At 52.5% G+C, this 230,686-nt stretch carries 203 protein-coding genes and 8 tRNA genes (2 of these 211 only partly in view); 92 read left to right on the top strand and 119 right to left on the bottom strand.

Translation table 11 applies throughout. The annotated features are described in order from the left end of the window. The 15 genes from B880_RS0107780 to B880_RS0107855 form a co-directional block, all read left to right on the top strand. Positions 1-107, top strand: partial view of a glycosyltransferase family 2 protein gene (locus B880_RS0107780; RefSeq protein ID WP_017346831.1) — the 3' portion only. The gene continues 838 nt to the left of window position 1, outside the view; the window shows 107 of its 945 coding nt (coding positions 839-945); the start codon falls outside the window, past its left edge; the stop codon is at positions 105-107. Between the two features lie 66 nt (positions 108-173). Further along, entirely contained in the window at positions 174-1,415 is a 1,242-nt protein-coding gene (locus B880_RS0107785; protein ID WP_017346832.1) for an O-antigen ligase family protein, read from the top strand. After that, complete coding sequence (locus B880_RS0107790; protein ID WP_017346833.1) at positions 1,415-2,815, top strand: hypothetical protein; 1,401 nt, start codon at positions 1,415-1,417, stop codon at positions 2,813-2,815. Before B880_RS0107785 ends, B880_RS0107790 begins: the two co-directional genes overlap by 1 nt. A gap of 184 nt (positions 2,816-2,999) precedes the next feature. After that, positions 3,000-3,455 (top strand): sugar 3,4-ketoisomerase, encoded by a 456-nt coding sequence (locus B880_RS0107795; RefSeq protein WP_083482075.1) that lies wholly within the window; start codon positions 3,000-3,002, stop codon positions 3,453-3,455. After that, positions 3,445-4,002 carry a GNAT family N-acetyltransferase gene (locus tag B880_RS0107800; protein WP_017346835.1) on the top strand — a complete coding sequence of 186 codons (558 nt, stop codon included), beginning with the start codon at positions 3,445-3,447 and terminating at the stop codon, positions 4,000-4,002. Before B880_RS0107795 ends, B880_RS0107800 begins: the two co-directional genes overlap by 11 nt. Next, a complete protein-coding gene (locus B880_RS0107805; RefSeq protein ID WP_017346836.1) occupies positions 4,003-5,106 on the top strand; it encodes a DegT/DnrJ/EryC1/StrS family aminotransferase in 1,104 nt (367 codons plus the stop codon). 145 nt (positions 5,107-5,251) lie between these two features. Then, the gene (locus B880_RS0107810) at positions 5,252-5,896 is read left to right on the top strand and encodes a response regulator transcription factor (RefSeq protein WP_026042486.1); all 645 of its coding nucleotides are present in this window, start codon (positions 5,252-5,254) and stop codon (positions 5,894-5,896) included. A gap of 75 nt (positions 5,897-5,971) precedes the next feature. Continuing rightward, entirely contained in the window at positions 5,972-7,711 is a 1,740-nt protein-coding gene (locus B880_RS0107815; protein WP_017346838.1) for a hypothetical protein, read from the top strand. Positions 7,712-7,961: 250 nt separating this feature from the next. After that, entirely contained in the window at positions 7,962-10,160 is a 2,199-nt protein-coding gene (locus tag B880_RS0107820; RefSeq protein WP_017346839.1) for a polysaccharide biosynthesis tyrosine autokinase, read from the top strand. Positions 10,161-10,236: 76 nt separating this feature from the next. Further along, positions 10,237-11,586, top strand: coding sequence for an oligosaccharide flippase family protein (locus B880_RS0107825; RefSeq protein ID WP_017346840.1), 1,350 nt, complete (start codon positions 10,237-10,239; stop codon positions 11,584-11,586). Between the two features lie 27 nt (positions 11,587-11,613). Then, positions 11,614-12,048: an arsenate reductase/protein-tyrosine-phosphatase family protein gene (locus tag B880_RS0107830; protein ID WP_017346841.1), complete on the top strand. Its 435-nt coding sequence runs from the start codon at positions 11,614-11,616 to the stop codon at positions 12,046-12,048. 50 nt (positions 12,049-12,098) lie between these two features. Beyond that, a complete protein-coding gene (locus B880_RS0107835) occupies positions 12,099-12,815 on the top strand; it encodes an EAL domain-containing protein (protein ID WP_192841076.1) in 717 nt (238 codons plus the stop codon). Between the two features lie 98 nt (positions 12,816-12,913). Next, positions 12,914-14,311, top strand: a complete 1,398-nt coding sequence (gene wcaJ, locus B880_RS0107840; protein WP_026042487.1) for an undecaprenyl-phosphate glucose phosphotransferase — start codon at positions 12,914-12,916, stop codon at positions 14,309-14,311. A 302-nt stretch (positions 14,312-14,613) separates the two neighbouring features. Continuing rightward, on the top strand, positions 14,614-16,080 hold the full coding sequence (gene wbaP / locus B880_RS0107850) for an undecaprenyl-phosphate galactose phosphotransferase WbaP (RefSeq protein WP_026042488.1): 1,467 nt from the start codon (positions 14,614-14,616) through the stop codon (positions 16,078-16,080). A 348-nt stretch (positions 16,081-16,428) separates the two neighbouring features. After that, the gene (locus B880_RS0107855; protein ID WP_017346845.1) at positions 16,429-16,899 is read left to right on the top strand and encodes an RcnB family protein; all 471 of its coding nucleotides are present in this window, start codon (positions 16,429-16,431) and stop codon (positions 16,897-16,899) included. A gap of 40 nt (positions 16,900-16,939) precedes the next feature. Here B880_RS0107855 and B880_RS0107860 read toward each other — a convergent pair whose 3' ends face one another. Beyond that, positions 16,940-18,082 (bottom strand): iron-containing alcohol dehydrogenase, encoded by a 1,143-nt coding sequence (locus B880_RS0107860; protein ID WP_017346846.1) that lies wholly within the window; start codon positions 18,080-18,082, stop codon positions 16,940-16,942. A 188-nt stretch (positions 18,083-18,270) separates the two neighbouring features. Then, the gene (locus tag B880_RS0107865) at positions 18,271-18,516 is read right to left on the bottom strand and encodes a hypothetical protein (protein ID WP_017346847.1); all 246 of its coding nucleotides are present in this window, start codon (positions 18,514-18,516) and stop codon (positions 18,271-18,273) included. A gap of 236 nt (positions 18,517-18,752) precedes the next feature. Between B880_RS0107865 and B880_RS27330 the strand changes: the two genes are divergently transcribed. Continuing rightward, a complete protein-coding gene (locus B880_RS27330; protein ID WP_017346848.1) occupies positions 18,753-18,836 on the top strand; it encodes a membrane protein in 84 nt (27 codons plus the stop codon). A 92-nt stretch (positions 18,837-18,928) separates the two neighbouring features. Here the strand turns inward: B880_RS27330 and B880_RS27335 are convergent, their stop codons facing one another. Next, the gene (locus tag B880_RS27335) at positions 18,929-19,120 is read right to left on the bottom strand and encodes an ECs_2282 family putative zinc-binding protein (RefSeq protein WP_443146815.1); all 192 of its coding nucleotides are present in this window, start codon (positions 19,118-19,120) and stop codon (positions 18,929-18,931) included. 359 nt (positions 19,121-19,479) lie between these two features. Between B880_RS27335 and pagP the strand changes: the two genes are divergently transcribed. The 5 genes from pagP (at position 19,480) to tatE (ending at position 22,072) form a co-directional block, all read left to right on the top strand. Beyond that, a complete protein-coding gene (gene pagP, locus B880_RS0107875) occupies positions 19,480-19,971 on the top strand; it encodes a lipid IV(A) palmitoyltransferase PagP (protein ID WP_036645614.1) in 492 nt (163 codons plus the stop codon). Positions 19,972-20,121: 150 nt separating this feature from the next. After that, the gene (gene cspE, locus B880_RS0107880) at positions 20,122-20,331 is read left to right on the top strand and encodes a transcription antiterminator/RNA stability regulator CspE (protein ID WP_006118399.1); all 210 of its coding nucleotides are present in this window, start codon (positions 20,122-20,124) and stop codon (positions 20,329-20,331) included. Positions 20,332-20,511: 180 nt separating this feature from the next. Next, the gene (locus tag B880_RS0107885) at positions 20,512-20,958 is read left to right on the top strand and encodes a GNAT family N-acetyltransferase (protein WP_017346851.1); all 447 of its coding nucleotides are present in this window, start codon (positions 20,512-20,514) and stop codon (positions 20,956-20,958) included. Beyond that, positions 20,958-21,749: a deaminated glutathione amidase gene (locus tag B880_RS0107890; protein WP_017346852.1), complete on the top strand. Its 792-nt coding sequence runs from the start codon at positions 20,958-20,960 to the stop codon at positions 21,747-21,749. Before B880_RS0107885 ends, B880_RS0107890 begins: the two co-directional genes overlap by 1 nt. A 119-nt stretch (positions 21,750-21,868) precedes the next feature. Continuing rightward, entirely contained in the window at positions 21,869-22,072 is a 204-nt protein-coding gene (tatE, locus tag B880_RS0107895) for a twin-arginine translocase subunit TatE (protein ID WP_017346853.1), read from the top strand. A 139-nt stretch (positions 22,073-22,211) separates the two neighbouring features. Here tatE and lipA read toward each other — a convergent pair whose 3' ends face one another. The 13 genes from lipA to leuS all read right to left on the bottom strand — a co-directional run bounded on the left by lipA (position 22,212) and on the right by leuS (position 35,767). After that, positions 22,212-23,177: a lipoyl synthase gene (gene lipA / locus B880_RS0107900; RefSeq protein ID WP_017346854.1), complete on the bottom strand. Its 966-nt coding sequence runs from the start codon at positions 23,175-23,177 to the stop codon at positions 22,212-22,214. A gap of 167 nt (positions 23,178-23,344) precedes the next feature. Further along, the gene (gene lipB / locus B880_RS0107905; RefSeq protein WP_017346855.1) at positions 23,345-23,998 is read right to left on the bottom strand and encodes a lipoyl(octanoyl) transferase LipB; all 654 of its coding nucleotides are present in this window, start codon (positions 23,996-23,998) and stop codon (positions 23,345-23,347) included. Between the two features lie 82 nt (positions 23,999-24,080). After that, positions 24,081-24,344: a DUF493 family protein YbeD gene (ybeD, locus tag B880_RS0107910; protein ID WP_017346856.1), complete on the bottom strand. Its 264-nt coding sequence runs from the start codon at positions 24,342-24,344 to the stop codon at positions 24,081-24,083. Positions 24,345-24,446: 102 nt separating this feature from the next. Further along, entirely contained in the window at positions 24,447-25,658 is a 1,212-nt protein-coding gene (gene dacA, locus B880_RS0107915) for a D-alanyl-D-alanine carboxypeptidase DacA (RefSeq protein WP_157060529.1), read from the bottom strand. Between the two features lie 132 nt (positions 25,659-25,790). Then, positions 25,791-26,957 (bottom strand): endolytic peptidoglycan transglycosylase RlpA, encoded by a 1,167-nt coding sequence (gene rlpA / locus B880_RS0107920; RefSeq protein ID WP_017346858.1) that lies wholly within the window; start codon positions 26,955-26,957, stop codon positions 25,791-25,793. Between the two features lie 10 nt (positions 26,958-26,967). Next, the gene (mrdB, locus tag B880_RS0107925) at positions 26,968-28,080 is read right to left on the bottom strand and encodes a peptidoglycan glycosyltransferase MrdB (RefSeq protein WP_026042490.1); all 1,113 of its coding nucleotides are present in this window, start codon (positions 28,078-28,080) and stop codon (positions 26,968-26,970) included. Between the two features lie 8 nt (positions 28,081-28,088). Beyond that, the gene (gene mrdA, locus B880_RS0107930) at positions 28,089-29,993 is read right to left on the bottom strand and encodes a peptidoglycan DD-transpeptidase MrdA (protein WP_017346860.1); all 1,905 of its coding nucleotides are present in this window, start codon (positions 29,991-29,993) and stop codon (positions 28,089-28,091) included. A gap of 34 nt (positions 29,994-30,027) precedes the next feature. After that, the gene (rlmH, locus tag B880_RS0107935) at positions 30,028-30,498 is read right to left on the bottom strand and encodes a 23S rRNA (pseudouridine(1915)-N(3))-methyltransferase RlmH (RefSeq protein ID WP_017346861.1); all 471 of its coding nucleotides are present in this window, start codon (positions 30,496-30,498) and stop codon (positions 30,028-30,030) included. Positions 30,499-30,501: 3 nt separating this feature from the next. Next, positions 30,502-30,819 carry a ribosome silencing factor gene (gene rsfS, locus B880_RS0107940; RefSeq protein ID WP_017346862.1) on the bottom strand — a complete coding sequence of 106 codons (318 nt, stop codon included), beginning with the start codon at positions 30,817-30,819 and terminating at the stop codon, positions 30,502-30,504. A gap of 89 nt (positions 30,820-30,908) precedes the next feature. Beyond that, entirely contained in the window at positions 30,909-31,553 is a 645-nt protein-coding gene (gene nadD, locus B880_RS0107945) for a nicotinate-nucleotide adenylyltransferase (RefSeq protein WP_017346863.1), read from the bottom strand. Then, positions 31,546-32,577, bottom strand: a complete 1,032-nt coding sequence (gene holA / locus B880_RS0107950; RefSeq protein ID WP_017346864.1) for a DNA polymerase III subunit delta — start codon at positions 32,575-32,577, stop codon at positions 31,546-31,548. The genes nadD and holA overlap by 8 nt, the downstream gene beginning before the upstream one ends. Further along, entirely contained in the window at positions 32,574-33,170 is a 597-nt protein-coding gene (gene lptE / locus B880_RS0107955; protein ID WP_017346865.1) for an LPS assembly lipoprotein LptE, read from the bottom strand. The genes holA and lptE overlap by 4 nt, the downstream gene beginning before the upstream one ends. Before the next feature lie 14 nt (positions 33,171-33,184). Next, the gene (gene leuS, locus B880_RS0107960) at positions 33,185-35,767 is read right to left on the bottom strand and encodes a leucine--tRNA ligase (protein ID WP_017346866.1); all 2,583 of its coding nucleotides are present in this window, start codon (positions 35,765-35,767) and stop codon (positions 33,185-33,187) included. Positions 35,768-35,955: 188 nt separating this feature from the next. Here leuS and B880_RS0107965 point away from each other — a divergent pair, with 188 nt between their 5' ends. Beyond that, a complete protein-coding gene (locus tag B880_RS0107965; RefSeq protein WP_017346867.1) occupies positions 35,956-36,438 on the top strand; it encodes a zinc ribbon-containing protein in 483 nt (160 codons plus the stop codon). Between the two features lie 47 nt (positions 36,439-36,485). Here B880_RS0107965 and B880_RS26670 read toward each other — a convergent pair whose 3' ends face one another. The 9 genes from B880_RS26670 to miaB form a co-directional block, all read right to left on the bottom strand. Then, positions 36,486-37,211 (bottom strand): amino acid ABC transporter ATP-binding protein, encoded by a 726-nt coding sequence (locus B880_RS26670; RefSeq protein ID WP_017346868.1) that lies wholly within the window; start codon positions 37,209-37,211, stop codon positions 36,486-36,488. Next, entirely contained in the window at positions 37,212-37,889 is a 678-nt protein-coding gene (gene gltK, locus B880_RS26675) for a glutamate/aspartate ABC transporter permease GltK (protein WP_017346869.1), read from the bottom strand. It lies immediately after the preceding gene. Further along, positions 37,889-38,629: an amino acid ABC transporter permease gene (locus tag B880_RS0107980; protein ID WP_017346870.1), complete on the bottom strand. Its 741-nt coding sequence runs from the start codon at positions 38,627-38,629 to the stop codon at positions 37,889-37,891. Before B880_RS0107980 ends, gltK begins: the two co-directional genes overlap by 1 nt. A 155-nt stretch (positions 38,630-38,784) precedes the next feature. Further along, entirely contained in the window at positions 38,785-39,714 is a 930-nt protein-coding gene (locus tag B880_RS0107985; protein WP_017346871.1) for a glutamate/aspartate ABC transporter substrate-binding protein, read from the bottom strand. 460 nt (positions 39,715-40,174) lie between these two features. Continuing rightward, positions 40,175-41,698, bottom strand: coding sequence for an apolipoprotein N-acyltransferase (gene lnt, locus B880_RS0107990; RefSeq protein ID WP_017346872.1), 1,524 nt, complete (start codon positions 41,696-41,698; stop codon positions 40,175-40,177). Positions 41,699-41,701: 3 nt separating this feature from the next. Then, positions 41,702-42,583: a CNNM family magnesium/cobalt transport protein CorC gene (corC, locus tag B880_RS0107995; RefSeq protein WP_017346873.1), complete on the bottom strand. Its 882-nt coding sequence runs from the start codon at positions 42,581-42,583 to the stop codon at positions 41,702-41,704. Positions 42,584-42,667: 84 nt separating this feature from the next. Continuing rightward, on the bottom strand, positions 42,668-43,141 hold the full coding sequence (gene ybeY / locus B880_RS0108000) for an rRNA maturation RNase YbeY (RefSeq protein ID WP_017346874.1): 474 nt from the start codon (positions 43,139-43,141) through the stop codon (positions 42,668-42,670). Continuing rightward, a complete protein-coding gene (locus B880_RS0108005) occupies positions 43,138-44,193 on the bottom strand; it encodes a PhoH family protein (protein ID WP_017346875.1) in 1,056 nt (351 codons plus the stop codon). Before B880_RS0108005 ends, ybeY begins: the two co-directional genes overlap by 4 nt. A 208-nt stretch (positions 44,194-44,401) precedes the next feature. Further along, the gene (gene miaB / locus B880_RS0108010; protein ID WP_017346876.1) at positions 44,402-45,823 is read right to left on the bottom strand and encodes a tRNA (N6-isopentenyl adenosine(37)-C2)-methylthiotransferase MiaB; all 1,422 of its coding nucleotides are present in this window, start codon (positions 45,821-45,823) and stop codon (positions 44,402-44,404) included. A 171-nt stretch (positions 45,824-45,994) separates the two neighbouring features. On the opposite strand from miaB, the gene ubiF reads away from it, so the two are divergent. Then, entirely contained in the window at positions 45,995-47,167 is a 1,173-nt protein-coding gene (gene ubiF, locus B880_RS0108015; protein ID WP_017346877.1) for a 3-demethoxyubiquinol 3-hydroxylase, read from the top strand. 96 nt (positions 47,168-47,263) lie between these two features. Here ubiF and B880_RS0108020 read toward each other — a convergent pair. The 11 genes from B880_RS0108020 to nagB form a co-directional block, all read right to left on the bottom strand. Then, positions 47,264-47,338 (bottom strand) — tRNA-Gln (locus B880_RS0108020). Positions 47,339-47,366: 28 nt separating this feature from the next. After that, positions 47,367-47,441: transfer RNA gene (locus B880_RS0108025), tRNA-Gln, on the bottom strand. Positions 47,442-47,447: 6 nt separating this feature from the next. Continuing rightward, a tRNA-Met gene (locus tag B880_RS0108030) sits at positions 47,448-47,524 on the bottom strand. A gap of 36 nt (positions 47,525-47,560) precedes the next feature. Further along, positions 47,561-47,635 (bottom strand) — tRNA-Gln (locus B880_RS0108035). 36 nt (positions 47,636-47,671) lie between these two features. Beyond that, a tRNA-Gln gene (locus B880_RS0108040) sits at positions 47,672-47,746 on the bottom strand. Positions 47,747-47,765: 19 nt separating this feature from the next. Further along, positions 47,766-47,850, bottom strand: a tRNA-Leu gene (locus B880_RS0108045). Between the two features lie 15 nt (positions 47,851-47,865). Beyond that, positions 47,866-47,942: transfer RNA gene (locus B880_RS0108050), tRNA-Met, on the bottom strand. A gap of 251 nt (positions 47,943-48,193) precedes the next feature. Further along, positions 48,194-49,858, bottom strand: a complete 1,665-nt coding sequence (asnB, locus tag B880_RS0108060; RefSeq protein WP_017346878.1) for an asparagine synthase B — start codon at positions 49,856-49,858, stop codon at positions 48,194-48,196. A 309-nt stretch (positions 49,859-50,167) separates the two neighbouring features. Beyond that, the gene (gene nagC, locus B880_RS0108070) at positions 50,168-51,388 is read right to left on the bottom strand and encodes a DNA-binding transcriptional regulator NagC (protein WP_017346880.1); all 1,221 of its coding nucleotides are present in this window, start codon (positions 51,386-51,388) and stop codon (positions 50,168-50,170) included. A gap of 7 nt (positions 51,389-51,395) precedes the next feature. Continuing rightward, positions 51,396-52,544, bottom strand: a complete 1,149-nt coding sequence (gene nagA, locus B880_RS0108075; protein ID WP_017346881.1) for an N-acetylglucosamine-6-phosphate deacetylase — start codon at positions 52,542-52,544, stop codon at positions 51,396-51,398. A gap of 47 nt (positions 52,545-52,591) precedes the next feature. Next, complete coding sequence (nagB, locus tag B880_RS0108080) at positions 52,592-53,392, bottom strand: glucosamine-6-phosphate deaminase (protein WP_017346882.1); 801 nt, start codon at positions 53,390-53,392, stop codon at positions 52,592-52,594. Positions 53,393-53,708: 316 nt separating this feature from the next. Between nagB and nagE the strand changes: the two genes are divergently transcribed. The 3 genes from nagE (at position 53,709) to B880_RS0108095 (ending at position 58,114) form a co-directional block, all read left to right on the top strand. Beyond that, on the top strand, positions 53,709-55,742 hold the full coding sequence (gene nagE / locus B880_RS0108085; RefSeq protein ID WP_026042492.1) for an N-acetylglucosamine-specific PTS transporter subunit IIBC: 2,034 nt from the start codon (positions 53,709-53,711) through the stop codon (positions 55,740-55,742). Positions 55,743-55,892: 150 nt separating this feature from the next. Next, the gene (glnS, locus tag B880_RS0108090) at positions 55,893-57,560 is read left to right on the top strand and encodes a glutamine--tRNA ligase (protein WP_017346884.1); all 1,668 of its coding nucleotides are present in this window, start codon (positions 55,893-55,895) and stop codon (positions 57,558-57,560) included. A gap of 161 nt (positions 57,561-57,721) precedes the next feature. Then, positions 57,722-58,114, top strand: coding sequence for a hypothetical protein (locus tag B880_RS0108095; protein WP_017346885.1), 393 nt, complete (start codon positions 57,722-57,724; stop codon positions 58,112-58,114). A 50-nt stretch (positions 58,115-58,164) separates the two neighbouring features. Here the strand turns inward: B880_RS0108095 and fur are convergent, their stop codons facing one another. The 4 genes from fur to ybfF all read right to left on the bottom strand — a co-directional run bounded on the left by fur (position 58,165) and on the right by ybfF (position 60,819). Continuing rightward, on the bottom strand, positions 58,165-58,608 hold the full coding sequence (gene fur / locus B880_RS0108100; RefSeq protein WP_017346886.1) for a ferric iron uptake transcriptional regulator: 444 nt from the start codon (positions 58,606-58,608) through the stop codon (positions 58,165-58,167). A 348-nt stretch (positions 58,609-58,956) separates the two neighbouring features. Next, positions 58,957-59,487, bottom strand: coding sequence for a flavodoxin FldA (gene fldA, locus B880_RS0108105; protein WP_017346887.1), 531 nt, complete (start codon positions 59,485-59,487; stop codon positions 58,957-58,959). A gap of 129 nt (positions 59,488-59,616) precedes the next feature. Further along, the gene (gene ybfE, locus B880_RS0108110; protein WP_017346888.1) at positions 59,617-59,898 is read right to left on the bottom strand and encodes a LexA regulated protein; all 282 of its coding nucleotides are present in this window, start codon (positions 59,896-59,898) and stop codon (positions 59,617-59,619) included. 156 nt (positions 59,899-60,054) lie between these two features. Continuing rightward, entirely contained in the window at positions 60,055-60,819 is a 765-nt protein-coding gene (gene ybfF / locus B880_RS0108115) for an esterase (RefSeq protein ID WP_017346889.1), read from the bottom strand. 246 nt (positions 60,820-61,065) lie between these two features. Between ybfF and seqA the strand changes: the two genes are divergently transcribed. The 9 genes from seqA to nei all read left to right on the top strand — a co-directional run bounded on the left by seqA (position 61,066) and on the right by nei (position 69,784). Further along, complete coding sequence (gene seqA, locus B880_RS0108120) at positions 61,066-61,602, top strand: replication initiation negative regulator SeqA (protein WP_017346890.1); 537 nt, start codon at positions 61,066-61,068, stop codon at positions 61,600-61,602. A 25-nt stretch (positions 61,603-61,627) separates the two neighbouring features. After that, entirely contained in the window at positions 61,628-63,268 is a 1,641-nt protein-coding gene (pgm, locus tag B880_RS0108125) for a phosphoglucomutase (alpha-D-glucose-1,6-bisphosphate-dependent) (RefSeq protein ID WP_017346891.1), read from the top strand. A 137-nt stretch (positions 63,269-63,405) separates the two neighbouring features. Beyond that, positions 63,406-64,359 carry a YbgA family protein gene (locus tag B880_RS0108130; RefSeq protein ID WP_017346892.1) on the top strand — a complete coding sequence of 318 codons (954 nt, stop codon included), beginning with the start codon at positions 63,406-63,408 and terminating at the stop codon, positions 64,357-64,359. Between the two features lie 3 nt (positions 64,360-64,362). After that, positions 64,363-65,787 (top strand): deoxyribodipyrimidine photo-lyase, encoded by a 1,425-nt coding sequence (phrB, locus tag B880_RS0108135; protein ID WP_026042493.1) that lies wholly within the window; start codon positions 64,363-64,365, stop codon positions 65,785-65,787. 18 nt (positions 65,788-65,805) lie between these two features. Next, positions 65,806-66,549 carry a type 2 GTP cyclohydrolase I gene (locus B880_RS0108140; protein WP_017346894.1) on the top strand — a complete coding sequence of 248 codons (744 nt, stop codon included), beginning with the start codon at positions 65,806-65,808 and terminating at the stop codon, positions 66,547-66,549. Between the two features lie 123 nt (positions 66,550-66,672). After that, complete coding sequence (gene pxpB, locus B880_RS0108145) at positions 66,673-67,329, top strand: 5-oxoprolinase subunit PxpB (protein WP_026042494.1); 657 nt, start codon at positions 66,673-66,675, stop codon at positions 67,327-67,329. Continuing rightward, positions 67,323-68,255 carry a 5-oxoprolinase subunit PxpC gene (gene pxpC / locus B880_RS0108150; protein WP_017346896.1) on the top strand — a complete coding sequence of 311 codons (933 nt, stop codon included), beginning with the start codon at positions 67,323-67,325 and terminating at the stop codon, positions 68,253-68,255. Before pxpB ends, pxpC begins: the two co-directional genes overlap by 7 nt. Then, positions 68,245-68,985, top strand: a complete 741-nt coding sequence (gene pxpA, locus B880_RS0108155) for a 5-oxoprolinase subunit PxpA (RefSeq protein WP_017346897.1) — start codon at positions 68,245-68,247, stop codon at positions 68,983-68,985. The genes pxpC and pxpA overlap by 11 nt, the downstream gene beginning before the upstream one ends. A gap of 10 nt (positions 68,986-68,995) precedes the next feature. Next, the gene (gene nei, locus B880_RS0108160; protein WP_017346898.1) at positions 68,996-69,784 is read left to right on the top strand and encodes an endonuclease VIII; all 789 of its coding nucleotides are present in this window, start codon (positions 68,996-68,998) and stop codon (positions 69,782-69,784) included. On the opposite strand, the gene yfaE is transcribed toward nei, so the two are convergent. From yfaE to ubiG, 4 genes are all read right to left on the bottom strand, one after another. Further along, the gene (yfaE, locus tag B880_RS0108165) at positions 69,779-70,039 is read right to left on the bottom strand and encodes a class I ribonucleotide reductase maintenance protein YfaE (protein WP_017346899.1); all 261 of its coding nucleotides are present in this window, start codon (positions 70,037-70,039) and stop codon (positions 69,779-69,781) included. The genes nei and yfaE overlap by 6 nt on opposite strands. A 2-nt stretch (positions 70,040-70,041) precedes the next feature. Continuing rightward, positions 70,042-71,172, bottom strand: a complete 1,131-nt coding sequence (nrdB, locus tag B880_RS0108170) for a class Ia ribonucleoside-diphosphate reductase subunit beta (protein ID WP_017346900.1) — start codon at positions 71,170-71,172, stop codon at positions 70,042-70,044. Between the two features lie 74 nt (positions 71,173-71,246). Then, complete coding sequence (nrdA, locus tag B880_RS0108175; protein WP_026042496.1) at positions 71,247-73,532, bottom strand: class 1a ribonucleoside-diphosphate reductase subunit alpha; 2,286 nt, start codon at positions 73,530-73,532, stop codon at positions 71,247-71,249. Positions 73,533-74,000: 468 nt separating this feature from the next. Further along, entirely contained in the window at positions 74,001-74,729 is a 729-nt protein-coding gene (ubiG, locus tag B880_RS0108185) for a bifunctional 2-polyprenyl-6-hydroxyphenol methylase/3-demethylubiquinol 3-O-methyltransferase UbiG (protein WP_017346903.1), read from the bottom strand. A gap of 175 nt (positions 74,730-74,904) precedes the next feature. Here ubiG and gyrA point away from each other — a divergent pair, with 175 nt between their 5' ends. Further along, the gene (gyrA, locus tag B880_RS0108190) at positions 74,905-77,544 is read left to right on the top strand and encodes a DNA topoisomerase (ATP-hydrolyzing) subunit A (protein WP_017346904.1); all 2,640 of its coding nucleotides are present in this window, start codon (positions 74,905-74,907) and stop codon (positions 77,542-77,544) included. Between the two features lie 123 nt (positions 77,545-77,667). Continuing rightward, positions 77,668-80,499 carry a two-component system sensor histidine kinase RcsC gene (rcsC, locus tag B880_RS0108195; RefSeq protein ID WP_017346905.1) on the top strand — a complete coding sequence of 944 codons (2,832 nt, stop codon included), beginning with the start codon at positions 77,668-77,670 and terminating at the stop codon, positions 80,497-80,499. Positions 80,500-80,539: 40 nt separating this feature from the next. On the opposite strand, the gene rcsB is transcribed toward rcsC, so the two are convergent. After that, positions 80,540-81,187 (bottom strand): response regulator transcription factor RcsB, encoded by a 648-nt coding sequence (gene rcsB, locus B880_RS0108200; protein ID WP_017346906.1) that lies wholly within the window; start codon positions 81,185-81,187, stop codon positions 80,540-80,542. 1 nt (position 81,188) lies between these two features. Next, the gene (gene rcsD, locus B880_RS0108205; RefSeq protein ID WP_026042497.1) at positions 81,189-83,840 is read right to left on the bottom strand and encodes a phosphotransferase RcsD; all 2,652 of its coding nucleotides are present in this window, start codon (positions 83,838-83,840) and stop codon (positions 81,189-81,191) included. Between the two features lie 1,268 nt (positions 83,841-85,108). Between rcsD and ompC the strand changes: the two genes are divergently transcribed. Further along, positions 85,109-86,227, top strand: coding sequence for a porin OmpC (gene ompC, locus B880_RS0108210; protein WP_017346908.1), 1,119 nt, complete (start codon positions 85,109-85,111; stop codon positions 86,225-86,227). Positions 86,228-86,285: 58 nt separating this feature from the next. On the opposite strand, the gene B880_RS26890 is transcribed toward ompC, so the two are convergent. Beyond that, the gene (locus B880_RS26890; protein ID WP_017346909.1) at positions 86,286-86,429 is read right to left on the bottom strand and encodes a hypothetical protein; all 144 of its coding nucleotides are present in this window, start codon (positions 86,427-86,429) and stop codon (positions 86,286-86,288) included. Positions 86,430-86,788: 359 nt separating this feature from the next. On the opposite strand from B880_RS26890, the gene apbE reads away from it, so the two are divergent. From apbE to B880_RS0108235, 3 genes are all read left to right on the top strand, one after another. Next, complete coding sequence (gene apbE, locus B880_RS0108225; protein ID WP_272947531.1) at positions 86,789-87,832, top strand: FAD:protein FMN transferase ApbE; 1,044 nt, start codon at positions 86,789-86,791, stop codon at positions 87,830-87,832. A gap of 16 nt (positions 87,833-87,848) precedes the next feature. After that, on the top strand, positions 87,849-88,490 hold the full coding sequence (gene alkB / locus B880_RS0108230) for a DNA oxidative demethylase AlkB (protein WP_017346912.1): 642 nt from the start codon (positions 87,849-87,851) through the stop codon (positions 88,488-88,490). 79 nt (positions 88,491-88,569) lie between these two features. Then, positions 88,570-90,222 (top strand): multidrug ABC transporter permease/ATP-binding protein, encoded by a 1,653-nt coding sequence (locus B880_RS0108235; protein WP_017346913.1) that lies wholly within the window; start codon positions 88,570-88,572, stop codon positions 90,220-90,222. 137 nt (positions 90,223-90,359) lie between these two features. Here the strand turns inward: B880_RS0108235 and B880_RS0108240 are convergent, their stop codons facing one another. Both B880_RS0108240 and B880_RS0108245 read right to left on the bottom strand, forming a co-directional pair. Continuing rightward, positions 90,360-91,103, bottom strand: a complete 744-nt coding sequence (locus tag B880_RS0108240) for a 4'-phosphopantetheinyl transferase family protein (protein ID WP_017346914.1) — start codon at positions 91,101-91,103, stop codon at positions 90,360-90,362. Positions 91,104-91,165: 62 nt separating this feature from the next. Continuing rightward, positions 91,166-91,369 carry a hypothetical protein gene (locus B880_RS0108245; protein ID WP_017346915.1) on the bottom strand — a complete coding sequence of 68 codons (204 nt, stop codon included), beginning with the start codon at positions 91,367-91,369 and terminating at the stop codon, positions 91,166-91,168. Between the two features lie 272 nt (positions 91,370-91,641). Between B880_RS0108245 and B880_RS0108250 the strand changes: the two genes are divergently transcribed. Then, positions 91,642-91,968 carry a hypothetical protein gene (locus tag B880_RS0108250; RefSeq protein ID WP_017346916.1) on the top strand — a complete coding sequence of 109 codons (327 nt, stop codon included), beginning with the start codon at positions 91,642-91,644 and terminating at the stop codon, positions 91,966-91,968. 153 nt (positions 91,969-92,121) lie between these two features. Here B880_RS0108250 and B880_RS0108255 read toward each other — a convergent pair whose 3' ends face one another. Further along, positions 92,122-92,637 (bottom strand): polyketide cyclase, encoded by a 516-nt coding sequence (locus tag B880_RS0108255; RefSeq protein ID WP_017346917.1) that lies wholly within the window; start codon positions 92,635-92,637, stop codon positions 92,122-92,124. Between the two features lie 176 nt (positions 92,638-92,813). Next, positions 92,814-93,716: a LysR family transcriptional regulator gene (locus B880_RS0108260; protein WP_026042498.1), complete on the bottom strand. Its 903-nt coding sequence runs from the start codon at positions 93,714-93,716 to the stop codon at positions 92,814-92,816. A gap of 244 nt (positions 93,717-93,960) precedes the next feature. On the opposite strand from B880_RS0108260, the gene B880_RS0108265 reads away from it, so the two are divergent. Continuing rightward, entirely contained in the window at positions 93,961-95,091 is a 1,131-nt protein-coding gene (locus B880_RS0108265; protein ID WP_017346919.1) for an RNA-guided endonuclease TnpB family protein, read from the top strand. Positions 95,092-95,139: 48 nt separating this feature from the next. Here B880_RS0108265 and B880_RS0108270 read toward each other — a convergent pair whose 3' ends face one another. From B880_RS0108270 to B880_RS0108290, 5 genes are all read right to left on the bottom strand, one after another. Continuing rightward, on the bottom strand, positions 95,140-95,919 hold the full coding sequence (locus tag B880_RS0108270) for a TIM barrel protein (RefSeq protein ID WP_017346920.1): 780 nt from the start codon (positions 95,917-95,919) through the stop codon (positions 95,140-95,142). Positions 95,920-96,043: 124 nt separating this feature from the next. Further along, on the bottom strand, positions 96,044-97,066 hold the full coding sequence (locus tag B880_RS0108275) for an oxidoreductase (RefSeq protein WP_017346921.1): 1,023 nt from the start codon (positions 97,064-97,066) through the stop codon (positions 96,044-96,046). Between the two features lie 242 nt (positions 97,067-97,308). Further along, a tRNA-Pro gene (locus B880_RS0108280) sits at positions 97,309-97,385 on the bottom strand. A 73-nt stretch (positions 97,386-97,458) separates the two neighbouring features. Continuing rightward, positions 97,459-99,213, bottom strand: coding sequence for an LPS biosynthesis-modulating metalloenzyme YejM (gene yejM / locus B880_RS0108285; protein ID WP_017346922.1), 1,755 nt, complete (start codon positions 99,211-99,213; stop codon positions 97,459-97,461). Between the two features lie 22 nt (positions 99,214-99,235). After that, positions 99,236-99,463 carry a YejL family protein gene (locus B880_RS0108290; protein WP_017346923.1) on the bottom strand — a complete coding sequence of 76 codons (228 nt, stop codon included), beginning with the start codon at positions 99,461-99,463 and terminating at the stop codon, positions 99,236-99,238. Positions 99,464-99,623: 160 nt separating this feature from the next. Between B880_RS0108290 and yejK the strand changes: the two genes are divergently transcribed. Continuing rightward, a complete protein-coding gene (gene yejK / locus B880_RS0108295; protein WP_017346924.1) occupies positions 99,624-100,628 on the top strand; it encodes a nucleoid-associated protein YejK in 1,005 nt (334 codons plus the stop codon). 60 nt (positions 100,629-100,688) lie between these two features. On the opposite strand, the gene rplY is transcribed toward yejK, so the two are convergent. Both rplY and B880_RS0108305 read right to left on the bottom strand, forming a co-directional pair. Continuing rightward, positions 100,689-100,970: a 50S ribosomal protein L25 gene (rplY, locus tag B880_RS0108300; protein WP_017346925.1), complete on the bottom strand. Its 282-nt coding sequence runs from the start codon at positions 100,968-100,970 to the stop codon at positions 100,689-100,691. A gap of 134 nt (positions 100,971-101,104) precedes the next feature. Then, positions 101,105-102,859 carry a DEAD/DEAH box helicase gene (locus B880_RS0108305; RefSeq protein WP_026042499.1) on the bottom strand — a complete coding sequence of 585 codons (1,755 nt, stop codon included), beginning with the start codon at positions 102,857-102,859 and terminating at the stop codon, positions 101,105-101,107. Positions 102,860-103,010: 151 nt separating this feature from the next. Here B880_RS0108305 and rsuA point away from each other — a divergent pair, with 151 nt between their 5' ends. The 3 genes from rsuA to B880_RS0108320 all read left to right on the top strand — a co-directional run bounded on the left by rsuA (position 103,011) and on the right by B880_RS0108320 (position 105,562). Then, on the top strand, positions 103,011-103,733 hold the full coding sequence (gene rsuA, locus B880_RS0108310) for a 16S rRNA pseudouridine(516) synthase RsuA (protein ID WP_017346927.1): 723 nt from the start codon (positions 103,011-103,013) through the stop codon (positions 103,731-103,733). A gap of 11 nt (positions 103,734-103,744) precedes the next feature. Next, positions 103,745-104,941 (top strand): Bcr/CflA family multidrug efflux MFS transporter, encoded by a 1,197-nt coding sequence (locus B880_RS0108315; protein ID WP_017346928.1) that lies wholly within the window; start codon positions 103,745-103,747, stop codon positions 104,939-104,941. Positions 104,942-105,235: 294 nt separating this feature from the next. Next, positions 105,236-105,562 (top strand): hypothetical protein, encoded by a 327-nt coding sequence (locus tag B880_RS0108320; RefSeq protein WP_017346929.1) that lies wholly within the window; start codon positions 105,236-105,238, stop codon positions 105,560-105,562. A 54-nt stretch (positions 105,563-105,616) separates the two neighbouring features. Here the strand turns inward: B880_RS0108320 and yejF are convergent, their stop codons facing one another. From yejF to yeiP, 9 genes are all read right to left on the bottom strand, one after another. Beyond that, the gene (yejF, locus tag B880_RS0108325; protein ID WP_017346930.1) at positions 105,617-107,221 is read right to left on the bottom strand and encodes a microcin C ABC transporter ATP-binding protein YejF; all 1,605 of its coding nucleotides are present in this window, start codon (positions 107,219-107,221) and stop codon (positions 105,617-105,619) included. A 2-nt stretch (positions 107,222-107,223) separates the two neighbouring features. Then, positions 107,224-108,246, bottom strand: a complete 1,023-nt coding sequence (locus tag B880_RS0108330; RefSeq protein ID WP_017346931.1) for an ABC transporter permease — start codon at positions 108,244-108,246, stop codon at positions 107,224-107,226. After that, a complete protein-coding gene (locus B880_RS0108335) occupies positions 108,243-109,334 on the bottom strand; it encodes a microcin C ABC transporter permease YejB (protein WP_017346932.1) in 1,092 nt (363 codons plus the stop codon). The genes B880_RS0108330 and B880_RS0108335 overlap by 4 nt, the downstream gene beginning before the upstream one ends. A gap of 10 nt (positions 109,335-109,344) precedes the next feature. Next, positions 109,345-111,153, bottom strand: coding sequence for an extracellular solute-binding protein (locus tag B880_RS0108340; RefSeq protein ID WP_017346933.1), 1,809 nt, complete (start codon positions 111,151-111,153; stop codon positions 109,345-109,347). Between the two features lie 40 nt (positions 111,154-111,193). After that, the gene (locus B880_RS0108345) at positions 111,194-112,759 is read right to left on the bottom strand and encodes a cyclic di-GMP phosphodiesterase (protein WP_017346934.1); all 1,566 of its coding nucleotides are present in this window, start codon (positions 112,757-112,759) and stop codon (positions 111,194-111,196) included. Between the two features lie 225 nt (positions 112,760-112,984). Then, positions 112,985-113,572, bottom strand: a complete 588-nt coding sequence (gene mepS, locus B880_RS0108350; protein WP_026042500.1) for a bifunctional murein DD-endopeptidase/murein LD-carboxypeptidase — start codon at positions 113,570-113,572, stop codon at positions 112,985-112,987. A gap of 515 nt (positions 113,573-114,087) precedes the next feature. After that, positions 114,088-114,795, bottom strand: coding sequence for a phosphatase PAP2 family protein (locus B880_RS0108355; RefSeq protein WP_026042501.1), 708 nt, complete (start codon positions 114,793-114,795; stop codon positions 114,088-114,090). Positions 114,796-114,835: 40 nt separating this feature from the next. Next, entirely contained in the window at positions 114,836-115,810 is a 975-nt protein-coding gene (locus B880_RS0108360) for a CobW family GTP-binding protein (protein ID WP_017346937.1), read from the bottom strand. Between the two features lie 102 nt (positions 115,811-115,912). Then, positions 115,913-116,485, bottom strand: coding sequence for an elongation factor P-like protein YeiP (yeiP, locus tag B880_RS0108365; protein WP_026042502.1), 573 nt, complete (start codon positions 116,483-116,485; stop codon positions 115,913-115,915). 161 nt (positions 116,486-116,646) lie between these two features. Here yeiP and B880_RS26000 point away from each other — a divergent pair, with 161 nt between their 5' ends. The 4 genes from B880_RS26000 (at position 116,647) to fruA (ending at position 120,941) form a co-directional block, all read left to right on the top strand. Beyond that, the gene (locus B880_RS26000) at positions 116,647-116,901 is read left to right on the top strand and encodes a YkgJ family cysteine cluster protein (protein WP_071524385.1); all 255 of its coding nucleotides are present in this window, start codon (positions 116,647-116,649) and stop codon (positions 116,899-116,901) included. A 263-nt stretch (positions 116,902-117,164) separates the two neighbouring features. After that, positions 117,165-118,295, top strand: a complete 1,131-nt coding sequence (gene fruB, locus B880_RS0108370) for a fused PTS fructose transporter subunit IIA/HPr protein (protein WP_017346939.1) — start codon at positions 117,165-117,167, stop codon at positions 118,293-118,295. Beyond that, a complete protein-coding gene (gene fruK / locus B880_RS0108375) occupies positions 118,292-119,230 on the top strand; it encodes a 1-phosphofructokinase (RefSeq protein WP_017346940.1) in 939 nt (312 codons plus the stop codon). The genes fruB and fruK overlap by 4 nt, the downstream gene beginning before the upstream one ends. Positions 119,231-119,246: 16 nt before the next feature. Next, positions 119,247-120,941: a PTS fructose transporter subunit IIBC gene (gene fruA / locus B880_RS0108380; RefSeq protein WP_017346941.1), complete on the top strand. Its 1,695-nt coding sequence runs from the start codon at positions 119,247-119,249 to the stop codon at positions 120,939-120,941. A 137-nt stretch (positions 120,942-121,078) separates the two neighbouring features. Here the strand turns inward: fruA and B880_RS0108385 are convergent, their stop codons facing one another. Next, entirely contained in the window at positions 121,079-121,270 is a 192-nt protein-coding gene (locus B880_RS0108385) for a hypothetical protein (protein WP_017346942.1), read from the bottom strand. A 259-nt stretch (positions 121,271-121,529) separates the two neighbouring features. Here B880_RS0108385 and mntR point away from each other — a divergent pair, with 259 nt between their 5' ends. The 8 genes from mntR to B880_RS0108425 all read left to right on the top strand — a co-directional run bounded on the left by mntR (position 121,530) and on the right by B880_RS0108425 (position 131,920). After that, complete coding sequence (mntR, locus tag B880_RS0108390) at positions 121,530-121,988, top strand: manganese-binding transcriptional regulator MntR (RefSeq protein ID WP_017346943.1); 459 nt, start codon at positions 121,530-121,532, stop codon at positions 121,986-121,988. 22 nt (positions 121,989-122,010) lie between these two features. After that, positions 122,011-123,120 (top strand): SLC13 family permease, encoded by a 1,110-nt coding sequence (locus tag B880_RS0108395; protein WP_017346944.1) that lies wholly within the window; start codon positions 122,011-122,013, stop codon positions 123,118-123,120. 135 nt (positions 123,121-123,255) lie between these two features. Next, positions 123,256-124,398, top strand: coding sequence for an HlyD family secretion protein (locus tag B880_RS0108400; RefSeq protein ID WP_017346945.1), 1,143 nt, complete (start codon positions 123,256-123,258; stop codon positions 124,396-124,398). Next, complete coding sequence (locus tag B880_RS0108405) at positions 124,395-125,963, top strand: DHA2 family efflux MFS transporter permease subunit (RefSeq protein ID WP_017346946.1); 1,569 nt, start codon at positions 124,395-124,397, stop codon at positions 125,961-125,963. Before B880_RS0108400 ends, B880_RS0108405 begins: the two co-directional genes overlap by 4 nt. 1 nt (position 125,964) lies before the next feature. Then, on the top strand, positions 125,965-127,488 hold the full coding sequence (locus tag B880_RS0108410; RefSeq protein WP_017346947.1) for an efflux transporter outer membrane subunit: 1,524 nt from the start codon (positions 125,965-125,967) through the stop codon (positions 127,486-127,488). Between the two features lie 266 nt (positions 127,489-127,754). Further along, on the top strand, positions 127,755-129,239 hold the full coding sequence (locus B880_RS0108415; protein ID WP_017346948.1) for a sugar porter family MFS transporter: 1,485 nt from the start codon (positions 127,755-127,757) through the stop codon (positions 129,237-129,239). 422 nt (positions 129,240-129,661) lie between these two features. Continuing rightward, on the top strand, positions 129,662-130,060 hold the full coding sequence (locus B880_RS0108420; protein ID WP_017346949.1) for an H-NS family histone-like protein: 399 nt from the start codon (positions 129,662-129,664) through the stop codon (positions 130,058-130,060). Between the two features lie 267 nt (positions 130,061-130,327). After that, complete coding sequence (locus B880_RS0108425; RefSeq protein WP_026042503.1) at positions 130,328-131,920, top strand: ABC-F family ATPase; 1,593 nt, start codon at positions 130,328-130,330, stop codon at positions 131,918-131,920. A gap of 10 nt (positions 131,921-131,930) precedes the next feature. Here B880_RS0108425 and moeB read toward each other — a convergent pair whose 3' ends face one another. Further along, positions 131,931-132,692: a molybdopterin-synthase adenylyltransferase MoeB gene (gene moeB, locus B880_RS0108430; RefSeq protein WP_017346951.1), complete on the bottom strand. Its 762-nt coding sequence runs from the start codon at positions 132,690-132,692 to the stop codon at positions 131,931-131,933. Beyond that, a complete protein-coding gene (gene moeA / locus B880_RS0108435; RefSeq protein ID WP_017346952.1) occupies positions 132,693-133,928 on the bottom strand; it encodes a molybdopterin molybdotransferase MoeA in 1,236 nt (411 codons plus the stop codon). A 373-nt stretch (positions 133,929-134,301) separates the two neighbouring features. Between moeA and B880_RS0108440 the strand changes: the two genes are divergently transcribed. The 4 genes from B880_RS0108440 (at position 134,302) to gsiD (ending at position 139,636) form a co-directional block, all read left to right on the top strand. Next, entirely contained in the window at positions 134,302-136,164 is a 1,863-nt protein-coding gene (locus tag B880_RS0108440) for a dipeptide ABC transporter ATP-binding protein (RefSeq protein ID WP_017346953.1), read from the top strand. Between the two features lie 67 nt (positions 136,165-136,231). Continuing rightward, positions 136,232-137,755, top strand: a complete 1,524-nt coding sequence (gene gsiB / locus B880_RS0108445) for a glutathione ABC transporter substrate-binding protein GsiB (protein ID WP_237761000.1) — start codon at positions 136,232-136,234, stop codon at positions 137,753-137,755. A gap of 48 nt (positions 137,756-137,803) precedes the next feature. After that, positions 137,804-138,724, top strand: a complete 921-nt coding sequence (gene gsiC / locus B880_RS0108450) for a glutathione ABC transporter permease GsiC (protein ID WP_017346955.1) — start codon at positions 137,804-137,806, stop codon at positions 138,722-138,724. Positions 138,725-138,733: 9 nt separating this feature from the next. Further along, positions 138,734-139,636, top strand: coding sequence for a glutathione ABC transporter permease GsiD (gsiD, locus tag B880_RS0108455; protein ID WP_017346956.1), 903 nt, complete (start codon positions 138,734-138,736; stop codon positions 139,634-139,636). 153 nt (positions 139,637-139,789) lie between these two features. Here gsiD and B880_RS0108460 read toward each other — a convergent pair whose 3' ends face one another. From B880_RS0108460 to B880_RS0108500, 9 genes are all read right to left on the bottom strand, one after another. Beyond that, on the bottom strand, positions 139,790-140,227 hold the full coding sequence (locus B880_RS0108460; protein ID WP_017346957.1) for a DUF943 family protein: 438 nt from the start codon (positions 140,225-140,227) through the stop codon (positions 139,790-139,792). Between the two features lie 2 nt (positions 140,228-140,229). Continuing rightward, on the bottom strand, positions 140,230-141,069 hold the full coding sequence (locus B880_RS0108465) for a DUF3289 family protein (protein ID WP_026042504.1): 840 nt from the start codon (positions 141,067-141,069) through the stop codon (positions 140,230-140,232). 366 nt (positions 141,070-141,435) lie between these two features. Further along, positions 141,436-142,515 carry an LPS export ABC transporter permease LptG gene (lptG, locus tag B880_RS0108470; RefSeq protein WP_017346960.1) on the bottom strand — a complete coding sequence of 360 codons (1,080 nt, stop codon included), beginning with the start codon at positions 142,513-142,515 and terminating at the stop codon, positions 141,436-141,438. Then, the gene (gene lptF / locus B880_RS0108475) at positions 142,515-143,582 is read right to left on the bottom strand and encodes an LPS export ABC transporter permease LptF (RefSeq protein WP_017346961.1); all 1,068 of its coding nucleotides are present in this window, start codon (positions 143,580-143,582) and stop codon (positions 142,515-142,517) included. Before lptF ends, lptG begins: the two co-directional genes overlap by 1 nt. Positions 143,583-143,589: 7 nt before the next feature. Next, on the bottom strand, positions 143,590-144,153 hold the full coding sequence (locus B880_RS0108480) for a YtfJ family protein (protein ID WP_017346962.1): 564 nt from the start codon (positions 144,151-144,153) through the stop codon (positions 143,590-143,592). A gap of 20 nt (positions 144,154-144,173) precedes the next feature. Further along, entirely contained in the window at positions 144,174-144,992 is an 819-nt protein-coding gene (locus B880_RS0108485; RefSeq protein ID WP_017346963.1) for a hypothetical protein, read from the bottom strand. A 13-nt stretch (positions 144,993-145,005) separates the two neighbouring features. Continuing rightward, complete coding sequence (locus tag B880_RS0108490) at positions 145,006-146,343, bottom strand: lipopolysaccharide biosynthesis protein (RefSeq protein WP_017346964.1); 1,338 nt, start codon at positions 146,341-146,343, stop codon at positions 145,006-145,008. Between the two features lie 60 nt (positions 146,344-146,403). Next, entirely contained in the window at positions 146,404-147,198 is a 795-nt protein-coding gene (locus B880_RS0108495) for a hypothetical protein (protein WP_017346965.1), read from the bottom strand. Between the two features lie 16 nt (positions 147,199-147,214). After that, positions 147,215-147,940, bottom strand: a complete 726-nt coding sequence (locus tag B880_RS0108500; protein ID WP_017346966.1) for a hypothetical protein — start codon at positions 147,938-147,940, stop codon at positions 147,215-147,217. Between the two features lie 303 nt (positions 147,941-148,243). Between B880_RS0108500 and B880_RS0108505 the strand changes: the two genes are divergently transcribed. Further along, a complete protein-coding gene (locus tag B880_RS0108505) occupies positions 148,244-148,972 on the top strand; it encodes a hypothetical protein (protein ID WP_017346967.1) in 729 nt (242 codons plus the stop codon). 111 nt (positions 148,973-149,083) lie between these two features. Here the strand turns inward: B880_RS0108505 and spt are convergent, their stop codons facing one another. From spt to B880_RS0108525, 4 genes are read right to left on the bottom strand one after another with little or no spacing between them, the layout of a single operon-like run. Further along, complete coding sequence (spt, locus tag B880_RS0108510) at positions 149,084-150,259, bottom strand: serine palmitoyltransferase (RefSeq protein WP_017346968.1); 1,176 nt, start codon at positions 150,257-150,259, stop codon at positions 149,084-149,086. Then, a complete protein-coding gene (locus B880_RS0108515; RefSeq protein ID WP_017346969.1) occupies positions 150,246-150,506 on the bottom strand; it encodes an acyl carrier protein in 261 nt (86 codons plus the stop codon). Before B880_RS0108515 ends, spt begins: the two co-directional genes overlap by 14 nt. A gap of 31 nt (positions 150,507-150,537) precedes the next feature. Then, a complete protein-coding gene (locus tag B880_RS0108520) occupies positions 150,538-151,452 on the bottom strand; it encodes an NAD-dependent epimerase/dehydratase family protein (RefSeq protein WP_017346970.1) in 915 nt (304 codons plus the stop codon). Next, a complete protein-coding gene (locus B880_RS0108525; RefSeq protein ID WP_192841077.1) occupies positions 151,449-153,185 on the bottom strand; it encodes a fatty acyl-AMP ligase in 1,737 nt (578 codons plus the stop codon). Before B880_RS0108525 ends, B880_RS0108520 begins: the two co-directional genes overlap by 4 nt. Positions 153,186-153,921: 736 nt before the next feature. On the opposite strand from B880_RS0108525, the gene B880_RS0108530 reads away from it, so the two are divergent. From B880_RS0108530 to B880_RS0108540, 3 genes are all read left to right on the top strand, one after another. Then, positions 153,922-155,052, top strand: a complete 1,131-nt coding sequence (locus B880_RS0108530; protein WP_017346972.1) for a hypothetical protein — start codon at positions 153,922-153,924, stop codon at positions 155,050-155,052. An 86-nt stretch (positions 155,053-155,138) separates the two neighbouring features. Further along, positions 155,139-155,501, top strand: a complete 363-nt coding sequence (locus B880_RS0108535; protein WP_017346973.1) for a diacylglycerol kinase — start codon at positions 155,139-155,141, stop codon at positions 155,499-155,501. Positions 155,502-155,715: 214 nt separating this feature from the next. Further along, positions 155,716-156,351: a carbonic anhydrase gene (locus B880_RS0108540; RefSeq protein ID WP_017346974.1), complete on the top strand. Its 636-nt coding sequence runs from the start codon at positions 155,716-155,718 to the stop codon at positions 156,349-156,351. A 43-nt stretch (positions 156,352-156,394) separates the two neighbouring features. On the opposite strand, the gene B880_RS0108545 is transcribed toward B880_RS0108540, so the two are convergent. Beyond that, on the bottom strand, positions 156,395-157,684 hold the full coding sequence (locus tag B880_RS0108545) for a carbohydrate porin (protein ID WP_036645628.1): 1,290 nt from the start codon (positions 157,682-157,684) through the stop codon (positions 156,395-156,397). 197 nt (positions 157,685-157,881) lie between these two features. On the opposite strand from B880_RS0108545, the gene B880_RS0108550 reads away from it, so the two are divergent. Next, on the top strand, positions 157,882-159,015 hold the full coding sequence (locus B880_RS0108550) for a PQQ-dependent sugar dehydrogenase (protein ID WP_017346976.1): 1,134 nt from the start codon (positions 157,882-157,884) through the stop codon (positions 159,013-159,015). Here the strand turns inward: B880_RS0108550 and B880_RS0108555 are convergent, their stop codons facing one another. Then, positions 159,016-159,672 carry an HAD family hydrolase gene (locus B880_RS0108555; RefSeq protein WP_017346977.1) on the bottom strand — a complete coding sequence of 219 codons (657 nt, stop codon included), beginning with the start codon at positions 159,670-159,672 and terminating at the stop codon, positions 159,016-159,018. Positions 159,673-159,948: 276 nt separating this feature from the next. Here B880_RS0108555 and B880_RS0108560 point away from each other — a divergent pair, with 276 nt between their 5' ends. Beyond that, a complete protein-coding gene (locus B880_RS0108560) occupies positions 159,949-161,154 on the top strand; it encodes a serine hydrolase (protein WP_017346978.1) in 1,206 nt (401 codons plus the stop codon). Positions 161,155-161,250: 96 nt separating this feature from the next. On the opposite strand, the gene ybjG is transcribed toward B880_RS0108560, so the two are convergent. Together ybjG and B880_RS0108570 are read right to left on the bottom strand one after the other, a co-directional pair. Continuing rightward, a complete protein-coding gene (gene ybjG / locus B880_RS0108565; protein ID WP_017346979.1) occupies positions 161,251-161,856 on the bottom strand; it encodes an undecaprenyl-diphosphate phosphatase in 606 nt (201 codons plus the stop codon). 334 nt (positions 161,857-162,190) lie between these two features. Beyond that, positions 162,191-163,879, bottom strand: a complete 1,689-nt coding sequence (locus B880_RS0108570) for an aspartate:alanine antiporter (RefSeq protein ID WP_017346980.1) — start codon at positions 163,877-163,879, stop codon at positions 162,191-162,193. Between the two features lie 247 nt (positions 163,880-164,126). On the opposite strand from B880_RS0108570, the gene ybjM reads away from it, so the two are divergent. Further along, a complete protein-coding gene (gene ybjM, locus B880_RS0108575; protein ID WP_017346981.1) occupies positions 164,127-164,495 on the top strand; it encodes an inner membrane protein YbjM in 369 nt (122 codons plus the stop codon). Positions 164,496-164,550: 55 nt separating this feature from the next. Here the strand turns inward: ybjM and B880_RS0108580 are convergent, their stop codons facing one another. The 9 genes from B880_RS0108580 to B880_RS0108620 form a co-directional block, all read right to left on the bottom strand. Beyond that, the gene (locus tag B880_RS0108580; protein WP_017346982.1) at positions 164,551-165,969 is read right to left on the bottom strand and encodes a hypothetical protein; all 1,419 of its coding nucleotides are present in this window, start codon (positions 165,967-165,969) and stop codon (positions 164,551-164,553) included. Continuing rightward, positions 165,950-167,827: a hypothetical protein gene (locus B880_RS0108585; protein WP_017346983.1), complete on the bottom strand. Its 1,878-nt coding sequence runs from the start codon at positions 167,825-167,827 to the stop codon at positions 165,950-165,952. The genes B880_RS0108580 and B880_RS0108585 overlap by 20 nt, the downstream gene beginning before the upstream one ends. Further along, positions 167,824-169,524 carry a hypothetical protein gene (locus B880_RS0108590; protein ID WP_017346984.1) on the bottom strand — a complete coding sequence of 567 codons (1,701 nt, stop codon included), beginning with the start codon at positions 169,522-169,524 and terminating at the stop codon, positions 167,824-167,826. The genes B880_RS0108585 and B880_RS0108590 overlap by 4 nt, the downstream gene beginning before the upstream one ends. Positions 169,525-169,533: 9 nt before the next feature. Next, positions 169,534-171,375: a hypothetical protein gene (locus B880_RS0108595; protein ID WP_017346985.1), complete on the bottom strand. Its 1,842-nt coding sequence runs from the start codon at positions 171,373-171,375 to the stop codon at positions 169,534-169,536. 70 nt (positions 171,376-171,445) lie between these two features. Next, positions 171,446-173,593 carry a hypothetical protein gene (locus B880_RS0108600; RefSeq protein ID WP_017346986.1) on the bottom strand — a complete coding sequence of 716 codons (2,148 nt, stop codon included), beginning with the start codon at positions 173,591-173,593 and terminating at the stop codon, positions 171,446-171,448. Between the two features lie 21 nt (positions 173,594-173,614). Next, entirely contained in the window at positions 173,615-175,048 is a 1,434-nt protein-coding gene (locus B880_RS0108605) for a hypothetical protein (protein WP_017346987.1), read from the bottom strand. Next, entirely contained in the window at positions 175,048-176,799 is a 1,752-nt protein-coding gene (locus tag B880_RS0108610) for a hypothetical protein (RefSeq protein WP_017346988.1), read from the bottom strand. The genes B880_RS0108605 and B880_RS0108610 overlap by 1 nt, the downstream gene beginning before the upstream one ends. 2 nt (positions 176,800-176,801) lie before the next feature. Further along, positions 176,802-178,382, bottom strand: coding sequence for a Hint domain-containing protein (locus tag B880_RS0108615; RefSeq protein ID WP_017346989.1), 1,581 nt, complete (start codon positions 178,380-178,382; stop codon positions 176,802-176,804). A 535-nt stretch (positions 178,383-178,917) separates the two neighbouring features. Further along, positions 178,918-180,141 carry a mechanosensitive ion channel family protein gene (locus tag B880_RS0108620; protein WP_017346990.1) on the bottom strand — a complete coding sequence of 408 codons (1,224 nt, stop codon included), beginning with the start codon at positions 180,139-180,141 and terminating at the stop codon, positions 178,918-178,920. A 207-nt stretch (positions 180,142-180,348) separates the two neighbouring features. Here B880_RS0108620 and B880_RS0108625 point away from each other — a divergent pair, with 207 nt between their 5' ends. The 10 genes from B880_RS0108625 (at position 180,349) to rlmC (ending at position 189,099) form a co-directional block, all read left to right on the top strand. Continuing rightward, positions 180,349-180,600, top strand: a complete 252-nt coding sequence (locus B880_RS0108625) for a DUF1418 family protein (protein WP_017346991.1) — start codon at positions 180,349-180,351, stop codon at positions 180,598-180,600. Positions 180,601-180,615: 15 nt separating this feature from the next. After that, positions 180,616-181,338: an oxygen-insensitive NADPH nitroreductase gene (gene nfsA, locus B880_RS0108630; RefSeq protein WP_017346992.1), complete on the top strand. Its 723-nt coding sequence runs from the start codon at positions 180,616-180,618 to the stop codon at positions 181,336-181,338. Positions 181,339-181,362: 24 nt separating this feature from the next. Continuing rightward, positions 181,363-182,268, top strand: a complete 906-nt coding sequence (gene rimK / locus B880_RS0108635) for a 30S ribosomal protein S6--L-glutamate ligase (protein WP_017346993.1) — start codon at positions 181,363-181,365, stop codon at positions 182,266-182,268. Between the two features lie 82 nt (positions 182,269-182,350). Further along, positions 182,351-182,833, top strand: a complete 483-nt coding sequence (locus B880_RS0108640; protein ID WP_017346994.1) for a YbjN domain-containing protein — start codon at positions 182,351-182,353, stop codon at positions 182,831-182,833. A gap of 380 nt (positions 182,834-183,213) precedes the next feature. Beyond that, positions 183,214-184,323, top strand: coding sequence for a spermidine/putrescine ABC transporter substrate-binding protein PotF (gene potF, locus B880_RS0108645; protein ID WP_017346995.1), 1,110 nt, complete (start codon positions 183,214-183,216; stop codon positions 184,321-184,323). Positions 184,324-184,444: 121 nt separating this feature from the next. Beyond that, positions 184,445-185,578 (top strand): putrescine ABC transporter ATP-binding subunit PotG, encoded by a 1,134-nt coding sequence (potG, locus tag B880_RS0108650; RefSeq protein WP_157060534.1) that lies wholly within the window; start codon positions 184,445-184,447, stop codon positions 185,576-185,578. A 9-nt stretch (positions 185,579-185,587) separates the two neighbouring features. Next, positions 185,588-186,550: a putrescine ABC transporter permease PotH gene (gene potH / locus B880_RS0108655; RefSeq protein ID WP_017346997.1), complete on the top strand. Its 963-nt coding sequence runs from the start codon at positions 185,588-185,590 to the stop codon at positions 186,548-186,550. Beyond that, entirely contained in the window at positions 186,547-187,392 is an 846-nt protein-coding gene (potI, locus tag B880_RS0108660; protein ID WP_017346998.1) for a putrescine ABC transporter permease PotI, read from the top strand. The genes potH and potI overlap by 4 nt, the downstream gene beginning before the upstream one ends. A 66-nt stretch (positions 187,393-187,458) precedes the next feature. Continuing rightward, positions 187,459-187,923 (top strand): YbjO family protein, encoded by a 465-nt coding sequence (locus tag B880_RS0108665; protein ID WP_017346999.1) that lies wholly within the window; start codon positions 187,459-187,461, stop codon positions 187,921-187,923. A 51-nt stretch (positions 187,924-187,974) separates the two neighbouring features. Then, positions 187,975-189,099: a 23S rRNA (uracil(747)-C(5))-methyltransferase RlmC gene (rlmC, locus tag B880_RS0108670; RefSeq protein WP_017347000.1), complete on the top strand. Its 1,125-nt coding sequence runs from the start codon at positions 187,975-187,977 to the stop codon at positions 189,097-189,099. Positions 189,100-189,150: 51 nt separating this feature from the next. Here rlmC and artJ (B880_RS0108675) read toward each other — a convergent pair whose 3' ends face one another. The 6 genes from artJ (B880_RS0108675) to B880_RS0108700 form a co-directional block, all read right to left on the bottom strand. Then, a complete protein-coding gene (gene artJ / locus B880_RS0108675) occupies positions 189,151-189,882 on the bottom strand; it encodes an arginine ABC transporter substrate-binding protein (protein ID WP_017347001.1) in 732 nt (243 codons plus the stop codon). 117 nt (positions 189,883-189,999) lie between these two features. Beyond that, positions 190,000-190,668, bottom strand: a complete 669-nt coding sequence (gene artM, locus B880_RS0108680) for an arginine ABC transporter permease ArtM (RefSeq protein ID WP_017347002.1) — start codon at positions 190,666-190,668, stop codon at positions 190,000-190,002. Continuing rightward, the gene (gene artQ / locus B880_RS0108685) at positions 190,668-191,384 is read right to left on the bottom strand and encodes an arginine ABC transporter permease ArtQ (RefSeq protein WP_017347003.1); all 717 of its coding nucleotides are present in this window, start codon (positions 191,382-191,384) and stop codon (positions 190,668-190,670) included. The genes artM and artQ overlap by 1 nt, the downstream gene beginning before the upstream one ends. A gap of 6 nt (positions 191,385-191,390) precedes the next feature. Beyond that, positions 191,391-192,125: an arginine ABC transporter substrate-binding protein gene (gene artJ / locus B880_RS0108690; RefSeq protein WP_017347004.1), complete on the bottom strand. Its 735-nt coding sequence runs from the start codon at positions 192,123-192,125 to the stop codon at positions 191,391-191,393. A gap of 15 nt (positions 192,126-192,140) precedes the next feature. Then, the gene (gene artP / locus B880_RS0108695) at positions 192,141-192,869 is read right to left on the bottom strand and encodes an arginine ABC transporter ATP-binding protein ArtP (protein WP_017347005.1); all 729 of its coding nucleotides are present in this window, start codon (positions 192,867-192,869) and stop codon (positions 192,141-192,143) included. A gap of 180 nt (positions 192,870-193,049) precedes the next feature. After that, positions 193,050-193,583, bottom strand: coding sequence for a lipoprotein (locus B880_RS0108700; protein ID WP_017347006.1), 534 nt, complete (start codon positions 193,581-193,583; stop codon positions 193,050-193,052). A gap of 110 nt (positions 193,584-193,693) precedes the next feature. Between B880_RS0108700 and B880_RS0108705 the strand changes: the two genes are divergently transcribed. Continuing rightward, positions 193,694-194,512: an N-acetylmuramoyl-L-alanine amidase gene (locus tag B880_RS0108705; protein WP_017347007.1), complete on the top strand. Its 819-nt coding sequence runs from the start codon at positions 193,694-193,696 to the stop codon at positions 194,510-194,512. Here the strand turns inward: B880_RS0108705 and ltaE are convergent. From ltaE to B880_RS0108720, 3 genes are all read right to left on the bottom strand, one after another. Then, positions 194,506-195,507 carry a low-specificity L-threonine aldolase gene (gene ltaE / locus B880_RS0108710; protein WP_017347008.1) on the bottom strand — a complete coding sequence of 334 codons (1,002 nt, stop codon included), beginning with the start codon at positions 195,505-195,507 and terminating at the stop codon, positions 194,506-194,508. The genes B880_RS0108705 and ltaE overlap by 7 nt on opposite strands. 66 nt (positions 195,508-195,573) lie before the next feature. Beyond that, a complete protein-coding gene (gene poxB / locus B880_RS0108715; RefSeq protein ID WP_017347009.1) occupies positions 195,574-197,298 on the bottom strand; it encodes a ubiquinone-dependent pyruvate dehydrogenase in 1,725 nt (574 codons plus the stop codon). Positions 197,299-197,366: 68 nt separating this feature from the next. Continuing rightward, positions 197,367-198,266 (bottom strand): lysine exporter LysO family protein, encoded by a 900-nt coding sequence (locus B880_RS0108720; protein WP_017347010.1) that lies wholly within the window; start codon positions 198,264-198,266, stop codon positions 197,367-197,369. Positions 198,267-198,391: 125 nt separating this feature from the next. Here B880_RS0108720 and B880_RS0108725 point away from each other — a divergent pair, with 125 nt between their 5' ends. Beyond that, on the top strand, positions 198,392-200,032 hold the full coding sequence (locus tag B880_RS0108725) for an ATP-dependent nuclease (protein ID WP_017347011.1): 1,641 nt from the start codon (positions 198,392-198,394) through the stop codon (positions 200,030-200,032). 82 nt (positions 200,033-200,114) lie between these two features. Here B880_RS0108725 and cspD read toward each other — a convergent pair whose 3' ends face one another. Further along, positions 200,115-200,336 carry a cold shock-like protein CspD gene (gene cspD / locus B880_RS0108730; protein WP_017347012.1) on the bottom strand — a complete coding sequence of 74 codons (222 nt, stop codon included), beginning with the start codon at positions 200,334-200,336 and terminating at the stop codon, positions 200,115-200,117. A gap of 322 nt (positions 200,337-200,658) precedes the next feature. On the opposite strand from cspD, the gene clpS reads away from it, so the two are divergent. Together clpS and clpA are read left to right on the top strand one after the other, a co-directional pair. Further along, the gene (gene clpS, locus B880_RS0108735) at positions 200,659-200,979 is read left to right on the top strand and encodes an ATP-dependent Clp protease adapter ClpS (RefSeq protein WP_017347013.1); all 321 of its coding nucleotides are present in this window, start codon (positions 200,659-200,661) and stop codon (positions 200,977-200,979) included. A gap of 58 nt (positions 200,980-201,037) precedes the next feature. After that, positions 201,038-203,314, top strand: coding sequence for an ATP-dependent Clp protease ATP-binding subunit ClpA (gene clpA, locus B880_RS0108740; protein WP_017347014.1), 2,277 nt, complete (start codon positions 201,038-201,040; stop codon positions 203,312-203,314). Between the two features lie 156 nt (positions 203,315-203,470). Here the strand turns inward: clpA and infA are convergent, their stop codons facing one another. The 5 genes from infA to trxB form a co-directional block, all read right to left on the bottom strand. Next, the gene (gene infA, locus B880_RS0108745; RefSeq protein ID WP_002211347.1) at positions 203,471-203,689 is read right to left on the bottom strand and encodes a translation initiation factor IF-1; all 219 of its coding nucleotides are present in this window, start codon (positions 203,687-203,689) and stop codon (positions 203,471-203,473) included. A 336-nt stretch (positions 203,690-204,025) separates the two neighbouring features. Beyond that, entirely contained in the window at positions 204,026-204,718 is a 693-nt protein-coding gene (gene aat, locus B880_RS0108750; RefSeq protein WP_026042510.1) for a leucyl/phenylalanyl-tRNA--protein transferase, read from the bottom strand. 33 nt (positions 204,719-204,751) lie between these two features. Next, positions 204,752-206,461 carry a heme ABC transporter ATP-binding protein/permease CydC gene (gene cydC / locus B880_RS0108755; protein ID WP_017347016.1) on the bottom strand — a complete coding sequence of 570 codons (1,710 nt, stop codon included), beginning with the start codon at positions 206,459-206,461 and terminating at the stop codon, positions 204,752-204,754. Continuing rightward, on the bottom strand, positions 206,461-208,206 hold the full coding sequence (gene cydD / locus B880_RS0108760) for a heme ABC transporter permease/ATP-binding protein CydD (protein WP_017347017.1): 1,746 nt from the start codon (positions 208,204-208,206) through the stop codon (positions 206,461-206,463). Before cydD ends, cydC begins: the two co-directional genes overlap by 1 nt. Positions 208,207-208,343: 137 nt before the next feature. Beyond that, positions 208,344-209,309 (bottom strand): thioredoxin-disulfide reductase, encoded by a 966-nt coding sequence (trxB, locus tag B880_RS0108765; protein ID WP_017347018.1) that lies wholly within the window; start codon positions 209,307-209,309, stop codon positions 208,344-208,346. A gap of 522 nt (positions 209,310-209,831) precedes the next feature. On the opposite strand from trxB, the gene lrp reads away from it, so the two are divergent. The 5 genes from lrp to serS all read left to right on the top strand — a co-directional run bounded on the left by lrp (position 209,832) and on the right by serS (position 217,656). Beyond that, positions 209,832-210,326, top strand: coding sequence for a leucine-responsive transcriptional regulator Lrp (lrp, locus tag B880_RS0108770; protein ID WP_017347019.1), 495 nt, complete (start codon positions 209,832-209,834; stop codon positions 210,324-210,326). Between the two features lie 119 nt (positions 210,327-210,445). Continuing rightward, positions 210,446-214,075 (top strand): DNA translocase FtsK, encoded by a 3,630-nt coding sequence (locus B880_RS0108775; protein WP_017347020.1) that lies wholly within the window; start codon positions 210,446-210,448, stop codon positions 214,073-214,075. A gap of 230 nt (positions 214,076-214,305) precedes the next feature. Next, positions 214,306-214,917: an outer membrane lipoprotein chaperone LolA gene (gene lolA, locus B880_RS0108780; protein WP_017347021.1), complete on the top strand. Its 612-nt coding sequence runs from the start codon at positions 214,306-214,308 to the stop codon at positions 214,915-214,917. Between the two features lie 7 nt (positions 214,918-214,924). After that, positions 214,925-216,268, top strand: coding sequence for a replication-associated recombination protein A (locus B880_RS0108785; protein WP_017347022.1), 1,344 nt, complete (start codon positions 214,925-214,927; stop codon positions 216,266-216,268). Between the two features lie 95 nt (positions 216,269-216,363). Continuing rightward, positions 216,364-217,656 (top strand): serine--tRNA ligase, encoded by a 1,293-nt coding sequence (gene serS, locus B880_RS0108790; RefSeq protein ID WP_017347023.1) that lies wholly within the window; start codon positions 216,364-216,366, stop codon positions 217,654-217,656. 34 nt (positions 217,657-217,690) lie between these two features. On the opposite strand, the gene sanA is transcribed toward serS, so the two are convergent. From sanA to metG, 6 genes are all read right to left on the bottom strand, one after another. Beyond that, entirely contained in the window at positions 217,691-218,434 is a 744-nt protein-coding gene (sanA, locus tag B880_RS0108795) for an outer membrane permeability protein SanA (RefSeq protein ID WP_017347024.1), read from the bottom strand. A 124-nt stretch (positions 218,435-218,558) separates the two neighbouring features. Next, a complete protein-coding gene (locus tag B880_RS0108800; protein WP_017347025.1) occupies positions 218,559-220,256 on the bottom strand; it encodes an NAD-dependent malic enzyme in 1,698 nt (565 codons plus the stop codon). Positions 220,257-220,397: 141 nt separating this feature from the next. Further along, positions 220,398-221,288, bottom strand: coding sequence for a cytidine deaminase (gene cdd, locus B880_RS0108805; RefSeq protein WP_026042511.1), 891 nt, complete (start codon positions 221,286-221,288; stop codon positions 220,398-220,400). Positions 221,289-221,408: 120 nt separating this feature from the next. Continuing rightward, positions 221,409-222,101: a CidB/LrgB family autolysis modulator gene (locus B880_RS0108810; protein ID WP_017347027.1), complete on the bottom strand. Its 693-nt coding sequence runs from the start codon at positions 222,099-222,101 to the stop codon at positions 221,409-221,411. After that, on the bottom strand, positions 222,094-222,486 hold the full coding sequence (locus tag B880_RS0108815) for a CidA/LrgA family protein (protein WP_017347028.1): 393 nt from the start codon (positions 222,484-222,486) through the stop codon (positions 222,094-222,096). The genes B880_RS0108810 and B880_RS0108815 overlap by 8 nt, the downstream gene beginning before the upstream one ends. 131 nt (positions 222,487-222,617) lie before the next feature. Continuing rightward, positions 222,618-224,651, bottom strand: a complete 2,034-nt coding sequence (gene metG / locus B880_RS0108820; protein WP_026042512.1) for a methionine--tRNA ligase — start codon at positions 224,649-224,651, stop codon at positions 222,618-222,620. 161 nt (positions 224,652-224,812) lie between these two features. On the opposite strand from metG, the gene apbC reads away from it, so the two are divergent. After that, the gene (gene apbC, locus B880_RS0108825; protein ID WP_017347030.1) at positions 224,813-225,925 is read left to right on the top strand and encodes an iron-sulfur cluster carrier protein ApbC; all 1,113 of its coding nucleotides are present in this window, start codon (positions 224,813-224,815) and stop codon (positions 225,923-225,925) included. Between the two features lie 6 nt (positions 225,926-225,931). On the opposite strand, the gene B880_RS0108830 is transcribed toward apbC, so the two are convergent. Next, positions 225,932-226,366 (bottom strand): GNAT family N-acetyltransferase, encoded by a 435-nt coding sequence (locus B880_RS0108830; protein WP_017347031.1) that lies wholly within the window; start codon positions 226,364-226,366, stop codon positions 225,932-225,934. Between the two features lie 231 nt (positions 226,367-226,597). On the opposite strand from B880_RS0108830, the gene ahpC reads away from it, so the two are divergent. Together ahpC and ahpF are read left to right on the top strand one after the other, a co-directional pair. Beyond that, entirely contained in the window at positions 226,598-227,161 is a 564-nt protein-coding gene (gene ahpC / locus B880_RS0108835) for an alkyl hydroperoxide reductase subunit C (protein ID WP_017347032.1), read from the top strand. 73 nt (positions 227,162-227,234) lie between these two features. Next, entirely contained in the window at positions 227,235-228,803 is a 1,569-nt protein-coding gene (gene ahpF / locus B880_RS0108840) for an alkyl hydroperoxide reductase subunit F (RefSeq protein WP_017347033.1), read from the top strand. 56 nt (positions 228,804-228,859) lie between these two features. Here ahpF and B880_RS0108845 read toward each other — a convergent pair whose 3' ends face one another. Further along, positions 228,860-230,686 carry the 3' portion of a hypothetical protein gene (locus B880_RS0108845; RefSeq protein ID WP_017347034.1) on the bottom strand. The gene runs 1,998 nt beyond the window's last position, so the window shows 1,827 of its 3,825 coding nt (coding positions 1,999-3,825); its start codon lies off the right edge, out of view — the gene reads right to left on this strand; its stop codon occupies positions 228,860-228,862.

Raw genomic sequence — 230,686 nt, forward strand, 5'->3', positions numbered from 1 at the left:
ATGGCGGAGTAGGTGCCAGAGCAAAACTGTTCTTCTCCTCGGGTATTCGTAAAAATGGCTTGCTGCGTAATCTGTTTTTCTTCTGGCTATACGTGCTGAAACGGTGAAATTTCGCCTGAATGTTGAGCCTGTTAATAACAATGAGTGACGAGATAACATCGTAAGGTAGCGCTATGATCACCATCAATGAACCGAAGAAACTGGTTGCCAGGCTTGCCATCTATTTCATCATGGCGCGCAGTATTTTGTGTGTGCCGTTTATTGCCTTGCATTTAGCCGCTGATGGTAAGGCATTAGGGCGCTTTGCTAAGCTGGCCAGTATCCCGTTCTTGCTGGTTATTGCTTACGCTATTTTTTCACTCAACAACGGTAATGGCACCAAAGAAGTGGTGGGTCAGAGCCGTGATATGTTGCTGGCCTTCACCGTTTTTTGTTTCTTGTCTTCAATACCCAGGAAGCTAGGTGCGGATGCTCTGGCCTATCGAGCCATTCGCAACGGTGCTGTTTTCATTGCACTGGCAAAGATCGGGGTAATTATTGCGGGTATCGTCACCGGGATGAACCCGTTGATCATCGTAAAAATGATCTCAAAAATCTGGGACATCCAGTTGATGACAATGGGGGTAGATAACAGCTTTCTGACGCGCTTGCAGATCCCCATCGACTCCGCGACGCCTTTATTGATGTATGTCCTGTTCGCTGAGATGTTGTTAAAGCGACAGGGGCGTATCCGTAATACAGTTTATTTTATTCTGCTTTTAATCTCCCTGTTGCTGACCTTCTCCCGTTTCTTCTGGGGTATCGGCGTGTTGTTGATTGGCCTGAGCTTGCTGCTCAATGCCAACCTGCAAACCAAAATAAGTTGGCTGTTAGGCGGTGCGCTACTGGGATACAGCCTTTACATGTTCACTCCCGCAGGGGACACGATAGACAAAGTTATCGAAACACGTATCGGTCAGCAAAATACCTCCTCAGACTCCTTCCGCATCGTACAGACACATGCGCTATGGAATGAAGTGGAGACCGCTCCGGTCATGGGGCATGGCATTGGTTACTTTATGCCGAGTTTGATTCGTGCCCAGGAGACGAAGTATCTGTATGAAAACCAGTCACTTTCCATGATTGTTGCCTTGGGTTACTCCGGGGTTCTCATCTGGATGGGGGCGATACTGATGGTGATTTTTGGCCTCTGTTATAACAAGCCGGAATCGCGCTTTAAAAACGTTATGCTGACGCTGTTATTCTTCTCGATATGGGTGGCGGGTGGGTTCTTTAACCCGCTGTTGTGGGGCGCATCCGGCGGGGTCATCCTGTTCTTTGCCGCGCGACACCATGCACTCACCGCCAACTTTACCGGGGATGTGGCACCGGTACGCAAGCCGTTAATTATTCGCACCGCAAGGAGTGAGGCTTAATGAAGGCACTGTTGCAGGAGCTCAGGCAGCAGGTGCTGGCACAGCCAGATCTACGGCATATGCTGACGCTGGCTCGGGCCTACGGTGCGTTATGCCAGGCGGCTGACAGTGACATCTATGATGATGCGCCGCTGGAGCAAACGCTGATAGAGAAAGCCTGTGCACAGCTCATGCCGCCACAACCGGCCGTTAACCCTGGCGCTTGTCTGCACATTATCTCGGAAGCGTTCATTATTGGTGGACACACGCGTTTGATGGAAAAACTGGCGCAGATGCAGCCAGAAAAATCCGACCTGTTGGTTACGCGTTCGATTGATGAGCAAGCCGCTGCACGCTGTGCCGCCGTTTTTCAGCAGGTCTATCAGTTGAACACTACCGATCCTGTTTCGCAGCTTCTACACATCAGCGAGCGGGTTGCGGGTTATCAGCGCGTAGTCTTGCACATCCACGCTGATGATATTGCAACCGTCGTGGCGGTGGGGCTGGTGAAAGCGGCATTGCCGTTGCAGGTCTGGTTTGTAAATCATGCCGACCACGCTTTTACCTACGGTAGCGCGATTGCTGACTTCTACTTCCAGCTAAGCAGCTTCGGCGCGCGGTTGGATAAGCAAAAACAGATTGCCGGGCAAACCTCCTTTCTGGGTATCCCGGTCAATGACAGTGCGGTAGATACCGCACCAGAACGAAAGCCGCTCACTGAAGCACTGCGCTTTGTCGCTTCAGGCTCGGCAATTAAATTCCGGCCTTTTCGCGGTGAAGATATTCGTCCCCTGATTCGGCAAATTTTGCAGCAGTGGCCGAAGGCGACATTTACCCTGATAGGGGCTAACCCGCGCAATAATTTCTGGTGGTGGGGGCTGAAACTGCGTTTCGGTCAACGACTGCAGTTGCGTAGATATATTCCCTACGAGCAGTACATGGCCTTTATGCAACAAACGGATTTCTTTATTGATAGTCATCCGTTTCCTGGTGGCACCGCCTTTGCTGAGCAGATTCTGGCCGGTCGGCGCGGCATTGGGCTGATAGCAAAAGTGCAGGGTTATTCACCGGCAGATAAGCTGAAGCGGGGTTCGGTGGCTGAGGTTCTGGACACCGTAAAAGATTATCAGGATGCGGGTATTATTGAGGAAATTATCGCCGTCAATGGTTATCAGGCGGTGAAAGAACGCTACCTTGCTTGTTTGTTTTCCAACAAAGCTGACCCGTTTAATATGGAAGAGCGGGTGGCCTGGCAAGGAGATACGACATTTCTACGTGTCAGAAATGTTATTTTTACGCCGCTAAATATGACGGCGATGAAAACACTGTTTTCATATAATAAGAAGATCGCATTGAAAGTCTTTATGCGACTCTCTATTTTAAATAAAGCACATTTAATTAAGGTGTGGATAAAGGATTAACAGGGATAATTCAGGTAAATATATCCGTTGAGGATAATGGAAAACACCCCTATGGCTATACACATCAATCAAGTAAATGCATTCTTTTGGCAGTTTTTGACTACTCATTTTTTGGGTGTTTTTATACAACCTGTCTTTTAAAGGCAGAGAATACTAAATCATAATCTCAAGAACTGAGACAAACATGAAACTATCAACTCCTCCTGTAAATGTGGATCTTGCTTCACTGCAGCAACGACATTCATTCATCGATCTGGTCCCTGTGATTGACAATCGCGGCAGCCTGGTAAGTCTTGAAGCGATGAAGCAAGTTCCGTTTGATATTAAGCGTATTTTTTATATTTTTCATAATACGGATGGTGAAAATCGCGGCTTCCATGCCCATCGTTCCGACCAGCAGTTTTTAATCTGCATGGCAGGAAAAGTGCTGGTGCGCTTATACGATGGCAAGTTTACCAATGAGTACTGGTTGGATCACCCTTCCAAAGGCTTGCTGGTGAAAAGCATGGTGTGGTTAGAGATGTATGAGTTCAGCCCCGATTGTTCTCTCGTAGTGCTGTCAAGTGAGCATTACAATGAGAAAGACTATATTCGTGATTATGACGCTTTCCTAGAGGGCGTGAGGTCAAATGAAGAGTAAAACGGGTAAAACTATTAAACTTCGCCTGGTCGAAGTGAGTGATTATGCATTTATTCACTCTTTACGTGTTGCGCCGGAGAAAAATAAATTTCTCTCGGCCGTTGATGATAATCCTGAGTTACAAAAAGTTTGGCTGCAAAAATATAAACAGCGCGAACAAAATGGTGAAGAGTTCTACTTCATTATTGAGCGTTTAGACAATCAGGAAACGGTAGGTACGATGCGTGCCTATGATGTTGATCCGGAGAGGATGTCGATCCGTTGTGGTAGTTGGATTTTGAATGATAATAAAACGCTGACATCAGCAGTGGAAAGTATATTGCTGACGTGGGATTTTATGCGCGAGCACCACTTTAAATATCTTATTGTGGATGCCCGAAAAGAGCATGTCTCAGCGCTGCGCTTTATCAAGAAGATTTCTCATCGTTATTATGGCGAAGATGAAACGAACTTCTTCTATGAAATTGATGTGGAGAAGTTTGCTGAAAGCTTCTATCAACCAAACCAACATTATGTTTCGCCTGAACTTGTGGATGGGGAAATTTGAATGATCCAGTTCTTAAGCCTGAAAAAAATTAATGCTAAATATGCTGACGAGTTAAAAGCGGCATGTGCCCGGGTCATCGATTCGGGATACTTCATCCTCGGACCTGAGTTGCAACGCTTTGAACAGGCCTTTGCCAGTTTTAGCCAGGCTAAGCACTGTATCGGATTAGGTAATGGGCTGGATGCCCTGACATTGATCCTGCGCGCCTGGAAACTTCAGGGCAAGATCAAAGACGGTGATGAGGTCATCATTCAGGCCAATGCCTATATTGCCTGCGTGCTGGCTATCACTGAGAACAACCTGGTGCCGGTTTTTGTTGAACCGGACGCGAATAATTTCAACCTTGATCCGACCAAAATACGCGCCGCGATCACGGAAAAAACCCGTGTCATCATGCCAGTGCACCTCTATGGTCGCCTGTGTGAGATGCCAGAGATTATGGCGATTGCCGCTGAAGCGAATTTGCTGGTGTTAGAAGACGCTTCCCAGTCGCACGGTGCGACTTTGCAAGGTAAACCGGCCGGCAGCTGGGGCGATGCCACCGGCTTCAGCTTCTACCCAAGTAAGAATCTGGGTGCATTAGCAGATGCCGGGGCAGCCGTAACCAATGATGACGAGCTGGATAAAGCACTGCGCGCACTTCGCAATTACGGTTCGTTTGAACGTTACAATAATCTTTATCAGGGTGTGAATAGCCGCCTGGGTGAAATGCAGGCCGCTATCTTAAGTGTAAAACTCAATCACTTCTGGGCCGAAGTGGAATGTCGTCGTGAAGTCGCTGCACGCTATCTTGCTGGAATAACGAATCCGGCTATTAAGTTGCCGCAGTGGGAAGTGCGTGAGCAGCACACCTGGCATCTGTTTGTGGTACGTTGTACACAGCGCGAAGCGCTTCAGGCACACCTTGCGAACCACGGTGTGGAAAGTATTATCCATTACCCTAAACCGCCGTATAAGCAACAGGCCTATGAGGAGATGAATCATCTGAGTTTCGCACTCAATGAACAACTCCACCGTGAAGTTTTGAGTATCCCGATTGACCCTTCAATGACTGACGAAGACGTTGAAACTGTGATAGAGGTTTGCAACAGCTTCTCGGCATAATGCGTTACGTTTTCAGCACCCGGGGTGATGTTTTTTTTAAATTTTCAATTTTTTACCGAATCATTCAATGTGTGGAATCCGGTGTAAGCCGTTCAAAAATATTACATCCAACATTGCTAAATGGAATTATTCGAGGGTACGCAGCATGCAGAAAGTTGTTGTAATGGACACGAATCCGATTGTTAGCCTGGCGATCACCGAATTGCTGGAAAATAACCGCTTTACCGATGTGACGCATATTAGTAACTTGTCCGAACTTAAAGCAGTGCTGGAAACGGAAGCCGTGGATGTGGTGATCATGGACCTGTTTGACGGTAATAGTTACCCGATAAATGGCCTGGATTTTATCAAGCAGCATCGCCCGCTGTTAGAAGAGCTGAAGCTTATCGTGTTTACCGACATTGACTGCTATTTCATCGTCAATGAGATCAGTAAATTCAAAAACGTGAATCTGATATCCAAACGTGAGTCGCTTTCTGAATTGCTGTTTGCTTTGTGCAAACGCGAAAGCAAAAAACCTTACCTCAGCCCCTTTATGAGCAAGTCTAAAGAGCTTAACTGGAAAAATCACCTTACCAGTACTGAGCTTCGTGTGCTTTACTTGTTGATAGACAACCAGACGCCGAACCAGATTTGTGAGACGCTGAACCTTCATTACAAGACAGTGCTGTTCCACAAATCCAATATCGCGCGCAAGGTGGGGGCACGTAACTCGCTGCAGCTGGCGAAGATTTTAACGTCGTTCACCAATTACAACCGCCATGCACCTTACCGAACGGTAGGGTTTTGATGTCCACATCGTGAACCGACATCTGCGGTTGGCCCAGGGTAATGCTTTCATTTCAAACCATAAGGAAGCTTTACTATGACGTTATCTCGTAGAAAACTGTTCCGTTGGATTGTGCCCTCTGCAACGTTGGGGTGGCTGGTTCGGGGTCAGGTACAGGCAGCGCAACCGGCTCAGCCGGCCTTGCAAAATGCCGTGTATCGCGATGGCGAACCGCACTTTCAACTGGCAGCCGATACTTCCACCGCCGCGGCGACTTACAGTCTCGGCACCACGTACAGTAGTGGGACGGTGGGAGCCAAGCTTAATCGCTTCGTGACAATCGAAGATTTTGCCGATACCAACTCAGCCAACGGCAACTGGGCTGTAGCGATAAAAAACGCCATCGACTATGCCAGAGTCAACGGCATTCGTAACGTTTACGGCGCTAACAGCTACACCATCAGTAGTACCATCGTGGTGGAGGGGCTCAGCAATAACGGCCTGAATATTTCTATAGGTCGACTTGTTGCCAGCAGTACCTGGCCAAAAAACACTACGCTCTGGGATGCCACACCAATGCTGTTAATTGGTGACACCGTGGCGAACATCACCGGGTTGAACTTAACCATTAACATGCTGGACGGTGCGGGTGTTGCAGATGGGATTCAGGCGACGCAATACGGTTTTGCGCTCTCATCGATTCACATCGGTGATGCCCGTAACTGTGTTCGTGTCATCTCGAACGGTAATCAACAGTGGCCAAATGCATCGGTACAGGTGAGCGGCGATTTCTGGACCGCCAACTGGCTGGGCATTTACCTCTCGCGTGGTACTAAAGGTTCCAGCCCCATCAGTGAAGGCTGGAAAATCAACGTGAAGTTTATTGCGAACAACCGTTACGGTGGCATTCTGGCACGTGGCGGATCGCAATATACCCAGATACGCGGTGACCACGATTACAACGGACGCTATCTGTCGTTGCTACAAATTGATGCGCTGGATGGCATCACGCGTGGCATGAAGATCACCAACGGCACCACGCAGGCGGAAGTGTTAGTTGGCTGGCAGGCGCAAGGGCAGTACTGGCTGGCCGTGATGGAGACCAAGGATGTCTCGGCCGGGAATGGCGGTAAGAGCAGTTACAGCGTCAACGATAAGTTGACCAGCCCGACCACCACCATCCGGCAACGTACCATCACCGCCGTGCAAACAGGCGGTGACAATGCTTCAGCCACCAACTACTTTGACGTGCTACACGATTTTGAAGGTGAACCGTTTGCCAAAATACAGGCAACAATGGGGTATTGCAGCGGCATCATTGGTTCACTGCAATTTACTTCCATGATCCTGATGCAGAATAGCTTCCAGGGGATTACCGATAACCTGCGTGGCTTAGGCGTAGCAAACTCAGGAACGGCACTCTCTTTATATAACCGGGCGGTTAGCGATACACCGTTTGCCAATATAACGTCCAGCTTTGTTAATTTCCAAAGCAAGTTATATATGCAGAACCGATTGTATGAAGGAACCGGCGTGGCACAAACCGTGACACGTTCGACAAGTACTTATACAACGTTATTTACACTACAACCCACCGCAACCGATCGTTACCTGGGTGAGCAAAATCTTTATAAAGTGTACATAAAGACTAACTATCCCGGTGTGTGCGGTGAGTACCTGATCAGCGTCAGCGATAATACCTCGGATGCCTTGCAAGCCCATGCCGTCATCTCTAACGATGGGGTGTTTGTATGGAGAGTGAGTGGCAGTAATTTCCAGGTACGGCAGGAAGCCGCTGATTCCATTCAGTTCGTTGCCAATATTCTACGCGTTTAACGCCTAGATCGGCAGGTCTGGTGCTCGTTGCCAGACCTGCCAGTTAAACCAGACCTACCAGCGTTTATTTTTCTGTCCGTCTCTTTTCAGGTTGTTGCAGGACTATAACCCTCCTGCCGCAGCGTGATTAATTTCGGCTATATATCCTGATTTTAGGGAAGGGTTCTGTTGGTTTTTAATTAATTATCTTCAACATTTAATTAATTAATAATCGAGTTAAATAACATCATCAGTTGATGCGGGATTAAGAATGTCAGATAAACACGATGCAATTTTAGCTAGCGCGGAGAATAACGCCAATAACCTCGATCTGGGGAAACTGTATGGTGCGATTCTTGACGATCGATGGATTGTCATTATCAGTGTGGTGATAATGATGATGGTAGGTACTGTCTATACCCTTTTTGCGACGCCTATCTATAGCTCTGATGCTATGGTTGCGGTGGAGAAAAATGCGGGGCAGTCTCTGCTGAACAATCTGTCGGAATATATTCCAACAGTACAACCAAAATCTGATGGTGAGATGAAGCTGCTCCAGTCAAAACTGGTGTTATTTAAAACGATTAACGAACTTAACCTTGATATCGAACATGAGGAGTCTTTCTTCCCGGTGTTTGGTAAAGGTTGGGCGCGCCTCACGAACAAGCCGGCCAACACGATTGATATTACTAACCTCCAGGTACCGGATAAGCTGTTAGGCACCTGGCTGCAATTCAAAGCGGTCGGTGCTAACAGCTTCACCTTGAGCTACGACGGTAAAGAGTTGGTCAGTGGCGTGGTGGGTAAACCGGTCACCATGAACGGCACCACCATCACCGTGTATTCCATGCATGCGGCACCGGGCACCGAATATACCGTGCGTAAACTGCCGATTCGTGATGCTTATGACCGCTTGGTTAACCGCCTGGACGTGTCTGATGCTGGTATGGATACCGGGATGCTGGAGATGAAGCTGAAAGGTGAAGATCCGGCTAAAGACCGCGATATCCTGGACAGCATTGCCAGCAACTACGTGTTACAGAACGTTGAGCGTAAATCTCAGGAAGCTGCCAATAGCCTTGAGTTCCTCAAGCAGCAGCTGCCGATGATCCGTAACCAGTTGGACTCGTCAGAAGATAAGCTGAACCAGTATCGTCAGAAGAGTGACTCGGTTGACCTCAACATGGAAATTCACTCCGTGTTGGAAACCATGGTTAACCTCGATAACTCGCTGAACGAGCTGACTTTCAAAGAAGCCGAAATCTCTAAACTGTATACCCCAGAGCACCCGACTTACCGTGCGTTGCTGGAAAAACGTAAAGTACTGGAGACAGAAAAACAGAACCTGCTGAAGCGTATTAGCGAGCTGCCACAGACTCAGCAACAGATTGTTGGTCTGACGCGTAACGTTGACTCTGAGCAGGAAATCTTCATGCAGTTGCTGCGTAAACAGCAGGAGCTGGGTGTAGATAAAGCCAGTACTGTGGGTGATGTTCGTGTTATCGACTATGCGACCTCTGAAGTGGCACCTACCTTCCCTAAACTGGGCCTGGTGGTGACGTTAGCCGGTATTTTCGGTGCCGCAGCAGCCATTGCTTACATCGTCATGAAAACCCTGATTCGTCGTGGTATTGCCGGTTCACGTGAGCTGGAAGAACAGGGCATTACCGTTTACGCCAACGTACCTCTGGCAATGGAAGCTCCACGCTTGCCGGTACTCTCCCGCTTCCGCATCGCAGACAAGAAAGAGAAGTTGTCACGGCGACGTGAAGTGCTGGCGCTGACCAGCCCAGACAGCCTGACGGTAGAATCACTGCGTAGTTTACGTACCAGCCTGCACTTTGCGATGCTGGAAGCGAAAAACAACATCCTGATGATTACCGGTGCTGTACCGATGGTAGGTAAGAGCTTTATCAGTGCTAACCTTGCTTCGGTAATCGGTTTGACCGGCCAGCGCATCCTGCTGATTGACGGTGATATGCGTCGTGGTTCACTGCATGAAACCTTTGGTTTTAGCTCACGTGTGGGTCTTTCTAACGTGCTGGGTGGTAAGAAAACCATTCAGGAAGTGATTCAGGTGACGCAAATCCCAAGCCTGCATGTCATTACACGTGGTCAGGCTATCCCTAACCCTGCGGAGATGCTGACCGGGAAAACCTTCAACAATATGTTGGCCTGGGCGAGTGAAAACTACGATCTGGTGATTGTCGATACCCCGCCAGTCCTCTCCGTAACTGACGCTTGTATTATTGGCCAGATTGCCGGTTCTTCACTGGTGGTTGCACGCTTCGAACTGAACACCGTGAAGGAAGTGGCGTTGAGTATTCAGCGTCTGGAGCAAACCGGTGTGAACGTGAAAGGCTGTATCCTCAACGCAATCGTGCGTCGTGCGGCCAGTTACTACAGCTATAACTATAATTATGATGCTCTCAATACCTACGAGTACAAAATGGAATTGAATCAGGACTAAGCAGGGGAGTTTTTCCCTTAATCGTTCCGACGCCAGCATTACGCGGCGTCGGAACGCACTGACTTCAGGTAGGACAATGAGAAAATATATCGATCGGTTATTTAGCAACGGCTTTTTTCGCAACATTTCATGGAACTTTCTCGGCTTCTTTTTGCCCGTAGTCGTTGCGATGGTGATGATTCCAGTGGTGATGAAACACATCGGACTGGAACGTTTTGGTGTCCTGACCCTGATCATTGTCTTAATCGGTTCGTTAACGCTGTTTGATTTTGGCGTCACGCGCTCAATTACCCATTTTGTGACTAAATACAAGGAGGATGGTCAATATATTGAAATGCTGACGGTAATAAAAACCGGTTGGGTCATTATTACGGCAGCCATTTTGGTCATCTCCGCATTGTTTTACTTTAGTCGTGACTGGATCTCCTGGCACTTCTTTAATGTTTCAAATCAAGAGATTCGTAATGAAGTGGCGGGAAGTATGGCCGTTATTGGTTTGTGCCTGCCCTTTGTTATCGCCCAGACGACTTTTGTTGGGGTCATGGAAGCCTTTGGCGCTTTCAAGAAAATCAGTATTGGTAAAGCACCGTTTTCTATTCTGATGTATCTGATTCCGATGGGAATCTCTTTCTACAGTTCCAGCCTGTTCCTGATTACCCTGTCCCTGTGCTTATTGCGCACGGTGATGGCCGTGGTGTTCTTTATCATGATGCGATCTGAGGTGAATAAAATCACCCGCGTATCACTATTCTCGGTGCCGGTGACGAAGACGATTGCCGGAGAGCTGGTGAAGTACGGTGGTTGGATCTCCATCAGTAACATCATGGCACCGATCATGCTTTATATTGACCGTTTCTTTGTGGCAACCATTGTCGGTGCAGGTGTCTTTGCCTATTACACCACGCCTTATGAAGTGGTTTCTCGCGTGGCGATTGTCACTGTCAGCGTGTGTGGCGTGTTGTTCCCGGTACTGGTCTCGAAAATTCACCGTGATGTGCGGGCGGCTAACAGTCACTTTAATAAAGCGATGTTGGGCATTTTCCTTGTGCTTATCGGGCCAACGATTATCGGGGCATTTATTTCCCACTGGTTCCTCTCAATCTGGATCAACCCAAGTTTTGCCGATCATGCGTGGGTGATTTTCTCCCTGTTCCTGTTTGGTTATTTGGTTCATGGCCTGGTACAACCGGCATTTATCTGGATTCAGGCCTGTGGGAAACCCTGGATTAACGTCGCTTGTCAGATTGTCGATTTGGTGTTGTATGTGATTTATCTGCCCTGGATGACCCATCACTACGGTATTTTCGGGGCGGCAGTGGCATGGAATATCCGCATGGCATTGAGCCTGGTGGTACTGCATACCATTCGCCTCTCTCTGTACCGACGTGAACTGTCACGTAGTGAGACACTTTCCTTAGCCAGTTGATTTGCTTAATTTTTAGTGATGGATGCTATGTTTAATTCAATACTTGTTATCTGTACCGCCAATATCTGCCGTTCACCGCTGGCGGAGCGTATTTTGCGTCGTGAATTTCCGGATAAAAAAATTGACTCCGCTGGGATTATGGCGCTGGTGAATAAACCCGCCGATGAAGGAGCCATCGCGATTGCCAGTCAACATGGCCTTTCCCTGGAAGGCCACCGTGCCAGACAGTTCACACCGCACCTGGGGCTGCGCTATGAACTGATTCTGGCCATGGAAAAGCAGCATTTACAGCACATAAGTCGTATGGCACCCGAAGTGAGCGGCAAGAGCATGTTGCTTGGCTATTGGCTGGATCAACGGGAAGTCATGGACCCCTTCCGCCGGGGTGATGATGCCTTTGCGCGTAGTTACGATTTAATTAATCTCGCTTGTCAGAAATGGGTAGCTCAGATTAATCGTTAATTTAAAATTCGCATTATTACTGCTTGCTTATTCAAATGTTGGGGTGGGACATGGGAAGTTTTCTTGCCGACAATATGGGAAGGAAGTTTATTCTTGAGCCTATAGTGTCTCAGCAGCTAAAAGTGATTGGGTTTGAGCTTTTATCCCGATTTTATAATCAAGAAGCCAGACCTTATAACACGATAATGATGGTGAGAAACCTTTCCTCGGAAGGCAAGAGACAATTGCTTTATGAGCAATTAAAGACAGTATCGAGCATTATTGATGTACTGGAAGAAAATAATCTTTTCGTTAGCATTAATGTTGATGATGAAATGATTAAAATTCTCCATTCAGATCCTCAGCTGAACTGGATGTTTACCCTGTCTGAAGTTATCAGGCTGGAAGTTTCTGAAGAAATCGATTTTACTCAAGATTTAACCACGCTCTCTTACATGCGTGATTTAAAAGAGAAGGGCGTTTCATTCTTTCTCGACGATCTTGGCAATGGTTTTGCAAATCTTGATGCGCTGCATACGGGGATTTTCGATGCGGCGAAAATAGATAAGAACTTTTTCTGGCAGCAAAAAAACAAGCTGATGTTTCCGGTTATAATAAAAAATATAAAAAAACTTTGCGAGAACCTCATCATTGAAGGTGTCGAAAATGATGAGGATATGAAATCACTGTCATCAGTTTCTGTTTATGGCATGCAGGGATATCATTTTAATTCTATCGCCGTTGAAGACATTAAATCTTATGTTACCAATGCTAAATCCTGCCATTAATCTATTTTTTGTTCATCAAGGGAATATCATGAGCTTTGCTCATCCATCGGTTTTTATTCTGGGTAATAATTATTCAGAATCATTGAGGTGAACTTTCAATGACCATATTACAATATTCAGCAAACCTAAAGCATAACATCCCCGTTATTGCCATAGTACAAAGGATATCTGATATCCTGATCATGATCGTTGGATTTTATCTCGGCTGTGTATTGAATGATACCAGCTTCAGTAATGCCGTGATGGTGATTTTTATGCTCAGCCTGCTGATTTTTCAGACTGTAGGCGGAGTGGCTGATCTCTACCGATCCTGGCGAGGGATGAAAATTACCGATGAGCTGTTCTCTTTGCTGAGAAACTGGACCATTAGCCTGGCGATTACGTGGGGAGTGACGTTTGCTTTCCCGCTGCTGCATCTCTCTTTCCAGGTGATTATTCACTGGTATCTTGCGGCTGCTGGCTTGTTTATCGTGTCACGTATGGGTATTCGCGTCGCATCGGGTATTTTACGGCGCTACGGTTATAACACGCGCAACGTGTGTGTCGCGGGGAATATGCCTGCGGGAATTTCATTGTTGCATAGCTTTCAACAGTCACCCTGGCTCGGTTTTGTCGTTAAGGGCATTTATGATGACAACGTTCCTACTGAAGCGAATGGAATCAACTATGCCGGGTCACTGGAAGCACTGGTGAATGATGCCAGAGAAGGGAAGTTAGACAGAATATATATAGCGATGAACATGAAGGATGAAGCAATCATAAGTGAGCTCGTTAAGCAGTTAACCGATACAACCTGCTCAGTTTTGCTTGTTCCCGATATCTTTACCTTTAACATCCTTCAATCACGTACCGAAGAAATTAATGGCGTTCCGGTGGTTCCTTTAGTTGATACCCCTTTTAACGGCATCAACGGCATATTTAAGCGACTGGAAGATATTATTGTTTCCTTGTGCATTTTGACCATGATTTCTCCGGTACTGTTAATCATTGCCTGTGCCATTAAGATCACCTCTCCGGGTCCAGTCATCTTCCGTCAAACGCGTTATGGTATGGATGGTAAGCCGATCACGGTATGGAAGTTTCGTTCAATGACCGTGATGGAAAATGCAGATGTTGTCACGCAGGCGACCAAAAATGATACCCGGGTGACGCGGATTGGAAAATTCTTACGCCGCACATCTCTGGATGAGTTGCCGCAGTTCTTTAATGTCTTGTTTGGTCAAATGTCAGTGGTGGGGCCACGTCCTCATGCCGTTTCGCATAATGAACAATACCGTTTCCTGATTGAAGGCTATATGTTGCGCCATAAAGTGAAACCGGGTATCACGGGTCTGGCCCAGATTAATGGCTGGCGCGGTGAGACTGACACACTGGAAAAAATGCAAAAGCGCATTGAATTCGACCTGGAATATATTCGTATCTGGAGTGTATGGGTTGATCTGCACATTATATTCCTGACTATCTTTAAAGGCTTTGTTAATAAATCGGCTTATTGATAGCCAGCTACAGTGGGGGAATACCCCCACTCAGTCGAAAAAATAATTAACCCAGCATAACGCAATGCATTCTTTTTGGCGTGCCCTGCGTTAACTATCTAAGGCTGTGTTGTTTTATCGATCTGTATATATTTGTCATGTATTAAAATTTGGATGCTTTGGTAGCACTATTCATTTTAATGACCTGGGTTTGATTAAATTTAAAATCGCCTAAAAACCACATAAAGGCTTCATTGCTTTAAGGATGAAGCATAATGATTCTGGAGAGCACTTTCTCCTCACTTAAATATGAGAACAGGTTTATGGCTAGCTCTATGGTGATAAATACTGTAAGCCGCTCCTGGCGCGGGTTGCGCAAGTATCTTTTAGTCAAGGTTGCATTGGGTTTCTCAGATCTGATTGCGCTTAATTTGGCGCTATTCTTGTCTGCCAGTACTATCAGAATGTTTTGGGGTAATATTGATAGTTTTATTCCCCCCTATCAAATTGGCTATCGCTATTCCGCTCAGTTTATTCTTTCAGTGATTTGTACCGCGTGGTTCTGGATCAGAATGCGCCACTATACCTATCGCAAGCCGTTCTGGTTTGAGCTGAAAGAAGTGGTAAAAACACTGGTGGTATTCTCGCTATTAGATCTCGCGCTGATCGCATTTTCGAAATGGAATTTCTCCCGTACGGTCTGGGTGTTCACATGGACCTATGCATTACTGCTGCTGCCATTAATGCGTGCTGGTGTGAAACATCTTATTAATAAGAGTGGTCACTGGAAAAAAGAGACTTATATCATCGGTTCAGGCAAAAATGCCAGGGAAGCCTGGGCTGCCCTGCAAAGCGAAGAGGTGCTCGGTTATGAGGTGCGGGCGTTTGTTTCGGTTGATGATACGGTCATCGAAGAGAGTGTGAGCAATATTCCGGTGGTGTGTTGGAAAGACATTAACTGGAATACAATAGACCGGGATAATACCCAGTTTGTAGTGGCACTGGAATTTGAACAGCACGCTGCACGTGATAACTGCCTGAAGTCGCTGGCCAAGATGAAATGCCGTTCGGTTTCGGTGATCCCAACGCTGCGTGGTGTTCCGCTGTACGGTACTGATATGTCGTTTATTTTCAGCCATGAAGTGATGATTTTGCGGGTGCAGAATAACCTGGCCAAGCTCTCTTCTCGTTTTATGAAGCGCACTTTCGATATTGTGGTTGCTTCTATGTTGTTAGTGCTACTGTCCCCGGTCTTTGCCTTGCTCTGTTACATGGTTAAGCGTGACGGCGGCAATGCCATTTATGGTCATGAGCGCATAGGCTTGAATGGCAAGAAATTTAAGTGCCTGAAGTTACGCTCAATGGTGACGAACTCGCAAGAAGTCTTAACACGGTTACTGGCGATGAACCCGGAAGCCCGTGCCGAGTGGGATCGTGATTTTAAACTCAAAAATGATCCACGCATCACCGCGATTGGCGGCTTCTTGCGCAAAACCAGCCTCGATGAGCTGCCTCAGTTATGGAATGTGATTTGCGGGGAAATGAGCCTGGTGGGACCACGTCCGGTGGTTGAAGCGGAACTGGAACGTTACGCCGGTGATGTGGACTACTACTTGATGGCTAAGCCAGGGATGACCGGTTTATGGCAGGTGAGTGGCCGTAATGATATCGACTACGATACTCGCGTCTATTTCGACTCCTGGTACGTGAAAAACTGGGCACTGTGGACCGACATCGCCATTCTGTTTAAGACAATTGGCGTAGTGACTCGCCGCAACGGCGCTTACTGATCTCAACAGGTCTGCTCAGCCATCTTTTAACGGTAAACCGGTGGTGAAAATGATATTGTTGCTGCGCAATGCTAGTGATGTGGCGTTGCGTGCTTCAGTTACCCTCTGTTTTGTCAGGGTTTACCGTATAACTGGTATGGCGATTTTGTCACCCGACCTCTGGTCGGGTTTTTCTTTTTTAGGGCCAGAATATTTCATAGTATTTTCATTTGTCAGGATTCTGATCGAATAGCGTAATTGTGCGTAATTCCACACATTTTAGGAGTTTTGGAAGTGCTATTCAGGCCATATATAATCAATAGTGATGACGTCGACGCAGTAATGTCGATCTATTGAGAGGTACACACCATGAAAAAAATGACTTCAAGCCTGTTGGCTTCACTTATTGCATGCAGCACACTCTTTTCAGCAGTTTCCTGGGCAGATGGCCCTGGAGGCGGCGACCAACAATGGCAACGTGGCGGCGGCGAACAGCATCAGGATCGCGGTCATGGTGATCAAGGCGGGCGTGGCCCAGGCGGCGGCGATCGTGGTCATGGTGGTGGCCAGCAAGAGTCCCATCGTGGCGGCCCTGGCCCACAAGCTAACCGTGGCGGCCCGGATCGCGATCATTTCGCCTGGCGCGGTCACGACTTCCGTCGCGGCCATGAAATTCCGCCTGACTTCCGTGGCCCGCGTTACCGCGTAGACTGGCGTGAGCATCATCTGCCAGAGCCACCGCGTGGAGAGCAGTGGAGCTACATCGACGGTAACTACGTCTTGATTGCGGCAGCAACCGGTGTGATCACCTCCTTGATCCTCAACGGTGCTTTTAACTAAAGCCGCTAGCGGGTGGTAAACCCACCCGCTGTGACTCCTTTCAGTCAGGCCATCCGGCGACTAACATCTGTTTCATCTCTTCATAGCCATATTCGCGCAGTGAATTTTTACTGTTGGCGCGCTGTAGTACCCACTCTTTCTCTTCTTCACTCAGATGCGGACCCCCTTGCCAGAAAGCCACGATCGCCTGCTGCTGGAGCCAGTCGTGCAGTGCCAGTGCAGGATTCATCGTCGAGCGGCCAAAAAGCTGCGAGTCGAGTTCCTGCATCAGTTGCTGCTGCTCAGGGTGTTCACTCTGCGCGAGTTGTTGCAGGAAGGGGAACAGCAAGCGGCCGCAGACCTCTCCGTGGTGGAAAGGCTTAATCGCGCCCAGCTCACCGGCAATACCATGAATCACGCCTAATCCTGCGCTGCTGAGGCTGACACCGCCCAGCCATGAAGCCATCATCATTGCCTCTCTTGCGGCGTCGCCTGTATCATCCATGCGATTAAGTGCGGGCCATGCCCGGATAAATTGCTGCATGCCGCTGATGGCGAGCTGGCGAGTGAAAAAGTTACCTTTCTTCGACAGGTAAGCTTCGAAAAGATGGGTGAAGGCATCAATAGCACAGCTGGCGAGCACTGTATCGGGTGTGCCTCGTAGGAGATCCGGGTCAAGAATGGCTACGCCGGGAACGAACAGCGGGTGCCGTAGTGACGCCTTGACCTGAATCTCCTGCTGATCGGTGACGACGGCATTCTGTGTGACTTCGCTTCCGGTGCCTGCCGTCGTGGGGACCGCAATCAATGGCAGCGTAAGCGCCTCAACGGCAGTGTCGCCTACTTTCTCCAGATAGCGTGCCACAGGCAGAGGGTGTTGCATCATCGCACTGAAAGCCTTTGCAGCATCAATGACGCTGCCACCGCCAATCGCTACCACGCGCTTAACCTGGCCGCGCCAACGTGCCACCCAGCCGTCAATATCGGCAGGGGAGGCCTCGTGGCTGACAATCTCATACGCCAGAATGTGTGTGCTCAGCGCCTCTTTCATCTCTGCATAGTGCGCGCTACGTAGAAAGGAATGACCGCAAAATAACAGGGTAGGTTGTGGTTCAGCCGCCAACAGCGGTAGCAGCTTTTGCAGACTGCCACGGCCAAACAGGGTGCGTTGATTGTTATACAGCTCACTGACCGGGTTATTCACGATCCTGTTCCTCAGGTTAGGTGGAGAGATAGCGCTAAGCGTTGTCGCAAAAATTTACGATGAAAAACAGGCAGAACGCGCGGCTTAACGGCAAAGATGTCTTGCATCCTGAGGGGAAACCGCGGTGACGGCAAGTGATGATTACAGGCAGGAAAAGGGCCACATCGCGTGGCCCAACAGGAAGATGATCAATGGGGCTGTTCGAAACCGGCTTTAACCATCTGTTCGCGCAGTTCCAGCGTGATATGGCGATTGCCTCCAGTGACAGGGAAGATCACTTTGTTGATAACGTCATCAAGGTAGTGCTCTTCAAAATCCTGCATGGTCAGTTGGGTACCGCCTTCGTCGTTGATCGCGATTGAACCTTTAATCCGATCACCTTTATTCTTCGCCTTCAGGCAATAGCGGCCCATACTGGTATTGATTGTACTCATATGACCTCCTTATTAGGCACAATGAATGAGTTGCAAGTGACGCTCAACTTTCGGCGCTTAAAGTTTAGACAGCTCTGAACGGCAAAACGTAACGCTATCGCCGGGTAAATCCATTTCTTGCGACCTTCCTCGCAGAAAAAATTCGGTTACAAAAACCGACTGCCGGGAAAAGCAGAGTGGCTGATCTGTCCTATACTGATGATTAGTGACTCTTTTTATCGATGCAGGAGCGTGTTATGAAAATTATTCTCTGGATCATTGCGATCATTTTTATCGTGGGGCTTTTGACCATCACGGGCGTGTTTAAGCTTATTTTCTAACTCTACCAACTACGCAAAGGGTATCTGCTACAGCTCTCAGCCCCATAAATCGCCATTGTCGTTTATGGGGTTTATTGTCACCTTAATGCGTCTCAACGTTCTGGATCCCACTGCTGACACAAGCTTTCTATCAGCGGATGGCGGTCAGTCTGCGGTAACAGATCCTGAGCATTCAGGGCTTTCCCACAGCGCGCGCACTTAGCCCCGTGATCGTGAATCCCTTTTCCCTCAAGCGAAGTAAACGTAAATTTCTTACTGCCGCATTCACGGCATCGAATTTTCATGACCACAGCTGTTTCGCCTCCCGCGATGGATACCGGCTCAGACTTTAGCAAATCGCCAATAATAGTTAAATATATCTTATCATTTGTGGTGCGATTTTTTGATCGCTACATGGGTGCAACTGGATAATTGACGGTGCTGATAATTCATGGATGGAAGTATAAATTCCGGTTAAGTTTCAAAAATTGACCGGAATCAAGAACTGGCTGGATTGTCTTGTTCCTGGGGAGAGTGGCCCTGACTTTTTATCAATTAGAGCAAGGTCTTGAGGTTTTTTTTCGCCTGGTATTTAGACTCAATCCCCTGATTTTTCATGGGGAGTGCTCCGGTGAAGGCACGGTGTTTTGCAATCTGTTTGCTTATGAGTAGTTTGCCGCTGTCGGCAAGCACAGAAAATCCAGACTTTCCCGCCGATCTTGCCAGCCAATGGCGGCCTGATATCTACATTCCGGTGACGGTCTGGCACAACCGCCTGACGTGGGATCGTGCCCATATTCTGCGCTACAACGAACGGCCGGGTGGTGCGGGGTTAGGTGTCTCACGGATTAACCCTAAAGGGAACTGGGAAGGTTGGTACGGGATGATCTTCCGTGACTCATTTAGTCGCTGGGAGCCCATTGTGGGCTACGGCTGGGAGGCACGTTGGCCACTGCTTGATAACACACCACTGAGCGTGGGAGCGGGCTTTACGGCGGGGATTACCGCGCGGGATAATTACAATTATATCCCGCTCCCCCTGGTTTTACCGCTGGCCTCCATCAGCTATGGCCCTGTTAGTGCACAAATGACTTATATTCCAGGGGGTTATAACAGCGGGAATGTGTTATTTGCCTGGGCAAGATGGCATTTCTGATCCGGTTTCAGCGTTGAAAATTGTCAGCATGTGAAAAAAAATCGATATTTATCACTTTTCCATCAAATCGGACTGGACAAATGTCACGGCAATTGCTGTACTAGACGGCGACACAGTTTAGTGTCCATTTTTCATGTAAAGGTAATATAGATGTCTAAGATCAAAGGTAACGTTAAGTGGTTTAATGAATCTAAAGGATTCGGTTTCATTACTCCTGAAGATGGAAGCAAAGATGTGTTCGTACACTTCTCAGCTATCCAGAGCAACGGTTTCAAAACTCTGGCTGAAGGTCAGCGTGTAGAGTTCGAAATCACTGACGGCGCTAAAGGCCCATCAGCTGCTAACGTTATCAGCCTGTAATTTAACAGACTGAATTTTAAAAACCCGCCTGATGGCGGGTTTTTTTTTGCCTGGAATCCAGCCCGGTTGCTGCGGCGATCACAAAACCACCTGTAACACATTAATAACCTGCTGCTCTTGCAGATTTTTTCGTGCCAACGCTATATAAAAGAGGATGCACAGCCCCACTGAGGAGTACGCATGAACATACGTCAGGCACAGGCGAAAGACAGCTTCGCATTAGCCGCGCTGCTCGCAGAGTTGGGCTATGGGGGGACAGAGGCGTTTATCGACAAACGTCTGGCTGAGTTGATTCGCGATCCCAATGAAATTTTGCTGGTCGCTGAACATGGCACCCAGGTGATGGCGTTTCTCTCACTTCATTTTATTCCACAGTTGGCACTGGCCGGTGATTTTGCCCGTATCAGCTATTTTTGTGTGGCGGAAGGGGAGCGCAGTAAAGGAAGTGGTCAGCAGCTGCTGAATTATGCCGAAAAACTGGCTACCCAGCGCGGCTGTGACCGCATGGAAGTGCACTGCCATAGCTCACGCCTCAAAGCGAACCAGTTTTATCAACGCGAAGGGTATACCGAATCCCCCTGCTATCATATTAAAGATCTGACCTTCCCGATGAAAGGACGCCTGTGATGAAAGTGGCTTTAGGGCAGTTTGCCGTTGACCGTGACTGGCAGAATAACGCACAAACCTGTGTGGATTTGATGCAGCGCGCAGCAGAGCAGCATGCGCATTTGCTGGTGCTGCCTGAAGCGGTACTGGCACGAGACAATAGTGACCCCGGCTGGGGGCTACACTGCGCTCAGCCGCTTGATGGCCCCTTTGTGACGCAGTTGCTACGAGCCAGCCAGGGAACGACATTGACCACGGTCTTTACCTTCCTGACGCCGGGTAGCGAGCACAAAGCATTGAACGCGCTGATAGCGATTCGCAACGGCGAGATCATCGCGCGTTACGATAAACTGCATCTCTATGATGCCTTCGCGATGCAAGAGTCGCAGCGAGTGATTGCGGGGAACGAGATCCCGCCACTGCTGGAGATTGACGGCATGAAAGTAGGGCTGATGACCTGCTATGACGTCCGCTTCCCCGATCTGGCGCGTCGTTTGGCCTGTGATGGGGCTGATGTCCTGGTGTTGCCTGCCGCGTGGGTACGTGGGCCACTGAAAGAGCACCATTGGGAGCTACTCACCACGACCCGTGCACTGGAAAACACCTGCTATATGGTTGCCGTGGGTGAATGTGGGCCACGAAACTGTGCGAACAGTCTGGTGATTGACCCGCTGGGCGTCGCCATAGTGAAAGCCGGCGAGTCACCGGCACTGTTGTTTGCTGAATTATCACCAGAACGGGTGCGTCAGGCGCGGGAAGCGTTACCGGTACTGGAGAATAATCGCTTTGCGCCACCCCAGCTTAAGGCCTGATTTTTTTACGGGCTTTATCACTAAATGTTCTTAAACTGTTACAGATAGTACTTGAGCCTGAAGCCAAAGTGCGCGTAAATATCCTTGTTCGTTTTATCTTGAGATTGAAAGGTTAATTTATGGAAGGTATCAGTATTGCCAAACTGCTGATCGTCGGTGCGCTTATCGTGCTGCTGTTCGGTACCAACAAGTTACGCTCACTGGGTGGTGATCTGGGATCGGCTATCAAGGGCTTCAAGAAAGCCATGAAAGATGAAGAACCCGCTGTAGCGAAAACCACTGCGGAAGAAGTTCCGGCAGATCGCGTAACGCACAAAGAGTAATGTTATATTTTGCTCAGTAATCTGTGAGCAAATGTGACATAAAAGTAAAGCCAGGCAGATATCGAAGTGGGTAACACTTCATAACTGCCTGGCTTTATTATTTGTGCCTGAGCGGGTAGCAGAGCCACCCGCCAGAGGATTATTTCACTTCCAGACCCTGCGCCTGCATATCCGCATGGTAGGAAGAGCGAACAAACGGGCCACATGCAGCATGGGTGAAGCCCATGGCCAGCGCCTCTTCTTTCATCTCTTCGAACTCAGCGGGGCTGACATAACGCTGCACTGGCAGGTGGTGGCGGCTTGGCTGTAAATACTGGCCCAGCGTCAGCATGGTCACGCCGTGGCGGCGCAGATCACGCATCACTTCCACGATCTCGGCGTTGGTTTCACCCAATCCGACCATTAAGCCTGATTTGGTTGGGATATCCGGATGGGCTTCTTTAAAGCGCTCCAGTAATTTCAGCGACCACTCATAGTTGGCACCAGGACGTACCTGACGGTAAACGCGGGGTACGTTTTCAAGGTTATGGTTGAATACGTCCGGTGGCGTGGCAGTCAGAATATCCAGTGCCCGATCCATACGGCCACGGAAGTCCGGCACCAGTGTTTCAATCTTAATGCGTGGGCTCTTCTCACGGATGGCCTCAATGCAGTCTGCGAAGTGCTGTGCACCGCCATCTCGCAGGTCATCGCGGTCAACAGAGGTGATCACCACATAACGCAGCGCCATATCAGCGATGGTCTGTGCCAGTTTGACGGGCTCGTTGGCGTCTGGGGTATTCGGGCGACCGTGGGCCACATCGCAGAACGGGCAACGACGGGTACAGATGGCCCCCAAAATCATAAAGGTGGCGGTACCGTGGTTAAAGCACTCTGCGAGGTTAGGGCAGGAAGCCTCTTCACAGACCGAGTGCAGGCCATTTTTGCGCATCGCCGCTTTAATACCCTGAATACGGCTGGAGTCGGCAGGAAGTTTAATTTTCATCCATGACGGCTTGCGGAGGATCTCTTCGCGTTCCGTCACCACGGTTTTCACCGGGATAAGCGCCATTTTATCTGCGTCACGATATTTGACGCCGCGTTCCATCTGAATTGGTTTACTCATAAATCTGCAGCTTCCGGTCGGATTGCGTTTTAAAAGCGTCCTCACTCAGGCCTGGGACGAGACTTTCAACTTTTTTTGAAATTATCGAAAATTATATCATCTCGCCTGCCTGCGTGCAGCCACCATAGTACGTGTAAGGTTACAATTTTGTAAACAAGCACACCAGGTTAAGGGAGATCATTTCCAGACAGCCACACCACATTTTGATAGTTCAGTAGCTGGGCGAAATGTTTGACCAGCAACGGCTGAACATCACTTAGCGTGACCGCCGGGACAAACTGTTTGAGCTGGGTCATTTGCAAACCGGCGTAGCCGCAAGGGTTGATGCGTAAAAACGGTGCCAGGTCCATGTTGACATTCAGCGCGAGGCCGTGGAAAGAGCAGCCCTTACGGATGCGTAATCCCAGCGAACAGATTTTATCATCACCGACATACACGCCAGGCGCATCAGGGCGGGCACGGGCGTCAACCGAAAATTCGGCCAAGACCTTCACGACCGTCTCTTCCAGTGCCGTCACTAACTCACGCACGCCAGTTTTGTGTCGACGAATATCGATCAACACATACATCACTTGCTGTCCAGGCCCGTGGTAAGTGACCTGACCGCCGCGATCGCTTTGCACCACGGGAATATCGCCAGGCATCAATAGGTGCTCAGCTTTACCGGCCTGGCCTTGGGTGAATACCGCAGGGTGCTCAACCAGCCACACTTCATCCTGGCTGTGTTCATCACGCTGATCGGTATAAAGGTGCATGGCTTCTGAAACGGTTTGCCAGTCGCGCAGGCCTGGCTGTCGGATGAAGAGCGTATCGGCAGACAAAGGGGAGGTCCGGTTGCAGGGAAAACAGCAGTATAACGCTGGCAAAGGGGATGACCAACCCCCCAAATTTGCCAGCCAGTGCTTACAGAACCATGCGCACGATATCAATCTTACCCAGTTCTTCGTACAGCGTTTCAATCTGCTCTACGTGGGTCGCGGTGATCACAATGGATACTGAGTGGTAGTTGCCTTTGCTGCTTGGCTTCACTTCTGGGGTGTAGTCACCCGGTGCGTGACGCTGCACCACTTCAACCACTTGATCAACCAGCTCTGGTTTTGCCAGTCCCATCACTTTAAAGGGAAACGTGGTTGGGAATTCGAGCAGTTCATTCAGTTTGGTTTTCATATTCACTCCGGTGCAAAAAAACAGACTCCCGCCGCAGCGGGAGCAATCGTAATAATAACGTATATTGGGCTACTGTGGCGATTTTTCAATCGCCGACAGTGATTAACCGAACCAGTGGTGGAACATCAGCTTGATGTAGTCCACGATGCGGCCAAAGAAGCCACCTTCTGGTACTTCGTTTAACACCACCAGCGGGCGCTGATCGATGGTTTTTCCGTCCAGTTGGAAGTTGATGCTACCGACCACCTGGTTTTTCTGCAACGGTGCGTGCAGTTCAGTATTGGTCAGCACATAGCTGGCCTTCAGATCTTTCATACGGCCACGCGGGATGGTCAGCCAGGCATCTTTATCAACCCCTAACTGTACGCGGTCCGTGGTGCCGAACCAGACTGGCTCAGAGGCAAACTCTTTACCCGCCTTGAGCGGAGCGACGCTTTCAAAGAAGCGGAAGCCCCAGGTCAGCAGCTTTTTACTTTCTGTTTCACGGCCTTTATAGGTATGGCCGCCCATCACGGCAGAGATCAGGCGCATCTGGCCATCGGTTGCTGAAGCCACCAGGTTATAACCTGCGGCATCCGTGTGGCCGGTTTTGATGCCATCGACATTCAGGCTGCTATCCCACAGCAAACCGTTACGGTTCATCTGGCGGATATTGTTGAACGTGAACTCTTTTTCTTTGTAGACCGAGTACTCATCAGGTACATCACGGATCAGAGCCTGACCAATCAGCGCCATGTCACGGGCAGAGCTGTACTGACCCTCGGCATCCAGGCCATGAACCGTCTGGAAATGCGTGTTTTGTAAGCCCAGTGCCTTAACATAGTTGTTCATCAAGCCAACGAAAGAGTCCTGGCTACCGGCGACGTAATCCGCCATAGCCACACAGGCATCGTTACCGGATTGCAGCACAATGCCGCGAGTCAGCTGGGAAACCGGGACGCGATCGCCTGGTTTCAGGAACATCAGCGACGAGCCTTTGAAGACTGGGTTGCCGGTCGCCCAGGCATCTTTACCTACGGTGACAATGTCATCGTTGCGGATTTTGCCGGCTTTTACCGCCTGACCGATGACATAGCTGGTCATCATTTTGGTCAGGCTGGCAGGATCTCGGCGTGCATCGGCATTTTTCTCTGCCAGTACTTTGCCTGAATTATAATCAATCAGAACATAGGCTTCTGCATCGATATCCGGCACGCCAGGAATCATGGTGTTGAGGTTAACGTTATCAGCAATAGCGACATGGCTGAAGGAGATAGCGATCAGTGAACCCACTGTCAGGCGTTTGAGGAAACGAGAGGTATTGAGTTTGATCATGTCTGGAATTACTGCATCCATCGGTAAAGTAAAAAAGTGGCGCCACTATAACAAATGCCTGTTTTAGCGGCATCTGGCTTCGTTAACAATTGTTCAACGCATCATCAGTGATGATGCGTTTTCGCCTTATTCTTAATGTGCGGTAGTGATAAAACCGTTCAACTGTGCTTCGCTGCTTAAACGCTGTTGCAGTGCGCTGGCCTGAGAACGCGAACTGTAACCGCCTAACTGGATGCGGAATACGCTGCCGTTCGCCTCAACCCGGCCCGGTACGCCAAAGCGTTTGCTCAGGCTTTGCATCAACTGATGGGCACGCGCAGAGTCATTCACTGCGCCAACCTGCACCACGTAACCACTCGCTAAACCTGATGATGCCACCGGTGCGCTTTGGCGTGGGGCTGCACTCACGACCGGCGCTGCAACCACCGCAGGCGCAGCAACGGCCGCAGGCTCAGGGGTGCTCTCTTCCAGAACACCGCTGCGCAGCGGTTGCGGTGCGCCAAGGAAGCCACCGCTTTGCACCGGAGCACCGAGGCTGCTTGACGGTTTTAAGGTTGAGTTATCGATCGCATCGACATTCTGGTCATCCGCCGCGGGCTGTGCCACCGGTTGGGTGGCCGCGCTGTTATCGCCACCGTTCATCAGGCCGCCGGTTGCGACAACACCGCCGGTTTGCATGCCACCGCCAGTTGTCATTCCGCCATCCAGATCCGGACGAGCGGGCAGGGCATAGCTCTGCTTGGCAACGGTGGTGCCAATGGTGCCTGGCCCGGAGAGCGTGCCATCAGGCGCTACGCTGATGTAATCCACGCGGACGCGGGTGTTATTGGAAATATTGAGGCGATCGCCCGCCGCACGTGACAGATCGATAATACGCCCTGGCGTGTAAGGACCACGGTCATTGACACGCACCACTAACTGGCGTCCGTTGGCGAGGTTGGTCACACGCACATAAGAAGGCAGCGGCAGCGTGGGGTGCGCTGCGGTATAGGCATTGGGATCGAACGTTTCACCGGTTGCCGTACGTGACCCCTGAGCTTCATCGCCATACCAGGTGGCAAGACCGACTTCACTGAAGTTCGCTGGATTCTTGACGATACGATAGTTTTTACCGTTAACACTGTAGTCCTGGTTGGTGGACGGGTTAATCGGTTCATACTTTGGATCAACGCCAGGGATCTCGACCACCGGGCCGCTATAAGCCGGTTGTGGTGGTGCCGTCTGGGTTTGTTGCTCATCCGTTGCACAGCCCGCTAATACCAGTGAAATCAGTGCAACCCCTAGCCAGTCCTTACGCATGTGCAGCCTCTTAAACGCTTTTAGATAACATTTTTCTGTGAGTATGAATGGACATCACAATGCCAAATCCGGCCATGAGTACAATCAGTGCGGAGCCGCCGTAACTGACCAGCGGAAGCGGTACGCCAACCACCGGTAAGATACCACTAACCATGCCAATGTTAACGAAAACATAGACAAAGAAAATCAGCATTAACCCGCCCGCCATAACGCGGCCAAAGGTGGTCTGGGCTTTAGCCGCCATCATCAGGCCACGCATGATCAGCAGCAAATAGAGCCCCAGCAACAGCAGAACGCCCATTAATCCTAGCTCTTCCGCCAACACGGCGAAGATAAAGTCGGTGTGACGTTCAGGCAAGAACTCCAGCTGTGACTGTGTGCCGTGTAGCCAGCCTTTACCTCGCAACCCGCCTGAGCCAATGGCGATTTTAGACTGGATAATGTGATAGCCCGCCCCGAGCGGATCGCTCTCTGGGTTGAGCAGCATCATCACCCTGTCGCGCTGGTAATCGTGCATCAGGAAGAACCACAATATCGGGATAAACGCCGCCACTAAGATCACGGCCACTGCGATCAGTCGCCAGCTCATCCCGGAAAGGAACAGCACGAACAGCCCTGAAGCGGCGATCAGAATCGAGGTGCCGAGATCGGGTTGTGCTGCCACCAGCAGGGTGGGCATGAAGATCAACACCAGTGCCAGCGCGGTGTTCTTCAGCGTCGGAGGACAGACATCGCGGTTGATAAAGCGTGCCACCATCAGCGGGACCGCTATTTTGGCAATCTCCGATGGCTGGAAGCGCACAAAGCCGAGATCCAGCCAGCGCTGCGCCCCTTTACTGATTTGACCAAACGCATCCACGGCGACCAGTAGAATGACGCTGACGATGTAGAGATAGGGTGCCCAACTTTCATAGACGCGGGGCGGCACCTGAGCCAGAACCAGCATCAGGATCATCCCCATTGCGATCTGACCGAGCTTACGCTCCATCATGCCCGGGTCCTGGCCGCTGGCGCTCCAGATAACGAAGGCACTGTAGGTCAGCAGGCTGATGATGATCAGCATAAATACCGGATCGATATGGATACGCATCCAAATCGATCTTTTTTGCGGGCTGTCACTCATTGACATGGTCATTCACCTTCATAACCAGGCGGTGTCGGGGCTGCATCAGGCAGCACCGTGTTGTTATCGCCCAGCATTATATGGTCCAGAATCTGCCGCATTACTGTGCCGACCGCAGGGCCAGCGCCACCATTTTCAAGGATCATGGTGACAGCAACGCGAGGTTTATCAAATGGCGCAAACGCGGTCATCAGTTTGTGATCGCGCAGGCGCTCAGCAATTTTGTGCGCGTTATAGGTTTCGTTCTCTTTCAGACCGAAGACCTGGGCAGTACCGGATTTCGCGGCAATTTTATATGACGCATCCGAGAAACTTTTACGCGCGGTCCCGTTCGGGCGGTTTGCCACACCATACATGCCGTCTTTGGCGATCTCCCAGAAACCTGAGTGGATTTCGCCAATGTGACTTTCAGCCGGTGCCGGCCACGGCACGATAGTGTTTCCTTCACGGCTGGCGCGCAGCAGATGTGGCGTTTTGATCACCCCATCGTTAATCAGGATCATCATCGCTTTGTTCATCTGTAACGGCGTCGCCGTCCAGTAGCCTTGGCCAATCCCTACCGGAATGGTATCGCCTTGGTACCACGGCTTTTTAAACCGTTTCAGCTTCCACTCACGTGTTGGCATATTGCCCGCACTCTCTTGTGGCAGATCGATACCGGTACGCTGACCATAGCCAAATTTGTTCATCCACTCCGACAGACGGTCAATGCCCATGTCATAGGCCACCTGATAGAAGAAGGTATCCGCCGACTCCTCCAGCGACTTGGTGACGTTCAGACGGCCATGTCCCCATTTCTTCCAGTCACGATAGCGTTTTTCAGAGCCAGGCAACTGCCACCAACCGGGATCGAACAATGAGGTATTGCGGTTGATCACCCCGGCCGTTAATGCCGACACAGCCACATAAGGTTTCACCGTGGAAGCGGGTGGATAGGAGGCCTGAATTGCCCGGTTATACAACGGGCGATTCTCATCGTTCAGCAACGCGCGATAATCTTTACCAGAAATTCCGTCAACAAACAGATTCGGATCGTAACTGGGTGTGGAGACCATGGCTAAAATTTCACCCGTGCGCGGATCGCTGACCACCACCGCCGCGCGGCTGCCTGCCAGCAGCGTTTCGATATACTGCTGTAATTTCAGATCGATAGTCAGATAGACATCTCGCCCGGCCTGTGGTGACTCTTCGTGCAGCTGACGAATCACCCGGCCACGGTTGTTGACCTCGACCTCTTCAAAGCCGGTTTTGCCGTGCAGGGTGTCTTCGTAATAATTTTCGATACCCAGCTTGCCAATGTCATGCGTCGCGGCGTAGTTCGGCCATTTTCCTTCCTGATCTAGCCGTGCGACATCGCGGTCGTTGATTTTCGATACGTAGCCCACCACATGGGTCAGCGTGGTGCCGTAAGGGTAGTAACGTCGTTGGTAGCCTTTGACTTCAACTCCGGGGAAGCGGTATTGATTCACGGCGAAGCGCGCGACCTGAACATCATTCAGGCCGACTTTTACCGGAATGGAGGTAAAGCGGCGTGAACGTTTACGCTCTTTGTCAAAAGCATCGAGGTCTTCATCAGTGAGGTCGAGCACCGGGCGCAGATCGGCCAGGGTCTGTTTGAGGTTGTCCACCTTTTCGGGCATCAGTTCTGCCTGATAGATGGTGCGATTTAACGCCAGCGGCGTGCCGTTGCGGTCATAGATAATGCCACGGCTGGGTGCAATCGGTACCAGCTTAATGCGGTTTTCATTGGATCGCGTGCTGTAATCGTCAAAGCGCAGGATTTGCAGGTGATAGAGGTTAAACACCAGCACAGAGGAAAGTAATAAAATACCGACAAAAGCGACCAAAGCTCGGCGGACAAAGAGCTTCTGTTCGGCACTGTAATCACGAAAATCGTTGCTTTGTAATTTCATCCGCTGCTTGTAGTGAGTGTGTGTGCCTTATTCGTTACTCACGATGATAAGGATGATTTGCTGTGATGCTCCAGGCTCGGTACAGACTTTCTGCCACCAGTACACGCACCAGCGGGTGCGGCAAGGTAAGCTTTGAAAGTGACCAGCTCTGCTCTGCGGCGGCTTTACAAGCCGGAGCCAATCCTTCTGGGCCACCGATCAACAAACTGACATCCCGACCGTCCTGCTTCCAGCGCTCTAACTGCTGCGCCAGTTGCGGGGTTTCCCACGGCTGGCCGGGAATATCCAGTGTGACTATTCGGTTGCCTTTGCCCACCGCTGCCAGCATCGCTTCACCCTCTTTTTCAAGGATGCGCGCGATATCGGCATTTTTACCGCGTTTACCTGCCGGAACTTCAGTCAGTTCAAACGGCATATCACGCGGAAAGCGGCGTAGGTACTCCATGAAACCGGTTTGTACCCAGTCGGGCATTTTGGTGCCAACGGCAATAAGCTGCAATTTCACCGCTTAGCCCCAGAGTTTTTCCAGCTCATAAAGCTGGCGACTCTCGTCCTGCATAACATGTACGATGACTTCACCGAGATCGACCACGACCCAGTCAGCCGCTGCCTGGCCTTCCACGCCTAATGGCATGATGCCTGCTGCACGGGATTCCTGCACCACGTGATCGGCAATAGAAGCGACGTGGCGTGTGGAGGTGCCGGTACAAATGATCATAAAGTCAGTGATGCTGGATTTGCCCTGAACATCGAGCGTGATGATATCCTGACCTTTAAGATCATCAATTTTATCAATGACAAAATCCTGGAGTGCTTTACCTTGCAAAAGGTTATCCTCAAATACGGGTGAAGAGGGCTGGCTGAAACCCGGATGACAGAGCCAAAAATTAAGCGGCGCAGTATATCACGCTGCGATCAGTCGCGATATAACCCGACTGCATCAATATAGTCTATTACTGCAGCGGGTAACAGGTCAGAGCAGGAGCGCCCCTGATGGCGGCGCTGACGAATTTCGGTAGCAGAGATATTGACCAGCGGCGTATCCGCCAGCCAGACATATCCTGCGGGGGTTTGGTGCAGTTGCTGAATATCCTGTGCCTGATTCGCCACCAACCACTGTTGCATCTCTGGCGTTTCCATTTGCGTGGCATAACCCGGACGCTGGCAGACCAGAAGGTGGCACAGTGACAGTAAATCCTGCCAGCGGTGCCATTTTGACAGCGAGAGCAGTGAGTCCTGTCCGATGATAAAGCCCAATGGCTGGTGTGGGCCGCGTTCAGCGCGCAGCGCTTCCAGCGTGGCGACGGTCCAAGACGGCGTCTCACGATCGAGTTCCCGCGTATCGATCTCAAACAGAGGTAAATCGGCGATCGCCCGCTCCAGCATGGCAACGCGCTGAAGGGCTGTGGCTTCAGGCTGAGGTCGATGCGGTGGCACATTGTTGGGCAGCAAGGTGACTTTTTGCAACCCGGTTTGACCGGCCAGTGCCATCACCGGATGGAGATGGCCATAGTGGATCGGATCGAAGGTGCCACCAAACAGGGCAAACAGCTCAGACATTGCTCAGGCTCAGTGGAAAAGCGGGATTACACAGCAACAGAGACAGCGTTTCCAACTGTGGCCAGACGGACTGCCCATAATCCTGTTTAAGCGTCAGCTCAAGCTGTGTCAGCAGGTGGATCGCGCGTTGCAGGCGTGTAGCGTCAAGCCGCTGTAGGGCGGTGGTGAACAGCGCCCGGCGGTTTTGCCAGATCCGCTGTTGATCCATTAAGTTACGCAGCGGCTGTTGATGCTGCAAACGCTGTAACTGGAGCAGCGTCAGTAAATCGCGCTGTAGGGTGCGCAGCAAGATAACGCTTTCGCTGTCCTCTTTTTCCAGCTGACGCAAAATATGCAGGGCGCGTTTGCTTTTACCGGCCAGCAGCGCATCAACCCAGTGAAACGGTGTGAAGTGTGCGGCATCGCTGACCGCTTCTTCCACGCGCAACAGCGTCAGTTTGCCATCCGGCCACAGCAGGGACAGGCGTTCCAGCGCTTGTGACAAGGCCAGTAAATTCCCTTCGTAGCAGTAACACAGCAGGTTAACTGCCGCATCATCAAGGGTTAACTTCATGGCTTTGGCGCGGGTGTTCACCCAGCGTGGCAGTTGCGCCTGCTCGGGAGTCTGGCAAGGAACCAGCACGCCTTGTTGGGTAAGAGCTTTAAACCAGCCGCTGTTCTCCTGGGCCTTGGTCAGTTTGGCCGCGCGACAAATCAGCAGCAGATCGCTGTGCAACAGTTTTGCCAGTTGCAGCAGTTGTTCTGCCATGGCGCTATTTGGCCCATTTTCCGGCAGCTGGAGCGTGAGTGTTTGACGCGTCGAGAACAGGCTAAGCGCCTGACAACTGGAAAAAATCACTTCCCAGTCGGTGTGGTTATCCAGCGTGAAGCTAAGGTGCTCTTCAAAACCGTGCTGCTGAGCCACAGTACGCAGTGCATCACTGCTCTCCTGTATCAACAGCGGTTCGTTTCCTACCAGCATATAGCAGGCGCGCAACCCCTCACGGAGTTGCGCGCCAAGTTGCTCAGGGTAAATCCGAATCATTGCAGACTAGTAGCAGAGGAAGTAGGGAACTCTTTATCTTCCTGGCCCGGTACTGCAATCACCGTTTGCGGGATTGTGTCCTTGCCTGCTTCCTGGGCTGCATGCACGCTCAACAGCTTACGTACCAGCTGTTCTGCTGCACGTTGGCGCATCTCCTGAATGATGATGTCCTGTTCAGCATCTTTCGCCAGTGCTGCATTCGGGTTATCGAAGAAGGAACGATAAACCGTGGTGCTGATTGGATAGATCCCTTTGTTTGGCAACAGAACCTGTGCGGTGACCGTCATGACCAGCTGGTATTCTGCCGCTGTACCGCTGATAAACACCGACGCGGTATCACGACCGACAACTTCGCCGCCAATGCGCAGAGTTGGAAGCTGGGCCGTTTTATTCCCCTCTTCAACAATGTTCACGTTGTTCAAACGCAGCTGCTGGCGCACGGTACGCGTCAGCGGGCCATACGGGTCGCCTGTTTCCAGCACCAGGGTTTTCAGCTCTGAGGGGAGCTGAGTGGTACCACGTGGATGGAAACCACAGCCTGCAATGACCAGCACCGCCAGCGTCAAAAATAGCCTGATAATCGGATGTCGCACAGTTCCTCCTGAACTCAACCTACAACCAGGTTAAGCAGTTTGCCCGGTACATAAATCACTTTACGGAGAGTGACACCATCGAGGTATTTCGCTACCAGGTGCTCCTGTGCAGCACGAGCCTGCACTTGTTCCTGAGTAGCATCAGCCGCAACGGTGATTTTTCCGCGTACTTTGCCGTTAACCTGAATCACAACCAGCACTGAATCTTCTACCATCGCAGCTTCGTCAGCGACTGGCCAGGTTGCATCATCAATGTTGCCTTCGCCACCCAACTCCTGCCACAGAACGTAGCTGGCATGTGGGGTAAACGGATACAGAATACGTACTACAGCGACCAGCGCTTCTTGCAACAGTGCGCGGTCTTGCTCGCTTTCCTGTGAAGCACGGGTCAGCTTATTCATCAGCTCCATAATCGCCGCGATAGCGGTGTTGAAGGTCTGACGACGACCAATATCATCATTCACTTTGGCGATGGTTTTGTGCAGATCGCGACGCAGTGCTTTCTGATCTTCATTCAGGCTAGCGATGTCCAGCGCAACGGTAGCGCCTTTTTCGGTGTGGTCATAAACCAGTTTCCACACACGCTTCAGGAAGCGGTTGGCACCTTCAACGCCAGACTCCTGCCATTCCAGCGTCATTTCTGCCGGAGAAGCAAACATCATGAACAGACGCACGGTATCGGCACCGTAACGCTCTACCATCAGCTGTGGATCGATGCCGTTGTTTTTCGACTTCGACATTTTACTCATGCCAGCATAGACGACTTCGCGGCCTTCGTTATCCACGGCTTTAACAATACGGCCTTTGTCATCACGCTCGACGGTCACATCAACCGGAGATACCCAGTTACGCTCGCCGTTGGCACCGGTGTAGTAGAACGCATCGGCTAATACCATGCCCTGGCATAGCAGGCGCTTGGCAGGCTCATTCGAGTTAACCAGACCCGCATCACGCAGCAGCTTGTGATAGAAGCGGAAGTACATCAGGTGCATGATGGCGTGCTCAATGCCCCCGACATACTGATCGACTGGCAGCCAATAGTTCGCAGCGGCAGGATCCAGCATGCCTTCGTCATAGTTGGCACAGGTGTAGCGCGCGTAGTACCAGGAAGACTCCATGAAGGTGTCGAAGGTATCGGTTTCGCGCAGTGCAGGCTGGCCGTTAACGGTGATTTTTGCCCACTCAGGATCGGCTTTGATCGGGCTAGAAATCCCGTCCATTACCACGTCTTCTGGCAGAATAACCGGCAGCTGATCTTCTGGTGTTGGGATGACGGTGCCATCTTCCAGTGTCACCATTGGAATTGGTGCGCCCCAGTAACGTTGACGAGAGACGCCCCAGTCACGCAGACGGTAGTTAACTTTACGCTCACCGACGCCTTTGTCTGCCAGCGCCTGTGCAATGGCATTGAAGCCAGCCGCGTGGTCAAGACCGTTGAACTCGCCAGAGTTGAACAGGGTGCCTTTTTCGGTCATGGCTGCCGCAGTCACGTCTGGTTCGCTACCGTCGAGGTTCAGGATCACCGGTTTAATGGCGAGATCGTACTTAGTCGCAAATTCCCAGTCACGCTGATCGTGTGCCGGTACGGCCATCACGGCACCCGTGCCGTACTCCATCAGGACGAAGTTCGCGACCCAGATTGGCAGGTTTTCACCGGTCAGCGGGTGTACCGCAAACAGGCCGGTTGCCATGCCTTTCTTCTCCATGGTCGCCATGTCTGCTTCGGCAACTTTGGTGGTGCTGCATTCGGCGATGAAGTCGGCCAGTGCTGGATTACCCGCAGCTGCCTGACGTGCCAGAGGGTGGCCAGCGGCTACTGCGAGGTAGGTAGCACCGATAAACGTGTCTGGGCGAGTGGTGTAAACCGTGACTTTCTCTGCGCTCTCAGCCACGTCAAAGGTAATTTCTACCCCTTCAGAACGGCCAATCCAGTTGCGCTGCATGGTTTTAACCTGCTCAGGCCAACCTTCCAGCGTATCGAGATCGTTGAGCAACTCTTCGGCATAAGCGGTGATTTTAACGAACCATTGTGGGATCTCTTTACGTTCCACTTTGGTATCACAACGCCAGCAGCAGCCGTCGATAACCTGTTCGTTGGCCAGCACGGTCAGATCGTGCGGGCACCAGTTAACGGCAGAGGTTTTCTTATAAACCATGCCTTTTTCAAACAGCTTAGTGAAGAACCACTGCTCCCAGCGATAGTACTCGGGTTTACAGGTTGCCAGCTCGCGGCTCCAGTCGTAACCAAAGCCCAGCAGTTTCAGCTGGTTCTTCATGTATTCGATATTGTCGTAAGTCCATGGTGCTGGTGCAGTGTTGTTTTTTACCGCAGCCCCTTCAGCCGGCAGGCCGAAAGCATCCCAACCGATTGGCTGTAGGACATTTTTACCCAGCATACGCTGGTAGCGGGCAATCACATCACCGATGGTGTAGTTGCGCACGTGGCCCATATGTAGGCGGCCAGAAGGATAAGGCAGCATTGAGAGGCAGTAGTACTTCTCTTTACCTTCCTGCTCGGTGACTTTAAATGTCTCGTTTTCGTTCCAATGCTGTTGGACGCGGGATTCTATCTCTTCCGGGCGGTATTGCTCTTGCATGGCTGCCTGTGGTCCTTAATGAGTATCGCAAAACTTACGTTCAGATCCGCATAGCATACCCATTAGGCGGCATATCAACAACAGTTGAGACGGGTTGAATCTGGATTTCTCTGAGGGCTTTTTCTGCGGTGAGTTGTGTTGGAGCGACTAAACTAATAGCAGGTTAGCAGCGCAGAAAGGAGAATAAAATGAATAAAGTGGCGCAGTCTTATCAGACCTCACTCTCGGTTCTGACCGAGCAGTTACGTGCAGGCGATCGTGATATTGATGCCCTGATTGCACAGCGGCGCGAGAAGCTGTTAGCGGAAGGGGAGTTAAGCCCCGGCCAGATCGAACAGTTGCTCACGGCAGTGCGCCGCGATTTAGCCGAGTTTGCCCGAAGCTATGAAGAGAGTGAGCAGCCGCTGGGGGATTCCGTCTTCCTGCGGGTGATTCGGCAAAGCCTGTGGAAAGAGCTGGCAGATATCACTGATAAAAGCCAGTTAGAGTGGCGCGAGGTGTTTCAGGATTTACAGCACCATGGGGTGTATCAGAGTGGTGAGGTGGTGGGACTGGGGAATCTGGTGTGTGAAAAGTGCGGTTTTACCCGTGCGATCTATACCCCGGAAACCCTGACGCGTTGCCCGGAGTGTGGGCACGATCAGTTTCAACGCCAGGCTTTTGAGCCCTAGTTATCCGTGAGAGAAACAGCAGGGCACATAGCCCTGCTGTTTTCTGCTTAGTGCAGAATTTTCGCCAGGAAGTCACGGGCGCGCGGTGACTGTGGATTATTAAAGAAGTCGTCTTTCGCCCGATCCTCAATAATTTTCCCTTCATCCATGAAAATCACCCGATTTGCCACTTTGCGGGCAAAGCCCATTTCATGGGTCACGACCATCATCGTCATACCTTCATTCGCCAGCTCGACCATGACGTCCAGCACTTCATTGATCATCTCTGGGTCGAGTGCCGAGGTTGGCTCATCGAACAGTATCGCGATCGGGTCCATACAGAGTGCGCGTGCAATGGCAACACGCTGCTGTTGCCCGCCAGAAAGCTGACCAGGGAACTTGTGCGCATGCGCAGAAAGCCCCACGCGATCCAGCAATTTCAGCCCTTTCTCACGCGCAGCGGCTTTATCTCGCTTCAGCACTTTAACCTGGGCCAGCGTCAGATTGTCGACGATGCTCAGATGGGGAAACAGTTCGAAGTGCTGGAACACCATGCCCACTCTGCTGCGCAGTTTCGCCAGATTGGTTTTCTTATCCGTGATGGCGGTGCCGTCAACGGTGATGACACCTTCTTGCACCGGCTCAAGGCCATTGACGGTTTTAATCAGGGTGGACTTACCCGAGCCGGATGGACCACACACCACGACGACTTCACCTTTTTTCACTTCGGTTGTGCAGTCAGTCAGCACCTGAAATTGACCATACCACTTTGAAACGTTTTTCAGGTTAATCATTTAAACGGTCCTCTTTCTTTTTAGATAGCCGACTAACAGCGAAGCACTCAGACTGATAACAAAATAGACCAGTCCGGCAAACAGAATCATTTCTACCTGGGTGCCGTCACGGTCCCCAATGGTGGACGCGGTGCGGAAGAAATCCGCCAGGCTCAGGACGTAGACCAGTGACGTATCCTGGAACAGGACGATGCCTTGCGTCAGTAACAGTGGCACCATTGCGCGGAAGGCCTGCGGCAGAATCACATAGCGCATGGATTGCCATGACGTCATGCCAAGCGCCAGCGCCGCACCGGACTGGCCGCGTGCGATACTTTTGATCCCGGCGCGAATAATCTCTGAGTAGTAGGCGGCTTCAAACAGCGAAAACGCCACCATGGCCGAGATCAGACGAATATCGGTTTTTGGTGAGAGCCCCAGCACCTGTTGTAAGAAGCTCGGGACCACGAGGTAAAACCACAGCAGCACCATCACCAAAGGCACAGAGCGGAACAGGTTGACGTAAAGCTTGGCGAACCAGCTGATGGGCTTAAAGCTGGAAAGCCGCATCATCGCGAGGAGAGTGCCCCAGACGATACCAAACACCACGGCCACCAGGGTGATTTTCAACGTCACCACCAGGCCATTCATGAGATAGGGCAGGCTGGGAGGAATCGAACTCCAGTCAAACTCGTACATTATTTTCCTCCCATGCTGCCAGGCAGGCGCAGTTTGCGCTCAACCAGGCTCATGATCAGCATGATCACCAGGTTAATCGCGACGTACGCCAGCGTAATGGCGGTAAACGATTCATACGCGTGCGCAGAATAATCCAGCAGTTTATTGGCCTGCGCAGCCATATCGACCAGACCGATGGTGGATGCGATGGCCGAGTTCTTCACCAGGTTCAGCATTTCAGAGGTCATCGGCGGTACAATCACGCGATAAGCATTCGGTAGCAGCACATAGCGATAAGTCTGCGGCAGCGTCAGACCGACGGCGAGACCGGCATTTTTCTGCCCACGGGGCAGTGACTGGATCCCGGCGCGGACCTGTTCACAGACGCGAGCGCTGGTAAACAGCCCAAGGCAGATAACCGAAGAGATAAAGAACTGAATATTGGGGTCCAGCTCGGATTTAAACCACATGCCGAGATCCTGACCGACCAGTTCCGGTGCCACCAGATACCAGAAGAAGAACTGCACAATCAGTGGGATGTTACGAAACAGTTCGACATAGCAGGTGCCGATCGCCGCTAAAAAGCGGTTCGGTACGGTGCGCAGAATGCCGAAAAATGAACCAACGAAAAAGGCGATAATCCAGGCGCAACAGGAAACCGCAACGGTGACCTGAAATCCGGACCACAACCAGCCGAGGTAAGTGGTGTTGCCGAACGGGGCCTGCTGCAAAAATATGCCCCAGTTCCAGTCGATACCCATAGTGAACTCCGGTAAAAAAAGGGTAGCAGCGCTACCCTGAAGATTGATGAATGGCATCTTGCGGTCTGCATCAGGGGAACGACCTGTGCAGTTGTCTGTCCGTGCCGTGTTTTCAGCAATCACGTGGGCGGTAAACACCGCCCGTGTCATCGTTATTAGTTTAGTGCTTTATCGTTCGGTGATTTGAACAGTGCCTTCATGTCGTCAGACATGTCGAAATTCAGGTTAACGTTTTTCGGTGGCGTTGGGTTTTTGAACCATTTATCAAACCACTTCTCCGCTTCACCCGAGGTTTGCGCCTGAGCAATGGTGTCATCCATCAGCGTTTTGAAAGCAGGATCGTTTTTACGCAGCATACAGCCGTAAGCTTCTTTTGACTGAGGTGTGCCGAGAATTTCCCAGTCTGCAGGTTTTTTCGCTTTCGCGCGTTCACCCGCCAGTAATGCATCGTCCATCATAAAGGCCACCGCACGGCCGGTTTCCAGCGTACGGAAGGAGTCACCGTGATCTTTAGCGCTGATGATGCGCATCCCCATTTTCTTCTCATCGTTCATTTTGTTGAGCAGAATTTCTGAGGTGGTGCCCGAGGTGACCACAACGGTTTTGCCCTTCAGGTCATCAAAGTCCTTGATCGGACCGCCTTTCTTCACCAGTAAGCGGGTGCCGACGACAAAAATGGTATCGGAGAAGGCCGCCTGCTTTTGACGCTCAAGGTTATTGGTGGTGGAACCACACTCAAAATCGTAGGTGCCGTTTTGCAGCAGCGGGATACGGTTCTGTGAGGTAATTGGAATGAACTTCACCTGCAAGTCAGGTTTATTGAGCTTTTTCTTGATCGCATCAACGATAGCGTTGGAGTAGTCCTGCGAATAGCCGACGACTTTTTGAGCGTTATCGTAATAAGAGAACGGTACAGACGATTCACGGTGCCCTACGACAATCACGCCGTTTTTGCTGATTTTGTCCAGCGTCGCAGTTTGTGCGGCGTCTGCGGGGGCAGCAGTGGTTGGTGCGTCTTCTGCGTGTGCCAGTCCAGATGCCAGTCCGGCCAGTGCGAGGCACAGGCCAAGTTTCCGTAATTTCATCTGTCACTCCTTTCGGTTGTGATGCACAGGGGAAATGCTGTGCGGTGTGTGATGTTGTGGCAGTTATTGCTGCCTTTTTGCTTTAATCCTGGCGCTTTCGCGCTGAGGTTATTTCATAACATAGCGGATTGTTAACACAATGAAACAAGGAACATTTTGTTTTTGCGGTGTAACTCGCACCATCAACGATCATTTTGCGAGGCGCGCGCTGTTTTGGTGCATTCACCTGCATTACCGCAGTGCATATCTACAGCGAGACAGGTAACCCGGCGTTATACAACTGAAAAACCCTGAAATAATTAGCAATCATCGTGCCAGAAGTCATTTCGGGGGAGAGGATTTTGCTGTGAAGGCAGTTAAAGATCGGCAGAGTAGGGGAAAAACAGGCGAAAGCGTGGTGGGAAATGCAAAAGGAAGAGGAGAACGCTGGCGAAACCGCAGTTTCGCCAGCAGGGGGAGATTAACGTTGGCGGCGTAACAGCGCCACGGCAGCTGTCAGTAGCGTGAGTAGCCAAACTGGCCAGACGCCCAACCACGAATACGGTGTTTCACCGGTTGTTGGTGTTACCGTGGCGCTCAGTACGCCTTCGCTAAACTGTGGGATGATATCTTGCACATCGCCTTGCGGACCAATGACGGCGGTGACACCGTTATTGGTGGAGCGCAGCAGCGGTCTGCCCAGTTCCAGCGCCCGCATTTTTGCCATCTGCAAGTGCTGCCACGGGCCAATAGAGTGGCCAAACCAGGCGTCATTGGACATGGTCAACAGGAAATCCGTGTCCGGCTTGAAGTTAGCGCGAACCTGTTCTCCCAACACAATTTCATAGCAGATAGCGTCAGTCAGGTGATAACCCGCAGCCTGTAAAGCAGGTTGCTCATAGGCGCCCCGGCTGAAAGAGGACATAGGAAGATCAAAGAACGGTGCTAATGGACGCAGTAGCGTCTCAAGTGGGACAAACTCTCCAAACGGCACCAGGTGGTTTTTCTGATAGCGGTTGTGGCTTTGATAGCTGTACGGCTGTTGATCGCCCAGCACAATGGCACTGTTGTAATCATGATAGCGATTCTGTTGCAGGCGCGAATCAACGATGCCGGTAATCAGTGTGCTTCCTCGTTCACGCAGGGCGTGATCCATCTCCTGCAGGAAGGGCTGCTGATTGCTTTCCAGATCGGTAATGGCTGACTCAGGCCAGATAATGATCTTCGCTTTGCCCACTTCCGGGCGCGTGAGGTTGGTATAGGTGCGCAGGGTGCGCAACAGCTGCTGCGGGTCCCATTTCATCGACTGTGCAATGTTACCTTGCACCATGGCGATAGGGACGGCGCGCGCTGGCTGTGGCTGATACCAGTGAACGTAGCGCAATGGCCATGGAAACAGCAGCAGTGCTAAAGCGACCAGCAGGCCTTTGACACTACGGTGCCAGGCGGCCCATACCAGGAGGCCTGCCACCATCATCAAAACGAATGTCAGCGTTTCTACGCCTGCCAGCGGAGCAATGCCTTTGAGTGGGCCATCAATCTGGCTGTAACCAAATTGCAGCCACGGGAAGCCAGTGAGGATCCAGCTTCGCAGAAATTCGGTCACCTGCCACAGGGCGGGTGCAGCCAGCGCCAGCCGCCACAGCGTGGCGCGCGGCCAGATGCGGTTCAGCAAGGCACTGAACAACATCGGATAGAGCGACAGATAAGCCGCCAGCAGCACCACAAGGAAGATATTTACCGGGCCGGGCATGCCACCAAAGGTGGCAATACTGACATATACCCAGTTCACACCGCTGCCAAACAGCCCCATGCCCCAGACGAAACCAATGGCAGTTGCCTGTGGCGTGGTGCGGTTAAGGGTCAGGAGTTGTAAGCCGGCGAGGGCAATCAATGCAGCCGGCCAGAAATCATAAGGTGAGAAAGCCAGGGTGCCAGCGGCACCCGTCAGTAGGGCCAGCAGCAGGCGAACGCGCTGCCGCTGAAAAAGTGAAACCAGAGCCATAAATTATTCGTTATCCAGTTGGGGTAGCGTTGCGTTTTCAGGGATTTTGACATGAACCTGGATAATACGGCGACTATCTGACATCACGACTTTAAATTGGTAACCATCAATGTCGATGCTTTCCCCACGCGCAGGCAAGTGGCCAAAGGCCTGCATCACCAGCCCACCAATGGTGTCGACTTCTTCATCGCTGAATTGGGTGCCAAACACCTCGTTGAAGTCTTCAATAGGCATCAAAGCCCGCACCGTGTAGGTATGACGATTGAGCTGACGCACATCACGATCGTCTTCATCGTCATATTCGTCTTCAATTTCACCGACAATCAGCTCAAGAATATCTTCAATGGTGACCAGTCCGGAAACGCCGCCGAACTCATCAATCACAATCGACATGTGGTAACGCTGCGAGCGGAACTCTTTCAGCATGCGGTCAACGCGCTTGCTTTCCGGCACCACCACTGCGGGGCGCAGGACTTTTTCGATACTGAACGGTTCAGACTCGCTGCTCATAAACGGCAGCAGATCTTTGGCCATCAGGATGCCCTCTACGTGATCGCGATCTTCACTGATGACCGGGAAACGAGAGTGGGCAGATTCGATGATCACAGCCAGACACTCTTCGAGGTTCTGGTTGCGTTTTAATGTGACCATTTGTGAGCGAGGGATCATGATGTCGCGGACGCGCTGCTCGGCAATCTCCATGACCCCTTCGAGCATGTCGCGGGTATCAGGATCAATCAGTTCTTTTTGCTCAGAATCGCGGATCAGTTCAAGCAGTTCATCGCGGTTTTGAGGTTCGCCGTGAAATAACTGGTTGAGAAGCAGTGAGAAAAATCCCTTTTTACTACTGGGTGCGTCGTTGTTTTGAGAATGGTCGTCGCTCATGGCGTTTTGGTTGTGTTCTCTCGTTAGCGTAATCAAAGTTGCTGGCGCACACTCAGCCAGCAACGTATCAGACTGACAGGGTTATCAGTCTTCTTCTTTCTCGGAAATGTACGGATCGGGATAGCCGAGAGCAAGCATTATCTCGGTCTCGATCGACTCCATCTCTTCGGCTTCTTCATCTTCGATATGGTCATAGCCAAGCAGATGCAGCGTACCATGTACCACCATGTGCGCCCAATGGGCCTCCACGGTTTTCTGCTGCTCCTGCGCTTCGGCTTCAACCACCTGGCGGCAGATGATCAGATCGCCCAGCAGGGGCAGCTCAATGCCTGGCGGTGCTTCAAACGGGAAAGAGAGCACGTTGGTTGGCTTATCTTTGCCGCGATAAGTCAGATTAAGCTCGTGGCTTTCTGCTTCATCAACCAGGCGGATCGTGACTTCACTTTCCGGCTGGAAAGGGCTGACAGCGGCGGTGAGCCAGCGTAAAAAGTCAGCTTCCTCTGGCAGCCCCTGTGGAGATTCGCAGGCTATCTGCAGATCCAGAATTACTTCGCTCATGTGGGTTCCTGCGGGTGTGTGTTCAGTGCGGCCTGTTTACGTTCTTCGGCCAACTGGTCACGGCGTTTTTGGTCCGCCGCTTCCCAGGCTTCATACGCGATAACGATGCGAGCCACCACCGGGTGACGCACAACATCTTCGCTGTGGAAAAAGTTAAAGCTAATTTCGTCGACGTTACTCAGGACTTCAATTGCATGGCGCAGACCGGACTTCAGGTTGCGTGGCAAATCGATTTGGGTCACGTCGCCGGTGATCACCGCTTTGGAGTTAAAACCAATACGCGTCAGGAACATCTTCATCTGTTCGATGGTGGTGTTCTGGCTTTCATCAAGAATGATGAAAGCATCATTCAAGGTGCGGCCACGCATGTAGGCCAAAGGTGCCACTTCAATCACGTTGCGCTCAATCAGCTTCTCTACGCGCTCAAAACCGAGCATTTCAAATAAAGCGTCATACAGCGGGCGCAGGTAGGGATCGACCTTCTGGCTCAAATCCCCTGGCAGGAAGCCCAGTTTTTCACCGGCTTCGACCGCCGGGCGAGTTAACAGGATACGGCGAATCTCCTGGCGCTCCAGCGCGTCAACCGCCGCGGCTACGGCCAGGTAGGTTTTACCGGTACCGGCTGGGCCAACGCCAAAGGTGATGTCGTGATCGAGGATATTGGCCACGTACTGCGCCTGGTTTGGCGTGCGTGGCTTAATGACACCGCGTTTGGTCTTGATGTTGACCGCTTTACCGAACTCCGGCACGCTTTCCGCCGTCTGTTCCAGCACGCGACTCTCTTTGATGGCCAGATGAATCTGCTCGGGATCGATATCCGGGATATGACCACGCACCGGCGCGGTATCCACGTATAACGTCCGCAGAATATCCGCAGCCGCATTGACGCTCAGCGGGCGACCAACCAGCTTGAACAGGTTATCGCGACGATTGATTTCGATGCCAAGGCGACGTTCCAGCTGCTTCACATTGTCATCAAACGGTCCGCACAGGCTTAGCAGCCGATGGTTATCGGCTGGTTCAAGGGCGATTTCACGCGTTTCGATATTCAAACGAATCCTTTGGGTCACTCAGGGCCAGTTGAAAAAGTATCAGACGCCGTTTCCGTTACAGAACGGCGTCGCTGCGAAAGTATTTATGTGGCAAAGCACAGGCGCAAGCCTCAAACAGCATATTTGGGCGGCGTTGTGGGAATGCAAGTGCAACGGCGGTAAAACGGCAACAGCACCTGTGCGCTGTCACCAGAAATACGCAGAGGTTTCAAGGCTGGTAGAGGCCAACACCGATCTCATTCTCTTTGCGGGTGCGGGCAATCACCGACGCCGGGCTTTGTGCGATGCGCAGGCCCATTTGATCTTCAGTGCGGATGATTTTGCCACGCAGTGAGTTGGTCAGCACCTCCACAATTTCTACGTCAACAAACTTACCGATCAGCTCCGGGCTGCCTTCGAAGTTTACCGTACGACTATTCTCGGTACGGCCCGCCAGTTCCATCACATTCTTGCGTGACAGGCCTTCGACCAGCACTCGCTGGTGGGTGCCCATCATCTTGCGGCTCATGGACATGGCTTGCTGAGTAATGCGGTCTTGCAGAATGTAGAGACGCTGTTTTTTCTCCTCTTCGGTGACATCATCCGGCAGATCCGCGGCTGGCGTGCCAGGGCGTGCAGAGTAAATAAAGCTGAAACTCATGTCGAAATTCACATCCGCCACCAGTTTCATGGTCTGCTCGAAGTCCTGCTGCGTTTCACCGGGGAAGCCCACAATAAAATCGGAGCTGATATGAATATCAGGGCGTGCCGCCCGCAGTTTGCGGATGATCGATTTATACTCCAGCGCGGTATGCGCACGTTTCATCAGCGTCAGAATGCGGTCTGCACCACTTTGCACCGGCAGGTGCAGGAAGCTCACCAACTCAGGTGTATCGCGGTAGACATCGATGATGTCATCGGTGAACTCAATGGGGTGGCTGGTGGTAAAACGAATGCGGTCAATACCGTCAATCGCCGCTACAAGGCGCAGCAGATCGGCAAAGGTGCAGGTTTCACCATCAAAGGTTTCACCGCGATAGGCATTCACGTTTTGCCCCAGTAGGTTCACTTCACGTACGCCCTGTTCGGCGAGCTGAGCGATTTCCAGCAGAATGTCATCACTCGGACGGCTCACTTCTTCACCGCGCGTGTATGGTACGACGCAGAAAGTACAGTATTTGTTGCAGCCTTCCATGATGGAAACAAACGCCGCTGGGCCTTCTGCACGCGGTTCTGGCAGACGGTCGAATTTCTCGATTTCCGGGAAAGTGATATCCACCACCGGGCTTTTTGTGCCTCTGACGTGGTTAATCATTTCTGGCAGGCGATGCAGGGTTTGCGGGCCAAATACGATATCTACGCAGTTGGCACGCTGACGCAGATTTTCCCCTTCCTGCGAGGCGACACAGCCGCCAACGCCGATGATTAAATCAGGGTTACGTTCTTTCAGCTGTCTCCAGCGACCTAACAAGTTGAAGACTTTCTCTTGCGCTTTTTCACGAATCGAGCAGGTGTTCAGGAGCAGGACATCCGCATCTTCTGCTTCTTCGGCGAGAGTATAGCCGTGGGTACTGTTGAGCAGGTCAGCCATCCTGGATGAGTCATACTCATTCATCTGACAGCCCCAGGTTTTAATGTACAGTTTTTTCATCGTCGAATAAGCCATTGATTCAGTGCAATGCGGGGCGCGTATTGTAATGCTTTGCTGGTGTTGTGACCAGTGCCAGGGCTTTTCTGTTTGTGGCACGGTTTTACGGTACACTTTGCGCTATCTACCCGGTCATTTCTGATACCTGCCGGGCAAAATAAGAAGGAAAAAGCAATGCAGGATAATGCCTTTGATGTCGTGATTGTTGGTGGCGGCATGGTGGGTGCAGCGTTGGCCTGCGGCCTTGCGGCGCAACGGTTTCGCGTTGCGGTGATTGAGCGCAGTGAACCGGCTGTCTTTGAGGCCACAAGCGCGCCTGATGTGCGTATTTCCGCCATTGGCAGTGCTTCCGTCGATCTGCTTAAGCAACTGGAAGTGTGGCCACGCGTCATGGCCATGCGTAGCGCGCCCTACCGAAAACTGGAAACCTGGGAGTGGCAGAGTGCACATGTGACCTTTGATGCCGCTTCACTCGGGCTGCCGGAGCTGGGTTATATGGTGGAGAACAGCGTCCTGCAACGCGCGCTGTGGGAACAGATGCAAGCGCAGGGCATTACGTTGCTCTGCCCGGAGGTGTTGCAACAGATGCAGCAGCACAACGGCGGCTGGCATTTAGGCCTGGTAAGCGGCAAACAGATTGAGACGCGTCTGGTGGTGGGGGCCGATGGTGCCAACTCTCAGGTGCGTCAGCGGGCGCAAATTGGCGTCCATGGCTGGAGCTACGCGCAGTCTTGTATGCTAATTAGCGTGAGCTGCGAGCATGCGCCTGGCGACGCCACCTGGCAGCAGTTTACGCCAGAAGGGCCAAGAGCGTTTTTACCGCTGTTTGATAATCGCGCCTCGCTGGTGTGGTATGACAGCCCAGCGCGCATCAGGCAACTGCAAAGCCTGCCGATGCCACAGCTGGAAAAGGAGATCGCTCGCGCTTTCCCTGCGCGTTTAGGCCGTATCCATGCGACGGCGGCGGCATCATTCCCGCTGGTACGGCGTCACGCTACGCGCTATGTTCTCTCCGGGCTGGCGCTGATTGGCGATGCTGCACACACCATTAATCCGCTGGCCGGGCAGGGCGTAAACCTGGGGTATCGTGATGTTGATGCCTTGCTGGATGTGCTCGTGGCGGCACGCGATCAGGCGGAAGAGTGGCACAGCGAAACCGTGCTGCTGCGCTACCAGCGTAAACGCCAGCGTGATAATGGTTTGATGCAGGCGGGCATGGATCTGTTCTATTTCTCGTTCAGCAATCGTCTTGGCCCATTAAAGGTGCTGCGTAATCTGGGACTGATCGCCGCAGAGCACTCTGGCGTCCTCAAGCGTCAGGCACTGCGTTATGCCTTAGGACTCTAATCGATCAAACTGAACGCGCCACAGGCCGTTCAGTTTTTTTATTGTGTAAACGACAAAAACAACAAAGCCCACACGAGGTGGGCTTTATTGTCAATTTGGCTGGGGTGCAGGGATTCGAACCCCGGAATGCTGGTATCAGAAACCAGTGCCTTACCGCTTGGCGACACCCCAAAAGGTGTTTCAGTCAAATTGTTTTGTATGGCTGGGGTGCAGGGATTCGAACCCCGGAATGCTGGTATCAGAAACCAGTGCCTTACCGCTTGGCGACACCCCAAAAATTTGGTGGCTACGACGGGATTTGAACCTGTGACCCCATCATTATGAGTGATGTGCTCTAACCAGCTGAGCTACGTAGCCATAATTACTGCTTTACTACACGAACCCTTTCGATGTTGGCTGGGGTACCTGGATTCGAACCAGGGAATGCCGGTATCAAAAACCGGTGCCTTACCGCTTGGCGATACCCCACCAGTTTACTCAAACTATGAGTACATCGAAAAAAAGTGGCTGGGGTACCTGGATTCGAACCAGGGAATGCCGGTATCAAAAACCGGTGCCTTACCGCTTGGCGATACCCCAACTGCTGCCTATGAAGAAATGGTGCGGGAGGCGAGACTTGAACTCGCACACCTTGCGGCGCCAGAACCTAAATCTGGTGCGTCTACCAATTTCGCCACTCCCGCATGCATGAAAAAAGATGGTGGCTACGACGGGATTTGAACCTGTGACCCCATCATTATGAGTGATGTGCTCTAACCAGCTGAGCTACGTAGCCATCTTTTTTCTCGCTGCCTTCATCGGCGTTGCGGGGCGCATTATGCGTATTGAGCCTTGTAGCGTCAACAAGTTTTTTGACGTTTTTCCTCAGAATGTGACTGATTGTCTGGCTTGTAACCACTACGCCGAATAATTCAGCAATAATTGCAGATTACTCCAGCAAAACAGGGAAATAACCGGTGATCCGATAAAAATAGCGCGCAAAAAAAACGGGTCCCGTAGGACCCGCTATGCAGAAGAAGTGACTTATCAGTAGGCAGACTGGTGGACACCCACCGCACGGCCTGAAGGATCGTCCATGGTTTTGAATGCTTCATCCCATTCAATGGCTTTTGCTGATGAACAAGCCACAGATGGACCACCAGGCACACACTCAGCGGCACTGGCTACCGGGAACAGCTCTTCAAAGATTTCACGGTACAGGTAGCCCTCTTTTGAAGTTGGCGTGTTGTATGGGAAACGGAAGTGCGCGGTTGCCAATTGCTGATCGCTGATCTGCTTCGCAGCCACTTCTTTCAAGGTATCGATCCAGCTATAGCCGACACCATCAGAGAACTGCTCTTTCTGACGCCATGCAACGCTTTCTGGCAGGTAAGAAGAGAAGCACTCACGCAGGATGTGTTTTTCCATCTTACCGTTGCTGCCACACAGCTTGTCTTCTGGGTTAATGCGCATGGCAACGTCGAGGAATTTTTTATCCAGGAACGGTACACGTGCTTCTACACCCCAGGCTGACATCGCTTTGTTGGCACGCGCACAGTCAAACATATGCAGCGCCAGCAGTTTACGCACGTTCTCTTCATGGAACTCTTTGGCGTTCGGGGCTTTGTGGAAATAGAGATAGCCACCAAACACTTCGTCAGCACCTTCACCCGACAGCACCATTTTGATGCCCATCGCTTTAATCTTACGTGACATCAAATACATCGGCGTTGATGCACGGATCGTGGTGACATCGTAAGTTTCAATGTGATAAATCACATCGCGAATCGCATCGAGGCCTTCCTGCACGGTGAAGTGGATTTCATGGTGTACGGTGCCCAAATGCTCTGCGACAGATTTAGCCGCTTTCAGATCCGGTGAACCTTCCAGGCCCACGGCGAAGGAGTGCAGCTGTGGCCACCAGGCATCGGTTTTGTCTTCATCTTCTACACGTTTAGCGGCAAAGCGCTTGGTGACGGCAGAGATGATAGAGGAGTCAAGGCCGCCAGAGAGCAGGACGCCGTAAGGCACGTCTGACATCAGGTGGCTTTTTACTGACTCTTCCAGCGCGTGTTTCAGGCCAGCGGCATCGGTGGTGTTCTCGGCAACGGCCGCGAAGTCCATCCAGTCACGCTGCCAGTAGCGACGGATCTCACCATCGGTGCTGGACAGGAAGCTTCCCGGTGGGAACTCTTTGATGGTGCGGCAGACCGGCACCAACGCCTTCATTTCTGATGCGACAAACAGGTTTCCGTGCTCATCATTGCCCATATACAGCGGGATGATACCGATATGGTCACGGCCAATCAGGTATTGCTGCTTGACGCTATCCCACAGGATAAAGGCGAACATCCCTTGCAGGTCGTCGAGGAAGTCGAGGCCTTTTTCCTGATACAGCGCGAGGATAACTTCGCAGTCAGAACCGGTCTGGAACGCATAGCGATCGCTCAGCTCTGCACGCAGTGCCTGATGGTTGTAGATTTCACCGTTCACGGCCAGTACATGGGTGTGGTCAGCGTTGTACAGCGGCTGTGCGCCGTTGTTAACGTCAACAATCGATAAGCGCTCGTGTACCAGAATAGCCTTATCATCAGCGAATACACCTGACCAGTCCGGGCCACGGTGACGCATCAGACGAGAACACTCCAGCGCTTTTTTGCGCAGTTCAACAGGATCGGTTTTCAGATCCAGCACACCAAAAATAGAACACATATCTGACTCCTGAACTCACCTAACAGTGATGTATTTTTTGCTTGTCCGGCAGTGAATGACTGCGTGATGTATAAGAAAATGCGCTATCTGGGGGAGGTAATGCAAGAACAAATAGAGGCGATTGAGAAAAAGATTATCACGGAGGCTGAATTTTTAGATAAAACGCAATGAATCGCATTAATTTTTGCTGATTATGCAATTTTTTGGCGTTTGTGGTGATTTCATCGCCGATGAGATGGGCAATGTGTTCACGTTTGAACCAGAGAAACCGCCGAGCCCGGCGGCCTCTGGTAATAAGAGGAAGCTCTGTTAGTTTTCCATCAGATGTACCAGCAACAGGCCATTTAGCATGGCGCGTTTAGCCAGTGCAAAGGCACCGATAGCGGAACGGTGATCGAGTTCGGAGCGCACCACCGGCAGATTGCGGCGGAAAGCTTCCAGTGACTGGGTATTGATGCAGCCCGCAATGGCCGGGAACAGCACTTTTTCTGCCTCGGTGATCTCTCCCGCCAGCACGATTTTCTGCGGATTAAACAAGTTAATCGCAATGGCGATGGCTTTGCCGAGATAGCGACCAACATACTCAACCACTTCACACGCCAGCGCATCGCCCTGATTGGCGGCTTTACAAATCTGTGGCATCTGGCAATTGTCCAGCGTCAGGGAGGTGGGGTAGCCCTGATTAATCAGATTGCGCACCCGACTTTCAATGGCACCGTTGGCCGCAATGGTCTCAAGGCAGCCAAAGTTGCCACAGTGACAGCGCTCACCCAACGGATCGACCTGAATATGGCCAATCTCCCCCACATTGCCGTTGCTACCGAGAAATATCTGTCCGTTGGTAATAATACCGGCACCGGTACCGCGATGCAGGCGCACCAGAATGGAGTCCGCGCAGTCGCGGCTTGCGCCAAAATAGTGCTCGGCCAGCGCCAGGCTGCGAATATCATGGCCGACAAAACTTTTGACGTTAAAGCGCGTCGTCAGATTAGCGACCAGCGGCCACTGGTTGACGCTGATGTGGGGCATATAGCGGATCACGCCATTAATCGGATCGACCAACCCAGGCAGGATCACCGCAATGGCAATCAACTGATGAATTTTACGCTGATGCTGGGCAATGAACTGTTCAATTGCGCGGAACAGGGCTGCTTCCAGTGTCTCCTGCGTGCGCTCGGGCAGGGGGTAATCTTCCAGCGCCAGCGATTTACCGCTCAGATCATACAGCGACAGCGTGGCGTCGTTACGCCCAAGGCGAATAGCAATGGTGTGAAAATGGCGTGTTTCGGTGATGATGGAGATAGGGCGGCGTCCACCGGTGGACGCCTGCTGATCGACTTCTTTAATCAAACCACGTTCAAGAAGCTGGCGAGTAATTTTCGTGACGCTGGCGGGGGCGAGCTGGCTCAGTTCCGCAATTTGGATCCGGGAGATGGGGCCTTGTTGGTCAATCAGCCGGTAAACGGCGGCGCTATTGAGTTGTTTAACAAGATCGACATTTCCTATTTGTGCCTGGCCGCCAGTGGTCATTCCGTAATTACTCGCTGAGGACGTCGTCTCCATTGACCAACGTCTTGATGATTTTGTAGTCGCGCGTGAACAGCGTGAGGTTAGCGACTTTTCCTTCGCTCACCGACCCCAGACGTTGTTCCACGCCCATTGCTCGTGCCGGGTAGAGGGTAGCCATGCGTAACGCTTCATCCAGAGCGATACCGACATGTTCTACGCTGTTGCGCACCGCTTCAATCATGGTCAAAGCGGAACCGCTTAGCGTACCGTTTTCATCTACACACAGTCCGTCACGATAGTATATGGTTTTGCCCGCAAAGATGAACTTTTCAATCTGCGCGCCTGCCGGGGCGGTGGCATCCGTCACCAGCACCAGTTTGTCGCCTTTGATTTTCTTTGCGTTACGTACGTTAGCGTAATGGACATGCAAACCATCTGCAATAATGCCGCAATAAACATCCGGTGAATCAAACAGCGCACCGATCAGACCCGGTTCACGGCCAGCAAAGGTCGGCATGGCGTTATAGAGATGGGTCGCGAAGGTGACGCCCGCACGAAAACCCGTAACGGCTTGCTCATAGGTGGCGCATGAGTGGCCTGCTGAAACCATAATCCCCGCCGCCGTCAGCTGGCGAATCACTTCCGGTGAGACATTTTCCGGTGCCAGCGTCACTTTGCTGATCACATCCGCGTTGTCGCAGAGGTACTGCACTAATGCGGGATCGGGCTGGCGGATCAAGGCGGGATCGTGCGTGCCCTTTTTGCCTTTGTTTAACCACGGGCCTTCAAGGTGCAGGCCAAGCGCCTGATTCTGATGGTGTTGCAGCCAGCTACGCATGGTTTCAATGGCGCGTACCATCAGTTCATCACGGCTGGTGATCAACGTTGGCAGGAAGCTGGTACAGCCCGACTTTTCGTTGGCGCGCTGCATAATCGACAACGTTTCAACGCTCAGCGCATTGATATCATCGTTGAATTGCACACCGCCGCAGCCGTTGAGTTGCAGATCGATAAATCCGGGAGCGATGGACGCGCCTGAAACATCGCGCTGTTCCACCTGTGGCGGAAGGTCTGCAACGGGGCAGACGCGTTCGATCAGACCGTCCGCAATAACTACAGCATGATTATCAAGTACTTCATAGCCGGTATAAATTCGGCCATTAACGAATGCGTACATCATTTTCTCCCGGCTTAATCCTTTCTGTATCACGGCACTAGGCGGCGTTATACGTTTTTTATGTTTTCCGCTTCCATTTCGCGGAAATATTTCACGGTTTTGACTTTCAGCTCCAGGGTCGCGGGTTCATCACACACCACCACGGATTTTGCATGCAACTGTAAGCAGCTGATGGTCCACATATGGTTGACGTTCCCTTCGACCGCAGCCTGCAATGCTAGCGCTTTGACCTGGCCAATCACCAGAATCATCACCTCTTCGGCATCCAACAGCGTGCCGACGCCCACAGTAAGGGCATATTTAGGCACTAAATCGACGTTGCCATTGAAAAAGCGCGAGTTGGCGACGCGGGTTTCATGGGTCAGCGTTTTGATACGGGTGCGGGAAGCCAGCGAGGAAGCAGGTTCATTAAACGCGATGTGACCGTCGTTGCCTACGCCCCCCATAAACAGATGAATTTTACCCAGTGCGCGGATCTTTTCTTCATAGCGGCGACATTCTGCGTCAATGTCCGGCGCATTGCCATTGAGAAGATTGATATTTTCCGGCTGGATGTCGACATGATCGAAAAAGTTACGGTACATGAAGCTGTGATAGCTTTCCGGGTGCTCTTTAGGCAGGCCGACGTACTCATCCATATTGAACGTCACCACGTGGCGGAAGCTAACCTGGCCTGATTTATGCATCTCAATAAGGTGTTTGTATGCTTCCAGTGGGGTGCCGCCAGTCGGTAAACCGAGGACAAAAGGACGCTCTGCGGTGGGATTAAACGCATTGATGCGGTTAACAATGTGGCGAGCGGCCCATTTTCCTACCTGGGTTGGTGTGGCGAGGGGAATTAGTCTCATGTTTGGCCTCAACGTTTAAAATGAAAGCGGTGGTGGCGCGGCCATCGCGGGCATTTACAGTGTACGTCATGTTGCCTGGATGGGTACGACCAGATATTTCGCATCATAAAATAAGCTGGGTGGTTTTTCTAGCACTGTTGGTGGTTATTATCGTTTTATGGTGATAATTATCACAGATGGTGAGTATTTAATTTGCGAAGCGAATTAAATACTCTTTACAATTCTTCACCAGTACTGTTATGTCATACAAAATGCCAGCTGGTCATCATCCTGATCGATGCCGTGATAACAGCTTGTCTCAAGGGGAAAAATATCAATGTTAAGTTACTTACAGAGAGTCGGGCGCTCTCTTATGGTGCCGGTTGCCACCTTGCCTGCGGCCGCCATCCTGATGGGAGTGGGGTACTGGATTGATCCTACTGGCTGGGGACAAAGCAATGCACTGGCAGCGCTGTTCATCAAGTCGGGTTCGGCGATTATCGACAACATGGCGGTGCTGTTTGCCATTGGTGTCGCCTACGGCATGTCAAAAGACAAAGACGGTGCAGCCGCGCTGACGGGCTACGTCGGTTTCCTCGTGGTGACAACGCTCTGTTCACCTGCTGCTGTGTCGATGATTCAAAAAATCCCTCTCGACCAGGTGCCCGCCGCATTCGGTAAAATTAACACCCAGTTTATCGGCATCATGGTGGGGATTATCTCGGCGGAGGTGTATAACCGCACCAGCCACGTTGAGTTACCTAAGGCACTGGCTTTCTTTAGTGGCCGTCGTCTGGTGCCGATTCTGGTCTCTTTCCTGATGATCGCCGTCGCATTTGTACTGATGTACGTGTGGCCAGTGATCTTTAGCGGTCTGGTCAGCTTTGGTGAGCACATTCAGAAACTGGGGTCAGTCGGGGCCGGGATTTACGCCTTCTTCAACCGTCTGCTGATTCCGGTTGGTCTGCATCACGCCCTGAATTCGGTGTTCTGGTTTGATGTAGCGGGCATCAACGATATTCCTAAATTCCTCGGTGCCGCGCAGTCTATCGCCGATGGTTCGGGCATCCCTGGCATTACCGGCCGTTATCAGGCGGGCTTCTTCCCGGTGATGATGTTTGGTTTACCGGGTGCAGCCCTGGCCATTTATCACTGCGCTCGTCCGGAAAACCGGGTCAAAGTCGGCAGTATCATGCTGGCAGCCGCCTTTGCTTCCTTCTTTACCGGTATTACCGAACCGCTGGAATTCTCCTTCATGTTCGTCGCCCCGGTGTTGTATCTGATTCATGCAGTACTGACCGGTATTTCCGTGTTTATCGCCGCGCAAATGCACTGGATTGCCGGTTTTGGTTTCAGTGCGGGCTTAGTCGACCTGTTCTTATCGACGCGTAACCCGCTGGCAGTGCACTGGTACATGTTGATTCCACAAGGCGTGGTGTTTTCACTTATCTACTACACCGTGTTCCGCTTCACCATTAAGCGCTTCAACCTGCTGACGCCGGGTCGCGAACTGTCAGTGGCGGGTGATGAAAGCGATGGCTATGACGTGAATGTTGAGCACAGTGATAACGGTGAAAATAAAACCGAAAACCTGGCACGCCGCTATATTGGTGCCGTGGGTGGCTCAGAAAACCTCTCGGTGATTGATGCCTGTATTACCCGCCTGCGCCTGACGGTGAAAGACGCGGCACAGGTGAACGAAGGTCTGGCGAAAAAACTCGGCGCTTCCGGGGTGATCCGCCTGAACAAGCAGAGCGTACAGATTATTGTCGGCACGCAGGCCGAAATTATCGCCAATGCCATGAAGCGCGTGTTGCAGAAAGGCCCGGTCGCACCTGCTGAAGCCGCACCTGCCACGGCACCGGTTGCACCTGTGGCCGCAGCGGCACCGGCACCTGCCAGCGCAGGGAAGGTGGTCGCAACACTGCTGGCGCCCGTAAGCGGTGTGATTGTAACGCTGGAAGATGTGCCCGATGAAGCCTTCGCCAGTGGTGCCGTAGGCGAAGGTCTGGCAATTAAGCCGCGTGATGGTTTAGTGGTTGCGCCTATTGGCGGCACCATCGTGAAAATCTTCCCGACCAACCATGCGTTCTGCCTTGAAACCGACAACGGGGTGCAAATCGTGGTGCATATGGGGCTGGATACCGTGGCACTTGATGGCAAAGGCTTTACCCGCTTGGTGGAAGAAGATGCCGTCGTCACCGCCGGCCAGCCGGTGCTGGAGATGGATCTTGCCTGGTTAAATGCTAACGCGCGTTCCATGGTCAGCCCGGTCGTGGTCAGCAACAGCGACGAGTTTGTTGGGCTGAATCTTCTGGCGCGTGGCCAGGTTGAAGCGGGCAAAACGCCGCTGTTTGAAGTTAAAGGTTAATTTCCCCGCAGTTTCCCGCAAGGCAGGAAGCGATTCCTGCCTTTTTTATTCGCAAGCCCACACAAACAGGTTGTTTCCCGACGGCGCTTTGTGGATCATAATCCGTTAATTCGTGATGCCATCATTAGCTTTGTATTGAGGATTTTTGAGATGAGTGAGGCTGAAGCCCGCCCAACGAACTTTATTCGTCAGATCATCGACGAAGATTTGGCGAGCGGTAAGCACAACAGCGTGCATACCCGTTTCCCGCCTGAACCCAATGGCTATCTGCATATTGGTCATGCGAAATCTATCTGCCTGAACTTTGGCATCGCACAAGACTATCAAGGTCAGTGCAACCTGCGTTTCGACGACACCAACCCAGTAAAAGAAGACATGGAGTTCGTTGAATCCATCAAGCGTGACGTAGAGTGGCTTGGCTTCGCGTGGAGCGGCAATGTACGCTATTCCTCTGACTATTTTGATCAGCTGCATCAGTATGCGGTTGAACTGATCAACAAAGGCCTGGCCTATGTTGATGAACTGTCGGCTGATGAGATTCGCGAATACCGTGGCTCGCTGACCGCGCCGGGTAAAAACAGCCCGTACCGCGATCGCAGCGTGGAAGAGAACCTCGCCCTGTTCGAAAAAATGCGCAGCGGTGGTTTTGCTGAAGGTAAAGCCTGCCTGCGTGCCAAAATTGATATGGCTTCCAGCTTTATCGTGCTGCGCGATCCAGTGCTGTACCGCATCAAGTTCGCTGAACACCACCAGACCGGTGAAAAGTGGTGCATCTACCCGATGTACGACTTTACCCACTGTATTTCTGATGCGCTGGAAGGCATTACGCACTCGCTGTGTACGCTGGAGTTCCAGGATAACCGCCGCCTGTATGACTGGGTGCTGGATAACATCACGATTCCGGTGCACCCGCGTCAGTACGAGTTCTCTCGTCTTAACCTCGAATACGCCGTGATGTCGAAGCGCAAGCTGACGCAGCTGGTGAGCGAAAATGTGGTCGAGAGCTGGGATGATCCACGTATGCTGACCGTTTCTGGTCTGCGTCGTCGTGGGTACAGTGCCGCCTCTATTCGTGAGTTTTGCCGCCGGATTGGTGTGACTAAACAGGACAACATCGTAGAGATGGCGTCGCTGGAGTCCTGCATTCGTGACGATCTCAACGAAAATGCACCGCGTGCTATGGCCGTTATCGATCCGATCAAAGTGGTACTGGAAAACCTGCCAGCCGATCACGCTGAAATTATTACGATGCCTAACCATCCTAATAAACCAGAAATGGGTACGCGTGAAGTGCCATTCAGCCATGAAGTGTGGATTGATCGCGCGGATTTCCGTGAAGAAGCCAACAAACAGTACAAACGTCTGGTGCTGGGCAAGGAAGTACGTCTGCGTAATGCTTACGTGATCCGTGCCGATCGCGTTGAGAAAGATGACGCAGGCAATATCACTACGGTGTACTGCTCGGTTGATCTCGATACGTTGAGCAAAGATCCGGCTGACGGACGCAAAGTGAAAGGCGTGATCCACTGGGTTTCAGCGCAGCATGCGCTGCCAGCAGAAATTCGCCTGTACGACCGTCTGTTTAGCGTAGCGAATCCGGGTGCGGAAGAGGACTTCCTCACCGCGATCAACCCTGATTCTCTGCAAATCAAGCAGGGCTTCGTTGAAGCGAGCCTGGCTGATGCGGTAGTCAGCGCACCTTACCAGTTCGAACGCGAAGGCTACTTCTGTGCCGACAGCGTCTACAGCAAACCGGGTCATCTGGTGTTCAACCGTACGGTTGGCCTGCGTGATACCTGGGCAAAAGCGGGCGAGTAATCGCTGAATGAAAAAAACGCCTGATTTCAGGCGTTTTTTTTATCTGCAGGATGGGCGTTGTCTGATATTCACGCAATTTAGGTATTCTCTGAGGCAAACAGGCAAGATTTCGGTAGGCTGGGAGCCATAAAGTTCATTCATAACAGGAAGTCGTAAGGAAAATGACATCTCTTGCTCAGGAAGCTCGCCATAGTGTTGTGGAGTTGCACCAACTGATCGAACAAATTTTTAATCACTCCAACGATTCAGATGCTATGTCACTGTTTCTCTCGCACTTTCACCCGGAATTTACCATGGTGACACCACAAGGTGCGGCGTTAAATTTTAATGATACTGAAGCGCTGTTTCGCCGTCTGCAAGGGGCGAGAGAGGGCATGCGCATCGCAACCTGCGAGCATCGTTTGATTTCATCGCACGAAAAAGAAGTGACGGTGCAATACCGCGAAATACAGATGATGAATGGTGAAAGCCATAGCCGCATCGCTGTTGCGGTGCTGGATTTTAGCTCGCGCGTGCCGCGCTGGCGCTACCTGCAAGAGACCCGAGTGGTCTAAAGAGATAAAAAAAACCCGCCGAAGTGGCGGGTTTTTTACTGCATCAAAGATTAATCGTTGTGCAGTGTTTCATCTTCACGGCAGTCACCAGACGCACAGTGACCATACAGGTACAGGCTGTGGTTGGTCAGTTTAATACCGTGACGCGTCGCGATATCTTTCTGGCGGGTCTCGATGGATTCATCGCTGAACTCAATCACTTTACCGCAGTCCAGGCAGATCAGGTGATCGTGGTGCTGCTGCTGAGTCAGTTCGAAAACAGACTTGCCACCTTCAAAGTTGTGACGGGTGACAATGCCAGCATCGTCGAATTGGTTAAGAACGCGATAAACGGTTGCGAGGCCAATCTCTTCGCCGATATCGATCAGACGTTTGTACAAATCTTCCGCACTGACATGATGGCATGCAGGTTCCTGAAGCACTTCCAGAATTTTCAGTCGTGGAAGCGTGACTTTCAGGCCTGCCTTCTTCAATGCGGAGTTGTTGTCAGTCATGCGGATATTGTCCTGTTACTTAGCGAGTCACTTTGTGGCACTTGGCCTTGAATGTTGGTCACGCGCTATTCTCATTTGCGTCTCATTATAGAACCGACGCAGCAAAATGAAAACCCGAACACCGGATAAATCAACACAGGCTGTAAGGCGAAGAGTCTTGAGCCAGAGGTGGAGCATCAGATGTCGGTTGTTCCGCTGTCCTGCAATCCAGGAGGAGAATAGGCGGATGACCGTTGTGGGTATTGTACAGTGTTGCAGGTGAAAATAAAAAACGTGTGGCTATTATTTCTATCGCTGTTTCCTTTCTATCAATGTGAGCCAGCGCTCACATTGATGGAAAAAGGCACATCAGGCGTTGATGATCGCGTCTAAATGCAGTTCATCTTTAATTTGCTTCACCCAGCCGTCAACGCGTTGGTTAGTCAATTCTGGCTGGCGATCTTCATCGATGCACAGACCGAGGAAGTGTTTGTCATCGGCCAGGCCTTTAGAGGCTTCAAAGTGGTAGCCTTCGGTTGGCCAGTTGCCGACAATCACCGCACCGTTCGGCTCGATGATGTCACGGATGGTGCCCAACGCATCACAGAAGTATTCAGCGTAATCTTCCTGATCGCCGCAGCCAAACAGCGCAACCAGTTTGCCGTTGCAGTCCACTTCTTCCAGCGTCGGGAAGAAATCGTCCCAGTCACACTGTGCTTCGCCGTAGTACCAGGTAGGAATACCCAGCAACAGAATGTCGTAACCTTCCAGATCTTCTTTGGTACTTTTAGCGATGTCGTGCACGTCAGCAACGTCTTTGCCCAGCTGCTTCTGGATCATTTTCGCAATATTTTCAGTGTTGCCGGTATCGCTGCCAAAGAAGATGCCTACGATTGCCATGGATAAAAAACCTCTTACATCCGGATTGTGGGATAAATGTGTATGCCTGCGTAATTGTGCGAATGATAGCAGACCGGGGAGAGGGGCGGTACTTTATCAGCCCCTGGTTTGTGTTACTGCGTGCGGTTTCTACTCATCCGCTGCTTTGAGTTGCGCCAGCAGAATTTGTTCAATTAATTCGCTACGACTGATGTTGCGAAGCTCAGCAAGGGTGTTCAGTGCTTCAACGGCTTCACTGTTCAGTTTAAGTTCGACACGGCGCAATCCGCGCACCTTATCGCGTTTTAACTGGTTGCGCTTATTGATACGCAGTTGCTCATCGCGCGAAAGCGGGCTGGTCTTGGGACGACCGGGGCGGCGCTCATCGGCAAACAGATCGAGCGTGGTACGATCAGTGTTTTCTTTAGCCATGACTCTGTGAAACTGAATGGGCGCACACTGCGCGATGTTTATTTAGGTATCATTCAGGCCTACTCACCGAGCATGGCCTGAAATTTTAGCGCGCCATCATACTCTAGCCTGGCGGCGTACGCCAACCCTAAACCACTGGTCGGCAAGCAATTGCTGTTAAAGTGCAAAAAATCGCCGCACGCTACGCAGTACCGCTTCGGGTTTTTCTGCATGAACCCAGTGTCCGGCTCCGCTGATGACATACGCATGGGCGGCCGGGAACTGACGTAACAGGGCATCACGGTAGCGATTATCCAGATACGGTGATTCACTGCCGCGAATAAACAGCGCTGGCTCAGGCCAGGCGGGAATCTCTTCCCAGCCAGAAATCGTGCTGTAGTTATCCCAGAGTACCGGCACATTGAAGCGCCACTCGCCCTCCTGGAATGACTTCAACAGGAACTGAATCACGCCCTCTTCAGGCAAGCGTTCGCGCATCAACTGCGCCGCCTCGCTGCGGGAAACGATACCTGCCGCGGTCACGGCGCGAATTGCCGCGAAAATTTCATCATGACGTCGGGTTTGATAATCCACTGGCGCAATGTCGATCATCACGAGCTGCTCGACACGCTCAGGGGCAATGGCGCTCATGGTCATGGCAATCTTTCCGCCCATGGAGTGGCCAATGACGGAAACCCGATCAATACCCAGGTGGTCCAGCGTGTCGAACATGTCCTGTGCCATGGCGCGGTAGTTCATCTCTTCGCTTCGTGGCGAAAGGCCGTGATTACGCACATCCACCTGAATCAGGGGGCGATCGTTTTTCAGGCCGCGCGCCAGGCCGCCGAGGTTGTCCAGGCTACCAAACAGGCCATGAATTAGCAGAATAGGGAGAGAATCAGCAGTCGATTGTTCAGTTTGCAGACGAGCGTTCAAAATCATGGCAAAGTTCTTTACGGTTGTGACCTTGCCTTAGGGTATCATGCTTCCACGATTTCGGGGGGCTAGCGTGCAATTGGGTGATATTCTGACTTTTGCGGTTAATCGGTTTGAAGACTTTCGACCCACCTGAATTTAACTTTATAATCCTGATGTTAGAACCCGTTCCCGGCGTGTACAGGCCAGATTTTTCTTAACTCTGTATGCGGTTGGTCGGTTCTGTCATGAGCAAGAACGATACGGACCAAGATGAAAACGATTGAAGTTGACGAAGATCTCTACCGCTACATTGCCAGCCATACTCAACACATTGGGGAGAGCGCCTCTGACATTTTACGGCGGATGCTTAAATTTACGCCTGGGCAAGCAGCGCCTGTTGCTGCGGTCAGCCGCCCGGCAGAAAGCATTGCACCAAAAGAGACGCGCAAAGGGCCACAGGATCGCGTACGTGCGGTGCGTGAATTACTGTTGTCAGATGAGTATGCCGAGCAGAAAAAAGCGGTTAACCGCTTTATGCTGATTTTGTCAACGCTGTATCGTCTTGATCCACAAGCGTTTTCCGATGCTTCTGCGTCACTGCAGGGGCGCACTCGTGTCTATTTTGCGGGTGATGAGCAGACGCTGTTGCAAAATGGCACCCATACGAAGCCGAAGCACGTGCCAGGCACGCCGTACTGGGTGATTACCAATACCAATACCGGTCGCAAATGCAGCATGGTAGAGCATATTATGCTGGCAATGCAGTTCCCGGCGGAACTGACAGAGAAAGTTTGCGGCACCATTTAAACCGAAGCGTCAGGGAGAAGCGCCAATGGCCAATCACCCCCGTGCAGGACAACCTGCCCGTCAGAGCGATTTGATTAACGTTGCACAATTAACGTCACAGTACTACGTCCTTAAGCCCGATGCTGCCAATCCGGATCATGCGGTGAAGTTCGGCACTTCCGGCCACCGCGGTAGCGCTGGGCGTCAGAGCTTTAATGAGCAACATATCCTGGCCATTGCCCAGGCGATTGCCGAAGATCGCCAAAAGAACGGGATCACCGGTCCGTGTTATGTCGGCAAAGATACGCATGCGCTGTCGGAGCCGGCCATCATCTCGGTGCTGGAAGTGCTGGCAGCGAACGGTGTGGATGTCATTGTTCAACAGGACAACGGCTACACGCCAACCCCTGCTATCTCGAATGCCATTCTCGAACATAACAAACGTGGCGGCGCACAGGCTGACGGTATTGTTATCACGCCTTCGCACAACCCACCGGAAGATGGGGGTATCAAGTACAATCCGCCAAACGGCGGCCCGGCTGATACCAACGTCACGAAAGTGGTAGAAGATCGTGCTAATCAACTGATCAAAGGTGAGCTGAAAGACGTTAAGCGCTTGCCACTGGATCAGGCGTGGGCGAGTGGCCGCATCGTTGAGCAGGATTTGATTCAGCCTTACGTTGAAGGCCTGGCACAGGTGATTGATTTCCCGGCGATTCAAAAAGCGGGCTTGAAAATCGGTGTTGATCCACTGGGTGGATCAGGCATGGCCTACTGGCAGCGCATTGCCGAGCATTACAAGCTGGATATCACCATCGTTAACGATGCGATCGACCAGACCTTCCGCTTTATGCATCTGGATAAAGATGGCGTCGTACGCATGGACTGTTCGTCAGAGTGCGCGATGGCCGGTTTGCTGGCCTATAAAGACAAGTTCGATCTCGCCTTCGGTAACGATCCCGACTACGACCGTCATGGCATTGTCACCCCGGCAGGGCTGATGAACCCGAACCACTATCTGGCCGTGGCGATCAACTATCTGTTCCAGCACCGTCCGCAGTGGGGCAAAGAGGTTGCCGTGGGTAAAACCCTGGTCTCCAGCGCCATGATTGACCGCGTTGTTGAAGATATTGGCCGTAAGCTGGTTGAAGTGCCGGTGGGCTTTAAGTGGTTTGTGGATGGCCTGTTTGATGGCAGCTTTGGCTTTGGTGGCGAAGAGAGTGCCGGGGCTTCGTTCCTGCGCTTCGACGGCTCAGCCTGGTCGACGGACAAAGACGGCATCATCCTTTGCCTGTTAGCGGCGGAAATCACCGCAGTAACCGGTAAAAATCCACAGCAGCACTATGATGAGCTGGCGCAGCGTTTTGGCGCGCCGAGCTACAACCGTTTGCAGGCTGCGGCAACCTCCGCGCAGAAGGCTGCACTGTCTAAGCTTTCACCGGAAATGGTGAGTGCCGATACTCTGGCAGGTGACCCGATCACTGCACGTCTGACGGCGGCACCAGGTAACGGCGCATCCATTGGCGGCCTGAAAGTGATGACCAAAAACGGCTGGTTTGCCGCTCGTCCTTCTGGCACAGAAGACGCGTACAAAATCTACTGTGAAAGTTTCCTCGGCGCTGAACATCGTCAGCAAATCGAGAAAGAAGCGGTAGAAATTGTCAGTGAAGTGTTGAAAAACGCCTGACAGAACAAATCATTGCTGGATACAACGGCTGCCTGCGGGTGGCCGTTTTCTTTTGTGCCGCGGGTAACGACCTGCTGTAAATCTTCGCAGACCAGGCTACACTTAAACTTGTACAAGGCTATGGAGGTTGTACAAGTATGGCAAATCATATTCCTGTGGGTATTAGTGCCTGCCTGTTGGGCGAGCAGGTGCGTTTTGATGGCGGACACAAACGTCTGAGTTTTGCCACCGATGAGCTGGCACCGTTTGTGCGTTATGAACCCGTGTGCCCTGAGATGTCGATTGGGCTGCCGGTCCCGCGTCCGGCGCTGCGGCTGGTGAAACAGCAGGATGAAGTGCACCTGTGTTTCAGCAAAGAGGGCGGCAGTGAAGTGACCGATGCGATGCGCAGCTGGTCAGCTGAGCGCGTGAAATCCCTGCACCACCTCTGCGGCTATATTCTGTGTGCGAAATCACCCAGTTGTGGCATGGAGCGCGTGCGCGTATATGAGCCAGAAAGTAACAATAATCGTAAAGCGGGTACGGGTCTGTTCACTGAAATGCTGCAACGCGAGATGCCCTGGTTGCCGCTGGAAGAAGATGGCCGGTTACACGACCCGGTACTGCGTGAGAACTTCGTCTCCCGCATTTGTGCCTTACATGAATTCAATCAAATGTGGCAGCAAGGGCTGACGCGCGCCGGTTTGATCGCGTTCCACAGCCGCTACAAACTCCTGCTGCTGTCCCATTCTCAACCGGAATATCGGCAGTTAGGGCCGTTTGTCGCCAGTATCGGCCAGTGGAATTCGCTGGATGCGTTTGCGGTTGAGTACCGTAATCGCCTGATGCATCTGCTAAGCCATCCTGCCACCCGCACCAACCACACCAATGTACTGATGCATGTTCAGGGTTATTTCCGCCGCCAGCTAAGTTCTCCACAACGGCAGGAACTGGCCGATCTGATCGATCGCTACCGCTGTGGCTTACAGCCGCTACTGGTGCCGATCACCATGCTCAAACACTATATGGCGCAATATCCGCATCCGTGGCTGGCACAACAGCGCTATTTTGAACCTTACCCGGAAGCACTGCGCCTTCGTTATGGACAATAAATGATGACTACGCATCTGGTCTGGTTACGTAATGACCTTCGCATCAACGATAATCTGGCGCTGCATGCTGCCTGCCGAGACGCTCACGCCCGCGTGATTGCCCTGTTTATTGCCACTGAGCAGCAGTGGCAACAGCATGATATGGCGCCTAAACAGGCCGCCTTTATTTTTGAGAGCCTGGAATTACTGCAGGGGTCGCTGTGTGAACGCGGTATCGAACTGTTTACCCATCAATGTGATGATTTTGCCGCCTCGATTGACTACCTGGCGGCGTTTTGTCAGGAACAGCAGGTGGATAACCTGTTTTACAACTATCAATATGAAGTGAACGAGCGTGAGCGGGATGTGGCCGCGGAAAAGCGCCTTGATGCCGCAGGCGTGATTTGTCAGGGGTTTGACGATAGCCTGCTATTACCGCCAGGCAGTGTGCGCACCGGCAATAATGAAATGTACAAAGTCTTTACGCCTTTCAGTCGGGCTTTTGTTCGCCGCTTGCAGCAGCACTTACCGGAGTGTGTCCCCGCGCCTAAAGCGCGCAGCGGTGCGCCACTCAAGACTAAAACCATCGCAAAATTCACCTATCAGCAGGCGTGCTTTGATCACGATTTATTCCCGCCGGGGGAAGCAGCTGCCCTCAAACAGCTGCGGCATTTTGCGACCCAGGGGGTGATGGATTATGCCGCCGAACGAGATAAACCGGCGGTGGATGGCACCAGCCGACTTTCTGTCTACCTCGCCACCGGGGTCCTTTCACCCCGGCAGTGTCTGCACCGGGTACTAAAAGAGCACCCCGCTGCACTGGATGATGAAAAGCCGATGGTCTGGCTCAATGAGCTGATCTGGCGCGAATTCTATCGCCATTTAATGGTCGCCTGGCCCGCGCTGTGCAAGCACCAGCCGTTTATTCACTGGACGCGCCAGGTGCAGTGGCAGCAGAACGCAGCGCATCTGGCGGCATGGCAAGCGGGCAAGACGGGCTATCCGATTGTCGATGCGGCGATGCGACAACTCAATCAATTGGGCTGGATGCACAACCGACTGCGCATGATCGTCGCCAGTTTCCTGGTGAAGGATCTGCTGATTGACTGGCGTGAAGGTGAGCGCTATTTCATGCAGCAGCTGATTGATGGCGACCTGGCGGCCAACAACGGCGGTTGGCAGTGGGCCGCTTCTACCGGCACCGATGCGGCTCCCTATTTTCGTATCTTCAACCCGACAACACAGGGCGAACGCTTTGATCCCAAGGGGGCGTTTATTCGCCAGTGGCTGCCGGAATTGGCCCATGTCCCTGACAGCGCGATCCATCAGCCTGATGTCTGGGCGAAGAAAAATCGCTGCACACTCGATTATCCGTCGCCAATCGTGGAACATAAGGAAGCACGTAAAAAAACATTAGACGCCTTCGAGCGGGCAAAAAATGCCGCCTGAAGTGAGGACGGAGCAGTTATGAATCAGTTTGAATTAGAGCATATCGTTAACCAGCAGCTGAACAGCAGCAGCTTCAGCGATTACGCCCCCAACGGCTTACAGGTTGAAGGCCGTGCTGAGGTGAAAAAAATCGTCACTGGCGTCACCGCCAGCCAGGCGTTGCTGGATGCTGCGGTGGCGCACGGGGCAGATGCCATCATGGTGCACCACGGTTACTTCTGGAAAAGCGAAGCGCCGGTGATCAAAGGAATGAAGCGCCAGCGCCTGCGTACCTTGCTGGTGAACGATATTAACCTCTATGGCTGGCACCTGCCGCTTGATGCGCATCCCCATCTGGGCAACAACGCCCAGTTAGCTAAGATGCTGGATATCGAGGTCAAAGGTGAAGTGATGCCGCTGGTATTCTGGGGCGAACTGAAAACGCCGCTGAGTGGTGAAGCGCTGGCCGCGCGAATTTCCCAGGTGCTGGATCGTGAACCGCTGCACTGTGGAGACAACGCACCGGCAGAGATCAAACGTGTCGCCTGGTGCAGCGGCGGCGGACAGGGTTTCATCGACAATGCGGCCGCGTTTGGCGTTGATGCATACATCACCGGTGAAGTCTCAGAGCAGACCATTCACAGCGCCCGCGAACAGGGTCTGCACTTCTTTGCAGCCGGGCACCACGCCACTGAACGCGCCGGGATCAAAGCGCTGGGCGAGTGGCTGGCTGATGCCTATGGTCTTGATGTGACGTTTATTGATATCCCCAATCCGGCCTGATGTTCCCTTGCGCCTGCGGTGATGCAGGCGCAAAACGGTTGACACTTTCTGACCTCATCCGCAACAGTAATGCTAACGTTGAAACCGACGCGGGGTTGGCCCGCGCCACGATCGGAGAGAAGGATGCAACGACCGCGTTGTTATTTGCTCGGTGAGCGGGCGGTAGTACTGGAACTGGAGCCGCCGTTGTCGCTGCAAAGCCAGCAGCGAATCTGGGGGCTATGCCAGCAGTTACAAGGCAATGAGCAGGTGACAGAAGTCATCCCCGGCATGAACAATGTGACCGTGATTCTGCGTCAGCCACAGCACAGCGAGCTGGATGCGACTGCGCTTTTACAGGCCTGGTGGGAAGCGAGTGAAGAGCAACTGCCAGCGTCGCGCCGGGTGGAAATCCCGGTGGTGTATGGTGGTGCAGCCGGGCCGGATTTAGCGCAGGTTGCCAGCCACGCCAATCTCACGCCACAGCAGGTCGTTGAGCTGCACAGTAGTGTGGATTACGTGGTCTATTTTATCGGTTTCCAGCCGGGTTTCCCCTATCTTGGCGGTCTGGATAGCCGTTTACACAGCCCGCGTCGTGCCGAGCCGCGATTGCTGGTTCCCACGGGCTCCGTGGGGATTGGCGGCAGTCAGACCGGTGTCTATCCGCTGGCTACGCCCGGCGGCTGGCAGCTGATTGGTCAGACTTCACTGGCCCTTTTCGATCCCACACAGACGCCACCGACGCTACTGCGTCCGGGGGATAGCGTGCGCTTCGTGCCGCAGCAGGAGGGCATATGTTAACCATTTTACGGCCTGGATTGAGCTCAACGTTGCAGGACAGCGGGCGTAAGGGCTGGCGGCAGTCAGGCATTAGCCTCGGGGGCGTGCTGGATGAACCCGCGATGCGCACGGCCAATATGCTGGTCGCTAACGATGAGCACAGTGCTGTGCTGGAAATTGTGCTGGGTCAGTTCAAGGCGCGTTTCCAGCGATCGGGTTGGTTTGCCCTGACCGGGGCCAGTTGTAATGCCGATCTTGATGGCAAGCCGGTATGGACCGGCTGGCGCACACCGGTGAAAAAGGGGCAGGTGCTCACGCTGGCTCACTCCGAGCATGGCATGCGCAGTTATCTGGCGATCCACGGTGGGTTTGCCGTCGAGCCGGTGCTGGACTCCTTCAGCACCGACTTAAAAGCCGGTTTTGGCGGCTGGCAGGGCCGTAAACTTGTCGAGGGTGACAAACTCCCGCTGAATCCACCTTCGCGTCAGTTATCGCGTCAGGTGGGCGTGCGTCAGTTGCTGTGGAGTAATCGTATTCGCGCCTTACCGGGGCCTGAATATGCCGAGTTCAGCCCAGAGATGCAGCAGGCATTCTGGCGTTCAGCCTGGCAGCTCAGCCCACAGAGCAACCGTATGGGCTATCGCCTGAAAGGGGAGGTATTGCAACGGCAAACCTCGCGAGAGTTGTTATCTCATGGTCTGGTACCAGGCGTGGTGCAAGTGCCGCCCAACGGTCAGCCGATTGTATTAATGGCGGATGCACAGACCACCGGGGGCTATCCGCGTATCGCCTGTGTTATCGAAGCCGATCTGTATCAACTGGCTCAGGTGCGCCTTGGCGAGCCGATCCACTTTATTCCCTGCACGCTGGCGGAAGCGATGCAGGCCCGACGCGAGCAGGAAAGGGCGCTACGCAGCATGGCATGGGGGTTAGCGCGTGAAAATTGATCTCAATGCGGATCTGGGTGAGGGCGCGGCCTGCGATCGTGAGCTGCTTCAGTTAGTCAGTTCGGCCAACATCGCCTGTGGTTTCCATGCCGGAGATGCCGAAACCATGCTGCAATCGGTTCGCTGGGCGGCGGAGTATGGCGTGGCGATTGGAGCGCATCCCTCCTTTCCCGATCGGGAAAATTTTGGTCGTAGCGCCATGCAGCTAGCCGCAGAGACGGTATTCGCTCAGGTGGTTTACCAGGTGGGGGCCTTGAAAAGCCTGGCGGAAAGCCAGGGGCAGCGGCTGCTCCACGTGAAGCCCCACGGCATGCTGTATAACCAGGCGGCAGAAGATGCTGTGCTGGCCGATGCCATTGCCCGAGCGGTGCTGGCGGTCGATCCCCGCTTGATTTTGGTCGGCCTGGCGGGCAGCGAATCCATCCGTGCCGCCGCGCATCATGGCCTGGTGACACGGGAAGAAGTGTTTGCCGATCGCGCCTATCAGGCCAACGGTGCATTAGTGCCACGTTCACAGCCCGGTGCGGTGCTGGAAGACGCGATCCAGGCGCTGCAGCAGACCTTGACCATGGTGACAGCGGGCAAAGTGCGCACGCTCGCTGGCGAGTGGATCGCCGTGAAGGCGCAAACCGTGTGCTTACATGGTGATGGCGCACATGCTCTGCACTTTGCTCGCCAGCTACGCGCCTTGTTTACCGAACAGCAAATTACAGTGACCAGCCATCTTTAAAGGGAACGCTATGCCAGAAGGACCGGAAATCAGACGCGCTGCCGATCAGCTAGAGGCCGCGGTGTTGCATCAGCCGCTGACCGAGGCATGGTTTGCGTTTCCAGAATTAAAAACCTATGAAGCGGCCCTGGTGGGTGAGCAGGTCACTGCCATTGAGACACGCGGCAAGGCACTGCTAACCCACTTCAGCAACGGCTTAACCTTGTATAGCCATAACCAGCTGTACGGTGTCTGGCGTGTGGTGGATACCGGCACAGTGCCAGAGAGTAAGCGCCAGCTGCGCGTCCGCCTGGCTACCGCCCGCCAGACGATTTTATTGTACAGCGCATCGGATATTGAGCTGCTCAATGCCGAGACCCTGGCGACGCATCCTTTCTTAATGCGCGTCGGCCCGGATGTGTTAGATCCAATGCTTGATGTGGCTACGGTACGCGAGCGGCTGTTGTCGCGCCGCTTTAGCCGTCGGCAGTTTAGTGGCTTGTTGTTAGATCAGGCGTTTCTGGCCGGACTGGGGAATTATCTGCGGGTCGAAATCTTGTGGGTAGCAGGCTTACTGGCCCAGCATCGGGCGGTGGATCTGTCTGAGGAGCAGCTACAGGCGTTGAGTGAGGCGCTGCTCTCTGTGCCACGGCGCTCTTACCGGATGCGCGGTTCCATGAAAAAGTATCACGCGGAGGCAGCGTTTCGCTTTGAAGTGTTTCATCGGCAGGGGAAAAAGTGCCGCCGCTGCGGCACGATTATTGAGAAAGGTGTGCTTTCATCCCGGCCGTTTTACTGGTGTCCGGGCTGTCAGCTATAGCTCGATCTCAATCTCACCTTTGGCCTGGCAACAGCAGGGCAGAATCTCGCCTTGCTGTACGAACGCGATAGGCGTTTGCGGATAGTGCACTTCGCCTTTCACCAGACGGGTGCGGCAGGAGCCACAAAACCCTTCGCGGCACTGGAATTCCACGTAACACTTGTTGGCTTCAAGCGTCGCCAACAAGGTACGGTGGTGATCGGCACACTCCAGCCGCTGGCCGGAGTTACGCACGATGACAACAGAACGCGACATAATTACAGCTGGAAGTCGTTAAAGTCGTCTTCGCCAACTTCGGCGTCGATCTGGCCCACGAGATAAGAGCTGACTTCCACTTCCTGCGGTGCAACCTGCACGTTATCTGAAACCAGCCAGCTGTTGATCCATGGAATCGGATTTGAGCGCGTCTGGAATGGCAGATCGAGGCCAACAGCCTGCATGCGGATGTTGGTGATGTACTCGATGTACTGGCACAGAATGTCTTTGTTCAGGCCGATCATCGAGCCACCGCTGAACAGGTATTCCGCCCACTCTTTCTCTTGCTCAGCCGCTTTACGGAACAGTTCGTAGCATTCGTCGCGGCACTCGGCAGCGATCTCTTTCATTTCTGGATCGTCTTCACCGGTACGTAACAGGTTCAGCATGTGCTGTGTCCCGGTCAGGTGCAGCGCTTCATCACGGGCGATCAGCTTGATGATTTTCGCGTTACCTTCCATCAGTTCGCGCTCAGCGAAGGCGAAGGAGCAGGCAAAGCTCACGTAGAAGCGGATGGCTTCCAGCGCATTGACGCTCATCAGGCAGATGTAGAGCTGTTTTTTCAGGGCACGCAGATTCACCGTGATGGTTTTGCCATTCACTTCATGCGTGCCTTCACCCAGCAGATGCCAGTAGCTGGTCATCTCGATCAGATCGTCGTAGTACTTCGAGATATCTTCCGCACGCGCCAGGATCTGCTCGTTGGTGACGATATCGTCAAATACCACGGCCGGATCGTTCACGATATTACGGATGATATGGGTATAAGAGCGTGAGTGGATCGTCTCAGAGAACGCCCAGGTTTCAATCCAGGTTTCCAGCTCCGGGATCGAGATCAGTGGCAGCAGAGCCACGTTTGGACTGCGGCCCTGAATGGAGTCCAACAGCGTCTGATACTTCAGGTTGCTGATGAAGATGTGTTTTTCGTGATCCGGCAACGCCTGATAGTCGATACGATCGCGGGAAACATCCACCTCTTCTGGACGCCAGAAGAACGAAAGCTGTTTCTCGATCAGCTTTTCAAAGATGTCATATTTTTGCTGGTCGAAACGCGCAACGTTCACCGACTGACCGAAAAACATCGGTTCTTTCAGCTGATCATTTTTATTCTGGGAAAACGTGGAGTAAGCCATAAAACTGTCCAAAAGTAGCCGGGGCCGCAGGGGCCCCGTGACATGATTAAAGCGGGCATGCAGCCCGCTTTACCTTAGATTTTGCAGGCGCCGCCTTCGCAGCCATCATCCTGAATAGAAGGTGCCAGATCGTCCTGAGCATCTTCCGCACCGTCGCGGGTGTTTTGGTAGTACAGCGTCTTCACACCCAGTTTATAAGCGGTCAGCAGATCTTTCAGCAACTGTTTCATTGGGACTTTGCCGTTAGCAAAGCGCGTTGGATCGTAGTTGGTGTTAGACGAGATCGCCTGGTCGATAAATTTCTGCATCAGACCAACCAGTTGCAGGTAGCCGTCGTTAGAAGGCATTTCCCACAGCAGCTCGTACTGATCTTTCAGACGCTCATACTCCGGCACCACCTGGCGCAGAATCCCGTCTTTAGACGCTTTAATACTGATGTGGCCACGCGGTGGCTCAATGCCGTTGGTCGCGTTCGAAATCTGCGAAGAGGTTTCTGATGGCATCAGCGCGGAGAGCGTTGAGTTACGCAGGCCGTGGGTCTTCACCTGCTCACGCAGCGTTTCCCAGTCAAGATGCAGCGGCTCCTGGCAAATGCTGTCGAGATCCTTTTTATAGGTATCAATTGGCATGATGCCTTTCGCGTAGGTGGTTTCATTGAACCACGGGCAGGCACCTTGCTCTTTCGCCAGCTCGTTGGAAGCTTTCAGCAGGTAGTACTGAATCGCTTCGAACGTTTTATGGGTCAGACCGTTTGCGCTGCCATCAGAGTAGCGTACGCCATTCTTCGCCAGGTAATACGCGAAGTTAATCACACCGATACCCAGCGTACGACGTCCCATTGCACCGCGTTTTGCCGCCGGGATTGGGTAGTCCTGGTAATCCAGCAGTGCATCCAGCGCACGAACAGCCAGAATCGCCAGCTCTTCTAAATCGTCCAGGCTGTCGATTGCGCCCAGGTTGAAAGCGGAGAGGGTGCAGAGTGCGATTTCGCCGTTTTCATCGTTCACATCATTCAGCGGTTTGGTCGGCAGGGCAATTTCCAGGCACAGGTTAGACTGGCGCACTGGCGCGATAACCGGATCAAACGGGCTGTGGGTGTTGCAGTGGTCAACGTTCTGGATGTAGATACGGCCAGTAGAAGCACGTTCCTGCATCATCAGTGAGAACAGCTCAACCGCTTTTACACGCTGTTTGCGAATGCTGTCATCTTGCTCGTATTTGGTGTACAGACGCTCAAACTCTTCCTGATCGGCAAAGAAGGCATCATACAGGCCTGGTACATCGGATGGGCTGAACAGGGTGATATCTTCACCTTTTAGCAGGCGCTGATACATCAGTTTGTTGAGCTGGACGCCGTAGTCCATGTGACGCACGCGGTTGCCTTCAACACCACGGTTGTTCTTCAGTACCAACAGGCTTTCCACTTCCAGGTGCCACATTGGGTAGAACAGTGTCGCTGCACCGCCACGTACGCCGCCTTGTGAGCAAGATTTTACCGCCGTCTGGAAATGCTTATAGAACGGGATACAACCGGTGTGGAAGGCTTCGCCACCGCGAATCGGGCTACCCAGCGCACGAATGCGACCGGCGTTGATACCAATACCCGCACGCTGCGAAACGTATTTCACAATGGCGCTAGAGGTTGCATTGATGGAGTCGAGGCTGTCACCACACTCGATCAGTACGCAGGAGCTGAACTGACGGGTCGGGGTGCGCACGCCCGCCATGATTGGCGTAGGCAGTGAAATCTTAAAGGTCGATACCGCGTCGTAGAAACGGCGCACGTAATCCATACGGGTTTCACGCGGGTAGTTTGAGAACAGGCACGCGGCAACCAGGATGTAGAGGAACTGGGCACTTTCGTAGATATCACCGGAAACGCGGTTCTGAACCAGATATTTCCCTTCAAGCTGTTTAACCGCAGCGTAAGAGAAGTTCATGTCACGCCAGTGATCGAGGAACTCTTCCATCTGCGCGAACTCTTCCACGCTGTAATCTTCTAACAGGTGGCGGTCATATTTGCCGCGCTCAACCATGCTGGTGACGTGGTCATACAGCTTTGGTGGCTCAAACTGGCCGTAGGCTTTTTTACGCAGGTGGAAGATAGCCAGGCGAGCGGCCATGTACTGGTAGTCTGGCGCGTCGCGCGAGATCAGGTCTGCTGCGGCTTTGATGATGGTTTCGTGGATATCAGAAGTTCTGATGCCATCATAAAACTGGATGTGCGAACGCAGTTCAACCTGGGAGACCGAAACATTGCTCAAGCCTTCAGCGGCCCAGTCCAGCACCCGGTGAATTTTGTCGAGATCAATGCGCTCCTGGCGGCCATCGCGTTTCGTAACGAGCAGACTCTGGTTCATGTGTGAGTATCCGAAAAGTAAAGAGAACCCCGAGTTTATGCACAGCATATTCCTGTGAATAATGTTGTGGATAAACACTACATATTGGGGGTGTTGGAAATAGTAACAACAAGATGGCGGTTATTTTAGTCTGTTGTGGCGCGTACACAAGAGGAAAAAATGATGTCAAAAGGGGTTGTAATTTCCGCTGTTTTTACTAAGGCCGCGCACGATAAGGGCGATCCTCTTGTCAACGGTTCTACTAAAAAATTCCTTTTTTTGATCGACCGCTGATTTTTTATGCATTGCTGTGTTAATTACCAGCAACAGTGGCGCTTTGGGTATCAGATTCATCTTGGCAGTGTTTTTAACTGAAATTTAAATGGAATGTAAAATATTCAGTTATTGCTGAATCAGCATAAAGGAAAGAGGTGACAGTATGATGACGCAGGCAGCTTCACCCTGCCGGGGCAGGGTGAAAAGGTGACGTTATTCTTTCACGTAACGGGTGTGCAGCATGTAGTTGACGTCGACGCCTGGGCCCAGACGGAACTTATTGCTCAGCGGGTTATAGTGCAGGCCAGTGATATGCTGTTCACGCAGTGGGGTTTCATCAACCCATGCCAGCATTTCTGATGGACGGATAAATTTTTTCACATCGTGAGTGCCGCGCGGCACCATACGCATCACATATTCAGCACCAAAGATCAGCAGCAGCCAGGCCTTCGGGTTGCGGTTAATGGTCGAGAAAAAGACCTCTCCGCCCGGTTTCACCAGACGCGCACAGGCGCGGATCACGGAGCCGGGGTCAGGAACGTGTTCCAGCATCTCCATGCAGGTCACCACATCGTAGCTACCGGCGTGCTCTTCGGCGTGCGCCTCTACGGTTTGTTGCACGTAGTCGAGTTTCACGCCGCTCTCCAGCGCGTGTAAACGGGCAACCTGTAGCGGCTCGGCACCCATATCCAGCCCGGTAACCAGCGCACCCTCTTTCGCCATGCTCTCAGCCAGAATGCCGCCACCACAGCCGACATCCAGCACTTTCTTGCCGAACAGGCCGTTGCTGCGCTGCGCAATATAGCCAAGGCGCAGGGGGTTAATCCGGTGCAGAGGTTTAAATTCCCCCTCTAAATCCCACCAGCGTGAGGCGACCGCTTCAAACTTTGCGATCTCCTGTGCATCAACGTTCTGTGGGCTTTGCGGAGATTGTGCATTCATTCGATATAACTCCTGACAAAATGTTCGGGCAGTATAAACGCTTAACCCCGGTTGGCGCACCTGTCGTTCATGATGAAAGGCAGCATAAACCCGTGCTGAACGTTCACCGTATGAATGGAATGTGATATACTTTCGCACCTTTCAATTCCGGGATTATTAGAGGGATAGCGGCTCCATGAGCGACCTTGCGAGAGAAATTACACCGGTCAATATTGAAGAGGAGTTAAAGAACTCCTACCTCGATTACGCCATGTCGGTCATTGTTGGCCGAGCCTTACCCGATGTGCGTGACGGCCTGAAGCCGGTGCACCGCCGCGTGCTCTTTGCGATGAGCGAGCTGAGCAACGACTGGAACAAACCCTATAAAAAATCCGCCCGTGTTGTCGGCGACGTAATCGGTAAATATCACCCACACGGTGATTCCGCAGTTTACGAAAGTATCGTCCGAATGGCTCAGCCGTTCTCCCTGCGCTACATGCTGGTTGATGGTCAGGGTAACTTTGGTTCGGTCGATGGTGACCATGCCGCTGCGATGCGTTATACCGAAGTGCGTATGGCGAAAATCTCTTCTGAATTGCTGGCCGATTTGGAAAAAGAGACCGTGGATTTCGTGCCAAACTATGATGGCACAGAACAGATCCCGGAAGTGTTGCCGACCAAAATTCCTAACCTGCTGATCAACGGTTCGTCCGGGATCGCGGTAGGTATGGCAACCAATATTCCCCCGCACAACCTGACGGAAGTGATCAACGGCTGCCTGGCGTATATCGAAGATGAAGACATCAGCGTAGAAGGTCTGATGGAGCACATCACCGGCCCAGATTTCCCTACCGCTGCTTTCATTAATGGTCGTCGCGGCATTGAAGAGGCGTACCGCACCGGGCGCGGCAAAATCTACATCCGTTCGCGCGCTGAAGTGGAAACTGATGCCAAGACCGGACGTGAAACCATTATCGTCAATGAAATTCCGTATCAGGTAAACAAAGCCCGCCTGATCGAGAAGATTGCCGAGCTGGTAAAAGAGAAGCGTGTTGAAGGTATCAGCGGCCTGCGTGATGAGTCAGATAAAGACGGCATGCGTATTGTCATTGAGATCAAACGCGATGCCGTTGGTGAAGTGGTATTAAACAACCTCTACTCACTGACCCAGTTGCAGACCTCTTTCGGCATCAATATGGTGGCCCTGCATCAAGGCCAGCCGAAAATCATGCCGCTGAAAGATATTATTGAAGCGTTTGTGCGCCACCGCCGTGAAGTTGTGACGCGCCGTACTATTTTCGAACTGCGTAAAGCGCGCGATCGTGCTCATATCCTTGAAGGCCTGGCGATTGCGCTGGCTAACATCGATCCGATCATCGAACTGATTCGCCGCGCACCTACCCCTGCGGAAGCCAAAGCGGGTCTGATCGCGCAGTCCTGGGCGCTGGGCAACGTCTCTGCAATGCTGGAACGCGCGGGTGATGACGCAGCGCGTCCGGAGTGGCTGGAACCTGAGTTCGGCATCCGTGACGGTCAATATTACCTGACTGAACAGCAGGCCCAGGCGATTCTGGATCTGCGTTTGCAGAAACTGACCGGCCTTGAGCATGAAAAACTGCTCGACGAATATAAAGCACTGCTGGATGAGATTGCAGAACTGCTGCGTATCCTGAACAGCGCCGATCGTCTGATGGAAGTGATTCGCGAAGAGCTGATCGCCATGCGCGACCAGTTCGGTGATGAACGTCGTACCGAAATCACTGCCAACAGCGCGGATATCAATATCGAAGACCTGATCAATCAGGAAGATGTTGTGGTTACGCTGTCGCACCAGGGTTACGTCAAGTATCAGCCGCTGTCAGATTACGAAGCGCAACGTCGTGGTGGTAAAGGTAAATCTGCTGCGCGCATCAAAGAAGAAGACTTCATTGATCGCCTGCTGGTTGCCAACACCCATGACACCATTCTGTGCTTCTCAAGCCGTGGTCGCCTCTACTGGATGAAGGTGTACCAACTGCCTGAAGCCAGCCGTGGTGCGCGTGGTCGTCCAATCGTCAACCTGCTGCCGCTGGAAGCTAACGAACGTATTACCGCGATTCTGCCAGTACGTGAGTATGAAGAAGGGGTCAATATCTTCATGGCAACCGCCAGCGGTACGGTGAAGAAAACCTCGCTGAAAGAGTTCAGCCGTCCACGTAGTGCCGGGATTATCGCCCTGAACCTGCGTGATGACGATGAGCTGATCGGCGTTGCACTGACCGATGGCAGCAACGAAGCGATGCTGTTCTCTGCTGCGGGTAAAGTGGTGCGCTTCTCTGAAACGGCGGTACGTACCATGGGCCGTACGGCTTCGGGCGTACGCGGTATCAAGCTGGCGGAAGGCGATAGCGTCGTGTCACTGATTGTGCCGCAACAAGAAGGCGCAATTCTGACCGTAACGCGTAACGGTTACGGTAAACGTACGGCAACCAGCGAGTATCCAACCAAGTCTCGTGCTACGCAGGGTGTTATTTCGATCAAAGTCACCGATCGTAATGGCCCAGTGGTTGGCGCAGTACAAGTGGTAGACAGCGATCAGATCATGATGATCACCGATGCCGGTACGTTGGTGCGTACTCGCGTGTCTGAAGTGAGTGTGGTAGGGCGTAACACCCAGGGTGTGATCCTGATCCGTACCGCTGAAGATGAGCATGTTGTCGGTCTGCAACGTGTTGCGGAACCTGTCGCAGAAGAAGAGCTGGATGCGATTGACGGCAGCGTAGCGGAAGGCGAGGATGATATCGCGCCAGAAGCAGACGTTGAAGATGATGCACCTGAAGCAGATGACGAAGAGTAATCTGTCAGGTTGAAAAAACGGCAGGGCAGGGAAACCTGGCCTGCCGTTTTGCTATTTATGGCCAGGCTTAAACAGGGAGATAAGCGGGTGGCAGCACGCCAAACTAACCGGAGTAAGTCACCGTTGAGATACCTTGTCTCTTTTCGTACCACGCTGAGAATTTCACGCTATCTGTTTCGCACGCTGGCGTTGTTGCTCTGGACGCTGGGCGCACTCTTAACCACCTTTTACATTATTAGCGTCTTGCATCAGAAAGAGAGCATGGTGCGACAGGAGTTTGCTAATAATTACGGCCAGGCGCAGTGGTATGTGCGTCACTCTGCGGATATGCTGCGACAGCTAAAGTTCATCAGTGAAAATCGCCTCACGGCGGACCCCGCGAATGATGGCAGTAACAAGTTTATCCAGCCGCAGATGGTGCCACTCTATGCCAGCGGTGACTGCACCCGCATGAGTGATACCTGGAATACCCCGCTGGATGCCCTAAGTGGCTATATTAATTTCTGGAAAAGTCACTTCTCTTCCGCTTACGAGCTGAATCGCATCTTTTTTATTGGCAGTGAAAGCCAGTGTCTGGCGGACTTCACCGTAGGCAGTAGCTCGGTAGATCGTGAAAGCAGCCTGAAAGAGTTGCGTGAGCAGCTACTCAACTACCGCAATAGCGGAGAGGACAAGCGCGATCGCCCCTATTATTGGGTCAGTGAAGGTAGCCAACCGGGCGTTGGGCACTTCTCCATCATGATGCCCGTCTATGCCGCCAATAAGCAGCAGGCGCTGCTGGGACTGGAACAGAATATTCGCCTGGATGAGTTTATCCAACCGGGCACTTTGCCCGTTGTGGCCACTATTATTGATGATGACAACCAGGTGCTGATGACCTCACGGCGCGGTGGCGCGGGTTACACGCTGGACACCTTGCCGGATGATAAAACCTGGTTCGGCTATCTCGACAGCTATCGCCAACTGGTGCTGAAGAAACCCCTTCCACCCTCTAATCTGAGCGTGGTGTGGTCGGTTTCCACCGATGTGCTGGTGGATCAGCTGAAGCTGATGATGATTAACGCCGTATTGATGAACATCATCAGTGCCATGCTGTTATTTACCCTGGCCTGGCTGTTTGAGCGCCGCATGTTCCTGCCCGCAGAAGAGAATGCACAGCGACTGGAAGAGCATGAGCAGTTCAACCGTAAAATCGTCGCCTCCGCGCCGGTAGGGATCTGTATTCTGCGCACCAGCGATGGCAGCAACATCCTGAGTAACGAGCTGGCACATAACTACCTGACGTTGTTAACCGAGGAAGATCGCCAGCGGCTGAATGAGATTATCAGCGGCCAGCAGGTTAACTTCGTTGATGTGCTGACCGGCAGCAATACCAACCTGCAAATCAGCTTTGTGCATTCGCGTTACCGTAATGAAAACGTGGCCATTTGCGTGTTGGTTGATGTCAGCACGCGCGTACAGATGGAGCAGTCGTTACAGGCGATGGCGCAGGCCGCCGAGCAGGCGAGTCAGTCAAAATCGATGTTCCTTGCCACCGTCAGCCATGAACTGCGCACGCCGCTGTATGGTATCATTGGTAACCTCGACCTGCTGCAAACCAAAGCGCTGCCCAAAGAGATTGATTCTCTGGTCAGCGCCATGAATAACTCGTCCAGCCTGCTGTTGAAAATCATCAGCGATATTCTCGACTTCTCAAAAATTGAGTCCGAACAGCTCAAAATCGAGCCAAGGCCGTTCTCGCCGCGTGAAGTGATTACCCATATTGCCGGTAACTATCTGTCACTGGTGATGAAAAAACGCCTCACCTTATACTGCTATATTGAAAACGATGTGCCGCTGACGCTGAATGGCGATCCGCTACGCCTGCAACAGGTGATCGCTAACCTGTTAAGTAATGCCATCAAGTTCACCCATACGGGCTGTATTATCCTCCATGCCTATGTGCATCAGGGGTATTTGTTGTTCCGGGTGCGGGATACCGGGGTCGGGATTTCTGCCAGTGAAATCACGCAGCTGTTTGATCCGTTCTATCAGGTCGGGACGGGCGTGCAGCGTAATTTCCAGGGGACCGGACTGGGGCTGGCGATCTGTGAAAAGCTGGTCAACATGATGGATGGTGATATTGAGGTCGACTCAGGTCCGGGCATGGGCAGCCAGTTTGTGGTGCGTCTGCCTATTTACGAAGGGCAGCGGCCGTCGTTGGCGCTGCTGGACGCGTTGCACGACAAACGCGTCTGGATTGAGATGCGCAATGACTATCTGGCGGACTTTGTCATGCGCAGCCTGCAAGGGCAGGGGATCAATGCGATGCGTTTTGAGGGCAAGGGCGGCCCTGAAGATGTTCTGGTGACAGACTATCAGCCTGATTCACTGCCTGAGCTGCGTGCATTGATCACCTTTAGCGGTGAGCATATTGATATGCCGCGCGAGGTTCAGCCAGGCCAGTGGGTGCATAGCACCGCGACGCCACATGAGCTCCCGGTATTGCTGGGGCGTATTTACCGGGTGGCAATTGAAGGTGACAGCGCAGGCTTTGCGCTGCCAGCCCCGGAAACGACCGTGACCAACAATGACGATATTATGATCCTGATTGTGGATGACCATCCGATTAACCGCATGCTGCTGTCAGAGCAGTTGGGCACCTTTGGTTATCAGATCAAAACCGCGCAGGATGGCGTTGATGCCTTGAACGTCTTGAGCCGCAGTGAAATCGATATCGTACTCACTGACGTCAATATGCCGAACATGGATGGTTATCGTCTGACCCAGCGCTTACGTCAACTCGGTCATGCCTTCCCGGTGATTGGCGTCACGGCAAACGCGCTAGCGGAAGAGAAGCAGCGTTGTCTTGACGCTGGCATGGATAATTGTCTGTCGAAACCAGTCACGCTGGACGTACTGAAATCCACACTGGCCGTGTATGCAGAGCGGGTACGGAAAAGTCGGGTAGGATAAGCAGGAAAGAAAAAACGGTGCGCGAAGCACCGTTTTTTTATCACTCTTTTGGCTGGTTGGCACTGACCGAAGAGAGATAATTCAGCAGCGCGATGTCGTTATCGACGCCCAGTTTCATCATCGCTGATTTCTTCTGGCTACTGATGGTTTTAATACTGCGGTTCAGCTTACGGGCAATCTCTGTGACCAGGAAGCCTTCAGAGAACAGACGCAATACTTCGCTCTCTTTCGGTGACAGACGTTTGTCTCCGTAACCACCGGCACTGATCTTCTCCAGCAGTTTTGCCACGCTCTCCGGGGTATATTTCTTCCCTTTCTGCAACGCGGCCAGCGCTTTTGGCAGATCGGTCGGGGCGCCCTGTTTGAGCACGATCCCTTCAATATCCAGATCAAGCACGGCGCTCAGAATTGCGGGGTTATTGTTCATGGTCAGAACAATGATCGACAAGTCAGGATAGTGACGTTTAATATATTTTATCAGGGTAATGCCATCGCCATACTTCTCGCCCGGCATGGAAAGGTCGGTGATCAGCACATTGGCATCTAGCCGGGAAAGGCTATTAATCAGTGCTGTAGAGTCTTCAAACTCACCAACAACATTAACCCACTCAATTTGTTCCAGGGACTTACGAATTCCAAACAGAACGATTGGATGGTCATCGGCAATAATTACGTTCAGATTATTCATCTTATTGGTTACCTTGCTGCAGCAGCTGATTGACGTAAGTGTCAATGTCACTGGTGGTATTTTTAATGGTTGAATCGTCACACGACTTAATGTGGAGTTCTAACTTTTCACAAAGCTGTTTACCTGGATGCAAATTCAGCATGGCAAACACGCCCTTCAGGCGATGCGCTGTCTGAGCAAGCGCGGAGTAATCCTTTTCCGCTGCCTCAGTATACAGCCTACTTACATCATCCGGTACTGTCTCAGTAAACAGCTGGAAGTAGCCCCCGCTAAGCAGAGGTTCTGATGTACTGTCTTCTTCATTCCCCTCCAGTTCATCCTGCGCCAGTTGGGCTTCGATTAAGGTCAGTAATGCATCTTGCAGTGCAGAACTGAGGTTGAAATTGACGCGGAACTGCTTTTCATTCAAGGCACTGGCCCCCGGTTCATCACCGGTAAGCAGTAAGCCCCAACCCTGCAGTTTCGCCGGTTCATCGGTCACGAGGAAATCATGCTGTTGGCCTGAAATTCGTTCATCTGACGTCAGGCAGCGCGCGCCCAGATGCTCCAGCTGTCGACTGACGATCTTGTGTACATCTTCCACCGCAATTTCCAGCAGTACCGTAATGCCTTCAAGCAGCTTTTCATCTTCCTCGGGCTGAGCGGGTTCTAAAGTCAGTGGAATTTGTAGGTTATAGCGCGTACCAATCCCCTGTTTTGCCACGATTTCCAGACTCCCGCCCATGTGCTTACTCAGTTGCTTGCACAGGAAGAATGCCATCCCGGTGGGTTGGCCGTAACGATCTTTCTGCACGTCACCGAGGAACGGGAAGTCCATATTGCTCAGCTCTTCAGGGTTAAGTCCCTCACCGGTATCGATCAGCTGAAAATTAATGCGTTCACCGTTCGGGGTGGCGCTATCGATATTCAGACTGATTTTCCCCCACTGTGTAGTGGTGAGCGCGTAGTGCATCAGGGTATGCAGGATCTTGCGCAGTGCGTTGCGATCGCCAAAGCGTTGCTCATCTAACGGCAGATGATTGTTGACGATCAGGGCCAGACCTTTGCGGCGTAACAGAAGCAGGTGCTCAAGGGTGAATTCATCCAGCAGCTCTTGCAGGCTGAACACGGCTTTATCCGGCGCCCAGTCGTGGGATTCCAGTTGGTTCAGCAGCACAATATCTTCCACAAAGCGCTGGAGATATTGCCCCTCATTAAGAAGATCTATCACCTGCTCATTGTCATCATGCTGGCTGAGATGCACCAACTGGGCCGTCAGTTTCGTCAGTGGCTGACTGAGCGAGTCGCCCAGATGTTGCAGCAACTGCTGGCGCATCTGGTGGTTGCGTTCCAGTACCTGCTGCGCCTTTTGCAGCTTTTTATTCACGATCAATTCGCGATCCTGATCGCGCATCAGGAAAATTTGGGTCTGCGGTGACAACATGCTGCGTGCATGGCGGATTTCATACACTTCGTTGTTAATGGTCGCCTGCAGTACCCCCTGGTTTTCGTCAGACATATTGACGATCTTCTGCAGATTCAGGTGCGGCAGGAGATGCTCGGCAATCTTATTACTCAGAATGGTACGATTACTGGCAAAGTCATACACCATCAGGCCAACCGGCAGGCTGGCAACAATTTCGTCGTTTAAGCGGCGCAGTGAATCCAGCTCAGCACTTTGATTCTCATTGGGGCGCAGCGTCTGCTGGCGAAGCAGAGTAATCCCCGTGAAGGAGAGGGCAAACAGCAGGCCGTTGATAAACAGAGGCCACATCAGGTTGTGCAGGGTATCCAGCGCCAGGCTCAGTAACGGCACGCGGTACACCAGTTGCAGTGTAGTACCCGGCAGACTGGCACTAATTTCCAGGTTTGGGTTCGCCAACGTCACCTGCGTGGTGGCGTTGTCATTATCATCGCTGCTGAGTGCGGGGGCATTGCTTTGGCGCAGTTGGAAGTTTTCCAGCGGCATGTTTTGCGGCAGGATGTCATTCACCGGCAGATCAAAGGCCACCACGGTAGCCAGATGCCCGGGCTGATTAAAGGTGGTGCGCAACGTAACGTAGTGGTCGTTCTGGAACGGCAAGTGGCGCAAGGGTGAGAAGCTTTCTCGCTCATCCAGTGCATTCGCCTGTTGTAGCATTTCGGCGCGGCGAGCATCCACCAGGCTATTGACCATGCCTTCTTTATAGCGCGTGGAGAGATCTTTCAACGGTAAGGTTGAAATCATGATCAGGCTATTGTCCTGACCATTCAGGTAGTACATCGACCAGGTCGGATTCTCTGCGCCCCACAGCGTATCGAGGTAGTTGGATATGCGCATGGTCATATCCAGCGTGCTGCTGTCATGTGAGCCGAAAATCAGGGCTTCCGTTTTCCGCCGGGTCTTTTCCAGATAATAGACGTCTGGGCGCAGACGAGTTTCCTGCAAGCTATTTCCCGCTGCACCGGTTGCACTGGTGGCGAGGTTTTCGTAAATCTGCCAGGTCGCGAAACGATAGCTATCGATGCGTTTTTGCAGGGAACGCGAAGCATCTGCCATGGTGTTACGTTTGTCCGCCAGCCAGGCATTGACGCTGTTTTGCACCATAAAGCCCAGTGCCAGTAATAGCACGAGGTTAAACACAACAAAGAAGCGTGTCACATTGCCGGATGTCATGGAAAACTTATAGGGCAGCATCGTGTATCGGAGTCCTGCAATAAGCGCATAACCAGTCGGGCACTGGCAACCTGGTGCGTGGCTGAAGGGCGAACAACAGCACTGTGATTCCCATCGTCAAGCATTTACCCGTAAATCCAGCCGAGGATGGACCTGAAAGAATACCTGTATATCCCGGGATTGTCATGAGTGAAATCACCTGGGGTGATAACTTATCGTATTGATTTAGCATAGCATTACCTGCCTGGCTCACAACCATTCGTCACCCACCAGACCCTGAAACAGCCTGCGGCATTTGGCGGGCTGGGGAGGTGCACAGGCAAACGCCAGCGGATAACGCCGGGGGGATCATTGGATACGCTGTGATGGGGTAGTGCATTGCAGTCTCTGGTGCAGTCATAGTTTCAGCTAAATCAAACAAACAGGTTCAAAGTCGGACAATCAGGTCACAGTGATGCTGTGGTGCATCAATATATTCTTCTGGTTTTTTCCGTGTCTAGCCGGAAGCCAGAGAACATTCTACCGTCTTTTTGATCGCTGCCATTTTTTTCCAGAACTTTCCTGGTCAAGCCATCATCGCTGCGTCACGTTGTGCCGAAGATAGCAGGCCGATTTCTCACGTTAATTCATCGGATGAAATACACTGAATGATATCTAATAACGCCAGCAGTAGCCTGAAATATACCCGGTGAATTTAGAGGGTTATTTGGTGTTGTAATGAGAGAGGGTTTTTTATTACGTCAGGCAATTAATTATGCGTTACTTTTCCATTTTGTGCTAATTTTAACAAATGGTGCTGGCTGTGGGGTGGCTTATTTTTAGTCGCGGTGAAAGTTTACGGTCACACTTCTCTGGTACAGTATTCAACAGGCGAAAAAAAAGCCAGGCACAAGGCCTGGCGGGAAAATAGGGTAAAACATATCATTCGGGGTGAATGAAGGTAATAATGAAATAAATGATGATAGCGGGCTAATTGTATTCCTACGTCACTACTAAGTTTTATCATTCAGTGCGAAAGGGGGTGTCTTGCTATCATTTTGTTTTTGTTGTGTTTTTTATATTCTTATCAAACTGTGCGATATTTTTAATCCTTCCGTGCTGTTTATTAGCTCCTCTATATTCATATCCCGCAATAACTAATTCGTATTTTGAAACATATATGGATATTTAGTAGCATATTCGTGATAGATTATTGCTCGTCATATATTAACAATGGCTTGCGGCTGGATTTTAAGCGTTCAGTTAGCAGTGGCACACATAACAAATTTATAAATAGAGGGTAATAAATGAAACGTAAAGTTCTCTCCCTGATGATCCCCGCTTTGCTGGTGGCTGGTTCGGCGCACGCAGCAGAAATTTACAACAAAGACGGCAACAAATTAGATCTGTTCGGTAAAGTTGATGGCCTGCACTATTTTTCTAAAGACAGCGGAAGCGATGGCGATCAGTCATATCTGCGTTTCGGCTTTAAAGGCGAAACCCAGATCAGCGATCAGCTGACCGGTTACGGCCAGTGGGAATACCAGGCTGCCCTGAACACGGCTGAATCTGAAGGCACCGCCAACTCTTACACCCGCGTTGGTTTTGCGGGTCTGAAATTTGGCGATGCTGGTTCTATCGACTACGGCCGTAACTACGGCGTAGCGTACGACATCGGTTCATGGACCGACGTTCTGCCAGAGTTCGGCGGCGATACCTATGGCGCGGACAACTTCATGTTCCAGCGTGCTAATGGCCTGCTGACCTACCGTAACAACAACTTCTTCGGCCTGGTCGATGGCTGGAACTTTGCCGTGCAGTATCAGGGCAAAAACGGTAGCTCAAGCGAATCTGCTAACGGCCGTGATGTGCTGAGCCAGAACGGCGACGGCTGGGGTATGAGCACCACCTACGATCTGGGTTCAGGTGTTGCGCTGGGTGCCTCTATGTTCCAGTCTGATCGTACTAACGAGCAGAATGGTCTGACCGCATCGACCGCTAACATCTCTGGTCGTGGTGACAAAGCTGCCGTGTATAACGGCGGTATCAAATACGATGCCAACAACATCTACCTGGCGGCAATGTATGCCCGTGGCTACAACGCTAACCGTTTCGGCTCAAGCGATTCAAGCCTGTATGGCTTCGCAGACAGAACCGACAACTGGGAACTGGTTGCGCAGTATCAGTTCGACTTCGGCCTGCGTCCATCCCTGGCCTTCGTGACTGAACGTGCATCAGGCATCGGCAGCTACGGCAAGCAGAACCTGAAAAAATACGTCGATGTTGGCGCGACTTACTACTTCAACAAAAACATGTCGACCTATGTTGATTACAATATCAACCTGATCAAAGACAACGACTTCACCGAAGCTGCGGGTGTCAACACGGATAACACCGTAGCACTGGGTCTGGTTTACCAGTTCTAATCCCCGCTACAAACGAAAAGCGCAGCCTCGGCTGCGCTTTTTTTTTGCCATGTTCGGGTTATTGCCCAGATGCAGGCCACTTCTTCGGTTTCGCCACCGATTGCGCGACTGCGCCTCCCTCAAATGCGACACCTGCCAGTGTAAAAGCGGAAAAGCGCAGCCAGTGTTGCCAACCTTTGTGTTTGTTCTGAATATTGCTCATGTGACTCTCCACGATTAACCCAAGGTAAACCGTGCAGAAATCGTGCCAAACAGATAGCTCTCAGAGACACAGTCCGGTGTGCGGGTTTGGTACACTGCGCCTCGCTTCAGGCTGGTGCAGCAGTACGCTTTTGGTGCATATCAACGGCGGGATTGGCGTTTTCTGGCGAGTCCGTGGCGGTGACGCTGTGACCACAGACGCCAGCCACTGAACAACAACAATGCTGCGGCAATCGCCAAAATGACATAATAGATCATCGTATGCTCTCCATTTACTACAGTGTGAATTGGGCAACAAGGCAGAGCGTTGCGGTGATAAAACGTGTTAAACAAGTAAAACTCAGTATTACAGGTGATGAATTGACTCTTTATCGGAATGTTCTGCTAATGACGCTGGCGATGGTGCTGGTGGGTTGTGATGGTGCCACACCTGCCGTTGAAAACGGCATGGTGCTGGAAGGCAAAACCATGGGCACTGTGTGGCGCGTAAGCCTGAGTGGGGTCGAGAGCGGACGCCGGGCAGGGCTACAGCAGGCTATTCAACAGCAGTTAGATGCAGACGATCACCAAATCTCCACCTGGAAGAGTGATTCTGTCCTGTCGCGCTTTAATCAGTATCAGGGGAGCGAGCCACAGCCTGTCAGTGCCGATATGGCGGATATCGTGACGGAAGCGCTGCGTATTGGCCAAAAAACGGATGGCGAGATGGATATTACCGTGGGGCCGCTGGTGAATTTGTGGGGCTTCGGCCCGACAAAAGTGCCGACGCATACCCCAAGTGATGCGGAGATCGCCGCCGCCAAAGCTAAAACTGGATTACAACATTTACGGGTGATTCAGGGTGTCTCTGGGCAGTGGTTGCAAAAAGATCTGCCCGGCCTGTATGTTGATCTCTCCACGATGGGGGAGGGTTACGCAACCGATCATCTGGCGCGCTTAATGGAACGCGAGGGGATCACCAATTATCTGGTCTCGGTTGGCGGAGCGGTGCTAAGCCGGGGGAAAAATCCGTCCGGAAACGCCTGGCGCGTCGCGATCCAGAAACCCACCGATCGTGAAAATGCCGTACAGGCGCTGGTTGATCTGCAAGGGCACGGCATCAGCACCTCCGGAAGCTATCGCAACTACTATGAGCTGGATGGCAAAAGACTCTCGCATATCATCGATCCTGCAACCGGACGTCCTATCGAACATCGGTTAGTTTCTGCTACGGTGATCGCCACTACCGCGCTGGAAGCTGATGGCTGGGACACGGGCTTAATGGTGCTTGGCGAGAAGAGAGCGCAAGCGCTGGCGCTGCGTGAACATCTGGCGGTCTATTTGATCACCAAAGAGGCGGACGGATTCCATAGCTGGATGTCACCGCAGTTCCGCAACTTTATTATCGAAAATCCGCAGAAGTAGCGGACTGGAGAAGCCGATGCTGGATCTGTTTAGTGGCGAAGAGCCGTGGCAGGAACCGCTGGCCGAAGGGGCGGTGATTATTCGCCGTCGTGCCTTTGATCAGGGAGAAGCGCTGTTACATGAAATTGCGCGAGTCGCGCAGAGCAATCCTTTTGCACATCGCATCACGCCGGGCGGCTATCGTATGTCAGTTGCAATGACTAACTGTGGTGATGTGGGCTGGTCTTCGGATAGTCGCGGCTATCAATACAGTGAAAAAGACAGCCACAGTCACCAACCCTGGCCTGCAATGCCGGCCCTGTTTCGCCAGTTAGCGCAGGAAGCGGCGGCAGAGGCCGGTTTTCCGGGGTTTAATCCTGACTCCTGCCTGATTAATCGCTACGCACCTGAGACGAAGCTGACGCTGCATCAGGATAAAGACGAACGGGATCTCCATCAGCCGATTGTTTCGGTCTCACTGGGGTTACCCGCGGTATTTCAATTTGGTGGTTTTGAACGTGGCGATAGCACGCAAAAGGTCCTGCTGGAACATGGCGATGTGGTGGTTTGGGGTGGGCCTTCACGGCTCCGCTATCACGGAATTCTGCCGTTAAAAGCGGGCGTACATCCGCTGGCGGGGGCGTTTCGCTACAATCTCACCTTCCGCCGCGCTTTCTGACTCCGGCTAAACGATTCTGATTGCGATTCGCGGCTGGCACATTACACTGCTGGCTGTTCTTCTTTAGCCGGATTTTGACATGGCGCTGCTCAACGTTGTTTTTCGCCAGTTTCGCTGGCCTTTTCTGGGTGTTATTGCACTGACGCTGCTCAGTGCCGTGGTGGGTATCGGCATGATTGCCTTTATCAACCGTGAAATGATTGTGTCTGTTAACGGTTCATGGCTGGTTCTGCCACAGTTCCTGTTATTACTGCTGGCGTTAATGGCGGTGACATTGGGCGCGCAGCTAGCGCTGACGCTGCTCGGCCACCATTTCGTCTGGCGGATGCGCGGTGAGTTTATCAAACGTATTCTCGATACGCGCATCGCCCGCATTGAACAAATTGGCAGCGCGCAACTGCTTGCCGGACTGACCAGCGACGTGCGTGCCATTACTATCGCCTTTGTCCGCCTGCCTGAACTGATTCAGGGTGTCATCATTACCCTTGGCTCTGCGTTGTATCTTGCCTGGCTCTCGCCACGTATGCTTGCCGTTACCAGCCTGTGGTTAGCGGTCACACTGGTTGGCGGCTGGTTGCTGGTGTCCCGGGTTTACCAGCACATGGCTAAACTGCGTGACGTAGAAGACAATCTGTATCGTGATTACCAAACCATCATTGATGGCCGTAAAGAGTTACAGCTTAATCGTCAACGTGCCCAGCAGATTTATGACACCGTTTATCAGGAAGATGCGCGCGACTACCGCCACCATATCGTGCGGGCGGATACCTTCCATCTCAGTGCGGTGAACTGGTCAAACATCATGACGCTGGGTGCGATTGGCATGGTGTTCTTCATGGCCAATACCCTCGGTTGGGCAGATACCGCGGTAGCAGCAACCTATTCATTAACGCTGCTATTTTTGCGCACACCACTGCTCTCTGCCGTTGGCGCTTTGCCCACCTTGCTCAGCGCACAGGTGGCTTTCAGGAAGCTCAACACCTTTGATTTGGCACCTTATCAGGCCGAATTTACCTCTCCTTCGGCTACCAAAGCCTGGCAAACGCTGGAACTGCGCGATGTCACGTTTCGCTATGGTGAGAATGGATTTGTCGTCGGGCCCGTCAATCTGACGCTGCAACGTGGCGAGCTGGTGTTTTTGATTGGCGGCAACGGCAGCGGGAAATCGACGCTTGCCCTGTTATTGACCGGGCTATATCAGCCGCTGAGCGGGACTTTGCTGATTGATGGCAAGGTCTGCGCGAATCAGGATATCGATGGGTGGCGACAACATTTCTCCGCCGTGTTTACCGATGTCCACTTGTTTGATCGTCTGCTTGGCCCACAAGGCACAGAAGCCGATCCAGCGCTGGTTGAGCAGTGGCTGGTGCGCCTGAAAATGCAGGAAAAGCTCAAGCTTGAGGGCAATCGGGTGCTGAATCTGCAACTGTCAAAAGGGCAGAGTAAGCGGCTGGCATTGCTGTTAGCCGCTGCGGAACAGCGTGATATTCTGCTGCTGGATGAGTGGGCTGCCGATCAGGATCCGCATTTCCGCCGTGTGTTTTATCGTGAGCTGTTACCCTGGCTACAGGAGAGTGGAAAAACCGTCTTCGCCATCAGCCATGACGATCACTACTTCAGCCATGCCGACCGGTTGTTAGAGATGCGCGAAGGTCAGCTGCATGAGCTGACCGGGGCTGAACGAGAACTAGCCTCACGTGATGCGGTAGAGCGCACTGACACGGGCTTTTAACACGGAGTGGGAAAGCTTAGCGAAAAGGCTTATTGGCGAGATGCACAACGAAAGGACTAAGCTAATTCCAGCCCAGACTGAGGTCTGTGCGTCCCTGGAACTTTTTCTGTCGTCTTGTTGTGTTTCTGTATACCGGCTCAGCCCACTTGCTGTGCCGGTTTTTTATTGGCGTCGTAGGTGACCAGCGTGATCACATGCTCATTCACTGGCGTAAACGCGGCCTCGAGCAGCGTTCCCCGTGGGAAGTCCGCATTAAAGTGATGCTCCAGTCGCAGCAGTGCCTTTCCGGCGGGGAGATCGATCTCTACCAGCGCCGCCTGATGAAAATCCATTACCTCGTGCAGTTTAGGCCACAGCGCTTTATACAAACTCTCTTTCAGTGAAAACAGCAGAGTCGCCCCCTCAGCCAGCGTGAGCGGCAGTGACGCTAAGCGCTGTTGCTCCTCTTGGTTCATCAACATTCTGGCGGTTTCCTGCGCCGTTTTTTCTGCCATCACATGTTCAACATCCACGCCCACGCACAATGCCTGCCGGGTAACGGCCAGCACCGCGATCCCCTGGCTGTGAGAGAGCGAAGCATTGAGATTATCTGGCCAGCGTGGAGAGCGGTCTGGCGCATTGGTTAGCAGGAAATTCGGGTGGCCAAAGTCAGCCAACACATTCCGTACCAGGAGGCGGCTGGCGAGATATTCCGCTTTGCGTTTATTGACAGCGCGTTGCAGCGTGGCCGGAAGCGGGACAGCAAACTGGGTTAACAGATCGTCGTGGAAATGGGCAAGATCGAAATGACTTACGGCGATTAAAGGATCGCTTACGCTGCGACTAAAGCCATTAATAAAGCCGCCTGAAAGCAGCTGCTCTGTAGGGGTCGGGTAAAGCATTCACGCTCCGGACGGCAGGGTAAAAACCCATTAAACCAGCCGGGAAGCGTAAGGACAAGGTGTCACTGGTTAGGTGGGATCGCCATGCCTTTCAGCTGTACCACAAAATGGTTCTGGTCTTTAACGATGCGAGCACCGCGATCGCACCAGCGAGACGCCAGGCGGAAAAAGTCATCACTACCAATATCATAGGCCAGTTCGACTTTGCTAATACCTGAATGGAGCAGCTCTTCGGCGTCCTGCAGATTTTTCGCTTTGATAACCATATCGATGTTTCCATCATTTCTCAGGGACCATCAGAATAAGCCTGGAATGTGACGGTTTTGTTTCACTGCGATGAAGTTGTGTCATAAAAACGTCAAAATGTGATCTTGCGCAGAAATGGTTACCGTGATTAATCGGTTTATTATATGGCTTATAGAACTTTCTGGAATGTGAAGTTGTACTGTTTTTAGCGTGTTGTATCAGCTTGACGACAGTTTTTTTCAGGCTAGATTTAAATGGCTACTCATTCTTTCCAATAACAAACGAGGTTTTTATGAAGCTTAAACTTGACACAAATTACCCTGAGTTAGGCGAAAAACTTGAGGCTATCGCTAAAGATAATAGAGTGGATAATCAGGAGGTTATTAGTTTTTCTATTGAAGCAGATAAACTTGCTAGCGGCCTACAGCTCACTTATAGTCAAAACCTACTTACTTCATTCCAGAAAGGTGTTGACGACCTCTCTGATCAGTTACAAAAAATTGGGATTGCGGTACTAAAAAACAAACTGTCGGCTGAAGAGAAAGAGCGAGTCGATAAGCTAGTACAGTTCCAGCTTGCGCAGCTTATTGTCAATTACAATCGTGTGTTAGGAAAGTAAATCAGTTAGGCGTGTAAAATTAAAAAATTAAAAAATTAAAAAATAATATTGTTTGAAAAATATACCCGGCGGAATTTTATAGATAATCAATTAGAAAGAATGCTAATGCGACAGCAGTGCAATCTTCACCGCTATCGCATCAAGGCGTAATAATTAAATCTTAGCTTTCAATGCCGAATCAACCAGCCCATCCAGCCACTCCTGGTGACCGTTGAGCATCGGGTTGGGACGCGTAGCGGCTAATGCTTTGGCGGGTTCACCGTTCTGGGTTTCCTGCGTCAGAATGCGTACGCGGTTATTCGGTAAATCTTCCAGCAGCCATGCATGATGGACATCCAGGCGCTCTGGTGTATTTTTCTCACCCGCCCACCCATGCCAGGCGACGCGAGCAGGCTGGCCATCAGCAGCCGGTACATACTCTACAACCTGAGCTTCAACCGGGAAGCCAAAGGTAGTGAAGTAAAAGCGGACATTATTTTCCAGCTCCGGGCCTTTATTATCATAAAAGCGGATGTCTGCTGAGTTTTTATAGTAATCCGGCCATAAGAATGGCTGATTGAGGAATGGCCAGACATCTTTAACGCTCAGGCCTGAGATAATCATTTCATTAGAAACGAAGTTATCGCTAAAGCCCGGAATAAAACCTTCTGGCCAGATAATTGCGTGCATAGTCAATATCCTGAAATTAAGAGTGGGTCTGAGTGAGATGTCACGTTTACTCTTTTCAACGCCACATCTTGCTATGCACACTATTATCAATACTTTCAGATATCAATCAAATTGATATTATTAATATTCAATATAAATACTTTTATATCACAGCGATTTTATCGGCCCATTTGATGTCAGCGCTGGCTTACTTCCACGCATAAAGCGCGGATCCACTGATGGGCCAGATTGCGATGGGTACGTTCATGCCAGGCCATGCTTTTAGTAAACCCCGGTACTTCCAGCGGCATCGCGACCACGGTCAGGTTGTCTTGTTGACGGACCAGGCGCTGGGGAACCACCGCAATCATATCCGTCCCACGCAATATTTCGGGCAGAACCAGAAAGCTGTTCACCGACATACCCACATGGCGCGTACGTCCTAATCGCGCCAGCGCTTCGTCGGTTACGCCAGTGAATCGTCCCTCAAAAGAGACCAGAATATGCTCCTGCTCGCAGAACTGATCCAACGTCAGCGGGGTGGTGGCGTTCGCCAGGGGATGATGATGGCGCATGACGCAAACATATTGCTCTTGATACAGCGCGCGTCCATGCAGTTCGTCCGACGTGGTCGATGGGGTGACCAGAGCCAGATCGACCTCACCGCGTTCCAGCAGGGCAAACAGGCGGGTGCTGTCCTCCGCACGGACTGCCACGCGAATGCCGGGCGCGCGTTTTTTTAGCGCACTCATCAACGGGACAATAACCGCCTGTAATGCATAATCCGTTGCCATGATGCTGTAGGTCAGTTCTGCGGTTGCCGGATCGAACGTCACGGGTTTTAACAGAACGGAGATATCCGTCAGGATCATTTTGACCGGCACAGCAAGTTCGATGGCGCGCAGCGTAGGTGTCATACCGCGCGGTGTGCGAATAAACAGCGGATCGCCAAAATAATCGCGCATCCGGTTCAACATGCTACTCACTGCGGGTTGTGTCAGGCCAAGGCGTTGAGCCGCACGGGTCACGCTGCCTTCATCAAGCAGAGCATCCAGTGCTTTTAATAAGTTGAGATCCAGCTTTCTGATATCATCATTCATACGGATAACGAGCATCACCTATAAAAATAGTTATAGGATACTAGTCATTGGGAACCTGACTGTCTATGGCGGAGTCAGGAGAGCAAACGCAATGACACCGGGTAACAGGCAGCTACCCGGTGGCACAGGTTTATCAGTTAAGCGCGTAAAACCTCGCCCAATACGGGCGGGGATATAAGCGTGCAGTCGACTTTTACTGTAAATAATGCCAGTATCTTACACAATTAAATTGTGGTGTGTAAAAATGAAGCGCGCCTATAAATATCGGTTTTACCCAACATCTGAACAGGTTGAGCTTTTAGCTCAAACGTTCGGCTGTGTGCGTTTCGTCTACAACTCAATCCTGCGCTGGCGTACCGATACTTTCTATGAAAGAAAAGAGAAAGTGACATACACCAATGCGAGCGCACGACTGACCGCTATGAAAGAAAGCCCTGAGCTTTCATGGCTCAATGACGTTAGTTCTGTCCCTCTGCAACAAGCACTACGCCACCAACAATCGGCCTTTGCTCACTTCTTTTCGGGGCGCGCTAAATATCCTGCATTCAAAAGTAAGCACCATAGGCAATCAGCAACCTTCATGAATACGGCCTTCAAGTATCGTGACGGCAAGCTGTACATGGCCAAAAGCAAAGCGCCATTGGATATTCGTTGGAGCCGCGAACTGTCTTCAACCCCTTCCAGTGTCACCATTTCCAAAGACGCATCAGGCCGATATTTCGTGTCCTGCCTGTGTGAATTTGAATCAAAATCACTGCCTGTCTCTGCAAAAACAACGGGCATTGATGTTGGTTTAACAGATTTGTTCGTCACTGATACCGAATTGAAAACCGGCAATCCCCGCCATACTGCGAAATATGCGAAACGTTTAGCTCTGCTACAGCGCCGCCTGAGCAAGAAGAAAAAAGGCTCAAGTAACCGCGATAAAGCAAAACAGAAAGTCGCAAAACTTCACGCAAAAATTGCTGATTGCCGTCTGGATAACTTGCACAAGTTGTCCCGCAGACTGATCAACGAGAACCAAGTTGTCTGCGTTGAATCCCTGAAAGTGAAAAACATGATCCGCAACCCTAAGCTGTCCAGGGCGATAGCAGACGCAAGCTGGGGCGAATTCACGCGCCAACTGGAATATAAAGCTGACTGGCATGGTCGAACTTTGGTAGCCGTAGATCAGTTTTTCCCCTCGTCTAAACGATGCAATAGTTGCGGCTTTACCCTGTCTAAACTGGCGTTAAATACACGTTCCTGGGTATGCCCTGAGTGCAATACTGACCATGACCGTGACGTTAACGCCGCTAAAAATATTAAAGCCGCTGGTCTAGCGGTGTTAGCCCCCGTGGAGTCTGTAAACCCTAAATCGCATCAAGCGGCTTAGGTTGGACTCTGTGAATTGGGAATCCTCGCCCCTTGGGGCGGGGAGCAGTCAAAAGGTGAAGTGGTCGCGGAACTGCTCAAGTGCCAGGGTGCTGTCGCCGCTGGCCCATCCTTCCATGGCGACGGTGCCCTGATAACCCACCTCGTGCAGCGCGCGGGCGATGGCGCGATAGTTGATCTCTCCGGTGCCTGGCTGCTGGCGACCTGGGACATCGGCCACCTGAATCTCGCCGATGGCGGGGCCAGCGCGACGAATCAGTTCAATCAGGTTGCCTTCACCGATTTGCGCATGATACAGGTCGAGATTCATTTTCAGCGCCGGACTGTTTACCGCTTCGACTAACGCCAGAGTGTCGGCAGCCAGCGCGAACGGCGTACCGGGATGGTCCACCGGCAGATTGAGGTTCTCGAGGGTAAAGACCCGGCCTGCACGTTCACCGAGTTCGGCGACTTTACGTAAAGTCTCGACTGCTTTTAACCACATCGCACCAGTGACGACTTCGACCGGCCTCACAGGCAAGCCACGATCGTCCAGTCCGGTCCCGTGCAGATTCAGCCCCGGACAGTTTAAACGTTCCGCAACCGCCAATGATGCTTCTGCACTCTGTAGCAGCTGTTCGATTTCCGGCTCATCGGTAAAATTACCGCTGAGGTAGCCCGTCATTGAGGTAAAACGCGCACCGGTTGCCACCAGCGCATCGATATCTCTATTCGCCCATCCCCAGATTTCCACCCCAAAACCAAGTTGGTGGATGCGCTTAACGCGCTCAACAAAGGGCAAGTCGAGAAACACCATTTCGGCGCAAACAGAAAGTTGATAACCAGCCATCAAAAGCCTCCAGGCCTGACAGGTTGTTGTTCAGTAACGTCATCGACTGCAATCCTCAGCATCCCATCTCCTGATGCGATGATCTGAAAGCAATACGCAAACGTCGGTACTTATCGAGGAAAATTTATAAAAAATCGATCTTTGTCGCCTGTGGCGTTTTTTCAATCAGCTGCACGGTGGTTAACGTCTCGTTCAGTGCCACAGGGGAGGGGGCTTCACCCAGCATCGCGAGATAGACCGCTGCATAAAATGCCCCATAGCGGCCCACCACTGAGGGGTAGATCGCTTCACTTTGCTGCTGTTCACTACCAGTGATGATTTTACCTGGCTGCGGATCAATGCCCCAACCCGGCGAAGTGGGTACAAGGCCAGCAATCAACGCGTCTTCCTGTGGATCTTGCCCGGTTTTGATGTAACTGCCTTTTGTGCCATCAATCAGGAAGCGCGGCTGTTGCGGAGCACCAAACAAGCTGCCGCGTAAGGAGACATGCAGCGACGCGTAGTTATAGGTGGCATGGAAAAAGTCGGTGGTTTTCGCCCCGACACGGTGTTGGCCCAGCGTCACGTTGCCGGATAAAGGCTGCCCAAACAGATTCACCATTTGGTCAACCAGGTGCGCACCCAGGTCAAACCAAACGCCGCTGCCAGGCGCGTGATTTTCACGCCATCCAGCATCCACCTCGGGGCGGAAGAAGGTGTAGTTCGATTCAAAATACCGAATCTCGCCTACCGCGGCTTCTTTAATCAGCTGGCTGACCGTCAGGAAGTCGCTGTCAAAGCGACGATTCTGGAATGCACACAGGAGATTATTTTTCTGTTTAGCCAGCTCAGCCAGCGCAAGGGACTCGGCGACAGATACCGTAAATGGCTTATCGATGACCACGTTTTTACCGGCTTCCAGCGCCTGTTTTGCCAGAGGAAAATGCAGCTGGTTGGGGGTAGCGATGACGACCAAATCAATATCAGGGGCCTGAATGATGCTTTCCGCATCGTTCACCACGCGATAGGTTTCTCTCTGACCGGCGGTAGCGTGCCGATCGCACACCGCTGCCAGGCTTAGCCCTTGGGTATTGTTGATCAGGTTTGCATGGATATGCTTACCCGAGAATCCATACCCGATTATCCCTACACGATAAACCTGAGACATCTCAATCCTCCACAATCCGATATAGATTGCCAACGTTGGCAATGCGTATGAAATATATTATCAGGAAAAACAAAAAACAAAATATTAGTTTCAATTTGAGATGAGAGCTACGTCACTGTTAACCAGGGCAACAGGCCGAAAAGCCGGATAAACGAGGAAGAAAAGGGGAGTGGTGCCTGGGTGCCACATCAAATCACAGGCAATAAAAAAGCAGCCATAAAAGGCTGCTTTTCTGGGATTATTGGTCGGCACGAGAGGATTTGAACCTCCGACCCCGGACACCCCATGACCGTGCGCTACCAAGCTGCGCTACGTGCCGAACTGTGGAAAAACATACTACCGGGTTTTATTACCAATGCAATATGCTCGTCCGCTAAATGCCTAAAAATTAATCAGTTAGCAATGAAGCGTTTCTCTTCCGTCAGCACTTCCAGCAGCAGGGCAAGCTGCGGTTTATGGTCTTTCAACTGCTTGCCATTGGCGTCATAGGCTTCATAGCTGCCGTTATTGTTGAGCACCAGCGTGACCTGCGGCGTGGTGATAACCAGACGATTCTGTTCACTGCTGGCCACCCAGTCACGATGACGTTGGGTGGTAAACAGGTCTTCACCCTGTGCATAGCTGGCCGGATTGGTATTGGCGTGCAACAGGCGCTGCATCAGTGTGACCATCACATCCTGGTGATCGGTCAGGTGCGTAATGGTCTGCGCTGGCGTATTCGGCCAGTGCACCACTAACGGCACTTGCAGCAGCGAACGGTCACCGGTTGTGGTCCTGGTGTTGTCCAGGTCTACGCCATGCTGCGCGGTTATCACTACCACGGTGTTATCCAGCAATCCGCGCTGCTGTAGTGTATCCAGCACGCTGTGAATTTGATCGTCGAGGCTGCTGGCCTGGCGCTGATAACTTCGCTGCAACGCCTTCGGCGAATCGCCCGTTGGGGTGATGCCATTTAAGGCAACCCAAGAGAACCAGGGGTTTTTGCTACCATTCTGACCATCCAACCAGGTTTGCCACTGGTCAATGGTTTGGCTGTTCGACTGGCTTTTCACCGCAGGCAGGGTGTAATCCGCCAGCAGCGCCTGTCGATAGAGTGGCTGATTAAAGCCATTCGACGAGAACAGCCCAAACTGATAGCCCTGAGTGCTGAGTGCATTCAGTAACGCGGAAGGAATGCGCGCGCCCAGCACGCCCTCCATGTAGCTGGCAGAAATGCCGTAGAACAGACCAAACAGGCCTTTTTCTGCGGTATCACCCGCGCTGAAATGCTGTGTGAACTGCACATTGCTCTGGGCAAATTGATTCAGCTGCGGCAGGGCCTGTGTGGCATTGCTGCCGTTCAGTCCTTCGACCGTCAACACCAGCAGGTTATTGTGCGAGCCACTGTCGCTGAAGGTGACATCATTCAGCGGGTACTGCACTGACAGCGCTTCCGGATCGCCTTGCTGTACCAGACGACGCTGATAAGCCTGCGCATCTAACAGACCGTGGCGCTCCAGGAAGCGACGCGCTGTCATCGGATAGGAGAGCGGCAGGTTGGCACGCTGCATCGTGATCGGACGATAGAAATTGGCATCTGCCCAGATATAGAGCAGGTGGCTGGCAAAAAAGGCGCAGATAAACAGCGCGGCCAGCGGCTTACCGAAGGTGCGACGGTTCAGGCTACGCAGCTTTTGCCAGCTCCAGGTGGCAAATAACATCTCCACCAGGAAGATCACCGGCACACTGATAAACATCAGCTGCCAGTCGCGCGCCATCTCACTTTGGTCAGGGTTAATCACCAGTTCCCACACCACCGGATTGAGATGGAGGTGGAAACGGTTGAAGACGGTACTGTCCACCATCAGCAGCGTGAGGCCGGTGGTGGCAATAATGGCCGACAACACCCGAAGCAGGCGTTGTGACATCACCACAAAGGTGAGCGGGAAAATCACCAGCAGGTAAACGGCAAAGACAATAAAGCTAAAGTGGCCGATCCAACTGCTGTAGGCATAAACCCGCCCCAACAGAGAGGCAGGCCAGTCGGCAACCAACAGGAAGCGGCTACCTAATATCAACGCAAAAAAGATATTAAACAGGGCGAACCAGTGTCCCCAGCTAATCATCTGGGAGACTTTTTCGCGGTAGCGCTGGTGGTTGGTTACCATATTATGCTATCGAATCAGTCAATTAATGGGCTTTGTCATCGTGCACGGAAGCCTGCAAGGCATCGGCGAACGAACGGGCCATCGCGTGGCGTTGGGCCGGCGCAATACTGGTGTTAATCAGGTTCGTGACCATATTGCCCAGTAACATCAGGGAAAGGTCAGTAGGGGTTTTGTGCTTTTCCAGCACTTGCACCAGCTCCGCAAGCAGTTGCTCAACGTGTTCGTCGCTGTAACGGGATGATTGTGGCATAACGTCGACTAATCTCGTTTCAAAAGACGATATATTACCGTAACAGCACACTTTTTTCCCCATCTTTTATCGCAAGCAGTGCGTGTGAATTGTGTTCAGGTGTTGAAAGCCGCAGCGGGCGGTGTTTGAATACGCGCCTGAAATCAGAGGAGAGTAAATAATGAGTGTGGATATCAGCCAGATTGCCCTGCACCAGTTGGTCAAGCGTGAGGAAAACCAGCTTGATGTGGTGCTGCGTGATTCACTATTGCCTACGAATGCCACGGCAGAAGAGATGGTAGAAGAGCTGCACCGTGTTTACAGTGCAAAAAACAAAGCCTATGGGCTGTTTGACGCGGAAAGTGAACTGGCTGAAGCGCTACGCAATTGCCGCAAGGGACAGGATGATTTTCTGGCCTTTAGCCGCGCAGCGACCGGTCGGCTACGTGACGAGTTAGGTAAATACCCGTTTGCCGAAGGCGGCGTGGTGCTGTTTATCCACTACCGTTACCTCGCGGTGGAGTATCTGCTGGTGGCGGTGCTGAGTAGCCTGAGCAGTATGCGCGTTAATGAGCAACTGGATATCAGCTCAACGCACTATCTTGACATCAACCATGCAGATATTGTCGCGCGTGTTGATCTGACCGAGTGGGAAACCAACCCTGAATCGACCCGTTACCTGACGTTCCTGCGCGGGCGAGTTGGCCGTAAGGTATCTGATTTCTTTATGGATTTCCTCGGTGCCAGCGTCGGCCTCGACACCAAAGCGCAGAACCGTGGCTTGTTACAGGCGGTGGATGATTACTGTGCGGAATCCAACCTCGATAAAAACGAGCGTCAAAACTACCGTCAGCAGGTTTACAGCTATTGTAATGAGCAATTGCAGGCGGGCGAGGAGATTGCGCTGGAAGAACTCTCTAACGAGTTGCCTCCGCTGGGTGAGAAAAGTTTCCAGGCGTTTACTCAGGACCAGGGTTATGAACTGGAAGAGCACTTCCCGGCAGATCGCAGTACGTTACGCCAGCTCACCAAATATGCGGGCAGCGGCGGTGGGTTGACGCTAAACTTTGATGCCATGCTGTTAGGCGAGCGCATTTTCTGGGACCCGGCAACCGATACGCTAACCATTAAAGGCACGCCACCCAACCTGCGCGACCAGCTGCAACGCCGCACCGGCAAGCCGTAAATCGCAGACATAAAAAAACGCCGCAGATGCGGCGTTTTTTAATCAACTCGTCAGCAGCGATTAAGCGCGAACGAAGTCGATGTGGTGCAGTTTTGGCTTGAACGGGTGACGCTGAACAGCCTGCACTTTAACTTTAACTTCTTTACCATCAACAACCAGGGTCTGAACTTCGTCGTAGAACTCAGGTTTTGCCTGAGCGTTCATTACGAAGTCGTGATCCAGTTCGATAGCAACAGCAGCTTCTTCACCACCATAAATGATCGCTGGGAATTTGTTAGCTGCGCGCAGGCGGCGGCTCGCACCCTTACCCTGCTCTTTACGTACTTGTGCAATAATAGACATTCTAATTCTCTTTTAGCTAGCCTGTTACAGGCGACCCAGCAACAGGGATTGATTCAGATTGTGCTGATGCATAAGCAAAAGCGGGCGGGATTATAGCCTCTTTGCGTATCGCGGGCAAATGGTTTGCCCCGCGCTCAGCGCAACTCATTGGCGCGACGAAAGCGCCCCTGGTAATCAAACAATTTCTCACGCACCTGCCAGTACTGGCCTTTCATCCGTCCAACGACAAAATCGGGGTGGCGGAGGAGTGGCTGCATCGCAACGACGTCCGCCGCCGTTTCCCAGCCTAAGGGCACGCCCGGTGCGCGCTGGTGTGGACGCATAAACAGATACTCAAACGCTTTACGCTGCGCTGGCGTGTGCAGGCGGTAACGTTCGCTCAGGCTGGTGCCTTCTTCATCGTAATAGACCGCTTTCAGCCACTCGCCTTTATCATCTTTGCCGTGCGTGAGTTCCATACCCCCACAGCGCAGGACCAGCGCGTCTTTCAGCTTCAGTGCGGCTTTCAGCATATCGTCCGGGTCCACCAACACCCCGGCACACTGATGGCACTGACGGGCGGCAATGTCATTTTCTGCGCCACAGTGCGGGCAGCTTTTACTGCGGAAACGGTAATCACACTGTTCACGCTCGCCCTCATCATCGGCAAAAATGCCCTGGCAGCGGCGGCCAAAATGTTCGATCACCGTGCCATCGGATGTGGCTTTGCCCCAAAAGGTGTTGGCGAACCCACAGGCAGGGCAGAACACCTGCACCGGTTGGTTATCGCTTTTGCCTTTGGCGCTGCCCACTTCGGGCGTGTAGAGGTCGTGTGGATTACCGGCGTAATCAAGGATCAAGCAGTCACTTTTACCGGGGAACAGACGCAGGCCGCGTCCGACGATTTGCTGATACAGGCTGACGGATTCGGTCGGGCGAAGAATGGCGATTAAATCGACGTGTGGCGCGTCAAAACCGGTGGTCAGCACGGCGACGTTCACGAGGAATTTCAGCTGCTGGGCTTTAAAGGCGCGAATGATGCTGTCACGTTCGCTGGCCGGGGTTTCTGCTGAAACCAACGCGCTGTCTTCAGGCAACAGCGCCAGAATTTCACGGGCATGCAGCACGGTGGAAGCAAAAATCATTACGCCGCGCCGCTCTTCGGCCATGTCGACAATCTGGCGTAAAATATGCGGTGTGACACGCTGTTGCTGCTGTAATTCCCGGTTGAGATCGGCTTCGCTGAACAGCCCATTGGTCTGTGCCACCAGACGGCTAAAGTCATACTGCACCACCGGCATGTCCAGGCGCTCAGGCGGCACCAGAAAGCCGTGTTTGATCATATAGCGCAGCGGCAGTTCAAAAATGCAGTCACGAAACAGCGCCTTTTCATCACCGCGTACCATACCGTGATAGTGGTAGCGATAAATCCAGCCTTTACCGAGGCGGAATGGGGTTGCGGTCAGGCCCAGGAGCCGGAGCTGCGGATTCTGCTGGCGCAGCTGACTGAAAATTTGCTGATACTGGCTGCCGCTGTCGTCACCAATACGGTGGCACTCATCGACAATAATCAGGGAAAAAGCGCCATCGAACTGGTCGAGATTACGCGCCACGGACTGCACGCTACCAAACACCACCTTGCCGCTGGACTGCTTCTGCTTCAGGCCGGCGGCAAATATGTCCGCTTCAAGCCCATAAGCCTGATATTTCGCGTGATTCTGCTCAACCAACTCTTTTACGTGCGCCAGCACCAGAACGCGTCCACGCGCCAGGCGAGCCAGTTCGGCAATCACCAGGCTTTTCCCGGCGCCGGTGGGCAACACGATCACCGCAGGATCGGGGTGACGGCGAAAATGAGTGAGGGTGGCTTCCACCGCATCTTTTTGATAGGGACGTAAACTGAATGACATGGGCATCACTTTTTCGGAACTGGCTGCCATTATTGCATGAAAGCGGATGAAACACCGAGCACAGCACTGTTAGCGCCAGGCAGATCCGGCTATACTTCCCGCACTTTTTACGGGGTAAATGGTTCCCCGCAGTAACAGGCAAAACTCTCCCATGCGACTCGACAAATTTATTTCCCAGCAACTTGAAATCAGCCGTGCGATCGCGGCACGTGAACTGCGCGCACGCAAAATCACCGTCGATGGTGAAGTGGTCCGTGACGGCGCGTTCAAACTGTTGCCGGAACATGAAGTGGAATATGACGGCAACCCGCTGAAACAGCAGATTGGGCCGCGCTACTTCATGCTGAACAAGCCGCAGGGATATGTCTGCTCAACTGACGATCCCGATCACCCCACCGTACTCTACTTTATTGAAGAGCCGGCAGTGGGCAAGCTACATGCGGCGGGCCGTCTGGATATCGATACCACCGGATTGGTGCTGTTAACCGATGACGGACAGTGGTCACATCGCATTACCTCACCACGCCACCATTGTGAAAAAACCTATTTTGTCACCCTGGAAAATCCTTTAGAGGAAGCGCTGATCGCACAGTTCGCGGCGGGCATTCAGCTCCACGGTGAAAAAGAGCTGACCAAACCGGCGGAACTGGACATTCTCTCTCCGCTGGAAGCACGCGTGACGCTAAGTGAAGGCCGCTATCATCAGGTGAAGCGGATGTTTGCCGCCTCAGGCAACCACGTTGTGGCACTGCATCGTGAAAGTATTGGTGGGATCATCCTGGATGAAGATCTTGAAGAAGGTGAATACCGCGAGCTCACGGAAGAAGAGATTGCCAGCATCGGCATGCCCGATGAGCTGAAACAGCAGCGATAACCGGAGCAAACGTGCGTCAGGAAAAAAATTCACCGGTGGGTCTGGTCATCATCCTCGGCTTGCTCGCTATGTTGATGCCTCTTTCCATCGATATGTATTTGCCCGCGATGCCGCAGATCGCCCGCGAGTTTGCGGTGAGTGCGGGCAGCGTACAAATGACGCTAAACCTCTACATTTTGGGGTTTGCTATTGGTCAGTTGGTCTACGGGCCGCTGGCGGATAGCTATGGGCGTAAGCCGGTTATTGTACTGGGAACCTTGATCTTTGCCTGCGCTGCGGCAGCTTGTGCGCTGTCACAGTCGGTAGACTATCTGATCGCAATGCGTTTCCTGCATGGCCTGGCTGCGGCCGCCGCCAGCGTGGTGATTAACGCCCTGATGCGCGACAGCTACGCCAAAGAGGACTTCTCCCGCATGATGTCGTTTGTCATGCTGGTCACCACCATTGCACCGTTAGTCGCCCCCATTCTTGGTGGCTGGCTACTGCTGCTGTGGAGCTGGCACGCGATTTTCTGGGCGCTCTCGATTGCCGGGTTAATCACCACGTTGCTGGTGGTCACTCAGATTCGTGAAACCCTGAAACCGGAGCAGCGCCAGCGTTTTCATCTGCGTACCACGCTGGGTAATTTTGTGCTGCTGTTCCGCCATAAACGGGTCTTCAGCTATATGCTGGCCAGTGGCTTTTCTTTCGCCGGGCTGTTTACCTTTCTCAACGCTGGCCCGTTTGTCTACATCGAAGTGAACCATGTTTCACCGCAGAATTTTGGCTACTATTTCGGCCTTAACGTGGTGTTCCTGTTCATTATGACGTTGATCAACAGCCGCGCGGTTCGTCGGGTAGGGCCGCTCAAAATGTTCCGTTTTGGGCTGTTAGTCCAGTTTATTACCGGGTTGTGGCTGCTGTTGGTCAGCGCGCTCCATCTGGGGTTCATCCCCCTGGTGCTGGGCGTGGCGATGTTTATTGGCTGCGTGTCCACTGTCTCTTCAAATGCGATGGCCGTGGTACTGGATGAGTTCCCACACATGGCCGGTACGGCATCCTCGCTGGCTGGAACCTTGCGTTTTGGCGTTGGGGCTTTGGTCGGGGCATTGCTCTCCCTGGTGAGCTTTGACAGTGCCTGGCCGATGGTCGGCACGATCGCCGCCTGTGCCACCATTTCCATATCGCTGTTCTTCTACGCATCCCGTCCTCATATGCAGCCGCAATAAGCGGCTGCAGTTTCGTTTGTTCCTCTTCAAGACAAAATAATGTTTCTTTCTTGTGAATTTAAAGAGACAAGAAAGTAACGAAATAGCGTCTAAAATGATTGTATAAGTACTGCTATCGCGGTACATATAGCCCTTAGTGAGATCTGGAGCACAATTTAAATGGCCGGGCTCATTTTTATATTAAAAACGAGAAGGTAAGCCTTGACGTCCGTGGATTGAAATACCGGGAACAGGGGTTCACAACGCAATCGTCGTTGTTCTGAATAATTACAGGTCCATTCTGGGGACACTACTATGCTACAACTTTCGGTTGTGCACCGGCTGCCGCAGCGCTTCCGCTGGGTTAGCGAACACCATAGTGCGGTAGAGATTGCGGAAGCGGGCGGGCTGATTAATGATGCTGATGTGGTAGCGCTACGCTTAATCAGCCACGATGGTTCATCTGCCTGGGAAATTTTGCGCCAGCTACAGGCGACACTGCGCGATATTCAGATTGAATGCCGGGTTGCCGAGTGTGGCGGCTATCCTTGCCTGTTGGTGCCTTGCGGTGATGAGAGCACCACCAACTGCTGCCTGAAAAATCAGGGTGTGGCGATCGCCGAAACGTTCCCGGGTCACTAAATAACCCTGTTGCCAGTGCAATTCACCAATGCGCGAGTAAGACGTAGCGAGCCGTCACTTCGCTGGCTGATCCAGCGCTGAAGCCAGCAGCTCGCGCGTATAATCCGTGCCTGGTGCAGAAAACAGCGTCTCACAATCCCCTTGTTCAACCACTTCTCCCTGTCGTAATACCACCAGTTGATGGCAAAGCGAGCGCACCACCTGTAAATCATGGCTGATAAACAGGTAGGCTAACTGACGCTGCTGTTGCAGGCGACGCAGTAAGGTCAATACCTGTTTCTGCACGGAACGATCCAGGGATGACGTTGGTTCGTCGAGAATGATCAGCTGCGGCTCAAGAATCAGCGCCCTGGCAATGGCAATTCGCTGACGCTGGCCACCGGAGAATTCAGCCGGATAGCGCTGACGGCTCTCAACATCTAACCCGACTTCGGCCATCACAGCCTTTACTTTCTCTTCCTGTTCGGCAGCACTGAGCTCTGGCTGATGCACGCTCAGTCCTTCCGCAATAATCTGCTGTACCGTCATGCGCGGATTCAGGGATGAATTAGGGTCCTGAAACACCACCTGGATACGTTTACGTAAAGGTAACAGCTGTTTACGGCTGAGCTGGTGCAAAGGATGATCGTCAAACCAGATTTCACCCTGTGCCCGGAGCAATCGCAATAGGGCTAGCGCCGCCGTACTTTTTCCTGAGCCGGATTCACCCACCAACCCCAGGCTTTCACCCCGGCGTAGGGTAAAACTCAGTGCGTTTAGCACCACTTTGTCGTCAACTTTGCGTTTGAACAGCCCCGACTTACGAGGAAAACTCACCTGTAAGCTGCGTACTTTTAGCAGCACGGCGGCATCGGCTGCTAATGGCAGGGCACGGCCTTCTGGCTCTGCGGCCAACAGTTCGCGCGTGTACGGGTGCGAGGGATGTTGAAACAGCGCGGTGGTCGTGCTGCTCTCCAGCGCGCGCCCATCCCGCATTACGGTCACGCGCTGTGCCAGCTGACGTACAATGTTCAGGTTATGGGTAATAAACAACATCGCCATATTCAGCTCACGCTGTAGCTCGCGGAGCAAGTGCAGGATTTGTGCCTGTACGGTGACATCCAGCGCGGTGGTGGGTTCATCGGCAATCAGCAGACGCGGTTGGGTGAGCAGGGCCATGGCGATCATGATGCGTTGGCGTTCGCCGCCGGAAAGCTGGTGTGGAAAATCCTGAAGGCGTGACAGTGGCTGGCGAATGCCTACACGATCCAGCCAACTGAGGATCTCGCCGCGTGCCGCTTCACGGCGCATCCCGCGGTGCAGAGAAAGCACCTCGTAGAGCTGCTTTTCTACCGTATGCAACGGATTGAGCGAGACCATCGGCTCCTGAAAAATCATCGCCATCTGATTGCCGCGCAGGCCACGCAGCGTGCGTTCGCTGGCTTTTAGCACATCGTTACCGGCAAACAGGATCTCACCGCTGGTGTAGCTGACGTTGGCGGCGGGGAGCAGTTGCATCACGGAGAGGGCAGTTACGCTCTTCCCGGAGCCGGATTCGCCCACCAGCGCCAGCGTCTCTCCCGCGTCGATCTGCAAGGAGAGATCGTTGACCACGGGGCGTAGCTGGTCGCCCTGGCGAAAGGCCAGGGAGAGATGATTAATGCTCAGTAGCGGCGACATAGTTAGCTTCCTCGGCTGGGATCGAAGGCATCGCGCACCGCTTCACCAATAAAAATCAGCAGCGAAAGCAGCAGTGCAAGCGTAATAAAGGCGGAAACACCGAGCCACGGGGCCTGGAGGTTATTTTTACCCTGTAACAGTAACTCTCCCAACGAAGGCGATCCGGGGGGTAAGCCGAAGCCAAGAAAATCAAGCGAGGTCAGCGTTGTGATTGACCCGCAGAGAATAAAGGGCAGGAAGGTTAAGGTTGCCACCATCGCATTCGGCAGCATGTGGCGTAACATGATGCGACCATCGCTGACGCCTAATGCCTGCGCCGCGCGGATATAGTCAAAGTTGCGGGTACGCAGGAATTCCGCTCGCACCACCCCTACCAGACTCATCCAGCCAAAGACAATCGTGACCAGCAACAGCCACCAAAAGCCGGGCTGGATCACGCTGGAAAGCAGAATCAGCAGAAACAGCGACGGCATACCAGACCACACTTCAATTAAGCGCTGGCCAATTAAGTCGACCTTGCCGCCAAAGTAACCCTGTACGGCACCCACTACAATGCCAATGACGCTAGAGACCAGCGTCAGCATCAGCCCAAACAGCAGTGAGATACGGGTGCCGTATAAAATGCGTGCCAGCACATCACCGCCATTGGCATCGGTTCCTAACCAGTTTTGCCCTGACGGAGGAGAAGGAAAGGGGAGCTGTGATGAGAAGTTGATGCTGCTATCGCTATAGCGAATCGGTGCCCACAACACCCAACCTTGCTGTTCAAGGCGCTGGCGCAGCCAGGGGTCCTGATAATCGGCGGCGGTGGCTAAATCGCCGCCGTAATCACTTTCACTGTAATTTTTCACCAGTGGGAAGTACCAGCGTTGCTGATAGTGCACTAGCAACGGTTTCTCGTTGGCTAACAATTCTGAACCGAGGCTCAGAATAAACAGCAGCAGAAAAATCCACAGTGACCAGTAACCGCGCCGGTTATGACGAAAGCGCTGCCAGCGTTGTTGATTGACCAGCGAAAGTCTCATTTGCGTCCCTCAAAATCAATGCGCGGGTCCACCAGCGTGTAAGTCAGATCGCTGAGAATATTCATCAGTAAACCAATCAGGGTAAAGATATACAGCGTGCCAAACATCACCGGGTAGTCACGTTGGATGGTGGCATCGTAGCCCAGTAGCCCCAAACCATTGAGAGAGAACATCACCTCAATCAGCACCGAACTGGTGAAGAACATGCTGATAAATGTGGCCGGGAAGCTGGCAATCACCAGCAGCATCGCATTGCGGAACACATGATGATAAAGGATGCGCCCCTCATCGAGGCCTTTAGCCCGCGCGGTGACCACGTACTGTTTGCGAATTTCATCGAGGAACGCATTCTTGGTCAGCATCGTCAACGTCGCGAAGCCGCCAATGACCGTAGCTAACACTGGCAAACTGATGTGCCACAAATAGTCGGTGATTTTGCCGTACCACGGCAGGCTATCGAACTGGGGTGAGGTGAGGCCACGCAGCGGGAACCAGTCAAGATAGCTCCCGCCCGCAAACAGCACAATCAACATAATGCCAAACAAGAAGGCGGGGACGGAGTAGCCGATGATAATCAGCGTGCTGCTCCAGATATCAAAGGCGCTGCCGTTGCGTACCGCTTTACGCACCCCGAGGGGAATCGACACCAGATAGATAATCAAGGTGCTCCATAGCCCGAGGCTTATGGAGACCGGTAAGCTCTCTTTAATTAACTGAATCACGGAGGCGCTGCGGAACAGGCTGTTACCAAAGTCGAAGCGCACGTAATCCCACAGCATATCGACATAGCGCCGCCACAGCGGTTTATCGAAGCCGTAGCGGTGCTTAATTTCGGCGATCACTTCGGGATCAAGGCCGCGTGCGCCGCGATATTGGGTGCTGGCGGGATTGTCCATCGCCTGACGTCCGTGGCTGACGCTGGTATCCATATTGCCGGGCAGACCGTTGCTGCGGCCAAACTGAATATTGGCGAGTGCCTGATCGACTGGCCCTCCTGGCGCGATCTGAACAATAAAGAAATTGAGTGTGATGATCGCCCATAAGGTGGGGATCACCAGCAGTAATCTACGCAGAAAATAAGCGGGCAAACCGATCTCCTCAGCGACGATCCGCCGGCAGGCGGGCAGCTTTGTTGACATCGTACCACCAGGTATCCAGCCCGGTGCTAAACGCAGGCTTGATTTCCGGGTGGGAGAATTTATCCCAATAGGCCATACGCTGATCGGCGTTATACCATAGCGGGATCATGTACGCATTCCACAGCAGGATGCGATCCAGCGCCTGACCCAAGGGCAGCAGGCGTTTTTCATCACCCTGACTGGCGATGATCAGCTTGATAAACTGATCGACCAGCGGATCTTTCACCCGACCACTGTTCCAGGATGAGGAGATGTAGTCGGACTGCCAGACAAAACGCAGGTCAGGCGAAGGGAAGGGCATTGCGAGGTACATGGTGGGGATCATATCGTAATCCCCTTCTCGCAGGCGGCGTAAAAACTGTGATGTATCGACCTGGCGCAGTGTCATGGTAATCCCAAGACGTGCGAGGCTGTGTTGGAAGGGAAGTGCCCACTCACTGGGTGTGCCAGACCGGAGTAATAGCTCGAAGGTGAAAGGCTGCCCGGTGACGGCATTCACCAACCGCTGATTTTTCACTACCCAGCCTGCTTGTTGAAGTAAATCTAGTGCTTTCAGTAAGTTGTCACGATTAAAACCGCTGCCATCGGTGTGCGGTGGTTGATATTCATCATCAAAGACCGCCGCGGGCAGCTGCTTTTTATACGGGGCGAGCAGGACCAGCTGATCGGCATCCGGGTAGCCTTTTGCCGCATAGGCAGTGTTCTGGAAGTAGCTGTCGGTACGCTTATAAGCGCCATAGAACAGCGCTTTGTTCATCCACTCAAAATCAAAGGCCAGCGTTAATGCCTGGCGCACCCGGCGATCGGCAAACAGTGGGCGCTCATTATTGAACGCTAGCCAGCGCGTGTCCGTGGCGGCAGTGTTGGGCGCGGTGTATTTCACTATTTGATGATTATCGAAGTTGCGTCCCTGGTATTCCGTTGCCCACTTTTTTCCGGACGATTCAGCACGCAGGTCGTAGGCGCCCGCTTTAAACGCCTCGAACGCGACATTGTCATCCAGGTAGTAGTCATAACGCAGCGTATCGAAATTAAACCGTCCAAGATTCACCGGTAAATCCGCCGCCCAGTAATTTTTTACCCGACTGTATTCAATAAACTGGCCCTGTTTCCAGCGGGTGATCTGGTAGGGGCCGCTGGAGAGTGGCGGGGAACCTAGGGGTTCATTGAATTTTTTATCGTGCCAGAAGGCTTCAGGTAACACGGGTAACGTCAGCCAGCCAAGAATTTGGTCTTTATCGGGATGCGGTAAATCAATTCGCACTGTCAGCCGGTTCAGGGCGGTGACGGTCACGCCCCGATAGGCCACGCGGAATTGTGGTACACCTTCGGTCATAAACTTTTTAAAGGTAAAGGCGACATCCTGCGCGGTAATGGCTGTGCCATCTTGAAACTGCGCGCGCGGGTTAATACTGACTTCCATCCAGTGAAAATCGCTGGGGTAACGGGCAAAGGAGGCGATAAGCGGGTAGTAGCTGCCGGCTTCATCATCAGAGGTGGTAAACAGGCCGTCATAGAGCGTATCGGTCCCGATTGCAGGATTACCGCGCGAGGCATAACGATTGAAATTGTCGTAGGTGCCCACCACAGCCATGGTCATCTTGCCGCCTTTGGGCGCCGCCGGATTGACGTAATCATAGTGATTAAAATCAACTGCATATTTGGGTTCACCCAGCCGCGCAAAGGCATAGCTATCATGGATGGTGGCCGCGCGTAGCGGTGTAGTCAGGCTCGCCAGCAGCAGGATGAAAACAAAGCGCAGTAGCATGGGTCAGGCAATTCCTCTTCAACATAGCATTGCCAGGGGGTTAACTGGCGATTTTTAGCGCTGCGTGTTGCTCAAACCAGCGAATCAGCCCTTCTGGTTTTAGCGGACGACTATACAAATAGCCCTGAAGGTGAGAGACACCGCGATTGATGAGCCAGGCTTCTTGCTCGCGGGTTTCGACGCCTTCAGCCACGGTTTTTAGCTTTAGCTTGTGTGCCAGCTGCAATACCGTATCCAGCACTGGGGAGGTCAAGGTATCACTGCTGAGAGGCTGAATAAAACCACGATCGATTTTGAGATAGTCAAACGGGTACTTTTCCAGGTAGATCAGCGCGCTGTGCCCGGTGCCAAAATCATCAATCGCAATACGAATATCGTTTTGGCGTAGCCAGCTGAAAATCGCTTCAGCATTTTTTTCCCGCACCATAATGTGTTCAGTGATCTCGAACACGTAGTTAAAGTGATTTTCAGGCATGGTGGCCACCCACTTCAGCACATCCTGGCGGAAACTGTCATCTTCCAGGTGGAGCGGTGACAGGTTTAACCCCAGATGTGTTCCTGCGGGAAGATGCTGGCACAGCATTTTGGCATCACGCGCCACTAGCTGGAACAGGTGGCGCGTCAGGGCAATAATGACGTTTTGTTTCTCGGCAACGCGGATAAAAATGTCAGGAGGAATCATTCCCTGGCGCGGGTGGTGCCAGCGCAGCAAGGCCTCAACACCGTAAGCTGAGCCGCTGGCACTGGCAATCAGCGGTTGGTATTCAACGTGAAATTCACCGCGCTTGATCGCCAGTAAAATCTGTTTGCCCGGATCGCACACGTAATACAAGGCCAGCCAGGCAATCAACATCACCATCAGGGTCAGTGGGATGCCACCCAACGCGGTCAGTTGGTAATCACGCGCCGCAAGGTGTGAGCCATACAACGTAAATTCGAGTGGATAGCCTGCCACTGCGAGTCTGTGCAGTGGCAGAGCCGGTAGCCGATTCAGTGGCGTGAGCTGGCTTTGCCAGCTTGTCATGGCATTCCCATGGTTCTCTAAGGCAATACCGGTAATTTCTGGGTGATTCGCCATCATGAGCTGATAGGGGGCCAGCGTCAGATCCATCATCGTGAGCACGCCGGATTGCGCGCTGCCGGGTGTTTTCAGCCACATCACCAGCGCAGGTTTGCCGGGTTGAAACGACGTTCCCTTGATGAGCTGAATGTCACTGTCTTGTGTGGTGTCCACCTGTGCTGAAATGTCGCTTACCGGCAGATCAAAGGCACCGGTTGTGGATGAGCAGTACGCGTGGTCGTTATTCACCAAAAGAAGGGTACGCAGATCCCCGGCTATCGCCGCCCGGGAGCTGAGTTCCTGGCCAATGCTGTCGCAGGGCGTTTGAGTAAAAGGTAAGAGAGAGGAGAGCAGCCGTTGATGACTGTTGAGGTCTTTTTGTAGCGTCAGGCTGCTGGATTCAAGCAATTGCTGATGCTGAAGCTCCCGGTCGTGCCAGGTTAGCGTCAGCATGAGAGAACAATACAGGGCAAAGAATAACAGGCCGAACATGATAATGCGGCGCGAAAAAACTGCATGACGCAACGGCGTCTCTAACAGTGGCATGAAGTGCATTCCCCTGGAAATTTTTTTCGTAAATTTACGCACGACTGCTCTGAATAAGGAGATGAGAATATAACGAGTGCTATTCGGATGTCTCGTTATAATTATGATTCTCAATTACTTTTTTCGTGAGATGGAGAGAAGTGCAGCATTAAGACGAAAAAAAACGCTGCATCGGCAGCGTTTCTGTTTTCTCTGGCTGAGAAAGGAATCTTAGGAGGTGAGGCTTTAGCCTGGTGTCCCTGGGCGACGGATGCTTAATACCCGTCTTGCTTCGCGATAACGGTTTTTCCAGTAGCTGTCATTGAGATTGGAAATCATCACGCCATTACTGGTGGAAGCATGAACAAAATTATCATTACCGAGGTAGATGCCTACGTGGCGGCCCGTGGAACCGGCACGGAACAGCACTAAATCACCGGGGCGCAATTTGCCGCGAGAGACTTCTCTACCCGTGTCTTGCTGCTCTGACGTAGAACGTGGCAGATCAAGACCAAATTGTTCGCGGAAAGTACGTTGAACGAATGCTGAACAATCGATGCCGCGTTTAGTATCACCGCCTAAACGGTAACGAACGCCTTTCCAGTCGGCATATTGTTCCATGATGCGCGATTTAACATCGACATTACGCACCATCTGTTCAAATTCATCCTGAGACGCCTGAAGTAAAAAACCATTGTGGTTGTTAACTTCATGATTCTCGTTTTTCGCGTTCTGACTGCTATGACCTGTAGTACATGCTGAGAGGAGGGTTGCCAAAAGCATTGCCGGGACAATCCGCCAGATGTATCTCAGTCTTGGTTGAGATTTGACCATTATTGTTTCTTTCCTTCGATGTCCTTTTACGACAAATGTCGTCAGCCAGATGACAAAAACGAGATGAGATTAATAAGAGTGAAACCGACAAACAATTCCTTAATGGTCAAAATGTGTTTCAGGACACATTTTTTAATCAGGAAGCGCCGAATTTTCTGCTGTTGTTATCTCACTGCGACTGAGATTAACTGATCCGAGACGCCGTGGCGAGCGGTTTTAGCCAAATTCTTATAGGTTTTTTTGATGTGAAATCAAACTGTCACACGCTGTTCACTTTTACGCCACTGAAGAGTATTTTTTACGAAATAAAACGGCAGATCGCGGTCGGAAGCGGGTTGTAACGGGGTTTTTAAGACTTTTCTGGCTGGACATCGATAATTAAACTTCAACGATTTTTCGCCTACAACATAATCTTTTCCTTTGGCGGAATAACCTTAGTAGAAATAGATAATAACCAGCAATTGTTAAGCCCTGGCGGGTGGAAATTTATCCACTCTATCGCCAGGGCTTATCAGTTACGCAGCGGGCTTATATTTTCCCGGCATTTTACGGTATAGCCAGTCGATAATCTTATCGGTCAGCGGTGTGAGCAGACACCAGCTTAAGCCCACCAGCACCACGGTCATGGAACCGACAGCAATATCGGTGAACCAGTGTGCGCCCGCCATTACACGTGGCAGCGCAAAGACAAAAACAATCACCAGACCGGCAATAAACGCTCTCGCGCCAAAATAACGCCACATAAAGCAGGCAAAAATAATCAGCATCATGCCGTGGTCGCCAGGGAAACTATTTCCTGAGGCATCTTTGGCCGGAATGCCGGTCAGTTCACTGACGCGATGCACATCCTTAAAGAACAGCGTTGGGCTGGCATGATGAACCGGAATCAAATGGCCCAACTGGTTAAGCACCACGGCCGTCAACAGCATGGTCACCCCAATCGCTAACATGCGGCGTTTGCCCTGCGGGGTTTGCTTGCGCCAGAAGAACAGGTACAGGCAGCCCATGGCGAGCAGTGAAACCAGATCAAAGCCGCGGAAATTGGTAATGGCGACCAGCATGGCGAAGCCGGGATGGGTCACCATTTTGCTGTTAAAGCTGTAGAAAATGTCTTTATCCAACGCAAACCAGAATCCATGGTCTGGCGGCAGATACCAGGAGAAGAACAGGACCAGACCGAGCAGGTTAAGCAGCAGAATGGTAATAAGACGAGTCGCGCGCATCATAATCACTCAAAGTCGAAATGGGGGAAACCTACTCCGCTTAGGTTAAACGAAGCTTCAACAGCTGGGATTGTAGTCGATTCCAGTCCATCTGCTCGCGATGTATCAGCTCAATTCGGCTATCTGTGGTGCTTTCATCCTGCAGTGTGATCTGGACATCATCGCCCTGGCGGTTAAGTGTCAATACACCTTGTGGCGTCCTCAGTCGTCCTTTTACGCGTTCAACCGGGAGTTCTGCCAGCCAGGCTTGTACGCCTTCACCATCAAATTCGGTGTCAGCATCAAATAGCCAGCCGCAAGAGAAGTAGCCCTGGCCCTGATTGACGGCACGGCGCCAGCGAGTCGGCCCGTCCAGTTTCAATGCGGCAAAGCCGCTGCGGTCGGGGTGATGATGGTGATGGCGTGCATCAGGCAACGCTGTGGCAGGGTCGCGTGGGTGATCGAGCAGCGAAAGGGGAATATCACCCCACTGGGCAGTGACCAGCGGACGCACCCGTGCTTGTTGCTGTTGCCATTGTGCCAGGCGAGTGTGGTCTTCCGCCATCCAGCGGTCAGCTTTGCTGGCAACAATCACATCAGCGGCGGTGAGCTGATCGCGAAAATTTTCATCAGACAGGATCTTTTCATCTGCTAGCTGGCGCGGGTCCAGCAACGTCAGGGTGGCATTTAATTGCAGCCAGTCGGCATACACATCGGAACTGAGCAATTTCAGCAGCTGTTTAGGGTGGCCTAAGCCGGTGGGTTCAATCAACAGACGATCGGGCTTGTGCTGTTGTAACAGGCTGTTCAGGCCGACCTGCATCGGCAGTCCGTTGACGCAGCACATACAACCACCAGGGATCTCTTTTAGCGTGGCTCCGCCTGCGCGCAGCAGGGCACCATCAATGCCTATTTCCCCAAACTCATTGACCAGAATGGCCCAGTTTTCATTCGCTGGTTTTTTTTGCAGCAACTGTAATAACAGCGTGGTTTTACCGCTGCCGAGAAAACCGGTGATCAGGTTTACCTTGGTCATTTCCTTGCCCCCACTGAGTCATGCCGCCACGTAATGAAACAGCGCACGGCGGAAAAGTGTTATTTTATAACAGAGTAGGGGCAGGAAAAGTACGGGATGTGCTTAATCAGCACGCCCCATATAACGGCGTTCAGCAATATGAATGCGAATACGGTCGCCGTTACTGAGGTATTCCGGTACCTGAATCGACAAACCGGTGCTCATCACAGCCGGTTTATTGCGTGCGCTGGCAGAAGCCCCTTTGATGCCTGGCGCAGTGTCGACAATTTCCATATCGACCGTCTGCGGCAGTTCCAGCGCCAGAATCTGGCCATCCATTGTCAGTACCTGAATGCCTGGAATGCCCCCTTCAGGAATAAACAGCAGCTCTTCTTCAATCTGATCCTGCTTGAAGTTGTAAGGGGTGTAGTCTTCGTTATCCATAAACACATATTCATCACCATCTATATAAGAGAAGGTGACAGCGCGACGGCTCAAGGCAATCGCATCGATGATGTCATCGCCTTTAAAACGCTCTTCAACTTTTAACCCGGTGCGGATATCCGTAAAGCGCATTTTATACAGGGTGACCGCACCGCGTGCGCTTGGGCTCTGGACATCAATATCTTTTACCAGCAGCAGTTTGCCGTTCCAGGTAACGGCCATCCCTTTCTTAATTTCATTCGCTCTTGGCATTGCAGTTCTCACTTGTTTCAAGCTTTCGTTGCGCGTCACGTTACGCCTGGGCGCAGTAACAGGCAATAGAGCAACGGGGAAATATTTCTCTGCCGCGATAAGCGTGGCATTCACCCTGAAGGACTGCTATTGTCCGCGAAAAAATGACATGGGAGCCTGGTATGGAGTGTCGGAGTCAATGTGGTGCTTGTTGCACTGCGCCCTCTATTTCTTCACCTATTCCCGGAATGCCCAATGGCAAGCCGGCCAATACACCCTGCGTTCAGCTGGGTGCTGACCAACGCTGTAAAATCTTTACTTCGCCACTGCGGCCGAAAGTGTGTGCTGGCCTGCAACCCTCCTGCGAGATGTGCGGCAACAGCCGTGTTGAAGCCATGACCTGGCTCCTTCAGCTAGAAGCTGAAACCGCGCCTTAAGTTGCTGACGCGCTGCTATTGAAGGTGGCGGACGTACAGCAACTCTCTCAGCTAATCAACCAGATAAACCCGGTAATATCTACGAAGTGTGCGTGATGTCAAAAATCTGCTACGCACTTTTCGCTAAAGCTTGCCTGGCGGGTTGCGCTGTCTCAATATTCTTGAAACGTTTCAGCGTTACTCTCTTCTCTGTCCTGAAGTCGAGTGACGTCTCTTTTTCACCAGTAGCTGAAACGATTCAATCTCAGCAAGCGAGGAGTTCTATGTTGCAGCTCGAATTGCAGGCCATTCACACAGCGGCCAGCGCCCTGAATAAAGAAGATGCTATCCGCCAGGTAGCTGCCGCACTCACTGCGGCAGGTAACGTAGCGGATGGATACATTAACGGTATGCTGGCACGCGAGCAGCAGACCTCGACCTTCCTTGGTAATGGTATCGCCATCCCTCATGGCACCACGGACACGCGCGACCAGGTACTTAAAACCGGTGTGCAGGTGTTTCAGTTCCCACAGGGAATTGCCTGGGGAGAAGATCAGACTGCCTATGTGGTGATCGGCATTGCCGCCAAATCCGATGAACACCTCGCATTGCTACGTCAGCTGACGCACGTGTTGAGCGATGACACCTTGAGCGATCAACTCAAGCAGGCTTCAGCTGAAGATTTACGCGCCATTCTGCAAGGTGAGAAGCAGAAGGCAGAATTTACGTTCGACACGTCATTAATTGGCCTCGATGTACAGGCAGCAGATTTGATCACCCTGCAAGCGCTTAATGCCGGGCGTCTCCAGGCCGCAGGTGCGGTAGATGCGACGTTTGTGGCGGATGCGGTGTCGGCTACCCCTGTTCATCTCGGACAGGGTATTTGGCTCAATGACAGCGGTAAAGGCAATCTGCGTAGCGCTGTTGCCGTGAGCCGTGCTGCTACTGCTTTTGCGCATCAGGGCAATCAGGCTGCGCTGTTGGTAACCGTTGCAGCAACGGATGAACAGCCGCTGAGCGTGCTGGGTTGGTTGAATACCTTATTGAATAAGCAGCAGGGCGAACGCCTGATCAAAGCCGATGCGGCCGGTGTGCTGGCGCTGCTGACCAGTGAAGTCAGTGAAGAAGCGGCGCAGGTCACGGCAGAATTTACCATTCGTAATGAGCATGGTTTGCATGCCCGTCCGGGTACTGCGTTGGTGACCGTGATTAAACAGTTCAACTGTGATGTCAGCGTGATCAACCTCGACGGCAGTGGTAAACCTGCCAACGGGCGTAGCCTGATGAAAGTGGTTGCGCTGGGGGTGAAAAAAGGACATCGCCTGCGCTTTACCGCCAGTGGCGAAGATGCGCAGCAGGCGATTGAGGCCATTGGTGAAGCGATTAACGCCGGTTTAGGCGAGGGTGCAGCATGAGCAGACGCGTAGCAACAATCACCCTGAATCCCGCTTACGATCTGGTGGGCTTTACCCCAGAGATCGAGCGGGGCGAGGTAAACCTGGTCAAAACCACCGGCCTGCACGCAGCCGGAAAGGGGATCAACGTTGCCAAGGTGCTGAAAGATCTGGGTATTGATGTCACCGTGGGTGGCTTTCTTGGCAGAGAGAATCAGGATGGTTTCCAACAGCTGTTCAGTGAGCTGGGGATTGCCAACCGTTTCCAGGTCGTCGAAGGACGTACCCGTATTAACGTCAAACTCACCGAGCAGAATGGTGAAGTCACTGACCTGAACTTCTCCGGCTTCAATGTAACGCGCCAGGATTGGGATCGCTTCAGCGCTGACTCCCTGAGCTGGTTAGGCCAGTTCGATATGGTTTGCGTCAGTGGAAGCTTACCGGCGGGCGTTGATCCCGATGCCTTTACGCGCTGGATGAGCGAGCTGCGTTCTCAATGCCCATGCATCATTTTTGACAGCAGCCGCGAAGCGCTGGTGGCGGGCTTGAAAGCCTCACCGTGGTTAGTGAAACCTAACCGTCGCGAGTTGGAAATCTGGGCGGGCCGTAAACTGGCAACGTTACAGGAAGTGATCGCCGCCGCCCATGAACTGCGTGAACAAGGTATCGCCCATGTGGTGATCTCCCTCGGTGCGGAAGGGGCTCTGTGGGTCAATGCTTCTGGTGAGTGGATTGCCAGACCTCCGGCCTGTGAAGTGGTGAGCACCGTAGGCGCGGGTGATTCGATGGTAGGCGGTCTGATCTATGGCCTGCTGATGCGCGAATCCAGCGAACATACCTTACGTCTGGCGACGGCTGTAGCGGCGATGGCCGTTACGCAAAGTAATGTCGGCGTTACCGATCGTACTCAGTTGGCCGCAATGATGGCGCGCGTCGACTTACAACCCGTTAACTGACAGCAGGAGAGCGATAATGAAAACGCTGCTGATACAAGATCCCGCACTGGGAATCGCTGCAACATTTATGGCAAAACAGCGCCTGACTGCCGCACTGGCGGCGCTTGGCCTGGTCGCTACTGAAACCCCAGCGGATGCTGAGCTGGTGATTGTTCTGGGTCATCAGGTACCGGATGACGCGGCGCTGAACGGTAAATCTGTCTGGCTGGCTGATGTACAGCAGGCGCTGGATGCACCGGAAAGCGTACTGCAACAAGCCAAAACCCAGGCGCGTCCATGGCAGCCTGCACCGGTAGCCGTCGCTGCGGCACAACCGGCCGCCGCCAATGCGCAAAAACGTATTGTGGCCATCACCGCCTGTCCAACGGGTGTGGCACATACCTTTATGGCGGCTGAAGCCATTGAAGCGGAAGCAAAACGCCGTGGCTGGTGGGTGAAAGTCGAAACACGCGGCTCAGTGGGTGCGGGTAACGCCATTACGCCAGAAGAAGTGGCAGCAGCCGATCTAGTCATCGTCGCGGCGGACATTGAAGTGGAACTGGCAAAATTTGCCGGTAAGCCGATGTATCGCACGTCTACCAGCCTGGCGCTGAAAAAGACCGCGCAGGAGCTGGATAAAGCGCAGGCTGAAGCCAAAACTTATCAGCCTTCCGGGAACCAAAGCGGTGCTCAGCAGGCAGAGAAGAAAGAGAAAGCGGGCGGCTATCGCCATCTGCTGACCGGCGTTTCTTATATGCTGCCAATGGTGGTCGCTGGTGGTTTAAGTATCGCCTTGTCATTTGCTTTCGGCATCACCGCTTTTAAAGAGCAGGGCACGCTGGCCGCTGCACTGATGCAAATTGGTGGTGGCAGTGCGTTTGCCCTGATGGTGCCGGTACTGGCAGGCTTTATTGCCTTCTCGATTGCTGACCGTCCTGGCCTGACGCCGGGTTTGATCGGCGGTATGCTGGCAACCAGCATTAATGCGGGCTTCCTGGGGGGGATTATCGCGGGCTTTATTGCCGGTTACGCGGCGAAGTTCCTCAGCAGCAAGGTTAAATTGCCGCAAAGTATGGAAGCGCTGAAGCCGATTTTGATCATTCCACTGGTCGCCAGCTTGATTACCGGCCTGTTGATGATCTTCGTGGTGGGCAAACCGGTCGCGGCTATCATGACCGGCCTGACGCACTGGCTGGCTAATATGGGTACGGCGAATGCGGTACTGCTGGGAGCCATCCTCGGTGGCATGATGTGTACCGATATGGGCGGTCCGGTCAACAAAGTGGCCTACGCTTTTGGGGTTGGCCTGCTGAGCTCACAAACGTATGCGCCGATGGCGGCGATCATGGCTGCAGGTATGGTGCCACCGCTGGCGATGGGCCTGGCAACGCTGGTCGCGCGTCGTAAGTTCAACAAAGGACAGCAGGAAGGCGGTAAAGCGGCGCTGGTGCTGGGACTGTGCTTTATCTCTGAAGGCGCGATTCCGTTTGCGGCCCGTGATCCAATGCGTGTCCTGCCGTGCTGCATTATCGGTGGCGCACTGACCGGTGCCGTTTCGATGCTGGTTGGCGCGAAGCTCATGGCTCCGCACGGTGGCTTGTTCGTACTGCTGATTCCGGGCGCGATTACGCCGGTGCTCGGTTATTTAATGGCTATCGCCGTGGGTACGCTGGTTGCGGGGCTGGGTTATGCCATCCTCAAGCGTCCAGAAGAAGAGTTAGCCAAAGCCTAACCGAAGCGTTATGCATATGACTAGCCGGGCTATCGAGCCCGGCTTTTTTATGGGTGGTGGCAGAAAAAAAGCAAAATAAAACCCACTGGCGTTAACCAGTGGGTCATGGAATTTTTACTGCGCGGGCTTGATTAAGCTTAGCCGCGCCAGATCAGATTAGGGCAAGTACGCTCGCCAATTTTCTTCCCGGTCAGTTTTTCAATCAGCATCAGTTTCAGGCTGAAAGGCGAACGGGTTAATACGCATAACCAGGATTTCACATCCACAGCAGGCGCGCTTTTCGCCTGGAAGCATTTGCCACAATCAAGGCAGCATTTCATGGTGCTCATGGTCACCTCCCAATCAATTCAATGAAGCCGTAAGCCAGCATTGCGTCATGGTGCAGATAAAACCGCTCTCACGGTAAGATCCTTGCGGATCTGGATGCATCAACGTTTTGTGCTTACATTATCAACAAAGATAGCACTGGCTATACTATTTAGCCAGAGGCAATAACGAAAAATTTGAGCTTCTTTAAGCCTGGTTTACAATAGGCGCAGCAAATCCGCATTGAAGGTCTGATGCGGAGCATAATAAAGAGGAAGCTGAATGAGTCGTCGTGCGAAAAACGTGGGTGGCAGCCCCCAGGGGCCACTGAAAGATATTGAGGAGCATGTCGAAGGATTTCGGCAGGTGCGTGAAGCACATCGTCGGGAATTGATTGATGACTACGTTGAGTTAATCTCTGATTTAATTGGCGAATTTGGTGAGGCACGCCAGGTCGATATGGCCGCGCGTCTCGGCGTATCACAGCCTACCGTGGCAAAAATGCTGAAGCGTCTGGCGACAACCGGCCTGGTAGAACAGGTGCCTTACCGCGGTGTGTTCCTGACACCGGAAGGAGAAAGGCTGGCCGCAGAGAGTCGTGCGCGCCATCACATCGTCGAAACCTTTTTACTGGCACTGGGCATCAGCCCGGAAACGGCACGTCGTGATTCCGAGGGCATCGAGCATCACGTGAGCGATGAAACCCTGCAAGTGTTCCAGAAATTTTACGAGAGTCGCTAGTCACTATAAGGCGCTGCACCCAATGTCTATCGTGTTCCGTTCTTTTCTGCAGGATCGCATTCTGCATCTGTTGTTGGTTCTCGGAGCATTGCTGTTTATCTGGTCGGATGTGCGCATTTCCGACCTGCCTCAAGCGGTAGACTGGCACACCATCATCACCCTGACGGGATTGCTGCTGCTGACCAAAGGGTTGGAGAACAGCGGGTACTTTGACGTATTGGGCGCGCGTCTGATGGGCCGTTTTCACCATGAGCGAGCGTTGGCGCTGTTCATGGTGTTGGCAGCGGCGCTGTTATCGACTTTCCTCACGAATGATGTGGCACTGTTTATCCTGGTGCCGTTAACCCTGACACTGCGTAAATACTCCCGCCTGCCACTGGGGCGTTTAATCATTTTTGAAGCACTGGCGGTGAATGCCGGTTCGCTGCTGACGCCGGTGGGCAATCCGCAAAATATCCTGTTATGGAGCCAAAGTGGAGCCGGGGTTGCGAGTTTTATCTGGCAGATGCTGCCGCTGTTCACGGTGCTGTTACTGACGCTGATGGCGCTCACCTGGTGGAGTTTCCCCGCTCGGACCATCGAAAAACACACCGCCCAGGCGTCTCCTGCGTGGCAAAAGCCGCTGTTTATGACCAGCCTGGCGCTGTACCTGCTGTTTATCGTCGCGCTGGAGTGGCATCTTACCGGTGCGGTATTGCTGCTGATCTTTGCTTGCTATCTGGTGATAGCGCGCCAGGTGTTGTTGCACATTGACTGGAGTCTGTTGCTGGTGTTCATCGTGATGTTTATCGATGTCCGTCTCCTGACCGGTCTACCGCTGCTGCAAGCCCATTTTTCTGCCGTCAGCCAGTTGGGGCAGGGCGGCGTCTACCTGCTGGCAATCGCGCTCTCTCAGGTGATCAGCAACGTGCCTACCACCATTCTGCTACTGCAAAAACTGCCCCCGTCAGAGGTCCTGGCCTGGGCGGTGAATATCGGTGGCTTTGGCCTGCTGCCGGGCTCACTGGCTAACCTGATCGCGTTACGTATGGCGCAAGACCGTCGCGTCTGGTGGCAGTTCCATCTGTTCTCGGTGCCGATGCTGGCCTGGGCCATGCTGGTCGGCTGGGGTCTGCTGCAACTGTTTAGCTAGCGTTAAACTTTGGCATATTGTGCCTTTTATTTTTCGTAACAGTTAAGAAACGCTGGTGTTTTTCCATTTAACAATTACCTTTTAAGCTGACCTTTTTTGCCCAAGATAAAGGGCCAATGGCTAGTGAAGGGAATTATGAGCGAGAACCGCACCCCCGCATCAAATCATGGTGATTCACGTCAGGAAGACACCAACAACGCAAATCACACTTCCCATCAGCAAGATAATGAGCCTGAACGCAAACGCCCCGGAAAAAAACCGCTGGTGATCCTCGTTATCATCGTGGTGATAACGGTGGTGATCGCCCTGTGGTACTGGTTGAGTACGCGTAATGAAGAAACCACAGACGATGCTTTTACCGAAGGGAATGCGGTAACCATTGCACCGAAAGCGTCCGGCTATGTGGTGAAACTGCTGGTCACGGATAACCAGCGGGTGAAGAAGGGCGATCTGCTGGTTGAGATTGACCCACGAGACAACGCCGCCCAGCGCGATCAGGCAAAAGCACAGTTAGGCTTAGCGCAAGCGCAGCTGCATCAGGCGCAGGCTCAGCTTAGCCTGTCACGCGTGCAGTACCCTGCGCAGCGCGATCAGGCGTTGGCAGACCAGGCAAAAGCCCAGGCGAATTTACTCAATGCCCAGGCGGACGATCGTCGTCAGCGTGCCGTTGACCCACGCGCGACCACACAGCGTAATATCGATAACGCGAGCGCACAGCTCCGCTCTGCTCAGGCACAGTTACAAAGTGCCAAAGCACAGGTGGAAGTGGCTTCGCAGGTTGCGCTGCAAATCCGTCAGCAAGAGACAAACGTAGAGGCACGTCAGCAGCAGGTCGATCAGGCGCAGGCGCAGCTCAACACCGCAGAACTTAATCTTTCCTACACTCAGGTTCGCGCACCGTACGACGGATTTGTTACTAAACGTAATGTCCAGGTGGGTACGCTGGTTCAGGCGGGCACTGCGTTGTTCTCGCTGGTCTCCCCCGATATCTGGATCACCGCTAACTTTAAAGAGTCTCAGTTACAACACATGAACCCTGGCGACAAAGTGACGATCAGTGTCGATGCTTTGCCAGATCTGAAGCTGGAAGGGCATGTGGACAGTATTCAGATGGGAACCGGTTCACGTTTCTCTACTTTCCCGTCGGAAAATGCCACCGGTAACTACGTGAAAATTGTACAACGCGTGCCAGTTAAAATCGTGATTGATAAAGGTCTCGATCCAAATCGTCCTCTGCCACTGGGCCTGTCGGTTGAACCGAAGGTAACCGTGAAATGAACGGGGCGCAGAGCTGGAAACCCACCAGCAATCCCTGGCTGGTCGCGATAACAGTGACCATCGCGGTGTTCATGGAGATTCTGGACACCACGATTGTCAACGTAGCGCTACCCCATATTGCTGGCTCGCTCTCGTCCAGCTACGACGAATCTACCTGGGTATTAACCTCTTATTTGGTCGCGAACGGCATTGTGCTGCCGATCTCGGCCTTCTTTACCCGCGTGTTTGGTCGTAGGCAGTTCTTTATTATCTGTATTGTGATGTTCACCATCTGCTCTTTCCTGTGCGGTATTGCGACTGAACTGTGGCAGATCATTTTATTCCGTGTTTTACAGGGCTTTTTTGGTGGCGGTTTGCAGCCGGTGCAGCAATCTGTACTGCTGGATTACTTCAAGCCGGAAGATCGCGGCAAGGCCTTTGGCCTCTCTTCCATCGCGATTATTGTCGCGCCAATTATTGGCCCGACGATGGGGGGTTGGATCACCGATAATTTCAACTGGCGCTGGGTCTTCTTTATTAATATCCCGGTCGGCATTATGGCGGTGATCGCAATTTATAATCTGCTCGAAGATCCACCGTGGGAACGTAAGTGGGCACGTCACCGTTTACGCATTGACTACATTGGCATCTCGTTAATCACCTTAGGCCTGGGCTGTTTACAGGTCTTCCTCGATCGCGGTGAAGATGAAGACTGGTTCAATTCCCACTTCATTATGGTCTTCGCCACGCTGGCGGTGGTCGGGATTGTCGGCGCTATCTACTGGCTGCTGTATGTCCGTAAGCCGGTGGTTGACCTGACCGTGATGAAAGATCGCAATTTCTGGGTCGCAGGGCTGCTGATGGCGGGCATGTCAGTCGCGTTATACGGCAGTTCCGTGGTGATGCCGCAGCTGGCACAGCAGGATTTAGGCTATACCGCTACTCTGGCAGGGCTATTCCTCTCGCCCAGTGGAGCTTTGATCGTCCTGACGATCCCGCTGGTGTTAAAACTGATGCCGGTGGTGCAGACGCGCTATCTGATTGCGTTTGGTTTTCTCTGTATGGCGCTCTCGTTTGTCTACTCTGCCACCCTGACACCGACGGTGGACTTTACCACGCTGATGCTGATGCGCTGTGCGCAATCCATCGGTCTGGGCTTCCTGTTTGTCCCGCTCACCACCATTGCGTTTATCACCGTTCCCCAGCAGTTGAATGCTGACGCGGCGGCGTTGTTTACCATGTTCCGTAATGTGGCAGGATCGATTGGGATCTCGCTCTCGACGGCAGCGATCACCGAGAGAACGCAGGTTAACTCGGCGAATATGGTGCACAACATGACGCCGTTAAATGAGCAATTTAACATCACGGTGCAGCAGTGGGCGCAAAACATCCGCGACTATACCAGCGCCATCGGCGATCCGATTTCGCTGGCGACCGGGCAAATCTATCAAGAGATGATGACCCAGGCGCGTATTTTGGCTTACATCGATGTATTTACCGGGTTGACGGTGCTGGCACTGGTTCTGATCCCCGTTTGTTGGCTACTTTCGCCGATTAAAAGCGAAGGCAGTGCAGGAGCACACTGACATGAACGTTTCTTATTTTCCTCGCCTGAGCTTACTGGCACTGGCGATTACACTCAGTGGCTGCGCTGTAGGGCCAGACTACGAGGCGCCTAAGCCTCAGTTGCCAAACAGCTTCCACGATGTGACTTCACAGCAGGCCTCTAAAACGCAGGCCACCGCTACCGATCCGCGTTGGTGGCACAGTTTCAACGATCCGCAGCTCGATAGCCTGATCACCCGCGCAGTAGCGGGAAATCTATCGTTGCAGCAGGCGGTGTTACGTATCGCCGGAGCGCGTGAACAGCTCACTCAGGCACGGGGTGGCTTCTTACCGAGCGTGAATGGCTCCGTGAAAGCCAGCCGGGAACAGCTGGGGCTGAAGGGGATACTCAAATCTCAGGATGTCTACAGCAAAGTGGACAGCGATGTAGCCGGTTCACTGGATAGCCTGACGCAATCCGGCGGCTTCTATCAGGGAAGTTTCGATGCCAGTTGGGAACTGGATATGTGGGGCAAAGTACGTCGCCAGGTAGAGATGGCAGGGGCGCAGCAGCAGGTGGCCGTTGAGCAGCGTAATGATGCGCTGGTGTCACTGGAAGCTGAAGTGGCGCGCACCTACCTGCAATTACGCGGTGCGCAAACCACGCTGCAGACTTTGCAGCAGCAGATCTCCATCGCGCAGCAGACACAGTCCCTGACGCAGAATCAGCAGCATAATGGCTTAGCACCGCTCACCGATGTGGAGAACTCGCAGGCGCAACTCTTTAGCCTGCAAGCGCAACTGCCACAATATCAGGCGCAGGTGCAGCAGGCGATGAACAGCCTGGCGGTGTTACTGGGCAAAGTGCCGGGTTCGCTGGATGGCGAGTTAAGTCAGCAAAAAGCGCTGCCAGAGCTGCCGAAAATGGTGAACATAGGGATTCCTTCAACGCTGGCGCGCCGTCGCCCTGATGTTCGTCAGGCGGAAGCTGAACTTCATGCTCAGACAGCCAACATTGGTGTCTCGGTCGCCCAACTTTTCCCCAGCCTGTCACTCACGGGCCAGTTGGGCGTACGTAACACCGATGCCAGTTATCTGGACAACTGGAGCAGCCATTTCTACAGCTTCGGCCCATCGCTATCGATTCCCATCTTCCAGGGCGGGCAACTGGTGGCTAGCGTGAAGCTGGCGCGAGCGCAGCAAGCCAACGCGGCGCTGCAATACCGCCAGACGGTGCTGACGGCCTTACAGGATGTCGAAAATGCGCTGGTGAGCTACCGTGCGGACCAACAGCGGGTTATCGCATTAGATAACACCGCAGGCGCACTGCAACGTAGCTTTGATTTAGCCACGACCAGCTATCGCCAGGGGATTAGCAGCTTCCTGGAAGTGCTGGATGCCCAGCGCCAGCTGTCGCAGGCACAGGAGCAATCCACCCAGGCGAGAATGCAGAGTGCGCTGGATCTGGTGGCGTTGTACAAAGCGTTAGGCGGTGGCTGGGAATCCTGGCAGAAGGTGCAGCTACCAGAATATTCAGTATTTGGACCTGGCACTCGGGTGCAATAAAAAATTTATTTCATTCTTCGCAGTTTCAGGTCGACTGCGAAGAATGAATGAAACAAAAATCCGCCTTAAATTCCCTCTATGAAATGATTGACTCCCATCATTGCTGTCATATCCATCTTTTTATGATGTAATTGTGATCTCAATTACCTCTTTGTCTGTTTTCTATGCGCTGTCACGCAAAACTTAAATTTCATTATAGCAGATCTTGGTAAAAATAATCTATTTTCAGGGAGAGCATCTCATCATAATCCTAATAAGGAGATTGTATGTCCCGGGAAAAGTATCTCACCCTTAATAAAGCCTCAGGGCCGAACAGTTCGGCCAAAGCTGAGCCTTTTGTCAGGGTCATCGCGCTGATTGCCACCCTGGGTGGCTTGTTGTTTGGTTATGACACCGGGGTGATTTCAGGGGCCTTGTTGTTTATGGGGGGAGAGCTGCATCTCACCCCCTTTACCACCGGGTTAGTCACCAGCAGTCTGTTATTTGGTGCCGCTTTTGGCGCGCTGTTATCGGGTCACTGCGCGGCGGCTATCGGGCGGCGTAGAATCATTCTGGTGCTGGCGATTATTTTTGCCATTGGTGCATTGGGAACGTCTCTGGCCCCTGACGTTGAATGGATGATTATTTTCCGTGTCATCCTCGGGGTTGCCGTTGGCGGTGCTTCAGCGACGGTACCGGTCTATATCGCGGAAATTGCCCCGGCGAATAAACGGGGTCAGTTTGTGACGTTGCAGGAGTTGATGATTGTCAGCGGTCAGATGTTGGCATTTATGTCTAACGCGGGCTTCAATGCTGCCTGGGGTGGGGATACCACCTGGCGCTGGATGTTAGCTGTGGCCACCGTGCCAGCGGTGCTGTTGTGGTTTGGCATGCTGTTTATGCCTGATACGCCACGCTGGTATGCCATGAAAGGCCGCCTGGCTGAAGCGCGTAAAGTCCTGGAACGTACCCGAGCCAAACAGGATGTGGAGTGGGAACTGACGGAAATTGAGGAAACCCTCTCGGAAGAGCAGGAAAAACAGAAGCCGCGTCTGCGTGAATTGCGCAAGCCGTGGTTATTCCGCCTGTTCTGGATCGGCATGGGGATTGCCATGATTCAGCAGCTAACCGGTGTTAACACCATCATGTACTACGCCCCGACCATGTTGAAATCGGTGGGAATGGACGATAGTGCATCGTTATTTGCCACCATTGCCAATGGGGTCATTTCGGTATTAATGACCTTTGTCGGCATCTGGTTACTGGGGAAAATAGGTCGTCGCACCATGACGATGATTGGTCAGTTTGGTTGTACCGCATGCCTGGTATTTATTGGGACGGTGAGTTATTTAATGCCGGAAAGTATCAACGGACAGCCTGATATTCTGCGTAGCTATATGGTGCTATTAGGAATGTTGCTTTTCCTGAGCTTCCAGCAGGGTGCGCTGTCACCGGTGACCTGGCTGCTGTTATCTGAGATTTTCCCTACGCGTTTGCGCGGTATTTTTATGGGCGGAGCGGTATTTGCACTCTGGATTTCTAACTTCTTAATCGCTTTGATGTTCCCGGTTCTGTTGGCGAGCGTGGGTCTGGCTGGCACTTTCTTTATCTTTGCCGTTATCGGAATATTGGGTGCCATTTTTGTTGTTACCTGTGTACCCGAAACGCGCGATCGTAGCCTTGAACAAATCGAACACTACTTACATGAGTGGTTGTCGCCAAATGAAGCGGAGCAGGTGACGCTTTCTCAACCGGTTAAGCGAACTTCATAATCTAAAATATTAAGCTGTTGCAAACTATTTCAGGCCGGTCTTAAACCGGCTTTTTTTATGGCGATAGTTGGCGAAAATGTGACAAATCTCGCTGAATACTGAAAGGATTGTGTCAGGAACTCTCCGCGGGCTCGCGCATTATCTCTGGCTATCCGCTTTACCATTCACGCCTTCTTAACAATATTGTTAATCCATGGTTTAAGTTAGTCCGGTCTTTGAAATCGATACCATAGAGTTTTACTGGCTTTACCCCGCATTTTATTCCCCCGATTTATTAAACAAAATGTGCCCTGGAAAAGGACAAAAAGTGATAAATGTGCGGTATAGAATTAACGTAACAACAAAATTATTTTATTTTTCTATTTGATTTAGGTAATCTTGGCGCTACAGTTTTATTACCCCCCTTAATCAAGGACATTGTGATGAGTGATGCATTTAAAGTATTGAACAACATTCGCACATTGCGTGCTCAGGCTCGTGAAGTTGCGTTGACCGATCTGGAAGAAATTCTGGAGAAATTAACTGTAGTTGTGACCGAACGTCGCGAAGAAGTTGAAGCTGAGCAAACTCAGAATCGCGAAAAAGAAGAAAAACTGTCTAAATACCGTGAAATGCTGCTGGCAGACGGTATCGACCCGAATGAATTGCTGGGTGCACTGGAAACCGGTAAAAAACGCGCTAAGCGTGCACCGCGTCCAGCTAAATACTCTTACACCGACGAAAACGGTGAGCAGAAATCATGGACTGGCCAGGGCCGTACTCCAGCTGCAATCAAAAAAGCACTGGACGCAGGCAAAAGCCTGGATGATTTCCTGATCTAATCATTGAGTAATACGCCGGGCAGCAAAGGATGGCAAGTGTGCGTGGATGCGCATACGGGCTGTACCACAAGGTCACAGCAACGCCATCAGATAATGGAAGCCTGGTGAGAAGTACACAATCCTTGGAAGTGGGAGCCGATGAGCGCGAAAGCGTTCATCGGCTTTTTTACTTACTGATGTCGTGTTGTCCGGGGTGGCGGGGTAGCGGCTTCCTCTGGCATAATGGCGGCTGTTTTTTCTTCTCTGAATCAAAAAAAGGTCATCGCCGTGTTAGTCAGCAGCAATATCACCATGCAGTTTGGCAGTAAGCCGCTGTTTGAGAATATCTCCGTGAAATTTGGTGGGGGTAATCGTTACGGTTTAATCGGTGCTAATGGCAGCGGTAAATCCACTTTTATGAAAATTCTGGGTGGAGACTTGGTTCCGAGCGGAGGCAACGTTTCATACGATCCTAATGAGCGCATTGGTAAGCTGCGTCAGGATCAGTTTGCGTTCGAAGAATACAGCGTGTTGGATACGGTCATTATGGGCCACAACGAGCTGTGGGAAGTAAAGGAAGAGCGCGACCGCATTTATGCTTTGCCGGAAATGAGCGAAGAGGAAGGCTATAAAGTGGCTGACCTTGAAGTGCTGTACGGTGAAATGGATGGCTACAGCGCTGAATCACGCGCTGGAGAATTATTACTCGGTGTTGGCATTCCCGTTGAGCAACATTATGGCCCAATGAGCGAAATAGCGCCGGGCTGGAAATTGCGTGTGTTACTGGCGCAGGCACTGTTTGCGAATCCAGATATTTTGTTACTCGATGAACCGACGAACAACCTGGATATCGATACTATCCGTTGGCTGGAGCAGGTACTTAACGAACGTAACAGTACCATGATTATCATTTCGCACGACCGTCACTTCCTGAATATGGTTTGTACGCACATGGCGGATCTGGATTACGGCGAACTGCGTGTGTACCCAGGTAATTATGACGAATACATGACTGCGGCAACGCAGGCGCGTGAACGTCTGTTATCTGATAACGCGAAAAAGAAAGCACAGATCGCAGATCTGCAATCTTTCGTCAGCCGCTTTAGTGCTAACGCCTCTAAATCTCGTCAGGCGACATCGCGCGCTAAACAGATTGATAAAATTAAACTGGATGAAGTTAAAGCATCGAGTCGTCAAAACCCGTTCATTCGCTTCGAGCAAGATAAAAAACTCTTCCGTAACGCACTGGAAGTCGAAGCACTGACGAAAGGTTTTGATAATGGCCCGCTGTTTAAAAACTTTAACCTGCTGTTAGAAGTTGGTGAAAAAGTTGCCGTGCTCGGTGCCAACGGTATTGGTAAAACCACGTTGTTAAAAACCCTGGTGGGTGAATTAACCCCGGATAACGGAACGGTAAAATGGTCTGAAAATGCGCAGATTGGTTATTATGCGCAGGACCACGCGGCTGATTTTGCTGATGACCTGACGGTATTCGACTGGATGAGCCAGTGGAAGCAACCGGGCGATGATGAGCAGGCAGTACGTAGCATTTTGGGCCGCTTGCTGTTCAGCCAGGATGATATTAAGAAACCGGCTAAGGTTCTCTCCGGTGGTGAGAAAGGTCGTATGCTGTTCGGTAAGCTGATGATGGAAAAACCGAACATCCTGCTGATGGACGAACCCACCAACCACCTCGACATGGAATCGATCGAATCGATCAACCTGGCGCTGGAAGGCTACGAAGGGACCGTGGTGTTTGTCTCTCACGACCGTGAGTTCGTTAGCTCACTGGCCACCCGTATTCTGGAAATCAAAGCAGATCGCGTGGTGGATTTCACCGGCAACTACGAAGATTACCTGCGCAGCCAGGGCATCGCCTGATGTCGGGCGGTCACCCTCCGGGGTGGCCGCACACTTCACAGCGCGGATCTTGATTGACCTTAATTTCGCGAAACTGCAACGTCATTGCCTCATACAGCAGCAATTTTCCTGGCTGCGTCACACCAAATTCCGCCAATATCTTCAACGTCTCCATCGCTTGCAGTGCCCCGATCACGCCCACTAACGGTGACATCACGCCTGCTTCTACGCAGCTTAATGTTTGATCGCCAAACAGACGGCTGATGCAGCGATAGCAAGGTTCATCCGGTTGCCAGCGAAACACCATCAGTTGGCCTTCCATACGAATCGCTGCGCCGGAGATCAAGGGCACCCGCTGTGCCAGGCAAAGCCGGTTAAGCTGTTCCCGGGTCTCAACGTTATCGCTGCAATCCAGCACGGCATCGTGCTGTGCCAGTAGTGCAGATAACGCAGCATCATCGAGCCTTGAGGCACAGGGGGTAATTTCACAGTGTGGATTGATAGCCTGCAGGCTGGCAGCGGCAGAGCGCACTTTGTCATGACCGATATCCGCATCATGGTGCAGGATCTGACGCTGCAAATTGGACAGCGCCACCTGGTCGAAATCAAGTAGCGTTAATTTACCGACACCCGCGGAAGCCAGCCAGGGCGTGGCCGCACAACCCAGCCCGCCCAGTCCCACCACTAATACGCGTGAGGCTTTCAGACGCTCCTGGCCATCAAAGTCAAAGCCGCGCAGCACCAGTTGGCGATTGTAGCGCAGCATCTCTTCCCGACTGAGTTCCGCCTGCATTTATCCCTCCAGCAGCGTATTGAACGGTTCTACCTCAACCCATTCACCGGGTTCAACATCACCACGTTCACGTTCCAGCACGATAAAACAGTTCGCCAGCGCGAAAGAGCTGTAAATATGGGAGCCCTGTGGCCCGGTGGTGCTGACTTCCAGCTCGCCGTTCGCCGTACGTTGCAAAATGCCACGCTGGAAATCGAGCCGGCCTGGGCTTTTTTTCAGGCGAGTTGCCGCACGGACACGCTGGCGCGTCGGCAGTGGGGAACGGGTCTGCCCGGTCAGCTGTGCCAGCATTGGCTGTACCAGTTGATAGAAGGTGGCGGCGGCAGAAACCGGGTTGCCCGGCAAGCCACAGAACCAGCTACTGGCTAAACGACCAAAGGCAAAGGGTTTACCTGGTTTGATCGCCAGCTTCCAGAAGGTGATTGCCCCGAGTTCTTCCAGCATCGCTTTAGTAAAATCGGCTTCGCCAACGGAAACACCGCCTGTGCTGATCACCACATCGCTCTGATGATCGGCCTCGGCAAAAGCGGCACGCAGCGCGGCGGGATCATCTTTGACGATACCGAGATCAACCACTTCACAGCCGAGTTTATTGAGCATCAGAGAGACGGTGAAACGGTTGGTATCATAAATCTGACCCGCTTCCAGCGGTTCGCCAACCGGACGCAGTTCATCCCCGGTCGAGAAGATGGCCACGCGCAGTTTTCGTAGCACGCTGACCTGAGCAATGCCCAGTGAGGCTAATAGCGGTAATTCAGCGGCACCCAGGCGCACGCCTGCGGCTAATACGAGGGCACCAGCACGGACATCTTCGCCCACGCGACGTATATTTTGCCCGGCAGTGACGGCTGCATTGATCGTGACTGCATCGTCCTGCAATGTGGTCTGTTCCTGCATAACGACTGCCTCGCACCCGGCAGGAACCGGCGCACCGGTCATAATCCGAATGGCGCTAGCGGCAGGCCAGTCACCGTTAAAGGGGGCTCCCGCAAACGCTTTGCCCACCACGGGCAGTGGCACGCCAGCGGCGACGTCTGCCAGACGTACCGCATAACCATCCATCGCGGCGTTATCAAAAGAGGGGACGTCAATGGGTGACTGAATGGCGCTGGCGGTGATTCGGCCAGCGGCTTCAGCCAGAGAGACCATCAGTGAATCCGTAATCGGCTTGAGCTGCGCCTGCATTTTAGCCTGCGCGTCTTCCAGTGAGATCAATCCTGCGGTGAAACTTTCCATGCTGCTTATACCTGCTTAAGTCTGGATTTACCTTCATTATGAAAAGGTTTTTTCGGGATGTCACACCTACAACCGGTTATAAGCCAAAACAAAAGGTTATGACCGTAAGGTGACTTTTTGCTTTACAGCACCCGGCTGATTTTTTTATAGTCGAAAATTCACCTGTCACGATGAAAAATGCGTGAAATCAGAGGGTTCAGCACTTTCTGTTCAGGTCTACTCGGCTGCTGCATCTGCGCAGTGAGCTTCTATACTCAATGCAGTATCCGCTGCGGGTACGCAGGTCTTCCCTGTAAGTACATCTTCAGGCCGGTCGGCTAAATGCCACCTCGCCAGAGGGACAGTCTGGCGAAAATACTAAGGAGATGGTGTGATGCCCGCCGCAAAAGCAACCCTACAACTCGCCCCACAGCAAGTGCTGGCAGTGCGCGATCTCACTGTCAGCTTTCGGCGTGAAGGTGTAAACACCACGGCGGTTCGTCAACTCTCACTGGATGTGCAGCGGGGGGAGACGCTGGCGTTGGTTGGCGAATCCGGTTCGGGTAAATCAGTGAGTTCACTGGCGCTGATGCAGCTGCTGGGCGGATCGGGTGCTACGGTGACCGGGGAAGTTTTGCTGCGCCGTCGTAACGATCAGGTGCTGGATCTCATGCGCGCATCGTCTGCTCACCTGCGTCAGGTGCGTGGTGCAGATATGGCGATGATTTTTCAGGAGCCGATGACCTCGCTCAATCCGGTGTTTCCGGTAGGGGATCAGATTGCCGAGTCAATTCGGCTGCATCAGGGGAAAAGCCAGCGTGAAGCGCTGAAAGAAGCCCACGAGATGCTGGAGCGGGTGCGCATTCCTGAAGCCAAAAACGTGATGACGCGTTATCCCCATCAACTCTCTGGCGGTATGCGTCAGCGGGTGATGATTGCCATGGCCCTGAGTTGCAAACCGGCATTGTTGATCGCCGATGAGCCGACCACCGCGCTGGATGTCACCATTCAGGCGCAGATTCTGCAACTGATCCGCGTGTTGCAAAAAGAGATGTCGATGGGGGTGATTTTTATCACGCACGATATGGGCGTGGTGGCAGAAATGGCTGACCGTGTGCAGGTTATGTATCGCGGAGACGTGATTGAACAGGCGCCAGTACAGCAGCTTTTCAGCCAGCCGCAGCAGCCCTATACCCAGGCGCTGCTGGCTGCGGTACCGCGTTTAGGCGAAATGAAAACCCAGCCCTTACCGCTGAAATTTCCTTTGCTCGGCACCGGCGAAGCCCTCCCAACCGAGCAACCGCAGGACACCGCCCGTTACCAACAGCCCCCCATTTTGCAGGTGCGAGATTTAGTCGCGCGCTTTGATCTGCGTGGTGGCTGGCTCAATCGCGTGCAGCGTCGCGTCCACGCCGTAGAAAAAATCAGTTTTGATCTCTATGCCGGTGAAACCCTGGCGCTGGTAGGGGAGTCGGGCTGTGGGAAATCGACCACGGGCCGCGCATTATTGCGTCTGGTACAGAGCCAGGGCGGAAGCATCACCTTTGACGGCCAGCGCATTGATACCTTGTCCGCTCACCAGTTAGCACCGCTCCGCCGTGATATTCAGTTTATTTTTCAAGACCCCTATGCGTCGCTTGATCCACGCCATACGGTCGGTTACTCCATTATGGAACCGCTGTTAGTGCATAAAGTGATGCCGCGTAAGCAGGCTGAACAACGCGTAGCCTGGCTGCTGGAAAAAGTCGGATTACTGCCAGAGCACGCCGCACGTTATCCCCATGAGTTCTCCGGCGGTCAGCGACAGCGCGTTTGTATTGCGCGCGCGCTGGCGCTCAATCCGAAAGTGGTGATTGCCGATGAATCTGTTTCCGCGTTGGATGTCTCGGTGCGGGCGCAAATCGTCAATCTGATGCTCGATCTTCAACGTGAGCTGGGCCTGGCGTTTCTGTTTATTTCCCACGATATGGCGGTGGTCGAGCGCATTAGCCACCGGGTGGCAGTGATGTATCTCGGCCAGATTGTGGAGATCGGTCCGCGCCAGGCGGTATTCGGACAACCACGGCACCCTTATACACGTAAGCTGATGGCAGCCGTTCCGGTTGCCGATCCAGGTCAACGCCGTCGTGAGCGTCCCTTGCTGGTGGATGAGATCCCAAGTGCGGTGCGCAAACTGGGAGAAGAACCTGAAGTGATGCCGCTGTTGGAAGTGGCACCGGGTCATTTTGTTGCCCGCCATACTGCGGGCAATGCATAAATACGGCATTTCGCACTTACCCTGGCAGAACAGGGATCACAGGAGAAGCACAACAATGCACAATAAAATGCGTACGGGATGGGTAGTGGCAGGGCTGCTGAGCAGTGCGGTGGCACTTCCCGCCTGGGCCGCCAAGGATGCAGTGATCGCCGTCGGATCGAACTTTACTACGCTTGATCCTTACGATGCCAACGACACGCTGTCACAAACGGTCGCCAAATCATTTTATCAGGGCCTGTACGGGCTGGATAAAGACCTGAAAGTTGAGCCGGTGCTGGCAGAAAGCTATCAGGTCAGCCCAGACGGCCTGACTTATACCATCAAGCTGCGTTCTGGCATTAAATTCCAGGATGGTACTGACTTTAATGCGGAAGCGGTGAAGGTCAACTTCGATCGCGCCAGCAACCCGGACAATCACCTCAAGCGTTACAGCCTGTTTAAGTACATCGCCAGCACCGAAGCGGTGGACCCCACCACGGTGAAAGTGACGTTGAAACAGCCTTTCTCGGCGTTTATCAATATTCTTGCCCATCCTGCGGCGGTCATCATCTCTCCGGCGGCACTGAAGAAATATGGCAAGGATATCGGCTTCCACCCGGTGGGCACCGGCCCGTATGAATTTGTCACCTGGAATCAGACCGATTTCGTCAAAGTGAAAAAGTGGGATGGCTACTGGAAAAAGGGCTATCCGAAGCTGGATAGCATCACCTGGCGTCCGGTGGTAGATAACAATACGCGCGCCGCCATGCTGCAAACCGGTGAGGCGAACTTTGCCTATCCGGTGCCGTTTGAGCAGGTGCAACTGCTGAAAAACAACAGCAAGCTGAGTGTGGAAACCTGGCCCTCTAACATGCAGCGTTACATCAGCCTTAACGTGACGCAGAAGCCGTTTGATAACCCAAAAGTGCGTGAAGCGCTGGAGTACGCGATTAATCGTGATGCGCTGGTTAAAGTGGCGTTTTCCGGTTATGCCGATGTCGCCACCGGCGTATTGCCGCCAAAAATCAAATATTCACAAAGCTATCCTGCCTATCCTTATGACCCGGCAAAAGCGCGTGAATTGCTGAAAGAGGCAGGCTATCCCAACGGTTTCACCACCACGCTCTGGTCTTCACATAACCACAGCACCGCGCAGAAAGTGTTGCAGTTTACCCAGCAGCAGCTCGCGCAGGTGGGGGTGAAAGTGACCCTGACGGCTATGGATGCTGGCCAGCGTGCGGCGGAAGTGGAAGCCAAAGGGCAGAAGGAAGCTGGCGTACGGATGTTCTATACCGGCTGGTCTGCTTCAACCGGCGAAGCTGACTGGGCGCTGACGCCGCTGTTTGCTACCACTTCCTGGCCACCAGCCATCTTTAACACCGCGTTTTACAGCAATCCTCAGGTGGATAAAGATCTGAGTGATGCGCTGAAAACCACCGATGATGCGCAAAAAGCGCAGTTGTACAAAGATGCGCAGGATCACATCTGGAATGAACATCCTTGGATCCCTCTGGTGGTAGAAAAACTGGTGTCAGCACAGAGTAAAACGCTCAGCGGGTTCTATGTGCAACCGGATACCGGTTTTGATTTCGATAATGCCGATCTGAAGTAACGGTTTCTGGCCAGCCCCTGTGGCTGGCCACTGCATTCGGACTACTCCATGTTGAATTATTTTCTTAAACGCCTGTTGGGCCTGATCCCGACGCTGCTGATTGTGGCAGTACTGGTGTTCCTGTTCGTGCATTTACTGCCGGGCGATCCCGCGCGCCTGCTGGCAGGCCAGGATGCCGATGCTGAAGTCGTGGCGCTGGTACGCCAGCAACTTGGGCTGGATCAGCCGTTACCCCAGCAATTTCTCCACTTCATCTGGCATGCGTTACAGGGGGATTTTGGCCAGTCGATGGCCTCTAAACGCCCGGTTTCCGTGGAGATTGCGGCCCGTTTTCTGCCAACGCTCTGGCTGACGCTCAGCAGCATGGCCTGGGCGGTGATTTTCGGCATGGGAATTGGCATTGTTTCTGCGGTATGGCGTAACCGCTGGCCGGACCGTCTCGGCATGACGCTGGCGGTGTCCGGTATCTCTTTCCCCGCCTTTGCGCTGGGGATGCTGCTGATGCAGGTGTTCTCGGTCGATCTTGGCTGGCTGCCGACCATTGGCGCTGACAGCTGGCGTCATTACATTCTGCCTTCAATCACCCTGGGGGCTGCCGTTGCGGCCGTGATGGCCCGTTTCACTCGCGCCTCTTTTGTTGAAGTCTTGCAGGAAGATTACATGCGGACCGCACGCGCCAAAGGGGTGCGGGAATCACGTGTGGTACTGAAACACGGTTTACGCAATGCGATGATCCCGGTTGTGACCATGATGGGGTTGCAGTTTGGCTTCCTGCTGGGCGGTTCGATTGTGGTGGAAGTGGTGTTCAACTGGCCGGGCCTGGGGCGTTTGCTGGTGGACTCGGTAGAGATGCGTGACTATCCGGTGATCCAGGCAGAAGTTCTGCTGTTTTCACTGGAGTTTATTTTGATCAATCTGGTGGTAGACCTGCTGTATGCCGCCATCAACCCGGCCATTCGCTACAATTAAGGAGCCGCAATGAAAAACTGGCGACGTGCGGCGGCACTCAAAGCGATGCCTGTTCTCTCAACCCCTGTTCGTACCCCGTGGCATGAGTTTTGGCGGCGTTTCCGCCAGCAGCCCCTGGCGTTGACTGCCGGTGTTTTTGTTCTGCTGTTAATTGTACTGGCATTTATCGCACCAGCCATTGCGCCATTTGATGCAGAGAACTACTTCGACTACGACCGGTTAAATCAGGGGCCATCCTGGATGCACTGGTTTGGCGTGGATTCTCTCGGGCGGGATATTTTCAGTCGGGTTTTGGTCGGTACACGCATTTCATTAATTTCCGGATTTTTATCGGTCGCGATTGGTGCGGCTATTGGCACCTTTTTCGGCCTGTTAGCGGGATATTATGAAGGCTGGTGGGACCGGATCATTATGCGTATCTGCGATGTCCTGTTTGCCTTCCCGGGTATTCTGCTGGCGATTGCGGTCGTGGCGGTGCTAGGAAGCGGGATTAGTAACGTGATTGTGGCGGTGGCGATTTTCAGTATTCCTGCTTTTGCCCGTCTGGTACGAGGGAATACGCTGGTGCTGAAGCATCAGACCTATATTGAGTCAGCGCGTAGTATTGGTGCACCGGATCTGACAATTATGCTGCGGCATATTTTGCCCGGCACCCTCTCTTCGATTGTGGTCTATTTCACCATGCGTATTGGTACTTCGATTATCAGTGCGGCCAGCCTGTCCTTTCTCGGATTAGGTGCACAACCGCCCACGCCGGAGTGGGGCGCAATGCTGAATGAAGCGCGCGCGGATATGGTGATTGCGCCACACGTGGCGATTTTCCCCAGCCTCGCCATCTTCGTTACCGTATTAGCCTTTAATCTGCTGGGGGATGGCCTGCGAGATGCGCTCGATCCAAAGCTGAAAAACTGATTACGCATTGAGGGTAGCGCGGTAGTAAAGTGAGCGCGCCTTTACTCTGACGTAGACCAGAAAAAGGCCGCCGCTGCGGATGTGAACAAGCAGGCGGCGGCCAATATTTTTGGTTTAGTGAGTTACAGCCTTACAGGGAAAAGTTGAATAACATCATTGCTCCTCTCTGACTATTTTTCCGTTTTTGTCTTGCCTGTAGACTCTGTTGGCAATGATAAACAGAGTCGATTGGTTACGTTCAGGCATAACGATCAGCAATGTTTCTTTTTCAATACAATTCACGGGTGCAGGAACATTGCTCAGGCACAGACGATCTGCTTTCTCTTCTTTTTTATAGCCATCACCAAACGCGAAGATAAAATAAGCTGAATTTTCAGGATGAATATCGTATTTAGAAATGATTTTAGCACTATTGGCTTCCCACCATGCGATCCTGCGGCTATCTGTCCAGGGTAAATGGTCAACAATGATCTGCGCTGTGTGCCCATTCTGGTCAACGTTGACTATTTCAGTGCTTCTTATCTCAAGATAACCGAAGGTCAAAATAGCAGCTATCATTAATACTAAGACTGGAATGCATGCTCTTTTCATTTTTAACTGCCTTCAAGAGTGATTATTGCTTGCATGTTTGTCATAAAAGGTCTAAATCCAAACTTATCGAATCGTTGCAGAACAAACCAAATTTTAAAAAATTGGAATTGGTTAAAGAGAGGCTTTTTTATGTCATCACAATCAAGCCCGAAATGATCTTGTCCAATGAATTTAGTTTCGGCCCACCAGCGTCCATTAGCTACATGGAGTTTGGTTATTTCTATTTTAGTTGAGTTGATATCATGGACTGTAATTCCTAGCCCATTTATTTTGTCAAGGAAGAGGGAGTTGAATCTAGGTAGATAACTATCACTGATTTCTTTTCTAATGTTAATTATTTTATTTTGCTCTAAGTGGTTTTTTTCAAAGTTAATATTCTGAGAAATAGCCTTTTTCAGGACAAGTAAAGTATTAACTCTTGGATCATTGCCCAAGATCTTCTCCCGATAAGCCTGATCCAGCAGCACATGGCTAAACGGGCTTCCGGTTCCTTTCATCATGTGCTCCAGCATCCGGTTGATTAAATGGCGGTACGGGCCGACCATGGAGTATGGCCAGCATTTTACCTGCATCTCTTCAAACAGCAACTGAGCGGCTTTTTCCCGCGTCAGGGGCTGGCCGTGATGGGCACCATATACCCCGGCAAAGCGGTTTTGTGGTGTGCTGAACGGCAGAACCCGGGTCAGGGTGAACGGGTCGACCACATCGGAGATATGGGTGAGACGAAACTCATTTTTCAGCGCACTCTCGCTGAGATCGCCATACTGCATATCATCCGCGCCGTAGTGATTAAACGGGCGGTGCGAGGTAAAAACGGTTTGTGGGAACACGGCTATCGACATCGTCACGGCATCCTTAGCATTATTATTATCCAGAGGGAAGATAAAGCGCGGCTATAGTAATAAGGTGCAGTAAAAATGAAAACCCAGGCTGATTAGCGGTTGTTGTAATAAAACAGGCAGTATGAGAAAGGTTTTTCACAGTAAGAGAGGGTTATGTGAAGTGATATTCAAGGCGACAAACAAAAATAGTTGTTAAATCAATGGTAGTGACGGTAAGCCTGTTGATTAGTGGAATGAGTATGAACTTTTCTGTTTTTTATTTTGTCAGTTAAAATTTAAACCAAATGACAAAACTTTAAATAAACAGGCAGGGTAAAGCAGAAGGTCAGTATCCGTCGCCGCGCGCAGATACTGACCGGAAATCAATTAATGCTGTTGATCAAAACGATAAACCAGCCACAGTGCGACCAGTAACCAGATAACCGGTAGTGCTAAGGTACTCAGTAATACGTTAATAGAGAGTAACAGACCAAGGTTAAGCGTGATTTGATAACTCACATAGGTGATTAAGCCGACAATAACCGCGATTGCCAGGCGACTTGCTACGCCGGTTGAACGTGGATTGCTAAAGGTAAAGGGGATCGCCAGCAAGATCATTGCCAGAATCAGTACCGGTTGTCCCAGCTTCTGCCACTGCGCACTATTATATTCCCGGCTGGGCTGTCCAGTCTGGTTCAAATAGCCAATATAGCGGTGCAACTGCGTCAGGGAAAAACTCTGCGCGGGTAGGGTGAGCTCTGTCAGACTCATGCCGGTAAACAGTGAATGCCACGGCATCTCTTTTAAGCTCTGCGTGGTTTCTTCCTCCTGCTGCCAGTTTTTCAGCTGCACATTATGCAGTTGCCAGATGCCATCAGCACCTGTTTGCGCACTGGCGGCATAAATGTAAGACGTTAACGAAAGATCTGGTGCGTATTTGAAAATCTCAATGCCGACCGGCTGTTGATGATTATCCAACGCTTTCACCGTCACGTACTGATTATCTTTTCTCGCCCAGAGGGTATTAATGGCGCTATCACTTTGGCCCGCCTGCGCCATCGCGGTATTTTTCAACTGTAGCGCACGCTGTTGCAGCGGAGAAGCTACCCATTCATCCAGGACTGCCAGAGCCAGAGTTAAGATAATGCCGGCAGATAATGCGACCATCGCAATGCGCAATATGGATACGCCAGCACTGCGAATCGCGGTTAACTCGAGGTTTTTCGCAAGTTGTCCCAGGCCGACAATGCCGCCAAGCAGGGCAATAAAGGGCCCCAGATCGATCAAAGTCCGTGGCAAAGTCATGATGACGACGGCCAGGGCCTGGCTCCAGCGATAACCGCCGCGACTGACATCTTCCAGCTCATTGATCAGATTGAAGGTACTAAACAGCGGAAGCAGCAATCCTGCTGCGGCCGCGAAACCGATAAAAATATTGCGCATCAGATAGCGACTAAAAATATTCATCACAGCTTTCTCTTCAACCAGGCATGTTCACGGGCAACAAACAGCATGACACCCAGCAGCATTATCGCGGGCACCAGCCACAATCCTGGAATGGTTGGCAGGGAGCCATTAGCCACCAGCGTACGGCCAAGATTGCCGCCGTAATAGATCAGGGTAAACATCAGGGTTAACGGCAGCAGCGGCGCAAAGCGCCCCTGGCGGGGTTTCACCTTACTCAGAAATATGGCCAGTAACGCCATTAAAATCGCGGTGACGCCCCGGCTTTGTCGCCACTGTAACTCTGCTTTATCCGCCGGATCGGAAGAGTGGGACAGTTGCATTACCGAGGCGGCTTTGCGCCGGAATGTCACGGTTTGCACCAGGGGTTTGAGGTCAATATGCAGGTTATGAAAACGCTGCTTCTGATCGTCACTACCGGTGCGGTCCAGCGTGTAGGTGGTCCCGGTGCGTAACAGCACGGAAGGGCTGGTAGGAGCTGCATTGACGACGTCAACCGACTGGGCACGATAAACCTTGGTGTGGTCATCGGAACGGGTGTAAATCAGGCTGTCGTAGAGATGGCTTTCGCTTTTATCGATGCGGGAAGCCAGCACCATGCGGCCATCATCGCTGGTATTAAATTTTCCGGCCTGAAAATGGCTGACATCGAGACTGGATTGCGACTGCTGTTCCAGTTGATAAATCTTCGCATAGGCCCACGGGCGGCCATAGAGCGACAGCAGCGTTACCGCAATCCCTAAAGGAATGGCCAAAACCAGGATCGCTTTATAGATTTTCACCGGACTAGCGCCGGAAGCGAGCAGGGCAGTGATCTCCGAATCGTTATATAACTGACCTAAGGCGACGGCAATTGAGACATATAAACCGATGGGGAGCAGCATTTCCAGTGCGATAATCACCTTATAAAACACCACATCCAGTACCACAGAAAGGGCGAGCGTACCGTTAGCGGCTTCGGTCAAATAACGTTGTGAGGAGTAACAGGCAAACAAGAAGACCAGAAACCCGACGATCATCGTCATCAGGCGGCCCACTTCAGCAGTAAGGTAGCGTTCAATCAGGCTCATAGAGGGGTTAATTCTCTCTGGTAATCAATGTGTGTAATAAAGTAATCACGCCGGTCACCTCTTCCGGGCTTAACGCACCATCTTTGGCCCACTGCACATCACCCTTCCTGTCCAGCACAATGATGGTGGAGCTCTCTTCGGGGAGTGACCAGGCAATACGTCCCGCCCCTTGGCTATCGATAATAAACTGCGCCCAGGGATAGTGTTTTTTGTTCTTCTCAATTTTGCCACGCACAAAAAAACCGGTGCCTGGAATCGCATCATCGGTGTTCACAATGGTGGTCGGCTGAAAACGGTCGGTGGGAAAATCCGCTTCTTTTACCGCAGTGATCAGCAGCGAATTCTTTTTCTTCGCAGAAGTCCGCCCGGCGATATACTGAATAACCCGCACTTTTCCGGCTAACTGGCTGCTGTCCCATGGGCGATAGCTAAACGTATCCTGGTGAAGTAATAACTCACCGCGATCGGCAATCGCTACCGCCGGGACTGGCGCACCCATAATGAAATTATGGGCGTGAGCCAGTAAAGGGCACATCAACACCATGATCAGCAGTGTATTTAACCCTCTCATTCTGTGCCCCTTGTGGCGAACTACATTGGGTAGTGAGCAACCAGCAGCTCCAGGCGCTGACGAATATCAGCATTTAGCTCTGCGGGTTCATCATAAGATCGTCGACCAGCGAGTTTATCCGCCACCATCTCGTCATGTTTATCCCCCATCAGGCCATTAATGGCTGCCAGCGAACGTGACAGCGTGAGGGCTTCACTGTTGTGAGGATCAATAGAACGCAGGGTGTCGTAAAACGAGACTTGCTGGCTGACTATTTTGCGCACGTCATGGAACTGCTTGCCGGTTAATTTAGGGTTGGCCACTAAGACACGCAGCTTACGCATCTGATCCTGACGGTAGGCAATAAAGCCAGATTCAGACTCCAGCCGGGTATGGCGCAGGGTATAACGCACCAGCGACCACACGGGTTTGCTGAGGAACAGGCGCAAGATCGCACCGTAATATTTCAGATTCGATTGATTACCATTGCGGAAGGCATCCTGGAAATGCCCCATCAGCACGGTGGTTAAATGGAACAGCCGCCCAGATTCATGGGCTTTACTGTATAACCGCAGGGCAAAGCGCAGGTGTTTATAACGGGCACGAATGTACTTATAGCGCATACGTACCGGCATCGGTAAATCCCGGTTTGCAAGAAACGCATCAACCAGCCCAACCAACTCTTCGCGAGTAAAGCCCTGTTCCCAGAATTGCAGGCACAGCGCATAGTTGTCGTCTATTTTATCTTGCGAACAGCGCAAACTGATCTCTGTTGGCAGCGTGGTTTCGGCATCAACGATGTCATCTTCTTCTACTGCGGTAAACAGGCGATCAAGGGTCTCGGTGGAGAAAGTATTCATTTCAATATCATCATTATGAGTTGCTCTCACCGGGGACATTAAAGACCAGTGAGTCGCGCTTACGATAGGCGTTCAGCGTTGGGATCAGGGAAGATAAAACGTCTAAGCACTGTCCACCAAAGTAGGCAAATGCCGCGCCCTGAACGCCAAACGCGTGCGAAAAGGCCACCAAAATAAAGATGTAAGAGGCGGAGGCCAGCGTCTGGGCAATCAGAAATGCCCGCTGTTTGCCCGCCATAAACAGCAGCGATTCTTGCGGGAAGCCCACCATCGAGACGATGATCGCACCCAACATAATTTGAATCAGGTCATAGGCTTCGAGGTACTTATGGCCAAAGACCACCGAAATCAGCGGTTTGCCCACCAGCAGCATGACCACGGCAACGCCAATGCCAATGCCACCGGCTAACAGCGCAGAGCGCAGGCCCAACAGCCAGGGTTTTCGGGTGCGGGGATCTAACCGCATGATTTCAGGATAGAAACTTTTCTCCATGAGCTTGGCAGGCGTGCCCGTTGCGTCAAAGAAGGTCATGGCGATTTTAAACAGTCCGGCCGCCGCGGGCCCTAACACCACCCCAACCAGTACGGTACTGCATGAGTTCCTGGCTGCCCAAATGGTGTGGGCGAAGTTGGTTGTCCAGACAAAATCCCACGCGCCTTCAATCCGGCGTGCGGCGGCAAACAGCGAGGGTTTTAACGCATTGTGGATATTGCGGCGCTTGAGTTCTGCGGTGGCAAACCACCAAAACAGCGTGCCACCAAACAAATTAGCCGCATACCAGCTGATGACGAAGCCTGGGAATCCCCAGTCGAAAACGTAAGATAATACGCTACCAATCGCCTGCAAAAATGGCTTAATGGCTTGCTGTACCGCAATCAGGTCGAAGCGGTCAAAGGCACGCAAAATACCAGTGGGTGTAGATGAGGTCATTGACGGAATCAGCGTGCAGTAAAGTACTGCCAGCCAAAAGTCTTTATCATCCAGCCCCAATGCATGGGAAAGGAAAGGCAGCAGCACAATACCGCCCAGAATGGCTACCGCACCACTGGCAATATCGAGACCAAACGAAAACGAGGTAACATCTTTAAAGCGCTGAATATTATTACGTTCCAGCGCCGGTGTGCCAAACTGCACCACAAACTGCCAGGTCTGGAATTTAATAAAGTCGCTGACGGCTTTGGCATAAGCCTGAATCACAACCAGAACCCCGAAGAGTTCGGCACTCATGCCTTTGCCCGCACAGGAGAGTGCAACCAGGCCGAGCAGGGCGCTGGCGACACTCCCCGAACCTAAATAGGCAGCGTTACGCAAGATGGCGCGAAAAGCCCCATCGCTAAACCAGTGTTTCATGGTAAATATCCAGTGTCAGTCACGCCTTTTACCTGCCTCTTATGCTGTATTTCTGCGCTGTTAAACATCAGTTTGGCTACCCACTTTAGCGGAAGACATTTCAGGGGCATTGGCGCTTCTGCGCCCGGATGAGCGTGCAATAGCCGAAATCGCCTGTTTGGCGGTTTCCAGTACATCCTTATAAGGCATGCGTGCATCTATTTCGAGAATAGCGGCACCGTTATATTTAAGCTTCACCATGGAAGCAATTTTATCCTGCAACTCTTCATAGCTGTGATCCGGCTTGCGCGCAAAAGCGGTATCGACATCAATATCGAGGCGAATAATAAGCTCAGGACGATACTGCGCCATTTTTAAATATAAGACGCGTTCTTTTTCCGCCAGGCGTTGGGTTAATTTACCCTGTGCGCGCTCAATGCCGATGCCTGGGCCATCATAATAAAAACCAGAGATCTCTGCCTGGGGGAAACGATCGCTAATAACCAGCACGCCGCTCTCCGCGAGCCGCTGGACTTTACGTAAGTTGCGTGCACGCCAGAGCGAGAAACCATACATAATCAGCGCAGCCCACAGTGCAGGCGATTTATTACTCATACGCTGTGTTTTGTCCGATTTTGCCGCCAGTCGGCGCTCAAGCCAGACGCCGATAATCGGTAACTTCTTGATTTTATCCCCATCTTCGCCGGAGATAAGGCCCATGTAGCGCCGTTCTGTGGCCCAGTGCTGTTGCAAGTCCTTGACCAGATCGTTGGTCAGCGTAGATTTTCCCGTGCCATCGCTGCCGACAACTGAAATCAGCCCGGTAATTGTGGTGACCGGCACTTGATTCGCTATTTCTGATTTATTCGTTAACATAATATTAAATCCGGAATTATCGTTGGCGAGTTTTCAGCAACGGCTGAATAGCCTGAATGGAGGCGTTCAGTACATGCTCTGCGGGATCTCTGCCATCTAAATCAAGTATGTCTGCATGATTGAAATTGAGTTTTGGAATAACGGAGATTTTTTCCCGCAATGCCTGAATATCATGATCGGGCTTGCGGGAATAAGCTGTTTCTTCATCAATGTCGATGCGGATTAATAAAGAAGGCTTAAAAGAAGACATCCACTGATACAGTTTTTGTTCGCGTTTTCTTAATAACTGTACCCAGCGATTACCGCCCACGGTTTTGGCTAATTGCGGGCCATCGAAGCGAAAGCCAGCGACTTCTGCTTGCGGATAGCGGTCGGTGATCAGCAATGTACCCTGACGGGATTTTTTCAGCATGCGTCTGAATTTAAACACTCGCCAGTAGGAGAGCAAAAAGATGACCAGAGCGGTGGCATTGCCCGGTGGTGTCGTGGGTTTTGCATGGACACCCGCCGATTTTTTTAACAAATAGCGGCCAAATATCCCACCAATAACCGGCAGGTTGCTGATCCATTTGCCAATATGCCCGGAAGACTGCCCAAGATAGAGTAATTCAGTGGTGTGCTGTGCAGCAAAGTGTTCCGCAAGACTGACGGCTAACGTCGATTTTCCTGAACCATCACACCCGGTTATCGCAATAACGTTCACCAACGGGAGATGAGTAAATGGGGGAGTCTGATCACGCACAGTAAAATATCCAGCACTAAAAAAACCATTGTATTCTATTTCTCAGGGGTGTCACAATCCTTATTGTGACTAATTTCCTTCTGTTCCTGCACCGCTATCTTATTTTATAGTGTTTTAATATTTTGTGCTGATCATGGCAAGTTGGTTGTCCGATTGTGCGATTTCCCCATCCTTAGTCATATTATCTACCTTTGTTTTTTTGTGCTTTTTGTCACATATTTACATTTGATTTTATGTGTTATTACCAGGCGATTTTTTATCGTAAAAGTGATAAATTAACCGCTCTAACATGAGAGCTTAAAAATGCGTGCAGATAATCCTTCACCGCTGATTGCGGTTATTGGTAGTGATGGCTCGGGTAAGTCCACCGTTTGCGATCATCTTCTTACTTACCTTGAAAATTATGGCCCTGCCGTGCGAGTACACCTCGGTAAACAGGCCGGAAATGTGGGGCGCGCTGCGGCACAGCTTCCTCTGATTGGTCATATGATCGGCCGGAAGATTGAGACTGATACGAAAAAAGTCCGCTCTAAAAGCAGTAAAATGAAGATGTTACCTTCACTTGTCATCTCCATTTTTGTCGTGCGTCGCTTATTGCGTTTTCGCCGCATGTTGGCTTTTCGCCGGCAGGGGCTAATTGTGTTAACCGACCGTTTTCCGCAGTCACAAATACCGGGTGCTTATGATGGCCCCGCGTTTCCTGAAAATAAACGCGGTAATCCGCTTATTACCTGGCTCGCGGGACGGGAGAAAAAAGCCTTTCAGTGGATGTCCGAACATAAGCCCGATCTGGTGATCAAGTTAAATGTCGATTTGGCCGTGGCTTGTGCCCGTAAACCGGATCACAGTCCGGAAGCACTGGCAAGAAAAGTAGAGACGACGGCAAAACTGAATTTCATGGGAGCACATATTGTCGATATTAATGCTAATCAATCTTTAGATGAAGTTTTGTCATCCGTTGAGAAGGCTGTCGGACAATTTATGCAAGATTATGGTTATGCCAATCACCCTCAAGTGATTCCGGCGGAATAATATTTCGCTGGCGAGACAGTTTACTCCTTTCTCGCCAGCGTTAACGGCGATGATGATAAAAATATCGTCATAAGCAAAAAGCGGCTCATCCAGTGATGAGCCGCTTTTTTATTACTTATTCTTTAATGTCGCAAAGGCATCAATAATGGCGTCAATATCTTGATCGCTGTGGGCCGCATTCACACTGCAACGCAGCAAAGTAATACCCGCTGGTGCAGCAGGCGGTAACACCAGATTCACGTAAACGCCGTTAGCAATAAGATCGCGCCAGTAACGTAAGCCATCTTCTTTTGAGCCAATCATAACCGGCACCACCGGGCTGATACGTGGGCCTAATTCATAACCCAGTTTTGCCAGTCCGTGGTACAGACGCTCCGCGTTTTTCCACAGTTTTTCGCGCAGTTCAGGTTTTTTAGCCACGCTTTTCAGTGCCGAACGAACTGAAGCGATGATCGCAGGGGAGGGGGAAGCCGTGAAAATGTAAGGGCGACTGCTATAGCGTAACACCTCCATCTCCTTGTTCCCCACGGCAAAGCCACCAATGGAGGCGAGGCTTTTACTGAACGTACCCAGAATAATATCCACATCCTGTTCTACGCCCAGTTCTTCCGCCAAACCGCGGCCATTTTTCCCCATAACGCCAAAAGAGTGGGCTTCATCAACCAGTAAATAGCCACCGAGACGACGTTTAATATCCACAATTTCTGCCAGTGGCGCGACATCGCCCAGCATGCTGTAGATACCTTCAACGATAATCAGCGCATCTTTAGCGCGTTCACCTAAGCGCACCATACGGCGTTCAAGGTCTTTGGCATCATTGTGACGGAAGCGAATGATCTCAGCACCGCCCAGGGCGCAGGCATCATAGATGCTGGCATGGCTGTCGGCATCAATCAGTACCACAGTCCCCGGCGTTGCCAGCGTGCTGATCACACCAAGGTTGGCGGTGTAGCCGGTGGAGAAGACGATAGCGGTAGGGCGATCAAACAGCTCGGCAATTTCCTGTTCCAGGGCCAGGTGAGAACCATAACTGCCGTTTGCCATGCGTGAACCGGTGGTGCCGGTTCCCTGTTCTGCCAGTGCCGCCTGACCTGCTGCAATCGCGGTGGCATCAAAAGTCAGACCTAAATAGTTATTCGTGCCTGCAAGAATGATTTTTTGATCGCCAATCCGGCCTTCAGTTGCAGAGTAGATTTCATCAATGCAGGTGCCGAATGGATTCAAACCAGAGGTCTGGAACTGCTCACGTTCGCCCACCAGGCGGGCAAATTTATCATACAGACCCATGAGCGCTCTCCAGATGTGGCAACAAGGCAACCAGCAGTTGTTCTGGTGTTCTGACATCCAACAGGATATTGATCGGGATTGAGATATCGTACTGATCTTCCAGCATCATCAGCAGATCGAGCACCAGAATGGACTCAAGACCAAGATCGTTAACCAGATCGCTATCAGGTTTCACCACGATCCCCGGTTGTACCTTACTTTGCAGGCACTCAAGGATATAACTCATTACATCGTCATGTTTTAACATAGGAACGGTGGCCTACCTTTATTCTCAATATTTAAAACTGACCTTCACGCAGGGCGCGTTCCAGATCAATTTTTGGGGTCCAGTTAATGTGTTCGGATAAGCTTAGGTGACTTGCCGACCAGTCGGGATGTGTTAACTCCCGGATCTTGCTGTGCGTCAGCATCGGTTCTTTGCGGGCGAGGCGACTCAGGCCCACGGAGATATCGGCTAACACCTTCAGGGCAGGCAGCGGGACGGTAATTAACCGCACCGGGCCGTTGCGTACCGAACAGCCAATTTGCTGCACGCGTTGCCAGCTATACCCAGTGGGAGCGGCATCGCAAAGTTCATACGTCTCACTGTGTGGGGCGGGTGCCAGCAGCCACTGGCTGACGGCTTCGGCGACATCCGTCACATGCACAAAAGTGAGCTGGGCTTCTGCTGCCCCCAGTTTTGGCAGCACACCACGCAGCAACCAGCTAAACAACGGTTTCAGCTCTTTATCGCCCGGCCCATAAACGGCCGTGGGGCGAAAGATGCCCAGCGTCATGTTCCCGCGCATCGCCGCTAACTGCTGTTCGGCAGTGTGCTTCGACTTCGCGTACCACGAAAGTTCTGGGTGGCGAGCAGCCAGCGAAGACATGAACAGAAAGCGCTGACAGCACCCGCTTTTCAGCGCGGCCTGCATCAGGTTTTTACTGCCTTGCACATTGCAGTCGATAAAGGTGGCTTCTGTACGCCCGCGCACCTGTCCAGCGCAATGGACAACATAATCCGCTCCACTGACCAGGCGCTGGAGGCTTTGCTGATTTTCCAGTGATCCGCTGATCCAGGCCACTTTGCTGTCAGCCGATTTACTGACTGTCCGAGCCAGAGCCCGGACATGGAAACCGTGAGCAAGGAGATTCTGGACAATATGTTTGCCAATAAAACCTGTTGCACCAGTGATCGCCACGGTTTTTGTCATTGCACGGCACCTGCAATTTCCAGGCCTAAGGTCGGCAAGGCGGCCAGATAGCGCTTCTTCGCTTCCGCACGCGCGGGTTTACCGGATGAGGTACGCGGAATACTGTGTGGTGGCAGCAGGTTAATGTGCGTCGAGACGCCGAATTCACTCTGGATGCGTGCGCTTAAGGAGTGAATGATTTGCGCACGTCGCTCTTCAGAAGTGACACGACACTGAATCTGCAAAATGATATTTGCGCCTTCATCCTGCTCATCAGTCACAAAGGCGATCGCATCACCCGAACGAATTTCAGGTTCAGACTCTGCGACATATTCAATGTCTTGCGGCCAGATATTACGGCCACGAATGATGATCAAATCTTTTTTACGTCCGGTGACGTACAGATTACCGTCCAGCAGATAGCCGAGATCCCCGGTGTCCATCCAACCGGTTGCAGCAATCTGATTCTGCGACGCGCTGTCGCGGAAATAGCCGCTCATCAGGCTCGGGCCAGAAATAAAGATATGTCCTACCCGGCGTTCGGCAACCGCTGCGCCCGCGTCATTGCGAATTTCGATGCCATGTCCCGGCAAGGCTTTACCACAATTCACGAAAGCGGAGGTAAAGCGGGTATTTTTGCCTGGCTCAACCGCCCGGCCATGGTATTCCAGTTCATCCCGGTCAACCATATTGACAGACGTTGCCGATTCACCATCAAAAAAGCTGACAGCCAGCGTGTTTTCCGCCAGCCCATAGCAAGGCATAAAGGCCCGACTATCGAAATTGACGGTAGAGAAATGCTCGCCAAATTGCTGTAGCAACGCCGGGGGAATAGGCTCTGCGCCTAATCCGGCGACGCGCCAACCAGAAAGATCCAATTCCGCCAGCTCTTTTTCATTGCTGCGTCGCAGGCAGAGTTCATAACCAAATGGCGGGGCCACAGAGACCGTGCCGCCATTCTTGCTGATTAATTTCAGCCATTGCATTGGGCGCATGGCGAAATCTTGCGTGCGTAAGTAATCCACCGATAACTGTGTGGCTACCGGTGTTAACAGGAATCCAACCAGCCCCATATCATGATAAAACGGCAGCCAGGAGACACAACGATCGCCGGCACGCAGTTTAATACCATCGTGGCTGATAACCTGCAGGTTAGACATGACTGAACGCTGGGTAATAATAACGCCACGGGGAAAACGCGTACTGCCCGAAGTGTATTGCAGATAGGCAATGTCATCCGGTGCGGGTAGCGTCAAGGCGATATCTTTCTGCGGCAGGGCATTAAACTCTTCATTACTGAGAATCTGCGGCGGTGGTGCATCAACAACGGCTGATTTGATCAACGGCACCCATTCGTCACCGCTAATAATCACCGCCGGGCTACAGCTGCTAATAAGCCCCTGCAACTTAGTGATGTAAGATGCACGCTGCCCCACGCCCATTGGAATAGCTAAAGGCACAGCGACTAAGCCCGCATACTGGCAGGCAAAGAAGGCCTCGACAAATCCGACACTGGTTTCCGCGATCAGTGCAACGCGATCGCCCCGGTTTAAGTTCAGCGTTAACAGCCGTTGTGCACCTGCGATTGCCCGCTGTTGCAGCGTGCGGTAATCCAGAGACGCAATCAGTTGGTTACGACGATCGTAAAAATTCATCCCGGTGCTTCCCTGAGCAGCATAGTCCAGCGCTTCCACCAGTGAGGGGAAGTCTGCATAGCGCATAGGAAGAGAATGAGTGGACATTGTTTCAGACATAGACAAATTAGCCATAGATTCAAGTCACAGAAATCCTGTCAACTTTCACGAAAGCTGACTATTTCAATGTGAGTCAGTTTTAGAAAAATTTTTTTCAGTCACATCAACGTTGCCTGGAATTTAATCCCGTCTTGTGCAGGAGATAAGGCATCCGGGCCTGGCTGATTAACAGAATCGATTGCAACTCTGAGCATAAACCCATTTACGGATAGAATGACTTTAGGTTCAGTAAGCTATTTATTTTCAGCACAGGATAGCGATTCGGTAAGTTGGTACTTACCAAAAATACGCATTGTGACGTTGCCTGCTGCTTTATTGTTTTATTCTTTTCGGGGTTTTTCCTACCTCAACACATCCTAAACAGAATACCCTCAGATTCCCATAAGTAAACGGTTCATTAGGGCTATGGCTGATTTTGAGCATCATATGATAAAAATATTACAGTGTGCGCCTGTTTGTGAATGTGACGGGGCTTATAATTTCCTCACAAAAAAAGCACAAAATCATAAAAGCATGTTTTGATAAACGAAAACAGGCTGACTTCTGCCAATAATATCGGTTAAGTGAAAAGAGTCAGGTGTTCCGTTTTAATCAGAAGTCGCGAAGTGACCTGCTGTGCATGCATTACTGCCATTTTTATCTCCTAATGCCATATAAGGTATAAGTTTCGGCTGCCTCGAAAAGCAAGGCTTTTCCGAATCGCCTGTTTATACTTTTTTACAATTCAAGGTTTTCTATGATTCGCATTGAGAAAGTTCAGGATAAAAGTGAGCTTAAAGAGTTCATCAATTTCCCTTCGACACTATACCCAAATGACCCTAACTGGATTGAGCCACTGTACCTGGAGCGCGAAGAACATTTATCTAAAAAAAATCCGGGAACTGAACATATTGTCTGGCAGGCATGGGTAGCAAAAAAAGGGAATACTGTCGTAGGTAGAATTACTGCACAAATAGATTCCCTGCACCGCGAACTCTACGGCAATGATACCGGTCACTTCGGCATGATTGATGCCATTGACGATCCTGAGGTGTTTAACGCCTTATTTACCGCGGCACAAACGTGGTTAAAAGAGCAGGGTGCCACCAAAATTACCGGGCCTTTTAGCCTGAATATTAATCAGGAAAGTGGTCTGCTGATTGATGGATTTGATACACCGCCCTCTGCGCTGATGACCCACGGCAAACCTTATTATGGCGCGCAGGTTGAAAACCAGGGATATACCAAAGGCATTGATCTGATTGCCTACTGGATGAAACGTACCGATCTGCATTTTTCCAGCGCGCTGACGAAGTTGATGGATAAGGTGCGCCAGAAAGTCACTATTCGCTGTATTGACCGGAAAAAGTTCAGTGAAGAGATGCAGGTATTACGCGAAATCTTCAACTCTGGCTGGCAGGATAACTGGGGGTTCGTCCCCTTCACGGAACACGAATTTGCCACCATGGGCGATCAGCTTAAGTTCCTGGTGCCGGACGATATGATCTATATCGCCGAAGTGGATTCTGTACCCTGCGCCTTTATCGTCGGTTTGCCAAACATTAATGAAGCAATTGAAGGTTTAGACGGGCGTTTGCTGCCGTTTGGCTGGGCGAAGCTGCTGTGGCGTTTGAAGGTCAGCGGCGTGCGTACCGCCAGGGTGCCGCTGATGGGGGTAGTGAAAGAGTACCAGTTCAGCCGCATCGGGCCGATTATTGCGTTGTTATTGATTGAAGCACTGCGTGAACCGTTTGCGAAACGCAATATTGATGCCTTAGAGATGTCATGGATCCTGGAATCCAACACCGGTATGCGCACCATTCTGGAAAAAATCGGTGCTGAGCCTTATAAGCGCTACCGTTTATATGAAAAAAATCTAGAAGAATAAGGCAGCGATAAACCATCAATAGACAGAGAAGGGTTGCGGCATCAGCTCAGCCCTTTTTTATTATGAGCAGGGTAGAAAGAGCCACAATGAACGCGCAAAACAAAGAGAAAGGATTCAACCGTTTTACCCACAGTATCCGTAATTCCTGGGCAGGCCTGGTGGATGCCGTACAAACCGAAGATGCATTCCAGCAACTGCTGCTGGCGATGTCTGCGCTGTTAGTGGTTGCGCTGGCGGTGGATGTCACCAAAATTGAGCGGATCATTCTGGTCGCCAGCTGCTTTTTCTTACTGGTGGTGGAGCTGCTGAATACCGCGATTGAGAGCGTGGTCGATCGTATCTCGCTGGAGATCCATCCGCTGTCTAAACGTGCAAAAGATATCGGCGGTGCCGCACAGTTAGTCGCCATCGTTATGGTGATTATTATCTGGTTTATGGTGCTGATTTAAAGCCACCCACTCGCATGGGCAGCCGGTGTTGACGGCCAGCCCGCTTTTCCTGTGATCCGCATACACCTGCTGTCAACAAGGTTGTTTTTGCGTCGCTGCTTTGCTCTAATCGTCCGTTGATATTTGATTGATTCGACTACAATTAGAAAGCACTAAGCGCGCCGGTAAGAGTGTCAGCGCGTAACACTGAGTGAATAATGTGAGAGCTGAAAACATGAAAGAGATCGTCAACGGGTTTCTGAGTTTCCAACAGAATGTTTTTCCTGAAAGAAAGGATCTTTTTAAAAGCCTGGCGTCTAACCAGACTCCAAAAGCCCTGTTCATCTCCTGTTCTGATAGCCGTCTGGTGCCAGAACTGGTAACCCAACAGGAGCCGGGACAACTGTTCGTCATTCGTAATGCCGGCAATATCGTCCCACCATTTGGTCCAGAGCCAGGGGGTGTTTCAGCCACTATCGAGTATGCGGTGGTTGCTTTGGGGGTGTCTGAGATCATTATCTGTGGCCACTCAAACTGTGGTGCCATGAACGCAATTGCGTCCTGTGCCTGCCTTGACCATATGCCAGCGGTTGATCACTGGTTGCACTATGCCAACGCAGCGAAAGCGGTGGTGGAAGAGCGTAACTATGATTCAGCAGAAGTTAAGCTGACAGAAATGGTGAAAGAGAACGTTATCGCTCAGCTCAACAATATCAAAACACATCCATCAGTTTCCGTTGCACTGCGTAAAGGCAAGCTGCGTCTGCACGGGTGGGTTTATGATATTGAAAGCGGCGAGATCAAAGCACTGGCCCCAGGTGGACAAGATTTCGTTTCTCTGTCAGAAAATCCAGACACCTGTTACGAGTAAGAGATGAAAGCGGCTGCCGTGTTTGCACGGTAGCCGCCTTGTTTTAGAACTTAACTTTGACCTGCACACCTGCAACCCAGGTGTCTTTGATATCTTTGTTGTAGAACGCGCCGGGTTCTTTGATGTATTGCACGCTTGGGCGTACAGACAACCACGGTGTCGCCTGGAGGGTATAGGTCATTTCAACCAGTTGTTCACCAATATCCAGTCCACCCACCAGATCAGCATCCGCCAATTCGCCTTTCGCACGCAGACTTTCAACGGCATTTTCACGACTGTGCGAGTTATACACCGCACGGCCATAGCCAATCGCAATCGCATCGTTTGGACGCGCAGCGAATGGTCCGTTCAGGACGAAGCCTGCTGAGTACCAGTGGCTGAAGGTCGATGTCGCTTTGTCGGTGGTCGTTGCCTGGCCGAAGATATGCAGGTTCTGGCTGCGCAATGCGTCCGACTGCCAGATCGTCTGGTCTGCTAACAGATAAGCACCCCAGCGGTTGTTGGAGCGACGATTCGGTTGATCGATACGCGCAACGTTCGAGCTATCAAAGTAGTAGCCCAGCTTGTACTGACCTGGCAGCTCGCTGTGGAAGTTATAGATCAGCTCAACCGGCACGATATAGCCAGTCGTCCCCGGTGCAAACGGCTTCCAGGCACGAGAAGATTCGCTGTTTTGCTGCGGGTTAACGTTGAACACCGCAGTTTGCAGCGCCCAGCTGTCGTTAAAGGTGTACTTCAGCTCACCGCCGAGATGCGCGTTCGGGTAGTTACCCCAGCCGCTGCCACCTGACATTGAAAGTGGGTGTGCACAGAAACCGGCGTTCATGAAGTTGGTCAGGATCGACAAACCGCCGAAATCATTACCCATCGCCAGCAGGCCCAGTTTGTACTGAAGCTGTGGCGTGAACAGCGTATTGGTGTAGCTGAATTCGCTCAGACGGGTATATTCACCGCCATACACTTCCTGGATTGGCAGGCGGTTACCCACCAGATCGCCCGAGGTGCTACGGCCGCGACGGTCATTGATGGTCAGTTGGATAGTACCGGCATTCTCGGCATCCAGCAGACGGTTCAGATCAAAAGTCGCACCCAAACGGATCTGCTGCGCATAACGCGTACCGTAGGACTGGCCGCCGTTAAGGATGCCCGCGGTTTCAGAAACGTAGTCGCCGGTCAGGGTTACGCCGCTTTTCACGAGGTCGCTACGCGCGCCGCCCCAGTCACCTGTCAGGCTATCCTGCGTGAAGAAATCTGTTGCTTGTGCAGCGGGAACTGCAAGTGCACACAGCAGTGCTACAGTCAGGTGTTTGATTTTAAAAGAACTTGTTTTCATCGTATACATTGTAAAAAGTGAATATGCCCTGTTATTGTACCGTTTGGTACATGTTAAATCGTCCAACATCTGACATTTCTTTACGGTACAAGTGTTTCTTAATATTTCAGTGCGTATCGTAAGTTTAGTTAAAGCTTCATACGCGTGCGCTATCAGCAGCTATTTTTATTAGCTCACCCTGCTTTTATGGAGCGCTGATGAAACGTCTTATCCCCACCTTGTTGCTGAGCGGGCTGTTAACCAGCTTGCCTCTGCTGGCCGCAGAAGTGACGGTTGAACAGTTACAGGACAAGCTCGATCACCCCTGGTCGGTGGCTTTCCTGCCTGAGAGCCAAACCCTGTTGATTACCGAACGTTCCGGGCAGTTGCGCAGTTGGCAGCCGGGGAAAGGGCTGTCAGATCCTATCCAGGGCGTCCCTGAGGTCTGGACGCAGCGGCAGGGCGGGTTACTCGACGTGGTGCTAGCGCCTGATTTTGCCCAGAGCCGTCGGGTCTGGCTGAGCTATACCCTCGCCGATGCCAACGGCAATGCGGGCGGCGTGGTGGGTTATGGTCAGCTCAGTGCGGATAATCGTCAGTTGCAGAATTTCAAAGAAGTGTTGCGGCAAACCCCGGCACTCTCCAGCGGAGCCAATATCGGTACGCGCCTGGCGTTCGATCGTGACGGTTACCTGTGGATCGGCTTTGGGGATAATTTCCACAGCAGCAGCGCGCAGAACCTTGACCAACTCAGCGGCAAAATCATCCGTTTGAATCAGGACGGCTCAGTGCCAAAAGATAATCCCTTTGTCGGACGTGCCGATGCACGCCCGGAAATCTGGGCTTATGGCATCCGTAATCCGCAGGGATTAGCACTCAATCCGTGGAGTGGGGCGATGTGGGAAACCGAACATGGTCCGCGCGGCGGGGATGAGGTCAATCTGCCCGAGAAAGGCAAAAACTACGGCTGGCCATTAGCAACCTGGGGAATTGATTATAGCGGCGCAAAAGTGCCGGAATCCAAAGGGGGAGAGGTCCCAGGGACGGTACAGCCACTGTTCTACTGGAAAGTCTCTCCTGCCGTCAGCGGGATGGCATTTTACCACAGCACGCGTTTCCCGCAGTGGGACAAGAGCCTGTTTGTCGCGGCCCTTAAAGATAAAAGCCTGATTCATCTGAGCGTGCAGGGTGACAAAGTGCAAGAGAAAGAACGATTGCTGAAAGATCGCGGTGAGCGTATTCGCGACGTGCGCCAGGGACCAGACGGTTATCTGTATGTCCTGACCGATGAAGCGGATGGCAAACTGCTGAAAGTTGGGTTAAGCGGGGACGCCGCAGCGTCCCAGGGGTAGTTAACGCTGCCAGCGATGGACTTGCCAACCGCGCTGCTCGGCTTCTTGCTGTAGCAGCGCATCGGGGTTGATCACGTGGGCGTGGTCCGCATGGGCCAGCAGTGGCAGATCGTTCATCGAGTCACTGTAGGCCCAGGTGCGATCGAATTTGCACTCTTGCTGTAGCGCTTTCCAGTCACTCACGCGGTCTACTTTGCCTTGCTGATAGGTCATGGTGCCGTAGGTCTGGCCGCTGTAACGCTCATCAACAATTTCTACCCCAATGGCTAATGCGGCATGGGCACCCAGACGCTGAGCGATGGGCGCCACCAGATGTTCGCCGCTGGCGGAGATAACAATAATGGTGTCACCACGCTGCTGATGCCACGCCATGCGCTCCCGTGCAGCAGGATAAACGCGTGGCACGATATCACGATGAATAAAGCGTCTGATCCAGCCCGCCACGGTAGAGGCTGAAAGACCTTCCAGCGGCGAGAGGGTTTTCGTCATATAAGCTTCAATGGATAAGGTGCCCGCGTAGTACTCATCCATCAGGGCACGCTCTTCGGCCAGAATTTCGGGGCGGGCAAATCCTTGTGATACCAGCCAGCGCAGCCACAGGCCGGTGCTGTCTTCGCAAATTAAGGTTTCATCGAGATCGAAAAGGGCTAAGTCCATGGTCATCCTCCTCAGGCTGATGGCTCCCAGAGTAGCCGATCTTTGTGACGGACTTAACCATTCCCCGCAAAATCGGATTTAAACGCAAATTATTGTTTACAGGGTGAGCAAAAAAAGCTGGCAGCAACGCGCGGCGGGTGCCAGGGTTATTTTAATAAAATATAAATAACTTTACGGTCAAAGCATTTTTTTCAGAAGGCTCAGCGGTTAGCGTTGGCAGTATCGCCGTTTTCCGCCTGAAAACACGGTTTAAATAAGGACAACCTGGTCACGCTCATGAAGAAACTATTCCTCGCTCAACGCCTGCGGCCCTATGCCGCGACCTCATTGTTACTCTTTATTGCTCCCCTGAGCGCAACGGCAGAAGAGGCTCCGGCTGCGCCGCAAATTGATGCCAAAGCATGGATACTCATGGATTACGCCAGCGGTAAAGTGTTGGCTGAGTCCAACGCCGATCAGCGGCTCGATCCCGCCAGCCTGACCAAAATGATGACCAGTTATGTGGTCGGCCAGGCGCTGAAAGCCGGGAAGATCCATCGGGATGATCTGGTGACGATCGGGCAGGATGCCTGGGCGACCGGCAACCCTAAACTGCGCGGCTCTTCCCTGATGTTTCTAAAACCGGGCGACCGCATTCCGGTTGATCTGCTTAATAAAGGTGTTGTGATCCAGTCGGGTAACGATGCGAGTATCGCGCTGGCCGATTATGTGGCGGGTAGCCAGGACTCCTTTATTGGCTTAATGAACAACTATGCGAAATCCCTTGGGCTGCAAAATACCCATTTTATGACCGTACATGGGCTGGATGCCGAAGGTCAGTACAGCACTGCGCGGGATATGGCACTGATTGGTCAGGCGCTGATCCGCGATGTGCCGGAAGAGTATGCCATCAACCAGGAGAAGGAGTTTACGTTCAATAATATCCGCCAGATGAACCGCAATCGTCTGCTGTGGAGCAGTAATCTCAAGGTCGACGGCATTAAAACCGGCCATACCTCCGGTGCCGGGAATAATCTGGTGGCTTCCGCCACAGAAAATGACATGCGTTTGATTTCGGTGGTGCTGGGCGCGGCAACCGATGGCACGCGCTTCCGTGAAAGCGAGAAGCTGCTGACATGGGGTTTCCGCTTCTATGAGACGGTGACACCGATTAAAGCCAATGCTCCCTTTGCTCAACAGCGCGTATGGTTTGGCGATGAGAAGCAGGTAAATCTTGGCGTTGCCAAAGATGCGGCCATTACCGTCCCCAAAGGGCAGATGAAAAATCTCAAGGCCAGCTTTACCCTGAGCTCGCCACAGTTGGAAGCTCCGCTGAAGAAAGATCAGGTGGTCGGGACCATCGACTTCCAGCTGGATGGCAAAACCATTGAGCAGCGCCCGTTGGTGGTATTGCAGGATGTGCCAGAGGGGAATTTCTTCAGCCGCATCATCGATTTCGTGATGATGAAGCTCAATGGCCTGTTTGGTAAGTGGTTTAGCTAAGGTCGGGGGATTGACCTTCATTCTGTACCGCGAATTTCCTGTTCGAACCAGGCTGCCACTGTTGAAACAATGGCAGCCTTTTTTCGCGGTGTACGCTTAATGCCGGACCCAGCCCTTACGGATTGGCCCGGCAAACAGCACCCGGTAGGCCTGATGCGTAAGCTGTAACAGCTTCTCCCCATACAGGTGCCACGCGAGGTTGGAAGCCAGGCAGCCCAGCATACCGACTAAGAACCCGCCCAGCATATCCATTGGCCAGTGCACGCCCAAATACACCCGTGACCAGGCGATCGCGCAGCCGACAGCCATTAAAATCAAGCCGGACCACACGCGATGCCAGCAGATAAATGCCAGCGCAAAGGTAAACACAATGGTGCCGTGATTGCTGGGGTAAGACTCATTGGCGGCATGGTTCAGGAACTGGTAGCCAAAGTTGATCGCAAACGGACGCGGGTGCGGCACCAGTACGCCTACGCAGCCAGAAATTGCCAGTGCATAAATCAGCGCCATACCGGTTTTAAGCACCAGCACGCGCTGGGACGGCAGATGAGAGTGCCTTCCCCATAGCCACAACGCGACAATCAACAGTGGCACCACCAGGATTAAATCCTGTGCGATAAAGGTCGCAACGCGTATTAGCCAGTGGGGTGAGTCAGGTGTGGCATTGATCCACAGAAATAACATGCGGTTAAGTGCATCCATAAGTTGGACCCAATCCTCATCAGAAAAAACATCAAGGGGTAAAAAGCGCACAAAATGCTAACGTCGAAACAGGCTCAGCCTAATCAAGCTCTGCCCGCAGGGATATAGCCAGGTTCTTAATTTACAATCAGGTTTCAGTTTTGTTTAGGTTTTTTTACCATCAAGGAAAGAAAAAAAAGCTTTTTTTAGAATGGGTTAAGAATTTTCTGGCAGAAAAAAACCCGCTAATCCTGGGGATTAACGGGCTCCACAATTTGGGGATTTCAAAGAAAAGCAGTGGCACTAATTCAGACTCTGGCCCTGGAAAAAAGTTCTGGACTCGGCAGAAAAAATTTTATAAGGGCAGTATCGGCCAGATAATCACGATTAACGTTCCTGCCAGAGTGAGTAACACGTTGGCAATGGCATAGGTGCCGGCATACCCCAGCGCCGGAATGTTACTGCGGGCGGTATCACAGATAATCTCCATGGCTGGCGCGCAGGTACGTGCCCCCATGATGGCGCCAAACAGCAGGGCACGGTTCATGCGCAGCACGTAAGCGCCAAACAGATAGCAGATCACTACCGGCACCATACTGACCAGCAGGCCGCTGACCAGCATTAATATGCCTTCACTGCCGAGCCCGTGATTGATACCGCTACCGGCACTCAGGCCCACGCCTGCCATAAAGACCATCAGGCCGAACTCTTTCACCATGGTCAGTGCGCCCTGGGGAATGTAGCCAAAGGTGGGGTGGTTGGCGCGCAGAAAGCCCAGCAGGATACCGGCAAACAGCAGACCCGCCGCATTTCCCATACCGAAACTGAAGTTGCTGAACTGGAAGGTGATCAGGCCAATCATCAGACCGATGATAAAGAAGGCACAGAAGGCCAGCAGATCGGTCATCTGGCTGTGGATCGCGATAAAGCCAATGCGGTCAGCGACGCTTTTCACACGGCGAGCTTCTCCACTCACCTGCAGCACATCGCCTTTATTCAGCATAATGCTGTCATCGATGGGCATCTCAATCTGGCTGCGAATCACCCGGTTGAGGAAGCAGCCGTGATCGGTCAGTTGCAGATGGCTCAGGCGTTTATTCACCGCGTTATGGTTCTTGACCACAATCTCTTCGGTCACAATGCGCATATCCAGCAGATCGCGGTCAAACACCTCTTTGCCGTTGCGGAAGCTCGGGTCCAGACGCGCGTGGGCATCGGGATAGCCAACCAGAGAGATATCATCCCCCAGCTGGAGCACGGCATCGCCATCGGGGCTGGCGAGGATCCCATTACGGCGAATACGTTCAATGTAGCAACCGGTCTGGCGGTGGATCCCCAGCTCGCGCAGGTTTTTACCGCCGCTCCACGCCACCAGCTCCGGGCCAACGCGGTAGGCGCGGATCACCGGCAGAAAGACTTTACGCTGGCTGTCGGCATCCAGACCCCGTTCGCGGGCAATTTGCTGGGCGCAGGTCGGGAGATCCTGATGCTGTAGGCGGGGCAGATAGCGTGCGCCAAAGATCAGCGACACCAGACCAATCAAATAGGTCACGGCGTAGCCGAGGCTGAGCTGGTCTTGCATCAGGCCGAGTTGATGGCTCTCACTGATGCTTTGCCGTAGCGTATCACCGGCTCCAACCAGTACCGGCGTTGAGGTCATTGAACCTGCCAGCAGACCGGCGGTTAAGCCGATGTCCCAGCCAAACAGTTTACCTAAACCGATAGCAACCCCTAATGCACTGACGATCATGACCAGCGCCAGCATGAAGTAGTTTTTACCGTCACGGAAGAAAATGGAAAAAAAGTTTGGCCCCGCTTCAACACCCACACAAAAAATAAACAGCATGAATCCTAAACTCAGTGCTGAAGTATTAATCGCAAAATGTTGCTGGCCAAGAATTAATGAAACAACTAATACACCAATGGAATTACCCAGTTGCACGGAGCCTAAACGGACTTTTCCCAGACACAACCCAAGCGCGAGAACGACAAATAATAACAGAATGTCATTTCCGTTTAACAAATCCGCGACGTTAATGTTCACTGTTTAACTTCTTGTTTACCTGTAACCTGTTGAGGAACGTCCGGTTTTTCGCTATCTTAACCAGACCGTTTATCTCCGGAGCGGAGAGCGTTATCTGACGCGGCGGCTATTCTAATCCCTATTATCTTTCTCAGCTATTCGCTGAATTCATTCGTCAGGGCAAAGGACTGTTATATTTTATTTCCACCTACGGTCCGCGTGGGTGAAAATCGAGTGTTTTGTTTAAATTTTGATAAAAAGGTGTGATATGGCACAGCAGCGTAATCAAAACACACGGGTTTTTACTCTCGGTGCGATTTTCTACACTCTGGTGTTTATTTGTGCTCATCACTTTTGGCTGAGCGGCGCTAATGCGTTGGGCGGCCAGCCTGAATTACTGCTGTTCTTGCTGCCTGGCATGCTCATCGCGCTGTTACAGCCGGAGCGCGCATTACAGATGACCTCTGTCTCCGCACTGAGCGGCACATTGCTGGCGATGGTGTTGCTCAACACCACGTTGTTTAACCACGCTTCGCTGGGGCTGATCAGCGCATGGGCGCTGAGTGCGGTATTCTGGGCTGGCTGTGGTGCGTTGCTGCTGCGTCTGGTGCGTATTGCCTTCTACATGACCCACTAATACCGCGAGAGAAAAGCCCGAATACAGGCGGTTTGCCTCGGGCTTCTCTGGTGCATCAGGGTACGTAAATCACCTCAACGGTCTTCTCCTGATTGGGCATCTTTTTAATGCTGCCGTCGGCGTAGTGTATCTCTACATCATAATAATAAACCGGTGGTTTCTCCGGATGCAGAATCAGATCCAGCACCGGCGTTTGATAGTTTAGCGGCGCTTCCTGCTGCCCGGCTGTGAGTTCAATGGTTTTCCTCTGCACGCTGACCAGTATGCTGGCAATTGGTTTTGGGCCATTGGGGTTCCAGGTAGCAGCGAGGGTTTTAAACAACAGCCCGGTGTTAATCACCGCCATGCTGGGCTCACGGATGAAGCTCTTCACCTGATCTTTATAGCGACTGTCCAGCGCGAGCCTGACCGGGATATGTTCCGGCGGGAAGCCGGTAAACGTGGTTGCAAGATAACCTTTTAATAGCGTGCTTTGCGGTGCGGTATCAAAGAAAGCCTCCCAGATTGGACTAAATTGATGATAAGGCAGCGAGAAGCTATCGGCGATACCGCTCTGAAGATCGATCAACGCCTCTGTTTCCTGCTGGCGTCCATCTGGCAGTGTGAGCCACAGGTCTGACTTATCGGCAGTGGCAAACGGCAAGAGCCGGCCTGTGGGTTGATCGTGCTTAAATTCCACGCTGGCGTCTACAATGCGTGCCTGCTGCACTTTGGGGACCACAAAGTAATCGAATTGAACCCTGACCTCATCAAGGGACGTTGCCCCCTGAGGCGCATTGAACGTCAATGACAACAGGGGCTTATCGTCATTCTCTGCATCGGTCGCCAGCAAATACTCGTCGGGCAGATAGTAGAGATAGTTTTTCCGTACATAATCCTGGTAGTAGTTAAAGGTTTTACTGCCAAACGGAATCGGGTAGAGAATTAATTCCAGACGGTTGCCCGGTGGTAACAGCCCCTGATAGATATAGGGGTAGTAGTCCGGTGCGAAATAGAACACAGCCGGATCGGTGATGGTATTCAGTAACCCATTCTCCGATTTCACCACCACCACCAGCGTGGTTTGCGACTCATACACGGAAAGGGCGCGCAGCAAAGCGTCGCGTTCGGCCAGTTCTGTAATATCCAGCTGTGCATGGTATTGCGTCGGTTGCCCCGCCTGTTGCACGCTGTTGAACACCATCTCTTGTGGTTTGCCAAAGGTGTCATAGCTCAGCACCACATAGGGCGTGCTTTCAATGGCTTGATCCAGCGCGAAATCCAGCGCCAGGGTCCAGCTATTCGGGTCATTGTGGGTGCTGATTTTATACCGTTTCTCACCCGACACCCTTTCCGTTTCTACGGCGGCAATCAAATCGGTAGGCAGCGCGCGCGTGGCGCGTCCACTCACTTCCGGGTGCAGAGTAAACTGCTCGCGCGCATTGCTGAGAATCACTTTATTCAGGCTGACTAAATCAGTAAGAAAGACGTTCATAGCGTTCCTCTGAGTGATGATGGAGAGCAAGCTGGCGGAAGGCGGCCAGTGAATCGCTGATCCAGAGATATTGACCATCATGACGGCGATAAAGCGGCAAAGCCGAATGGGAAGACGGGGGCTGCCACTGTTTCAGCGCCAGAATCAGCGCATCGAGATCGGCAATACCGCACTGTCTGGCGTACTCCAGTGTGACCTGCCACTCATGCGGGTGGGCATAATAGGGAATCAGCAAATTCAGGCGATCGTAATCCTCGCCTGCCCAGTTGATTGCGCGGGCGAGCATGTTCAGGATCTGTGTGTAACCGGGGAAGGTGTTGCCGCCGGTCTGTATAAAGCAGTGCATTAAGATCAGCACGTTGGTATTCACACAACAGTCGAGTTGGCTGATGGGTTGATCGTCGCGCATCCAGGTGAGCAGAGCGCGAACCTGCGCCCACTGATGCTGTCGGGGCTTCAGGCGCGGATCGACTTTTGTCAGCTGATAATTATTGATCCCCAGCAGGGTCTGTTGCAGTTGCAGCGGGGTACGGCGGCCATAGCGATACAGCACTTCGGTGATGAGGGCGGTATCGTCGACGTCTGGCGTAATCCGTTCGCCTTGCATCCAGGCGGGGTGCGCATCCGTAGGCCAAAAGCTAAAACGATGGGGCACAGTTTCGCAGCGTTCGAGAAAATCGAGTGCGCGATCAATATAAGGCGCGGTGAGATGATTGTGCTCCAGCGTACGCAGCACCTGAGCGGTGACAAAACCATTTTCATCCTGCTGCCACTGGCCGTCAGGCGTCAACACCTGCGAGAGAAAGGCACCGCTCGGTGCCTGGTTTTTTTGCAGCAGCGATGGGATCCCGGACTGGGCTAACCGAGAAGAACTGCGGCTCACTGGCTGGCTAACAAAGCGATCAATTTGCGGGCTAAACGTGCAGTTAATGGCAGGTGTGCCCTGACTATCCACAGAGAAACCCAGCACATTAAACTGTAACGGCACCTCGGCGAGTATCAACCCATTAAGTACCGGTAAGCACAAGCCACTCCGCTGTTGAAAAGCATCCAGCCAGGCGGGGACCGTGGCGCTGGCGCTGCAAAAGCGCGGAGCCATAGTAAACAGCGTGAAGCTGGTTAGCTGTTGATCCTGTATCACCAGGCTCACGCCGTAAGTGGTGGGTGGAAACGCCTCATCGGACGGCCCCAGCGCCTGCTGTAGCAGTGTTTGCAAGTTCTGCTGCATGGCTGAGCTGCAACCAAAATGCTGCATGATGGCCAGCAATGTACGGAGGTCAAACGTGTCATTGCGCCAGAGCAAATAGTACTCCACTGCGCTTTCAGGCTGAGACGGATAGTAACCCACCATCAACGGGGTCAAGCCCGTGTAGGGTGTTAGCCAGGATGTCGCGGAAAATGCCCCTGTCTCCGGTAGCTCGGAATAGACTTTGGTTTGTGTGGCTGTGGCGGCGTATTTGCGGCCAATCCAGGAGCCAAAGCGCAGGGCCGCAACCGGTGGCTGCCACTGTTCCACTTCGGCAAAGCGCTGTTGGCTCGACGGGCACTCGCCAGCCCAACGGGCATAGTGCTGGCGGAAGGCGCTCAGTGAACGTGAGGCCTGCGGCACCGGAAGCAGCGGATCAAAGGTGGCGGCTATCGCTGCGGGTTTGGCACTGGAGAGGGTAAACTCCAGCGGCGACCCGTTATACCCCAGCAGGCTGTGCTGCCATGCCGGGGCTAACAACCCGGAATTGATGCGGGCCTGCATAAAGTGCTGCACATCCGCCTGCAAGTCCTCACGGACCGATGGCAACTGCTCACTGAGGCAACTGACCACCTTCTGCCATCCTGCGGGAATCACCGTCCATGCCGTCATGAGTTAACGTCCTGTGGCTCTGCGGGGATCACAATCCCGGCCGGATTCTGCGGGCCGTTTTTAGTCACAGGCTGCCCACCCACCGGATACCAGGTAATGACAGAGTCGAGTGTCCAGGGCGCATCGGTGCGAAAGCGATATTTAAACACCTGGCTTTGCGGCTGCTGTGCGCTAAAGGTGAAAATTTTGGATTTAGACTGCTGATTGTCATCTTTCCATTTCAGTTCGACCTGAATCTGGTTGTATTTATGCCACTCCAGGCTTTGGTCGGGGAAAATAGACAACGTTGAAAGGGTTAAGAAGTCGCCAGGATCGAGATTGAACAGGGTTGAAGCCGTTTCTGTCTCTTCGGTGTAGCGGGTGCTGCCTTCCCAGCCAGTGGATACCGCAGATTTAAAGACAAACTCGCCGTGCAGTTTAAACAGTGCATTTTCCTGCTGACTGCGGGCCAGAGACTTTTTCCATGGAGCATCATCATCAGAGGTAAAGGCGGGGGTGTTGTAAGGTTTGCCATCATAGGTCAATTGCAGATTGGCGGCTTTCAGCCCATATTCAGCGAAACCATCCGGCCCTAATACGGTGTAATCAATTTGCTGGAAGAAGGGATCGTTGACGTTCACTTCCAGGTAGTAGGGCGCAGTTTTTTGTACCCGCAACAGGTCGCTGCCAATGAAGTTTTGCGGTACGGCGGACTGACTCAGCGCTTTGGAATAGCGGTAGTTGAAGTTCAGCGTTTTGGTCTCTTCTTTTCTGACCAGCTTGATCTCCAGTGAAGCACAGGGCAGTAATCCGCCTGTTTGTTCCTCTTTCTTCTCTTTGTCCTCTTTTTTGCTCTCTTTGGCTTTTGCACTGGCGATCAGGGATTCTAAAATCGCATCACTGGCGGACTTCGACTGAGCATTGCTTTCGGCATTGGGTTGCAGGGTGGCGGTGAAGAAGCTTTTTAAAATCTCCTCTTTCACAAACTGTAGCGCCCATTCTCGCTGTTTTTCCACCTCATCGCCGGGTAGTCCTTCGGTGACTTTGATCACCAGGCTTTGATTCTGCTGCAATTTCTGCAACACGCTATCAAAGCCAAGCCAGAAGCTGGCCGGCGTCTCAATGGGAATGGGAATATTGGCACCAAACTTAGTATCAAATTCGGTGTAGATATTCTCGAACTTCGCCTCAACCTCAACTTTTAGTGCCGGGGTGATGCCGGTGTAAGTCAGGTTATAAGCCACCGCAGCGGGCGCTTCGGTTTGACTAAAAGCCGCTTCCAGAATCACCGCTTGTTCCGGCGTCAGTTTGGCACTGAAAATGGCGCTGTTGCTGCCAATCAGGCTGGGGCTTTGTGCACTGATCAGCTGCCCATTGGCATTCCCCACATCCAGCACAAAAAAGCTGACGTTGCCCTTATCGTAAGGCACTGGAGATTTGCGCGGCGTTTTAACGCTTATTTTGAGTGTTAGTAGATACTTATCAAAGGCACGCTGCAAATCACCTTCATCAAGAGCGGTGTTTACTTCGAAATTGAGATAACCACCGCGTTGCGCACTGTCATTACCGGTGTATTTAATCAACGCAAACACCGGCTTGCCATCGCGTTTAGCCAACTGGATGGTTTCAGGTTGATACCAGAACTGGTTATCGTCACTGTCATCGGCAAAAAAGGTAATACCGTCCACAGTGGCGGTTTTCTCACGCAGTAATAACATACATGTTCCTTAATCACGCTGGGTGATATCAATGGCATCTTCATCAGTTGAGAGAGGGTATTGTTCGGACTTTTTTTCCGCAGACAGATAATCGATCACTACGAGCAGGGTGAGGGTTCTGCGTTCGGGATCGGGTTGATCGGCGCTAAAAAGCTGGGGAGACGCACGGTCCTGATTGAATAAAAACGTCTGCTTGAGGATTGGCGTGGTGCTGTCGCCGCAGCGGAATTGCACGATGGCTTGTATCTGCCGGATCTGCTGCCAGTCGGCACTGGCGGAGATCAACAAACTACGCTGCGGGAACAGCGATGAGTACAACATCGCCTGCTGGCCAATGGGGTAGTGGAGTGTGGCAGGTAAATGCGGCAGCCCGGCAACGCGTTGATACTCCGCCTTCAAGCTGAATTGAAAATTTTCGATGCCCGGTAGCATCACTGGCCACGCCGCAGTGGGGGCCTGCTCGGTTAATATCAGGCTCTGTGCCACCGGTCTCTGGCTTTCGCTGTATTGGGTACAGGCCACATTTAGCGTCACTTGTGAGTACCATTGCCAGTTAAACCCCGGTACGGCCAAAAAGCTGAAATGATACTGGCTGTAGAGCGCAGCCGCATCGATCCACGCCTCTTCCAGAGAGGTTTCTTGCCAGTCGGAGTGGACCTCACTGATCCCCGCAATCGCGGTACGGAAATAGAGGCTAAACTGGTACGCTACCGGCCAACGCATGGCTTTATCCGCATCAATAATCGCGGGTACGGAAAAGGTTTTACTGGCAACATCTTCCTGGTTGAAGGTGTAGTTGTGGTCTTTTTCCCCGTAGCGTACGTTGAGCAGCAGCAGCAAAATATTGCTGTCCAGTTCGGTTTCTAACAGATGAAACGTCACTTTACGTCGGGTGAAAAAATCATCGCTGATGTCTTGCTGCTGAATGATCCGTTCGGCCTGATAATTTTCGGCATCCACCATCTGTGCCAGCAGGGCCTGCGGATAAATGGCGCGTTTTACCGCACTGTACTCTTCCAGCCTCGCGCTGAGCTGGCGTTGGCTGTAATCATGTTGCGTGATCTTTTGCAGGTAGAAACCAACACGGTCAGCATGCTGCGGTGTCGGAGGGGTAAATACCGGGCTAAAGAATTCCGCCAATAATATTTGTGTCAGTTCTCGTCCTGCCTGTTCGACGATGCTACCGGGATCAACAATACGCGTTTTGATCGTTACGTAGTGTTCGGTAATCAGCAGGCTGGATATTTTCTCGATATCCACACTGAACAGTAAGAAATTAAAGCCAACGTGTTCTTCAAGATAGGTATAAACCTGTTGCCACTCCGCGATTAATTCAAAGGTTGAGGGCGGTAATTGCTGGATATAATCAATTTTATAACTCACCGCCAGCGGTGTGGTGGTTGGCTGGCGTAGCAGTGCTTTGAACGTTTCTATTTCAGCCGTGTCGCTAAACTTGACCGCCATCAAACAGTTCTGCGTGGTGTTCTGCGCGGCTGGAAAAACGGTGGTGGGTATAAAACCCGTGATATCCAGCGTGACATGACACGCTGTGACCTGCAGTGGCAGCAGAATCGCCTCAGCCGGAATCTCTCTGTGCTCACGTGCTGCCGCCTCGGCCTGAGCATAAGTGCAGGTTAATACGCTTTGCAGATTTAGCATGGCGTAATAAACGGTCTCACTCTGCTGGGCGTTGCGGTAAATGGTATAGGTGATAGCCGGGTGATCAGCATTATCAAGCCGCAGCCGCGGCAGCCCGGCGCAGTAATAAAAGATCGTCTGCTGTTCATTGGCGGCAATAAACAGCACGTCATGACTGCTTAAGCTGTTATCAAAGCGACGCGATTGTGACATGACCGGATCACCCTCAGAGTAAGATCATTGGATGGCAGCCCGCAGTGGGGCTGCCATCATGATTGCTGCGTTAAACTTCGAAATTAATTAGCTCGTTTTCAATATCCTCTTTGAGGGTTTTTGGTGTGCCGGTTTTATAAACAATCGTGGCCTGGTAGCTGGCGTGAATGTTTAATTTGGCTGGGGACCCGGCGAGATGGAAGGAGATCGTATCGACTTTGGCATCGCCATTGAAATCTTTCAGGATGATCTGTTTACTCTGCGTGAGCTGGTGAGTTTTATCTTCAACGGTGACTTTCAGCACCACCTGCGAAACGTCCTTTTCCCCTGATTCGGTGATGATGTAGGTGTAATCCTGCACAAAAGGCAGAGCATTCTCGACCTGAATTTGCTGGCCATGCGTGCCAACATAGCCAGGGAGTTGCGGATTGGTTTCACCGGTGTCCGGAACGGGGACGAAAATATCACCGTTGGTCAGGCTGTATTCAAGGCTGTAGTAAAGGGGAGCGGTGTAATCTTTGCCTACGGCAAACAGAATCGGCTCTGGCGATTTTTCCCGTGTAATAATGCTGGGTTTACTGAAAGGGGGAATGCCGTGGGCGCTGTCAGAGAACTCCGCCAGCACTTTAATCTGCCGGAACAGATCCCAGTCACCCGGCTGAATAATTGGCAGAATCTCAGCGTAAACCAGCCCACTGTTATCGACGATATCCAGCGGGATGGCCAGTTTGTCGGAGACGGTGATTTCATCAGACTGATAATATTCCGCTCCGCCGCCGGTAAACGTGACTTCGTAGTTATAGCTCAGCGTACGGCCAATTTTCTGATCTAAATGCCACCTTTTAGTCGACTGCTCGCTGGGTTTATCTTTATTGAAAATTAAAGTGTCGACATCACCGTTATACTTAGCATTCACGATGACATTGGAAATATGATATTTTTCCAGATCCGATGGTACGATAAAGGCAGGCTGGAAATCTTTAAAGAAAGGATCGTCGAGGTTATAGGCTTTGAAATACTCATCGACTTTCTCCTCTCCCACCAGTGACGTGATTGAAGGGAGGATTTCTTGTGGATAAATAGAAAAAGCGACAGCGGAGTTTTGTTCGTAAACCCGGGTAAAATCTTTGGTTTGGTCTAAACTCTCCTGGAATTTACGATATTCACCGGCATCGTTTAATAGATTCAGACCAAAATCCAGTCCGGTCTGGCTACTCAGAATTTGCTCTACCTGAGTTTGACCCCATTTGGTCAGGTTTTCCGTCCATTTGTTATACTGGTCACCGGTCATGCCCAGATCGGCGGCGGTCAATTTAAATTCTGGTTTAACGACGATTGCTTCTTTTTCATAAAATGATTGCGTAATTTTTTTCTCATCAGCCGACCAGGTGTGATGACTGGTTTCTAGCACCAGTGACTTGGTGATTTTTTGATCGTATTTAACTGTGACCGTCGCGGCAGGCAGCAATGCATTGATATTGAAATCAAAGCGGATGCCCACGCTGGAACCGTCCGTGCTACCTCTCAACACATTTTCGAAAATCTGAGCACCATCTTTGGTTAATGAAAGGCTGAAAATCGTATTGTTATCACCGAGGCCAGAAGGATGCTGATCGGTTGGGATTTCGCGATAATAATCTTTGTTATTATCCATGATCAGTGTCGCATTCGCGGCGGTATAGCTTGGCTGTATCAGTTTAATGGCAGACGCACCTGACGGCATCAGGTCGACTAAAAACTGATCATCACCTGCGGTTTTATCATATTTCTTCAGATATTCACTGGCCTGTTGATCGGTGAGGCCGGTATCTTTTAGTGCCTTATCTTTCGCCTCTTTTTTGGCTTTATCGTTTGGATTAGCAGCATAATCCGCGGTGGCCTTCGCATATATTACAATCAGTTTTGATTTGGCTTTTAACTGGTTAGTGAGTTCGTCACCTAGCAGTTGTACTTTAATTTGTGATTTAAGCTCTTCTGTTGGCTGTGGAAGCATGACGCTAAACATTGCGTAGCCACCTTCCTGCTCTTCCCCGAAATATTTATAGAACATAAAGTTCGGGCCGCCATTATCTTTCTTGGTGAATACCGGAATTTCCGGCACGACATACCAGATGTTTTTATCGTCGCTGTCGCCAAAACAGGTATAAGCATAATCTTTTCTGCCAAGATATTCTTCAGTTTTAATCTTAACGGAAATACGTTGTAGGCTGTTTAACATACTTTATTCCTCATGATTAAACTACTTATTATATTGCAGGGTGATCGGTGATGTAGTGGCTTGTTGCAGACCCGAATCATAGTCGGTGGGAATTAATCCGCTGGTTTTTCCTTGCCAGCGATATTCAATGTGCCCATCGGCTATGCTGGAATAGGTATTAAGTAACCACTCTGACTGCCAGATTTGGTTATTAAATGAAAATGAGTGGGTTTTCTTGTTTATTCCCACTTGAGAGGGGATGTAGGTTGCATTCCCCGTGATATTTTTAAATTTTGCGCTCAGGCTATTGGCATCGAAAAGGACGTTATACCAACCGATATCTTCAGCGGTTAAGGTAATATTTTCTTCCCAGTCGAGCACGCTGATAAATTTACTGTAATCACCGTAGGTAATTTCCAGCGTGAGCGTGGTGATATTTGCCTCTGCCGTAATGGTTTCGGCGGGGAACAGAGGCCAGGAGAGTGATAAGCTCTCATCACCCCAACTGAGTTCAACGCCTGAGATACCCAGCTTAGACGCGTTCACATCCAGCGTGAAATGACACTGTTTTTCCTCGCCGGGCTGTCCATTGCGGTCTGGTTCGGGCAATGGCGTTTTACTGCTGCTGACAATCGAACTGTAGGGCAGGTAACCCAAAATGGGGGCAATATCGATTTCATGGTAAAGGCGATAGCGCTGTGGAGAGCTGCCGGTGTAGATAAATTCATAATCCGCTTCGTCAGGTAGCTGGCTGGGATCGTCGACATTGCGTAACTTGCTGGCAAGGGATAACGCGGCCAGTGAGATCACGCCTTGTCGGGTTTCCGCGCGGGATTTTGCCGAGGGGCTGTTTTTATACTCCTCAAGCAGTCCGGCATTGCCCTCAGTGATGAGCTGCTCCAGCAGCACCTCAAGCTGTTCGCGCTGTTTCTTATCCTCGGCCAGTGCCCGGTGTAAAACGGCGAGCCAGTCCGCACGCAATTCGGCCTGGGATTCGCACAATACGCTGAACTCACTGGTGGTTTGCAGCCATACCCGGTTCTCTTTACCTTGAATAGCCTCCGCCAACTGCCCACTTTCGCCATGGGTGAGTGGCATCTGGTTCTGTTCAAACGGCACGCTGTAATCGCTGGCGTCATCCCGCACAAACTTCAGACCCATCGCGTGGGCGACATCCAGCAAACTTAAGGTCGGTTTTTGCGATCCGTTGAGGAAATGCTGGCGGATGTAACTCTCCAGTGGGGCGGGATCCAGCGCTAAATTGGGTACGATAAAGGTGGCCAGACCGCCAGCCGTGCTGGTGATGAGCTTTAGCGAACTGGTTTTGCTGCTGCCGTTAGCAGTGACCAAATCGACACTGGCTCTGGCATAGCGGTATTGCAGCGTTTCGTCACGCTGATCGTGAAACGCCAGAGCCGGATTCAGGATAAAAAAGTGCTCGAGGCTGGTGGCCGGATCGAGAAATTCACTGCTCATTATTCAGCTCCAATCATAATGGTTTGGTTACCTGCGACCCATGCAGACCATGCGCCGTTGTCACCGATGCGGTAGCGGTAACGCGAGTGATAAAGCGAGGACACGCGCCAGTGATAAATAAACTCAGGTTGCTGGTGGGTAAAAACGTTGGCCTCGTTATACAACCCCTCTTCACTGACGAAAAAGAGCGTCACGGAGGTAAGATGTGCCGGGAGTTGCACCTGAATCGTGGCCTGATGTGCGCCGTACTGTGGAAAGCTGGCCAGGCCAATTCGGCCTGACTGGGTGATAGCGTCAGGCAAAATCACCTGTCCGTCGCCCTCAAGCTGATGCGCTACCACGGTCGCCAGGCTCAGTTCAGCAATCTGCGGGGCGCAAAATGCAGGGTTTTCGCTGTCGAGGATAAAATCCTGTGTGATTTCCCCCGAAGAGAACGTGCCGGTTAAGCGGCTGTGTTGCAGCAATTCGCTGTCTGCTTCCAGTCGGAAAAAACCAACCGGCAGCAGACGGTAATCCACCACTGCGGTACTGCCATGAAACAGGCGCGCAACGCCGGGAAAATTGAGGTGGTTTTCGCTACCAAAGACCGTCAGCAGTGGCTGATAGTGATAGTCGCCATTCGGCTGGGAACTGTTGTTACGGAACAAAAATGCAAGCTGCGAAGCATCAGGGCGCAGGGACTGGGTGAGGCTCTGTTGCTGCGGGTAGAGATTCCCCGGGGGAATACGCACCTGAACGTCCAGTGCAGCGTCTGGTGATAATCCTTCGGGCCAGACATAGATCAGGGTGATCGCCAGGTGATCCGCTGGGATTGGCGGTGCGGTAATGCGATGAATAATCTCGTCAGGCCTGGCCCCGGCTATCTGCTGCGCGGCGGTAAAAGGATCAAACTGGAAACAGAGCGGGCGCTGGGTCAGCACTTCCCGTTGCAGATCAAAAATCTCACGACCCGCTGCCGGGCGACTCAGGCTGATCCAGCACTGATTGTCCGTTGCACTACCTGCCAGTTGAGCGCCGAAGCGGTTAAACAGGCGATCAAGCAGTGTCTCGCTGAGCAGCCGCACCAAGGCAACGTCTGGCTCCCGGACCAACGGATCAAACTGGAGAGGAAGCAGGAACAGGTGTTCAAACAAATACTCAGTCAGTTGCGCATAATTAAACGCGATGTTGCCATCCGGCAGGATATGACTCTCTTTAATGCCTGCGGCCAGTGCGCCGATCAGCGCGGCGGCATCACAGCTGATGGTGTAATCGAGGCGGGGAGAAACCCCGGTAACGTAACCGTCCATGCGGGCAGAAAAGCCAATAATGTTATCGCGTAAGGTGCGTTCAATCAGCTGGGTATTGTCGCTATCCAGTAGCAGCATGAACTGGATATCCTGCGCGGAATACCATACCGCTTCATAGTGTTGCGCCGTAAACGGAGCAGACATCCCCCGCGGCGGGCTAAAGCCGAGGTAACCGGGCTGAATGGGTAAAATCTGCACCCTGTCGCCGGGATGATGTTGACGAAATTCGTCTAAAGACGCTGGGCTGGCGTACTGCAACACCGGGGTAAAATCCAGGCGGCCATAGATAAATTCTTCGCTGTAACTCAGTACCACATCCAGCGCAAAGGCCAGCGGCTGTTCACTGAGGATGGCCAGATTCTCCGGGTAGACATACCAGTTACCTGCCTGCTGATAGCTGGCGACCAGCCGCTGTTTATCGCTGGTGAGCATCTGCTGAAAATCGGGATAGCCCTGATACATGGTTATCTCCGGTTCGCGGCAAGGTAGTTGTGGTAATCCTGATGCCACTCTGGTGGGAGTTCTGCCAGCACGTTAACCGGGCGCTGATGCCAGGCATCTTCATAATCACGCTGCATCTGGCTGTCTCCCACCAGAATGCCGTTGGCATAGAAGGTGCTATTCCCCTCCAGCCCCGCGCCGATGGGGTCGTCGCAGGAGAGATGCAGGTTGAAGACGTCGATTTCATGGTCGAGTGGGGTGATAGCCACCACTTCACCCTCACCCTGGGCAGTGAGCAGTTTCTGTCCTGGTTCCAGTTCGCGCGCCAGTAAAATACCCTGCGGAGTACAGAATGGATGGCCGGATGTGGCGATAATCTGTTGTTTTTGCAGGGTGATCTGTAGCGCCTGGGGTTCCTTGCCCACCGGAACATCTTCCACGCGCAGGCTACGTTGGTCGTGTGATCGCACCCATTCGCCAATGCGCATCTCACGTAGCGGTTTTTCGCTCCCGTCTTCCAGTTGAATCAGACTGTCACCACCCAGGCAGCCGTAGACAATCTGCATCGGTGGAATCTTTTGGGTATTGAGAAACGGCTGCTCTGGCACCACACTGGCGGGGGCGTTAGTGATAAAGGTAACAATATCTCTCCCCCCCACCGAGAGGCTCACTTTGAAAATGTAATAAACCCGTTCCCCGGAACTGAAGTCGACCTGTTTAAACGGCAGCCAGTCGAGATCCCAGCTAATTTTATTGCCCGCGCATGTGGTGCCTGCAGTGTTAAATATCGGGTTGCTGATGACAGAAGCGGTGGGCGAACCACCGGCCCGCTCACGAACCAGATAAATATCGTTAAAGGCATTAACCGGCTTGCCCCCTTGCATATCGATATTGTCAAAATAGGTGATACTGCCTTTAATCGGCACTCTGACCACGCCACCCCAGGGCCCACCATGATCAAAATAGGTGCAATCGATCTCATTACGCGACAGGCAAACTTTAATCAGTTGCTGATTGGTCAATGCTTTAGGTGAATCGTTAGTAATTAGCTGCGGATAACTCTGGTTATAAACGATCTCTGCGCCATAGCTGGTTGCCCCGTTGATTGTTTGAGAAAACGTGTAAATAACACAGTTATTATCCAGTTGTGCATCCGCCGCACCTTCTGCCTGAATCACGCAGTTGCTGGTAGTGATATAGGATTTGTTAAGCGCCACCTTGCCTTTACTTTGTCCTTGATTATCAAAGAAACCCAGCGTTTGTGTGACGTTAGTAGCGGAAACCGGTAACGAGGCCAGTGCGCTGGCGGTAGCCGTGCCGTTGGTGTCTCTGCCCAAGGCAAACAGGCTGTACACGGGTTTGGCATTATCACTTTCTGCCTGAGACAGACTGCCACGCAAAATATTGCGTTGGGAGTGCTGATATTGCTGCATAAATGCCGGATAGCGATGGCTATTTACCTCGGCTAACCGGAGCTGTAAGGCATAAAATTCAGCCAGTAGCGGATCATCTAAATCGAGATTAAAAATACCCTGATTAGCATATTGATTAATCACGGATTTAATTACCTGGTTTTCCAGGGGACTCATATTTGCATCAGGCATGATGTTATCCCGCGTTATCACGCAGCAGTAAAATACGGGTTGGAAAACAGGCGCAGAGAATGGGCGCGTTTTTTCCACGCAGCAGCAATGGCTTAAGAGGCAGGCTCTAGCCTTGGTCAATATCTGATGATTTCCGCACAGCGACAGAGAACCTGACGCACAACGTCGGCCTGGAGTGGCAAAAAGAGTCTTCAAGGCGTTGCAAATATCGCGCAACGTTTATGTTTAGATTTTGTTATGAAAGAACATAGCAGCGGCAATACGTTTACACAATAGTCAGATCAGTAAAATTTAACTGTCTAACGATTTTGTTGTGACTAATCATGCGGATGATTATTGCATTATTTTTAACTTGTTGTTTTTTATTGATTGTATTTTTTATTTTAATTTTTACTGGATACTATTAGATGTTTATATGAGTAATATAACTAATGTTTTTTAATGGTTTGGGTAAAGTCCTGGTAAGGTAAGTATCAGTTTTTCATATCGATGACAGAGATAACTGGCTCAAACCATGAGCCAGTTGAAAGGGGGCTTAACGGCGGACGGTACCGATTTGCGCCATATCCCAACCCGCAGGGTGTTGGTAAATGCGCAGGGAGAAGTGACCGAGTATTGCGTAGATGTATTCGAAAATTTCCCCCTGGGTATTCTCATAGTCAATCCAGGCCGTCGAAGTGGAGAAGCAGTAAATTTCAATCGGCAGGCCATCCGGCGCGGGCTTTAACGCGCGCACCACGACATACATATCCTGATGAATATCAGCACGCTGGCGCAGGTAGTGGGTGAGATATTTGCGCATGATCGTCAGGTTGGTAATCCCTTCATCGGCCAGCCAGCGGTCGCTAACCACACTGATATCGCGGCCATCCAGTAGCGCGGAGAGGGGCTCACTGGCGAGTTTCAACTCTGACAGCGATTGCAGCATCTCCTGCGTGGCAAAGCAGATTGACTGCTGGTCGAGATAAAAACTGCGCATAATTCGCCGTGCGCCCGAGGAAAACATGGACTGCCAGTTGGTATAGGTTTCAGTGAGGAAATTTTTGGTGGGAATACGTGACAGCGTATTATCCCAGTTGCGCACCGTAATGGTGTGCAAGGCGATATCAATCACTTCACCGCTAATGCCATTATCAGGCATCTCGATCCAGTCCCCTAACTGTAATACATCGTTAGACGAGACCTGAATGTTAGCCACCAGGGATAATAACGTATGTTGAAACACCAACATTAATACTGCGGCCACCGCGCCAAGACTGGAGATAATAATAACCGGTGACTTGTTGGACATAATAGCCACAATCATGATGGCGGAGACAATATGTACCCCGATTTTTCCAATCTGAATGTAGCCTTTAATTGAGTGGTTTTTACGCCGCGTCTTTTTGGCGTAGGAGTTGTTGATGATCTCCAGCAACTCGTTGAGAAATAATGAGAGATAGATAAAAAACAGGATGCCGCACACGGTGGTGATGGCGATCACGATATGTTGCGGCAGGTCGGTCATAAACTGCAACAAATAGTAAACAATGATCACCGGAAGAAAATTAGACAGCTTTTCTGAAATACGGACATCTTTATCCAGCGGTACGCTGTTCTTGTGGCTGCTAAAAAACAGTTTGCGTACCACTTTGACAATAAAAAATTTGCACAACAGGTGCGCAATCAAGCCCGCTGCAACCAATAAAACGATATTGAAACTGATCGCCAGCAGCGGATTTTGTTGAATAAAGTGCAGTGTGTCGTGCAGAAAAGTCATATTTGTCGCTTAAATGATGTCCAGGTTCGAATGCAGCATAAACTGCATAACGGCGATTTGCGAATCCCCATCCTAAATTAATCGGGCCTGAACCCTCAAGCTGTTCAACGGGCAGAGGCATAGCCTGCTAACCTCTCTCCGCCAGTTGTGCGATAGTTGAAGCATGAATGGGGCTCGAGGCCTCATGCGCAAGCAGGAGAGAGACAGATGCGAAATATTATGCGGTTACCGAAAAAGGTCCTGCTGCTGGAAGCGGTCGGTGGCCTGTTGCTGATTATTGCCCTGTTGGTGGTGAACCAGTGGCTGCCCACGCCCGCCATGTTTGAACGCAAAACCCTGGCAATTATCCTCAGCGTGGTGGGCATTGCCCTGATGCTGCCCTCTTGCTGGCTGATTGCATGGCGAACGGCACAAGCAATGGCACCGCAGCTGTTTGATCAGCCGCGCGATAAAAAATAGTTATTTGGAGAGAGTATGACCCCGACCATTGATTTACTTTGTAGTCACCGTTCTGTTCGCAGTTTTACACCAGAAGCCATTACTGAAGCACAGCGCACGGCGATCATTGCTGCGGCGCAGGCGGCCTCCACCTCCAGCTTCCTGCAATGCTCATCGATTATCCGTATTACCGATCCGGCGGTGCGTGAACAGCTGGTGACCTTGAGTGGCGGACAACCCTGGGTGGCACAGGCGGCTGAGTTTTGGGTCTTCTGCGCTGATTTCAATCGCCATCTGCAAATCTGCCCGGATGCGCAGTTGGGCAGGGCAGAGCAACTGCTCTTAGGCTGTGTTGATACCGCGCTGATGGCACAAAATGCGATGGTTGCGGCGGAGTCTCTCGGTCTGGGTGGCGTATTTATTGGCGGTATTCGTAATAGTATTGCCCAGGTGACGGAGCTGCTTGGACTGCCAAAGTTTGTCCTGCCGCTGTTTGGCTTCTGCATCGGCCATCCGGCTGCCACGCCGGACAGTAAACCGCGTATTCCACAGGCCATGTTGGTGCATGAAAATCGTTACCAGCCTCTGGATCAAACAGTACTGGCCGACTACGATAGCCGCACTGCGATCTACTATCAGCAGCGTGACAGCAACCAGCGCAGCGAAACCTGGAGCGAGCTGATTCAGCGCCTGATTATTAAAGAGACGCGTCCGTTTATGCTCGACTATCTGCATCAGCAGGGGTGGGCAACCCGCTAACTCCCGAGAGATAAAGGAAGCACCATGAAAATGGCCATACTGTCCCACGACGGCAGTCTCTACTCCTGTAAACGTCTGCGCGAAGCGGCAGAACAACGTGGCCATTCGGTGCAAGTGATCAATCCTCTTGCCTGCTATATGAATATCAATGTCGCTTCGCCGTGCGTGCACTACCGCGGCGAGCCGTTGGGCCATTTTGATGCGGTGATCCCCCGGATTGGCACCAAAATTACCTTTTACGGCACGGCGGTACTGCGCCAGTTCGAGATGAGTGGCACTTACCTTCTCAATACGTCTGTTGCGGTGATGCAGGCGCGCGACAAGCTGCGTTCATTACAGATTATGGCGCGCGCCGGGATCAATATGCCGGTAACGGGGTTTGCCTCGTCGCCAGATGACACCGATGACCTGATCGCGATGGTGGGCGGGGCACCGTTGGTGGTGAAGCTGGTGGAAGGAACTCAGGGTGTGGGCGTGGTGCTGGCAGAGACGCGCCAGGCGGCAGAAAGCGTTATTGACGCTTTTCGCGGCCTGCATGCCCATATTTTGGTCCAGGAGTTTATTAAAGAGGCGGAGGGACGGGATATCCGCTGCCTGGTGATCGGTGATGAAGTGGTTGCCGCGATTGAACGAAAAGCCAAAGCGGGAGAGTTCCGCTCCAATCTTCATCGCGGTGGCACGGCAACAGCCGTCGAGATCACCGCCGAGGAGCGTGCGCTGGCAGTGAAAGCTGCCAGGGTTCACGGGTTGGACGTGGCGGGGGTGGATATTCTTCGTTCACTGCGTGGCCCACTGATCATGGAGGTGAATGCCTCACCCGGCCTGGAGGGGGTGGAAACCGCCACCGGCATTCGGATTGCGGACATGATGATTGAGTGGATTGAGCAACATGCCAGCCCTCAAGATGTTCCGAAAAGCGTACAGCCCTGATACTCCGGGGTTGTTTTCATGGCGCTAAGGCAAGATTTGCCGTAGGCTATTGCGCCAGAATATTACCCTGTGGGACCTTACAATGGATTCTCTTGTCGTACCGGATCTCGACCTGCTGCGTCACTGGCTCGATCAACAAAACATCACCTGGTTTGAATGTGATGCCTGTCAGGCACTGCACCTGCCGCATATGCAGAACTTCGACGGGATTTTTGACGCAAAAATCGATCTGGTGGACAACATAATCCTGTTCTCTGCGCTGGCAGAAGTTAAGCCCACAGCGTTGATCCCACTGGTCGGTGATCTGTCGCAGATCAACGCCAGTTCCCTGACGGTAAAAGCGTTTGTGGATATCCAGGATGATAACCTGCCGAAGCTGATTGTGTGCCAGTCCATCAGCATCAGCGCCGGTGTGACCTTCGGCCAGTTCTCGCACTTTATGAAGCAGAGTGAGGAGCAGGTTTCCATGGTGATTATGGAGGCCTTTGCTAATAATTTACTGATGATGGGCGAAGATGAAGAAGATCGTCCGCAAGCCTCCTCAGAACGCTCGCTGTTGCACTAATATTTCGTCTCCTCGCTTTCTGATGCAACTGCCGCTTTATGCGGCAGTTTTCATTTCAACCCCACCACTTTTTATTCTGCCTTTAGCCGCGCATTGCCCGATTTTAATCGCGCCTGATGGCGTGAATACCCATTCCTATAGCAGAAAAATGCATTACATCGCATGAATACCGTTTTTTACCCTGAGGTCTGGCGTCGCAGGATCGGCGGGGCTATGCTGGCGGGGCTGCGGAAACGCGAGCAACCTCAACGCAGATATAGGATTTTGCTATTAAACTTCAGTTGAATAATGATTCATTGTGTCGGCTGTGATGCCGGGCCCGCGTGCCTCGTCACAGGTTTGCAGCGTTATGATGACCCGCTCAGGAGGATGGAAAAAACATGATCAACCAACGTAAAAAATGGTTGTCGGCTGTGGTGGCAGGGGTGCTGATGGCGGTTTCCGCAGGCAGCATGGCGGCAGATAAAGAACTGCACGTTTATAACTGGTCAGATTATATCGCTCCAGACGTGGTGCCGAACTTTGAAAAACAGACGGGCATCAAAGTCACCTATGACGTGTTTGATTCCAACGAGGTGTTGGAAGGCAAACTGATGGCAGGTAGCACGGGCTACGATGTAGTGGTGCCATCTTCCAGCTTCCTGGCGCGTCAGCTTCAGTCTGGTGTCTTCCAGGAACTGGATAAGAGCAAATTACCGAATTACAAAAACCTTGATCCCGATATCATGGCGAAATTGACCCAGCACGATCCGGGCAATAAATACGCCATTCCGTATCTGTGGGGCACCACGGGGATCGGCTATAACGTCGATAAAGTCCGTGCCGCGTTAGGGAAAGATGCCCCGCTTGACAGCTGGGATCTGGTGCTGAAACCGGAAAATCTGGCCAAACTAAAAGGCTGTGGCGTGGCATTCCTCGATGCGCCAGAAGAGATTTTCGCTACCGTGCTGAACTATCTCGGCAAAGATCCGAACAGCAGCGATGCCAAAGACTACAGCGGTGCGGCCACCGATCTGTTGCTGAAACTGCGTCCGAGCATCCGTTATTTCCACTCTTCGCAATACATTAACGATCTGGCTAACGGCAACATCTGTGTGGCGATCGGCTGGTCTGGCGATATCCTCCAGGCGAAGAACCGAGCAGATGCCGCGAAAAACGGCGTGCATGTGGGCTACAGTGTGCCAAAAGAGGGCGCGCTGGCGTTCTTCGACATGATGGCAATCCCGAAAGACGCTAAAAATCTCGATGAGGCCTACCAGTGGCTGAACTACATCATGGACCCGAAAGTGATTGCTGAGGTGTCCAATAAGATGAACTACGCCAACGGTAACGCCGCGTCATTGCCACTGATTAATGCAGACATTCGTAACAATCCGGGCATCTACCCAACACCGGATGCGATGAAGAAGCTGTTTGTGCTGAAAGTCCAGGATCCGAAGCTGGATCGTGCGCGTACCCGTGCATGGACTAAAGTAAAAAGTGGTAAGTAATTCGTCGTCGACGGATAGATTTACAATGTGACGAAAACAGAGGCGCGTTTATGGCCTCTGTTTGCCATTTTAGCGGCTGGCTTTTTCGTGCTGTCCCGCTCAGCGCCGGAGAGAGATGTTAGTGAACGATGTAACCCAACGCCCGCAACAAAAAACCGCTAAGGCGTTAACGCCGCTGCTGGAAATTCGCAATCTGACCAAATCGTTTGACGGTCAGCACGCCGTGGATGATGTCAGCCTGACCATCTACAAAGGCGAAATTTTTGCCCTGCTGGGGGCCTCCGGTTGTGGCAAATCGACCTTGCTCCGTATGCTGGCAGGCTTCGAAGCGCCCACCAGTGGACAGATTGTTCTCGACGGTCAGGATCTGTCGCACGTACCGCCTTATCAGCGCCCGATCAATATGATGTTCCAGTCCTATGCACTGTTCCCGCACATGACGGTGGAGCAAAACATCGCGTTTGGCCTGAAACAAGACAAGTTGCCAAAGGCTGAAATTGCCAGCCGGGTAGAAGAGATGCTGAGCCTGGTCCATATGCAGGAGTTTGCAAAGCGTAAACCGCATCAGCTCTCCGGCGGACAGCGTCAGCGCGTGGCGCTGGCACGCAGCCTGGCAAAACGGCCCAAGCTGTTGTTACTCGACGAGCCAATGGGCGCACTGGATAAAAAACTGCGTGACCGCATGCAGTTGGAAGTGGTGGATATCCTTGAGCGCGTGGGGGCGACCTGTGTCATGGTCACCCACGACCAGGAAGAGGCGATGACCATGGCCGGACGTATCGCGATCATGAATCGCGGTAAGTTTGTGCAAATTGGCGAGCCGGAAGAGATTTATGAAAACCCCACCAGCCGCTATAGCGCCGAATTTATCGGTTCGGTCAACGTGTTTGAAGGTTTACTGCGTGAGCGTCAGGCGGATGGCCTGGTGATTGAAAGCCCAGGTCTGGTCCACCCGCTCAAGGTCGATTCTGACGTTTCCGTGGTGGATAACGTGCCGGTGTTCGTGGCGTTACGCCCGGAAAAAGTGATGCTGTGCGAAGAGGTTCCGGCAGATGGCTGCAACTTTGCCGTGGGTGAAGTGGTGCATATTGCCTACCTTGGCGACCTCTCGATCTATCACGTACGTCTGCGCAGTGGGCAGATGATCAGTGCGCAGCTACAGAATGCCCATCGCTACCGCAAAGGTGCGCCGACCTGGGGCGATGAAGTTCGGCTGTGCTGGGATACCGACAGCTGTGTGGTTTTGACGGTTTAAGGAGCTGCGATGAGCTTGTTTACCCCACGCCGCGCCGAACCTCCGGTGCTGGTTGGTACACCGTTAGGCCGCTGGGCCACGCGTGTCAAAATGCAGCATGGCCGCAAGCTGGTGATTGCGCTGCCCTATGTCTGGCTGGCGCTGTTTTTCCTGCTGCCTTTTTTAATTGTGCTGAAAATCAGCTTTGCCGATATCGCCCGGGCGATCCCGCCTTACACCAGTTTACTGACCTGGGCGGACGATCAACTCAATGTGGTGTTGAATTTCGGTAACTATCTGCAACTGACTGACGATCCGCTGTATGTCGACGCCTATCTGCATTCACTGCAGGTCGCAGGGATTTCCACCATTATCTGTCTGCTGATTGGCTATCCGCTGGCCTGGGCCGTGGCCCATAGCCGACCGGAAGTGCGCAATATTCTGCTGCTGTTGGTGATCCTGCCTTCATGGACCTCGTTCCTGGTGCGCGTCTATGCCTGGATGGGATTGCTGAATGACAACGGGATCCTTAACCGCTTCCTGCTGTGGGCCGGGGTTATCGATCATCCTTTGGTGATCCTCTATACCAACACCGCCGTGTATATCGGCATTGTTTACTGCTATCTGCCGTTTATGGTGCTGCCAATCTACACCGCGTTGACCCGCATTGACTATTCGCTGGTGGAAGCTTCGCTGGATCTCGGTGCGCGTCCGCTAAGAACTTTCTTTAGCGTGATTGTGCCGTTGACCAAAGGCGGCATTATTGCCGGTTCGATGCTGGTGTTCATTCCGGCCGTGGGGGAGTACGTCATCCCGGAACTGCTGGGTGGCCCGGACAGCATCATGATTGGCCGTATTCTGTGGCAGGAGTTCTTTAATAACCGTGACTGGCCAGTGGCCTCGGCGCTGGCGGTGATTATCTTACTGATCCTGATCCTGCCGATTATCTGGTTCCATAAGCATCAAAATCGTGAAGCGGGAGAAAAATCATGACCACCTTACCTGCGGTGCGTTCGCCGTGGCGCATTGTGATTTTGCTGCTCGGTTTTGTGTTTCTGTATGCCCCGATGCTGCTGCTGGTGGTTTACTCCTTCAACAGTTCGCCGTTGGTGACGGTGTGGGAAAACGTCTCGTTTCACTGGTATCACGTGTTGTTCCAGGACAGCGCGATGCTGGATGCGGTGGGGCTTAGCCTGACCATCGCTGCGCTTTCTGCCTCGATGGCGGTGGTGCTGGGGACGATTGCGGCCGTGATTATCGTGCGTTTTGGCCGCTTCCGTGGACATACCGGTTTTGCGTTTATGCTGACCGCCCCGTTGGTGATGCCCGATGTGATCACCGGGCTTTCGCTGCTGCTGCTGTTTGTCGCGATGGGTAACGCTTTTGGCTGGCCGGGGGATCGCGGTATGTTGACCATCTGGTTGGCTCACGTGACCTTCTGTACTGCCTATGTCTCGGTGGTGATTAACTCGCGTTTGCGCGAGCTGGATCGCTCCATTGAAGAGGCTGCGATGGATCTGGGTGCCACGCCGTTGAAGGTGTTTTTCGTGATTACGGTGCCGATGATTGCCCCTGCGTTGGTCACGGGCTGGCTGCTGGCCTTTACGTTGTCGCTGGATGACCTGGTTATCTCCAGCTTTGTGACCGGACCGGGTGCGACGACCTTACCTATGGCGATTTTTGCCACGGTGCGTCGTGGCGTGAACCCGGAGATCAACGCCCTGGCCTCACTGATTCTGTTTATTGTCGGTCTGGTCGGTTTTATCGCCTGGCGCTATATGGCACACGAAGAAAAGCAGCGTATCCGCGATATTCAGAAAGCAAAACGTGGCTGAAACGCGTAACTTTTGCCACTATGTTAAGGGCTGGCATCGCCAGCCCTTGATTCTGGAGTGGCGCAGATGTCAGAAACCTTTAAAACCCCCTTTGTTGCACTAGCTCCGGTGGCCGTCACCACGGCGGCGGTGGCGATCATTACCACTCGCTGTCTTAGTGTGCTGATGTTGATTGATGCCCTTGGGGTTACCGAGCTGATGAATTTCGTCCACCGCAGTGCGCAGGCGTGGGACTCCACCCTGATCTTCATCGCCAGCCAGCTGATTTTCCTCTATGAACTGCGCTGTGCCTTTCTACTGCTACGCGGCCGTAACAGCGCGCGCTGGGGCTTTATTGCGGCGCAGGGCGTGGTGTTGGTCTATATGCTGCTGGCATCACTGGGCTTCGTCTATCCGGAATTATTTAGCTTTGCCGGCCAGAGTGATGCCGAGGCGATTCACCATACGCTGGTGCAGAAACTGCCGGATGCGCTGGTGATCATGCTGTTGTTTGTGCCTGCCAGCAGTCGCGCATTTTTCCGTAAGCGGTGATACAATCGCGTCCCGCTTATCGCTCTCTTGCCCCAGATAACAGGCTTTACCATGCACTGCGCCCTTTTTGACGATCACCGTTGCCGCTCCTGCCAGTGGCTGGAAAAACCCTATTCACAGCAACTCAGTGAGAAGCAATCCCTACTGGAGCAACTGCTGGCTGCGCATCCTGTTGCCGCCTGGTTGCCCGCTGTCACCTCAGCCCCAGAGGCGTTCCGCAATAAGGCGAAAATGGTGGTCAGCGGCAGCGTGGAGCGTCCTGTATTTGGCGCGGTCCCGCGTGACGGTGAGCCGGTCGATCTGACCGCATGTCCGCTTTATCCGGCCCATTTCGCAGATGTTTTTGCCGTACTGAAGCCCTTTATTGCTCGCGCAGGTTTGACGCCTTACAACATTCAGCGCCGCCGGGGTGAACTGAAGTACCTGCTGCTGACCGAAAGCAGCCAGGGCGGCATGATGCTGCGTTTTGTTCTGCGTTCTCATGACAAGCTGGCGCAGCTGCGTGCTGCGCTGCCGTGGTTGCAGCAACAGTTACCGCAGTTGACGGTGATCTCCGCCAATATTCAGCCGGTGCCGATGGCGATTCTGGAAGGTGAAGAAGAGGTGCCGCTGACCGAATCGCAATCTCTGGCAGAGAACTTTAACGGCGTACCGCTGTGGATCCGGCCACAAAGCTTTTTCCAGACCAACCCGCAGGTCGCGGCAACCTTGTATGCCACCGCCAGAACCTGGGTCCGTGAGTTGGCGGTGACCAGCATGTGGGATCTGTTTTGCGGCGTAGGTGGATTTGGCTTGCACTGTGCAACGCCGGAGATGCAGTTGACCGGGATTGAAATCAGCGCGGAAGCCATTGCTTGTGCACGGCGCTCCGCTGATATGCTCGGCTTGAAAAAGGTCGATTTCGCTGCGCTGGATTCTACCGCTTTCGCCACTGCGCGTGATGCCGTGCCGGAGCTGGTGCTGGTGAATCCGCCACGTCGGGGCATCGGCGTGGAACTCTGTAACTACCTTAGCCAGATGGCACCGGACTATATCCTCTACTCCAGCTGTAACCCGGATACCATGGCGCAGGATATCGCCCGTTTACCGGACTACCGGGTCAGTAAGGTGCAACTGTTTGATATGTTCCCGCATACCGCGCATTTTGAAGTGCTCACGCTGCTGGTGCGGGCTTAAAGCCAGAGGGACACTACCCTGCGTCCGTGCAGGGTAGGGGTGATTGATTTTTTATTTCGGGAACCACTGCTGGTTAATTTTCGCCAGGGTGCCGTCTGCTTTAATCGCCACCAGCGCGGCATTCAGCTTATCACGCAGGGCTTCATTGCCTTTACGCACGGCAATACCCAGACCGGTGCCAAAGTAGCTGGTGTCAGTAATGTGCTGGCCCACGCCGGCCAGATCCGGGTTCGCTTTCAGCCACAGGTTTACCACGGCAGTATCGCCAAGCACGCCATCCAGACGACCATTTTTCAGATCAAGAATCGCATTCTGATAGCTGTCGTACGGTACGCTGATCACGCCCGGGAACTTCTCTTGCAGATACTTCTGATGCGTTGTGCCATTTTCCACACCAATACGTTTGCCTTTCAGCTGATCCAGCGAGCTGAACTGGCCTTTGTGCGCAATCACAATGGCGGAGTTGGCATAGTACGGGGTGGTGAAGTCGACCTGTTTGCTGCGCTCGGCGGTGATATCCATCCCGGAAATCACGGCGTCATAGCGGCGGAATTTCAGTGACGGGATCAGGCTGTCAAAGGCGTTATTGGTAAAAGTACATTCGGCTTGCATCTGCTTACACAGCGCTTTTGCCAGATCGATATCGTAACCGGCGATCTGGTTTTCACTGTTCAGGGATTCAAACGGAGGGTAGGTTGCAGAGGAGGCAAAGCGGATGGTTTCCGCAGCCTGGGCGCTAATCGCCACTGTCGCCAACACGGCGGCAATGATCCACTTATTCATGGTCGGACTCCTGTAAGACGTTATTATTGCTGCGCAAAACGGCCTACACCATGCCAGTAAATGAATCTTTATGCAATATTTATGAGTATTTATATGGCGGGTCGCCCCGCCTTAGCTTTAGTTCCGTCGCTCAAATGCCAGCGCGCGACGCTCAATCAAACGCATCATCAAGGTCAGTAAACCATTCACGCACAGATACACCAGGCCTGCGGCGACATACACCGTAACATCATAGGTGCGGCCATACAGCAACTGCCCGTGGCCCATCACTTCCATCAACGTGATGGTGTACGCCAGAGACGTCCCTTTAAACACCAATACCACTTCGTTGGAGTAGGAGGAGAGGGCACGCTTAAAGGCGTAAGGCAGCAGAATATGCAGGGTATCTTTCCGGCTCATGCCCAACGCTGCACAGGATTGCCACTGCCCGGACGGAATGGCTTTAACGGCACCATAAAACAGCTGGGTGGTGTAGGCAGCACTGTTGAGTGACAGTGCCAGCATGGCACACAACCACGGCTGAGACAGCAGATGCCAGAGCCACGGAACCTGTTGCAGTGAGGTGAACTGGCCCGGGCCGTAGTAGATCAGGAAAATCTGTACCAGCAGTGGCGTGCCAGTGAACAGCGTGATGTAGCCGCGCGCAATCTGTTGCAACACCGGCACTTTGAGAGACAGCACGATGGTGATCAGCAGTGACAGCACCAATGCTGCCAGCAGGGAAACAACGGTCAGCGTCAGGCTGGTCTGCAACCCTTTCAGAAGTTCGGGAATATAGTCCAGCATCAGCCGTGGCCTTGTTCAAAGCGCGTGGCGCGCTGTTCAATACGTTTCAACACCTGTTGGCTCAGCAAGGTGATCACCAGGTAGATCGCGGCAGCAATCAGGTACCAGGTAAACGGCTGCTGAGTTCGGGTCGCGATACTTTTGGTTTGCAGCATCAGATCGTTGACGCTGATCAGTGACACTAAGGCAGTATCTTTCAACAGTACCAGCCACTGATTACCCAGGCCTGGCAGGGCATGACGCCACATTTGCGGCATGATCAGGCGCAGGAAGATAGCGGACTTTTTCATGCCCAAGGCCTGGCCCGACTCCCACTGACCTTGCGGTACCGCTTTGAGGGCACCACGCAGGGTTTGTGAAGCATAGGCTGAGTAGAGCATGGCCAGCGCGATCACACCGCACAAGAAGGGACTGACATCGAAGTTTTCAATCTGCACCTGCACCGGGATCTTCACCACGGCAAGGTTAATGGTGAAACCGTCCGACAGAGTTAGCAGCAGTTGCGAGGCACCGAAGTAGATAAACAGCACCACCAGAATTTCCGGTAACCCGCGAATCAGCGTCACCAGCCCGGTACCTACCCACGCCAGAGGCCGCCAGCGAGCGGACTCCCAGCCAGCAAAAATCATCGCCAGCACAAGGCCGGCGATAAGTGCGCAAACAGCAAGGCCGACGGTCATCCCGGCGGCGCTTGCGAGAGAAATCAATTCATTCATAGCGGATTACTGCGGGAACCATTTGCTGTAGATGGTTTTGTAGGTGCCATCTGCTTTGATCTTATCCAGGGCGGTATTGAACTTGCTCTGGAGATCGCTGTTGCCCTGACGTACCGCAATGCCGAGGCCGGTGCCGAAGTAGGCTTTATCGGTGACTTTATCGCCCACACTCGCCAGCGTCGTGGCGTTCTGTTTCAGCCACTCATTGACCACGGCTGTGTCACCGAATACAGCATCAATACGGCCATTTTTCAGATCCAGCACCGCATTCTGGTAGCTGTCGTAAGGCACGATGGTGATGTCGCTGTGTTTATCGCTCAGGTACTTCTGGTGCGTTGTGCCGTTTTGCACACCAACACGTTTACCTTTGAGTGCGGCAACATCGGCCACTTTGCCCTTCTGCGCAATAAACAGTGCGGAGTTGTCATAGTAAGGCTTGGTGAACAGCACCTGCTTTTCACGATCCGGGGTGATATCCATCCCTGCCATGACTGCATCAAAACGGCGGAACTTCAGGCTCGGGATCAGGCTGTCAAAGGCCTGATTGGTAAACGTACAGGTGGCATCAATCTGTTTACACAGCGCCATCGCCAGATCGACATCAAAGCCCTGAATCTTGTTGTCTGCATCCACATACTCAAACGGAGGATAAGACGCTTCCGTAGCAAAACGGATGGTCTGCGCCGCAGAGGCACTCAGGCTTACTGCTGTCAGCAGTGCGGCCAGGAAGATTTTTTTCATCAACAGCATCCTTAATTAATGCGAAAGATAGTGGGCAAAGGCTTCAGTCTGCGGCTGTGTAAACCGGCTGGCATCGCCTTGTTCAACGATGTGACCATTTTCCATGTACACCACGCGGCTGGCGGTTTTTCTCGCCACTTCCACTTCGTGGGTCACGATGACTTGCGTGATGTTGGTTTCAGACAGCTCGCGAATGATATTGACAATTTGCGCGGTGATTTCAGGGTCCAGCGCGGCGGTAGGTTCATCAAACAGCAGCACCTGGGGTTCCATCATCAGTGCGCGCGCAATGGCAACACGCTGTTGCTGACCACCGGAGAGGTGTAACGGGAAACGGTCGGCAAACGGCGTGAGGCGCAGGCGATCGAGCAGCTTTGCCGCGCGTGCCTCAGCAGCCTGTTTGCTCAAGCCAAGCACCCGGCAAGGTGCCTCAATCAGGTTCTGCAACACGCTCAGGTGTGGCCACAGATTGTATTGCTGGAAGACCATCCCGACGTTTTGGCGCAGCTCACGGATCGCCGCATCCCCCGGTTTCTTACTGAAATCGAAGGTATTCCCTGCGATCTGTAAGGTACCGGAGCGTGGCTGTTCCAGCAGATTCAGAACGCGTAACAGCGAACTTTTCCCCGCGCCGCTTGGGCCGAGCAGGACCAGGGTTTCCCCTTGCGGACATTCCAGGTTGATGTCGAACAGTGCCTGGTGGGCACCGTAATAGCAGTTAATCGCGTTTAGTTGAATACTCATGCGCCGAAATTGAATAGCAATTGATGTCGCAAATTTTAACGTCACCAGAATAGTTATGCAATTGTGGTGGGTTAAAATTTATGAAATGTAATTTAAGCAGCATATTTGTAGCACAATATATCGCTGATTTTGCTAAGCGACCAAAAGTGCATAATCAATTAAATGTAGATATTCATGCGTTTACTGTTTTTTTGTCTGATTTTCCAGCAGTTGTGACAAGCTGCCACCCAGATGCGGTCCGGCACCTAAATAGCGCACATCATTAACTACCCAGCAGTTGCCTTCATGGATCATCGCGACCTCATCCTGCCAGTGCTGGTTTTGCCGGGAGAGATCGACGCGCAGCGGGATGTTACGGGCATCGCGGTTAGGGATGGTTGAAGCATCAGCTACGCTGGCTTCCGTGGGTCCCTGTGCTGAACTGGAGAACAGATCGCCGCGCAGGGCCGGATTTTGTGCTGCTACCTGGCTTAGCTGCTGATAAAGTTTGTCACTCAGGTAAGGGCGGTAGCGGGCCAGCGTCTGGCTATTGGGGATGCCCTGATTTAAGGTTTGCAGGCGTAAATCGTAAAACTGCTGGGCCACGCTGTCCGGGCCGCCATCAATACAGGCGGCGGTGCGCGGCCCATTGTCTTTGATGACAGGCTCAACGGTAGTACAGGCGGAGAGCAGCAGAGTGGCCGGGAGTAAAAGTCCATACAAACGGTTTTTCATGAAAAATCCTTATCAGGCTCGGGGTGCAGTGCACAACTTTTTGCCTAAAGTATAGTCACCGGTTTTTACATGCGGTGTGTCATCGCCCATTTTCTCCCCAAGGAGCAGGATTGAAGCGGCTGTTGTTATTACTGAGTTTATTACTGGTCGGTTGCCACGCGGGGATTGAGAGCCGTAACGGCTATTGGGTGGATGTCACCCACCCGGCACAAGGCGCACGCCCGCGCATTAAAGTGGTGGTGATTCACTACACCGCCGAAGATTTTGCCAGCTCGCTTGCCACACTCACCGATCGCGAGGTCAGCGTGCATTACCTGATCCCACGTCAGCCGCCGCAGCGAGACGGGCAGGGGGTGATATGGCAACTGGTGCCGGAAGAACAGCTGGCATGGCACGCGGGCAGCAGCTTCTGGCGTGGAGCCAGCCGCATCAACGACACCTCGATTGGGATTGAACTGGTCAACAGTGGCTATCAACGCACGCTAACCGGGCTGCGCTGGCAGGCCTTCACGCCGGATCAGATCCGGGCACTGGCCGCGCTGGTGCAGGATATTACCCGGCGTTACGCGATTTCTCCGGAAAATATTGTGGGGCACAGCGATATTGCACCGGGAAGAAAACAGGACCCAGGCCCGCTATTTCCGTGGCAGCAGCTGGCGCAGCAGGGGATTGGTGCCTGGCCTGATGCCAGTCGGGTCGCGGTGTTGCTGCACGGCCAGGCGGCAAACACGCCAGTGGACGCGGCTGAACTGTTAAAGGTGCTGGGACGCTACGGTTATAACACCGCTGCGGCCGTCACGCCGCATCAGCAACAGCAGCTGATTGCGGCGTTTCAAATGCACTTCCGCCCGGCAGATTATCGCGGCAATGCTGATGCCGAGACGCTGGCAATTGCGCAGGCGCTACTGGAGAAGTACGGGCCTTACTGATGCAGGAAGTCGCGCCAGTGATTCACTAAGGTTTGCAGTGCCGCACGGTCAACATCCAGATGGGTGACCAGGCGGGTCACAGCGCTGACGCTGAACAGCACATCGCGCTGCGACATCCAGTCGCTGAGCGCAGTGATCTGCTGCACGGGGACGCGGACAAACACCATGTTGGTGTGCTGTTCAGTTACTTCCAGCCCGAGATCCTGCAACTGCTCCGCCAGCCACGCCGCGTTGTCATGATCTTCCTGCAAGCGGGCAACGTTGTGTTCCAGCGCATACAGCCCGGCTGCGGCCAGAATACCGGCCTGGCGCATGCCACCACCAACCATTTTGCGCCAGCGGCGTGCGCGTTCGATATACTCACGGTCACCGCACAACAGCGAACCCACTGGCGTGCCCAGTCCCTTCGACAGGCAGATGGTCAGGGTATCGCAGTAACGGGCAATCTCTTCTAACGTCACACCCTGCGCCACCACGGCGTTAAAAATACGCGCCCCATCAATGTGCAGCGCCAGCTGTTTTTCGCGCGTGAATTGCCACGCCTGTTGCAGATACTCCAGCGGCAGCACTTTGCCGTGATGGGTATTTTCCAGGCTCAACAGGCGGGTACGGGCAAAATGGATATCATCGGGTTTGATCGCGGCCGCCACCACATCAAGGGGAAGAGTACCATCGGCCGCCGCCAGTACCGGTTGCGGTTGAATGCTGCCAAGGACTGCCGCACCTCCCGCTTCATACTTGTAGTTATGGGCCTGCTGACCAACGATATACTCATCGCCGCGCTGACAGTGACTTAACAGCGCAACCAGGTTGGCCTGGGTGCCAGTGGGGAAAAACAGTGCAGCGGCTTTGCCGCTTAACCGGGCAGCCTCCACTTCCAGTGCATTGACGGTAGGGTCATCACGGTAGACATCATCACCGGTGGCGGCATGGTGCATGACCTCCAGCATCGCGGTACTGGGGCGGGTTACGGTATCACTGCGTAGATCGATCACATGGCTCTCCCTGTAAAAAGCGGGCTTTGTTGGCCCGCAATTGCTTATCAGATACGTCCTTCTTTCTTACCTTAACCAGTTCGTTTTTGCCAGCTCAACCACCTCGTCACCGCGCCCGTTCATGATCGCGCGCAGCATATACAGGCTGAAGCCTTTGGCCTGCTCCAGCTTGATCTGCGGCGGGATCGCCAGCTCTTCACTGGCGGTGACGACATCCACTAACACCGGACCCGGATGGGCAAAAGCCTGCTGTAAGGCTTCATCCACCTGTGAGGCTTTTTCCACCCGAATGCCTTTCACGCCGCAGGCTTCTGCCATGGCGGCAAAGTTGGGATTATGCAACTCAGTGCCATCGGTCAGATAGCCGCCCGCCTTCATCTCCATAGCGACAAAACCCAGTACGCTGTTATTAAAAATCACCAGCTTAACCGGGAGCTGCAACTGTGCCAGCGAGAGGAAATCCCCCATCAGCATACTGAACCCGCCATCGCCGCACAGTGCGACCACCTGGCGCTGTTTATTCAGCGACTGTGCGCCCAGCGCCTGCGGCATGGCGTTTGCCATCGAACCGTGGTTAAACGAACCTATCAGGCGGCGCTTGCCGTTCATCTTCAAATAGCGTGCGGCCCACACGGTTGGGGTGCCGACATCACAGGTGAAAATCGCATCTTCAGCGGCATAACGGCTGATTTGCTGTGCCAGATACTGAGGATGAATAGCCTGTTTATCATTGGCCGTGGCGAGGTCGTCCAGTCCCTGGCGCGCATCGCGGTAGTGCGTCAGTGCGCTGTCGAGGTGGGAACGATCCTGCTGTTCACGCAGTTGGGGCAGAATCTGTTGCAGGGTGGCTTTGATATCCCCCACCAGAGCCAAATCAACGTGGCTATGCGCCCCCAGGCTGCCTGGGTTGATATCAATCTGAATGATTTTGGCATCGGTGGGATAGAAAGCCCGATAGGGGAACTGGGTGCCGAGCAGCACGACGGTGTCGGCATTCATCATGGCGTGGAACCCGGATGAGAAGCCAATCAGCCCGGTCATGCCCACATCATACGGGTTGTCGTATTCAATGTGTTCTTTACCGCGCAGCGCGTGCACCACCGGCGCATGAAGGCGGGCGGCAAGTTGCACCACCTGCTGATGGGCCTCGGCACAGCCGCTGCCGCACATCAGCGTAATGTTGTGTGCCTGATTCAGCGCCTCAACCAGCTGTTCAAGTTGGTGAGCGGCGGGAACCACCTGCGGCAGTGCGGGCGGATACCAGCTGGCGCTGGCATGTTCTGGCGCGGGTTTCAGGGCGATATCCCCCGGTAACACAATGACAGAGACACCGCGTTCAAGGATTGCCTTGCGCATGGCAATCCCCAGTACCTGCGGGAGCTGTTCCGGGTTTGAGACGAGCTCACAGTAATGGCTGCATTCGCGGAACAGTTCCTGCGGGTGGGTCTCCTGGAAATAGCCGCTGCCAATCTCGCTGGAGGGAATATGTGCCGCAATGGCGAGCACCGGCACGCGGTTGCGGTGGCAGTCGAACAGGCCGTTAATCAAATGGAGATTGCCCGGCCCGCAAGAACCGGCGCAGACCGCCAGTTTGCCGCTGATTTGTGCTTCAGCGCCTGCGGCGAAGGCCGCCACTTCTTCATGGCGGGTGGGCATCCACTGAATGGTACCCATGCGATTCAGGCTGTCACTCAGCCCGTTGAGTGAGTCCCCGGTGACGCCCCAGATGCGCTCAACGCCAGCGCTCTCAAGGGTTTTGGCAAGCAGTGCAGCAACGGTCTGTTGTTTCATCTCTAGGCTCCTTATTTTAGCGGCCCATTGCAGGGCCGCAGACAAGAAGCTTAGTTCAGTCGAGGTGACTAGCCAGAAAACAGCGCGATCAGAATGGGGGCCAGCAGGCTGGTAATAAAGCCGTGCACAATGGCGGCGGGGACAATTTCACTGCCTCCGGCCCGTTGCAGCACCGGCAGGGTAAAGTCCATTGAGGTGGCTCCGCTGATCCCTAACGCCAGCGTGCGATGGCGCTGAATTAACGGTGGGATCAGGATAATTGCGACTAACTCGCGGATCAGATCGTTGAAAAAGGCGGCACTGCCAAGCACCGGGCCAAAGCCTTCGGTCATCAGAATACCGGAAATGGAGTACCAGCCCATGCCGCTGCCCAGCGCCAGTCCGGTTTTCAGTGGTAAACCCAGAATCAGTGCGGCGATCATACCACCGACCAGTGCACTGAGTGTCACTACCGCCGCGATCGTCATGCCCCGGCGGTTGATCACAATCTGGCGTAAGGTCATGCCGCTGCCGCGCAGTTGGATCCCCACCAGCAACAGCAGGCACATTAAGGCATATTCCCCCGCTGCGGTGGCATGGTGCAGCAAGGGCCACTGCGTCAGGCCGAGCAGGAAGCCAAGCACCACTACGGCACAAAGTTGCAGCGAGTCCAGCGCCATTTTCAGGCGTGACGGCAACTGCTCCTGACGATGGTTATGCTGCCACGGCTGGCGCTTCTCCCACAGCCACAGCGCGAGCAGGTTGCACAAGAGAATACAGACCGCGCAGATCAGTGCAGTGTGGAACACGCGCACCAGATTGCTGCTGAGGTTATCGAGAAATGCGAGGCTGATGCCCATAAAGAACAGAATCACATACACCATATAACTCAGTGCGCGATTCACAACGTGCAGCAGGCGAGGGTGACGGAACGGTAGCAGCCAGCCGATAATCAGCGGCAGCAAAATAATTAACAGCCCGGTATACATAGCATCATCCTTGTTGAGAGGCGCACACGCTAGCGAAAAACAGTGATGGAGTAAAGGCTTTCACACCAGTAACTTGACCACCTTGCAGGCACCGTTCATGCTGAAAAAAAACACAGGACGTCGCCATGATTCTGGAACATATCGAAATTACCGGCTTTCGCGGTATCAGCCATCTTTCGCTGCCCCTGACCTCAACCAATCTGCTTATCGGTGAGAATGCCTGGGGTAAATCCAGCCTGCTGGATGCGTTAACCCTGTTACTCTCACCGCAGTCCACGCCCTATCAGTTTACCGCCCATGATTTTCACTTTCCGCCGGGCGAGCTGGAGGCTCAGATGCGCCGTTTGCGCATTGTATTCTGTTTCCGCGCCGGGCCAGACGATCACGAAACGGCGTTAGCGTCGTTCTGGCAACAGGCGGAAGACGGGGGGCGTCTGCTCTACTACAGCGTTCAGGGTCGGCGGCGGGATGAAGGTGTCTTTACCTCACGCCGCTTTCTTGACGCGCGTGGCGATGTGCTACCCGAGGCCGGTACCGCGCCGGGGATTCAGCAACTGATTCGCCGCTCTCCGGTGCTGCGCCTGCGTGATGCCCGCTTTAGCCGCCGTTCCCGCGCCAGCGATGTTGCACCAGAACCGGAAGTGAATAGCCTCGCCACAGAGGCTGAGGCGTTGATGCGCGAGCTCATGACGCGCCCGCAGCACCTGACGGATGACATGCTGCGTCAGGGATTGCAGACGCTGCAACAGCTACTGGAACACTATTTTCTGGTGCAACCTGCAGATGCCAGTACCCCGGTGGCACGCGTTGCTCCGCAGCGACGCAAAGGGGAAGCGGGTTGGCGCTCCCTTGACCAGCTTAATCAATTGATCGGTGAAACGGACTCTCGCAGCCATCAGCTGATTTTACTGCGCATGTTTTCGTTGCTGTTGCAGGCGCGGGGCAGTGATGCACTGGCGCCGGGGTCTCAGCCACTTTTGCTGATTGAAGATCCAGAAACGCGCCTGCATCCCATCATGCTCTCGGTGACCTGGAATCTGCTGGAGATGTTGCCGCTGCAAAAGATTGCGACCACTAACTCTTCAGAACTGCTCTCGCAGGTGCCGGTGGAAAATGTTTGTCGTCTGGTGCGTGAAGCTGAACGCGTTACGGCATGGCGCATTGGCCCGGAAGGATTGAGTGCGGAGGAGAGCCGCCGCATCGGTTTCCACATTCGCGTCAATCGGCCTTCGGCGTTGTTTGCCCGCTGCTGGTTACTGGTGGAGGGAGAAACGGAAGTGTGGATTATCAATGAGCTGGCGCGGCAGCGCGGTTATCACTTTGCCGCCGAAGGCGTGAAGGTGATTGAATTTGCGCAGTCTGGCCTGCGTCCACTGCTCAAATTTGCCCGGCGTATGGGGATTGCCTGGCATGTGCTGACGGATGGCGATGACGCCGGAAAAAAATATGCGGCCAGCGCGCGTGGCCAACTGCAACATGGCGAAACCGAGGACGATCATCTGACGCAGCTGCCCGCGCTGGATATGGAGAATTTCCTTTATCGTCAGGGGTTCAGCGAGGTTTACCGGGAGGTCGCGCACCTGCCGTCAAACGTGCCAATGAACGCCCGGCGTATTATTACCAAAGCCATTCATCATGCATCTAAACCGGAACTGGCGATAGCGGTTGCGATGTCAGCCGCTGAACGTGGGCCTTCGGCCATTCCGCCGCTGCTCAACAGTTTGTTTGCCCGGGTGATGTGGCTGGCACGCGGCAAGGCTGATTAAAAAAAACGCAAAAAACAGAAAAATGCCAGCGGCTTTGGCTGGCATTTTAGCTTCGGGATGGTCAGAATACAGGGGGCGTATTTCAGGCAACGGCCTGCGTTTCTTCTGGCACAATCAGGCTGGCATGATTGCCTTTTGGTCCCTGATGGACAGCAAATTGCACGCGCTGTCCGGCTTTCAAGGTGCGGTATCCCTCCATCTGAATGGTGGAGTAGTGCGCGAAGATATCATCACCGCCACCAAGCGGGCAGATAAAGCCAAAACCTTTGGCGTTATTGAACCATTTAACTGTTCCCGTCTCCATGCTTTTACTTCCCTCGCAGTACAGTTGTTAAACAGGTGAAGTCATTGCCGCTGTGAGTCGAGACTGTTTAAATCTCAATCAGCATATGTCAGTAGAATGTAGATAAACCGCAGAGGGCGTCAAGCAATCCACGGCGCTGGAATGAGAGAAATTGCTCAAAATTTGAAGCAGTTAACGCTATTGCGAATTTTGTGATACAGGTCGCGTCGAGCCATTTGGTGCTGTTTTTTGCCGGATTGAAAATGGGCCTGACGGACGTGTTAAACTGTAATCAGGGGTGGATGCCACCCGGACGCAACGTACAGAATTTGAACGGAACATTATGGCAAACACGAACGACTGGCTTAACTTCGAACACCTGGCCGAAGAAAAAACACGTGAAGGATTAAAGCCGCCTTCCATGTATAAAGTCATATTGAACAATGATGACTATACGCCAATGGAATTTGTTGTTGACGTTCTGCAAAAGTTCTTTTCTTATGATGTTGAACGTGCAACGCAACTGATGCTGAATGTTCACTACCAGGGGAAGGCAATTTGTGGTGTATTTACTGCAGAGGTAGCTGAAACCAAAGTGGCGATGGTGAACAGATACGCACGGGAAAACCAACATCCGTTGCTGTGTACGCTGGAAAAAGCCTGAGACCGTCCCCATAGTGTTAGGGTGAGGTCGTCAGAGCGATAATTGGGGGAGGTGCCTTATGCTCAATCAAGAACTGGAACTCAGTTTAAATATGGCTTTCGCCAGAGCGCGTGAGCACCGTCATGAGTTTATGACCGTCGAGCACCTGTTACTGGCTTTGCTCAGTAACCCATCTGCCCGGGAAGCATTAGAAGCTTGCTCGGTGGATATTGTGGCGCTGCGGCAGGAACTTGAAACCTTCATCGAACAAACCACACCTGTGCTGCCTGCCAGCGAAGAAGAGCGTGATACACAGCCTACGCTCAGCTTCCAGCGCGTGCTCCAGCGTGCGGTCTTCCACGTTCAGTCATCCGGCCGTAGCGAAGTCTCCGGCGCGAATGTGCTGGTCGCCATTTTCAGCGAGCAGGAGTCACAGGCTGCCTATCTGCTGCGCAAACATGAAGTCAGTCGTCTCGACGTAGTGAACTTCATCTCTCACGGCACACGCAAAGATGAGCCTTCTCAGGCTCCGAATGCGGAAAATCCAGTTAACGAAGAGCAAGCAGGCGGGGAGGAACGTATGGAAAACTTCACCACCAATCTCAATCAGCTTGCACGCGTTGGCGGGATCGACCCGCTGATTGGTCGTGACAAGGAACTGGAACGTACCATTCAGGTGCTGTGCCGCCGCCGTAAAAATAACCCGCTGTTAGTGGGTGAATCTGGCGTGGGTAAAACCGCGATTGCCGAAGGGCTCGCCTGGCGTATCGTGCAGGGTGACGTGCCAGAAGTGATGCAGGATTGCACCATTTACTCGCTGGATATCGGTTCACTGCTGGCGGGAACCAAATACCGTGGTGATTTCGAAAAACGCTTTAAAGCGCTGCTGAAACAGCTTGAACAGGATACCAACAGTATTCTGTTCATCGATGAGATCCACACCATCATTGGTGCGGGTGCGGCTTCTGGTGGCCAGGTTGATGCGGCGAATCTGATCAAGCCGCTGCTCTCCAGCGGTAAAATCCGTGTGATGGGCTCAACCACCTATCAGGAGTTCAGCAACATCTTCGAAAAAGATCGTGCGCTGGCGCGTCGTTTCCAGAAAATAGACATCACCGAGCCTTCCGCTGAAGAAACGGTGCAGATCCTGAACGGTCTGAAACCGAAATATGAAGCGCACCACGACGTGCGTTACACGGCGAAAGCGATTCGTGCTGCGGTTGAGCTGGCAGTGAAATACATCAACGATCGTCATCTGCCAGACAAGGCGATTGACGTGATTGATGAAGCGGGCGCACGTGCGCGTCTGCTTCCGGTCAGCAAACGCAAAAAAACCGTTAACGTGGCGGATATTGAATCAGTGGTGGCGCGTATTGCTCGTATTCCAGAGCAAAGCGTGTCAGCCAGCGATCGCGATACGTTGAAAAACCTCGGCGACCGCCTGAAAATGCTGGTCTTTGGTCAGGACAATGCGATTGAAGCATTGACCGAAGCCATCAAAATGAGCCGCGCGGGTCTGAGCCAGGATCGCAAACCGGTCGGTTCCTTCCTGTTTGCTGGCCCAACCGGCGTAGGTAAAACCGAAGTTACGGTGCAGCTGGCAAAAGCGCTGGGTATTGAGCTGCTGCGTTTTGACATGTCTGAATACATGGAGCGCCACACGGTCAGCCGTTTGATTGGTGCACCTCCGGGCTATGTTGGTTTTGACCAGGGCGGCCTGCTGACGGATGCGGTGATTAAGCATCCTCACGCGGTAGTGTTGCTGGACGAGATCGAAAAAGCGCACCCGGACGTGTTCAACCTGCTGCTGCAGGTGATGGATAACGGGATGTTGACCGATAACAACGGTCGCAAAGCGGACTTCCGCAACGTGGTATTGGTGATGACCACCAACGCCGGCGTGCGTGAAACCGAACGTAAATCCATTGGCCTGATTCATCAGGACAACAGTACGGATGCGATGGAAGAGATCAAAAAGATCTTTACGCCAGAGTTCCGTAACCGTCTCGACAACATTATCTGGTTCAAACACCTCTCTACCGAGGTGATTCATCTGGTGGTCGATAAGTTTATTGTCGAACTGCAGGTGCAGCTGGATGCCAAAGGCGTGTCGCTCGAAGTCAGTGATGAAGCCCGCGACTGGCTGGCAGAGAAAGGCTACGATCGCGCAATGGGCGCACGTCCAATGGCGCGTACCGTGCAGGAAAGCCTGAAGAAACCGCTGGCGAATGAACTGCTGTTTGGTTCACTGGTGGATGGCGGCTCGGTGTCCGTTGCACTCGATAAAGAGAACAACCAACTGACCTACCACTTCCTCAGCGCTGAGAAGCGTAAAACGGAAGGCACCGTGCATTAACCGGTGATACAGGAAAACAAAAAGGCCGGAGATTGCTCTCCGGCCTTTTTTCTGTGCTTTATCTGCGGCAATCAGTGGGAAGTTGTTTGCCTCTGACGCTGCACCCTTTCAGCAGATGAGAAAAGGGCAGATGAAGCACAGTGAGCAGGGCAAATCTTAGCGACTACGGAAGACAATGCGGCCTTTGCTCAGGTCGTACGGGGTCAGTTCGACAGTCACTTTGTCGCCTGTCAGGATGCGGATATAGTTTTTGCGCATCTTACCGGAGATATGAGCGGTAACCACGTGTCCGTTCTCAAGCTCTACGCGAAACATGGTGTTTGGTAACGTATCAAGTACGGTACCCTGCATTTCAATATTGTCTTCTTTGGCCATCGAATCCTCTGGGTGGACTACCTGTCAGTTGAACCGGCAAGATAATGCCGAATTCCATCAGTTATGTAAAGAAACGTTGGCGGTTAGCCAACGCTTCGCCGTGCGACGCGCTATGCGCGAGCATCTCGGGTTAAATTCGGGTGTTGTTGACGTCTGCGGGGAGTTAGCGGGCTGAGAAGCTGTGCAGCACCTCTTCAGGATAACGTGACACGGCCCCGGGAGTATTCATCTCCCAGCCTGGCAATTCCGGCTCGCTATGGCGAAGTGCGAACGACATACCAAACGACGATATTATATCACCGATATGAGCTTATGTGTGCAAAACATCTGCTCAGATTAAAAAAGTGTCTGTTTTTGCCAACATTCAACGCCCACAGACTGAGAAGCCAGCTCCTGCACATAACGTAAATAGTCTACGCGGCCAATCTCTTGCGCACCGAGTGAAGCCGTGTGTGGGTTAATCACCTGACAATCCACTAACACGCCCTGATGGCGTAAAAAGTGCTGACAAAACACCAGTAAAGCAGTTTTTGAGGCATTTTCTTTGCGGCTAAACATCGACTCACCACAAAACATTTTTCCCAGAGAGAGGCCATACATCCCGCCGACCAGGGCATCCTGATGCCAGACTTCAATCGAGTGCGCATGGCCCAGTTCAAACAGACGCAGCCAGGCCCGTTTGACCTCAAAAGTGATCCAGGTGCCTTCATCACGCTGGCTGGCACAGCCCTCAATAACGCTCGCAAAGGCATGATTCATGGTCACGCGATAGGGTGAGCGCTGGTGAAAACGCTTCATGCTGCGGCTGAGATGGAAGTTTTCGGGTAACAGCACGGCGCGTGGGTCGGGTGACCACCATAAAATCGGATCGCCAGGGGAGAACCACGGGAAGATACCGCTATTATACGCGCTTAACAGGCGGGCAGGGGAGAGGTCGCCTCCCATAGCAAGCAGGCCATTTGGCTCGCGTAATGCCATTTCCGGCGGCGGAAAATGGAGCGATTCTCGTGAAAGCTGTATCAGTCTCATTGTGTTGTCATACCCGTTTAATCTCCGTATAGACTATAGCGCAAAGCGCCTGTGGAGACGCCAGTAATCCCCCTGACTGGCGATTAACAGGTCGTGTGTTCCCTGTTCACTTAACTGGCCTGCCTCCATGACACAAATACGATCCAACTGATGTAGCTGAGTGAGGCGGTGCGTGACCATTAACAACGTTTTATCCTGGGTGACGCGGAAGATCAGGTCGAGGATCTGGCGTTCGGTATGGCTGTCCAGGCCTTCAGTGGGTTCATCCAGCAGCCAGAGATCGCCATCATGTAACAGGGCACGTGCAATGCCTATACGCCGCAACTCTCCGCCAGACAATGGCCTACCGCCATCACCCATCCACATATCCAACTGTTCATCCTCCTCTGCCAGATAGCGCAGACCGACCTGTTCCAGCACCTGCAACAGCCTTTCGTCACTTGCATCTGGCCGCGCGATCAATAAATTTTCACGCAGTGTACGAGAGAAAAGATAGATGCGTTGAGGCATTACGCTGATGCGTTGACGTAATGCGGTTTCGTCCCAGCGGGTTATCGGTTGCTGGTTGAGCAGGATATCACCGCATGCCGCCTCGGCCTGGCGAGTGAGTAACGCTAAGATTGTCGACTTGCCACAGCCCGTTGGGCCGAGCAGTGCCACATGCTCACCGGCGTTGATCGTCAAACATAAGTCGTTAAGCACTGGTTCAAGACGCTGAGGCCAGGTGAAATGCAGATGATTGAGTTCAACGGTCATCCCGGCATGTTGTGGCAGTGGCGTGGAGGGATAAACCATCGCCGCAGATTGTTGGGTGATTTGGCTAACGCGCTGCGCTGCGCTAATGACCTGTGCCAGCGGGAGAAATGCTGCCGTCACTGGACCCAACGCTTCGAACGCGGCGAGGGCGCAAAACAGCATCAGGGCCATTATCGGTCCTTTGTCCGCCTGAGCCGCTGCCAGCCACAACAGCAAGGTTGCGGTACAGCCGCTTATCAGCAGCAGCAATGCCTGCGATTTTGCCTGCAATCGCTGCTGCTGGAGCTGTGCCTGCTGCCAGCGCTGTTCTTGTTGATCGATCTCTTTACGCCATGCAGCACTGGCACCGTAAATCATGAGCTCAGCCTGGCCCTCCAGCCACTGGAGCAGCTGCTGATGCCAGAGATTGCGTGCGCTGCCAATGGTGTATCCCAATGGTCTGGCTTGCCGCCAGAACAAGGCGGGCAATAACAGCAGGGTGAGCAGCATAATGCCGCCCAGCGTCAAAGCCAGCGGCACATCAATCAGGCTCAGGCCGATGCTCACGCTGACAATCACCACCAGTGCACCTGCCAGTGGCGCAATCACGCGCAGATAGAGGTGATCCAGAGTATCCACATCAGCAACAAAACGGCTCAGCAGATCGCCATGACGAAAACGGGCAAGCTGAAAAGGGGCCAGTACCATTAAGCGGGAGAAGGTGAACACGCGCAGGTGCTGCAACACGCGAAAGGTAGCGTCATGGCTGACCAGCCGCTCTGCGTAGCGAGCAGCGGTGCGAATGATGGCTGCACCGCGAACACCCGCAGCGGGCAGCATGTAATTAAAACTGTAAAGCCCCGCACTGCCAGCCACGGCACTGGCGGCAAGAAACCAGCCGGACAGGGTCAACAAGCCGATACTAGCGAGCAGGGCGAGTATCGCGAGCACAATCCCGAGCGACAGACGCACAGGATGACGACGCCACAGGCGCAACAGTGACCACATTACGCAAGCTCCTTATGATTCATCAGCGCCTCTGGCATCGATTCCGCAGGCCCTTGAAAAATAAATGTTCCTTGCTGCATAACCCAGACGCGATCCCAGCGATGCACTTCACGCTGGTCGTGGCTGATCATCAAGGTGGTTTGCTGCTGAGCGGCTTGTACGAGAGCGTGCATCACCAGCCGTTCGCTGTGTTGATCGAGGCTAGCGGTAGGCTCATCCAGCAGCAGCAGGGCCGCTGGCTTATACAAGGCTCGGGCCACCGCAACGCGTTGTGCCTGCCCCACGGAAAGCCCTATGCCCGCATCGCCCGTTGCACTGTCGAGACCGGCGGGCAGGCGCGCGAGGAATTCACTCACCCCCGCTTGATCCAGCACCTGTTGCAGGCGTTCCGGCTGTTCGTTGCCTGATAGCACGATATTTTGCCGTAGCGTTGGCGCGGGCAACTGCGGATTCTGCCCGACCCATGCGAGATGCTGTTGCCACTGTTCGCGTGCAATATCGCGCAACTCTGTGCCATTGACCTTGAGTGAGCCGCTATAGGGCAAAAAGCCTAACAGGACGTTCATCAGGGCACTTTTTCCCGCGCCGCTAGCGCCAATCAGCAGCACCCTTTCCCCAGGAGAAAGGGTAAAACTGAGCGCGGAAGTCAGGGCTTTACCGTGAATGGTGGTGACAACCAGGTCTTTCGCGTCGAGCTGAAAAGGGGCCTGGGGCAGAACGGCTGGATCGCAGGTGGGGATTGCAGGCTCAGGCGCTTCCACCATAAACGTCTGGAGGGCATCCGCGCCGCCAACGGCTTGCGCCTTGGCATGATAAAAGGTGCCGAGATCGCGCAGCGGCTGGAAAAACTCAGGCGCCAGGATCAAAGCCAGAAAACCGGAAAATAACGTTACCCCGGTGCCGTAATGGCCAAAATTCAGTTCGCCCAGATAGGAAAAACCAAAATAGACGGCGACAACGGCAATCGCCAGTGAGGCGAAGAACTCCAGTACCGCAGAGGAGAGAAAGGCGAGGCGTAACACTTCCATGGTGCGTTTACGGAAGTCTTCACTCGCGTTGGCAATCGCCTGCTGTTCAGCGGTGGTGCGATGAAATAGTTGGAGGGTATCACGCCCACGCAGGCGGTCGAGAAAATCCCCACTCAGACGGGCCAGCGCCTGAAAATTACGCCGGTTTGCTTCTGCGGCTCCCATGCCCACCAGGGCCATAAAGAAGGGAATCAGGGGAGCACTAACCAGTAAAATTAATCCAGCGGCCCAGTTGAGGGGAAACAGGGTAATCAGGATGATGCAGGGGATAAGGGCGGCGAGTGAGAGTTGCGGCAGGTAGCGTGCGTAGTAATCCTGCATCTCTTCAATCTGTTCCAGCAGCAACGTAGCCCAACTGCCCGCCGGTTTTCCTTTGATCCATGCCGGGCCCAGAGAGGCAAGGCGATCGAGTACCTGTTGACGCAGTTTGCGCCGAATAGCCAGTCCGGCACGGAAGCCGGCTAAATCGCGCAGGTATTGAATCAATGCTCGTAGTACAAAGCAGGCCAGCAGCCAGAGAAACGCCGGACCCAGAGCCGTACGGGGCACCTTGTCGATAATCAGGTATTGCAGCAAGCTGGCTATCAGCCAGGCCTGCCAGACGATCAAGAGAGCGCTGACCACGCCCAAACATGAAGTCAGGTGCAGCCAGTGCCCACCGTGGCGGCGCTGTAGCCGCAGCCAGCGCAGAAGTTCCTGCTGTCGAGTTTTGTTCATTAAACGTTGCCCGAGCCAGAAAAAAGAGTCAGGAGATAATTTCCCCTGGAAATTAGCGGGTTAATCTAGCACGAGGGCAATAAAAAAGGCGACGGAAAACCGTCGCCTTTATGAAGTCAGATCAGATGGTTAACAACTTACTTATCGGTTTTAACCAATCCATCGAGGAAGCGTTCTGCATCCAGCGCGGCCATACAGCCAGTGCCTGCTGAGGTGATAGCCTGACGATAGATATGGTCCATCACATCACCCGCAGCGAATACGCCTGGGATGCTGGTCTGAGTGGCATTGCCCTGCAAACCGGACTGCACTTTGATGTAGCCGTTCTCCAGTTCAAGCTGACCATTGAAGATGGCGGTGTTCGGGCTGTGACCAATCGCGACAAACAGACCTGCGACCTCAAGATTTTCCACTTCGTCGGTCAGGGTGGAGCGCAGCGTCAATCCTGCCACGCCCATCTCATCACCGGTGACTTCTTCCAGGGTGCGATCGGTATGCAGCACGATGTTGCCGTTACGCACTTTGTCCATCAACCGGTCGATCAAGATTTTCTCTGCACGGAAGCTGTCACGGCGGTGAATCAGGTGAACTTCTGCCGCAATGTTAGCCAGGTAGAGTGCTTCTTCTACCGCGGTGTTACCACCGCCGATCACCGCAACTTTCTGGTTGCGATAGAAGAAACCGTCACAGGTGGCGCAGGCGGAAACACCACGGCCTTTAAACGCCTCTTCTGAAGGCAGACCGAGGTAACGTGCAGAAGCACCGGTCGCGATAATCAGCGCATCAGAGGTGTATTCACCGCTGTCGCCAATCAGACGGAACGGGCGCGTTTGCAGGTCAACCGTATGAATATGGTCGAAAATGATTTCAGTATTGAATTTCTCAGCATGCTCCTGCATACGTTCCATCAATGCTGGACCGGTCAGATCATGCGGGTCGCCTGGCCAGTTTTCCACTTCCGTGGTGGTGGTCAGCTGGCCGCCTTTTTCCAGTCCGGTAATCAGGACGGGATTTAAGTTGGCGCGTGCTGCATAGACAGCAGCGGTATAACCGGCCGGGCCTGAGCCCAGAATGAGTAGTTTACTGTGTTTAACCGTACTCATGTGTTCCTCTGTTTCATTTGGCTGAAAGCATGGTTAAGGATTGTAGGGAAATTACAGACGCAAAAAAAGCCTTAAACAATTTTGTTAACGATAGCTGCGAGTGGCGTAGACGATGATGGCCGTTTTTGCATCACGGATGCGCTAAAATGGGGCATAACTCGGAAAATTAATCATCAGCAGCTAAAAAATACTCATTTAAAATCAGTTACCCAGAGGGCTGTCTGGCATCTTGTCCTGAATTTGGAGATTTTACTTTGACAATCGCCTGCGCTTTTGCGAAAACATTGGGAGAAGGGAAGAACTTTTAGCGAATCATGATGGGCAAAGCGCCCGGAAATGAACGTTCGTTAAAAAAAACAGCCTGGCATTGGTAATGACGCATGATGTGGACAGACAACATGCGTCATACAGATGGGCGCGAAATTCGCACCGGCTTTGGCTTCACTTCATTAATGCCCGAGACAAAAGTGGTTTTTTTTGAGCGTGGCAGGTTAAGGGAAGGAATTAAGAGAGACAATAATAATGGTAGACAACAAGAAGCGCCCCGGGAAAGACCTCGATCGTATCGACCGTAACATTCTGAATGAGCTGCAGAAAGATGGCCGAATTTCTAACGTCGAGCTTTCCAAACGCGTCGGTTTATCACCAACGCCGTGTCTTGAACGTGTTCGTCGTCTGGAGCGCCAAGGGTTCATCCTCGGCTATACTGCACTTCTGAACCCACACTATCTGGATGCATCACTGCTGGTATTTGTTGAGATTACTCTGAATCGTGGTGCGCCGGATGTGTTTGAACAATTTAACGCCGCTGTACAAAAACTTGAGGAAACTCAAGAGTGTCACCTGGTTTCTGGTGATTTCGACTACCTGCTGAAAACGCGCGTGCCGGACATGTCTGCTTATCGCAAACTGTTGGGCGAAACCTTGCTACGCCTGCCGGGCGTTAACGATACGCGTACCTATGTAGTGATGGAAGAGGTCAAACAGAGCAACCGTCTGGTGATCAAAACCCGTTAATGCAGGGCAGGTGCAAATCCCGTGGGATTTAGGTACACTCCTGTGAATACATACAGGACCAGCGTCGGGCTTCTCCGACGCTGTTGTCTTCTTAATTTACAGGCACCTGGAGAGTTCTCTTGAGCCAGGAATATACAGAAGATAAAGACGTCGTATTACAACCGCTCAGCAGCGGGCGTCGTTTGCTGGAAGCTTTACTCATTCTCGTTGCACTTTTCGCCATCTATTTGATGGTTTCCCTTGTCACCTTTAACCCTTCCGATCCCAGTTGGTCACAGACCGCCTGGCATGAACCTATTCATAACCTTGGTGGTGCACCAGGCGCATGGATGGCGGATACCCTGTTATTTGTCTTTGGCGTGATGGGCTATGCCATTCCGCCCGTGATCGTGGGCCTGTGCTGGAAAGCCTTTCGCCAACGTGATAACCAGGATTACATCGACTACTTTGCGATTGGCCTGCGCCTGATTGGCGTGCTGGCATTGGTGGTGACCACCTGTGGCCTGGCCGCGCTAAACGCTGATGATATCTGGTACTTCGCTTCAGGTGGCGTGATTGGCAGTCTGATCAGCAGTGCTATCGCACCTTACCTCAATCCGGTCGTCAGTACGCTGGCGCTGCTGGTGGTTTGGGCTGCGGGTATCACCCTCTATACCGGCTGGTCATGGCTGACGATTGCCGAACGCATTGGTGGCGTAGTGATGGGCGTATTAACCTTCGCCAGTAACCGCTCACGTCATGATGAACCCTGGCAGGAGGAAGAGGAGGAAGAGTATACCGATGAGCAGCATACTGCGGAGCCTCTGACTGCGGCTGCACGCCAGGAATCCGATGAAGAGGATGACGTCCTGCTGGCCGCACCGCGTCGTCCTGATGAAGTCCCTCAGGCACCTGCGGAAAATGCCGCGACGGTAGCCCTGCCTTCTGACCCTCTGTTAGCCACAGCCGCTGCGGCTACCGCAGCGGCTGTACATCAGGCGGCTGTAGCGATGCCAGCGGCTGCGATCCCGGTGGCTGCAGCGCAGAGTTCTGCTGTTCAGCCTACTACATCCGCGCAGCCGTTGAACGAACAGCCACCTGTTGCAGCTACACCACAGCCGTTGTCTTCCGTGGCACCCGCTGCCTTTAGTCAGCCTGCGTCGTCGGGTGTGGCACAACCAGAAAGCGTCCAGACTGCCGCTACAGCGGGAAGCCAGGCACAGCCTGTGTTCACCGGGGATACTTCACAGCCAGCCCCAACCGAGCAGGCACCGCCGCTCTACCGCTTTGAGGTGCCCGAGTCACAAGGCAGCGCATTTAGCGTGTATGAAGAAGACGATGGCCCGCAGATGGGCAACTGGCGTTCAGCGACTGAAACCGGAGCCGCCGCCGTTGCCGCGAGTTCTGTTGCCGCTGCTGCACCGTTGTTTGATCTTGCGCCAGAATCAGAGAGTAACCCTCAGGTGAAGCAGGGCATTGGTCCTTCATTACCGCGCCCTAATCCGGTCAAACTGCCAACGCGACGTGAGCGAGCTTCATGGGGCATCAAACTGCCTTCACAACGCATGGCAGAAGAAAAAGCGAAAGCGGAAGCTGAGCAAAAGCTGGCGAATACGGAGCAGGTTCCCCCACAGGTTGATCTGGCTGTGCCACATGCCGCAGAGCAGGAGTGGAGTAGCGAAGAACAAGATACCCTGCAGCAGGCCGAACTACGCCATGCGTTTGCTACGCAGCAGCAGGACCGCTATGGTGCCGACTGGCAAACGTCGTCCGCGCAGGAAGAGGATGATGAAGCTCAGCAACAGGCCGAGCTGGCACGTCAGTTTGCTGCGCAGCAACAGACCCGCTATGCCCCAGAGCCGCCGGTGCAGAAGCCCGTGTTGGATCTTGGCAAAGAGAGCATTTTTGATCTCTCACCGATGAAAGATTTGGTGGATGAAGGCCCGGGCGAGCCACTGTTTACACTTTCGGCCACGCCAGAGCCTGCGGCCCCTGCTGCACCGGCAGTCACCGTTACGCCACCTTCCTCTTATCACCATCAACACTCGCCGTTTGAAATGGCGCGTCAGCGTCAGGCTGCGGCTGCACAAGCTGCGGCGGCTGAAGTGCAACCTGAGCCGCCTGTCGAACCTGAGTATCAGACGCAGGCATCATCCTATTTTGCACCTGAACCCGTTGTGCCGGAACCTGTTGCTCCGGCACAAGAAGAAACTGCACAAACCGCGTTCCAGGAGAGTTTGTTCCATCCCTTCCTGGTGCGGCATGAGCAGCCGTTAGAGAAGCCTTCCACACCGCTGCCAACCCTGGATCTCCTCACTTCGCCACCGCTGGAAGAGGAACCGGTTGATATGTTCGCTCTTGAGCAGACGGCTCGTTTGGTTGAAGCAAGGCTTGGCGACTACCGTGTGAAAGCGGAAGTGGTGGGGATTTCACCAGGACCAGTAATTACCCGTTTTGAGTTGGATCTTGCACCGGGCGTAAAAGCGTCGCGCATCTCTAACCTCTCACGGGATTTGGCGCGTTCGCTCTCTGCCGTTGCAGTACGTGTCGTGGAAGTGATTCCCGGCAAACCCTATGTGGGGCTTGAACTGCCTAACCGCCATCGCCAGACCGTTTACCTGCGTGAAGTGCTGGACTGCCCGCAGTTCCGTGAAACCACCTCACCGCTGGCAATCGTTCTGGGGAAAGATATTGCCGGGCAGCCAGTCGTCGCCGATCTGGCGAAAATGCCGCATCTGTTAGTGGCAGGTACGACTGGTTCCGGTAAGTCGGTGGGGGTCAACGCCATGATCCTCAGCATGCTGTATAAAGCCACCCCGGAAGAGGTGCGCTTTATCATGATCGATCCGAAAATGCTGGAGCTGTCGGTCTATGAAGGGATTCCGCATCTGTTAACAGAAGTGGTCACTGACATGAAAGATGCGGCCAATGCGCTGCGCTGGAGTGTGGGTGAAATGGAACGGCGCTATAAGCTGATGTCTGCACTGGGCGTTCGTAACCTTGCCGGTTACAACGAAAAAGTGCAGCAGGCTGAAGCCATGGGTCGACCGATTCCCGATCCGTTCTGGAAGCCGGGTGATAGCATGGACACCTCACCGCCAGTACTGGAGAAATTGCCGTACATCGTGGTGATGGTGGATGAGTTTGCTGACCTGATGATGGCCGTCGGTAAGAAGGTGGAAGAGCTGATTGCGCGCCTGGCACAGAAAGCGCGTGCGGCAGGTATCCACCTGGTGCTGGCGACCCAGCGCCCGTCGGTGGATGTCATTACCGGTTTGATCAAAGCAAACATTCCGACCCGTATCGCCTTTACGGTCTCCAGTAAAATCGACTCCCGTACCATTCTCGATCAGGGGGGCGCGGAATCTCTGTTGGGCATGGGTGATATGCTCTATATGCCACCTAACTCCTCAATGCCGGTGCGTGTTCACGGCGCGTTTGTACGCGACGAGGAAGTCCATGCAGTGGTACAAGACTGGAAAGCGCGTGGTCGACCGCAGTACATCGATAGCATTACCGCAGGTGAAGAAGGCGAAGGCGGCGGTGCATCAGTTGAAGGTGGCGACGATCTGGACCCACTGTTCGATCAGGCCGTGGCATTTGTGGTGGATAAACGTCGTGCCTCCATTTCAGGTGTTCAGCGTCAGTTCCGTATCGGTTACAACCGCGCTGCCCGCATCATTGAGCAAATGGAAGCGCAAGGCATTGTCTCTGAACCTGGACATAACGGTAACCGCGAGGTGCTCTCACCACCGTCACATGAAATGTAATGCGACGCGCGGGCCGAGCCGCCTTTTTGCCAGGCGGCTCAGTCAGTAACAATTGTTACGGTTGTCTTTACAGGGTTTTACCGGGCCAGCGTATGCTGGCCCGTTGTGTATCTGACAAACCACCCCATATAATTCGCAAGTTTAGGGTTATTCTCCTGGCAACTTGCGCTCGCAGCGACCAAAGTAAGTGCTGTAACAGCGGAAAACAGACCAATAAGGAATTGAAGCAGATGAAATTACGCGTAATCGCCTGTGGCCTACTGGCCACCTTTATGTCTGCCACGGTGCTGGCTGATGCGTCCAGCACGCTGCAACAGCGTTTGAATAAAGTGAATAGCTTCCATGCCAGCTTCAGCCAAAAAGTGACCGACAGCACCGGGGCAAACGTGCAGGATGGTCAGGGGGAGCTGTGGGTTAAACGTCCAAGCCTGTTTAACTGGCACATGACCGCCCCGGATGAGAGCGTCATCATTTCTGATGGCAAAAATCTGTGGTTCTACAATCCGTTTGTTGAGCAGGCCAGCGTAAGCCTGTTGAAAAATGCTACCAGCAATACGCCGTTTATGCTGATTGCCCGTAACCAGCCTTCTGACTGGCAAAAATATAATGTCAAACAGCAGGGCGATAACTTCGATCTGACACCGAAAAGTGCAGATGGCAACCTCAAGCAGTTCACCATCACGGTGACTGCAGCCGGGACGATCAATCAGTTCAGCGCCATTGAACAAGACGGGCAACGCAGTAACTACCAGCTGAAAAGTCAGGTTAACGGCGCTATCAGCCCGGATAAATTCACCTTTACGCCACCTCAAGGGGTGACGGTAGACGACCAACGTCAGTGAGGTTTGCGTGAGTAATCTGTCGCTGGATTTTTCGCCTGAAGCCTTCAGGCCTCTGGCTGCCCGTATGCGGCCAGAGACGCTGCAACAGTACATTGGCCAGCAGCACCTGTTGGCGGCGGGTAAACCGCTGCCACGGGCGATTGAAGCGGGCCATCTCCACTCCATGATTCTGTGGGGGCCGCCTGGCACCGGTAAAACGACGCTGGCGGAACTGATTGCACGTTATGGCAATGCGGACGTGGAGCGAATTTCCGCTGTGACGTCGGGCATTAAAGAGATCCGTGAAGCGATAGAACGCGCGCGGCAAAATCGCCAGGTTGGGCGGCGTACCATCCTGTTCGTTGATGAAGTGCATCGCTTTAATAAAAGCCAGCAGGATGCATTCTTACCGCACATTGAAGATGGCACCATCACATTTATTGGTGCCACCACAGAAAACCCGTCGTTTGAACTCAACTCGGCACTGTTATCGCGCGCTCGCGTCTACCTGCTTAAATCCCTCACCACAGCGGATATTGAGCAGGTGCTCGATCAGGCGATGCAGGATAAAACCCGAGGTCTCGGCGACAGTGATATTGTGCTGCCTGACAATACCCGGCGCATGATTGCAGAACTGGTCACCGGGGATGCGCGTCGCGCACTCAATACGCTGGAAATGATGGCGGACATGGCCGAGCTTAATGCTCAGGGCCAGCGGGAACTCACGCCTCAGCTACTGAATGAAGTGTCTGGCGAGCGTGCCGCCCGCTTTGATAACAAGGGTGACCGGTTTTATGACCTGATCTCCGCGCTGCACAAGTCGGTACGGGGTTCCGCCCCGGATGCCGCACTCTATTGGTATGCCCGAATTATCACCGCAGGCGGTGATCCACTGTATGTGGCCCGGCGTTTGCTGGCGATAGCGTCTGAAGATGTGGGTAATGCCGATCCCCGTGGCATGCAGGTCGCGATAGCCGCGTGGGACTGCTTCACGCGTGTCGGGCCAGCCGAAGGTGAACGAGCGATTGCTCAGGCGATCGTTTATCTGGCCTGCGCACCGAAGAGCAATGCGGTGTATACCGCCTTCAAAGCCGCGATGCGTGATGCGCGGGAAAATCCAGATTACGATGTGCCAGAGCATCTGCGCAACGCGCCGACCAAACTCATGCAGGAGATGGGGCTAGGGAAAGAGTACCGTTATGCGCACGATGAGGTGAATGCCTATGCCGCAGGAGAGGTCTATTTCCCGCCTGAAATGGCACAAACGCGCTACTATCATCCACCCACACGCGGGCTGGAAGGTAAAATTGGTGAAAAGCTAGCCTGGCTGGCTGAACAGGATCAAAATAGCCCGATAAAACGCTACCGCTAAAACAGGTGTTGCGGTAAGGTGAGCAATAATTTCAACGCATTCCGTGTGAATGCGTCCCTCCGTTCTATCAATTAACTTCATAAAGCAGGATAAGCATGCTCGATCCCAATCTGCTGCGTAATGAGCCAGACGCAGTCGCTGAAAAACTGGCACGCCGAGGATTCAAACTGGATGTTGAGACGCTGCGCTCCCTTGAAGAGCGCCGTAAAGTATTGCAGGTTGAAACGGAAAATCTGCAGGCTGAGCGTAACGCACGATCCAAATCCATCGGTCAGGCCAAAGCGCGCGGGGAAGATATCGAGCCACTGCGTCAGGAAGTCAACACCCTGGGCGAACGTCTGGATGCGGCAAAAGTTGAGCTGGATGTGCTGCAAAACGAGATCCGTGATTTCGCGCTAGCCATGCCAAACCTGCCAGCGGATGAAGTGCCACTGGGCCGTGATGACAGTGAAAACCTGGAAGTCAGCCGCTGGGGCGAGCCGCGCCAGTTCGATTTCGCGGTAAAAGATCACGTAGAACTGGGCGAACAAGCCAAAGGGCTGGATTTTGCCGCTGCAGTTAAACTGACCGGTTCACGTTTCGTGGTGATGCAGGGCCAGGTTGCACGCCTGCACCGTGCACTGAGCCAGTTCATGATCGATCTGCACAGTGAAGAGCACGGTTATCTGGAAACCTACGTACCTTACCTGGTTAACCATGAAACCTTATACGGCACCGGTCAGTTGCCGAAGTTCGGTGGCGATCTGTTCCACACCCGTCCGCTGGAAGAAGAAGCGGACAGCAGCAACTATGCGCTGATCCCAACGGCAGAAGTCCCGTTGACCAACCTGGTGCGTGATGAGATTCTGGAAGAAGAGAATCTGCCGCTGAAGCTGACCGCACATACGCCATGCTTCCGATCTGAAGCGGGCTCTTATGGTCGTGATACCCGTGGTCTGATTCGTATGCACCAGTTCGACAAGGTCGAGATGGTGCAGGTGGTTGCGCCAGAAGCCTCAATGCAGGCACTGGAAGAGCTGACCGGCCATGCTGAAAAGGTTCTGCAACTGCTGAACCTGCCATATCGCAAAATGCTGCTCTGCACCGGCGATATGGGCTTTGGTTCTACCAAAACCTATGACCTGGAAGTCTGGCTGCCAGCGCAAAACACCTACCGTGAAATCTCTTCTTGTTCCAACATGGGTGATTTCCAGGCACGTCGTATGCAAGCCCGCTGCCGTAGCAAGACCGAGAAAAAACCGCGTCTGGTGCATACGCTGAACGGTTCAGGTCTGGCTGTTGGTCGTACGCTGGTTGCGATTCTGGAAAACTATCAGCAGCAAGATGGCCGCATTGCGGTGCCGGAAGTACTGCGTCCTTACATGAAGGGTGCTGAGTTCATCGGATAATCCCTTAGTAATGCATAAAAAGACCGCAATTTCATCATTGCGGTTTTTTTTCGTCGGGACTTTTTTGCAGCTTCTCTTCTAACCGCAGCAACTGCTCAGGCGTTACCGCCGGGTAGCTGGGGGCATCTTCCGGGATCTCATGGACCGCCGGAATCGGAATTAAGGGGCCAAGAAAACGCGGCTCGCGTTTCATAATATAGAGATCTGCCAGTGCACCCAGGCGTGCAGCCACTTCGCGTATGCGAATATTCAGCATATCTTTGGGAGAGGGAACGGCATAGCACTGTGCCTGAATGCCCAGATGCTGGGCAATGAACAGCGCACGCTCGCAGTGAAAACGTTGTGTGATGATAATGAAATCATTGGTATCAAAGACTTTACGCGTGCGGACGATGGAATCCAGCGTACGGAAACCGGCATAGTCCAGCACGATATCAGCCGGATCTACGCCCGCTTTAATCAGATCGCGCCGCATTGTGACTGGCTCATTGTAGCTCTGTTGCGCATTATCCCCGCTCAGCAACAGGTAATTGACCTTGCCACTGTTATAGGCGTTGAGTGCGCCCTGAATACGGTAAAGGTAATACTGATTGATCACGCCAGTGCGATAATATTTCGCGGTGCCTAATACCACACCAACCTGACGGTGGGGGAGTTCGGTGACGTTTTCGTAGATGAAGGGGGCGGTTTTCCAGCTGATCCAGCGGTCGAGGCCGAGCGCGGTTGCTACCATCAGAAGAATGATAATCAGCAATCCGACAGACAGGCGTTTCAACATGGGTACAGCAATCCAGTGACAATCATGTTGCAAGGCTACTTGAGCGGCAGCCGTAGAGCAAGTTAACGCTGCACGGCTGACGTTTTTTTACCCGAAGTCGAGCCTTTCGGCCCGACGGGGGAGATTAAATCGAGGTACGACGGTAGTGACGGTACTGCGGTAACCAGAAGTTATCCGCAACTGCTTTCGACAGCACATCTTCGGAGGTGACAACAGCCACACCGGCCAACTGAGCCGCTTTACCGACTTCCATCGCGATGATTTTTGACACGCCCTGAATATCCTGAATTTCCGGCAATACCGGCCCTTCACCTTCGTTCACCAGCGGCGAGCAGTCTGCCAGCGCGCGGCTGGCGGTCATCAGCATTGAGTCGGTAACGCGTGAGGCACCCGAAGCGATAACACCCAGGCCAATACCAGGGAAGATATAGGAGTTATTACACTGGGCAATCGGATAGGTTTTGCCTTTCCAGCTAACCGGAGCAAATGGGCTACCGGTGGCAACCAGTGCTGCACCGTCAGTCCATGCGATGATATCTGAAGGCTGTGCTTCCACGCGTGACGTTGGGTTAGAAAGCGGCATCACGATTGGGCGTGGGCAGTGTTTGTGCATCTCGCGAATAATTTCTTCGGTGAACAGGCCTGGCTGACCCGACACACCAATCAGAATATCCGGGCGCGCATTGCGCACGACATCCAACAGAGAAATGGCTTCGTTAGTGAGATCCCAGCTTGCCAGGTCTTCGCTTTTTTGCACCAGACGGCTCTGGAAGTCGAGCAGGTTTGGCAGCTTGTCCGTCAGCAGGCCGAAGCGGTCAACCATAAACACGCGTGCGCGCGCTTCGGCATCGCTCAGACCTTCGGATTTCATCTCGGCGATAATCTGCTCGGCAATACCACAGCCCGCAGAGCCCGCGCCAAGGAAGGCCACTTTCTGGTCACGCAGACGGCTACCTGCCGCACGGCTTGCCGCAATCAGCGTCCCTACAGCCACCGCTGCGGTGCCTTGAATATCATCGTTGAAGCAGCATACTTCGTCACGATAGCGTTCCAGTAGCGGCATCGCATTTTTCTGCGCAAAGTCTTCAAACTGCAACAGCGCTTTTGGCCAGCGACGTTTTACTGCCTGAATGAAATCGTTGACGAAGGCATCATACTCTTCGCCTGTAATACGCGGGCTACGCCAGCCCATATACAGCGGGTCGTTCAGCAGTTGCTGGTTGTTAGTACCCACATCCAGCACCACTGGTAAGGTATAGGCCGGGCTGATGCCGCCACAGGCGGTATACAGGGAGAGCTTACCAATTGGAATGCCCATGCCGCCAATGCCGAGGTCGCCCAGACCAAGAATGCGCTCACCGTCAGTCACGACAATGACTTTTACGTTCTGCTTGGTGGCGTTTTGCAGCATATCTTCGATGTGCGCACGGTTAGGATATGAGATGAAAACGCCGCGCGCACGACGATAAATTTCGGAGAACTGTTCACAAGCTGCACCCACGGTCGGGGTATAGATGATTGGCATCATTTCAGCGAGGTGGTTATCGAGCAGGCGATAGAACAGGGTTTCGTTGGTATCCTGGATATTGCGCAGATAGATGTGCTTATCGATATTGGTCTTGAAGTCCTGGAACTGACGCCATGCGCGCTGAGCCTGTTCTTCAATGGTTTCTACTGCTTCGGGTAGCAGGCCATTCAGATTAAACTCGTTACGTTCTTCCACTGAGAACGCACTGCCTTTGTTCAGCAGGGGAAATTCCAGCAAAATCGGTCCGGCGTAGGGGATGTATAAAGGTCGCTTACTTTCGTACTCGAGTTCCATTAGGTGATGCTCCGGTTGCGGTGTTGAATTTTTATTGTTGTGCTGTTTCAGAATGCTGGCGTCAGATCCTAGTAAATTTGCGCCAGAAGTACAGCACTTGTTAATAAAAGGTCATAAATCCCGGCGCAACCGGCTTCAGTGTCAGGGCTTTTGCAGCGCGACGCGGGCAATGTTGTCACAGCCCAGCGCGTGCAGCGTGGCAGAAAAATCGGCCCACTGGCTGATGATCGCGTCTGATGATTCCGCTAATACCGCCTGTTGCAGGTCATCGATGCTCTCACCGCTGAGGTTTAGGGCGATCAGCGCGGCCTGTAATGGAGGCAGTGAGGGGTTGAAGGCGGCATTTTCTGCGTAGGAGCCGCTGAACTGTCGGCCACGTTTAGTCAGTAGCGCAACCCCGCTGTGAGCGTGGCTGTAAGGCGCATGGCTACGGTTAGCCGCGGCAATCGCTGTCTGATCCAGCGCTTCTCCGTTCAGGAGATAACCATGGTTGCACTCATCCAGCAAGAAAGTGGTGACGGCCAGGTCGCGTGGGCCAAAGGCATTCGGCAGGTAGTCTGCCAGCTTACTCTGCGCCCGCTCTGGCAGGCGAATGGATAACTCAAGGCCACTGTTCAACTCATTCATAAACTGGCGACAGTGTCCGCAAGGCGTGTAATTGACGGTGATACTCTGCAATCCCTGCTCACCACGCACCCAGGCATGGGTAATGGCGCTTTGCTCAGCATGCACGGTTTGTTGCAAGGCCACGCCGCGAAATTCCATATTGGCACCGAAATACCAGTGCCCGCTTTTGCCGTGTGCAATCGCCCCAACGGAAAAGTGCGAAACCGCTTCCAGTGCACATGCAGCCGCAAGCGGTAACAGCGCCAGTGCCAAATGATGCTCATCCAGCCCACTTTGCTGCTGTAACTGTTTCACCTGTTCAGGGGTTAAGAATCCTGCGAAATCAGGGGCGGCAATCACCGGTTGCACAGCGGCCTGGAGCGTAGCGGGCAGAGAAGCCAGGGCTTCGGAAAATCGTGGGTGCATATCAACCTCGTTATCAATCACTGCGGCAAAGGGCCGTCTCGCTGTTATATGTGATCTACGTCAGGCTGACAATGCAACAAGTTGCGCTTGTTTCATCTTTGCGAGATGTATCGCAAACTTTTAACCGATCCAGCGCATCAGCAGCGGGAAGATCAAGGGTGCCAGTAGCGAAGTGATAATGCCGCAAATCACCAGTGCCAGGGAGCTAAAGGCACCTTCCTGATAATCCATTTCCACAGCGCGTGCCGTACCCAGCGCGTGGGAAGCATTTCCCATGGCCAGCCCGCGTGCGGCTTTGCTGCGAATGCCCAGTAAATTAAACAACATATGCGCAAACACCGCACCGAGCGTACCGGCGATTAACACACAAATCGCACTGATAGCGGGGATGCCGCCCAGGGTGGCCGACACTGCCATAGCAATCGGCGTGGTCACCGATTTGGGCATCACCGTGGCGGCAATTTCCTGCGAGGCCCCCAGCCACAATGCGATGGCGGTGCCGGAGACCATCGCAGTCATACTGCCGATGGCACAGACTGTGATTATCAGTTTCCAGCGAGCGCGAATTTGATGGATCTGCTCATACAACGGGATTGCCAGCGCGACTACCGCCGGTTGCAGCAGCTGATTCAGGATTTCACTCCCGGCAAAATAGCGGCTGTAGGGGAGCCGTAAGAGCAGTAGCAGTGGAATGATGATCGCCATGGCAATCAGTAACGGGTTGACCAGCGGGCTTTTAAAGCGCGCCGCCAGCGTGCGTGCCAGCCAATAGACCGCTACGCTAAGCGGCAGTGACCACCAAAAATCATGCATCGTCTTGCTCCGTTGGTGTATTGGCCCGGTGTATTTTTTCGCTACAGTAGCCCACGGTAAGCAGCACCAGAAACGTACTGACAAAACAGGACACCATCAGCGGGCCAAACTGCGCCAGCAGTACCTGCCACCACACCATAATGCCGACGCTAATCGGAATGAACAGCAGCAGCATATTGCGCATCAGCAGGTGCCCGCCAGGTTTGACCCACTCAATATTCACCAGTTGGCTGGTCAGCAAAGCGAACAGAATCAGCATGCCGATAATACTGCCAGGCAGTGCAAACGGCAGGAGGGTAGCAATGCCATCACCCGCCCACAGACACAGATAAAGGATGATAAAAGCACGCAGCAAACGCCCAGCGGTGGCGAGTAGGTTCAGCATATTGGCTCCAGGGGGATCGTACGAAACGTCGCTATTTGAACAGGTTATCTGAAGCAGGCGGAGGTGTCAGTATCAGGACGGGAAAGCAAGGGGGAAAATGAGGCTCCCTCGTGCGGAGGGAGCCTGAGTGATTACTTCACTGGCATACCCGGCTGTGCGCCGCTGTCTACCGAGAGAACAAACAGATCTTTGCCGCCAGGACCTGCTGAAAGCACCATACCTTCCGAGATGCCAAAGCGCATCTTACGCGGTGCCAGGTTGGCAACAATGATGGTCATTTTGCCCACCAGCACTGAAGGATCAGGATATGCCGCACGGATACCAGAGAAGATTTGACGCTTCTCGCCGCCCAGATCCAGCTCAAGGCGTAGCAGTTTGTCAGAACCTTCAACCAGCTCAGCCTTTTCAATCAGCGCAACGCGCATATCCACTTTGGCAAAATCATCAATGGTGATCGCTTCGCCAATCGGTGCATCTGCCAGTGGGCCGGTGGCTGCCGGGGCGCTCGCTGCGGCAGCTTCTTCTTTAGAAGCATCAATCAGCGCGGTCACTTTGGTCATTTCGATACGGCCATACAGGGCTTTAAACGGTGCAACCTGATGGTCAAGCAGTGGTTGTGCAATCGCATCCCAGCTCAGTTCCGTGTTGAGGAAGGCTTCGGCACGTGCTGTCAGTGATGGCATCACTGGCTTCAGCCAGGTCATCAGAACGCGGAACAGGTTGATGCCCATTGAGCAGATGGCTTGCAAATCAGCATCACGGCCTTCCTGCTTCGCCACCACCCACGGCGCCTGCTCATCCACATAACGGTTGGCGATATCCGCCAGCGCCATGATTTCGCGGATGGCGCGGTTATATTCACGGCTGGCCCAGGCTTCACCAATGCGCTCTGAAGCATCGACGAAGGTCTGATACAGCGCCGGATCTGCCAGTTCTGCGGCCAGTTTGCCGTCAAAACGCTTGCTGATGAAGCCCGCATTACGTGAAGCCAGATTGACCACTTTGTTAACGATATCGGCGTTAACACGCTGCACGAAATCTTCCAGGTTCAGGTCGATATCATCAATGCGTGAAGAGAGTTTCGCGGCATAGTAGTAACGCAGGCTGTCGGCATCCAGATGCTGCAACCAGGTGCTGGCTTTAATGAAAGTTCCGCGCGATTTAGACATTTTCGCGCCATTGACTGTCACATAACCGTGCACAAACAGGTTGTTCGGTTTACGGAAGCCACTGCCTTCCAGCATGGCTGGCCAGAACAGGCTGTGGAAATAGACGATGTCTTTACCGATAAAGTGATACAGCTCGGTGGTGGAGTCTTTCTTCCAGAACTCATCGAAATCAATGTCGCCACGTTTGTCACACAGGTTTTTGAATGAACCCATGTAGCCAATCGGCGCATCCAGCCAGACGTAGAAATACTTGCCTGGCGCATCGGGGATTTCGAAGCCGAAATAAGGTGCATCGCGGGAGATATCCCACTGCTGCAAACCTGATTCGAACCACTCCTGCATTTTGTTCGCCACTTGCTCTTGCAGCGCGCCTGAACGCGTCCACGTCTGCAACATGGCGCTGAATGACGGCAGGTCAAAGAAGAAGTGTTCAGAATCACGCAATACCGGGGTCGCGCCGGAAACCACTGATTTTGGATCAATCAGCTCCGTTGGGCTGTAGGTTGCGCTGCACACTTCACAGTTGTCACCGTACTGATCCGGTGACTTACATTTCGGGCAGGTGCCTTTCACAAAACGATCGGGCAGGAACATGCCTTTTTCCGGATCGTACAGCTGTGAGATGGTGCGGTTTTTAATAAAACCGTTCTCTTTCAGACGGGTATAAATCAGCGCCGACAGCTCGCGGTTCTCTTCACCGTGGGTGGAGTGATAGTTGTCATAGCTGATATCAAATCCGGCAAAGTCAGTCTGGTGTTCGGTTTTCATCTCTTCGATCATCTGCTCCGGCGCGATACCCAGCTGCTGAGCTTTCAGCATAATTGGGGTTCCGTGAGCATCGTCTGCACAGATGAAGTAAACCTGATTGCCACGCATTCGCTGGTAACGCACCCAAATGTCTGCCTGAATGTGTTCAAGCATGTGACCGAGATGGATTGAACCGTTCGCGTACGGCAGAGCGCACGTTACCATTATCTTTTTAGCGACTTGAGTCATAGTTTGCGTAGCTTACTGTTGATTGACAAATTGGGCTTAGATGTTAACCGATGCACCCTCTGGCGTAAACACGAGGCGCAGTCACTCATTCGTCTGGGCTATCTGATATTATTGTTTAATCACTGATGTATATGGCCTTGAGACAAGCAAAAGGAGTGGGGATGAGTACACAATCCCAGGCATTACATTCGCCGGAAGCACTGCGTGCAATTGTGGCAAATGTCCTGAACGGCTTTGAACACCCAACGTTACAGCAGCGTCTGGGGCAGCTCAAAGCCCTGCGCCACGTTGCTTTGCTGGATGGCAAGCTGCATATCGACATTGGAATGCCGTTCGCGTGGCAGAGCGCGTTTGAACAGTTGCAATCCCAGACCAGCTCAGATCTGTTGCGTTTAACCGGGAGCCAGGCCATTGACTGGCGTCTGAGCTATGACATCGCCACCCTTAAGCGGGTAAAAAATCAGCCCGGCGTCAATGGGGTAAAAAATATTCTTGCCGTGAGCTCTGGCAAAGGAGGCGTCGGGAAGTCCAGCACCGCAGTTAATCTGGCGCTGGCGCTGGCCGCCGAAGGGGCGCGAGTGGGTCTGCTGGATGCCGATATCTACGGCCCATCTATTCCCACCATGCTGGGGGTGGAAAATGAGAGGCCAACCTCGCCGGATGGCACCCACATGGCACCGATTATGTCGCACGGGCTGGCAACCAACTCCATTGGCTATCTGGTGACGGATGACAACGCCATGGTCTGGCGTGGTCCCATGGCGAGTAAAGCGCTGATGCAGCTACTCAACGAAACGCTGTGGCCCGAACTGGACTACCTGATCCTCGACATGCCACCGGGCACGGGGGATATTCAGCTGACGCTGGCGCAAAACGTCCCGGTAACTGGTGCAATCGTGGTGACGACGCCGCAGGACATCGCGCTGATGGATGCCCGTAAAGGCCTGGTGATGTTTGAGAAAGTACAGGTGCCAGTGCTGGGAGTGGTGGAAAATATGAGCATTCACATCTGTAGCGAATGCGGCCATCATGAGCCGATCTTTGGCACAGGTGGCGCACAGCGGCTGGTCGTGGATTACCACACCCGCCTGCTGGCTCAACTGCCTTTACACATTCATCTGCGCGAAGACCTTGATGATGGTGAGCCCACGGTGATCCGCCGTCCAGACAGCGAGTTAACCACGATTTATCGCCAGCTCGCGGCTGAAGTTGCTGCACAACTCTACTGGCAAGGTCAGGTCATCCCGGGCGATATCGCGTTTCGCGCGGTCTAGTCGGACTTATCTGTGCCCGGGGAGCAGGTAATGCATGAGCAGATAGCTGCCTTGCTCACTTTCTCCCTGAGCAACGGTTTGCCACCCGTGGTGCCGATAAAACTGCTGTGCAACCCGGTTGTGCAGCAGGCATTTCAGTGCACCGGTTGAGGTAAAGCGGGACTGCACAAATTGCAGTAGCGCGCTGCCGACACCGCCGCGTTGGTAATCCGGATCAACGTACAGGCTGTGCAGGAAGTTGTCATTCTCCAGCACGGCTGCAAAGCCAACCCGTTTTCCTTGCTCTTCTGCTACCCACACCGTTTCGCCGAGAATCACACCATCCAGATCTTCCAGTTGCCATGCACTGCCGTCCAGCCAGTGCCAGTTTTCCCGCCGTGCGGCGAGGAAAAGGGTACGGAGAAAAGGGCGATCGGCTTCGTTAAAAGGTCGTATCTGCACATGCTTCTCCTGGTTATCTGATCGCATACTCGTCATCGCTGTCATTCTCTGGAAAAGAAAACCCCCTTAAATCCCCCCGTTTCTGTGTACAATGCGCCGGTTTTCATCGGGTCATGCGTAACATCATGGGGATTTGATAGTTTTCAGTTATTCAATTGATAACACCTGCTTATTAGCACCTGGTCTGAAAATTCTGTAACGTAGCTCACATATTTTAACGGAGGTCACCTAATGTCTATCATTAACACCAAAATCAAGCCATTCGCTAACGACGCATTCAAAAACGGTCAGTTCATCAAAGTCACCGAGAAAGACGTTGAAGGTAAATGGAGTGTGTTCTTCTTCTACCCAGCAGACTTCACCTTTGTTTGCCCAACTGAGCTGGGTGACGTTGCTGACCACCACGACGAGTTGCAGAAACTGGGTGTAGATATCTACTCCGTTTCTACCGACACTCACTTTACCCACAAAGCCTGGCACGGTTCTTCTGAAACTATCGCAAAAATCAAATATGCGATGATCGGTGACCCAACTGGCGCACTGACCCGCAACTTCGAAGTGATGCGTGAAGATGAAGGCCTGGCTGACCGTGGTACTTTCATCGTTGACCCACAGGGCATCATCCAGGCTGTTGAAATCACCGCTGAAGGCATTGGCCGTGACGCATCTGACCTGATCCGCAAAATCAAAGCGGCTCAGTATGTTGCTTCTCACCCAGGCGAAGTGTGCCCGGCTAAATGGAAAGAAGGCGAAGCAACTCTGGCTCCATCTCTGGACCTGGTTGGCAAAATCTAATTTCTCTGCCGTACCGATCTTTCTCTCATCGGGTGCTTAGGCACCCGATTTCTTCTGACCAGGAAACGACACTATGCTCGACGCTAACTTAAAAAACCAACTCAAAGCCTACCTTGAGAAATTAACGAAACCAGTTGAGTTGATCGCTACTCTGGATGACGGTGCAAAATCAGCGGAAATCCGCGATCTGCTGCAGGATATTGCAACGCTGTCGGAAAAAGTCACCTACCGTGAAGAGAACGATCGCCCGGCGCGTAAGCCCTCATTTTTGATCACCAACCCAGGTGCTGAACACGGCCCGAGTTTTGCCGGTTCGCCAATGGGTCACGAATTTACCTCACTGGTGCTGGCTCTGCTGCAAACCGGTGGGCACCCTTCGAAAGAGGCACAGGATCTGCTGGAGCAGATCAAACTGCTGGAAGGGGATTTTACCTTTGAAACTTACTACTCACTGACGTGCCACAACTGCCCGGACGTGGTGCAGGCGCTGAACCTGATGGCGGTGCTGAACCCACGTATCAAGCATACCGCTATCGATGGTGGCATCTTCCAGAACGAGATTCAGGAACGCAATGTGATGGGCGTGCCTGCGGTCTACCTGAATGGCCAGGAGTTTGGTCAGGGGCGCATGAGCCTCGCAGAGATCGTGGCTAAAGTGGATACCAATGCAGAAAAGCGTGCGGCAGAAGCGCTGAATCAACGTGCGGCCTATGACGTTTTGATCGTGGGTAGCGGTCCAGCCGGTGCTGCTGCAGCGGTTTACTCTGCCCGTAAAGGGATCCGTACCGGCCTGATGGGCGAACGTTTTGGTGGCCAGGTTCTGGATACAGTAGATATCGAAAACTACATCTCAGTACAGAAAACCGAAGGCGCTAAGCTGGCGGGTGCACTGCGTGCTCACGTGAATGATTATGACGTGGATGTGATTGATACGCAGAGCGCAATCAAACTGATCCCTGCCGCGAAAGAGGGTGGTTTGCACGCCATTGAAACGGCTTCTGGCGCTGTGCTGAAATCTCACAGCATCATCATTGCCACTGGCGCTCGCTGGCGCAACATGGGTGTGCCGGGCGAAGAAACTTACCGCACGAAAGGCGTCACTTACTGCCCGCACTGCGATGGCCCGTTGTTTAAAGGCAAACGTGTCGCGGTGATTGGCGGCGGTAACTCAGGTGTTGAAGCTGCTATTGATCTGGCCGGTATCGTTGAGCATGTCACCCTGCTGGAATTTGCGGCCGAAATGCGTGCCGATCAGGTGTTGCAGAATAAGCTGCGTAGCCTGAAAAATGTCGATGTGATTTTGAACGCACAAACTACCGAAGTGAAGGGTGATGGAACCAAAGTCACCAGCCTGCAATACGTTGACCGCGTTAATCAAACAACGCATGACGTCGCGCTGTCCGGTATTTTTGTGCAGATCGGTCTGTTGCCAAATACCAACTGGTTGGAAGGCGCGGTGGAACGTAATCGCATCGGTGAAATCATCATTGATGCGAAAACAGAAACCAGTCTGAAAGGCGTATTTGCTGCCGGGGATTGCACCACCGTGCCTTATAAGCAAATTATTATTGCCAGCGGCGAAGGCGCTAAGGCTTCACTGAGTGCGTTTGATTATTTGATTCGTACCAAACCTGCCGAGTAACTGATGTGATAACTGGCATCTGAAGGGTGCCAGTTATGATTTTTATCTTCATGCTTTCAGGGATGCCAGAATCCCAGGGCACTAAACAGACCTTCCTGATGAGAGGTATTGTCTGCAATCACTGTAGCGTTGAGGCTCGGTGTAGAGTGCGTAGAGGTGAGGTTATTTTTTTTAAACAGCATTTGATAGAGGTCTATATAACCTGTAACCGCATCTATAATTAACATTTCAGGCGTTTTTTCTGTCATCGATTTTATTGAAATTGATGTGAGCTCCCGCAAAATATGTAATAAACCGTCTCCCTGAACTGAACCTCCACCGATAATATTACTTACTGCATATAAATCACCAACGTTAATAGTTCGATGGCCATTATTCATGGTTGGCATATATTCAACAATGGATTTTGCCGCACTGTCACTGCAATGTAGCATTTTTTTTACATTATCAACGCCGGGATTTGCAGAGAGAGTATTAAACTGTTGAATGGTTCTTGAAAGCACATCTCTGGTTTCTACTACCCTTTTTCTTACCTCCGGCATGAGTGAAATGAGATCGGAGAGTTGGGTAAATCTATCCTCTGTCGCGGTAAAGAGTTTTTTAGCCTCATTTGCGTAATGATGCATTCTGACAAGTTCGTCGTTAAGAAGGTTGATGTCCGTCGCAATGCTTTGTAGTGGTGTGAATAAGTTCTTTATTTTGTTTTCAATAAGAGATAATTTTTGATTGATTGCAGATTCAGATGAAAAAATATTGTTTTTTAAAGTCTGAGTAATGCGTATATCATCATTTATTAACTCATGAGTTTGCAGGAATGAATATTCTACCATGTCATTAAATATCGACTTGATATCGACTGGTGTATTTTTAGATAGTGAATTTAAAGATCGAGCATAGGATATGTCGCCATATAAACGCGCGACCAGATAATCCATGTCCTGACTGACTGAAAATCTTGCATCGGCAATAATATCCTGATGAATAGAACGAATAAATGCTTTCCTGTTTGAGGTGTATGTGTGCTTAGGAAGCGGCGTTGCCATGCTTATTGCAGCACCGGAAAATGTCGCAGCCCCCCAGTAAAAAAGACTTTTATATAAATCCTCATCAGAATTTTTAAGTTCATTATAATTACTTGCCAGGCTTTTTCCCAGCAGCGCGCTGTTAACATTGGCGAGGAGATCTAAAAGCGTAAAAGGAAGGTATTTAAGGAATAATTTACTCCCCATCGATAAACTAGGTGTAGGCAATAATACAGATCCAATTGAAAAGAGTATGATGAATACGTCCATCCACTCTTTGGTGTTTCTAATTTCTCTCTCATCCCAGGAGAACCATTTGTTATCTGCCGTAAAAATAAAGTCATCAATTTCATCCTTTAAACGCGTGTTTTTATTTTCAATGATACTATTGATTAGCTGAAGTTTGTTTTTATCTGGGTCTCTGGATAAAGAGAAATTAGTGAATTTCAATGCGTCACTCTCATAAAGTCGATAGGTTTTTGTCGCCGGACCAGCTGGGCCGTCAATATCGATAAATGTCATTTTTACATAGGTAAGGAAGTCACTTTTTTGATCCGGGATATAGCGGATGGATAACTCTTTTTGAAAAAAATCACTCAGATTTTTAACGTCTTTTGAAATGTCTTTATAGCCTTTTTCGTGCATGGTTTTACGACTTTCTAAGTTATCTAAATAATCTTTCCTGACATTATCATCAATACTGGCATGGCTTTTAGTCGAGATATATTTACGCTCAGGACCCAGCAGCGCGGGCAGACGTACAATTTCTTGTTGGTTCAGGCTGATCAGTAGACTTTCAAATCCATCGTGGCTGCCATTTCCTCTTCTCATTGGGATGCAGATTATACTTTGTGGAATGTT

Origin of the sequence: Pantoea sp. A4 (genome assembly GCF_000295955.2) — a bacterium.
Classification (GTDB): domain Bacteria; phylum Pseudomonadota; class Gammaproteobacteria; order Enterobacterales; family Enterobacteriaceae; genus Pantoea; species Pantoea multigeneris.

What these genes read in the sequence shown, in the direction of transcription:
- B880_RS0107785 (WP_017346832.1), top strand. Translation starts at nt 174, where the DNA reads ATGATCACCATCAATGAACCGAAGAAACTGGTTGCCAGGCTTGCCATC.
- B880_RS0107790 (WP_017346833.1), top strand. Translation starts at nt 1,415, where the DNA reads ATGAAGGCACTGTTGCAGGAGCTCAGGCAGCAGGTGCTGGCACAGCCA.
- B880_RS0107795 (WP_083482075.1), top strand. Translation starts at nt 3,000, where the DNA reads ATGAAACTATCAACTCCTCCTGTAAATGTGGATCTTGCTTCACTGCAG.
- B880_RS0107800 (WP_017346835.1), top strand. Translation starts at nt 3,445, where the DNA reads ATGAAGAGTAAAACGGGTAAAACTATTAAACTTCGCCTGGTCGAAGTG.
- B880_RS0107805 (WP_017346836.1), top strand. Translation starts at nt 4,003, where the DNA reads ATGATCCAGTTCTTAAGCCTGAAAAAAATTAATGCTAAATATGCTGAC.
- B880_RS0107810 (WP_026042486.1), top strand. Translation starts at nt 5,252, where the DNA reads ATGCAGAAAGTTGTTGTAATGGACACGAATCCGATTGTTAGCCTGGCG.
- B880_RS0107815 (WP_017346838.1), top strand. Translation starts at nt 5,972, where the DNA reads ATGACGTTATCTCGTAGAAAACTGTTCCGTTGGATTGTGCCCTCTGCA.
- B880_RS0107820 (WP_017346839.1), top strand. Translation starts at nt 7,962, where the DNA reads ATGTCAGATAAACACGATGCAATTTTAGCTAGCGCGGAGAATAACGCC.
- B880_RS0107825 (WP_017346840.1), top strand. Translation starts at nt 10,237, where the DNA reads ATGAGAAAATATATCGATCGGTTATTTAGCAACGGCTTTTTTCGCAAC.
- B880_RS0107830 (WP_017346841.1), top strand. Translation starts at nt 11,614, where the DNA reads ATGTTTAATTCAATACTTGTTATCTGTACCGCCAATATCTGCCGTTCA.
- B880_RS0107835 (WP_192841076.1), top strand. Translation starts at nt 12,099, where the DNA reads ATGGGAAGTTTTCTTGCCGACAATATGGGAAGGAAGTTTATTCTTGAG.
- wcaJ (WP_026042487.1), top strand. Translation starts at nt 12,914, where the DNA reads ATGACCATATTACAATATTCAGCAAACCTAAAGCATAACATCCCCGTT.
- wbaP (WP_026042488.1), top strand. Translation starts at nt 14,614, where the DNA reads ATGGCTAGCTCTATGGTGATAAATACTGTAAGCCGCTCCTGGCGCGGG.
- B880_RS0107855 (WP_017346845.1), top strand. Translation starts at nt 16,429, where the DNA reads ATGAAAAAAATGACTTCAAGCCTGTTGGCTTCACTTATTGCATGCAGC.
- B880_RS0107865 (WP_017346847.1), bottom strand. Translation starts at nt 18,516, where the DNA reads ATGAGTACAATCAATACCAGTATGGGCCGCTATTGCCTGAAGGCGAAG.
- B880_RS27330 (WP_017346848.1), top strand. Translation starts at nt 18,753, where the DNA reads ATGAAAATTATTCTCTGGATCATTGCGATCATTTTTATCGTGGGGCTT.
- B880_RS27335 (WP_443146815.1), bottom strand. Translation starts at nt 19,120, where the DNA reads ATGAAAATTCGATGCCGTGAATGCGGCAGTAAGAAATTTACGTTTACT.
- pagP (WP_036645614.1), top strand. Translation starts at nt 19,480, where the DNA reads ATGAGTAGTTTGCCGCTGTCGGCAAGCACAGAAAATCCAGACTTTCCC.
- cspE (WP_006118399.1), top strand. Translation starts at nt 20,122, where the DNA reads ATGTCTAAGATCAAAGGTAACGTTAAGTGGTTTAATGAATCTAAAGGA.
- B880_RS0107885 (WP_017346851.1), top strand. Translation starts at nt 20,512, where the DNA reads ATGAACATACGTCAGGCACAGGCGAAAGACAGCTTCGCATTAGCCGCG.
- B880_RS0107890 (WP_017346852.1), top strand. Translation starts at nt 20,958, where the DNA reads ATGAAAGTGGCTTTAGGGCAGTTTGCCGTTGACCGTGACTGGCAGAAT.
- tatE (WP_017346853.1), top strand. Translation starts at nt 21,869, where the DNA reads ATGGAAGGTATCAGTATTGCCAAACTGCTGATCGTCGGTGCGCTTATC.
- lipA (WP_017346854.1), bottom strand. Translation starts at nt 23,177, where the DNA reads ATGAGTAAACCAATTCAGATGGAACGCGGCGTCAAATATCGTGACGCA.
- ybeD (WP_017346856.1), bottom strand. Translation starts at nt 24,344, where the DNA reads ATGAAAACCAAACTGAATGAACTGCTCGAATTCCCAACCACGTTTCCC.
- dacA (WP_157060529.1), bottom strand. Translation starts at nt 25,658, where the DNA reads ATGATCAAACTCAATACCTCTCGTTTCCTCAAACGCCTGACAGTGGGT.
- rlpA (WP_017346858.1), bottom strand. Translation starts at nt 26,957, where the DNA reads ATGCGTAAGGACTGGCTAGGGGTTGCACTGATTTCACTGGTATTAGCG.
- mrdB (WP_026042490.1), bottom strand. Translation starts at nt 28,080, where the DNA reads ATGAGTGACAGCCCGCAAAAAAGATCGATTTGGATGCGTATCCATATC.
- mrdA (WP_017346860.1), bottom strand. Translation starts at nt 29,993, where the DNA reads ATGAAATTACAAAGCAACGATTTTCGTGATTACAGTGCCGAACAGAAG.
- nadD (WP_017346863.1), bottom strand. Translation starts at nt 31,553, where the DNA reads ATGTCTGAGCTGTTTGCCCTGTTTGGTGGCACCTTCGATCCGATCCAC.
- holA (WP_017346864.1), bottom strand. Translation starts at nt 32,577, where the DNA reads ATGATTCGGATTTACCCTGAGCAACTTGGCGCGCAACTCCGTGAGGGG.
- leuS (WP_017346866.1), bottom strand. Translation starts at nt 35,767, where the DNA reads ATGCAAGAGCAATACCGCCCGGAAGAGATAGAATCCCGCGTCCAACAG.
- B880_RS0107965 (WP_017346867.1), top strand. Translation starts at nt 35,956, where the DNA reads ATGAATAAAGTGGCGCAGTCTTATCAGACCTCACTCTCGGTTCTGACC.
- B880_RS26670 (WP_017346868.1), bottom strand. Translation starts at nt 37,211, where the DNA reads ATGATTAACCTGAAAAACGTTTCAAAGTGGTATGGTCAATTTCAGGTG.
- gltK (WP_017346869.1), bottom strand. Translation starts at nt 37,889, where the DNA reads ATGTACGAGTTTGACTGGAGTTCGATTCCTCCCAGCCTGCCCTATCTC.
- B880_RS0107980 (WP_017346870.1), bottom strand. Translation starts at nt 38,629, where the DNA reads ATGGGTATCGACTGGAACTGGGGCATATTTTTGCAGCAGGCCCCGTTC.
- B880_RS0107985 (WP_017346871.1), bottom strand. Translation starts at nt 39,714, where the DNA reads ATGAAATTACGGAAACTTGGCCTGTGCCTCGCACTGGCCGGACTGGCA.
- lnt (WP_017346872.1), bottom strand. Translation starts at nt 41,698, where the DNA reads ATGGCTCTGGTTTCACTTTTTCAGCGGCAGCGCGTTCGCCTGCTGCTG.
- corC (WP_017346873.1), bottom strand. Translation starts at nt 42,583, where the DNA reads ATGAGCGACGACCATTCTCAAAACAACGACGCACCCAGTAGTAAAAAG.
- ybeY (WP_017346874.1), bottom strand. Translation starts at nt 43,141, where the DNA reads ATGAGCGAAGTAATTCTGGATCTGCAGATAGCCTGCGAATCTCCACAG.
- miaB (WP_017346876.1), bottom strand. Translation starts at nt 45,823, where the DNA reads ATGAAAAAACTGTACATTAAAACCTGGGGCTGTCAGATGAATGAGTAT.
- ubiF (WP_017346877.1), top strand. Translation starts at nt 45,995, where the DNA reads ATGCAGGATAATGCCTTTGATGTCGTGATTGTTGGTGGCGGCATGGTG.
- asnB (WP_017346878.1), bottom strand. Translation starts at nt 49,858, where the DNA reads ATGTGTTCTATTTTTGGTGTGCTGGATCTGAAAACCGATCCTGTTGAA.
- nagC (WP_017346880.1), bottom strand. Translation starts at nt 51,388, where the DNA reads ATGACCACTGGCGGCCAGGCACAAATAGGAAATGTCGATCTTGTTAAA.
- nagA (WP_017346881.1), bottom strand. Translation starts at nt 52,544, where the DNA reads ATGTACGCATTCGTTAATGGCCGAATTTATACCGGCTATGAAGTACTT.
- nagB (WP_017346882.1), bottom strand. Translation starts at nt 53,392, where the DNA reads ATGAGACTAATTCCCCTCGCCACACCAACCCAGGTAGGAAAATGGGCC.
- nagE (WP_026042492.1), top strand. Translation starts at nt 53,709, where the DNA reads ATGTTAAGTTACTTACAGAGAGTCGGGCGCTCTCTTATGGTGCCGGTT.
- glnS (WP_017346884.1), top strand. Translation starts at nt 55,893, where the DNA reads ATGAGTGAGGCTGAAGCCCGCCCAACGAACTTTATTCGTCAGATCATC.
- B880_RS0108095 (WP_017346885.1), top strand. Translation starts at nt 57,722, where the DNA reads ATGACATCTCTTGCTCAGGAAGCTCGCCATAGTGTTGTGGAGTTGCAC.
- fur (WP_017346886.1), bottom strand. Translation starts at nt 58,608, where the DNA reads ATGACTGACAACAACTCCGCATTGAAGAAGGCAGGCCTGAAAGTCACG.
- fldA (WP_017346887.1), bottom strand. Translation starts at nt 59,487, where the DNA reads ATGGCAATCGTAGGCATCTTCTTTGGCAGCGATACCGGCAACACTGAA.
- ybfE (WP_017346888.1), bottom strand. Translation starts at nt 59,898, where the DNA reads ATGGCTAAAGAAAACACTGATCGTACCACGCTCGATCTGTTTGCCGAT.
- ybfF (WP_017346889.1), bottom strand. Translation starts at nt 60,819, where the DNA reads ATGATTTTGAACGCTCGTCTGCAAACTGAACAATCGACTGCTGATTCT.
- seqA (WP_017346890.1), top strand. Translation starts at nt 61,066, where the DNA reads ATGAAAACGATTGAAGTTGACGAAGATCTCTACCGCTACATTGCCAGC.
- pgm (WP_017346891.1), top strand. Translation starts at nt 61,628, where the DNA reads ATGGCCAATCACCCCCGTGCAGGACAACCTGCCCGTCAGAGCGATTTG.
- B880_RS0108130 (WP_017346892.1), top strand. Translation starts at nt 63,406, where the DNA reads ATGGCAAATCATATTCCTGTGGGTATTAGTGCCTGCCTGTTGGGCGAG.
- phrB (WP_026042493.1), top strand. Translation starts at nt 64,363, where the DNA reads ATGACTACGCATCTGGTCTGGTTACGTAATGACCTTCGCATCAACGAT.
- B880_RS0108140 (WP_017346894.1), top strand. Translation starts at nt 65,806, where the DNA reads ATGAATCAGTTTGAATTAGAGCATATCGTTAACCAGCAGCTGAACAGC.
- pxpB (WP_026042494.1), top strand. Translation starts at nt 66,673, where the DNA reads ATGCAACGACCGCGTTGTTATTTGCTCGGTGAGCGGGCGGTAGTACTG.
- pxpC (WP_017346896.1), top strand. Translation starts at nt 67,323, where the DNA reads ATGTTAACCATTTTACGGCCTGGATTGAGCTCAACGTTGCAGGACAGC.
- nei (WP_017346898.1), top strand. Translation starts at nt 68,996, where the DNA reads ATGCCAGAAGGACCGGAAATCAGACGCGCTGCCGATCAGCTAGAGGCC.
- yfaE (WP_017346899.1), bottom strand. Translation starts at nt 70,039, where the DNA reads ATGTCGCGTTCTGTTGTCATCGTGCGTAACTCCGGCCAGCGGCTGGAG.
- nrdB (WP_017346900.1), bottom strand. Translation starts at nt 71,172, where the DNA reads ATGGCTTACTCCACGTTTTCCCAGAATAAAAATGATCAGCTGAAAGAA.
- nrdA (WP_026042496.1), bottom strand. Translation starts at nt 73,532, where the DNA reads ATGAACCAGAGTCTGCTCGTTACGAAACGCGATGGCCGCCAGGAGCGC.
- ubiG (WP_017346903.1), bottom strand. Translation starts at nt 74,729, where the DNA reads ATGAATGCACAATCTCCGCAAAGCCCACAGAACGTTGATGCACAGGAG.
- gyrA (WP_017346904.1), top strand. Translation starts at nt 74,905, where the DNA reads ATGAGCGACCTTGCGAGAGAAATTACACCGGTCAATATTGAAGAGGAG.
- rcsB (WP_017346906.1), bottom strand. Translation starts at nt 81,187, where the DNA reads ATGAATAATCTGAACGTAATTATTGCCGATGACCATCCAATCGTTCTG.
- ompC (WP_017346908.1), top strand. Translation starts at nt 85,109, where the DNA reads ATGAAACGTAAAGTTCTCTCCCTGATGATCCCCGCTTTGCTGGTGGCT.
- B880_RS26890 (WP_017346909.1), bottom strand. Translation starts at nt 86,429, where the DNA reads ATGAGCAATATTCAGAACAAACACAAAGGTTGGCAACACTGGCTGCGC.
- alkB (WP_017346912.1), top strand. Translation starts at nt 87,849, where the DNA reads ATGCTGGATCTGTTTAGTGGCGAAGAGCCGTGGCAGGAACCGCTGGCC.
- B880_RS0108235 (WP_017346913.1), top strand. Translation starts at nt 88,570, where the DNA reads ATGGCGCTGCTCAACGTTGTTTTTCGCCAGTTTCGCTGGCCTTTTCTG.
- B880_RS0108240 (WP_017346914.1), bottom strand. Translation starts at nt 91,103, where the DNA reads ATGCTTTACCCGACCCCTACAGAGCAGCTGCTTTCAGGCGGCTTTATT.
- B880_RS0108245 (WP_017346915.1), bottom strand. Translation starts at nt 91,369, where the DNA reads ATGGTTATCAAAGCGAAAAATCTGCAGGACGCCGAAGAGCTGCTCCAT.
- B880_RS0108250 (WP_017346916.1), top strand. Translation starts at nt 91,642, where the DNA reads ATGAAGCTTAAACTTGACACAAATTACCCTGAGTTAGGCGAAAAACTT.
- B880_RS0108255 (WP_017346917.1), bottom strand. Translation starts at nt 92,637, where the DNA reads ATGCACGCAATTATCTGGCCAGAAGGTTTTATTCCGGGCTTTAGCGAT.
- B880_RS0108260 (WP_026042498.1), bottom strand. Translation starts at nt 93,716, where the DNA reads ATGAATGATGATATCAGAAAGCTGGATCTCAACTTATTAAAAGCACTG.
- B880_RS0108265 (WP_017346919.1), top strand. Translation starts at nt 93,961, where the DNA reads ATGAAGCGCGCCTATAAATATCGGTTTTACCCAACATCTGAACAGGTT.
- B880_RS0108270 (WP_017346920.1), bottom strand. Translation starts at nt 95,919, where the DNA reads ATGGCTGGTTATCAACTTTCTGTTTGCGCCGAAATGGTGTTTCTCGAC.
- B880_RS0108275 (WP_017346921.1), bottom strand. Translation starts at nt 97,066, where the DNA reads ATGTCTCAGGTTTATCGTGTAGGGATAATCGGGTATGGATTCTCGGGT.
- yejM (WP_017346922.1), bottom strand. Translation starts at nt 99,213, where the DNA reads ATGGTAACCAACCACCAGCGCTACCGCGAAAAAGTCTCCCAGATGATT.
- B880_RS0108290 (WP_017346923.1), bottom strand. Translation starts at nt 99,463, where the DNA reads ATGCCACAATCATCCCGTTACAGCGACGAACACGTTGAGCAACTGCTT.
- yejK (WP_017346924.1), top strand. Translation starts at nt 99,624, where the DNA reads ATGAGTGTGGATATCAGCCAGATTGCCCTGCACCAGTTGGTCAAGCGT.
- rplY (WP_017346925.1), bottom strand. Translation starts at nt 100,970, where the DNA reads ATGTCTATTATTGCACAAGTACGTAAAGAGCAGGGTAAGGGTGCGAGC.
- B880_RS0108305 (WP_026042499.1), bottom strand. Translation starts at nt 102,859, where the DNA reads ATGTCATTCAGTTTACGTCCCTATCAAAAAGATGCGGTGGAAGCCACC.
- rsuA (WP_017346927.1), top strand. Translation starts at nt 103,011, where the DNA reads ATGCGACTCGACAAATTTATTTCCCAGCAACTTGAAATCAGCCGTGCG.
- B880_RS0108320 (WP_017346929.1), top strand. Translation starts at nt 105,236, where the DNA reads ATGCTACAACTTTCGGTTGTGCACCGGCTGCCGCAGCGCTTCCGCTGG.
- yejF (WP_017346930.1), bottom strand. Translation starts at nt 107,221, where the DNA reads ATGTCGCCGCTACTGAGCATTAATCATCTCTCCCTGGCCTTTCGCCAG.
- B880_RS0108330 (WP_017346931.1), bottom strand. Translation starts at nt 108,246, where the DNA reads ATGAGACTTTCGCTGGTCAATCAACAACGCTGGCAGCGCTTTCGTCAT.
- B880_RS0108340 (WP_017346933.1), bottom strand. Translation starts at nt 111,153, where the DNA reads ATGCTACTGCGCTTTGTTTTCATCCTGCTGCTGGCGAGCCTGACTACA.
- B880_RS0108345 (WP_017346934.1), bottom strand. Translation starts at nt 112,759, where the DNA reads ATGCCACTGTTAGAGACGCCGTTGCGTCATGCAGTTTTTTCGCGCCGC.
- mepS (WP_026042500.1), bottom strand. Translation starts at nt 113,572, where the DNA reads ATGGTCAAATCTCAACCAAGACTGAGATACATCTGGCGGATTGTCCCG.
- B880_RS0108355 (WP_026042501.1), bottom strand. Translation starts at nt 114,795, where the DNA reads ATGCGCGCGACTCGTCTTATTACCATTCTGCTGCTTAACCTGCTCGGT.
- B880_RS0108360 (WP_017346937.1), bottom strand. Translation starts at nt 115,810, where the DNA reads ATGACCAAGGTAAACCTGATCACCGGTTTTCTCGGCAGCGGTAAAACC.
- yeiP (WP_026042502.1), bottom strand. Translation starts at nt 116,485, where the DNA reads ATGCCAAGAGCGAATGAAATTAAGAAAGGGATGGCCGTTACCTGGAAC.
- B880_RS26000 (WP_071524385.1), top strand. Translation starts at nt 116,647, where the DNA reads ATGGAGTGTCGGAGTCAATGTGGTGCTTGTTGCACTGCGCCCTCTATT.
- fruB (WP_017346939.1), top strand. Translation starts at nt 117,165, where the DNA reads ATGTTGCAGCTCGAATTGCAGGCCATTCACACAGCGGCCAGCGCCCTG.
- fruK (WP_017346940.1), top strand. Translation starts at nt 118,292, where the DNA reads ATGAGCAGACGCGTAGCAACAATCACCCTGAATCCCGCTTACGATCTG.
- fruA (WP_017346941.1), top strand. Translation starts at nt 119,247, where the DNA reads ATGAAAACGCTGCTGATACAAGATCCCGCACTGGGAATCGCTGCAACA.
- B880_RS0108385 (WP_017346942.1), bottom strand. Translation starts at nt 121,270, where the DNA reads ATGAGCACCATGAAATGCTGCCTTGATTGTGGCAAATGCTTCCAGGCG.
- mntR (WP_017346943.1), top strand. Translation starts at nt 121,530, where the DNA reads ATGAGTCGTCGTGCGAAAAACGTGGGTGGCAGCCCCCAGGGGCCACTG.
- B880_RS0108395 (WP_017346944.1), top strand. Translation starts at nt 122,011, where the DNA reads ATGTCTATCGTGTTCCGTTCTTTTCTGCAGGATCGCATTCTGCATCTG.
- B880_RS0108400 (WP_017346945.1), top strand. Translation starts at nt 123,256, where the DNA reads ATGAGCGAGAACCGCACCCCCGCATCAAATCATGGTGATTCACGTCAG.
- B880_RS0108405 (WP_017346946.1), top strand. Translation starts at nt 124,395, where the DNA reads ATGAACGGGGCGCAGAGCTGGAAACCCACCAGCAATCCCTGGCTGGTC.
- B880_RS0108410 (WP_017346947.1), top strand. Translation starts at nt 125,965, where the DNA reads ATGAACGTTTCTTATTTTCCTCGCCTGAGCTTACTGGCACTGGCGATT.
- B880_RS0108415 (WP_017346948.1), top strand. Translation starts at nt 127,755, where the DNA reads ATGTCCCGGGAAAAGTATCTCACCCTTAATAAAGCCTCAGGGCCGAAC.
- B880_RS0108420 (WP_017346949.1), top strand. Translation starts at nt 129,662, where the DNA reads ATGAGTGATGCATTTAAAGTATTGAACAACATTCGCACATTGCGTGCT.
- moeB (WP_017346951.1), bottom strand. Translation starts at nt 132,692, where the DNA reads ATGCAGGCGGAACTCAGTCGGGAAGAGATGCTGCGCTACAATCGCCAA.
- moeA (WP_017346952.1), bottom strand. Translation starts at nt 133,928, where the DNA reads ATGGAAAGTTTCACCGCAGGATTGATCTCACTGGAAGACGCGCAGGCT.
- B880_RS0108440 (WP_017346953.1), top strand. Translation starts at nt 134,302, where the DNA reads ATGCCCGCCGCAAAAGCAACCCTACAACTCGCCCCACAGCAAGTGCTG.
- gsiB (WP_237761000.1), top strand. Translation starts at nt 136,232, where the DNA reads ATGCGTACGGGATGGGTAGTGGCAGGGCTGCTGAGCAGTGCGGTGGCA.
- gsiC (WP_017346955.1), top strand. Translation starts at nt 137,804, where the DNA reads ATGTTGAATTATTTTCTTAAACGCCTGTTGGGCCTGATCCCGACGCTG.
- gsiD (WP_017346956.1), top strand. Translation starts at nt 138,734, where the DNA reads ATGAAAAACTGGCGACGTGCGGCGGCACTCAAAGCGATGCCTGTTCTC.
- B880_RS0108460 (WP_017346957.1), bottom strand. Translation starts at nt 140,227, where the DNA reads ATGAAAAGAGCATGCATTCCAGTCTTAGTATTAATGATAGCTGCTATT.
- B880_RS0108465 (WP_026042504.1), bottom strand. Translation starts at nt 141,069, where the DNA reads ATGTCGATAGCCGTGTTCCCACAAACCGTTTTTACCTCGCACCGCCCG.
- lptG (WP_017346960.1), bottom strand. Translation starts at nt 142,515, where the DNA reads ATGAATATTTTTAGTCGCTATCTGATGCGCAATATTTTTATCGGTTTC.
- lptF (WP_017346961.1), bottom strand. Translation starts at nt 143,582, where the DNA reads ATGAGCCTGATTGAACGCTACCTTACTGCTGAAGTGGGCCGCCTGATG.
- B880_RS0108480 (WP_017346962.1), bottom strand. Translation starts at nt 144,153, where the DNA reads ATGAGAGGGTTAAATACACTGCTGATCATGGTGTTGATGTGCCCTTTA.
- B880_RS0108485 (WP_017346963.1), bottom strand. Translation starts at nt 144,992, where the DNA reads ATGAATACTTTCTCCACCGAGACCCTTGATCGCCTGTTTACCGCAGTA.
- B880_RS0108490 (WP_017346964.1), bottom strand. Translation starts at nt 146,343, where the DNA reads ATGAAACACTGGTTTAGCGATGGGGCTTTTCGCGCCATCTTGCGTAAC.
- B880_RS0108495 (WP_017346965.1), bottom strand. Translation starts at nt 147,198, where the DNA reads ATGTTAACGAATAAATCAGAAATAGCGAATCAAGTGCCGGTCACCACA.
- B880_RS0108505 (WP_017346967.1), top strand. Translation starts at nt 148,244, where the DNA reads ATGCGTGCAGATAATCCTTCACCGCTGATTGCGGTTATTGGTAGTGAT.
- spt (WP_017346968.1), bottom strand. Translation starts at nt 150,259, where the DNA reads ATGGGTCTGTATGATAAATTTGCCCGCCTGGTGGGCGAACGTGAGCAG.
- B880_RS0108515 (WP_017346969.1), bottom strand. Translation starts at nt 150,506, where the DNA reads ATGTTAAAACATGACGATGTAATGAGTTATATCCTTGAGTGCCTGCAA.
- B880_RS0108520 (WP_017346970.1), bottom strand. Translation starts at nt 151,452, where the DNA reads ATGACAAAAACCGTGGCGATCACTGGTGCAACAGGTTTTATTGGCAAA.
- B880_RS0108525 (WP_192841077.1), bottom strand. Translation starts at nt 153,185, where the DNA reads ATGTCTGAAACAATGTCCACTCATTCTCTTCCTATGCGCTATGCAGAC.
- B880_RS0108530 (WP_017346972.1), top strand. Translation starts at nt 153,922, where the DNA reads ATGATTCGCATTGAGAAAGTTCAGGATAAAAGTGAGCTTAAAGAGTTC.
- B880_RS0108535 (WP_017346973.1), top strand. Translation starts at nt 155,139, where the DNA reads ATGAACGCGCAAAACAAAGAGAAAGGATTCAACCGTTTTACCCACAGT.
- B880_RS0108540 (WP_017346974.1), top strand. Translation starts at nt 155,716, where the DNA reads ATGAAAGAGATCGTCAACGGGTTTCTGAGTTTCCAACAGAATGTTTTT.
- B880_RS0108545 (WP_036645628.1), bottom strand. Translation starts at nt 157,684, where the DNA reads ATGAAAACAAGTTCTTTTAAAATCAAACACCTGACTGTAGCACTGCTG.
- B880_RS0108550 (WP_017346976.1), top strand. Translation starts at nt 157,882, where the DNA reads ATGAAACGTCTTATCCCCACCTTGTTGCTGAGCGGGCTGTTAACCAGC.
- B880_RS0108555 (WP_017346977.1), bottom strand. Translation starts at nt 159,672, where the DNA reads ATGGACTTAGCCCTTTTCGATCTCGATGAAACCTTAATTTGCGAAGAC.
- B880_RS0108560 (WP_017346978.1), top strand. Translation starts at nt 159,949, where the DNA reads ATGAAGAAACTATTCCTCGCTCAACGCCTGCGGCCCTATGCCGCGACC.
- ybjG (WP_017346979.1), bottom strand. Translation starts at nt 161,856, where the DNA reads ATGGATGCACTTAACCGCATGTTATTTCTGTGGATCAATGCCACACCT.
- ybjM (WP_017346981.1), top strand. Translation starts at nt 164,127, where the DNA reads ATGGCACAGCAGCGTAATCAAAACACACGGGTTTTTACTCTCGGTGCG.
- B880_RS0108580 (WP_017346982.1), bottom strand. Translation starts at nt 165,969, where the DNA reads ATGAACGTCTTTCTTACTGATTTAGTCAGCCTGAATAAAGTGATTCTC.
- B880_RS0108585 (WP_017346983.1), bottom strand. Translation starts at nt 167,827, where the DNA reads ATGACGGCATGGACGGTGATTCCCGCAGGATGGCAGAAGGTGGTCAGT.
- B880_RS0108590 (WP_017346984.1), bottom strand. Translation starts at nt 169,524, where the DNA reads ATGTTATTACTGCGTGAGAAAACCGCCACTGTGGACGGTATTACCTTT.
- B880_RS0108595 (WP_017346985.1), bottom strand. Translation starts at nt 171,375, where the DNA reads ATGTCACAATCGCGTCGCTTTGATAACAGCTTAAGCAGTCATGACGTG.
- B880_RS0108600 (WP_017346986.1), bottom strand. Translation starts at nt 173,593, where the DNA reads ATGTTAAACAGCCTACAACGTATTTCCGTTAAGATTAAAACTGAAGAA.
- B880_RS0108605 (WP_017346987.1), bottom strand. Translation starts at nt 175,048, where the DNA reads ATGAGCAGTGAATTTCTCGATCCGGCCACCAGCCTCGAGCACTTTTTT.
- B880_RS0108610 (WP_017346988.1), bottom strand. Translation starts at nt 176,799, where the DNA reads ATGTATCAGGGCTATCCCGATTTTCAGCAGATGCTCACCAGCGATAAA.
- B880_RS0108615 (WP_017346989.1), bottom strand. Translation starts at nt 178,382, where the DNA reads ATGCCTGATGCAAATATGAGTCCCCTGGAAAACCAGGTAATTAAATCC.
- B880_RS0108620 (WP_017346990.1), bottom strand. Translation starts at nt 180,141, where the DNA reads ATGACTTTTCTGCACGACACACTGCACTTTATTCAACAAAATCCGCTG.
- B880_RS0108625 (WP_017346991.1), top strand. Translation starts at nt 180,349, where the DNA reads ATGCGAAATATTATGCGGTTACCGAAAAAGGTCCTGCTGCTGGAAGCG.
- nfsA (WP_017346992.1), top strand. Translation starts at nt 180,616, where the DNA reads ATGACCCCGACCATTGATTTACTTTGTAGTCACCGTTCTGTTCGCAGT.
- rimK (WP_017346993.1), top strand. Translation starts at nt 181,363, where the DNA reads ATGAAAATGGCCATACTGTCCCACGACGGCAGTCTCTACTCCTGTAAA.
- B880_RS0108640 (WP_017346994.1), top strand. Translation starts at nt 182,351, where the DNA reads ATGGATTCTCTTGTCGTACCGGATCTCGACCTGCTGCGTCACTGGCTC.
- potF (WP_017346995.1), top strand. Translation starts at nt 183,214, where the DNA reads ATGATCAACCAACGTAAAAAATGGTTGTCGGCTGTGGTGGCAGGGGTG.
- potH (WP_017346997.1), top strand. Translation starts at nt 185,588, where the DNA reads ATGAGCTTGTTTACCCCACGCCGCGCCGAACCTCCGGTGCTGGTTGGT.
- potI (WP_017346998.1), top strand. Translation starts at nt 186,547, where the DNA reads ATGACCACCTTACCTGCGGTGCGTTCGCCGTGGCGCATTGTGATTTTG.
- B880_RS0108665 (WP_017346999.1), top strand. Translation starts at nt 187,459, where the DNA reads ATGTCAGAAACCTTTAAAACCCCCTTTGTTGCACTAGCTCCGGTGGCC.
- rlmC (WP_017347000.1), top strand. Translation starts at nt 187,975, where the DNA reads ATGCACTGCGCCCTTTTTGACGATCACCGTTGCCGCTCCTGCCAGTGG.
- artJ (WP_017347001.1), bottom strand. Translation starts at nt 189,882, where the DNA reads ATGAATAAGTGGATCATTGCCGCCGTGTTGGCGACAGTGGCGATTAGC.
- artM (WP_017347002.1), bottom strand. Translation starts at nt 190,668, where the DNA reads ATGCTGGACTATATTCCCGAACTTCTGAAAGGGTTGCAGACCAGCCTG.
- artQ (WP_017347003.1), bottom strand. Translation starts at nt 191,384, where the DNA reads ATGAATGAATTGATTTCTCTCGCAAGCGCCGCCGGGATGACCGTCGGC.
- artJ (WP_017347004.1), bottom strand. Translation starts at nt 192,125, where the DNA reads ATGAAAAAAATCTTCCTGGCCGCACTGCTGACAGCAGTAAGCCTGAGT.
- artP (WP_017347005.1), bottom strand. Translation starts at nt 192,869, where the DNA reads ATGAGTATTCAACTAAACGCGATTAACTGCTATTACGGTGCCCACCAG.
- B880_RS0108700 (WP_017347006.1), bottom strand. Translation starts at nt 193,583, where the DNA reads ATGAAAAACCGTTTGTATGGACTTTTACTCCCGGCCACTCTGCTGCTC.
- poxB (WP_017347009.1), bottom strand. Translation starts at nt 197,298, where the DNA reads ATGAAACAACAGACCGTTGCTGCACTGCTTGCCAAAACCCTTGAGAGC.
- B880_RS0108720 (WP_017347010.1), bottom strand. Translation starts at nt 198,266, where the DNA reads ATGTATACCGGGCTGTTAATTATTTTGCTGCCGCTGATTATCGGCTGG.
- B880_RS0108725 (WP_017347011.1), top strand. Translation starts at nt 198,392, where the DNA reads ATGATTCTGGAACATATCGAAATTACCGGCTTTCGCGGTATCAGCCAT.
- cspD (WP_017347012.1), bottom strand. Translation starts at nt 200,336, where the DNA reads ATGGAGACGGGAACAGTTAAATGGTTCAATAACGCCAAAGGTTTTGGC.
- clpS (WP_017347013.1), top strand. Translation starts at nt 200,659, where the DNA reads ATGGCAAACACGAACGACTGGCTTAACTTCGAACACCTGGCCGAAGAA.
- clpA (WP_017347014.1), top strand. Translation starts at nt 201,038, where the DNA reads ATGCTCAATCAAGAACTGGAACTCAGTTTAAATATGGCTTTCGCCAGA.
- infA (WP_002211347.1), bottom strand. Translation starts at nt 203,689, where the DNA reads ATGGCCAAAGAAGACAATATTGAAATGCAGGGTACCGTACTTGATACG.
- aat (WP_026042510.1), bottom strand. Translation starts at nt 204,718, where the DNA reads ATGAGACTGATACAGCTTTCACGAGAATCGCTCCATTTTCCGCCGCCG.
- cydC (WP_017347016.1), bottom strand. Translation starts at nt 206,461, where the DNA reads ATGTGGTCACTGTTGCGCCTGTGGCGTCGTCATCCTGTGCGTCTGTCG.
- cydD (WP_017347017.1), bottom strand. Translation starts at nt 208,206, where the DNA reads ATGAACAAAACTCGACAGCAGGAACTTCTGCGCTGGCTGCGGCTACAG.
- trxB (WP_017347018.1), bottom strand. Translation starts at nt 209,309, where the DNA reads ATGAGTACGGTTAAACACAGTAAACTACTCATTCTGGGCTCAGGCCCG.
- lrp (WP_017347019.1), top strand. Translation starts at nt 209,832, where the DNA reads ATGGTAGACAACAAGAAGCGCCCCGGGAAAGACCTCGATCGTATCGAC.
- lolA (WP_017347021.1), top strand. Translation starts at nt 214,306, where the DNA reads ATGAAATTACGCGTAATCGCCTGTGGCCTACTGGCCACCTTTATGTCT.
- serS (WP_017347023.1), top strand. Translation starts at nt 216,364, where the DNA reads ATGCTCGATCCCAATCTGCTGCGTAATGAGCCAGACGCAGTCGCTGAA.
- sanA (WP_017347024.1), bottom strand. Translation starts at nt 218,434, where the DNA reads ATGTTGAAACGCCTGTCTGTCGGATTGCTGATTATCATTCTTCTGATG.
- B880_RS0108800 (WP_017347025.1), bottom strand. Translation starts at nt 220,256, where the DNA reads ATGGAACTCGAGTACGAAAGTAAGCGACCTTTATACATCCCCTACGCC.
- cdd (WP_026042511.1), bottom strand. Translation starts at nt 221,288, where the DNA reads ATGCACCCACGATTTTCCGAAGCCCTGGCTTCTCTGCCCGCTACGCTC.
- B880_RS0108810 (WP_017347027.1), bottom strand. Translation starts at nt 222,101, where the DNA reads ATGCATGATTTTTGGTGGTCACTGCCGCTTAGCGTAGCGGTCTATTGG.
- B880_RS0108815 (WP_017347028.1), bottom strand. Translation starts at nt 222,486, where the DNA reads ATGCTGAACCTACTCGCCACCGCTGGGCGTTTGCTGCGTGCTTTTATC.
- metG (WP_026042512.1), bottom strand. Translation starts at nt 224,651, where the DNA reads ATGACTCAAGTCGCTAAAAAGATAATGGTAACGTGCGCTCTGCCGTAC.
- apbC (WP_017347030.1), top strand. Translation starts at nt 224,813, where the DNA reads ATGAGTACACAATCCCAGGCATTACATTCGCCGGAAGCACTGCGTGCA.
- ahpC (WP_017347032.1), top strand. Translation starts at nt 226,598, where the DNA reads ATGTCTATCATTAACACCAAAATCAAGCCATTCGCTAACGACGCATTC.
- ahpF (WP_017347033.1), top strand. Translation starts at nt 227,235, where the DNA reads ATGCTCGACGCTAACTTAAAAAACCAACTCAAAGCCTACCTTGAGAAA.